Here is a 230,686-nt window from a genome sequence, read left to right on the forward strand (position 1 = left end):
GTTGATGAATCAGTGCTGATCTACAACGCGGAGCGGCCACATCTGGCCTTGAAATACAAAACGCCCGATGCGGTGCATCGGGCGTTTTGAGACTGAAACAGGTGTAAACCTATTTCAGGACTAGACACGGATCTGTTGAAGGAGTGACTGCCCTTGCCCATTGACCTGGAGATTGGAGGCGTCTATCTCCCGCCGATTGCCCAGGCATTGTTGCTGGGCTTGCCGGTTTTCCTGCTGCTGGACTGGGTCTTGCGGCGTTTCGGTGTACTGCAGTTCGTCTGGCATGAGGCGCTGTTCGAAGGCGCGTTGTACGTCTGCGTCTGCGCCTCGTTGATTCTGCTGATGGGAGCCTGAGGCCTTGAAGAATATCCTTTCCCGATTCTCGACGGTGGCCGTGGTGGTGCTGGCGTTGGTCCTTGGCTGGTTCGCCTGGGAGCATTACACCCGCGCGCCCTGGACCCGTGATGCGCGGGTGCGTGCCGATGTGGTGACCTTGTCCGCCGATGTCACGGGGCGCATCGTCAGCCTGAGCGTGCAGGACAACCAGCATGTAGAAAAAGGCCAGGTTTTGCTGGCGATTGACCCGGCGCGCTACACGCTGGCCGTGGAGCATGCCAAGCGCTCCGTGGAAGTAGCGAAAGCCTCGCTGGGGCAGGCCGAGGCGAACATTGCCGCCAGTGAAGCGCTGCTCAGGCAACGCCAGAGCGAGGAGCAACGACGACGCACCCTCAAGGATCGTTCGGCGATTTCCGGGGAAGAATGGGAAAAAGCCCACACCGACGTGACGGTCGCCCAGGCCGATTTGTTGCGCAACCAGGCCAACCTGATTCTGGCCCAGGCCAATGTGCAACTGGCCGTCGCGGCATTGACCCAGACTGAACTCAATTTGCAGCGTACCCGGGTCGTATCCCCGGTCAGTGGTTTTGTCACCAACCTGCTGACCCGTCAGGGCGATTACGCCACGGCAGGTAGTCCCTTGCTGGCGCTGGTGGACAGCGCCTCGTTTTATGTAAGTGGTTATTTTGAAGAAACCAAGCTGCCGCGGATCGAAGAGGGCGACCGGGTTAAAATCGAATTGATGAGCGGTGAGACCTTTGGTGGCACGGTGCAAAGCATCGCCTTCGCCATCGCTGACCGGGAAAACCTGCCCGGTGGACGGCTGTTGGCCAGCATCAATCCCAGCTACACCTGGGTCAAACTGGCGCAACGGGTGCCTGTGCGGATACAGATCGACGCCGATTACGCCGGCAAGGACAAGTTGCGGGCCGGGACGACGGCCACAGTAACGGTCCTGGAAAACCACAAACCCCAAGATCACCCCTGACCCTCCCTGTAGAAGCGAGCCTCGTGGCGAGCGGGCTTGCTGCGGTGAGGGGGGCTTGCTGTGGTGAGGGGGCTTTCTGTGGCGAGGGGGCTTGCCCCCGATTGAGTGCGCAGCACTCACAAAATCTTAATGCTGCAGAAATTTCGGCGCTGCTTTGCAGCCTAGCGGGGGCAAGCCCCCTCGCCACAGGTCCGGTGTGCACAAGGGAAATTGTGGTAGGGCTGAAAACACGCAGGCAAAAAAAGCCCCGCGACCGAATGAGACGCGGGGCAAGGAAAATGGTTGGCTGCGGCCAACCTTGTGGTAAAGGGGCTTGCTGTGGTGAGGGGGCTTTCTGTGGCGAGGGGGCTTGCCCCCGATTGAGTGCGCAGCACTCACAAAATCTTAATGCTGCAGAAATTACGGCGCTGCTTTGCAGCCCAGCGGGGGCAAGCCCCCTCGCCACAGGTCCGGTGTGCACAAGGAAAATTGTGGTAGGGCTGTAAACACGCAGGCAAAAAAAGCCCCGCGACCGAATGAGACGCGGGGCAAGGAAATTGGTTGGTTGCGGCCAACCTTGTGGCAAGGGGGGCTTGCTGTGGCGAGGGGGCTTGCCCCCGATTGAGTGCGCAGCACTCACAAAATCTTAATGCTGCAGAAATTACGGCGCTGCTTTGCAGCCCAGCGGGGGCAAGCCCCCTCGCCACAGGTCCGGTGTGCACCAGGAAAATTGTGGTAGGGCTGAAAACACGCAGGCAAAAAAAGCCCCGCGACCGAATGAGACGCGGGGCAAGGAAAATGGTTGGTTGCGGCCAACCTTGTGGCAAGGGGGGCTTGCTGTGGCGAGGGGGCTTGCCCCCGATTGAGTGCGCAGCACTCACAAAATCGTTGGCGGTGCAGAAATCCTGGGGCTGCTTTGCAGCCCAGCGGGGGCAAGCCCCCTCGCCACAGGTCCGGTGCGCACCAGGAAAATTGCGGTAGGGCTGAAAATACGCAGGCAAAAAAAGCCCCGCGACCGAATGAGACGCGGGGCAAGGAAATTGGTTGGTTGCGGCCAACCAAAGGAGCGCTTTAAAAACCGTATCAGCTGCTGGCGACGGTCTCCGGCTGCCAGCCACCACCGAGGGCCTTGTAAATCGCGACGATGCCGCGATACAGGTCGACTTCGGCCTGGGCCTGGGTGTCTTCGGCGGCCAGGCGTTCACGCTGCGCGTCGAGCAGCACGAGGAAGTCCGCTGTGCCTTCGCGGTAGCGAATCTCCGCCAGATTCGCCGCCGAGCGGCTGGACTCACTCTGGCGAATCAGCGAAATCAGCCGCTGTTGGCGTTTGCCGTAGTCGCTGAAGGCGTTCTCCGATTCTTCCAGGGCCAGCAGCACTTGCTGCTCGTAGGTCGCCAGGGCGCCTTCGGCATCGGCGTCGGCACCGCGCAAACGGGCCTTCACACTGCCCAGGTCAAACGCCGCCCAGGTAATGCTCGGGCCCAGCGCCCAGGCGTTGGCCGCCGAGGAGCCGATCTGCGAACCGCGCCCGGCAGTAAAGCCAAGGAAGCCGCTGAGGCTGACCCGCGGGAACAGATCGGCCTTGGCTACCCCGATGCGCGCCGTGGCCGAGGCCAGTTTGCGTTCGGCGCTGAGGATGTCCGGACGCCGTTGCAGCAGTTCGCCCGGGTCGCCGATCGGCAGGGCCTTGGCAATTGCCGGCAAGTCTTTCGGACTCAGGTCGACGCTGAGCTTGTCCGGGCGTTCGCCCAGCAGGGTGGCGATGCGGTTTTTCTGGCGCACCTGCTCGGCCTGCAATTGCGGCACGCTGGCTTCGACCGAGGCCAGACGCGCATCGGCGCGCTCGACATCGAGCTGATCGCCGACGCCTGCGTCACGCAGGTTGATGGTGATCTTGCGCGACTCCTGCTGGTTCTGCAGGTTGGCCAAGGCGATTTTTTCCCGCAGTTGTGCACCGCGCAGTTGACCGTAGGAGTCCACCAGTTCGGCAATCATGCTCACTTGCAGTTGGTACAGGTCCGCTTCGACAGCTTGCTGCTCGGCGTTGGCCGATTCCAGGTTGCGCTGGATCCGGCCAAACAGATCGATTTCCCAGGCCATGTCCAGGCCCAGGTCATAGCGCTCGATATTCACCCGATCGGTGGTTTCCCCGGGAATCTGACCTTTGCCCAGGTCACTGCTCGCACGGCTGGTGATGGTCGGCATGGCGTCATTGCTGACGTCATCACGAATCGCCCGTGCCGCTTTCCAGCGAGCGAAGGCGACGCGCAAATCTCGGTTGCCGGCCAGCGATTGCGTCACCAGCTGGTTGAGGGTCGGGTCATCGAACTGCTGCCACCAGATGCCTTCGAAACGCGAGCGGTCGAAGTTCTTCTGGCCGGCGGCGCCATCGGTGGCGGCCGTGATATGGGCCGCCTCGGTGGTCGGAGTCTTATAGTCCGGGCCGACGGCGCAGGCACTCAGGGCCAGCACCAGCAGGCTCGGCAGGAAGGCTTTCAACGTCATTGTTGCGACTCCAGCTTCAAAGTGGCCCTGGCTGCCTTGCGCGCTTGACCCCGCTCGACAAAGTTACGAATCAACACGTAGAACACCGGGGTCAGCAACAGGCCGAAGAAAGTCACCCCGAGCATCCCGGAGAACACCGCCACACCCATGGCGTGACGCATTTCGGCACCGGCACCGCTGGAGAACACCAGGGGTACCACACCCATGATGAAGGCGAAGGAGGTCATCAGGATCGGCCGCAGACGCAGGCGGCACGCTTCCAGGACCGCCGCCAGCGGGTTCATGCCTTCCAGCTGTTTGTCCTTTGCGAACTCGACGATCAGGATCGCGTTCTTGCAGGCAAGCCCTACCAATACGATCAGGCCGATCTGGGTGAAGATGTTGTTGTCGCCACCGGAGGCAATCACCCCGGTAATCGCCGACAGCAATGTCATCGGTACGATCAGGATCACCGCCAGCGGCAGGCTCCAGCTTTCGTACTGGGCCGCCAGCACCAGGAACGCCAGCAGCACACAGAGCGGGAACACGAACAGCGCAGTGTTGCCGGACAGGATCTGCTGGTAGGTCAGGTCGGTCCATTCGTAGGTCATGCCGTTGGGCAGTTCTTCCTTGAGCAGTTTCTCGATGGCTTTCTCGGCCTGGCCGGAGCTGTAGCCCGGGGCGGCCGCACCGTTGATTTCGGCGGTGATGAAGCCGTTGTAGTGCATCACGCGGTCCGGGCCCGAGGTGTCGCTGACCTTGATGAAGGTCGCCAGCGGGATCATCTCGCCTTTGTTGTTGCGCACCTTGAGCTGGCCGATCTGGTCGGATTCAAGACGGAATTGCTGCTCGGCCTGCACGTTGACCTGATAGGTGCGCCCGAAGCGGTTGAAGTCGTTGGCATACAGCGAACCCAGGTAGATCTGCAGGGTGTCGAAGATGTCGCTGACGGCCACTCCGTGGGTCTTGGCTTTTTCCCGGTCGATAGCGGCATCGACCTGGGGCACGTTCACGGTGTAGCTGGTGAACAGGCCGGCAAGTTCCGGCACGTTGTGGCTCTTGTTGATGATGTTCATGGTTTCCTTGTACAGCTCTTCGTAGCCCAGGTTGCCCCGGTCCTCGATCTGCAGGCGGAAACCACCGATGGTGCCCAGGCCTTGTACCGGCGGGGGCGGGAAGATCGCCATGTAGGCTTCCTGAATCTCGCCGTACTGGCCGTTCAACGCACCGGCAATCGCCCCGGCAGACATGCTCGGGTCTTTACGCTCGTCGAACGGTTTGAGCGTTACGAACACGATGCCGGCGTTCGGGCTGTTGGTGAAGCCGTTGATCGACAGGCCGGGGAAGGCCACCGCACTTTCCACGCCAGGCTGTTTCAGGGCCAGCTCGGACATGCGCTTGATCACGTCTTCGGTACGATCCAGGCTCGAGGCATCCGGCAACTGCGCGAAGGCCACCAGGTATTGCTTGTCCTGGCCGGGTACGAAACCGGTCGGGGTGCTGGAGAAGCCGAAGAAGGTCAGGACCATGAGGCCTGCGTACAGCAGCAGGGCGATGCCGCTTGAGCGGATCACACGGGCAACGGTGCCGACATAACCATGGCTGGCTTTTTCAAAGAAACGGTTGAACGGGCGGAACAACCAGCCACCGAAGAGCTTGTCCAGGACCCTGGAGAAACGATCCTTGGGCGCGTCATGGCCCTTGAGCAACACGGCGGCCAGCGCTGGCGACAGGGTCAGGGAGTTGAAGGCCGAGATCACCGTCGAGATGGCAATGGTCAGGGCAAATTGCTTGTAGAACTGACCTGTCAGGCCCGAGATGAAGGCCGCGGGTACGAATACCGCGCAGAGCACCAGCGCCGTGGCGATGATGGGGCCGGTCACCTCGCGCATGGCACGCTTGGTGGCTTCCACCGGGGTCAGCCCCAGCTCGATGTTGCGTTCGACGTTCTCCACCACCACGATGGCGTCGTCCACCACGATACCGATGGCCAACACGAGGCCGAACAGGGACAAGGCGTTAAGTGAGAAGCCGAACAGGTGCATCACCGCGAACGTACCGATCAGCGAAACCGGCACCGCCACCAACGGGATGATCGAGGCGCGCCAGGTCTGCAGGAACAGGATCACCACCAGAACCACGAGAATCAGCGCTTCGAACAGGGTGTGAACCACCGCCTCAATGGAGCCGCGCACGAAGATCGTCGGGTCATAGACGATGCTGAAGTCCATGCCTTCGGGAAAGCTCTTCTTCAGTTCGGCCATTTTTGCCCGGACTTCATTGGAGATCTCGATCGCGTTGGAACCCGGGCGCTGGAAGATCGGGATCGCCACCGCCGGCTGGTTGTTCAGCAACGAACGCAGGGCGTACTGGCTGGAGCCCAGTTCAACCCGGGCAATGTCTTTGAGGCGAGTGATTTCACCGTTGTCGCCAGAACGAATGATGATGTTCTCGAACTCTTCCTCGGACACCAGGCGGCCCTGGGTGTTGACCGACAACTGGAAGGCCGTGGCATTCGGTGCAGGAGGCGCACCCAAGGCACCGGCCGCCACCTGACGGTTCTGTTCGCGAATCGCGGTGACCACATCAGTGGCGGTCAGGTTGCGTGAAGCGGTCTTGTTCGGATCGAGCCACACCCGCAGCGAGTAGTCACCCATGCCGAATAGCTGTACATCACCGACACCGCCCAGGCGCGCCAGCTCATCCTTGATGTTGAGCAAGGCGTAGTTGGACAGGTAGAGCATGTCGTAGCGTTTGTCCGGCGAGGTCAAGTGCACCACCATGGTCAGGTCGGGCGACGCCTTGTCCACGGTGATACCGATGCGTGTCACTTCCTCGGGAAGTTTCGGCTCGGTGCGGGTCACGCGGTTCTGCACCTGAACCTGGGCGTTGTCCAGGTCGGTGCCCAGGGCAAAGGTGATGGTCAGGGTGATCTTGCCGTCGGCGGTCGACTGCGAGGACATGTACAGCATGTTCTCGACGCCGGTGATGGCTTGCTCCAGTGGCGCGGCCACGGTTTCACCGATGACTTTCGGGTTGGCACCCGGGAAGTTGGCGCGCACCACCACGGTCGGCGGTACCACTTCGGGGTATTCGCTGATCGGCAACTGGAACAGCGAGATGGCACCGGCGATCAGGATCAGCAGCGACAGTACCGCTGCGAAGATCGGCCGAGAAATGAAGAATTGGGAAAAATTCATCGTCGAGTTCCCTTAACCGCGTGGGGTCGTGGCAGCCAGTTTCACAGCCGTACCCGGCGCGACCCTGGCAGGCGCGACTTGGGGCAGGTTGCTGGCTTCCAGCGCTTGTCGTTGTTGTGCGAGGGCCGCGAGGGTCTGTTCGCTGGCCATCGGAATCACTTCAGGGCTGACCGGTGAACCCGGACGCACCCGCTGCAAGCCCTTGACGATGACCGTGTCGTCCTTGTTCAGGCCGCTGCGCACGATGCGCAAGCCTTCGATTTTCGGACCCAGTTCCACCGCGCGGTAGGCGGTCTTGTTGTCGGCATCCATCACCAGCACGAACTTCTTGCCAAGATCGGTACCGACCGCTTCGTCGTTGATCAGCACCGCGGAGTAGGTGCCGCTGCCGACCAGCTTCAGGCGTGCATACAGGCCGGGGGTGTAGCTGCCGTCGCTGTTGTCGAATACGGCGCGACCGCGGATGGTGCCGGTTTTCGGGTTGACCTGATTGTCGATGAAGTTCATCTGGCCCAGGTGCGGATTGCCGTCTTCATTGGACAGGCCCATGTACACCGGGGTGGTGGCGCCGCGTTTGCCCTGGCGGGCGAGCTGGGTGTACTTGAGGAACACGCGCTCGTCGGCATCGAAGTAGGCGTAGACCTTGTCGGTGGAGACCACGCTGGTCAGCGGGGTGGTGTCGGCGGTCACCAGGTTGCCGGCGGTGATTTCAGCGCGGCTGACACGACCGCTGATAGGCGCAGTGACGCGGGTAAAGCTCAGGTTCAATTTCGCCAGGTCCAGCTGCGCTTGCAGAGCGCCGACGGCGGCGCGGGCTTCCTGTGCGGCGCTGGTGCGCGAGTCGGCGAGTTCAGCGGAGATGGCGTTGCTGGTGCGCAGGCGTTCGCCACGCTGGGCTTCGTTTTCGCTGCGGGTGGCATTGGCACGGGACTGCGCGACCAGGGCTTCGAGGCGGCGGACCTCGGCCTGGAACGGACGCGGGTCGATCTGGAACAGCAAGTCGCCTTTCTTGACCAGGGCGCCTTCGGTGAACCCCACTTCATCGATCTGCCCGGAGACCCGTGGACGAATCTCGACGGTTTCCGGAGCTTCAAGGCGTCCGGTGAACTCGTCCCACTCGTTGACCGGTTGCTCCAGCACCCTGGCTACGCTGACCTTGGCTGCAGGCGGTGTAGCGGCGGACTCCGGAGCCTTGCCGCAGGCGCTCAGCACCGCTATGGCCAACAGAGCCAACGGGATGCGCAAATGTTTGAGTGACTGTTCCATGGATGAATCCGCCAATGTGTTGAGATTGGCGAATGATGCGCGGCGGGGTTGTATCGGACGAATCGAACGGGGCGAAGGTAACTATCATTCGGAATGATATGAGAGGGCTGCTCAGCTCTCTAGGCTGCGCCTTGTGTCAGCAGGAAATCAATCTGTTTGATGGCAGTTGTGGGTTTGCATATATGCAATGTTTCGGCTCTGGAGTGAATTGCTTTCTTCGAAAGCAAGCCCGCTCCCACAGGGGGCACACAAATCAAATGTGGGAGCGGGCTTGCCCGCGAAGACGCCATCGGCCTCAACAAAATATCTGGATCAGGCCAGACTGTCCGGATCCCCAAAAAACATCTGAATCCGCGACCTCAACCAACGCTCCCCCGGATCGTTATCCTGAGAGCCACGCCAGGCCATGTGCAATTCAAAACTGCGCACTGGCAACGGCGGATCTTCCGCCCGCACACCGCCTGCGGCCGTCAGCGCATCTGCGGTGTAATCAGGCACGGTAGCGACAATGTCAGTACCGGCAAGCAGGGTGCTCAACCCATTGAACTGCGGCACCGCCAACACCACATGCCGCTTGCGCCCCAGCTTTTCCAGCTCTTCATCGATAAAGCCGCTGAGGTCGCCGGCGAAGGAAACCAGCGCATGAGGTCGTGCGCAGTAATCATCCAGGCTCAACGGCCCCGGCACGGTGTCAGCGCGCAACAGCTTGGGCTGGCTGCGGCGCAGCACTTTGCGCTTGGCGTTTGCCGGCAGGTCGGTGGTGTAGCTGACGCCGATGGAAATCTCCCCGGAGGCGAGCAATCCCGGCATCAGGATGTAGTTGACCCGCCGTACCACCAGGACAATCCCCGGTGATTCGGCGCGCAGGCGTTTGAGCAGCATGGGCAACAAGGCGAATTCGACGTCGTCCGACAGGCCGATGCGGAACACCGCGGTGCTGGTGGCCGGATCGAATTCGGCGGCGCGGCTCACCGCCGTGGAAATCGAGTCCAGTGCCGGAGAGAGCAGGGCGAAGATCTCGATCGCCCGGGCAGACGGCTCCATGCTGCGACCGGTGCGCACGAACAACGGATCGTCGAACAGACCGCGCAAGCGCGAAAGCGCCGCACTGATCGCTGGCTGGCCGAGGAACAGTTTTTCCGCAGCGCGGGTCACGCTGCGTTCGTGCATCAAGGTTTCGAATACGATCAACAGGTTCAGGTCGACACGACGCAGGTCATTACGATTCATCTGGAGTCCTGGCAGAGTCAGCAAACTTGACGTGAGCGGCCATATGAGAACAATGGCCAGCAGGAATATTACGGGCAAAGGCTGGTACTCTGCACGGGTAATTCAGATTTCCTGCACAGGCCGTGCAGGTCGGCTGCGGTTCAGGGTGATGTCGCTGCGGTTGCGGAATCAATGACAGGCATGTCGACTATCAATAGCCACAGATAGTGTTGGGGTAAAAGCCCGGCTAGAGTTCATGGCATTAGAGGTTCAATTGGCGAGGTTTGCGATGTCCCGCACGATCCGTTTTCACAAGTTTGGTCCAGCCGAGGTGCTCAAATGCGAAGAGCATGCGGCCGCTCAGCCTGCACCGGGTGAAGTGCAGGTGCGCGTCGAAGCCATTGGCATCAGTTGGTACGACACCCTCTGGCGGCAGAATCTGGCCCCGTCCCACGCACGCCTGCCTTCCGGCCTTGGCCAGGAAATGGCCGGTATCGTGACCGCGGTCGGTGACGGCGTCGATGACCTGGCAGTGGGTGACAAGGTCGCCAGTTTCCCGGCCGAGAGCCCCAACGATTATCCGGTCTATGGCGAGCAGATTGTCTTGCCGCGTTCGGCACTGACCCGCTACCCGGACATCCTGAGCCCGATCGAAGCGAGCGTGCATTACACGCCGCTGTTGATCGCCTATTTCGCTTATACCGATCTGGCGCGGGTCAAACCCGGGCAATTTGCCCTGGTCACTGATGCCAGTCACTGCGCCGGACCTTCTTTTGTACAGCTGGGCAAGGCAATGGGTATTCGCGTGATTGCCGCCACCAAAAGCGCGGACGAGCGGGAAAACCTGCTGGCGCTGGGTGCCGAGAAAGTCATCGTTACCGAGGAAGAAGATCTGCTGATGCGGGTCAACAAAATCACCGACAACCGTGGTGTGGACGTGGTGTTCGATGGCCTGGGCGGCCCGCAGATGTCCTTGCTCGGTGATGTGCTGGCACCACGCGGCAGCCTGGTGCTGTACGGCTTGCAAGGTGGCAACCAGACGCCATTCCCGGCCTGTGCAGCGTTCCAGAAGAACATTCAGTTCTTCGTGCACTGCATCGGCAACTTCACCGGCAAACCTGAACTGGGCATCGTCCAGGATCAGGCGGCACTGCAGCGTGCGTTGCGCGACATCAACCAGATGACCGCCGATCGCGTTCTGCTGCCGCTCAAGACTCGGGTCTTCCCCTTTGCCCAGTTTGTCGAAGCACACCGCTACATGGACGAATGCCCATGCCGCGAACGGGTCGCCCTTGAGGTCGAACCGGCGTAATCCCGCACGGATGCCGTCATCTGCAGGAGCGAGCATGCTCGCTCCTGCAAGTACAAGCCGCTTTACCCCCGCCAACAACACCCCCACAGCCCTGCGGCTGGACCGATTCAGCAACTGAACTGGTTTTTGCTCTCAATCTGTAGCTTCTAATCAGCCATTAAGCCCTGATAATTGAATGATTACTTTCATCTCAAGGAACGAGTCATGTCTGTTTGTCAGGCTGATGCTTATCAATTTGCATTATGGGTGCATGTTTCAGAAGTAGTGCGTTGTTACGTAATAACCGCAAAGACAACCACGGCTTCTTTCTTTATTTCATGTGCTAAATGTCTGTGGGACGCTGTCGGACATTTCCTAGGACCTTCAATAAAACCGCTGCAGGGCCTGTCCTTCTGGCACTTCGGGCTTTTACCGGAGGCTAGAGGGCGGGCGAACTTCGCACGCCTGGAATGATTGCCAGAAAATTCAAGTGTTAGCATTTGGTAATAATGTCCATGACCCAGACCGTACAGGCTCCGTTTGCCTGTCGCTGTTTGCGCGATATCGAATTCACGAGTACCAGGTAAATAAAGATGAGCAGCATTCATGATCAAGCGATGAACTACGTCTACCAACAAGTGTTGCAACGATTGCTGGGTTTTTTCTCCCGAGCCGAACGTACGGCATTGCAATTGTTGATACAGCGTCTGGGGGTAGCGGCGGGGGGCATGCGGCACATCGGCGACTTCAAGGTACTGGCGATTCAGACGGGGTCCCGAGACAGTTGCTACAGACTGGCGTTGCTGCGCGCCGCGCAACTGGCTATCGCCACCCGGTCGCCAGCAACGTTCAAGTTGCGCATCGCTTCCTTGCGCTTGAATGGAGTGACCCCGGCGACGGTGGACAACATGCATCGCACCCACAGCGCACTGTTTATCTATGACGACCCGCGAGTGGAGGTGCTGATGGTGGATGACCGAGAGGTTTTACCTTTCTGTCACCTGACCCCCATGTCTGATGCCGGGCGCGAATCCAATCGCTTGAATCTGCTGTTGGTCGGGCATCGCCGGGCCTGGGACGAGCCGCTTGATCTGTGGGATGGGGGGTATCTGGCCACTGGCGAGTTCTACGGGCAGATCTCGCGGTGGGAGGGCGGTGTCGACGCCCTGATCAGTGGCGATACACCACGTCAGCAGAAGTATTTTATCGAGGGCCTCAGACGTGCTGCCGCCAGGGCCGGGATTACCACGTCTGAACCTGGCGCAGCCGACTACGAAGGCTTGTTCACGCTGCTCGATGAGCTGGGCAGCGACTGTTTTCAGGCTTTCTACGGCGAGCAAGGCCAGGCGATGTGGCGACCGGGTGATAAGTTTGAACTGTGTCGTCGCACGACTTGCGTTGATATTCACGACATCCTGGTCAGCAACCTGGAAGAACGCTGGCCGCTGATGACAGAGTTTCTTGGCTGTCAGGTCGACGAACTGGAGGCACAACTGCGTGACAGCGAGCACGTTAGCCTGGCGATTTCGGTGCACCTGCATGGGTTGCACGCGCAATACGTTCAAGGTCGCAGTTATGCGCTCGGGGTCGCCGAGTATCTGCAACGCGTCCTGGTGATGATTCGCCGCAAGCGGCTACCGGAGCGTTTGTGCCAGCAGGCCATGGCGGCATTTGGCAGCCCGGTGCAGTTGGCTGAGCAGCGCGGGCGGATCGCCGTGCAGGTACAGCTGAACTTTGGCCTGAGTGAGGCGCAGCTGGTGTGCCTGCTATTTTCACCTTTTGCCAACAACGCTGCGGGACTTGAGCGTTTTCTGCGTCAATGCCATCCGGGCATGCTGGTGGCCATGCCTGATCTGCATCGGGCCCTGCAGGGGGAACCGGTCGCCGAACAGATCACGCAATGGATGGTCGATGTCAGCGGTTTACCCCTCAGTATGATTGCCAGGCTTTATCGCATGGGGCCGGTGTTTCGGCTGGCGGACGCTGTGCAGAGCACCACGGGCTCGGGTCATGCCGATGATGCTGCTGGTGCCGCGGTGGTGGATGAATGGTCAGCGGGTCATTGAGCGTGCGTCGACTGACTGATTTTGTGTTCGGCCTGCGCCCATGAAAAACCTGAGAGAAACCGATTTTGCCTATCAGGCGGTGTACCGATACCTGACCAGTCTGATCAACGAATCGGTGGGCGACTCTGGCGCGCGTTTGCCGTCGCTGCGCAGCCTGGCGGATCGCCTGAATGTATCGATTTCGACCATTCAATATGCCTATTCATTGCTGGAGAAAGAAGGGCGCGTCTATTCGGTGGCAAAATCCGGTTATTACGCATTGCCGGTGTCGTCGATCAACCTGCTGCACAGCGGCAACGATCTGCTCGAAACCGTTTATGTCAGTACCAGGCGTCCGGGCATGCTGGTTTTGAGCGCCGATGAGCCGGCGTTGTTACAGCCGCTCGACAGCCCCTTGCTGCTCATGGAAAGAGAGTTGCTGCGCCAATACCCGCGCCACCCGCAGCCCTGCGCGCAGCCTTGTGGCGAGCTGGAACTGCGTACGGCGCTGGCCGCGCGCTATACCACTTCGCCGGTGCGCTGCTGGCATGCCGATAATGTCTATATCGGCGCAGACCTTCGCGGCGTGCTGGAAATACTGATCACAGTGCTCAGTCTCAAGGATGCCACCGTGGTGGTCGAATCCCCGTGCGACTGGACCATACTGCGATTGTTTCAAGCGTCTTGCGTGCGGGTGATCGAGCTGCCATTGCAGGCAGATGGCAGCCTGGATTCCGATCGACTCAAGGAGCTGCTGGACACTGAACCTGTGCGGCTGGTGATGGTTTCGTCGGGGTTGAACATGCCCCATGGCAGCCTGGCGCCGGACGCTAACCGTCGGGCCATCGCTCGCTTGCTGGAGCGCTACGACAGCTGGGTACTGGAGAATGACTGTCACGGCGAACTTGGCTTCGAAGCCGACACCATGCGCTTTCGCGATCTGCTGGCGCCCGAGCGATTGATGGTGTTTTCCACCTTCGAAAAATTCATCGGCCCGGAAGCGCCCTACGGGTATCTGCTTTCGCGGCATTTGAACACCGAGTTGCAGCGACATTTTCTCTTGCGCTCATTCCGCTTGTCACCGATTCGCCAGAAAGCCATTGCACGCCTGTACAGCAACGGACGTATCGATCAGCACCTGCTGGTGTTGCGGCGCCTGCTCAAGGAGCGCAAGGGGCAAATGATCCAGTTATTGCACGAGCGCCTGGGCGACGCCCTGCAATTGGTCGAGCCTCAGGGTGGCGCGACGATCTGGGCGCACTCGCTGCGCAAGGTGAACCTGCGCCGGGTGTTCCAGCGTCTGGTCGCTCATCAAGTGGTGATAGCGCCGGGTGAACTGTTCAGTCTGCAGGGTTTGTACACCCAGCATTTGCGCTTGAGTCATACCTTTGGCGGCGATCACGACCTCGCTACGGCCTTGGGTTTACTGGGGGATGCGCTACGCCTGGAATCAATCGACTGAGAACAACGTTAAAAAACTTCTGCCAAAGCCTGAATCGATCCCGTCGCGTTGCGGTCAAACTGCCAGTAAACTGCGACCTATTATCGAGCCACTCTTTTCCAGAGGTTTTGCATGACACTCAGTCCTTTTGCGGGCAAACCGGCACCGGCAGAATTGTTGGTCGACATCCCGCGACTGGTTACGGCCTATTACACCGGCCAGCCTGATGCGGCCATTTCGACCCAGCGCGTGGCTTTCGGCACGTCCGGGCATCGAGGCAGCTCGTTCGACTTGAGTTTCAACGAATGGCACGTCCTGGCGATCAGCCAGGCAATCTGCCTGTATCGCCAGGCGCAGGGCATCGATGGTCCACTGTTCGTCGGCATTGACACCCATGCACTGTCCACCCCGGCCGGGGCCAGCGCCCTCGAAGTGCTCGCGGCCAACGGTGTGACCGTGATGATTGCCGAAGGCGACGAGTACACCCCGACGCCGGCCGTTTCCCACGCAATCCTCTGCTACAACCGTGGGCGCACCTCGGGCCTGGCGGACGGCATTGTCATCACGCCGTCGCACAACCCGCCGCAAAGCGGTGGCTACAAGTACAACCCAACCAACGGCGGCCCGGCCGACACCCACATCACCAAGTGGATCGAAGCCAAGGCCAACGAGCTGCTAAGCAACAAGCTCGCCGGGGTCAAACGCATCAGCTACGAGCAGGCGCTCAAGGCCGGCACCACCCATCGTCACGACTACCTCAATACCTACGTCGCCGACCTGATCAACGTGATCGACTTCGACGCGATCCGCGATGCCAAGCTTCGCCTGGGCGTCGACCCGCTGGGTGGAGCAGGGGTGCGCTACTGGTCGGCGATTGCCGAGCACTACCGCCTGGACCTGGACGTGGTGAACAAGGAGGTCGATTCGACGTTCCGCTTCATGACGGTCGACTGGGACGGGCAGATCCGCATGGACCCATCCTCCAGTCACGCCATGCAAGGTCTGATCGGTCTGAAAGAGCGTTACGACGTGGCCTTTGCCTGTGATCCGGATCACGACCGCCATGGCATCGTGACCCCGTCCGGTGGTTTGCTGGCACCGAACAACTACCTGGCGGTGTCTATCGACTACCTGTTCCAGAACCGTCCGCAATGGCGCGCCGATGCGGCGGTAGGTAAAACCGTGGTCAGCAGCGGCTTGATCGATCGCGTGGCAAAACGCCTGGGACGTCGCCTGTATGAAGTGCCGGTCGGTTTCAAATGGTTTGCCGATGGCCTGTTCGACGGATCGCTGGGCTTTGGCGGTGAAGAAAGCGCCGGGGCATCGTTCCTGCGCAAGGACGGCGGCGTCTGGAGCACCGACAAGGACGGACTGATCCCGGCACTGCTGGCGGCTGAAATGACGGCCCGTACCGGCCGTGATCCGAGCCAGGCCTACCGTGCCTTGACCGATGAACTGGGTGAACCGTTCTCGGTGCGCGTGGATGCCAAGGCCAACCCGGAGCAGAAGGCCCTGCTGAGCAAGCTGTCACCGCAGCAGGTCACGTCGACCGAGCTGGCGGGCGAAGCAATTCAGAGCATCCTCAGCCACGCTCCGGGCAACGACCAGGCCATCGGCGGCTTGAAGGTCATGACCGAAAACGGCTGGTTCGCGGCGCGGCCGTCGGGCACTGAAGACATCTACAAGATCTACGCCGAAAGTTTTGTCAGCGACGACCACCTCAAGCAACTGGTGGCCGAGGCGCAGACCCTGGTGGATGGCGCGATTAGCGCGAAATAATCGATGTTACTGTGACGAAGCAGCGTTCTTGTGGCGAGCCGGCGTCCCTGTGGCGAGGGGGCTTGCCCCCGATGGGCTGCGCAGCCGCCCTAAAAACAGAGCGCACGGTTTATCTGTAAGGCCCGGGTGGTTGTAATGGGGGTGGCTTCGCCACCCAACGGGGGCAAGCCCCCTCGCCACAAAAGCCCTTCGCCACGACACAATTGAACAAAAAAAGGGGCGACCATATCGGTCGCCCCATTTTTTTGCCAAGGGTTCAGTGAATCAAGCCAGATCCACCAACACAATCTCGCTGTCCTCGATGGCTGTCACCCGCAACACCTGCTCATCGGCTACGGCAATGCCGTCTCGAGCTTGTGCGCGCAAGCCATTGACTTCAATGACTCCCGTCGCCGGAACCAGATAAGCACGGCGGCCATGGTCCAGGCGGTACTCGGCAGACTCGCCAGCCTTGAGGTTGGCGGCCACCAGCCTGGCGTCGGCGCGGATCCGCAGGCTCTGGTCGTCGCCGTCCTTGCCGCTGGCCAGGGTCACGAAACCTTCACGCTCGCCCTTTGGAAACGGCTTGGCGCCCCATGACGGTGCCAGGCCGGATTCATTGGGAATGATCCAGATCTGGAAAATCCGCGTCTCGCTCGCCTCCAGGTTGTACTCGCTGTGGGCGATCCCGGTGCCGGCGCTCATGACCTGGACATCACCCGCTTCGGTACGGCCCTTGTTACCCAGATTGTCCTGGTGGGTGATCGCACCTTCACGCACGTAAGTGATGATTTCCATGTCCCGGTGCGGGTGCTGTGGAAAGCCGGTGCCCGGGGCTATCACGTCGTCGTTCCATACCCGCAGGTTGCCCCAGTTCATGCGCTTGGGATCGTAGTACTCGGCGAACGAAAAATGGTGATGGGCATCCAGCCAGCCGTGGTGGGCGCCACCGAGGGAGTTGAAAGGTCTGAGTTCAAGCATGATCGTCTCCTGAAAAGGTTCGTCATGGGGCGCAGCGCCTAAGCCACGAAGCGAGACCGGTGGTTGATGCTGGCCATAATCCATCAGGTAACAATCGATAAAAAGCGTAAAAATTGCAGTATTCCTATCGAAACTATTGATATGAATGAGGTTCGAAACTTTCTCGTGCAACCTTCAAATCAGCGCATAAGCCAATGAGTCATAAGCATTTCACTAGAACTCCACGGCAAATGCAGACACCATAGCCCTCAACAGCCTCACACCCTGGAGACAGTCCGCGTGCCGCAACACACCCCCGATCTTCCTCCTGAACTTCGTCCCCTGGCCGAGATGCCGCTGGTCAAGCGCCTGCTCGCGCGGTTCTTCGGCTACAGCCTGACCCGCCTGCATGCACAACACCGTGCATCCTGGTTGCATGGCCAGGCTGATGGATTTCGCAGCGGGCACAGTGCCGGCGTCGATTACGGCTTCGAGGAAGGCAAGGCCGAAGGACTGGAAGAGGGCCGGCAAGTCCTGCTCATACGGGATACGCGCTGCACCGAACACCGCCCACCCAATGTCGACGAGATGTTGTTTGACGATTGGCGCTTGCCCTTGAGCGCCGAACTGAAAAAACGCATGAAGGCCGATGTTGCCCGACTGCTGCCGGCCCATGCCCAGCCCAGCGCCGCCCAGTGGAAAATGATCTTCAGCGATACGCCGTCCACGTCGGTCATCGCAGGGGCCGGGGCAGGGAAGTCGACGACCCTGGTGTTGCGCATTCTGTTGCTGAGCCATTACCTGGGATTCGAACTCGATTCAATGACGGTGGTGACCTTCACCCGCGAGTCGCGCAAGGACTTCATCAACAAACTGATCGAACTCTTTGCGCTCTGGGGCCGGGCCATCAGCCTCAAGCAAGCGCGGGATCTGGTGCGCACCTTCCACTCGCGGATTCTGCCGATGGTTCGCAGCTTGCCCGGTTTCGAGCGCCTGCAGGCTTTCGAGAACCTCAGCCATCGGGCGCAGAGTGGCGATGACGAGGTCGACAGCAATCCGTTCGACTTGCGCATCAACGACGCCCAGCGCCAGCAGCTCAACGCCTGTTATCACCGCCTGCATAGCAGCGATGAGCGCTTTCGCGAGCTGATCAGACCATTGTCCCGCCATGCCTTGCAGCTCAAGGAGCTGGAGCGCGACCACCCGGACGTGCAAAAACGTGTGGCGGTCACCGAACTCGCCGCCAAACGCGATGAAGAACTCTGTGACACCCTCGAAGACCTGTGGTTTCGCGCCGGCGCCTGGCCGATCAAGGGTATTGAGCCCAGTCGGCAGGCGTTCGACATCAACGGCGCGAAGTTTCATAGCCACGGCTACATTCCGTCCCTGGACGCCTGGGTGGTATTGGGCTTTGATCCGCGGGAAAATCCGCAGCTGAGCCGCCCGAATGCCAAGTTGAGCGTGCGCGCGGAGTGGGCTGTAAAGCGCACCCTGTTTCAAGCTTTTTGTCGTAAGCCATTGATTTGGCTAGATAGTTACGAATCATCCAAGCGGGTGCTGGCCTCTCTGGCTGGTGATGCCAGCGCCGGGCCGGGATTCGATTACAAGGTCAAGGGTGAGCTGGCCAGCGCGCCGCTGCTGGACTGTTTCGTCGCCGCCGCCGGGTTTATCGAAAACCTCGGCCTGGATGTGCCCGCTGCTGTCGGCCAGATGAGTTTCGCCAAGGATGACCCGGACCGGTACTTCTTTGAGGCCCTGGGCCTGTACTGGCGTGCGCTGGAAGATCATCTGCTCGATCAGAAACCGCCGGTGATGACCTACAACCGCATGTTCGCCTTGTTCAGTGAGCATTCGCCGGAAAACCTCAAATTGCTCGGCGATGATCTGCTACGGCCCTTGTCACACTTGATGATCGACGAATTTCAGGACGTTTCGCCGCAAATTGTCTCCTGGATTCGCGCCAGCCTGACGGAAATCCGCAGTCGTGGGCCGGCCATGCACGTCGGGCGCGGTGCCCAGCGCTCTTCGTTGCTCTGTGTGGGGGATGACTGGCAGTCCATTTACGGCTGGCGCGGCAGTTCACCGACGTACTTCATGGAGTTCAACAAGGAATTCCCGTCGCCGGGCACTACCAGAGTCATGCTCAGTGATAACTACCGCAGTCACCAGCACATCATCGACGCCGCCGAGCATATCGTACGGGCGGCACCGGCGATTGCGGGCAAGAAGGCCAAGGCGACCGGTGAGCCCAGGGCGCTGTTGCCGGTAAACGTGCTCGATCGTGATGATCAAGGCATGGCCACGCAATTGATGGAGCATTACAGAAAGGGCGATACAATTTTGATGCTTTATCGAAAAAGTAGCGATAAGTCGTTGATAGAACAGCATATTCAGTCGGTAGTTAATGTTGATTCTAGCTTGCCCTATGAATCCCGGCGACTGAAGCAGCTGACCTACCACAGCGCCAAGGGCTTGCAGGCTGACGCGGTGTTTCTGCTCGGGGATTGCCAGCACCTGACCAGTTCACCCTACAAGAACCAGGTCTACCGGATGGCGGGCCTGGGCAAGGCTGGAGACAGCGAACCGTATGACAGCGCGCAAAAGGACGAGATCCTGCGCCTGGCCTACGTGGGTATCACCCGAGCTGTGAGCCATTGCTATTGGTACGTCGATGGGCAAGACACCCAGGCGGCGAATATGCCCAAGGCTTCCGACCGGATCGGCAAGGGCAAGGCGTTTTTTACCGATCACCGTAAAGGCAAGACACCGGCGTGATTCGGGTTGCCGTGCACTGAACAGCAGCCATGAAAAAGCCCACAAAACGTGGGCTTTTCAGTCCTCAGCCTTCAGGCATAACTCCTGAGGATCTGCGGTGGCACGAACGCTTCCAGCTCATCCTCCACCGCTTCGATAATTCGTTCCACATCGGCGGCATTCATCACCGTTGCACAAGGAATTCCCGCAATGGCGATCATGGTCTCGCCTGTCACGCGGTCAAAAAGACGGGCAATCATGCTGCCCGGTGCGTCCATGCTCGCCTCGAAACCCATGGGATGAAAATGCCAGCGCATCAGCTGGCAGGCGTTTGGAAAAGTGACCTTGCTAAATCCTTTATTCATATGTTGCCCGCCTTCATTAACGAGCGCTTCCTTTAGCTCATGGTAGGAGGGAAGAACCTTCATTGGTTCGACCGGTGACAGTCTCTTAAAGTAGCATCGGTGTGTGAAAAGTAAGCGGATTTTTCAGGCCGTTTGGCGATTGATGCGAATCTTTTTGATTCAGATCACATGTTGCAGGGTGGATGGCAAAATGCCGGCGCGGGCTTAGTCGTTGAAGCGCTTGCAGAAGTTGGGCAAGCTCGGCTTTTTCGCGACGAGAACTTTATGCACGCCGATGATGATGGCCCGCTGCAAACCGAGGCTACCGGCGAGGCGGTCATGCGCTATCACTTGCGCTGGAAACACCGGGATCTGGATGGGGTCATGGCGCTGTATCACCCGGATGTCCAGTACAACGATTTTTTCCAGAATCGGGTGATGGGCCTGGCCGATCTGCGCGAGTACGTGCAAAGCAGCATGCCGCGTGACCCAGACGAGGCGCTGGAACACACCGACCGGATCCGTCTGGACGGCAGCACCGCATTCATCCAGTACCGCATCACCCTGAACGGCGGTGAAGGGCTGGTGTCGTTCCGTGCCAGTGAGGCGATTACCGTCAAGGACGGGTTGATCTGGCGGGTCAATGAATACGCCTCTCTGGTGCACGAGCGGCCGCCGAGCAAGGCGTCCGGCAACCAGCGCCCGGCAGTCAGCCGCCTGGGGCTGTCGCCACGTCAACTGAGTTTCATGGCCGATGACTTGCGGCAGTACTTCCAGGGCCAGCAGCCGTATCTGGACCCGGAGCTCGATCTGCAACGGGTGGCGAAGGAGTGCGGATACAGCCGCAATCAGATTTCCTACCTGCTTAATCAGGTGCTCGGTCAAAGCTTCTACCGCTACGTCAACCAGGCGCGCCTGCAGCATTTGCTCGCAGCGCTGGACACCGCCACGCCGCCACTGCGCATTGACGAGCTGGCCTTCGCCGCCGGGTTCAATTCGCTGTCGGCGTTCTACAGCTGTTTCCGTCAGCACACGGGCCAGTCGCCCAAGGCTTACGTTAAACAAATTTCTTTGCGTGCACGCGCGCAAGACAGTCGCTGAGCCCACGCACTAGGATCGACGCCATCGAAGTTTGAGTGGCGGAGTCTTGCATGACGGCGTGGCGCACTATCAGTTTGTGGATGGACCAGCTCGAAGAGCCCCTGTTGGCGCGTCCGTCCCTGGAACAGGATCTGGATGTCGACGTCGCCATCATCGGCGCGGGATATACCGGGCTCTGGACTGCCTATTACCTCAAGCGCCAGGCCCCCGGCCTGAGCATCGCCATTGTCGAAGCGCAAACCGCCGGATTTGGTGCGTCGGGGCGCAATGGCGGCTGGTTGATGGGCAACCTGCTCGGCGAAGATCGCTTGCTTGCCGGCTTGTCTACCGAGGACCGTCGGGCCTCCTATGATCTTCTGCACAGCATTCCGGATGAGGTGGAGATCGTCATCGAACGTGAAGGTATCGACTGCGATTACCGCAAGGGCGGAGTGTTATATTGCGCTGCTCGCTATCCGGAACAGGAAAGCAGTCTGCGCCAGTATCTGGATGACCTCTACCGCCAGGGCCTGACCGAGCACGACTACCACTGGTTAACTGCGCAGCAATTGGCCCAACAGATCAGAGTCGCCAAGCCCTATGGCGGCATCTATGCGCCTCACGTTGCGACCATTCACCCGGCCAGACTGGTCAGGGGCCTGGCACGTACGGTGGAGCGCATGGGCGTGAAAATCTACGAAAACAGCCCGGTCACCCATTGGCAGTCGGGCAGCCTGCGCACGTCGAAAGCCTCGGTGCGCAGCCGCTGGGTGGTGCCGGCGGTAGAAGGGTACTCGGTGACCTTGCCGCCATTGGGGCGTTATCAGTTGCCGGTGCAGAGCCTGATCGTCGCGACCGAGCCGCTGTCCGCTGCCACCTGGGACGAAATCGGCCTGAGCCATGGCCAGGCGTTCAGCGAAGCCAGCCGCCAGGTCACCTATGGTCAGCGGACTGCAGACAACCGCTTGATTTTCGGGGCCCGGGGCGGTTACCGCTTCGCCGGCAAACTGCGTCACGACTTTGACTTGACCCGCAGCGAAGTAGAGTTGCGGCGCTACCTGTTCGGCGAATTGTTCCCGCAACTGAAGAACGTGCAGATCACCCACTCCTGGGGCGGCAATCTGGGCATGTCCCGGCGCTTCAGACCACACATGCTGTGCGACCGGGCCAGTGGTATCGCCTTGTCCGGCGGATACGGCGGGGAGGGTGTCGGCGCCAGCAACCTGGGTGGAAGAACCCTGGCGGACCTGATCCTCGAGCAAGACACCGAGCTGGTTCGCCAGCCATGGGTCATGCCCCAACGCGGCCTCGACGCACTCAGGGCCTGGGAGCCAGAGCCCATCCGCTGGCTCGGCTACAACGCAATCATCCGCAGCTTCGTCCATGAAGACCAGACCCTGGCCAACTCGTCCACTGCGCCCTGGCGACGCAAGCTCGCCAGCGGGGTCGCGGGGTTCATGGAAGGTTTCATGCACTGAACGGCGTGCACTTCATCTACAGGCTTCATCGACAAGGTACTCCCATGAGCATCACTCAATTCAAGAACACCGCAACCCTCCAGCTTGAAGAGTCCAACCCGGTCGCCGTGCCATTGGGCACACTGGTCGCAGTGGCCTCGACCACCAGCGTCGAACGCAGCGATGGCGTCGAAACCGGTGTCTGGGAATGCACCCCGGGGCGCTGGCGGCGGCAGATCGTCGCCCAGGAGTTCTGTCACTTCATCCAGGGCCGCTGCACCTTCACCCCGGACGACGGCGAAACCCTGCACATCGAAGCCGGTGACGCATTGATGTTGCCGGCCAACAGCCTCGGCATCTGGGATATCCAGGAAACCGTGCGCAAGACCTACGTCTTGATTTTTTGATCCCTTGATTGCCTGCCAGCTCGCCAATAAAAACAACACCCCTACAGGAATCGACCCATGCTGCGAAAGACACTGACCCTTGCCCCGTTGATGCTCGTTGCGTCATTCAGCCAGGCGGCGGACACCGTCAAGATCTATAACTGGTCGGACTACATCGCCCCGGACACCACGAAAAACTTCCAGAAGGAAACTGGCATCGCGTTCACCTACGACGTCTATGACAGCAACGAGACCCTCGACGGCAAGTTGATGACCGGCAAATCCGGATACGATGTGGTGTTCCCGTCCAATCACTTCATGGCACGGCAGATCGAAGGCGGGGCCCTGAAGAAACTCGACAAGAGCCAGTTACCGAACTGGAAGAACCTCAACCCGGTGCTACTCAAGGCCTTGCAGAGCAACGATCCGGGTAACGAGCATGGCTTCCCGTACCTGTGGGGCAGCACCGGCATCGGCTACAACATTGCCAAGGTCAAGGCGGTGTTGGGGGATAACGCGCCAGTGGATTCCTGGGACCTGATCTTCAAGCCCGAGAATATGCAGAAGCTGCAGAAGTGCGGGGTAGCCATCCTCGACAACGGCCCGGAATTGCTCCCGGCTGCGCTGAATTACCTGGGCCTGCCCCATCACAGTAAAAACCCGGAAGATTATAAAAAGGCCGAAGCTCTACTGCTGAAAGTGCGGCCGTATGTCAGCTATTTCCATTCGTCCAAATACACCAGTGACCTGGCTAACGGGGACATCTGCGTAGCAGTCGGTTTCTCTGGCGACATCCTGCAAGCGGAAAACCGTGCCAAAGAAGCTAACAACGGCATCGACATCGGTTATTCAATCCCGAGGGAAGGCGCGGCGATCTGGTTCGACATGGTCGCGATGCCCGTCGACGCTCCGGATGAAAAGGCCGGTTATGCTTTCATGGATTACCTGTTGCGCCCGGACGTCATGGCCGGCGTCAGCAACTACGTGCATTACGCCAATGGCAACGAACAGGCCGACAGCCTGATCGAACCGGCGATCAAGAACGATACCAAAGTCTATCCGAGCCCGGAAATGATGGGTAAGTTGTTCGCCCTGGAAGCCATGCCGTTGAACATCGACCGGGTTCGTACCCGGGTCTGGAACAAGATTCGTACCGGCAGTTGAGAACACGACTCAGGTCAGCGGGACATAACGTCCCGTTGCCATCAACCGGGCCAGTCAGATGGCCGGCTCGCCTGTACAACTCAACTGCCCTGAGCCTGGCATCTGGAAAGTCGCATCGTTGCCGTCTTGCCAGAAGCGGTAGTTCGCTCGGGCATCCTTGCTCGTGTACAGGGTTCCGGAACCGGACGGCACCTGGCTGAGCGTAGCGGATGTATTCGCCCACTTGAGGAACACGACAGCCGGTTGCACATGAAAGTAAGTTGCCTCAATCGGTGAGTTGAGGCCTGCGCAGCGAAAGGCTGCGGGGCCATCGGTGAGTCGGCTCGGATCCCGGGTCCTGGCAATGGCCGATCCCTTGCGCAACTGGTAGGCGCGCTCGGCATAACGCTGGAGCGTGCACACCTTGGGCTCGGGCCCGGAGCCACACTGATTGCGGGCATCGATCCAGAACAGTTGATCGGTCTCGACTTTACGTGGGGGCGGCTGCGAATGGTCATCCGTCAGCGCCAGCAGATAGAGTCGCTGCAACTCCAGATCCATCTGCGCCAGTTGCGAGTCGCGGCAGATCAGCTTTTCGACAGATGCCCGGGCGCTGGCGCAATCGAAGCTGGTTTTGAACACCGGCGCAGGCTTCGCGGCAACCGCACACAGGCTCGTTGCCGCACACGCACTGGCGGCGGCCAGAGAGACCAGAAGTCGCGTGACCCTATTCATTTCGGTTTCACCTGAATCATGACGTGATGCCTGCGTGGAAGCGCGATCCATCCCATGAGGTCTATCGCAGTGTAAGGCAGTGCCCGGAACCTGCCACACCAAGAGGAAAAGGAGCAGTTGGGGATTGCTGACCCTCAGTCTTCGACGCGAATCGTCGCTACTTCGTCAGACCGCACCCTCACTTTGGCACCGGAAATATCCTCGAACTCGAAGAAGCCGTCTTCCGTCCTGGTGTCCGGCATGTCCTTGGTCAGATACTGGGTGCCGTTTTGCAGGGTGACAACCGTTGGCGTCGCGCATCCGGCCAAGACCAGCAAGGCAGTTAATGCCAGGGGCCAACCCAGGGTCTTGATGTTCATAACTACCTCTCATCGCTAAAAAAACAGCGCGATTATCGTGAACAACCACGCCGCTACCGCGGTTGGTGCCTTGGATCGATAAAAAGTTCTACTACCTTGAAAATATAGCGGAGTTATCCGCCACTTATCTTTTTCCGTTTGCGCCGGGCGGGGCGTAACTGTTATCTGTACGCATAACCAGTACTCGATCGCCATGGCGCATTTTCCCGTGACCGCAAACCCCCTCGATGACCCGTTCTATTACTTGAACAACTTCATGCAAGTGCTTGAGTGGCTTGAGCTTCGCTATGCCGATGTACTGAGCGTCGATGAGCAACGCTTCATTGCCACCTTCAAGGTCTTGCCCCGTGAATCGAGGGCGTTGCTGGTCAGGATGGTGATGCGCAAGGGCATTCACTTTCGCGCGAGCAAGCTGGTCTACACCGAGATCGGTGACGTCCGGGCCGCTGTCGGCCCTTTGCTTGAACTGGGTTGGGTCGATGAACGCATGCCGGTGCCGGTCGAGACATTGTTCGAGGTGTTGCTCAAGGCAGAAATCCTCCAGTGTTTTGCTTCGGTCATCGATCAGCCGAAGGGTAAGAAGAGTCAATGGCTGGCGGCGCTGAGCATGCATTTCCCGCAAATGAACAGTTTCAACGACTGGTGTCCGTCACTGGATGAGCGCTTGTTCAGCCTGACCATCATGGGCCTGTGCGATCGCCTGCGCTTGATGTTTTTCGGCAACCTTTATCAGGACTGGTCAGAATTCGTGCTGGCCGACCTGGGCATCCATACCTACGAAAAAGTCGAATTCTGCGCCGACTCCCGTGGGCTGCGCAGCCGCGAGGACGTGGACGCCTGCCTTTTCCTGCATGAATGCCAGCAACAGTTCGAAGCCGGCGAAGCACTGCAAAGCGTTATCGAGCGAATCAGGGATCTGGTTCTGGGCAATCCCTGGCTGCACAGACGCCGGGACAAGTTGCTGTTTCAGATCGCGCAGCATTGCGAGCGCATCGCGGATTTCTCCACAGCCTTGGGCCTGTACCGCGATTGCGCTTATCCCGGTGCGCGCCTGCGTCTGATCCGTGTGCTGGAACGCTGCGCTGAGTACCAACGGGCCATGGACCTCGCCAGTCAGGCCGAACTGGCCCCGCAAAGCGCCGCCGAACAACAGCAACTGCTGCGGGTGATGCCCAGATTGCGGCGCAAACTCGGTGGCCCGCCGATCAAACGTGCCTCTGCCCGGCAAATGCAACGCCTGGACCTGCAACTGCCCAGAACCGACCCGGCCTTGTCGGTGGAGTATTACGTCCAGGCGCATTTGTCGGAACAGACAGCGCCGGTGCACTACGTCGAGAACAGCCTGATCAACTCGCTGTTCGGGCTGCTCTGCTGGCCGGCGATTTTCGCGCCATTGCCGGGGGCATTCTTCCACCCGTTCCAGCGCGGTCCGGTGGATCTGCTCAGCGAAGATTTCCATGATCGCCGGGCCGAGCTTTTCCAGAAGTGCCTGGCCGAGCTCGACGACGGGCGCTATGTGCAGACGATCCGTGAGCGTTATGCCAGCAAGTGGGGCGTGCAGTCGCCGTTCGTGTTCTGGGGCGTACTCAGCGAGGAACTGCTCGACCAGGCACTGGATTGCCTTCCGGCGGAGCATCTCAAGCACTGGTTCAATCGTCTGTTGCTGGACATCAAGGCCAATCGCGCCGGCATGCCCGACCTGATCCAGTTCTGGCCGCAGCAAAAGACCTACCGCATGATCGAGGTCAAGGGCCCGGGCGATCGCCTGCAGGACAACCAGCTTCGCTGGCTCGAGTTCTGCCACGAACACCGCATGCCAATTGCCGTTTGTTATGTGCAGTGGGCGGAGCAGAGCGCTTGAGCTACAGCATTGCGGTACGGGCGTTGTGTGAGTTCACCGCCAAGAGCGGTGATCTGGATCTGCGTTTCACGCCGTCGCCGACGGCGCTTGAGGGCATTGTCGGGCACCGCACCGTGGCGTCGCGACGTAGCGAGGGTTATCAGAGCGAAGTGGCACTTGAAGGCGTCTACCAGGCATTGACAGTCAAGGGCAGGGCGGACGGCTACGATCCCGGGAAAAACTGCCTGGAGGAGGTCAAGACCTATCGCGGCGACCTGAGCAAACAACCGGTCAACCACCGTGCGTTGCATTGGGCACAGGCGAAGATCTATGGCTGGTTGATGTGCCATAGATTGAATCTGCCGCAGATCAACGTGGCACTGGTGTACTTCGATATCGTCAGTGAAAAGGAAACCTGTCTGGTCGAGGCTTGCAGCGCCAGCGAACTGCAAGTGTTCTTCGAGCTGCACTGCGCACGCTTCCTGCACTGGGCCGAGCTGGAAATGGCCCACCGGCAACGACGCAACATGGCGACCCAGCGCCTGGCGTTTCCCCATGCCGACTTTCGACCGGGGCAGCGCCATCTGGCCGAATCGGTGTTCAAGGCCGTCAGCACCGGACGCTGCCTGATGGCCCAGGCACCGACCGGTATCGGCAAGACCCTGGGCACGCTGTTCCCGATGCTCAAGGCCATGCAGGCGCAGCAGCTGGACAAGGTGTTCTTCCTCACGGCGAAAACCCCGGGGCGCAAACTGGCCCTGGACGCCGCCCAAGTGCTGCTTCAAAGCACCGATGCGCCGCCGCTGCGGGTGCTGGAGATGGTCGCCCGGGACAAGGCCTGCGAACATCCGGACAAGGCCTGTCATGGGGAGTCCTGCCCGTTGGCCCGGGGGTTTTATGATCGCCTGCCCGCTGCGCGTGAGGCCGCCAGCCAACTGAGCCTGCTCGACCAGAGCGCCTTGCGCGAGGTCGCCATGGGCCATGAAATATGCCCGTATTACCTGAGCCAGGAAATGGCACGGTGGGCGGACGTCGTGGTTGCCGACTACAACTACTACTTCGATTTCAGCGCGTTGCTGTTCGGCCTGGCCCAGGCCAATAACTGGAAAGTCGCGGTACTGGTCGACGAAGCCCACAACCTGGTGGAGCGTGGCCGCCAGATGTACAGCGCCTCCCTCGATCAAGCGGCGCTCGGCGGTTTGCGTAAAACCGCTCCCGAGGTACTGAAAAAGCCGCTACAGCGAGTCAACCGCGAATGGAATGCCCTGCACAACCTGCAAACGGGCGCCTATCAGGCTTACGACCGTGCGCCGCAAAAGCTGTTGCTGGCGCTGTCGTCCTGCAGCGCGAGCATCGGCGATTACCTCAATGATCACCCCCAGGGGCTGGACAGCGCATTGCAGAGCTTTTACTTCGACCTGTTGCAGTTTTGTCGGGTGGCGGAACTCTTCGATGAGCAGTATCTGTTCGACATCAGCAAGCGCGACCTCGAGCGCAAACGCAGCCTGTCCCAGCTGTGCCTGCGCAATGTGGTGCCTGCCGGTTTCATTCGCCCACGCCTGACCGCTGCACGCAGCACTGTCCTGTTTTCCGCAACCTTGAGCCCCCGGCACTACTACGCCGACTTGTTGGGAACACCGGCTGACACGGTGTGCATTGACGTTGAATCGCCGTTCCACGCCGACCAGCTGCAAGTTCACATTGTCAGCCGGATTTCCACGCGGTACGTCCATCGGCAGGCATCCCTGGAGCCGATTGTCGACCTGATCGCCAACCAGTTCAGCGAGCGTCCGGGCAACTACCTGGCCTTTTTCAGCAGCTTCGATTATTTGCAGCAGGTGGCGCAGTTGCTGGCGCAAAAGCATCCGCACATCAACCTGTGGTCGCAGTCCCGAGGCATGGGCGAGCAGCAGCGCCAGGCCTTTCTCGAGCAATTTCGCGCCGACAGTCGCGGTATCGGTTTCGCAGTATTGGGTGGTGCCTTTGGTGAAGGCATCGATTTGCCCGGGGCGCGTCTGATTGGCGCGTTCATCGCCACCCTGGGGCTGGCGCAACTCAACCCGGTCAATGAACAGCTGAAACGACGCATGGCGGCCATCTTTGGCGCCGGTTACGACTACACCTACCTGTACCCTGGGGTGCAAAAAGTGGTGCAGGCCGCCGGACGGGTGATTCGCACCCAGCAGGATCGGGGTGTAGTGATGTTGATTGATGACCGTTTTGGCGAGAGCAAGGTCAAACAGTTACTGCCTCGCTGGTGGGCCATTGCACCGCTGGTTCTAAACGCCTCTTCGTGATCTGGCGCTCAGCGCGATTTTTTGTGCCTTTTCAAATTGGCGGTTTGTCGCATACTCCATTGAAATAATAATTCGGTGTGTTCAATGAGCGAAGATCGAAGCAAAACCAGCGCCATCGACAACAGTCGTTTCCGGCTGCTGATTGATGCGGTGATTGACTACGCGATCTACATGATTGACCCCGATGGCATCATTACCAGCTGGAACACCGGCGCCAAGCGCTTCAAGGGCTACGAAGAAGCCGAGATTCTCGGTCAGCATTTTTCCCGGTTCTACACCGATGCCGATCGCCGTGCCGGCTTGCCGCAACGGGCGCTGGACACGGCCATTCACGAGGGGCGTTTCGAAGGCGAAGGCTGGCGGGTGCGCAAGGACGGCACGCATTTCTGGTGCCACGTGGTGATCGATCCGATTCGCGATTCAGCCGGCACCCTGCTGGGGTTCGCCAAGATCACCCGTGACCTGACCGACCGCAAGATGGCCGAGGAGGTCCTCAAGCAAAGCGAACAGCAATTCCGCCTGCTGGTGCAAAGCGTGACGGACTATGCGATCTATATGCTCGCCCCCGATGGACGCCTGACCAACTGGAATCCTGGCGCACAGCGCATCAAGGGCTATTTGCCCGAGGAAGTCATCGGCCAGCACTTCTCTTTGTTCTACACACCCGAAGACCGCGAAGCCGGCGAACCGCAGCGGACACTGGAAATTGCCCGCACCGAAGGCCGCTTCGAAAACAAAGGCTGGCGGGTACGCAAGGACGGTACGCGCTTCCTCGCCCATGTTGTTGTCGATCCGATCTGGGGCGACACCGGTACTCTGCTCGGTTTTGCCAAGATCACCCGCGACATTACGGAGGTCACCCAAGCCCAGCAGGCACTGGAGCAAACCCGCGAAGCCCTGTTCCAGGCTCAAAAAATGCAGGCTATCGGCCAGCTCAGTGGCGGCATTGCCCACGACTTCAATAATTTGCTGACGGTGATCCTCGGCAATCTGGAAATCGTCCGCAAACGGGTTGCGGACGATCCGAAAGTCATCCGCTTGATCGACAACGCGACCCAGGGAGCCTTGCGCGGTGTTTCCCTGACCCAGCGCATGCTGGCCTTTGCCCGACGTCAAGAGCTGAAGTCCGAGCCGGTGGCTATTCCGGCCCTGGTCACCGGAATCTCCGGGTTGTTGCGCAGCTCCCTGGGGCCCTCGGTGAAGATCGAGACCTGTTTTCCAGCCGATCTGGAATCGGTTCTGGCCGATTCCAACCAACTGGAACTGGCAGTCCTTAATCTGGCAACCAATGCCCGTGATGCCATGCCCAACGGCGGAAAAATCGTCTTCAGTGCCCACACCGAGGAGGTTGTCGACAGCCAGCAATCTGCCCTGGCGCTGGGGCGATATGTCTGTCTGACGGTGGCTGATTCCGGGGAGGGCATGGATCAGGCCACCCTGGCGTTGGCGATGGATCCGTTTTTTACTACCAAGGGTGTCGGCAAAGGCACCGGCCTTGGGCTATCGATGGTCCATGGTTTTATAGAACAACTGGGCGGGCGCTTCATCCTCAAGAGCGAACAGGGTCAGGGCACGACGGCGGAACTGTGGTTGCCTGTGGCCAGGGGTGCGGCGGTCGTCCAGCCGCTGGCCCAGAGGATGATCGCCGAGGTGCCACGCTTGTGCGTTCTGGTGGTGGACGATGACAGCCTGGTATTGACGAGCACCTGCCTGCTGCTCGAAGACCTGGGGCATCGGGTCATCAGCGCGACATCGGGTGCGAGGGGCCTTGAACTGTTCGCCAGCGAGTCGGATATTGACCTGATCATCACGGACATGGCCATGCCGCATATGAGTGGCGCACAACTGGCCCACGCTATCCGCATCCAGAAACCGGGCGTGCCGATCATTCTGGCCACCGGTTACGCCGAGAGACTTGAAGGCTTTGCCGCGCACCTGCCGCGGCTGTCCAAACCCTTTACCCAACTCAATCTGGTGCAGGTCATTGCCCAGGCGATGAAGTGAGTGACTTGCGCTGTTCATAGCGAGCGAGAATCGGCTGGGTGCTGATCCCGTGCACCAGGATGCTCAGCGCGACCACCGACAGGGTGAGATTGGTGCACAGCGCCGCCACGGACGGATCGAGTCCGTGGTTCACGGCGTAGAACAGATAGTACAGGCTGCCGATGCCGCGAATACCAAACCAGCCGATCAACAGCCGTTGGCGTATATCAAGCAGGGATGCCCAGGGTACGAGCACGACGCTGAGGGGGCGAATCAGGCAAAACAGTACGCCGCCCAGGAGTATTGCCCGCCAGTCCCAATGGGCACTGAGCACCACCCCGAGCAGCGTCACCAGAAACACTTCCATGGCCCGTTCCACCAGGCTGCCGAAGGCGAGCATGTCTCCCATCATGATGCCGGCGGCGACCTGGCTATCCTCCAGGCTATCGGTATCACCATGCACGGCGTGCTGTGGTTCGACGTTCTGGTGGCCGACGACCGCTTGCACCACATGTTCGGCCGGTGTCTGGTGACTGCCCATGGATTTGACCTCTTCCTGGCGCAAACCGAGGCCGGCGGCGAACACCGACAGGAACCCGAAGCCATGAATGGCTTCGGCGCCGACATAGGCCAGCGCGATCAACGCCAGGGTCAGGAAGTCATTATGGGAAAGGGTGCTGTCGCCATAGCGGGTGCGCAGCAGCAATGTCAGCCGGCCAATGCCACGTCCCATCGAGTAGCCCACCAGCAAGCCGGCAGGGATCGCCCATAGCAGATTGCTCAGGGCCCAGTCAGCGAGCCAGCCGGGGTAGCTGTCATGCTGCACCATCAGCAAACCGAGGATCACGAAAGGGAAGGCGACCCCGTCATTCAGGCCGGCTTCGCCGGACAGGCCGAACCGGACGCTGTCGACATCGCCTGCGTTGTTGACCTGTACCAGAGAGGCGAGCACCGGGTCGGTCGGCGCGAGAATCGAGCCGATCAGCACTGAAATGCCCCACGACAAGCCAATCACGTAGTGCAACAGCAGGCACACGCCGCCAATGGTCAGGAGCATTACCGGCCCGGCCAGGCAGACTGCGACACGCCAGTTTCGATCCTTCAACGGCAAGCGCAACTTCAAGCCACAAACGAACAGCGAGAACAACAAGGCCACTTCAGTGAGGTGTTCCATCCAGCCGGAGATGTCCTGGGTCGCCAGATTCAACCAGGCAAAGCCGGCCGGGCCGATGGCCATGCCCAGAACCAGACACACCGCCGAAGTGGTCACCGGCAGCCAGCGCAGGTAGGACGAAGTCAGTGCCAGGGTGAGCAGCACCGCGCCAAACACTGCCACCCAGGCGATAAAGCCCATTAACCGACAGTAGCGCGCAGGTACTCAGGGGTGAGCACGTTGAACCACAACAGAATCATCGACACCAGGATTGTCACCAGTACCAGCAGCCCGACACCCCAGACGCATGCCGAGTTGAGCAAGCCTTGTTCCTTGCGCTCATGCATGAAGGTCGGCAAACCGACGAACAGCAGGAAGGTCGAGTAGGCCGAAGCCGCCCCCAACACCACAATCGCCAGCCAGCGACTGGGGTACAGACCGGCAATGCCGGCGAGGAAAAAAGGCGTGGCGGTATACGCGGCAAAGCCTATGCACTGATTGATCGTCGGCCGGGCCTCGAAGGCGCGGGACATCCAGCGGATGAACAGGCCCATCACCGCTATGCCGATCAGAATGGCCACATACAGCATGGCGCACAGTTGCAGGGCGCTCTGGGTACTGAGTCGAACCGTTTCGTTCTCCGCCAGGCTCCAGCCTACGTAGGTGGTCCCGATAAACAGGCACACGGCCGGAATCAAGGCGAGCAGCAGCAGGTGAGGGAGATAGTGACGTGGGTGGGCTTCCTCTTCCTTGCGAATATCCGTCCACGCGAAGTTGGGTTGGGTGAACAGCTTGACGATAGGTGCGGACATGACGACCTCCAGGCTTGGAACAACCGCCATAACAGTGGCTATACGGTGTTGAGCGCTGGAGACGGCATCGGGTTCATTTTTTTCGGCACACTCATAAAATCGGTTTGCCGCCCGTGACGCCAAATCGCTGGCCGGTAATGTAGCTGGCTTCATCCGAAGCCAGCAGCACGTAGATCGGCGCGACCTCGACCGGTTGACCGGGGCGGCCAAGGGGCGTGTTGGCGCCGAAATCCTGCACGCTCTCATCGGGCATGGTCGAGACGATCAGTGGCGTCCAGATGGGCCCAGGCGCCACGCTGTTGACCCGGATATTCTTCGGCCCGAGCATTTGCCCAAGCCCGGCGGTGAAGTTGGCAATGGCGCCCTTGGTCGTGGCATAGGCCAACAGGGTGGGGTTGGGCATGTCGGAATTGACGGAACTGCTGTTGATGATCGAGCTACCCGGCTTCATGTACTTGAGCGCAGCCTGGCAAACCCGGAAAATCGCCGTGATGTTGACGTCGAAAGTCATCACCCATTCTTCATCAGCGATGTCTTCGAGACTGTCGTGTGTCATCTGGAAGGCGGCGTTGTTGACCAGTACGTCGATGCGGCCGAAGCGTTCGACGGTTTTTTCCACCAGTTCCAGGCAGTGCGCCCGCTGTGCCAGGTCCCCGGACAGCAGCAGGCACTGGCGGCCGGCCTGCTCGACCCAGCGCGCGGTCTCCCGGGCGTCTTCGTGCTCGTTGAGGTAAGCGATGACCACATCGGCGCCTTCACGGGCATAGGCAATCGCCACCGCCCGGCCAATGCCGCTGTCGCCACCGGTGATCAGGGCAATCTTGCCCGCAAGGCGACCGGAGCCTTTGTAGCTTTGCTCGCCGCAGTCGGGGTAGGGGTCCATTTTACGTTGAGAGCCGGGGACCGGTTGTGGCTGCTTGGGGAAGGGGGGGCGTGGGTAGTCGTTCATCGTCAATCTCCGGTCTCAAGGCTAGGGAGTCAAAGGGTTGACCCTGACGTTTTGTCTTGAGTTCGGTTGGATTTCGGATGAGCGTGCGCTAACCCGGGTAACACACAGCGCCCTTGTGGGAGCGGGCTTGCTCGCGAAGGCGATGTGTCAATTCACGCATGGGTGACTGGCACACCGCCTTCGCGAGCAAGCCCGCTCCCACAGGGGGATTAATCAGGCCTGCCGGTTACGCAAACTGCGCTCCATGCGCGCGATGCCTTCTTCGAGCAGCGACCGTGGGCAGCCGAAGTTCAGGCGCACGAACTGTTGGCACTCATCGCCGAAGTCCAGCCCGGCGCTCAGGCCGACCCGGGCCTCGTCGAGGAAGAACTGCTGCGGGTTGTCCAGGCCCAGTGCCGAGCAATCGAGCCACGCCAGGTAGGTACTTTGCGGCACGTGCATGCTGATGCCCGGCAAACGGCTGCGCACGGCATCGACCAGATAGTCGCGGTTGCCCTGCAGGTAGTCCTTGAGCTGTGCCAGCCAGGGCGCCGCTTCGCTGTAGGCGACGCGGGTGGCCTCCATGCCCAGCGGGTTGACGCTGTCGACCATACCGCAGCGGGCCTGGTTGACCCGCTCGCGCAGGTGGCTGTCCTGAATGATCATGAACGAGGTTTTCATGCCGGCGATGTTATACGCCTTGCTCGCCGACATCAGCGTGATGGTGCGCTGGGCAACCTGCGGGCTCAGGGTCGCTATCGGAGTGTGCTGGCGGCCGTCGAAACACAGCTCGGCGTGGATTTCGTCGCTAATGATCCAGGCGTCCTGCTCCAGGCAGATGTCGGCAATCGCTTGCAGTTCTTCCCGGGGGAACGCCTTGCCCAGCGGGTTGTGCGGGTTGCTCAACAGCAGCGCACCACCGCCTTGCAACGACTGGCTCAAGGTATCGAGCGGCGTGGCATAGGTGCCGTCCGCGCGGGTGTCAAAATTCAGTTCGACCTTGTTCAGCCCCCAATGGCCAGGCGCGTGGCGCAGCGGCGGATAGTTGGGGACTTGCACGACAACGTTCTGTTGCGCCTGCACCAGTGCCTTGAGTGCCATGTTGACGCCTGACTCGACACCCGGCAGGAAAATCAGCGCCTGGGGTTCGACGCGCCAGGCGTATTTGTTCCAGAGGTCGGCGACGATAGCCTCGCGCAGGTCTTGCTGGGCCACGCTGTAGCCGACCATCGGGTGCTCCAGACGCTTTTGCAGGGCCTGGATGATTACCGGCGGCGCGGCGAAATCCATGTCGGCCACCCACATTGGCAACACGTCAGCCGGGTAGCGGCTCCATTTGGTGCTGCCAGTGCCGTGGCGGTCGAACACCTGATCAAAATCGTAAGTCATGGAAGGTCTCGTAAAGGCGGGTTGTGCAGGGTCGCCATGATAAGCCCATGGCCCTTTGGGGGCGAGCCTGCTCGCCTTGATGATTTGGGCCACCCAACCGGCCCCACAGGGTTTTGTGTGTGCACCAAATCTGGCCGACGGTCGGTTTTCACACCGTGCGCCAATACCTTGACTAAAGTGTCAAATGTCGGCAGCCAGGCTGCTGGCACCGTGGTTGTTCAAAAAGGCCCGGCCATGCACCGGGTTCCACCTGATCAGGAGTGCACGATGGATCTCAGCCGTCGTCAATTCTTCAAGGTCGCCGGTATCGGCCTTGCAGGCTCTAGCCTGGGTGCGTTGGGTATGGCCCCGACGCCTGCGTTTGCCGAACAGGTGCGTCACTTCAAGCTTGCCCACACCCATGAAACCCGCAACACCTGCCCTTATTGCTCGGTCGGTTGCGGCTTGATCATGTACAGCCAGGGCGATGCCTCCAAGAATGTCGCGCAAAATATCATTCACATCGAAGGTGACGCCGACCATCCGGTCAACCGCGGCACCCTGTGCCCAAAAGGCGCCGGCCTGCTCGACTTCATTCACAGCCCCGGCCGCCTGCAGTACCCGCAGGTGCGCAAGCCCGGCAGCAGCGAATGGACGCGCATGTCCTGGGATGAAGCACTCGATCGTGTCGCCAACCTGATGAAGGCCGACCGCGACGCCAACTTTATCGAGAAGAACGCGGCAGGCCAGACGGTGAACCGCTGGCTGACCACCGGTTTCCTCGCGGCCTCGGCGGCGTCCAACGAAGCGGGTTACATCACCCACAAGGTCATTCGCAGTCTTGGCATGCTGGGGTTCGATAACCAGGCGCGTGTCTGACACGGCCCGACGGTGGCAAGTCTTGCCCCGACGTACGGCCGTGGTGCCATGACCAACCACTGGACCGATATCGCCAACGCGAATCTGGTTCTGGTGATGGGTGGCAACGCAGCAGAAGCGCATCCGTGCGGCTTCAAATGGGTGACCGAAGCCAAGGCGCACAACAAGGCGCGGCTGATCGTGGTCGACCCGCGGTTTACCCGCACAGCATCCGTGGCCGACTATTACGCCCCCATCCGCACCGGTACCGACATCGCCTTCATGGGCGGGCTGATCAATTACCTGCTGACCGAGGACAAGATCCAGCACGAGTACGTGCGCAACTACACCGACGTCTCGTTCATCGTCAAAGCCGGCTATGGCTTCGAGGACGGAATCTTCAGCGGCTACGATGCGGCCAAGCGCGTATATACGGATAAATCCGGCTGGGGTTATGAGCTCGGGGAAGACGGTTTTGCCAAGGTCGACCCGACCCTGCAGGACCCGCGCTGCGTCTATCAACTGATGAAGCAGCACTACAGCCGCTACAACATCGACCTGGCCAGCCAGATCTGCGGGATGCCGGTCGATGCCATGCAGAAAATCTGGGAGGAGATCGCCACTTGCTCGCAACCGGGCAAGACCATGACCATCCTCTACGCCCTGGGCTGGACCCAGCATTCGATCGGCGCGCAGATCATCCGCAGCGCGGCCATGGTGCAACTGCTGCTGGGCAACGTCGGCATGCCTGGCGGCGGGGTCAATGCCTTGCGCGGGCACTCCAATATCCAGGGCCTGACCGACCTCGGCCTGTTGTCCAACTCGCTGCCCGGCTACCTGACATTGCCGGTGGATGCCGAGCAGGATTACAACGCCTACATTATCAAGCGCACCCAGAAACCGTTGCGCCCGGGGCAGTTGTCCTATTGGCAGAACTACGGCAAGTTCCACGTCAGCCTGATGAAGGCCTGGTACGGCGCCAACGCCACGGCGGAAAACAATTGGGCCTACGACTACCTGCCCAAACTCGACATTCCCAACTACGACATCCTCAAGGTGTTCGACCTGATGGGCCAGGGCAAGGTCAACGGCTACATGTGCCAGGGTTTCAACCCGATCGCCGCGTTGCCCGACAAGAACCGGGTGATGGCGGCGCTGGCAAAACTGAAATGGCTGGTGGTGATGGACCCGCTGGCCACCGAAACCTCTGAGTTCTGGCGCAATGTCGGGCCTTACAACGATGTTAAGAGCGCCGACATCCAGACCGAAGTCATTCGGCTGCCCACCACCTGTTTCGCCGAGGAGGATGGCTCGCTGGTCAATAGCAGCCGCTGGCTGCAATGGCACTGGAAAGGCGCCGACGGTCCGGGTGAAGCGCACACCGACATACGGATCATGAGCGAGCTGTTCCTGCGCCTGCGTCAGCGCTATCAGGCTGATGGCGGGGTATACCCCGATCCGATGCTGAAACTGTCATGGCAGTACAAAATCCCCGAGGAACCATCACCGGAGGAAGTGGCCAAGGAGATCAACGGCTACGCCACTACCGACTTCACCGACGCCACCGGCGTTGCGGTCAAGGCCAATGCGCAACTGGCCGGGTTCGGCCAGCTCAAGGACGACGGCAGCACCGCCTCAGGTTGCTGGATCTTCTGCGGCAGCTGGACCGAGCTGGGCAACCAGATGGCCCGGCGCGACAACAATGATCCCTATGGCATGCACCAGCATCAGGGCTGGGCCTGGGCCTGGCCGGCCAACCGGCGGATTCTCTACAACCGCGCCTCGGCTGACGTGCAAGGCAAACCCTGGGATGCGAAAAAGCGCCTGGTGTGGTGGAACGGCAAACTCTGGACCGGCACCGATGTGCCGGACTTCAAGGCTGACGTGGCACCGGAAGCGGGTATGAATCCGTTCATCATGAACCCTGAAGGCGTGGCGCGATTCTTTGCCGTCGACAAGATGAACGAAGGGCCATTCCCCGAACACTACGAGCCGTTCGAGACGCCCATCGGCATCAATCCGCTGCACCCGCAAAACAAGCAGGCCACCAGCAACCCGGCGGCGCGGATCTTCGACTCGGTGTGGGACACCCTTGGCGTGGCCAAGGACTACCCATACGCCGCCACCAGCTATCGCCTGACCGAGCATTTTCACTTCTGGAGCAAGCACTGCAAGCTCAACGCGATCGCCCAGCCGGAGCAATTCGTCGAAATCGGCGAAGTGCTGGCCAAGGAGAAAGGCATAGCCGCCGGTGACCGGGTGCGGGTCAGCAGCAAGCGCGGCTTTATCGAAGCAGTGGCGGTGGTGACCAAGCGGATTCGTCCACTGCAGGTCAACAATCAAGTGGTGCACCAGATCGGCATTCCGTTGCATTGGGGCTTTACCGGGCTCACGCGCCACGGTTACCTGACCAACACCCTGGTGCCGTTCCTCGGCGATGGCAACACCCAGACCCCGGAATCCAAGTCATTCCTGGTCAACGTGGAGAAAGTCTAAATGGCCAGCCAAGACATCATCGCCCGTTCGGCCACCACCACCGTGCCGCCTTCGGTGCGCAACCTGGAGGAAGTCGCCAAGCTGATCGACACCACCAAGTGCATAGGTTGCAAGGCCTGCCAGGTGGCTTGTTCGGAATGGAACGAGCTGCGTGACGAGGTCGGGCACAATCACGGCACCTACGACAACCCCCAGGACCTCACGGCCGAGACCTGGACGTTGATGCGCTTTACCGAGCACGAAACCGACGCCGGCAATCTTGAATGGCTGATCCGCAAGGACGGCTGTATGCACTGCGCCGAACCCGGTTGCCTGGCGGCGTGCCCCAGCCCCGGGGCGATCATCAAGCACGCCAACGGCATCGTCGACTTCAACCAGGATCATTGCATCGGCTGTGGTTACTGCATCACCGGTTGTCCGTTCAACATTCCGCGTATTTCGCAAAAGGACCACAAGGCCTACAAGTGCACTTTGTGCTCGGACCGGGTGGCGGTAGGTCTGGAGCCGGCCTGCGTGAAAACCTGCCCGACCGGGGCCATCGTGTTCGGCACCAAAGTCGACATGAAGGAGCACGCCGCCGAGCGCATCGTCGACCTCAAGAGTCGCGGCTTCGAACACGCCGGCCTGTACGACCCGCAAGGGGTTGGCGGTACCCACGTGATGTACGTGTTGCACCACGCCGACACGCCGCAGTTGTACGCCGGGCTGCCCAGCGCGCCGGTCATCAGCCCCTTGGTAGGCCTGTGGAAAGGCATCAGCAAACCCCTGGCGCTGCTGGCCATGGGCGCGGCGGTGCTGGCCGGGTTCTTCCACTATGTGAGGGTCGGACCGCAACTGGTCGAAGAGGATGAACAACCTGACCTTGCGGATACTTCCGTGCATCAGGTCGATCCCTCGGTGCACACCTTCGATCCCCGTGGGGAGGACCGGCCATGAGTCGTAAAACCATCCTGCGCTACACCAGCAACCAGCGCACCAACCACTGGCTGGTGGCGATTGTGTTCTTCATGGCCGGTTTGTCCGGGCTGGCGTTGTTCCACCCGGCGCTGTTCTGGCTGAGCAACCTGTTCGGTGGAGGGCCCTGGACGCGCATCCTGCATCCGTTCATGGGTGTAGTGATGTTCGTGCTGTTCCTCGGCCTGGTGTTTCGTTTTTGGCGCGCCAACTATTTCATTGCCAATGACCGCTTGTGGCTCAGGCGCATTGACCGGGTGATGCGTAACGAAGAGGAGGGCGTGCCCGCCATCGGCAAATACAACCCCGGGCAGAAGTTGCTGTTCTGGACTTTACTGCTGTGCATGCTGGGTTTGCTGTTGACTGGCCTGGTGATCTGGCGCGCGTATTTCAGCGACTACTTTGGTATCACCACGATTCGCTGGGCGATGCTGTTACATGCGTTGGCGGGGTTTGTGCTGATCCTCTGCATCATTGTGCACATCTACGCCGGGATATGGATCAAGGGCTCGGTCAGCGCAATGATGCATGGCCGGGTCAGCCGCGCCTGGGCGAAGAAACACCATGAACTCTGGTACCGCGAGGTGACTCGCGACGAGGCGCCGCAACCACCGATCAGGAAAAAGGGCTGAGCCTTTGGCAACCATTCTCGAACCCGGACAAATCGAAGCGGCGGCCAGTTCGCCGCCGTTTCTCTACCTGCCACCCCACAACCTGTTCAGCCTGCGTGCGATGCGCCTGGAGCATCTGGCCGAGGGACATGCGTTGGCCGATTACCTGCTTCTTATCGCCGGCGTCTGTCGGACGCAGCAGCGGGTGCTCGACGATCCGCCCTTGAGCGAGCCGCTGGACCGCCAGCGCATCGACTTGTGCCAGCAACACGGCTTGCCACCCTTTGCCGCAGACAGCCTGGTGCGGGAGGACGACTGGCAGCTGTACCTCGATGCCTTCCTGCAACATTATGCCGTGCCAGAGCAACCGGCCGTGGCCGACGCCGTTGCGACGATACGCGCCGCCAACTCCGGGCAACGGCGTGCCTGGGCAGTCGCGCTGGTCAGCGGTCAGTTTTCCATGGTGCCAGCGGCGCTGGTGCCATTTCTGGGCGCGGCCCTGCAGACGGCCTGGAGCCACTGGCTGCTGAGTACGCCGGACTTGAAATTGACGCCGGGTGACAGCCTCAGCCAATGCCCGGCCTGCGGCTCACCGGCCATGGCCGGGGTGATCCGCCATCGCGGCAAGCACAACGGCTTGCGCTATCTGGCCTGTTCCCTGTGTGCCTGCGAGTGGCATGTGGTGCGGGTCAAATGCGTGTATTGCGAACAGAGCAAGGGGCTTGAGTATCTCAGTCTTGAAGACGAACGCCACGCCGCCAATCAGGCGCCGCTGCGCGCCGAGATGTGCCCGGGCTGCAACAGCTATCTGAAGTTGCTCTACCTGGAAAACGACGCCGATGCCGAGCCGCTGTCGGCGGACCTGTCCAGCCTGCTGCTGGACATGCGCCTGGCCCAGGACGGTTATCAGCGCCTGGCACCGAATCTGATGCTGGCACCGGGAGACGAATGACCACAGCGTCTACACTCTGGCGCGACGGTTATTGGTTTTCAGGAGCACCCGATGTCCGCACGCGGTAGCAGCCAACCCCTGCGTCTGCCTTCCATCGACAGCCTGCTGCGTCACCCGGCATGCCAGCCGCTGGCCGGGCGCTATGGGCGCGATGCCTTGCTGGCCACCTTGCGCCAACTGCTCGATGAACTGCGCGAAGGGGTGCAGCAAGGGTTGCTCGAAGCGGTTGAGATCAGCCCTGAAGTGCTGGCGGGCAGGGCTGGCGAACGTTTACAGGCACAACATCGCAGCCATGTGCGTCGGGTATTCAATCTCACTGGCACGGTGCTGCACACCAACCTCGGGCGGGCATTGTTGCCGCAGGAGGCCATAGATGCGGTGCAGATTGCCGCGCGCTATCCGCTCAATCTGGAGTTCGACCTGCACACTGGCAAGCGCGGCGATCGCGACGACTTGATCGAAGGGCTGATCCGCGAGCTGACCGGTGCCGAAGCGGTGACCGTGGTCAACAACAACGCCGCCGCAGTGCTGCTGGCCCTCAACAGCCTGGGCGCGCGCAAGGAAGGCATCATTTCCCGGGGCGAGCTGATCGAAATCGGCGGCGCCTTCCGCATTCCCGACATCATGGCCCGGGCCGGAGTGAAGCTGCATGAAGTTGGCACCACCAACCGCACCCATGCCCGCGATTACGAAGCGGCCATCGGCCCGCGCAGCGGCTTGATCATGCGTGTGCACGCAAGCAACTACAGCATCCAGGGTTTCACCACCAGCGTGCCGACTGCGCAACTCGCAACGCTGGCCCATCAACATGGCCTGCCGCTGCTCGAGGACCTCGGCAGCGGCAGTCTGCTGGATCTGACCCGCTGGGGCCTGCCCGCCGAACCGACCGTGCGCCAGGCGCTGCTCGATGGCGCGGACATCGTCACCTTCAGTGGCGACAAACTTCTTGGCGGCCCCCAGGCCGGGTTGATCGTCGGGCGCAAGGACCTGATCGCCAGAATCAAGAAGAACCCGCTGAAACGCGCGTTACGGGTCGACAAGCTGACCCTCGCAGCCCTCGAAGCCGTACTGGGCTTGTACCGCAACCCGGATCGACTGGCCGAACGCTTGCCCAGCCTGCGCTTGCTGACCCGGCCCCAAGCCGACATCCTCGCCCAGGCCGAGCGCTTGCAACCTTCACTGGCGCAAGCATTAGGCGACACCTGGGCTGTGAGCGCGCAGAAGGCGCAGGGCATGATCGGCAGCGGCAGCCAACCGGTGGCGCGGCTTCCCAGTGCGGCGCTGTGCCTTCGTCCGCTGGTATCGAAACGCCTGCGCGGACGCAGCCTGCTCAATCTTGAGGCGGCCTTTCGCGGCTTGCCGGTACCGGTGCTCGGGCGCCTTGACGACGACGCCCTGTGGTTGGACCTGCGGCAACTGGACGATGAACCGGCGTGGCTGGCGCAGCTCGATCAGTTGCAGGTGGAGGGCCGGGCAGGGTGATTGTTGGCACCGCAGGACACATCGACCACGGCAAGACTGCACTGCTCCAGGCCCTGACCGGCCAGGCCGGTGACCGCCGCCGGGAAGAGCGTGAGCGCGGCATGACCATCGACCTCGGTTACCTTTACGCCGCGCTGGAGCCGGGCGCCGCCCTGACCGGTTTCATCGACGTGCCCGGCCATGAGCGCTTCACCCATAACATGCTCGCCGGCGCCCAAGGCATTGATCTGGTATTGCTGGTGGTGGCCGCCGATGACGGCGTGATGCCGCAGACCCGCGAGCATCTGGCGATCGTCGAGCTGCTGGGCATTCCCCGGGCGCTGGTGGCGATCAGCAAGTGTGACCGGGTTGACGCGGCCAGGGTCGCTGAGGTTCGCGAGCAGATCCAGGCGCTGCTGGCTCCCGGGCCTTATGCCGATGCGCCAATAACGGCGTTATCGAGTGTGACGGGCGAAGGTGTCGAGCCCCTGCGTGAACTGTTGCTACAGGCGCAGCGCAATGTGCGGCAACGCAGTACCGAGGGCGGCTTTCGACTGGCGATCGACCGCACATTCAGCGTCGCCGGCGCCGGGATCGTGGTCACTGGCACGGCATTGTCCGGGCGGGTCGCAGTGGGTGATACCTTGCTGCTGGGCCCCCAGGGCAAACCCGTGCGCATTCGCGGTTTGCATGCGCAGAACCAGCCTGCGGATGGTGCGTTTGCCGGTCAGCGCGTGGCCTTGAACCTGAGCGCCGAACGCTTGGCACTGGAGCAGATTCATCGGGGCCATTGGTTGCTGGCTGATACGTTGTACGCGCCGACTTTGCGCCTGGATATCGACATGCAATTGCTGCCCGCCGAGGCGCGGGCGTTCGAACACTTCCAGCCGGTGCATGTGCATGTGGGTACCCAGGACGTGACCGGGCGCGTGGCGTTGCTGCAGGGGGCCAGCCTGGCACCGGGCGGGCGGATGTTCGCGCAGTTGCTGCTCAATACACCGGTTCAGGCGGTCAAAGGCGATCGGTTGATCCTGCGTGATCAGAGCGCCCAGCGCACCCTTGGTGGTGGTCGCGTGCTCGATCCCTTTGCCCCGACCCGACAACGCCGCAGCCCCGAGCGCCTGGCGCAGTTGCAGGCGCTGGTCAGCAGTTCTCGGCTGGAGGACGTGCTGCCGGCGTTGCTGGCCCACAGCGACAGCGGGCTCGATCCGCGTCTTCTGGAGCGTCAGTTCAACCAGCCACGCAGCACCTGGGTTTTACCCGATGACGTACGCCTGATCGATACCCGCCAGGGCCCCTTGCTGTTCAGCACCCCTCGCTGGGAAGCCTTGAAAACGCCACTGCTGGAACACCTCGCACGCTTCCATGAACTGGAGCCGGACCAGATGGGCCCGGATCGGGATCGCCTGCGCCGCTTTAGCGCCAGTGCCCTGGAGCGACCGACATTCCTCAGTTTGCTCGACGAGATGATGGCCAGCGGCGCCATTGCCAGCAACGGGCCATGGCTGCATCTGCCCGGGCATCAGGTGCGCTTGAGCGAAGCGGACGAAGCCCTTTGGCAAAAGCTTCAACCCTTGTTCGAAACTGCCGGGTTTGATCCGCCATGGGTGCGCAACCTGGGGCATGACGAGGCGACCGTGCGCACACTGCTGCGCAAAATGGCGCGCCTGGGACTGGTCCATCAAGTGGTCCGTGATCTGTTCTACCCCGACAGCATGATCCGCCGATTGGCGGCTATGCTTGTGCAACTGGCGGACGCCGACCCGGTGATCCAGGTGGCGGCGTTTCGTGACGCGGTGGGTCTGGGGCGCAAGCGCAGCATCCAGATTCTTGAATACTTCGACCGCATCGGCCTGACCCGGCGCATGGGCGACCGACGCCAGATCCGCCGGGACAACGCACTGGCCCTGGGCACAGGAGACTGATTCAAGGGCAAGATTTCAAGGAAGGCAATCGCGCCCGGTGGCGCGGCCGGGCTTCAAACCCGGTTGGGGACGGCATCCGTTCCCGGGCAGGTTCGACTCCGGCTGCCTTCCGCCATTTTCCGCAAAAACCCGGTACACCAACGACCCTGTAGGAGCGAGCCTGCTCGCGATGAGGCCGGCCCATCCAACATCACTGGCGCCTGACACGCCGCCATCGCTGGCAGGCCAGCTCCCACAGGGGAATGTGGCCGTACGCAGATTTTGTGTCCGCTGCAGACTCACTGTAGGAGCGAGCCTGCTCGCGATGAGGCCGGCCAATCCAACATCACCGGCGCCTGACACGCCGCCATCGCTGGCAGGCCAGCTCTCCCACAGGGGAATGTGGCCGTACGCAGATTTTGTGCCCGCTGCAGAGTCACTGTAGGAGCGAGCCTGGTCGCGAAGGTCGTGAACGATTACGCGTGTTAACCGGGTTGCAGGTCATCATGCTGGCGGACCTGGCCGTCAACCGGATAACGTCGCCCCGCTGGAATAAACATTGAACCAGGTGGTGAGGGAGCCAGCTTCCTCGCCACAGCAGGTGAGCTCAATAGATTCCTGGAGATCAAGCGCCTCTACTTTCTCCCCCGTCGTCTTTGTTCGGCGAACGTACCTTGGTTTACACCGACGTGGACTTGCGCACTACTACGCCTTGTTGGCCCCTAAAGACTTCAAGAAATAAACCACCAGTTCGGTCTCTGTGAAACCCAGAGCCTCATGCATGGCGTGGCTTCCCTGGTTATCCAGCAGTGCGTCCGAAGCCAACTCGGTGCATCCCATTTCTTCGGCCCACTGCTGGATACCCGCAACGAGTTGTCGCGCTATGCCTTGGCCCCGACTGGCGGGCTGGACGTACAGTCCTTCGAGAAAGGCCACAGGCGATGAATCGGTACCGTTGACATAGTCCGCTCGGAGCGAAGCCTCGGCAAACCCTGAAGCATTGCCCTGTTCATCAACGAAGATCAGTACCAGATAGCGCTCTGGCGCGCTCAGTATGGTGTTTTTGACATGGTCATTGTCCGAAGCGGAATCCGGCCACAGAGCAACACGCAGGGGCAGCCAACCATCATGGTCGAGCAAAGTGCAGCGCTTTATCATTTAGGGAGAACCGAAGGAATAATTGATGAATATCATAGGTCATCCTCGATCAGGCTTGAACGGTCAGCTCGCTCTTCCCAAGTGCGCCTGACGCGCCGCCATCGCCGGCAGGCCAGCTCCCACAGGACTTGTGTCATGCGCGGATGCCGAATTCCCCATACAAACCTGGAGCTGGCTTGCCAGTGATGAGGCCCTCACATCCACCATCTTTGGCGGCTGACACGCCGCTATCGCTGGCAAGCCAGCTCCTGCAGGGGATTGGTGTCGAGCGCGGAATCAGCGGGTAGGCGCTTCGGCAAATCTGACATCCATTCATCGCTGAACTAGGCTGCGTTAGAAACCCTTGTCCTGAATCTTTGTGATGAAAGGAACCAAGCCATGCGCAGCAGGCTGCTCGCGGTATTGTTTACTGTCTTCGGGCTGTTCTGGTCAGTGTTGCTCTGGGCCGAGGATGCACCGCAGGTGGTTGACGCTCCCGCTGAATTGAAAGTGGCCAACCGCAGCATCATGGTGTTTCGCGCGACCATGCTGGGCGAAACACCGGTTTCTCGGGTCAAGCGGGCGAAGACGGTGATTATTGAAGCGCTGGATGAGGCGCAGGACCTTAACGTCACCCTAGACCCGGTGCTCAACAGCTACATGGTGCTGCTGGGCAGCAGGCGCGCGTTTATCGTGACGCCAAAGGATTTCGACCCCACTGAATTCGACTCGGCGCAGCAGGCCGCCGAAGCCGCGGCCGCAAAACTCAGCCAGGTGGTGGCGGAAGTCCATGAGTCTCGCAGCCTGCGCTTGATAATCTGGTCAGTGGGGGCTGTCTTGCTCGCCACGGCTATCTACCTGGGCCTGCTCCTTGGCATGGTGTTTGTGCGCCGCAAACTACTGGCCAAACTACCCGGGCTGATGCGTCGACATACCCAGGCGCTGAAGGTCGGGCAAGTACCGCTGATTGACGCCAATTACCTGTATCCAGTGGTCAGCCGCCTGCTGGAGTTGCTGCGCTGGGCCCTGGTATTGCTGCTCACCTACGAGTGGCTGGGTTTTGTCCTGTCGCGGTTTCCCTACACCCGGCCATGGGGCGAAAGCCTCAATAACTATCTGCTGAATGTCGCCGACTATCTACTGGAAGGGATCCTCGGGGCCATCCCCGGGATTGGCGTGGCCCTGGCGATCTTTTTCATCGCCCGCGGTGTAAGCGCCTTCTCTCACAGGGTTCTGCGGCGCATGTCCGGCCCCGGCACTGTCAGTTGGCTGAACCATGAAACCCTGCAACCGACCCAACGCCTGACGTCCCTGGCGATCTGGCTGTTTGCCCTGGCCATGGCCTATCCCTACTTGCCGGGAGCCGGCACCGATGCCTTCAAAGGCCTGTCGGTGCTGATCGGACTGATGATTTCCCTGGGGGCGTCCAGTGTGGTGGGCCAGGCGGCCGCCGGATTGATCCTGACCTACACCCGTACCCTGCGGCCGGGCGAGTTCGTGCGTATTGGCGATCACGAAGGTACCGTCACAGAACTGGGCATGTTCACCACCAGCATCCGCACAGGTCTGGGCGAGGTTCTGACATTGCCCAACTCAATGATCACCAGTGCAGTCACCAAGAACTATTCGCGGGTCGTTCAGGGCCCCGGTTATGTGGTCGATACGGTGGTGACCATCGGCTACGACACGCCGTGGCGGCAGGTCGAAGGGATGTTGCTGGAAGCGGCCCGGCGCACTCCCGGCATTCTGGAGAAACCACCGGCGCAGGTATTCCAGACGGCATTGTCGGACTTTTATCCCGAATACCGCCTGGTGGCCCAGGCCATTCCGAGCGAGCCCCGGCCGCGCGCGGTGTTGCTGAGCATGCTGCACGCCAATATCCAGGATGTGTTCAACGAGTACGGCGTGCAGATCATGTCGCCGCACTATCTGGGCGATCCGCAGGAAGAGAAGTGGGTACCCAGAGACAAGTGGTTCACCGCGCCTGTGCAGGAGCCGAAGGACATCTGACTGCCGGCAGAGTGCCCGGTGTCAATCGTCCAGTGAAAACTGACGCGTTGGCTTTTGATCTTGTCATTGATCCCGTCCACCGCTGTCGAGTGATCAGGACCACGCGCAATCTGCGGGGCGATAGATATTTAATTGATTAAAATGCTTATTGCGTCAGGCGATTTTTATCGCTGAACGCAAGATTACATATAAACAGTATTCACTGTTTTGATGGCTGCGACAGGGTCTTTGCAATCAGTCGCTTATGATTTTTTTGCGTGAACTCTGAACACATTGCTCGCATTGTCAGCTCTTTCCGATAGCCAAGTAGGATGCTTCCTTTTTCGTTGATTCTCTGCTGGCGGCTCGTAGTAACTGGCAAGAATTATGGTGGAATAAAGTGTTGGCGCCTTGACTTCCCTGCCCATAGTTCAAACCGCCTGTAGCGGGGTATTTCTCCGCGTCAAATCATAAAAGTGGAGAAATCATGGCTAATCCCTATCGCGAGCTTCTGACAACCCCCGGGGTAATGGGGTTAGTCATCGCGAGTTCCATTGCCCGTCTACCGCACGCCATGATCGGCATCGGCATCATTACCATGTTGGTGCAGCATACCGGGTTGTATTGGCTGGCCGGTGCTGTCGCAGGTACTTTTACCCTGGCCAATGCCTTGATCGGCCCACGAGTGTCGAAACTCGTTGATCAGCGCGGTCAGAGTCGAGTCCTGCCCCTGGTGACGGCCTTCAGCGTTGGCATGTTGCTGGCACTGATACTTGCTGTCTATATGAGTGCCCCGGCCGTATTGCTTTTTATTCTTGCGGCACTGGCGGGTGCGATGCCCAGCATGCCCGCCATGATAAGGGCGCGCTGGACACAGCTTTTCCGTGGCAAGCCGCAACTACACACGGCCTTCTCGCTGGACACGGTACTGACTGAACTCGCCTTTATTATCGGCCCACCCATCGCCATTGGCTTGAGTACGAGTTTCTTCGCCGAAGCCGGCCCCCTTGCCGCGGTGGTGCTGCTGATTATCGGCGTCACGGCTTTTCTGCTGCAGCGTCAGACCGAGCCGAAGGTCGTCGTATCCAGCAGCAAAAGCACAGGTTCGACCTTGTTTATCCCTGGTGTTCGCACCATCGTGGTGGCGCTTCTGGTGATGGGGGTGATCGGCGGATCAATCGATGTGGCTGTGGTTGCTTTCGCCAACGAACAAGGTTGGCCCGCGTCTGCCAGTTTCATCCTCGCGGCCTATGCCCTCGGCTCATTGATCACTGGCCTGACATTCGGCATGTTGAGGCTCACCCTGTCGATTGAAAAGCAGTTCCTTGCAGGAGTGTTGGTAACAGCGGTAACGGGCGTGCTGCCGATTTTCTCTGTGGATGTCTACATCCTTGCCGGGATGCTTTTTGTAGCAGGCAGTTCGTTCGCACCCACTATGGTCATTGTCATGAATCTTGGTTCGATCATCGTTCCATCGTCCAGGATCACCGAAGGGCTGACCTGGATGACGACAGGTATAAGCACCGGCGTAGCGCTCGGTGGGGTACTTGCGGGCCTGGTCATCGACGTCTACGGCGCGCGGGCAGGGTTCGGTGTTGGTATTGTCGCGGGGGTCGTATTGGTTGTGGTCGTGCTGCTCGGTATGCGAATACTTCGCGCCGCGCCGGCGATGTACCCCGAGGCGACCGTTCAGTAATTGGCACTGCTGCACCAGTGACAGGACCCAATCAGAAAACAGTTCACCTCCAGAGCCTGTCAGGGTAAGCGCTGCTTTGAACATGGATCGAGCCCGGATTCACCCGGGCTGATCGCTGCTATCTGATCAGGGGTTGGTGGCAAAGGGGCAGGGTCAGTGCCGTCCCCTTTTTGGCGCCTTTCAGGCCGTGGCGCTGACGCCTGCTCCTTTGTTCCGGGGCGCAATGTCATGCAGGGAAATCCGCGAAGTCTCGGGTAGCGCCAAGCCACCCGCCAGCGCCAGCAATGCCACCGCGATCAGATAGAACGCCGGTGACAGGTTGCTGCCGGTGGTGCTGATCAGCCACGTCGCCACCAGCGGGGCGGTACCGCCGAAGAGGGTGTAGGCCATGTTGTAGGTAATTGCCGAGGCGGTGTATCGGGTTCGGGTCGGGAAGGTTTCCGAAAGCAAGGCCGCAGTGACCACGCCACATAACACCGCGCCAATCGCCAGGAGCATGACGCCGACGATGGACGCGGCGAACGAGCCGGAACTGGCCATCAGGAACGATGGATACACCACCACGATCAGCAGGACGCAAGCGGTCACCACTGTCATTCGCCGACCGACCCGGTCCGAATACAACCCGGCGAGGGGGCAGATCGCCGCGGCGAACAGCAACGCAATCAGTGACACCAGCAACGCCGTTGCACGAGTGAGGCCACCGGCGACTTGCAGGTAGGTCGCGAAGTAGGTGGTGAACATATAGAACGACAGGGCCGTCAATGACACGAAGGCGCCCAGGCAGCAGATCGCCGCGCCATGGTTGCGCAGGGTTTCCTTGAGGGGGGAGTGCGCGACCGCATGGTCCTGGGTTACCGCCTGGAATGCCGGGGTCTCATCGAGTTTCCAGCGCAGGTAGAGTCCAACCAGGCCCAGCGGCGCGGCAACCAGGAACGGCAGGCGCCAGCCCCAGCTGCCCATCGCTTCGGCCGACAATGACGCCTCGAGTGCGTAGGCCACCACCGCTGCTGCGGCAAACGCGGAAAATGTCGACACAGGGATGAAGCTGCCGTACCAGGCGCGTTTATCACTTGGTGCATGTTCCATGAGGTAGGCACAGGCACCGGCGTATTCCCCGCCTGCGGAAAAGCCCTGGGCACAACGGATCAGCGATAGCAGCACCGGCGCCATGACCCCGATCGCGGCGTAGGTGGGCAGAAGACCGATCAAGGTCGTCGCCGCGGCCATCAGCAGAATCGTGATGGCCAGGGTGCGCTTGCGGCCGATCCGGTCGCCCAGCATGCCGAAGAAAATCCCGCCAAGGGGCCGAAACGCAAAGGCCACGGCAAACACCGCGAAGGTCTTGAGCAAGGCGGCGCTGGCATCGCCGCTGGGGAAAAATTGCTGGGCGATGGTCGTGGCCAGAAAACCATAGACGGCGAAGTCGAACCACTCGACAAAATTGCCGATGCCGGCAGCCACAATCACTTTCCTCAGCGTTTTTGCACTGACTTGTTCGGTAGCTGCATTCGTCATGGTGGACCCCGGCATTCCGTTAGTAAGCTTTCGATTATCCGGTCACAAGCCCAGGCGGTTTACCTCAAAAGTGTCATCGGCATAGTCAGGACCGACTTGCGGCTGTTGAATCTGGTGTCCAGCGTCCTCTGTCAATGACTTAAAAGATCGCCGCCTCCCGCAGGGAGTCGCCTAAACGTGTCGGAGCTGCTGAAGGCTGCGATCTTTAAAAGTGCACTCATCATTCCATTGGAACTCCCCATAACGCCGCTCCGTCATCTGCATTGAGGGGGGGCTGCGGCTGTTTCGTGGCGATCCCTGATAACGCTTTTTTTCATTCAGAAGGCGAGGGGCGACATGAACACTACAGACAGCGGCACCGATAGCCAGCCAGATAAACCTGATTCAGGAGGGCCAGAGCAAGGCTTTGAACACTTGAAGGAAAACGTCACAGAAGCATTGGGCGGCGCCCGGCAGCAGGCGGATGCGCAGTTCGGCCAATATCGCGATACCGCCGCCGACCAGATCGAGGCGCTGGCCCAGGGGGCGAAGTCTTTCGTTTCGGAACTGGAGGACAAGGACGCCCTTGGCATGTCCGACTACCTCGCGGACATGGCCGAATCCATGAGCGGGCTGGCCGGCAATCTGCGAGGCAAAAGTGCCGAACAGTTGCTCCATGACGGCGCCGACCTGGCCCGCAACAACCCTGCGTTGTTCATTGCCGGCAGCATTGCCCTGGGCTTTGGCCTGTCGCGCTTTCTCAAGGCCGGTGCCGCCCCCGCGGCGACATTTGCCGATTCCAGGGATCCGGCCGCAGACCATTCAATGCCTGCGTCAGGTGGTTTTGGAGCGCAGCGGCCCTACGAATCGCCCCTACCATCACACGCGGGTCAAGGCCCTGGCCTGGCCACTGGCATTACGCCGGCCGCGCCCAACGAGCAAGACCACACTTCGGACTTTGCTACTCGCCCGACCCCTGGTTCGACAAATTTCAATGGAGCACTGTGATGAACAGAGAAGATCCGGATTTCCCTGGCGCAAGACCGATGCCCGTACCTGATCCTGACGTTTCGGTCGTCGGCCTGCTACGGCAGTTGGCCCGCGAAGTGCCCGCGCTGTTCACCAAGGAACTGGCGCTGGCCAAAGCCGAGCTACAGACCAGCCTGACAACGCTCAAGGCAGGCATTGCCGGGGTCGCGAGCGGTGCGATTGTGCTGCTGGCAGGCTTCATCATCCTGTTGATGTCCGCCGTCTATGGGCTGAGCATCGTGATGGCGCCGTGGCTGGCTGCGCTGATTGTTGGCGTCGTGGTGATGATCGTCGGGTTCGCCATGCTCCAGGCTGGAAAAAAACAGTTCGAGCCGTCCCATTTAAAGCCTGACCGGACGCTGGACGCCTTGAACAAAGACCAGGAAGCGCTGCGCAGGAGAGTCTCATGAACAGTGAATTCGAATACGAGTCGCAGAAAAGTCCAGAGGCCATCGAGCGCGATATCGATGCGCAGCGGGAAAGCATCGGCAACATTGTCGACGCACTGGAAAGCAAGTTCACCCCGGGCCAGGCCTTCGATCAGGCGTTGTCTTTCATGCAGAACAACGGGACGACTTTCCTGAGCAACCTGGGCACCAGCGTGCGCAATAATCCCGTTCCAGCCGTGCTCACATCGGTTGGTTTGCTGTGGCTGATGATGAGCCAGAACCGTGCGCCGACGCCGCGCCTGACTTACCCCGTGACGCCGGATAAGAACAAGGCCGGAGAGTGGGCCGATGGCTTGGCGGAGGGTATCGACAGTGCGCGAGACCATTTGCACCAGACTGCCGACACGCTCAAAGAGGGTTATCAGAGCGTGAAAGACAAGGCGGCGAACCTGGGAGACAACCTCGGCGCGGCCAGCGACAACATCAGCCACGCCATGCACGACGCCAGCGACCGTTTGGTGCACAGCACGCAGGTAGTGGGTGATCAGTTGGGCCGTTTGCTCAAGGAACAACCGCTGATGGTCGCCGCTGCGGGTATTGCACTGGGCGCCATGCTCGGCGCGGCATTACCGTCGACGGCGACGGAGCAACGCTACATGGGCAAGACCAGCGCCGGCTTGGCCGACAAGGTCAAACAGCAGGCGCGGGAGGGGTTTGAGGCGGTGCGCGATACCGTCACCAAAACGACGGATCACCCGGATGCACAGAACAAGCCGCAACAGGCTCAAGCCGAAACCAGCAGTGGTCCCGCCGATCTGTCCAGAGGTTTGGGTACTTCGTAAGGGGTAGCAGGATTAGCGGGAAGTCTGAACCGGCTTCCCGCTATTTTTTTCCGCTGAGCGTACAGGGCAGACACTCATCTGATCCATTTGAACGCAGCCGGGAATCTTGCGACGAAACAAGTTCCTGTCTCCCGCGTCGAGGAGACATTCAAGCTGCCGTTGTGCGCCGTGGCAATCTGTGAAGCGATATAAAGCCCCAATCCCAGACCTTCACCGCGTTGACCCGCTTCGGAGCGGGTAAAGGGTTCGAACAGCAGCGGCATCAGCTGTGCTGGAATCGGAGCGCCCTGATTGGTCACCGATATGACGATTTCATCACCTTCGGCATAGGCCCGCACGTTGATGGGCGCGGTCGGGGAGCCATGGGTGACCGCATTGCCCAGGAGGTTGGAAAGCAACTGGCTCAAACGCAACGAGTCGCAATAGATGCCGGGCGGTATGTCCAGAAAGTGGATCAGGGTCGCCTGGGGGTGTGAAGCCTGTATTTCGTCCAGGGTCAGTTTCAGCGTGCCCCCCAGATCATCGGTCAACTGGCGTCTGACCGGGATCCCGCCCCCCATTCTTCCCCGGGCAAAATCCAGCACGTTTTCTATCAAGACACCCATTCGCGTCGAGCTATTGCGGATCGCAGCGATCAGGTTCAGTGATCGCACCTCGGTAGTTTTCGTTTCCAGCAGGTCGGCGCTCAGCCGAATCGCGCTCAAGGGCGTGCGCAGGTCATGCCCCAATACGGCGATGAACTGCTCACGCAGCCGTCCATGTTCAGTGGCATCGACCAGCGCGGCTTTGGTTGTCTCCAGACGGCTTTGCGTATCAAGACTCATGGCGATCAGTTGGGCGAAAAGTGTCAGTGTTTTGGCAATGGCGGGCTCGTCGAGATTGGCCGGTACCGAATCGATGGCACACAAGGTCCCGAAAAAATCGCCATTGGCCCTGATGATAGGGATGGAGATATAGCTCTCCAAACCGTAAGTTCTCGGGGTGTGATGCAGCGAAAAAACCGGGTGTGCACTGGCGTGACCGAAGATGACCGGTTTTCTGTGCTGGCGGATTTCATGGCAGATGGTCGATTCGAGGACCAGTTCGCCGCCAGGCTTCAAACCGAAATCGATTGAATCATCAACGGCGCAGGCGACCCAGCTTCTGTTGGTAACCCTGGCGACAGCGGCAAAACGCATCCCGGTCAGATGCTTGACCATGCTCAAGATGACGGGCACGGCATCAATGCTGCGGATGGCGTGGACGTCAGGGGAAAAGTCTGGGCCGGTCATGGTCTGAATGTTCGATAGGGAGGTCGGCCAGAGCCTATCTTTAAACTCGGTACTTGGCCAATGGTGCGGCCGGACACCAGCATCATCATTCGTCCTGCCGCCGGGTGTAATGCAACAAACGATCGGTTTCGGTCTTGACCACCAGGTAGCACTCGCAGCTGAGCCGCTCCAGGCGCACTCTGTCCAGTACGGTGATCTGCCCGCGGCTGTACTCGATGACGCCTTGGCGCTGCAGTTTACCAGCCGCTTCGGTAACGCCTTCGCGACGCACGCCGAGCATGTTGGCAATCAGCTCCTGGGTCATGTTCAGGCGATTGCCGGGCAGACGATCCAGGGACAACAACAGCCATCGGCACAATTGCTGGTCGATCGAGTGATGGCGATTGCACAGGGCGGTCTGGGACATCTGCGTGATCAGCGCCTGGGTGTAGCGCAGCATCAGCAGGAGCAGATCGCCATGGCGGTTGAACTCTTTCTTGAGTTTTTGCCCGGGCAGGCGAAATGCGCTGCCGGCACTTTGCACCACCGCCCGGCTGGAGGTGCTTTCGCCGCCCATGAACAGGGCGATGCCGATCAAGCCCTCGTTGCCGACCACGGCGATTTCCGCTGACGAGCCGTTTTCCGTGACGTGCAGCAGGGAAACGATAGCGTCGGTCGGGAAGTAAACATGGCGCAAGGTATCCCCCGGTTCATACAGCACATCGCCCAGCACCAGGCTGACTTGCTCCAGGTGCGGCATCAGGCGCTTGAGGTCGAAGGCCGGGAGCGCCGCAAGCAGATGATTGTGGTTTGGCTGGGGTGAGGCATACATGGCAAAGCACCGTGGCGGTAGGGGACGTACCGACTCAGGGTACTCCCATGCGCGCCCGGGCTGGTGATCGATGTCTACTGATCGACGGCTTGCTCGTAGGCCAGCGCTAGGGGCTGGGGGGAGCGAGCGCGGCAGTCTACCCGCAGCCAATGCTCCAGGCCGTCGTCATCCAGGGTCAGCGCGTTGCCGCCGACTGGCTGGCCGTCGATGGTCATGGTGGTGACGGTTGCACTGCCCTGACGCACATCAAAGTGGTAGAGGGCCTTGCCATAGCGGTAGTGCAGCATGAAACCCGGCCAGTCCGCCGGTATCAGCGGTTCGATTTTCAGTGTTCGGCCGCTGCGCTGTACGCCCAGCAATGACTCGACAATCAACCGGTACATCCAGCCGGCGGAGCCGGTGTACCAGGTCCAGCCACCGCGCCCGGCATGGGGCGCGGTGCCGTAGACATCGGCGGCCATCACGTAGGGTTCGACCTTGTAGGTGTCGATTCGAACGTTGTTGGCAGGAACTGCGGGGTTGATCAGGTTCAGCAGCTCCCAGGCCTTGCCCGCTTCACCCAGTTGCGCATACGCCATGCCCGCCCACACGGCAGCGTGGGTGTACTGCCCGCCATTCTCGCGCACGCCGGGCACGTAGCCCTTGATATAACCAGGGTCCAGAGTGCCCTTGTCGAACGGCGGATCGAGCAGCAGCACGGCGCGGATGTCGCGCTTGATCAGATGCTCATCCAGTGACTGCATGGCCTGGATCTGGCGGTGCGCAGCGCCGGCCCCTGACAGCACCGACCAGCTTTGCGCAATCGAGTCGATGCGACACTCTTCATTGCTGGCCGAGCCGAGCAATTGCCCGTCATCGAACCAGGCACGGCGATACCAGGCGCCGTCCCAGGCGCTTTGCTCGAGGTTGCTTTGCAGGGTGCGCGCGCTCTCGCTGCAGCGTTTGGCAAAGTCGTCATCCCCGTGCAAACGGGCAGTCACGGCAAACTGCTCCAGCACCTGATAGCTGAAAAAGCCCAGCCAGACACTTTCCCCGGCACCCAGATGGCCGACTCGATTCATGCCATCGTTCCAGTCACCGGAGCCCATCAGCGGCAAGCCGTGCTTGCCGCGACGCAAGCCGTGTTCGATGGCCCGCACGCAGTGTCGATACAGGGACTCGTGCAGCGGCGAGGTGCCCGGAAGGTCATAGTAGGATTCTTCAGCAGCAGCCAGCAGGCGTCCTTCCAGGTAGCCGACGGACTCGTCCAGCACGGCCACGTCTGCGGTCACTTCCACGTAGCGATTGGTGGCGGCTACCAGCCACAGGAAGTCATCGGAACAGCCAGTGCGTACCCCTCGATTCATAGGCGGGTGCCACCAGTGCTGCACGTCACCTTCGGCATACTGATGACCGGCGCACAGCAACAGATGCGCGCGCACGGCAGCCGGATCGGCGTGGATCATTGCCATGCTGTCTTGTAACTGGTCGCGAAAACCAATGGCACCACCCGATTGGTAGTAGCCGCTGCGGGCCTGGAAGCGGCAGGCGATGACCTGATACATCAACCAGCCGTTGACCATGACGTCGACCGCGGGCGCTGCCGATTCGATACGAATGACGCCAAGCAGCGAGCGCCAGTGGTCGCGAACTTTCTGCAACTCCGTGGCGGCCGCCAGGCTGCCCCGATAGCGCTGCACCCGTTGGGTGGTGGCGTTGCCGGAGTCGGCCGCGCCCAGGCGCAGGATAACTTCCTGGCTGGCGCCATCGACGAGGTCGACCGCCACCTGCAGGGCGGCACAAGGGTCCAACCCACCGCCCATGCGCCCGGACAACCCGGCGTGCCGCATCGCCGCCGGCGCGGCCAGGGTGCCGCCGCGGCCAATGAATTCGGTACGGTCGGCGCTGACGCCGTGATTCACCGTGTCGGTGTCGAAGAACGCGACCCGCTCGCAAAACTCCACCGAGTAGGCGTTGCGGGCGAAGAGGGCGCCGCTGACCGGATCCGATTGAGTGACCACATGCATGGCCGACTTGCCGCGCAGATCGCCCAGCACCCATTCCACATACCCGGTCACCGACAGTTTGCGGCTGCGCCCCGAGCGGTTGCTCAACAACAACCGCGAGAATTTGATCGGCGCATCCAGCGCCACGTAGATCCACAGTTCGCTGTAAATGCCGTCTTCTTCATGTTCGAACACGCTGTAGCCGAAACCGTGACGAGTCTGGTATGGGCCTTTTCCGGGGCAGGGCTGGGGTGCCGCCGACCAGAAATGCCCGGTCTCTTCATCCCGCAGGTAAATGGCTTCGCCGCTGCGATCGGTGACCGGGTCGTTATGCCAGGGGCTCAGGCGAAACTCATGGGCGTTTTCCGCCCAGGTGTAGGCACTGCCGGCCTCCGATACCACGGTACCGAGATGGGCATTGGCGATCACGTTGACCCAGGGCGCCGGTGGCGGGTGGTCGGCCAGCCCGCTGATGATGTATTCATTGCCATCAGCGCTGAAGCCGCCATAGGTATTTTCCAGCAGCAGCGCCGAAGGCTTGGGCTGTGGTGAAAGCGGCCCGGCTTTATACGGCCGGGTCGCCACAAACGGCGCGTGCACCGGCGACACATTGCGCCTGTGAACCTGTTCGGCGAGGCTGCCCGAACCTTCGCTGAGCACTAGCCTTGCGACCGAGAGCACCAGCACGCGATCCTCATTCGACATCTGTTGCACCGGCCGCACAAAAATGCCACCCGGACGGTCCAGCAGGGTGGCTTCACTGCCGGAGGTGATCAGGCCCATGATCGCGTCCTGCAGTTGCTGGCGATAGCCGGCCTGATCTTCGTTCCAGATCAGCAGATCGACCACCAGGCCTTTTTGTCGCCAGTAGGCGTGGGCCTGAATCATCTGCTGCGCCAGGGCGATGTTGTCCAGGCTGTGGATCCGCAGCAACACGATGGGCAAGTCGCCGGAGATGGCCTGGCCCCAGAGCCCTGTCTGATTGCGCCGATTGCTCATCAGCACCGTGTTGTCGGTGCGCATCGAGGCGTTGGCATATAGCAGGGACGAAGCCATCTGTTCGAATAGGCGGGCGTCGGATAACGAAGCGTTGAGCTGACGCAGCAGCACCTGGCTATGGGTCCAGGACAGGTCGAACACCCGGTCGGCGAGGTGGCGGTCGCGGTATTTGTTGATCAAATAAAGGCAACCATCACGGGTGTCGGCGACACCGGTGACCAGGTCAATGGTGGCCTGTTGGCCAGGTTGCAGGGTAATCCTGCAGCGAATCGCGACTATCGGATCCAGCACCGGGCCAGCACTGCCTGACAACATGTGGCAATCGCCATTGAGGGCTGCGGGCGATACCAGGCTGCGTCCACGGCCGATGAATCGGGCACGATCGGTTTCGTAGGAGATCGCATCGATATCCACCCCGTGTGCGGCCAGCAAATGGCACATCCACGGCGTCGCTTCATCGCTGGCCCGGGGGCGGCGACTGCAGATAATGGCTTGAAGCTCAGGCAGCAGTTCGGTTTGCACGAACAGCTTGCTGAATGCCGGGTGCATCGCGTCGTTGCCCGGGGGCGTCAGCACGACTTCGGCATAGGTAGTGACCTCCAACGTCTTGGCCACTGACGCGCGATTGGTCACATGCAAGCGCCGCAGTTCCATGTCGTCTTCAGGCGAGACAACAACTTCCAGGTGGGTGTCGAAATCCAGATTGCGCGCGCGAAATTCGGCGCGCGAATCACTGAAGATCGCCTCGTGGCTTTCGGTTTGCTGCAAGGTTGGTTGAAAAGCCGCGGACCAAAGCGTATTGGTCTGGACGTCGCGCAGGTAACAGAACGTCCCCCAGTTGTCCTGTGAGATGTCCTCCTGCCAACGGGTGACGGCCATGTCGTGGCGGCGGCTGTAGCCTCCGCCGCCACTGGTCAGCATGACGTGGTAGCGACCATTGGAGAGCAATTGCACGGCCGGACGTTTGCGTCCCGGATCGACGAACACCCTCAGGCCGTTTTCCTCGCTCTGGCCCTCGCCTGCATTGACGGGCGCCGGTGATTGCGCGGTCTGCAGGTACGGCGCAGCAGACTTGGGCACCCGTTCCTGCAACAGCAACAGGGCTGATTGCAACGCCGGGTTGGCCTCGAATCGCCGTTGCATGGGTTGATCGAGCAGTCGGCTGGTCAACGCCAGCAGGCTCATGCCCTGGTGGTGAGCCATGAACGAGCGGACCACGGCGAGGGTCTGACCGCGGGGCACGCGGGCCTCGGTGTAGTCCACCGCTTCATACAGACCGAATCGGCCTGCAGAACCTTGCCCGGCAAGGCGCTGCAGGTTCTTGCAGGCCGCCTCGGCATCGACCATCAACGCCAGAACGCTGGCATAGGGCGCAATCACCACGTCATCGCTGAGCCCGCGCTTGAGCCCCAGGGCCTGAACGCCGAAGGCGCGATACTGATAGTTGAAGTGCGCGTCGACGGTGTAGTAACCGGACTCCGAAACGCCCCAGGGAATACCCAGCGTGTTGCCATGTTCGATCTGCACCGCCACGGCGGCCCGGCAAGTCTGGTCGAGCAGGCTGCCCTCGTAGTTGGGCATCACCAGCATGGGCATCAGGTATTCGAACATCGAGCCCGACCAGGACAACAAGGTCGGTACCCCGGCGTTTTCACCCAGCAGCCTGCCCAGGGTGAACCAGGCGCGCTGGGGGATCTGTCCTTGAGCGATGGCGACGAAAATGGGCAGTCGCACCTCGGACGCCAGCAGGTCGTAGTAACCGCTGTCCAGCCGGAGCTCTTCGGCGTTGTAACCGATGACGAACAGGTCGCGCTGTTGATCGTAAAGCAGCGAGTAGTCCATCTGTGCCAACCCGGTCGCCAATACAGCCAGACGCTCCAGTGTCGCCAGACGCGATCCGGCGACACTGCGCACCCGCTCTATTTGCGGGTGGTGTTCGGCTGCCCAGTCGGCGGGGTTCAACGCTGCCAGCTGACGCAACGTCGTCGACGCGGTAGCGGTTAGCGGGGCAGGGAGCTGATAACGCAGCAGTTCTTCTGTCCAGTCATTGCACTGAAGCCTAAACGCCTCGCGCCAGTAAAGGCTTTCCTCGTTGCTGTCCGCTTGCATGTTTGCGACCGCGAGGCGTGCCGTGTGCAGCAGATCGACCAGCATGCCTGGCGTCGCCTCTGGCGAGACAAGATCAAGGCGCTTGCCCAGTTGATTCAAGGCGGGTTGATCCGCACTTGCGCCACCCTGGCACTCGACAAGGATGTCGAGGCTGTCGCGCAGGCCCTTGATCAGTGCAGGGCCGAACAGCGGCGAGTCTGCAAGTTGCGTCAGACCGGTGCTCAAGGTCAGCAGCAGGCCCGCCAGGTTACCGCTGTCGACGGTTGAGACGTAATGCGGTCGCAGCGGCTCCAGGGTCTGGGTGTCGTACCAGTTGTAGAAGTGCTGCCGATGACGCTCCAGGCCGTCCATGCTGTCCAGTGACGCCCCAAGCCGGTTCAGCAGGCGCTCAGTGCTCAAATAGCCGAAGTCGTGAGCGGCCAGGTGGGCGAGCAAGGACATGCCCATGTTGGTCGGGGAGGTGCGATGGGCAATGGCCGGCCTGGGTTGTTCCTGCACGTTGTCTGGGGGCAGCCAATTGTCTTCAGGCCCGACGTATTGATCAAAAAATGCCCATGTCTTGCGCGCCAGTACCCGCAGGAAGCGTAACTCCTGCGCCGACGGCGCGAACACCGACTGCCCGGGGGGTGAGCTGAGTCGCCAGGCGACCCAGGGGCCAACCAGCCACGACAACAGCAGCGGGCTGGCGATGGCCAGCGTCTGCGGGTTGTCCACCAGCAGGGCCAAAGAGGCAAGGGATGACACGGGCCCGATCCACATCTGCCGATAGAGGCCGGACAACCGGTTATCGGTGGTGCGTTCCACCTCGCGCGAGGGTTGCCATTGCAGCAGGCGACGCCGGCTGAAGCCGATCCGCCAGAGCGAGCGCAGTACAGCATCGACGCTGTAGAGCATTTCGAAAGGCAGCCAGGCGAGCGCCAGACACGCCCGGGCCAGGTCCTGCCCCAGATCGCCCAGCAGCGCCCCCAGATATTGTCTGTAGGGGACGTCGGCGGGGGCTCGGAGCAGATCGCTCGCCGCTCGCAGCAAGGGTTGAATCACCAGCAAACCGATGACTGCGACGGTCCAGCCCAGCGGTTCGCTGCTGGCCAGCCAGGCCCATGCAAACATCAGCAACAGCGCCAGCGGTTCCAGGCTGCGGCGCAGATTGTCGAGAATCTTCCAGCGCGCCATGACGCTCAGCCGGTTGCGCACCCGTTTTCCATCGGCGTTGCGCGCCCAGGGCAAGGTCCACGGCAGCAGTTGCCAGTCGCCGCGTATCCAGCGATGCCGGCGTTTTACATCGGCAGCAAAGTGCGAGGGGTATTGCTCGTAGACCTGCACATCGCTGAGCAGGCCGGATCGGGCATAACAGCCTTCGATCAGGTCGTGGCTGAGAATCTGGTTATCCGGCAGGCAACCTTCCAGGGCACAGGTGAAAGCATCCACGTCGTAGATGCCCTTGCCGATGAACGAGCCCTGCTGGAACAGATCCTGGTAAACGTCCGAAACCGCCCGGGTATAGGGATCTACCCCGGCATCGCTGCCGAACAGCCGGGCATAGCTCGAGCGCGTGGCGCTGGTCAGGCTGATACCGACCCGCGGTTGCAACACGGCGTAGCCGCAAATGATCTGCTCGCCGGCACTGTCGAACAACGGACGATTCAACGGGTGCATCATGGCCGCCACGCATTGGCGGGCGACGTCGCGCGGCAGCAGGGTGTCGGTGTCCAGGGTGATGACGTAGCGAACCTGGCGCAATGGCGTGATATCGCCGACGATCGTGTCGAAACGTTCCTGTCCGTTGCCGCGCAACAGGGCGTTGAGCTCGATCAGCTTGCCGCGTTTACGCTCGTGGCCCATCCACACGCGTTCACTGGCGTTCCAGCGCCGTGGCCGATGCAGCAGAAAGAATCGGTCGTTGAGTCCGTCCGCGTACTTCTGGTTGAGCAGGGTGATTGCACGGGAGGCGTGGTTGAGCAAATCGGCGTCCTGCGGCAGGGATTCTTCATTGGCATCGAGAAAATCGCTGAGCAAGGCGAAATACAGGTTGTCGTCGCGGTTGGCGAGAAAACGTACCTCCAGGCCTTCGACCAACTCATCGACATCGGCCAGGCTGGCGATCAGCGTCGGGATTACTACCAGGCTTCGCGCCTCGTCGGGAATGCCGTTGGCGTAATCCATTTTCGGTAGAACTGCCGGCAACAGACTGAAGGTCACCAGCCAGTTGATCAGGCTGACGGCCAGTCGGCTGGTCATGATCAGGCATGGAATGGCCAGCAGCAGGAGCGCTACGTCAGGCAATCCGTCGCGTCGCGCCGAGGCCAGCAGCGGCCAGGCAAACAGCAGCGTCAGCAATGCCACCGGGGCCAGATAAAAAATCAGCGGGGATTGCTGCAACAACCGGTTCCAGCGCTTATGCAGCGGTACCCGGGCGTCGATGCGGCGCTCAAGGGTTGGCAGCCCGGCGCTGATCAGGTAATAGCCGACGTGGCGGGCCAGCAACGGGCAGGGGACCGTGGCGGTCCCGGCTGTGGCGAGATCGATCGCGGCGCGGGCGACCTGGATTTCCGATAATTGGGGGCTGCTTCGGGCCAGGCGTTCAATGACATGCCGGTAGCTGTCACGGGTAGCGAAATCCATGGTCGGGTAAATCGCCGCCGGGTCTTGCGCGAGAATCTGTTCGACATGACTCATCGATTCGACGAACTCGCGCCAGTCGGTGGCGGACAGCAGGCGCAAGCTGCCGATGCTGTTGCCGATGGACACCTGATCCGCGGCCTGTTGCTGCGCATCGAGCTGCACCTGGCGTTCGATGCTCGAACCGGTCTCGCTGAGCATCTGCTCGATCCAGCTCAGCGGCAGGGCCAGGGCTGCGCTCTGACCCTGCAGGCTGCGGGTCAGTTCGGCGACAAAAGCCGGGGTCATCGGCGGTGCGGAGCGGGCCATATCGGCAACGGTCAGCACCACGCTCTTGATATCCCGTTCCGAGGTTTCGATCAGGCGCTCGGCCCAGTCATCGGCGAGGTTTCGATCGTCGGCGTTGGCCATGACCCGCGACGCCACGCGACGCAGGTTTTCGATCAACGCCAGGCGCAACATGATCGGGATCGCCCACAGCTCTCCCAGTGCCAGAGGCATCACCGTCTGGTAGGCATCGATGAAGCGACTGAGGGTTTGCTCATCGACTCGGCCGTCGCCATGGGAAATGGTCTCCAGCGCGATGTCATAGACCCGCGGCAGCCCGGCGGACGGGCCGTTGATCAGGCGTGGCAACTCACGGCTGTAGCCTTTGGGCAGGTGCGTGCGGGCGGTGCGGATGTGGTCTTCGATCAGAAAGTTGTTGTCCAGCAGCCACTCTGCTGCCGGCGTTACCCGTCGGCTGGACATTTGCGCCTGGGTCAGCGCCGTGCAGCTGCGTTTGAGCAGTTGTTCGTTGTCATCGAGTCGACGCAGCATGGCGTCCTTTGCGGACAACGCGCTCAGGCGATGCTGTCCGGCCAGGGCGATACCGTGGCTGGCCATCTGATCGGCGTTAAACAGCTCCGAGCGTAATATCGGCTCGTATTCGAATCGGGGGCGGGACAACTGACCGGTTCGCCAAAATCCGGACGAACGGGGAAACACCTTTTGCATGCGTGTCCATATGCTGTTCATAAGGTCCTGATCCTGGAATGCCTGAATACAATTGCGCGTGTTGCGGCAGGTGCGCCAGTCCATTGCGTGCGCACCGGGCAGCACGTGCTGGACGTACCTTTTGTACCTTGAGTTTGACGATTGGCAGGGGTGTTCGTCTGTTCGCTGGCGAACATAGGCAGGATGAAGGCGACTTGCAGGCCTGGGGCTTATTGCAGGCAAAAAAAAAGGCCCGCGATGGGGGGTGCGGGCCAGGAATCACAAAGGAGTTGGGTTAAGCCTACGCCGGTGAATGTGAAATTATCGTGATGGAATGGCTGGCTGACGATGTTTGGCGGGCCTAGCCTTGGCTGGTGGATAAAATAGCCGGCATTTGCAGTTCTTTGTAAATGGCAAGAAACCTCAAGGAAGAGGTGAATATCAGGGCCAGCCAACCGGCGATCTGGATTGACCCGAATACATCGCGTAACAAGACATACAAAATGCACCCCAGCAGGATCGGCGTGGCGTAGATCTCACGTGACATCAACAACGAGGTTCTGCCGGCCAGCACATCGCGAGCGATGCCTCCTCCGATACTGGTCAGTACACCCATCATCACGGCAAAAGGCGCAGCAAGTTGCAGTCCAAGCACTTTCTCGGTAGCCACTAATCCAAACAGAGCGGCCGCGAATCCATCGAGGTACAACAACAGGCGATAACGTTGCTGGAATCTCTTGGTGAGGAAAAAAGCCAGCAATGCGGCACCGCCGCCGACCCAGATGTAGTTGAAGTCTGCTATCCAGAAAATCGGTTGATCGAGCAATAGATCGCGAATGGTGCCGCCACCAATGGCAGTAATGATGCCCAGTACCACGGCGCCGAATACATCGACCCCCACCTTGTGAATAGCCAGTACCCCGGTAATGGCGAATACCGCGGTGCCCAGCATTTGCTGAAAATACAGCATCCGTCACTCCGTTTTCAGGCTGGCCATCTCGAGAGTGATGGCGGTGTGGGCGTGCGGTTGTGATTGTAGCTGATGGCTGGCCGCCAGCTATTTGCGCTGAAGGGCTTTCGCGGGTCATCACCCTGAGGCGCGGCACCCAGTCACCAAGAGCGAAATCGCAGGATTTTCGCTCCGTCAAACGGGTCAACGAGATAGTGCGCGTGGACTCCGAACGTCTGCAAAAGGCGGTGCGGGGTCAGCACTTCAAGCGGTTTGCCCAAGGCAACGAGGCGTCCACGTTCCAGCACGGCCAGACGATCGCAGGTGAGGGCCTGGTTGAGGTCATGCAGGGCGACCACGGTTGTCACGGGCAATGCGTGAACCAGATTCAAAATCCCTATCTGGTGCTGGATATCCAGGTGATTGGTTGGCTCGTCCAGCAGCAGGATGCGCGGGCACTGAGCCAGGGAACGAGCGATATGCACACGTTGACGCTCTCCGCCAGACAGGCTGCGCCAGGTGCGCGTGGTCAGATGCGCCGCATCCACGTTCCGCAGCGCTTGATGAACGATCTCGGTGTCCTCGGCCGACCACGAGCTCAAGGCAGACAGCCAGGGTGTTCGGCCCAGGGCCACGGCATCAAATACACTGATGGCATCCAGGGTATCGGCCTGTTGCTCAACCAGCGCCAGGGTTCGCGCTATGGTTCGTCGTGACTGTGCCTTGAGGCATTGGCCGTCGAGATGGATGCTTCCCCGGCTTGGCATGCGCACGCCGGCCAGCAGCTTGAGCAGTGTGGATTTTCCCGAACCGTTGGGCCCGATAAGGCCCAGGGTCTCGCCGTGGCGGATGTCCAGGTGGATCTCGTCCAGTAATTCAACGTCGCGAATTTGCAATCCGAGGCCGGAGCAGCTCAATACAGGCTGGTCGATAACGGGCATGGCAGCATTCATCGGGCATTCCTTCGGCCGATCAGGATCAGGGCGAACACCGGCGCTCCGACCAATGCAGTAATCACGCCGACCGGGATAACCTGGCCTTTTATGAGGGTGCGGGAGAGCACATCGGCGGCAATCAGAAACACGGCACCACCCAGCGCGCTGGCCGGTAGCAGGCGTGTATGCCCCGTACCCAGCAACAGCCTTGCGGCGTGGGGGATGACCAGACCGACGAAACCTATGGAGCCGACAATCGACACCATCACCGCAGTCACCAGTGCGGCGCAACTGATCAGCAGAAATTGCACGCGACGTACGGCAATGCCGAGCGAGGCGGCGGAGTCGGTGCCAAAGGTGAAGGCATCCAGCGCGCGACGGTGCCACAGGCAAACGGCCAGACCGGCCATGGCAGCGGGAACGGCCAGCCACACCGAAGGCCAGCGCACACCACTGAGGTTGCCCAGCAACCAGAACATGATGCCGCGTGCCTGTTCGGAGCTGGCCGACTTGGTGATCAAAAATGCAGTCAGCGCATTAAACAGCTGCGAACCGGCTATCCCCGCCAGGATGATCTGACCGGTACTGCCAGGGACACCGCTGGCGCGCCCCAGTAAAACCACGACAGCAAAGGCAGCAACGGCTCCGGCAAACGCCCCGACCGACATCGAAATGGCTCCGGCACCGATACCGAGTAACGCCACCAGAACGGCCCCCGTCGAAGCGCCCGCGGAAATGCCGAGCAGATAGGGATCGGCCAACGGATTGCGCAACAGCGATTGCAGGATCACCCCGCAGGTCGCCAGGCCCGCACCGCAAGCTCCTGCAACCAACGCGCGGGTCAGGCGGTAGTTCCAGACGATGCCTTCGTCGATGGGGTCGAGAACATAGCCGGCATTCCACAGTTTGTTGGCCAGCACCTGGAGTACCACGCCGGGTTCGATGCTTGTTTCACCGATAGCGACACCGGCAACCACGCTTAAAAGCAGGGCCACCAACGCCAGCAGGGTACGAATCAGCGCTGCAGTCATTTTGGCAGGTCGTAGCTGTTGATGGCCATTGCCAGGGATTGCAGCCCATCGAACATTCTCAGGCTGGCCTGCATGGCCATGGCGTCGAGGATGATGATGCGGTTGTTTTTTACCGCGTCCATGTTGCGGGTCACCGGATCGCTGTGCAGGAATGCGAGCTTCTTTTGGTAGTCGTCAGCGGGGAAACGACGGCGATCCATGCGGGCGATGACCAGGAAAGTCGGGTTGGCTTTTGCGATGGTTTCCCAACCGACCGTTGGCCACTCTTCGTCGGACTGCACCACATTGCGCACACCCAGCGTTTTGAGCATGAAGTCTGGAATGCCTTTGTGACCGGCGACATAGGGGTCGATATCCAGACTGGCGCTGGAAAACCACACCAGTGCACTGGTGTGGTTCTTGTCTTGCACTGCGGCAACGGACCTGGCCAGGCTGGCCTTGAGTTGTGCGTTCAACTGTTGGCCACGCGCCTGAACATCGAAAATCCTGGCCAGCTCAGTGATGCTTTTGTAAATGCTTTGCACACGAAACGGCGCCAGGCGAGTGCCGTCGGCACCGACCAGGTTGTCCTTGGATTCGCAATCCGAGGGCATGAGGTAAGTGGCGATTCCCAGTTCGTGAAACTGCTCGCGGGTAGCGACTGCGCCTTGCGGGCCGACCATCCACTCCAGCTCGACAGCGACCAGTTCCGGTCGTTTGCCGATCACCGACTCGAAACTCGGCTCGTTATCCGCCAGGCGTTCGATTTTGTCGTTTTGCCCCTTGTACTTATCCAGCACATCGTTGAACCACAGAGAAGTGCCAGCCAGTTTGTCACCCAGCCCGAGGGCAAAGAGCATTTCGGTGCCGGCCTGGCCGATCGTGACGGTTCGAGCCGGTGCGTGTGGGAAGGTCAGCGTGGCACCGCAGTTCTCGACCGTCAGCGGATATTCAGTAGGCGCGGCACAGACCAGCGAGCAAAAACCCAGGCCAGCGAATAGGGTGACAAAGCGGGGCAACAGCATGATGCATCTCCATTTGAACCGTACACGGAGCAAGGGTGCACGGTCTGGAAACACATCATCGAACGCTGCCAAAAAGCAGGGCAGGGCGATCACCTGAGTGACGCGCGCGCAAGGATGTCCTTCCCGAACACCCCGCCGGTCAGTGATTGTTGCTTGGCCGGCAGGTCTCCTGACTGATGCGTCATCGCATGCTCCAGCCTTCCCGGGGTTCAATCCCAGTGGCAGTTCAGGAGCACGCTCAGCACCTACAGTTGCGGGGGCAGTTCCGTTTGACGCGTTGCACGCATCACGGATTCCCTATTAATCCCATTTGGAAACCGGCGGCGGCATGTTAGTCGATCATGCCGCCCGAGGCGAACCCTCTCTGGATCAGAAGTATTTGAGCCAGCCGATATCACGACGGCGGGCCTTCACGGCGGCAAACCAGCGCACAGGCAGATACAGCGCGGCGGCCAGCAGCACTGCCGTCAGCCACACCGAAAAAATGCTATCGAAACCGAAGTAGTCGCTCTGGTTCAGACCGAACAACGCGACGCTGGTCAGATAGAGCACCTTCAGTACATAAAGGTGCAGCAGGTAGAAGAACATCGGCGCCGCACCAAACACCGCCAAAGCGCTGATCCACTGGCGTTGCCGAGCCCGCTCGAAGCCAAGAAGCAGCAACAGGCCCACCCCGAGTGTCAGCGCAAGGAACAGCAGGGAAGGTGGGTACTTAGTGATGTTGAAGAAGCTCATGAGGGTCTGTGTGGTGGTTTCATGCACCCTCCATTGCGCCTCGCCATACCCGTTGACCAGGCGCAGTGCGACAAAGCCCAAAAGCGCGCCGGCACCCCCCAGCAACAGATGGCGTTGACGCAGGCGGGCAGAGGCTGAATGCGCGAACCAGGGGCCGATGCAATAACCCAGGGCAATGACACCGATCCACGGCAGCACAGGGTAGGAGCTGCGCAGGCGCAGGCCGTCAGAGAACTCGATCCAGCCGCGATCATGCAAAATGGCCCACGGCAGGTGCATGGCTGATCCGACCGGGAAGTGCAGCGGATCGAGCAGGTTGTGCCCGGCGACGATGACCGCACCCACAACCCACAGGATCGGCCGCGGCAGCCAGACCAGCGCAGCAAGGGCAAGCATGCTCACGCCAATCGCCCAGATCACCTGCAGGTAAATTACATGGGGCGGGAACTGGAAGGTCCAGGCGAAATTCACCAGCGTGAACTCCAGCAGAACCAGGAACAGGCCACGCTTGAACAGGAACATCGACACCGCGTTCCGGCCCTGGTGCTTTTCGCCGTACAGGTAAGCGGACAGTCCGGTGAGCAGCACGAACGCCGGTGCACATAAATGGGCGAGGGTGCGGCTGAAAAACAACGTAGGCTCGGTGGTGTCGATGGCCATCGGGTCGGCCACCTGGCGGTGCAGAAAGAACGTCTCGCGTACGTGATCCAGCAGCATGAACAGGATCACCAACCCCCTGAGGGCATCGATGGACATCAGGCGTTGACTGGCGCGGGTGGCGGGTGGGGTTTGATAAAGGGTTGTCATTGAAAGCCGCAGGCAAGGGGGTGGATAGCGCTGCCAGTTAACGGCCGGCAGTCAATATAATGTTATTATATAACATTCAATAATCCGAAGGCGACTCTTTCAAGGGGGGCTGTGCGCTTCCCTTCAACACTCATAAAAGTCAGTGGGAGGACCAAGAAGGGGAGATGCCATACCTGCAAGACCTACTGTCTTTTGGTTACGATAAGCACGACCGCCGCAATTCTCTCGACTTCTCTGTAGATCACCGTCTCCAGTTCCTCTCCAAAGACGTCGGGATCCATCTCCCGATAGCTCCAGGCCAGTCCCGGGCGGTCAACCAGCGGCAGCGCCTGCTCAAGAAACAAATCCACGCCCTCTACACAAGGCGCGCCGGTATACAGAATCACGCTGCCTCCCGGCGTCAGGCGATCGATCGCCTGGGTCAAAATACGCACCGATAACTCCGAACCCAAATGCTCCCCGCCATGTCGGTAGGCGCGACGTTGAGTGTCTTGCATGTATGGTGGGTTGGCGACGATCAGGTCAAAACAGCCTGTTGTTCCTGAAAGGATGTCGCTGTGGCACGCGCAAACATTGTCGACTCCTGCAAGCGATGCATTGACGGCGGTGAATCTCAGGGCCAGGGGATTGATATCCAGTGCCGTGACCTGAGCGTCCGGTCGTGCCCTGGCAATCAGAATGGCACCGACCCCGCTACCGCAACCAATGTCCACTGCCGTCTGGATCGGATGCACGGAAGATTGCAGGAAGCCCTCCACTGCCTGAGCGAAACGATAGGTGTCGGGGCCGAAAAAAACCGAGTCGTGAGCCTGGGTAGGAAAACTGGAATGAACCAGGAGCAAATCGTCGAGGCTCGACCAGCGTACGCCACTCACCCACATGTCAGCCTGGGGGTGCAGGAAGCCACTTTGAAATAGCGCCTGATGCTCTTGCGCCCCAAGCAAACCGGCCTCGAACGGGCGACTCCAGCCGAAGATATCTCTCAGATTGTGCGCCGTGCGGTTTTCCTCTCGTCCATTGACCCGCAGATGAGTCAATGGCGTCACCGTCACGAACCGATATTGCTGTTGCTGTAGACGTTGCCCCAGATGCAACAAGGCCAGATCTTGACTGTGGTGTTCCGATACAGCCGTGTTCGCGCTCGAGTCGCAAAGGTCGGATCGATTCATTATGTCAGTGACCCTTGAGAAAGACGTTGAGAGTAGATTCTGGTAGCGGCCAGACCTTCGGGTGTCGGGTGCGAGTCGGGACCCATCAGCGCAATAAGCTCTTCAACAGACGCCGACAGCAAAGCGGGTGACAACGGGTTTGGCGAAACTCTGCTATCGCGCCGAGGGAACCGGTTGCGAAACGGATTGGCTGCTTCGCCTTGCCAGTCACCTGCAATCCAGTCTTTCAACAGCTGTTTCTCGTAGCCATTGAACACACCGAACATGGCGGCGCCCGGACCCTCGACAAGCTGCCAGAAACGGCTGTCCCGAGGGTCTTGATGGCGCTTGATCCAGCCCCTGTTTTCCAAAGCTGCAAGCAACTGCCGGCTTTGGCCAGGGGTGGCAAGCCACTGGTTGATGGTGCGGCCTTCGAGGCGACAGTAATCTGAATGCATGTGCTGGCCAAAGGTGCTCTTGGTCTCGAGCATGGCGACCAGTTCCTGCTCAAGCTCAAACGAGTGAATGACGTCCGTGGAATTTTTTCCGAGATCATTGAGCAGATAGCCGGCGCGCAGGCGTTCCAGAAATACAGCCTTCGTTTCGTCGTTGGGCAAGAAATTCAAAACCGCTTCCACGGCCTTGAGTGCATGCCCGGAGCTGGCATTGTCGATGGTGACATGCAACGTAAAGTAGTAAGGGTCGATACCCAGTTCGTTGAGTTCGAAAGCCGTGATCAGAAGATGCAAGGGCAGTTGTTCGTAGCCAAGGTTGTAGCCGAGCACTTCAGGCAGGAAATCATCTGACAGCCTTCCCAGTGCCAGTTGTATCGCCCCCTGTAGATAGAGCGCGTCATCGAGCGGGGCGTGCGGCGCACAGTCGTGCTCAGTGAGCAGGTTACGAAAAAGCAGGACGTGATTGAGAGCGGGTTCGCCGTCGCCCAGTTCCTCGAGATAGGTGCGGATCAGACCGCGGTATCTCCAGTCATCGACGTGCTGGGTAGTGCCATATAGCCACGCCCCGTCCACCAGTTTGCTCGGTGCCACATGTTGCAAGAAATACAACGCATGAGCTTTGTTGGTGAAGAATTTCCTGCCTTCCCCAGCGCGTCGACCTTCCAGGTAGGTGCGGTAACGCTCGGCGACGGCCTGGCTGTTGTGTGCAACCCAGCCGGGCAGATCTGCCAGACCAGTTGGCAGGTTGGAAGTGAGACACCTCGCAGCCTGCAATTGATCCTGCAGGTAGCGACGCACAGTCTCCTCTTCGACTTCACCCGGTGTCCGGATCAGCCGGGTATACAGCGAAAAATGGGCGCCCAAGGCTATTGGCGTCTTGGATGAATGCTCGGAATGAATCTGTAAGGACGTCATGGCAGGCCTGCTGACTTTTCTCGGTATGTAAGTCAGAGAGGCCCGGTATTACGAAAATTCAAAAGAGTTGAAAACTTGCCGATGGTCGACAGCAAAATGGTTCATTGCTGGATTGCGGACGCATAAGGCCGAGTTTTGATGTGTGTCATATCGGCTATCAACAATACTGTAAGACTGAAGCGACTTTCGCACCCGCGAAGGCCAGCCTGTTGGAGAGACCATGCAGATTCTCGACAATCGCAAGGCGGTGGGTACGTGGCCATTGCTACGCCTGGGCTTTCGTCCTTTCTTCCTGCTGGGCAGCACGCTGGCTGCCCTGGTGATAGCGTTATGGGTTTTCGCCATGCAAGGCTACAACTTCTGGGGCCCGCCCTTGGGTGGTTGGCTGGCGTGGCATCGGCATGAGCTGATCTTCGGTTTTGCCGGCGCGATCATTTCCGGTTTTTTGCTGACTGCGGTACAGGCATGGACGGGGCGCTCCAGCCTTGGCGGCAAGCCGCTCGGCGTACTGGTGGCGATCTGGTTGGTTGCGCGGCTGGCATGGTGGTCGGGCTCGCCGCAGTTGCTGTTGCTGGCCAACCTGCTGTTCTTTGCCAGCGTGGCATTGATCATGGCGCATTTGCTTTGGGCTGTGCGGCAAACGCGCAACTACCCAATCGTGGCGGTGCTGGCATTGTTGCTGGGCGCCGATGCGCTGACGTTGCTTGGGGTGCTGCAGGCAAACGACGCCTGGCAGCGGCAGGGCACCTGGGCTGCCGTCTGGCTCGCCGCGGCGATGCTGGGATTGATTGGCGGACGGGTGATTCCATTTTTCACCCAGCGTGGTCTCGGACGAGCTTGCGCCGTCGAGCCCTGGGGGTGGCTGGACAATGCTCTGTTGGTTGTCACCGCCTTGGTGGCGACTCTGTTTGCGTTGGGAGTTGCTCTGCAGGCGCATGCGTGGCTGGGTCTGGTTTTTTCCGCCTTGGCCGTCGGCCACGGCATTCGCCTGGTGCGCTGGTTTGATGGCGGCGTGCTGCGGGTTCCCCTGTTGTGGTCACTGCACCTGGCGTATGCCTGGCTGGTGATTGCCTGCATCAGCATGGCGCTCTGGCATTTCGGACTTCACGGCGGTATCAGTCAGGCGCTGCACGCCCTTACGGTCGGCGCTTTGGGCGGCTCGATCCTGGCCATGCTGGCGCGGGTTTCCCTAGGTCATACCGGACGACCGTTGCAGCTGCCACGGGGTTTTACCCTGGCATTCATGCTGCTCAACCTGGGTGGCCTGTTCCGTGTGCTGGCTGTCGGTGTCTGGTATCAGCCCGCGATCTGGTTGGCGGCTATCTGTTGGGTCGGCGCATTTGTCCAGTATCTGTGCTGCTATGCACCCATGCTCTGTCGTGCTCGCGCTGATGGTCAACCCGGCTGATGGAGAAAGTATGAGTTACCTATTGTTGAAGTTCATTCATTTGACGGCGGCGGCTTTCTTCATTGGCGGGGTGTTCTTCGAGGTGATGATCCTCAGTCCCGCAGCCCGCCAGCTGGATTTGGCGCCTCGCGAGCAGTTATCGAAGGCTCTGGGCGCACGGGCACGCCGTGTCATGCATTTGGTCGTGCTGGCGCTGTATGGGGCAGGACTGGGGTTGGCATGGCAGTATCGAGCAGTGCTGCGCGATCCTTTGACCGGCAGTTTCGGCACCTTGCTAGCGCTGAAAATCGGCCTGGCCCTGAGTATTCTGGGCCAATTCGGCTATGTGGTTTATCTGATGCGGACGGGGCAAATGACTGCGCAACGATCACGGCGGATCCACCTCAGCGTGCTGGTGCATATGCTTGGCATCCTGTTTCTGGCCAAGGCGATGGTATTGCTGTCCTGGTGAGGGTTTGCATGCGTGGCGATCGGAGGGCCGACCTGTGCGGCTGACCGAGGGTGGAACCGATCCGCGCCTTATTCGCCGGCAGGGAACAATGATTGCTTGCGCCCGCCCATAGATGAATGCGGTTAGTGCCGCAAGTTGAGATACCAATCGGCATAGGGGGTATTCGAGACCTGGTACCGATTGAAGTCAGGGGATCCGTCGTTCCACCACACCGGCCCGCGCTCACCAAGCGCCACCTTCGCTGTGTGAACGCCAGCTCTGGCTTCTTTCATCTGCTGGACATCGCCAGAGGCTTTCGCTGCCTTTACCTCACGACGAGCTGCCATCAGGTCGTTGACCAGGCGCTGGCGCACATCGTCATTGAGCGATGGATTGGCGCAACGCCACAACTGCCCTTTGACCACGAAGTAGCGACCGTCCGGTGTTGTCGGATTCATATCTTTGAATCTCCACGATGCCAGGGGAGGGGCACTTTGCGTGCCCCCCGTTGCGCCAGGTTGAAGCTCTAAAGTACTTGGGTCACCCAATTATTGATCTGTGAATCAGCGTACCAGGCAAGGCTGCTTGTTGTTAAAGCTCCAGCCAGGAATCAGGAACTGCATCGCGACGCTGTCATCCCGCGCGCCGAGTCCCATGCCTTTATACACTTCGTGGGCCTTGGCCACGGCGTCCATGTCGATGTCTACCCCGAGGCCATGCCTGGTCGGAACCTTGACGTAGCCACCTTCGATTTTCAGCGGCTCCCTGGTCAGGCGCTGGCCGTCCTGCCAGATCCAGTGTGTGTCGATCGCGGTGATTTCTCCCGGTGCGGCGGCGGCTACTTGAGTAAACATGGCCAGGGAGATATCGAAGTGATTGTTGGAATGCGAGCCCCAGGTCAGACCCCACTCGTGACACATCTGGGCGACCCGGACCGAGCCCTGCATCGTCCAGAAGTGCGGGTCGGCGAGCGGTATGTCGACCGATTGCAATTGAATGGCGTGGCCCATTTCGCGCCAGTCGGTCGCGATCATGTTGGTGGCGGTCTTCAAGCCCGTGGCACGGCGGAATTCGGCCATGACTTCGCGACCTGAATAACCGTTTTCGGCACCGCATGGGTCTTCGGCGTAGGCGAGGACAGGGTGCTGGTCCCGGCACAGACGGATGGCTTCCTTGAGCGACCAGGCACCATTGGGGTCCAGGGTGATTCGGGCGTCAGGAAAACGTTCGGCCAGGGCGGTGACCGCCTCGATCTCTTCATCGCCACGCAGCACCCCGCCCTTGAGCTTGAAGTCGTTGAAGCCGTACCTGGCCTTTGCGGCTTCAGCCAGGCGCACGACCGCGTCCGCGGTCATGGCTTTTTCATGCCGTATCCGCAACCACTCGTCTTCAGCGTCGGGCTCGTTGCGATAGGCCAGATCCGTGACATTGCGGTCGCCAATGTAGAACAGGTAACCGAGCATTTTCACCGCGTCGCGCTGCTGCCCTTCGCCGAGCAATGCAGCTACGGGAACTTCGAGGAATTGACCCAGCAGGTCGAGTAGCGCGGCTTCCATCGCGGTCACCGCATGAATGGTGATGCGCAGGTCGAAGGTTTGCAGGCCGCGACCTGCCGCGTCACGGGACGCAAAGGTAGTGCGCATCTGATTGAGGATGCGTTGGTACTGGCCGATGGGCTGGCCGATCACAAGGGCGCGTGCGTCTTCGAGCGTTTCGCGGATGCGTTCGCCACCTGGTACTTCGCCCACCCCGGTGTTACCGCAACTATCCTTGAGAATGACAATGTTGCGGGTGAAGAACGGCCCGTGGGCACCGCTAAGGTTCAGCAACATGCTGTCGTGACCCGCTACGGGTACGACCTGGAAACTGGTGACGACAGGCGACTTGGTGATGTTGGCAGTATGTTCAGCGTTCATGGCAAGTTCCTAAAAATAAGGTTATTCAGCGATCAATGGGCTCAGAGAGATTTGCTGACTGCCGCAACCGTTGGCGCGGCGTTCGGCGGTGTCAGCAGGGACGATGCTTTGGGCGAGGTCTTGGCGAAGAACACCAGTATCGCGGCAAGCACCGAGGTGCCGGCCAGGCCATAGAGGCCGCCTTGAATCGACCCGGTTGTCTGCTCAAGGAAACCGAAGGTCGTCGGTGCCACGAAACCACCCAGGTTGCCGATCGAGTTGATCAGCGCGATGACGGCGGCGGCGATACGCGCATCCAGGTAGCCTTGGGGAATTGGCCAGAACAGCGAAGACGCCGACTTGAAGCCGATGGCCGCGAAACAGATAGCGACGAACGCGAAGATCGGTCCACCGGTGGTGGACAGGAACATCCCGGCTGCTGCAATCAACAGGGCCGTTGCGACCCAGGCCTGCTGAAACTTGAACTTGCTCGACAGCGAGGCAAAGGTGTACATGGCGATGATCGAGATCAGCCAGGGAATCGAGTTGAAAAACCCTACCTGTACGTCACTCAGGTCACCCATCTTCTTGATGATGCTGGGCAGCCAGAAGGTCGCGGCGTAAATCGTCAGCTGAATGCAGAAGTACAAGGCGCAAAACAGCAGGATCTGGCGGTCTTTGAGGAGCTTGCCAATGGTCGGTTTGACGCGGGTCAATGCCTCACGCTCGCGTTGTTCCTGATCGATGGCACCGACCAGCGCATCTTGTTCTTCACGGGTCATCCACTTGGCGTCGTGAGGTTTGGAATCAAGCCAGAACCAGACGAAAAAGCCCAGAAATACCGAGGCCAGGCCTTCGATGGCGAACATCCATTGCCAGCCGTGAAAACCGAAACCTTCGATCTGCAGCAGGGCACCCGACAGCGGGCCGGAAATCAGCGAGGCTACGGCTGAGCCACTGAGGAAAATGGCAATGGCTTTACCGCGTTCGACGCCCGGCAACCAGCGGGTGAAGTAGTAGATCACGCCAGGGAAGAAACCTGCTTCGGCAATGCCCAGCAGAAAACGCAGGATGTAGAAATGGGTTTCATTCTGGATGAACGCCATCATTGTGGCGACGATGCCCCAGGTGAACATGATGCGGGTCAGCCAGATCCGCGCACCGACTTTTTGCAGCAGCATGTTGGAAGGCACTTCGAACAGCGCGTAGCCGATGAAGAACAGGCCTGCACCCAGGCCGTAGGCGGCAGCGCCGATCCCGAGGTCATGTTCCATGTGCGTGCGCACGAAACCGATATTGACCCGGTCGATATAGTTGAGGATGAACATGATCACGAAAAGCGGGAGCACATGTCTCTTCACTTTGCTCACGGCGCGCGCGAGAACCGAATCACCTTCTGGAACGACAGATGCGTTGCTTGAATTGTTCACAATTCAAATCTCCCACTGATTATTTTTATGCGGGTTTGAGCGTGACGCCGGCGGCTTGGCCGTCGGTAGCAGGGGTCGAATTACAGGGCGCCGAGCGTCTTGATCAGGGCATCCAGCTCTTGCGTCCCATTGGGCAGCAGACAGGTCTGTGCACGGAAATCGCCGGCTGCGTTGAAATCGGTCAACGGCAAAGGCAGAAGGTCTTCTGAGGAGGATTTGAGCTTTTGAGGATTCATGTGATTCGCCTGCATCGCTGGTTTTTGTTGATGTGTCTAGGATGTCTTGCGTTGATAGACATCATACAAGTTATTTTTCGGTTCGCAATGCTGGCGGCTGAGTTTTGTTTGCCTGGCGAATGCCTGAGAGCCGCTGATTCGACAGTACAATCCAGCATTCATTGAGATAAATAGGTGATTGTTGCGCGGCTGGCACGGCTTGTGACGTCAGTCAGCTGGCGGCGGCGGTGCTTATTTAAAAGATGAATGAGCTATGTTGTCATACAAGTAGGGGCGACTCTTGATCCGCCCCACCGAAGTACGCCGTCATTTCACCGAAGACTCCTTGGCCGGTGTTAAGCTCTTTACAGCGAAATTCTCTGGACGCAAATCTATGCAAATTGAAAGCGGGATCCCGGTCCGTAGACGATCCACTAACCTGGCCCAGGGTGTGGTTGAAGCACTGACCCAGCGCATTTTGCTCGGGCAATTGAAGCCAGGCGAAAAGCTGCCCTCGGAATCGACCATCGTTCTGGAACACGGCGTAAGCCGCACCGTTGTCCGCGAGGCGATCTCCAAACTGCAAGCTTCGGGTCTGGTAGAAACACGACACGGCATCGGGACGTTTGTGTTGGCGCAACAATCTCAGCCAGGGCTACGCCTGCATGTGGATACGGTGGCCAGTGTCAGGAGCATGCTTGAACTGAGATTGGGCCTGGAGGTGCAGGCTGTTGCATTGGCAGCTGTTCGCAGAACTGACGATCAGCTTGCTCGCATGCGCCAGGCCTTGAGTGATTACCAGGCTTCGTTGGCCAACAACGACAGTTGCGTCGAGGAAGACAAGCGCTTCCATCAGATCATTGCCGAGGCCACCGGCAATACTTTTTTCACAGAAATCATGCAGCACTTGGGCAATGCCATGATTCCTCGCACCCAAGTGAAGGTCGACGAACGTGGAGGCGCCGACTTTTCGCAGTTGGGCCAGTTGGCGAATATGGAGCATGAAGCGATTTTCAACGCGATCAAGCGGCAAGATCCCGATGCGGCCCGGGCTGCGATGGTGCTGCACTTGACCAATAGCCGGGATCGGTTCTCGGGAAGTTGAATCACCTTTTGCTGTTGCAGCGAAACAAGGCCAGCGCGCAAACGCTGGCCTCTGATTCAATCCGCCAACCAGGCCTTTCGCCACGCCAACAGGTGTTCGTCCCTGAGCATCCAGGTATCGAGTACCACGTCGCGCAAGGCATCACCGGCCTTCGCGCTGGCGTCGGGCTCGGCGAGATGTTCGCGAATGGCGCCAATCCAGTCTTTGGCCTTGTTCCTGACCCGGGTCACCGGGAAGTCACCGCGATAGCAGAGGATGTCGGAACAGATTACCGGGAAGCCACAGGCGCCGTATTCCAATAGCCGCAGATTGCTTTTGCAGGCGTTGAACATATTGTCCTTGAGCGGTGCCAAAGCCAGGTCCAGATTCAAGCTGGCCAGGCGTTCCGGGTATTTCTCGATATTCACGCCTCTATGGAACTCGTGGACATAGGGACGCAGTGCCGGTGGGCACATGCCAAGAAACACCCATTCCACTTCCCCGGCCAGTTCCCGAACCACTTCGGCGATGACTTGCAAGTCTTCGCCGTGGCCCGAACCGCCCGCCCAGCCGACCCTGGGCTTGCGTCCTTGTTGGCGAAGGCTGTTCAGACCGCTCCACCACTGGCTTGGCAGGCGGTTCTCTACTACGCGAATGTCGGTGTTGAAACCTTTCAGTGCATTGGCCAGTGGCTGCGTCGACACCACCAGCCGGTCGCACAGACCCACGGCTTTTTTCAGGCGCTGGGCAATGTCTTTGGGCGGCAGTTCGCGGCTTGCGCCGGGGGGCATGTCGAGAATGTAGTCATCGAGCTCGTAGATCTTGAAGGCTTTGGAAAACGCCTTGGTGTTCTGCATCGATTCCAGCTGGGGCGTGGTGTATTGCCGCTGGAAAATGATCGTGTCCGGCTCCAGTCGCTGCAACTCTACGGGCGTAAGCGCCCAGTAGCTCACCGTACCCTCGACCAGATGCGCGTCTTTCATGGCCGCGAAGGGCTGGCGTACCCGGTAGTGTCCGCAGCCGGAAAAATCACCGGGGTAGCACAGTGCGTAAGGTAGCGCGCGACTGGCGAGAGGCTGCCAGTCGGCTTCGCTGCGGCAATTGGAGGCGAAGCCACTGCCTTCCAGGGTCAGGTTGCGGTTATAGGCTGGGTCGTTGGCCAGTAGCGGCAGCCAACGCTGGTACATCGTCGACTGTTCGCGCTTGAAGCGTTCGCGTTTGTCTTGCAGTCTGGTCGTGTCGACCGTGTGCTGGCTCACACTGTTTTCATGCATCAGCACCGCATAGGGCGTCCAGACAATCAGGCGCCCGGCCTGGCCGACTTTCAGGCACAGATCCACGTCGTTAAAGGAAACCGTCAGGTCGGCCTCGTCCAGACCGCCCACCTGGTGGTACAGCTCAGTGTGGATCATCAGGCAGGCGGCGGTGACCGCGCTGTAGTTCTGGTCAACCTGCAAACGGTGAAGGTAGCCGTTGGACTGCATGGGATCGCGGATGAATGGGTGGTCTGCGACGCCGCACAAGCCCAGTACCACGCCTGCATGCTGAATAGTGCCGTCGGGGAACAACAGTTTGGCGCCGACTACGCCGACTTCCGGCCGCTGGGCGTGATGGAGCAGGGCGTCAAGCCAGTCCCCGTCAATGACTGCCGTGTCATTGTTGAGCAGCACCAGGTATTCGCCACGGGCGTGGCCGGCGGCAAAGTTGTTGATCGCCGCATAGTTGAACGGGTGAGGGTAACGCAGGATGCGCACCTTGGCGTCGTCCAGGCTTTCCATGCCCCCGAACCAATCCCGGGCTTCGGCGGTTTCACTGTTGTTATCGACAATGATCAGTTCGTAATTCGTGTAGCGGGTTTTCTCCATGATGCTTTCGATGCAGCGCAGCAGCATCGGCAGGCAGTCCTTGGTGGGAATGATGATGGACACCAAAGGCTGCCCGGCGTGTTGGTACACCACGCGGTTGGCCATCGGCAAAGGCCCGGCGCGCAGTTCATGAGCCACGCCCAGGCGTTGCAAGTGCGCCTGGACGATAGCCGCGGAGTGCGCGGTGACTTGGGGTTCACCGAGCCATTGGGCGAAGTTGATTGCCTGGTGCACCAGCACATCACTGATGTGCCCGACGGTGCCCAGCCCATGATTTTCAAGCAGCCTGTAGAGCAGGTCATGGGGCGCCAATTCGGCGAAAGCGGGATCGAAGCCATCGGCAGCCAGCGCGGCCTCGCGACTGAAGGCCAGGGCTCGGCCGACATACGGATAACTGCGCAACAGATCCAGGTTCAGGTCCGGCTTGAAGACCGGGTCCTGGCAGCCGGTTGCAGTCAGCGAGTCTTCGTCGCTGTAGCAGGCGCTGATGCCGGGATTCAGGGCAATGCCTTCGGCCAGCAGGAGCAGGGCGTGGGGGTCAAGTTGGTCGCCGCCGCGCAGCAGGTACCACCAGTTGACCTCAATGCCCTGCAGCAGCTCATTGAGCTGGCTCGGCCAGGATTCAGCCAGCGGAAGCCAGACCAGATTGTCGGCCGGCGTGACCCCTACCGGTTCTGCATTGGACAGCACGACGATAGCCGCCGCCCCATAGAGCTGGCGGTCGATGCTTTCCAGGCTGGAGCGCAACAACGCAATGTCTCCGGTGGTATCGGTCAATACCAGCAACACGTCCGGCTGCCGCGGCCAGCTCGCCAGCCGCGCCGGCAGATTGTCCAACTCGGCGGCAGACAGTTGGCGGGTGTCCAGCCAGCTGCGATACAGGTCGACATTGCGCTGCTGTTGGCCGGCATCCGCCAGAACGCCGAAAAAACGTTCCACAGCGTGAGCCAGGGTGCCTTCGAGCTGGCCGCATTCAGGCTCGAAATCCTTGCCCGTCAGCTGCATCCGTTGCAGGGGGGCCAAGGCTTCGGTGCGCACAAAGAACATGCTGCCGACAAAAAAATGCGAACTGTCGATACCTCGTGGGTCAAAACTGGCACGCTCGGACAGGCTGACCAGGTGTGCGCGGGTGTTTTCAGCAAGGTTTCTGCTGACCGGCAGCCAGTACTTCTCGGTGCCCAGCAGTGGATGACGCGCCGGATCGGCCAGGTGTTCTATCGATTGGCGAAAGCGCACGGGGTTCAGCAGGTCATCGAATACGTCATCGGTGAGGGCGTTCGTGCCCCCCAAGCGCAGGGTATGCAGCTTGACCAGCGTGCGAATGTTATCGGCACGTAAAAATGGCAGCATCTGCAGGAATGGCAAGACATCCCTGCCGTGGTTCTGCACCCGATACAGCGAATAACTCAGCCCGCTGGCCGCCAGTTGGGCGCGCACCGCAGCCTCACAGCTGGCCACGCAAGTCACGTAGAGGTGCAGGCGTTCATACAGGGCGATCAAGCGGACCAGAATGTCGCGCAGTACATCGGGATCATAGGCATGGATGACCACGCCGACTGGCGGCTCGCCGTCTTCCAGAAGAGGCTGCTGCGCGACCAGCACTTCGCACTCATCGACGGGCTGGATTGCACAAGCCCGATGAGCACCATTGGCGCAGGGGGTATCTGTCATGTTCACACCGAATTAAATAGGAGGCGAAGTGTGCTCGAACTGGCAGCAGGCACCTGCCAGGCGCCGTCTCGACGTAGAGGAAATTTTCAGCCGGCACGTTGCGACTCACGAAGGGGTGCGCGGTATTACTCCCGGCATACAACCGTCAATGAAATGTTGTTCGTTGCGAGTAAAAGGGGGGCGATGCAGGAAGTGTTCCAGTTCCCGGCATCGACGCCAGTGCGAGCGTCTATTCCGGCGATCTGCGATGCCACCTGGCAAACCTTGCCGCCAGGCGATCTTCCGCAATTGGGCCAGCGCCGAAGGGCGAATTTTTCGACCCGGTCCACTGGGTGGCCCTCGAAAAAATACCCCCTGTCGGCCTCCATGAACCCGCAACCAGATCTTTTGCTCCATTCATTAACATCACCAGGACGGGTCTGCCATGAGCACTTTCAGAGAACTGCTTACCCCGGAATATGAGCGCAGACTTTGCGCCCTGGATTGCTGGTATCGAACCCTCGAGAACCGCTCGCTGCGCATGGATTGTCCCGATGCCTACCACGAGGAGTTGATTCGTCAGGCCGACGAAATGGATCGCCAGGGCATGGTCAGTTGGGAGCAATGGCGAGACCTTCGGGTGATGGCGGATCAATCTTATCTACGTGCCATCGAGGGGGGCGATTACAAGACTGTTGCTCCAGGCAGCAGGACATATGAAATAGCTGATACAGCGGCTGGTAACACGACAAGCAGGCCATAGAAGGAATCCGATATGTGTAAATTCGTTCTGCAATACCTGTTCAACGGTGAGCTTCGTACACACCTTTTCGAACTCAAGCAGACTCGATTGCCTCTACACGAAGCGGCAATGCACTTGCTTGAGCTGCATTATGGCGATGGAGAAAACAGCCTGATGATGCCCAATGCCGACGCGACGCCCAGTGAGGTTTTAGAGCAGGCTGAGCGAGTAGGGGTGACGCAGATCAAGGTTGTCGATCAATCCAGTTAATGCGGGTTGGTCCTGCTGTCGACTCTGCAATACATCGATTTTGTGTAATGGCCGTGATGAGCGTGCCAGTGAGCTCGGGCTGGTTCATCAGTTCTACGGGACTTCAAAACTTTTCAAAACCCGCGAAGGTCTGCTTTCAGGTAACAAAAGGAGGCCCGAAGGCCTCCTTTCTCGATCAGGCATTTGCGAACTCAGAGCTTAACTGGGCAGCGGCCTTCTTGAAGGCAACCTTCATTTCTTCGATCACGCTGCTGTTGTGCTCAAATGAGATGTAAATACGGCCATACGGAGACGGCATGATCAACACTCCTGCTTCACGCAGCGCAAGGTGCAATGCCTTGCTGAAGCCAGGGTTCGCTATTTCGACTGCCTGCTCGTACGTGACCGGGGTTGTGGCCCCCAGCCAAATGCTAAAAACACTGCCGTAGCCGCTGGTTGAAATGATTACGCCATGGGACTCGAAAATGGCCTCAACCGCAACGCGCAGATCGTTGCCGCGCTGGATAAGCTGCTCGTAGTCGCTGTTATCCAGTTGAGTCAGGGTGCTTGTCACGGCTGCGCATGCCAGTGGATTGCCACTGAAGGTGCCCCCGCGAAGAACACGTCCTTCTTCAAAACCCGCCAGGATGTGAGGTTTGCCAACGATCGCGGAAACTGGCACACCGTTACCAATCGCTTTGCCGACGCTCGCGATATCAGGGCTCAAACCTTCATGCAGCCCTGCCAGACCAGCATACAGCCGGAAACCCATCAGCACCTCGTCACAAATCACGAGTGCACCGTGTTTATGAGCAACGGCCTGCACATGTTTGAGGTAACCAGGCAATGGCATGATGCAGCCAGCGTTGGCCAGCATGGGCTCAAGGATGACCGCCGCGATGTCATTGTCTTCTTCGAACAGGCGCTCTATGTCTGCGAAATCGTTGTAGCGGATCAGCGTGGTACGTTCGGTGGACGGACGCTTGCCATCGAGGAAGGTCGCTTCATTGGAGGTGACGTTGCCGTAGCTGACATCATCGAACCAGCCATCGAAACCGGCAGCCATCTTGGCAATTTTTCCACGGCCGGTGTACGCCCGGGCTGCACGGCAGGCGAGGTGCACTGCTTCGCTGCCGGAGTTGGTGAAAATCACCTTCGAGAGCTCGCCGGTATGTTTTGCCAGTTCGGTTGCGGCGCCATGCTCACGGACATGAGCCCAGGATGGCGCGGCACTGTCGCCTAGCGCTTCAGTAACGGCGGCATTTACCGAGTCGTTGGAGTGACCCAGTAATACCGCACCAAAGCCCAGCGCGGTATCGATGTATTTGCGACCTTTGTCATCCCAAAGGTATGCGCCTTTGCCTTTGCTAATGAACAGTTTTTCCCCATTCAGGTCAGGCAGGATACGGGCTGCACTGGAAACATCACCCACTAAATTAGGCATAAAAACCTCTGAATTTTGACAGTAGTTAGCCGTCCCGGGTATTGGGCCCGAGAGGGGTTTTACGTAGCTTTTAACGAGCCTTGTTAGGCTGTGCGTGCCTGCTTATTCTTGTTTTATCTTCATTTTCTCGTTGCGACGGCGGAGTAACTCCAGCGTCAGCAACATCAATACGGAAAGGATGACCATGATGGTGGCGACAGCCGCGATGTTTGGACTGATGTTCTCCCTGATACCCGAGAACATCTTAAGCGGAAGCGTTCTTTGCGACGGGCTGGCCAGGAAGAGGGTGACCACCACTTCATCGAAAGACGTGGCAAACGCGAACAGTCCTCCCGAGATCACCCCTGGGGCAATCAAAGGCAATACGATTTTAAAGAAGACGGTGAGCGGCGGGGCGCCCAGACTGGCAGCGGCTCTGCTCAGATTGGTGTTGAAGCCCTGCAAGGTCGCGTTGACCGTGATAACTACGAAAGGGACCCCCAGCATCGCGTGCGCCAGTACCAATCCAATGTAGCTATTGAGCAACTGCAGTTTGGCGAAGAAGAAGTACAGACCTACTGCGACGATGATCAGAGGCACGATCATTGGCGAGATGAGGAAGGCCATCACCACGTTTTTGAACGGGAAGTTGCCCCGGCACAAGCCAACGGATGCCATCGTCCCGAACACCATCGCCAGCAAGGTGGCGCCTGGGGCGATGATGAAGCTGTTCTTGAATGCTTGGCGCCATTCTTGAGACGACATCAGCTCTTCATACCAACGGAAAGAGAAACCATCCATTGGGTATGTGAGAAAAGACGACGAATTGAACGATAAAGGAATGATCACCAGTATCGGAACAATCAAAAACAGCAGTACAAGGATGGAGGTGGAAGCCAATCCAAACCTGGCCAGTTTCTCTGCAGAGGAAGCGTAAGGCTGCAACATGTCGTTTACCTCGCCTGGGTTTGGTTGGTGAGCTTTCCGTACACTACATAGAGCAGCAAGGTTGCGATCAGCAGCAAGCTACCTAGCGCCGACGCCATGCCCCAGTTGACGGTTTTGTTGGTGTAGAACGCTACGAAGTAACTGACCATTTGATCCGCTGCACCACCCACCAGCGCGGGCGTCACGTAGTAACCAATCGCCAGAATGAAGGTGAGCAAACCGCCAGCTGCCAGCCCCGCGAAGGTCTGGGGGACATACACTCGCCAGAAAGCAACGAAAGGATGGGCCCCAAGAGAAATGGCGGCTCGAACATAGTTCGAAGGAATGCTTTTCATCACGCTATAGAGCGGCAAAATCATGAAAGGCAGAAGGACATGCGTCATCGCGATGATGACTCCAGTCCTGTTGAAAACAAGCTGGACAGGTGCGTCCACAATCCCCAGGAACATGAGCGAGCGGTTAATCAGCCCATCTGATTGCAACAGTACGATCCACGCCGCTGTGCGAACAATCAGCGATGTCCAGAAGGGCAGCAAAACGCAGATCATCAACAGATTGCTTTTGCCTTCAGGCAACGTGGCCAACCAGTATGCAACTGGAAAACCCAGTAACAGGCAGAGGATGGTTACCACGCCGCCGATATAGAAGGTGCGGGTGAAAATATCCACGTATATCGATTGGTTCGGCTCTGCTTTGACAATGCTGCCGGTGGCGGAATCAACTCGATGATCGAGGGCCGCAAGCAAGAAGTAAGGTGTGAGCTTCGAAGAAGCCTGCTTCAGGGCCTTCCAATAATTCAAATCTGCCCAGGCACTGTCCACGGCAATCAGCGCCTCGCGCTTAGACGTGACGGTGCCGTCCGGGAGCTTGCGTATCGTTTTGGTGATAACGGTTCGGTAAGCAGGGATTTCGTAACTCAAGCGTTTGGAAAGCGCTCCGATCTGTCCGCTCTCTTTGGCGCTGGCCAAGTCTTTTACCAAAGCATCGTAAGTCTCATCACCCGGCAGCGAGATGCCGTCCCAGGATTCGAGCGCCAGCGTGGTTGCAGGCATGGCGCTGTGCACATCGGGGTTGTCCACGCTGCGAGTAAGCATGGTGCCAATTGGGAAGGCGAAGCATACGAGTACGAAAAGAAATAGCGGCGCGATAAGCGCTAGCGATTTGAGTTTGTATGAGCGTTCGGACTTTCTGAGCTTGGCTCTAAGATCTAACGCTTGCGCCTTATTTGAAAGAATTGCTGCTGACTGACTCATGATCGGCGGCTCAGTGTGTGGACACGTCCAGGGCACGAATGTGCTCTGGCGCCCAGGAAACGGAAATCGAGCTACCTACAGTCCAGCTGCTATCCATTTGAGAGGCAGGAAGCTTGATCATGAAATTCGCTTGCCCGGCAACTTCAGTAATCATTCGAACGTGGTCGCCCAGGTAGATGTATTCCTGAATGCGAGCGGTCAAAGGCGTACTGCCAGCCGGCCCAACCACAACGCGCTCTGGTCGAATGCAAAGCGCAACCTGATCCCCAGGTTTTGCCCCAACAACAGAAATGGCCCGGATCAAGCTGCCGTCAGCCAGGCGCGCGATGGTGTGACTTTCGTCTCTGGATACAAACGTTGCGATCAGGGTGTTGTTTTCACCAATGAACTGAGCCACGAAACTTTTGGTCGGTGCTTCATAAATGGCTGCAGGGCTGTCGATCTGTTGAATCACGCCGTCATTGAAGACAGCGACACGGTCGGACATGGTCAGTGCTTCGCTTTGGTCGTGTGTCACGTAAACAACGGTCAGACCAAGTTGCTTGTGGAGGTGTTTTATTTCCAGTTGCATGTGTTCGCGCAACTGTTTGTCCAGGGCACCCAGCGGTTCGTCCATCAATACAAGTTTGGGTTCGAACACCAGGGCGCGGGCCAGCGCGACCCGCTGCTGTTGACCACCCGACATTTGAGCGGGGTAGCGTTTTGCCAAATCTGTGAGCTTCACCATGTCCAGTGCACGGCGAACTTTTTCCCGTCTGTCGACGCTATTCATTTTGCGCACGGAGAGCGGGAAGGCCAGGTTTTGCTCGATCGTCATGTGAGGGAACAATGCGTAATTCTGGAACACCATGCCGATATCACGCTTGTGCGGTGGCAGGTTGTGCAGCGGCTTGTCTTTCAGAAAAATCTCGCCGTGGGTAGGTGTCTCAAAGCCGGCCAGCATCATAAGACTCGTTGTTTTACCCGATCCCGATGGGCCGAGCAGCGTCACGAATTCACCTTCTTTGATGTCAAGGTTCAGATCCTTAACGACGGGGCGAAAACCATCGTAGGTTTTCTGGATGTTTTTGAAGCTGACCAAGTGATTCATGTGGCAACCCTCATTCGGGAGTAGGCAGAAATAATCTTCGCTACTCGTCCGCCTATTCATTCAAAAAAGGACAAGCAATCTTTATTTGTTCAAGTCGTAGGTGTGTCGCCGTTAGTTGACCTGCCACCTGGCAACAGGTGGCAGGAGCAACTTGGGCGGTTCTGTTACTACTGGGCGATCCAGGCGTTGAAGCGTTCAGTCAATGGTTCTGTGTTTTCGACCCAGAACTCGACATCCAGAGGCACCGATTGAGCAAGGTTTTCCGGGGTTGTTGGCAGGTCAGATTTCAATTCTGCCGGTACAAGTTCGTTGGCGTTTTTGTTGGTCAGGCCGTAAGCAATGAACTTGGGCAGCTTTGCCTGGTTTTCAGGTTTGCTGGCATAGCCAATGAAATCCATGGCGGCAGCTTTGTTCTCGCTGCCTTTGAGAACAGTCCAGGAGTCGATGGCCGAAACGCTGCCATTCCAAAGGAACTTGAAGTGCTTGCCTTCGTTACGGTTGAAGCCGGTGATGCGGCCGTTGTAGGCAGAGCTCATGACAACGTCACCCGCAGAAAGCATTTGCAGGGGCTGCGCGCCGGCTTCCCACCAGACAATGCTCGACTTGATCTCGTTGAGTTTGTTGAAGGCTCGGTCGATACCTTCTGGAGTACGCAGCACGTTGTAGACTTCGGCGGGTTTTACACCGTCTGCAATCAATGCAAATTCAAGTGAGTATTTTGGGCCCTTACGCAGACCACGTTTGCCTGGGAATTTCTTGGTGTCGAAGAAGTCGGCCCAGGAAGTTGGAGTGGCCTTCAATTTGTCGCCGTCCCAAGCCAAACCGGTGTTCCACACGATCGCGCCCACGCCGCAATCGTTCACGGCTTCGGGGATGAAATCGGATTTGTTACCGACCTTTGCCCAATCAATTTTTTCATAGAGACCGGAGTCGCATCCCAAAGCCAGATCTTCGGCTTCGACTTCAACGACGTCCCAGTTAGGTGTTCCTGCTTTTACTTTTGCGTCCAGCACACCGACGCCACCGTCCCAGCTTTGGTCGAGAACGTTCTTGCCGATCTGTTTTCCGAATGGCGCGAAAAATATCTCACGTTGTGCATCCTGAAAATTTCCTCCCCAGGAAACAATCGTGAGGTCACGGGCGTTTGCAGCTTGTGATGAAGCTGCAATCCCAACGAGGGCAAATCCAAGTGCTGCTACAGCGTGGCATGGCTTGTGCATTTTGAAACCTCGACGCGGTATGTTGTGTGGTGTTGGTAAAAATTTTTACCACCCAAAAATAACCTAGGCAAGTTTTATTTTTAAAACGTCGAAGAAAACCCAATCGCCCGGATAAACGGCAAGCGATTGTTTTTTAACGCCTAAAATCTATGGTTTTGGGCGTAAAGTGGCTAAATACCGGGGTTTTTTGTTAGCCGGCCAAGAATGTCCGCCTTGGGCGAGGGACCTTGAAATCGTGTTACTTTGCTTCCCTCAGGGTGCTTTGCAGGGTGCGAAACAACCCAAATTGGTGTGTATGATTCGTGTTGGCTGCAAAGAGAGTGGGCAGCGAATTGAAGTTTGGCCCCCTCGGGTGCCGTTTATCTGAGGATTTAACCGTGATAGAACCATCGGCGATTAGTCGAAGCCCCCATGCTCCAGAAGATCCGTCTGAAGAGCCCTCGCAAATCCAGGAGTCTGCGTCGGTGGGTGCGAGACTCAAAGCACTGCGACAAAGTCGCGGGCTTTCGATTCGAGGGTTGGCTGAGCAGGCCGGCGTTCCTCATGCCACGCTTTCGATCATCGAACGAGACAAATCAAGCCCGTCCGTAAGTATTCTGAAGCGCTTGCTGCGCCCTCTGAATGTCACCCTCAGTGTGTTTTTTTCAGATTCGGCAGTTGTAGATCGAGCAGTGTTCTATAAGGCCGATGAGTTGGTGGAGCTTGCTGATGGCAAGAAACTCTCCTATCGACAGGTGGGCGCGAACCTGGCTAACAGCTCCATGATGATCCTCCACGAGCGGTACGAGCCGGGAGCTGACACCGGGCAAGAGGGTGAGGAACTTTATTCCCACGAAGCCGAGGAGGGCGGAATCATCATCGAGGGCAAGCTCGAAATGACCGTAGGGGATGAGGTACGGATCCTTTCGGTGGGTGATGCCTACTACTTCGACAGCAGACTTCCGCATCGCATGCGCAATCCTTTTGACGAGGTTTGTATCGTGGTGAGCGCGGTTTCTCCCCCAACGTTCTAAGCGATTTACTTCCCTGAGTTATCGGATCTTCGTTTGCACGCACGCCAACTGGCTGAGCGTGCAGACACCAGGCTTGATCCCTCAAGCTCCGCTCGGAGCTTTCTGTTCGATAAACGTTTTCCCGGATGCCTGGTTCACGTTGAAGACAATCTTCGTTCCTGGCCCTTACGGCACTTCGCATTCTGCAGGGCGATCAGGTCGCCCCGATTTATATTCGGTGTGACTACTCCTCACCGATGGCCGGACGACGGAGTTTTAACAGGCTATTCAAGGCGACTCATATTGATCATGACTGTGAGACGCTTATCAGGCAAAGGCACTTTGAAACGTCGCAAGTTAAATCTTTTTCTCATTGCTGGTTTATCAATGATCGCGCGTGCCGGGAGTTTCTCGCTTAAATTTTAGTCAGTGTTGTGACCCTCCAAGTAGTTACATCGACTCCTCCGTTCTTCTTGGCACGAGGTGTCCCTCGTTGCATGGCAGAGATGGCTGAACCCTTTCGTTCTTGTTCTTCATACTGGGTGTGAACTGCAGGCACAGCTAGGCCGTAGACAGTAATGGGCCAGGGGGTTTAAGGTTTATTCAGTGCTTGAGATTCTTGCAACACCGCCATTACGGCAACCTGGGCAGAATGTGAAAACTCACTGGCTTGAATGTAATTCATTGGCATCATTTTATTAGAGTTAAAACGTAGTTTGGGTTTATTGCGAGGCGTGGCTGGCTCAGCTTGTTACGTGCCTGTTGATAAACCTGCGCTGGCGAAAAGTCATATCTGCCTTTCAGTCCACTTACATAAATATTAATGCCTGGGAGAATGCATGAATAAGAATTTTATTGCCGGAGAGTGGCTCGAAGGCGCCGATATCAACCTCAATATCAACCCTTCCGATACCAATGATGTAGTCGGTGAGTACGCGCGCGCTGATGCTTCGCAAGCTTCGATGGCAGTTGATGCGGCATTTGAAGCGGCTCCGAACTGGGGGCGATCTACCGCCGAGGTGCGAAGTGACGCGCTCGACCGTATTGGCACCGAGATTTTGGCGCGTCGTGAAGAGTTGGGTCGGTTGCTGGCGCGCGAGGAAGGGAAAACCCTGCCTGAGGGTATTGGTGAAGTGGTTCGCGCCGGCAGGGTTTTCAAGTTTTTTGCGGGCGAAGCATTACGCCTTTCGGGCGAACGCCTGGCATCCATTCGCCCTGGCGTCGAGGCAGATGTGCGGCGTGAGCCAGAGGGCGTGGTCGGCATCATCACTCCCTGGAACTTCCCTATCGCCATTCCCGCCTGGAAAATCGCCCCTGCTCTGGCGTTCGGTAACGCAGTCGTTTTCAAACCCGCTGATCTGGTGCCTGGCAGTGCGTGGGCACTGGCAGAAATTATTGTTCGGGCAGGTGCGCTTCCCTCTGGCGTGTTCAATCTGGTCATGGGGCCTGGCTCAAAAGTGGGTGATGTTTTTGCCATGTCTAAAAAAGTACGGGCATTAACCTTCACCGGTTCCACTGGCACAGGCCGCAGTATTGGTATGACCTGCATGGAGCGCGGTGCCAAAGTGCAGCTGGAAATGGGCGGAAAAAACCCGCTCATTATTCTGGATGACGCGGATCTCAATCAGGCGGTGGAGGTCGCTGTCTCAGGATCATTCTTCTCTACAGGCCAACGCTGCACTGCCTCCAGCCGATTGATTGTACAGGACGGTATACACGATCGATTTGTTGAGGCGGTGATCAAGCGTCTCTCTTCGCTCAAGGTTGATCACGCATTGTCTGAAGGCTGTGACATGGGCCCTGTCGTGTCACAGGCGCAACTCAAGCAAGACTGCGACTACATCAAGAGCGCCCGGGAAGAGGGTGGGATGCTCGCTTGCGGCGGCGAGCTTCTGACAAGGGGCACACCAGGTTTCTACCTTTCTCCGGCGCTGATCACTGAAACCACTAACCAGATGCGTATCAACCAGGAGGAAGTTTTCGGCCCGGTAGCGAGTGTCATCCGCGTTAAGGATTACGAGGAGGCAGTCATGCTGGCTAACGATACCGAATTCGGTTTGTCATCCGGAATCTGCACCACTTCTCTCAAGCACAGTTCTGACTTTAAGCAACGATCTACCGCTGGCATGGTGATGGTCAACGTCCCGACGGCAGGAGTGGATTACCACGCACCTTTCGGTGGTCGCAAAAACTCAAGCTACGGGCCTCGCGAGCAAGGCGGGTACGCAAAGGAGTTTTATACCTCCGTCAAAACCACCTACACATTGGCCTGAACTCATGGAAACTCAAAACAAGATTAGTGGTACCACACGGGTATACGCGATTATCGCTGACCCCATCCATCATGTGCAGACACCAACTGCGATGAACCGCCTGTTCACTGAGCGCGGTGATGATCGGGTAATGGTGCCGTTTCATGTCAGCACAGAAGATCTCCACGGCGTTGTTGCCGGACTGCGAGGAATACAAAGCCTGGATGGCTTCATCGTTACGGTGCCGCACAAATCTGCAATCGTTGAGCTATGCGATTCTGTGTCAGATGCTGCGCGACTCGTAGGCGCGGTCAACGTGGTGAGGCGCAACGAAGATGGCAGCCTGCATGGCGATATCCTCGACGGTGCGGGTTTCGTGGCAGGTCTACGCCAACGGGACGTAGATCCGAGCGACATGTCGGTCTACGTAGCAGGTGCCGGGGGCGCAGCAAAGGCCATCGCGTTCGCTCTCGCCGCTGCTGGCGTCAGAAAAATCACCATCTTCAATCGCACCACATGCAAGGCAGAGGAGCTTATCCAAAGACTCGCCACTGTCTTCCCCGCGGTGGAATTGTGCGTGGGCTCAGATGATCCATCTGGCCATGATCTGGTAGTAAACAGCACATCCCTTGGGCTCTCTGTGGATGACATTCTGCCCTTGAATGTGGCGTTGCTCACCTCATCGCAAATTGTCGCAGAAATCATTATGAAACCCGCGATCACTCCCCTGTTGGCAGCCGCAACTGAAAAGGGTTGTCGAGTGCTTGATGGAATGCCAATGCTGCTTTGTCAGATTGAGTTAATGGCTGCGGCGATGGCGACTAATAAGAATGAGCAAAATCATGAGTAAATTTGATTACGTCATTGTGGGTGGCGGCACGGCTGGCTGTATCCTCGCCAATAGGCTCACAGCTTCGGGAAAATACAAAGTATTAGTACTGGAAGCGGGGGGAGAACCGAACGGTTTTTGGATTCCTGTTCCTGCTGGCTTCTCCAAGCTGCTAGTGGACAAACGTTACAATTGGCGATTCAAGACCCAGGCCGAAGCGAACACGCGCGGAAGGGAAATTTCCGTACCCCGCGGTAAGGGTCTCGGCGGATCTACCCTCATTAACGGAATGATCTATGTGCGTGGGCAGCCAGGGGATTACGACGCCTGGGAGTCAACAGGGGCGAAGCAGTGGAATTTCGCTACCCTCAAGCCCTATTTCAAAAAAATCGAGACTTACGCGCAAGGCGATGGCTCGCGTGGGCATGAAGGCCCGATGCATATTCAGCAAGTCACAGAGCGCTATCCCGTGTCGGACGCCTTCCTGAAGGCAAGCATTGAAGATGGACACCGGCACAATAAAGATTACAACGGTGACGATCAGACGGGATTTGGCTACTACCAGGTTGCCCAGCACAAAGGGCGGCGCTGGAGCGTCGTGGACGGCTATCTCAAGCCGGCAAGAGCGCGCGCCAACCTGCATATCGAGACCCATGCACATGTGTTGCGCCTCGAACTTGAAGGCTCACGATGCACTGGTATCACCTACCGTCAAGGCGGTCGCGAGGTCACAGTCAGTGCCCGGCAGGATGTCATTCTGTGCGCCGGAGCCATTCAATCGCCGCAAATCCTGGAGCTGTCGGGAATCGGTCGACCTGACGTGCTCGGCAAAGCTGGTATCCCACTCAAGCACCGTCTTGATGGTGTAGGGGAAAATTACATCGATCACTTTGCCACCCGTATGAACTGGCGGCTCAAGAACACCGTGACTCTCAACGAGTTGGCACGCGGATGGAGACTTGGCCTTGCCGTGGCTGAGTACTTCACCAAGCGCACGGGGATACTGACACTGGGTACCGGCCTGGTTCATGGTTTTGTGAAGACCGAGCCTGAAATGCCTACGCCGGATGTGCAATATTTCGTCGTACATGCGAGCTATGCCAATGCCGCTGAGCGAATTCTGGACAAACATCCGGGCTTCACGATTGGCGTCAGTCAGCTACGGCCCAAGTCTCAGGGCAGCATTCACATCCAATCAAAGGATCCGGATGTCATGCCGGCGATTCGTCCGAATTTTCTGACCGAGGATGAAGACTGCAGGAGCCTGATCGAGGGCATGAAAATCGCGCGAAGAATTATGGAACAGCCGGCGATGAGAGCATTCGTCGATGCAGAAACCAGTCCGGGCTCCGAAACCAGGAGTGACGAAGATTGGCTTGAATTTGCACGAGACAATGGCCAGACGATTTATCACCCCATCGGTACCTGCAGGATGGGTGAGGGCGAGGGAGCCGTGGTCGACTCGCAGTTGCGGGTCCATGGCCTAAGCGGTCTTCGTGTCGTCGACGCCTCGGTCATTCCATCAATGATTTCCGGCAACATCCAGGGAGCGGTAATGGCTGTTGCCGAGCGAGGGGCTGACTTGATACTCGGCGCCGCGCCAGTTCATTACTGAGAGCGGGCTGGCGAGCGTCGTTAGATTATTAGCGGTGACGATGAAGAAGTCGTTCAGCAGAGTGTCTCATGTCTGGAGGCGGTTTTACCGCCTCGTTTCTCGCGAGGCTGCAGGGTAGATGGGGTGCGCTGTTTCTGGGCGATGGTTAACTGGCCCAAGGTTGCTCAGCGATTTTGTTCTCGAGGAAATCTCTAAAAACCCTGATTCTTGGACTCAGGTGCTTACGATCCGAGTACACCATGTAGATGGGCTCTTTCTCATCCAGGGCGTACTCCTCAAGCAACGGGATCAGGCGGCCATTCCTGATATCCGCCCCGATATGGAATTGTGCGAGTTTGACGATACCGGCCCCCGACAGTGCCATCTGACGCAGCAGGTCACCCTGGGCAAATGACGCTTTGGCGCTGACAGGGATCAAGGTCTTGAGGCTGTCGATTTCGAACTCCCAGTTATTCCAAGCGCTTTTAAAACTGAAGTTAAAACAGTCATGGTTCACAAGGTCTAGTGGGTGACTGGGCCTACCGCAACGCTCGATATATTCCGGCGAGGCGCAGATGACCCAGGCGCTTTCACCCACCTTTCTGGCAATCCGTGATGAGTCGGGTAAGACACCGCTGTGGATGGCTATATCAAGACCCTGTTCAAATTGGTCGATGTATTGGGGGCCCACTTGAATGTCGACGCTAAGAGCCGGGTATGTGGCAAGGAACTCTGATAACCAGGGTAAAATTTGATGCTTGGCAAAGGTTGTCATCGTATGGATGCGCAGCGTTCCGCTAACACGTGTCGGGAACGCTTCAGCCAGGGAGTCTGCCTCTGCCATCGCGTTGACCACTTCCCGCGCGCTGACCAGGTAAGCAGCACCTTCTTCAGTGAGTGTGAGATTGCGGGTGCCTCGCTGGAACAGGCGAGTCTGCAGCCGATCCTCAAGGCGACTGATGAGCTTGCTGATGGCCGAGGGTGTCAGTCCGTTTGAGCGTGCTGCCGCAGAAAAATTCCCGTGCTCGGTGGCCCAGATGAAGGCCAACATCTGCGAGTAATTGTCCATTGATCTACCTTGTCGGCGTGCTTTTCAAAAAGCAGCGTGTCACTTTTCCGGGGCCGAAACAACAAGCGCGCGTGACAGTGAGCTCGGCCTGGCTCATCAGTTCTGCTGGTCTTCAGAATTCTTTTTAAACCCGCGAAGGTTCAAGAGGAACAGGCAAACTTGCAAGACGATCAGCGCCCAGGCTTGCGCGTACAGCCCCCATATCACCCACAGCACATTGCTTAAACTGAAACATACGAACCCGATCATTCGCCGTTTCGGCTGCTGAGAGCCAATCAGCCACGCAGCAAGCACGGTGACGAACATCGCCGGCCACTGAACCCAATCAAGATAAGCCAAACCCTTCACCTTTCGGGATTACATTCCTGGTTAAGGCCGCCGCAGTCAGACGAGCTGTCGCTTGGCCTTCAACTGTTGGTGATCTATCTCGGACATTTTCGTCCGGATCGCTCCAGATAGTGATTCCTGTCGTTGTAAAAAATTCAGTTACGAGGGCTAGCAACTGTGCCAACCGGCCACTTGAAGATCAGCGCCGGCCGGTTACCGCTCAAACCTGATCCGTTGCCTCGGCCACCCCCTGATCCTCACCCAGGAACCCGCCACTCTGATGGTGCCAAAGCCGCGCATAGATGCCGTTCCTGGCGAGCAATTCGGTGTGCGTGCCCTGTTCAACGATGCGTCCATCGTCCATCACAATAAGTCGATCCATCGCCGCGATCGTGGACAGCCGATGGGCGATGGCGATGACGGTTTTGCCCTCCATCATTTCATCGAGGCTTTCCTGAATGGCCACTTCGACTTCCGAATCCAGCGCGCTGGTAGCCTCGTCGAGCAGCAGGATGGGGGCGTTCTTGAGCATCACACGGGCAATCGCGACGCGCTGGCGCTGGCCGCCCGAAAGCTTGATGCCGCGTTCGCCCACCAGAGTGTCGTAGCCGGTGTTGCCCTGCCGATCGCTCAGTTGGCTGATGAACTCATCGGCCTGGGCATTGGCCGCGGCACGGCGAATTTGCGCGGCGCTTGCATCGGGTCGGCCGTAGGCGATGTTGTCGCCAATGGAACGGTGCAGCAGGGACGTATCCTGGGTGACCATGCCGATGGCGCTGCGCAGGCTGTCTTGCGTCACGTGCGCGATGTCTTGCCCGTCAATGCGAATCTGCCCGCTGTCGACGTCATAGAAGCGCAGCAACAAGTTGATGAGTGTGGATTTTCCCGCGCCGGAGCGGCCCACCAGGCCGATTTTTTCGCCGGGACGAATGTTCAGGCTCAGGCCATCGAGCACCTGGCGTTCGCCATTGTAGTTGAAGCTCACGTTGTCGAAGGTTACCGCGCCGCCGGTGGTCGTCAGAACGCCCGCATCCGGCGCATCCTGCACCTTGGGGCCGCGGGTGAGGGTGGCCATGCCATCCTGCAGGGTGCCGATGCCCTCGAACAGCGAGGTCATTTGCCACATGATCCAGTGCGACATGCCGTTGATACGCAACGCCATGGCGGTAATCGCCGCCACGGCACCGGTACCGACTTCGCCCAGGTGCCACAGCCAAAGCGCATAACCGCCTGCCGCCATGATCAACGCCACCACCAGCGCCTGGTTGACGATCTCGAATTGGCTGACCAGGCGCATCTGGCGAAAGCCGGTCCGCTTGAAATCCTCCATGGCCGCACGGGCGAAGTGCGCTTCACGATTGGAGTGGGAGAACAGTTTCACCGTCGTGATGTTGGTGTAGGCGTCGGAAATACGTCCGGTCATCGAGGAGCGCGCATGGGCCTGTTCCTGCCCGACCTTGCCCAAGCGTGGCACGAAGTAGAGCATGGCCAGCCCGAACAACACGATCCAGGCAACAAAGGGCAGCATCAATTTCAATGAAAAAGCACCGGCCAATGCAATGATCGCGATGAAATACACGCCGATCCCGAGTGCGATCTCGATAAGGGTGAACAGCACGTCGCGCACGGCCAGCGCCGTCTGCATCACCTTGGTGGTGACCCGACCGGAGAACTCATCGGAAAAGAACGAAAGGCTCTGCCGCAGCATCAGGCGGTGAAAGTCCCAACGCAGGCGCAACGGCAAATTGATCGCCAATATCTGGTGCTGCACCATGGTACGCAACGCCACCAGCGCGATGCTGGTAAACATGACGATGCCCATGCCCCACAACACGCGACTTTCCTGCATGGCCGCATCACCACCGGCCTGCCAGGTGGAGAGCAGATCCACGACCTGACCGAGAAAAGAAAACAGCCAGGCTTCGTAGATCGAGACCCCGGCACTGAGTAGCGCAAACGCAAGAATGTAGCCCCGGGCACCTCGTGTGCACGCCCAAAGGAATCGAGCCAGGCCTGCGGGTGGCGGTGGAACCTCGTCGGGCGGGAAGGGGTCGAGCCTTTGTTCAAATGCGCCAAGCATGGTGGTCTCCGAAACGGTCAAGATAGGGGGATTCTGCCATTTAAAGGGAGCTTTGAGGGTTATGTGGTGTTGTGGGCTTGGCTTCATCCCGGCCACAGCGGCCGTAACCCCGGATTTTCAGACCCATCGCCAGAAACAAGGTTAGAGTGTTCGGCAATGTCTGTTCAGAAGAGCCTCCCACTCGATTCGCCTAGCCGCACCCAGCGGCTCCAGCGAACGAACAGGGCAAAAAAACCGTCTATCAATCGTTATGTGAAGAATGAATCGAGCGCTGTTTGTTTCTCTGGATGGACCCAAGGGCGCCGGCAAAACCACATTGCTGGAGGCCGTGACGAAAGCACTGCGGGCCGACAACAAAAAGGTGATCCGGCTTTGCGAGAAAAAAAGCGACCCCAGCAGGGGTGAAACAATGGCCCTGGTCAACAAGTTCGTCAGAGAGCCCACCAGGGATCTGGAGCTGGAGGTGTGTGAGCGCTTTGCGGATAGCCGTGCCTGGATTTCCCGGCACGTGCTGGCTAAGCAGCCAGCAGACAGCATCATCCTGATCGATCGCTGGTACCCGTCGGATGCCGCGTTTCGCCGGATACTCCCGTTTGCAGAGATTCTGCAGTTGAACATCGATCGCAACGTGCAAGTGCCAGACCTGCATGTCGGGGTAGTCACCGCCCCTGAAATTTCATGGGCGAGGGCGGCGGCACGAGGGCGTGGGCTGAGCAGTACGGTGATGTATAAGCTGGAGGAACAAGTCGCTTGTACCCGGGCGTTCGAGCAAGCGATTGCGGATAACGGCTGGGTGTTGTGCCGTAATGAAGGAACGATTGAGGATGCCACGTTACAGGTGGTTTCGCAGATCCATAGGGCCCTTCGATGCTTCCGGGGATTGCAATGAGGGGGAGACATTTTCGCGCAGAATGACCAAGGCGATAGTGCGGCATCGAAGTGAACGACCCTCGATGGGGTGAGCTCAAAGCATCGAGCCCCCAAACAACTCTCAGTCCATCTGGTCACACGGCAATGCTCAAAAATATCTGGTATGTCGTTCTTCCGTCATCGCAGCTCAATAACGGACTGGTGCCAGTTCGATTGGTTGGACAACCTTTTGTAGCGTTCCGTGATAACGCTGGAGTAGCTCACTTACTTTCTGATGTTTGCGTGCATCGGGGAGGATCCCTATCCGCCGGCCGCAAGGTCGCAGACGGCGTGCAGTGTCCATACCACGGTTGGCGGTTTGGGGCGGATGGAGTCTGCACCCAGATACCTGCGCAGCCAGACCTGCGGATTCCAGCAAAGGCCCGAGTAGACGCGTATCCAACGCTGGAACGTTACGGTTGGATTTGGGCTTTTTTAGGCGACCTCCCAGAGCCTGAACGTCCCCCTCTACCAACGCTCGATTGGATAGACGATCCAGCCATCCGGGTAGTAACCGGCCATTTTGATTGGGAGGCAAGCTGGGATCGGATTATCGAAAATGGCCTCGACTTCGCGCACGCCCCATTTGTACATGGCTCGACCTTCGGTGATCCGGATCATCCTGAGATTGAATCATTCGATGTAGAAACCGATTCGTGGAGTGCTCGTGCACAGATGGTTATGCGCAGGCCTGCGCGCAAAGGCATGCTAAGGCGCAAATCATCAACCGAGTTCTTGAGTGTGGCGACTGTTCCGGGTTTTCATTTGTCAGGCCCCTGTACAACTCTGGAGCTCGAATTGCCTAATGGCTGGAGAATCCACATCGTCTCGGCGCACGTCCCGACCGACGCCAGCCACACTCGGACCTGGTGGATGATGGGCAGAACAATTCTCCGATCTCGACTGCTTGATCGAAGGTTTGTTGCCAGCAATATTCGTATCTTCGAACAAGACCATGGCGTACTCAAAAACGTGCGTCCCGAGCGAGTCCCGGACTCATGGCAGCAGGAGGTTTCGTTGAAGTCGGATGCGCTTCAGATTGCTTTCCGAAAGCGCGTGCAGGAACTGGAGCAGCGAGGCTGGCGTATTGATGAAGAACGTCTCGCTCGAGAATTCACGGGACGTAAGGCATGCGCTATACCAAGCCCCGAGCGCCGTAATATTCGCTCCTGGGCGATTGAGCCAATTCCAGTGGTAGACATCACACACGAATGCAAATAACGCTACGCGATGCAGGCTGAACCAGGCCCTTTGAGCCAGATCGATCCCAGTTTAAGGCGACTTTAAAGGAGCACCATTTCGGGCGCCGGCGGCCTCATCGCAAGGCCGCCAAAAGAGGAGCCCGCATCAACGTATTTCAGCGCTGACTTGATGTCCTTCCAGCCGACATAACTCATCAACGACTTGATGTCCCAGCCATTAGCGCTAGCCCAAGTGGCAAACCCGCGCCGCATCGAGTGGCTACTGTAGATATCCGATGGCACACCTGCCTGCGTGAAGATGCGACGAAGCATCGGGATCAAGCTGTTGGAGTTTATGCCACAGTCAGCAAGGTTGCCCCAGCGATCGATCTTCCGGAAGACGGGGCCATGGGCAATGCCGGCAACCGTAATCCAATTGATGTAAGCCTGAACAGGACATAGCTTCTTGAGGGCAGGGGTGTGGAATGTCGTCCCCTGGTACTGTCTGTCACCTTTCGTGTGAGGCAGATAGAGCGTAATGCCCGTGCCTGCCTGCGCCTGAGTATGCTCGACCTGGAGTCGTGCCAGCTCGTCTGCGCGAAACCCCCGCCAGAATCCGATCAACACCAGGGCAATATCGCGTCGACATTTCATCACGCCCCTGAGGTCATTGCGCTGCGCCGCAAGATCCGCTTCGCGCTCAAGCCAGCTCACCGCCATCTCCAGGTGGTTCAGGAGAAGAGGGGCCGCCTGTTTTTCCTGGGCTGGATGCAATGCACGTATGCCCTTGAGCATCTGCCGCACGTTCGGCGTTTTCGTTGGATCGGGAAATCCCTGAGTGATGTGCCATTGAGCCAGGGCGGCCAGGCGCTGCTTCAGCGTGCTGATGGTGTGCTTGTCCGCGTACTCCGCGAGGTAACGCACGATGCCATCGCCCGTCGCTGGCAGAAACCCACCCCAGGTCACTTCGAAGTGTTCCACCGCCGCACGGTAGCTACGTCGGGTGTTTTCCCGGGTTGCCGCCTGCAGATAACGATCAGCTTTGTTCATCTTGACTCTTCTACGCGAAACGTAACTTTGCGGTGATGGAACATACCAAATACATCTTTATGATGCGATAACGCTCAATTATTTGTTCATAGTATATAGAATTTTGTGCCTGTTTTTTGAGGTTGGCGTAAGATGTAATTACGTAATACGTTTTACACTACGAAATAGTAGGAGATGGCATGGCACGCGGCGGGGTAAACAAGGCAATCGTCCAGATAGCGCGAGATGCGCTGATCGCTCGAGGTGTAAATCCGAGCATCAACGCTGTGCGTGTCGAGCTTGGAAATACTGGCTCGATGACGACCATTGCACGGTATCTAGGCGAACTCGGGAAAGCAGAACCGCTCCTGAAAGAACGTCGCGAGCGCTTGAGTGAAGAGCTCACCGGGCTGGTTGGCCAGCTGTTGGATCGTTTGCTCGAGGAGGGTGCCCAAGAAGTATCCGAGGCGCGGGCTGAGCTCGATAAGCACCGAACGTCAGTCAATGAACAACTTGCGCAGACTCAAGCCGCCTTGGCGGACTTGCAGCGCCAGCACGATAATCTTCAGGCAGCGCTCGACATCCAGGCAGGCGAAATGAGTACGTGCCAAAGCAGCTTGCAATCCGAGCTCACTCGCAACGCTCGCCTGAGCCAGAGCTGCGCTGACCTGGAAATACGGATACATGAGAAAGATCAGCAGATTCGCTCGCTGGAAGAAAAGCACTTGCATGCTCGTGACGCGCTCGAGCATTACCGCACGGCTGTGAAAGATCAGCGTGAACAAGAACAGCGCCGTCATGAAGGTCAGCTCCAACAAATCCAGGTGGAGCATCGTCAGTTGCAGCAGACACTTTCGGTGAAGCAGGACGAACTCAGCCGCTTGAATCGTGACAACGAGCGGCTGCTCAGCGACTCCCGCCAGCAGGCCAGGATGTTGACTACCCAACACGACACCATTGAGAAACTCACGGGTGAGCTCAATGTCTTGGCCATCGCATCAGCTAGAGAGGAGGGGGCTAAAGAGCAGCTTTTCGTGCAGCTATCCCTTTCCCGTGAAGAATCCGCTTCCCTGCGCGAATCCGTCATTCAGGCTGATACACGAGCCCAGAGTGCGCAGGCGCTTCTGGAGTCGACTCAGAACGAGGTCGAACAACTGCGCCATAAGCTGAAGCAATCCCAACATGATGTGCTCATCAAGTAGCCCTGAAACGCTGGATAGGCTTCCAGGTAAGGCATGTATAGCTCGCTCGGTAGGTATCGGCTGATTTTACCGGATGAATCTGATGCCTATTGTTTTTGGGACGAGTTCCGGGAAGCGAGTCAGCGAGTCGTAAGCCCAGAACATCACTGGGCTGCGATCAACCTGCAGGCTCCTATCGAGCATCCGCTGGAGTTTGACTGTGCAGGCGAAGTGCTGGCCAGATGCATTTGAAATGAATGCGGCTGTTCGTCGATTCTTATTCATGGCTGCCGGCTCTCTGGTGCATACCCGCGAGATCAGCAAAGGCTGGGCTACGGTGTTGTTGCATTCGCGACGTACGATCAGCAAGTGGGCGAACTCAAGCGCCAGATTGTCGGCGCATCAATCCATTGCATGGGAAAGTCCCCAAAGTGCCAGCAACGGTTTGTCGGTTGACCTCATGGAATGGACCGCCGATGGTGGGTTGAACACTACGCCGCCCGGCCCTGGATTCCACCAGCCGATATCTTTTCGGTACCAGTAACCTTCCGATAAAACGACATAAAACTCTGCCGGAGGATGCTTGTGGTACGGATAGCAAAGTTCGGGCTCCATTACCGCCAATCCCACTGTCAAAGTTGAACATTCAAGCAGTGCGCCTTTGCCGAGAATCAGCGCATGTCGGTGCCTTTCTTCAAACGCATCATCGTCCCCTTCTGAGGCGGATCGCTTTATCCAGCGACTACTGGACAACAGGGTCTCAAGAGCCGATAGCAGAATCTTGAAGTCCCGATCCGTTCGCGGAGCATCCGCCAATGCCCGCGCTACCGTGGGCTCCAGGCAAACGGGCAGGGAAGCGCCCGAGAACGGAGGCAAGCCGATGTCCAGGCGCGCATTGCTCAAGGAGCGAACACAGATTTCTGAATCCATGCCATCAACACCACTCACTTGAGAATACCGGGCCAGGATTCGCAGGAGTGCCTCGCGCATCACCACTCCCTGTATCAGGAGTTCTTGTTCCGACATTTGTGGGTACGACTGCATGACCGTTTACCTCTTGTCGCAATGCCAATGCTGAATCGCGCCGGAAACGATTGGGTCAATTACGAAGAAATCGTGCTGTTGCACTGACAAAAACAAGGAGAACAATCAGACAGCCCAGAGCGAACGACAAGGTACTCAGATGGGCGGCCGCCCCAATAAAAACGGGACCGATCAGAATGCCCGCGTAGCCCATCGAGATGACAGTGGGGATGGCTACCGCCTGTGGCATACGTTGCTGCCGGCCTACAGCAGTAAAGATCACTGGGACAATGTTCGAGCAGCCAGCTCCGACCAGGGCATAGCCGAGCAGGGACGCGGGCCAGCCATCGAGTCCAAGCGATACAATCATGCCTGCGGCGGCGCAAAGCCCGCCAAGCGCAACGACGCGCACGTCGCCCAGCTTGCTGACGATGGCGTCCCCCGTCAGGCGGCCCACCGTCATCGCAGCGGCGAAGGATGCGTAGCCCAAACCGGCGATGCTCGGCTCTAACCCTCGGTTTGAGACAAGGAAGACAGCGCTCCAGTCAAGCATTGCACCTTCAGTGAGGAAGACGATGAAACAGAGTGTCCCTAAAAGCAGCACGATACCTCTGGGCACCGCGAACAATGGACCACCCCGTTCAGTGCCGTAAGTCAGCAAAGCAGGCGCAGCCTTGTAAAGCGATCCCAAAACGGTGGCTACGATACAGAGCGCTGCAATCAGTGGATCCAGCCCTAAGGTCAGAAGAGCGGTCATGGCCCCGGCGCCCACTATGCCTCCGACGCTGTAGAGGCCATGGAATCCGGACTGAAGTGCCTGCCCGCTGTTTTTCTCGACGATGACGGACTGTATGTTCATGGCGCAATCAAGCATGCCCATGCTGGCGCCGAAGATAATGACAGTGATGACCAGACCCGGCAGCCACACCAAGGTGCTCAACAGCGGAAGAACGGCACACAAGATTATCGTCGACCAGATTACGACCGGTCGGCAACCATAGTGTGCAGTGAGATAACCCGCGAAGGGCATGGCCACAATAGATCCGCCGCCCAGGCCAAGCAGCAGCAACCCCAGGCCACCATCGTCCAGGCCAGCGCGGGCTTTAACCAATGGGACCAGAGGCGCCCATGCGGACATGAGCAAGCCCGCGATAAGGAAGGCGATGCGTGTAGACATCCGCTCGCTATGGTTAGCCGCGGGTATTAACACCGGCGATGGAGCATTCATAATTCTCGGTAATCCTTATCGATGATGCTAGCCATCGTTGACTCGGCTTGGACAGTGCGGGTTTCGTATGTTTTTCGCGTGCCCGGGTTTCGAAACTTAACGCCTGCGCTCATACGTTGCTCTATAGCTGCTTGGCGCTACGCCAAAAAAGTCCCGAAAGCGCATATGGAAGTTGGCGAAACTACAAAAGCCGGTCGCAATCGCGATATCGGTGATTGGCCGATTGCTCTGCAGAATAAGCTGTCGTGCTCGAGTCAAGCGCAGCTCAAGGTAGTAACGCGTGGGTGTGGCGCCCACGAAACGGCAGAAGCGACGCTCCAATTGTCGTCGGGAAATGTTCACACATTCAGCCAGATCGTCGATCGATAGCGGCTCTTCGATATTCTTTTGCATCAGTTCTAGAGCGAGCTTCAGGGTTTGTGGCAAGGTCGGGTCAGAGTCAACGATGACGGTCGATATCCCTGACACTTCAGAGGCTTGATCGCAACTGAGTATTTCCTCGACAGCATGGGTCAACGACACACCTTGTTTAGCGGTGATGAGCTCCAGCATCATGCGTAGCGAGCTGCTGGCGCCGGCGCATGTGATACGGTTTCTATCTAATACGTGAGTCCGACAAGTGACCAGGACTTTGGGGAAAACATCCTCCATCATCGCTCGCCCATCTGGATGGAAGGCACACTCGACACCGTCCATTAGCTGAGCTTCCGCCAGGAAAAACGCGCCGTTCCACAAACCGCCCATGGTCGCGCCAAGAGAGGCGACGTTACGTAGCTTGCGCCGTAACAGAGGGTCGCTCATCAGCTTCACTCGCAATCCACCAGCGACAATGAGGACGTCGATGCGATCCGGTAGTTGGGATAACTCCAGGTCCGCTGAAATTGCAATTCCCAGGTCGCTCATCACAAGACGGTTCTTGATGCCGACCGTCAACACCTCAAACGCCGGTGTCTCGCTAATCAGGTTGGCGGTCACCAGCGCATCGATAGCGCCGGTGAACGACATCATCGAGAAATTGTTCAAAAGCACGAAAGCTACACGAGTCACCGCCTGCGGCTTTAATGGTTTCTCCGCCGTATAGGAGTACCCCATGTTCTTGTCTTTAAGCACGCTCTCGAATACGAATGGCATAAATCCTCTTTGACACCTGAACGAATAGCTAAGAAACCGTTGCGGAATCTAAACAGCGGTTTTTGGAGCGGACAACAACAAATCAAAGAATGATTGGCAGTCATCACTACCGGGCAATGCTTCAACACTGTTCTTGATGGCATTACTGAGTGTGGTACCCAAACTGTCATCAGCCAGTAAATGGTATTTAGCAGCGAATTCGTCGCTCGACATAGGGTTGCCGGGGTCGCCCTTGGCCGTCGCGGTCGGGCTCGTAAGACGCGTGCCGTCTTTCAGGGTAACCGTGACGCGGGACAGAATTTCCTCCGGGAACCTGGCAGACAGGTCAGGCGCCTCATGAAGGGTTATCTTCCCGCTGATGTTCAAGATGTCCGGCGCATGAATGGAAGCCCCGGTGACCTCTTTAGGCCCCAGCTTGCCGCGAACGATCAAGGCAGCCAGCGGGAACGCTAGCGCATATTGGGCCTCGTCCGCATTCTTCGGAAAATGCCCCTGCAAGCACACGGACTCATGGAATGTTTCGACATCTATGGCCTCGATCACCTCAGCAGTGACGGCTGGATGTGCTCGCATCAAATCGGTCATGGCTGTGAGTGCCGGTTGCGCCCAGCGACATACCGGCCAGGGTTTGAAATACTGCTCGTCGATCTCCCAGCGGGCTCCGATGTCCTGCCAGAAAGTGGAAATCTCCAAAGGTTCAACAGTGGCGGCTGGAGCGCCGGTGACACCGAGCTGTGCCATGAGTAGTGCGTTCAGTCCGGCATACGCCCCGGCACCGTGGGCATCACGCAACATCGTCGGAAAATTTACCAGGCGCATCATCGGGCACCTGGGGCCAAAGTATTCCGCGATACCCAGTGCATGACGGAACGTCGTTTCATCAAGCTTCAGCAAACGGGCGCCAGCGCAAACGACCCCGATCCCGGAAAAGGCACCTGACGCATGATATTCCGGAGCCGTGGCCATCAATGCCTGGCCCGCCCGCAAGGCGGTCTCGTAACCGATGCACAGTGCGCTGAGGAACTCTTCGCCGCTGATGTCTTTGCCCTGACCGCGATACGCGTCTACCAATGCAACAATGGCCGGGACTACCGTCGCACCCGCATGCCCCTTGGAGGTGAAGTGACCTTCATGTGCATCCAGGCTATCTACGCAGAAACCGCCTGCATACGCGGCGCCCAATGGATGTACGGCTCTGCCGTCGAACCAAAGGCGGCTGGACAGCTTGTTGGCAGAGTAGTGGGTGTCAGCGTAGGTTTTGAGCATCCCGCTGGTTTGATTGTCGCGAGCACCGGCGGCCACACCAATGATGTCGAGCAGGCAAGTTTGAACCAGCTCGCGTGTATGCAGGGGCGCGTCCTTGTAACTGAAACTCTGGACGAATGAATACAACTGCATTTCAATATTCCCAAGTGATGAACGCCGAAACGGATAAAAAAGTTGCCCGGTGAAGGGCAACCTTTTACGCAGCTTTATAAGAAGGGACTAATTCTTTGCGGTGGCGGTATTTGCCGCGGCTCGTGCATCTGCCAGCCAGCTGTCGTATTTCGCGCGATGGGCTGCGATCCACTCTTTGGCGTGACGAGTAATGTCAGCTGCACTTTTTTCACCGTTGTGCATTTTGAGATTTTGCGCGCTTTCATCGTCGGTAGTGATCTGCATTTCAGACAGGAATTTCACGGCAGCCGGATTTTTCTCGGCGAACTCTTTGTTGATTACCGCTTTGACACTGTCTACCGCGAAACCAAGGTTTTTGCCATTGAAGGTAGTGTTGACATCGTTTTTGCCGCCTGGAAGATCCGTACGCGGCACGGTTAGCCACACAACATCTTTGCCTTCGACCAGAACACCGGAGATCCACTGAGGCACCCAGGTGTAATAGAGAATCGGTTTGCCTTGTTTATAACGAGCGATAGTGTCAGCCATCAAAGCAAAGTAGGAGCCCTGGTTATTTGTGACGGTTTTTTCCAGGCCATAGGCTTTCATATGGTGGGCAATGATCAGCTCACAGCCCCAACCGGGGTTGCATCCTGTGAGGTCAGCTTTACCGTCACCATTACTATCGAACAGCTTGGCAATCTCTGGCTTTTTCAAATCATCGATATTGGTGATGTGATACTCATCAGCCGTTTTCTTATCGATCATATAGCCCTGCAAAACACCCGGCATAACGTCGCCGGTTTTGACCATCGTCTCATCACCGCCGGCCTTCTGGTAGAAAGATTTGTGCAGTTCCTCCCACAGATGTACCGAGAAATCAGCGTCACCATTGGAAATCGCCACCATCATGGTGGAGTACTCAGTTTCCTTGGGCGTCTCAACGTCGTAGCCCAATTCCTTGAGACCCGCCATTGCAATCTCTCCGCGGAATCGCTCTTCTGCGATTGATGGGAAAATAGGGGTGATTGATACCCCTTTTCCTGGCTCCTGCGCCGTGGCGGCCGATGCGAAAACAGGTGAAACAGCTAGTACTAAAAGCGCCACAGAATGAATGAATTTCTGTTTTATTCCGACTGTTGTGAAGTTCATTATCGTTTACCTTGGCTGGATTACTAAGTTGGCATTTCTTTTGGTTCACGACGCGCCGCTTAGCGGAGTTAGCTTTCTTTGGGACTGACTTCTATTTTCGTAACAGTGTTTTTTCTCTTCAGGCGATAAATGACACCCGCCGGGCCGGTCTGGTACCAGTGCTCACCTTTGGTTGCTCTGTTACTGCGCTCGCCCATCGCTTGGGTCAGGCGGTCGAGGAAAATCGCCAGCAGTACCAGCCCCAATCCACCGACGGTTGCCAAGCCCATATCAAGGCGGCCAATCCCGCGAAGTACCATCATCCCCAACCCGCCAACCGAAATCATTGATGCGATCACCACCATGGAAAGCGACAACATTAATGCCTGATTCAAACCCGCCATGATCGTCGGTGCAGCTAAAGGAAGTTGAACTCGCCTCAGCATCTGGCGTGGAGTGCATCCAAAAGCCCTGGCGGCCTCAACCTTATCTTCCGGTACCTGGCGAATTCCCAAATTAGTGAGCCTGACGAGTGGGGCTACCGAAAAGATGATCGTGACCAGTACACCCGGTACGTTGCCGATACCGAACAGCATCACGACGGGTACCAGGTAAACAAATGCGGGCAGCGTTTGCATGGCGTCGAGTACCGGACGCAGAAGCATCTCCAGTCGGTCACTACGGGCACACAAGACACCCAGCGGTATGCCAATAACCGCGCAGAAAAACAGTGAAGTGAGCACCAAGGCGAGGGTGATCATGGCGTCATTCCATACGCCGATCACGCCTAGTAGCGTAAGAGTTACAAAGCAAAGAATACCTATTCTTTTTCCGCCTACCTGCCAACCAAAGAGTGTGGCGATAATAATGAATATTGACGGAGGAATGGCCAGTAGTCCGTACTGAATACCATTAAGTACCTGGTCGATTGGCCATCTTATCGAGCGGAATACCTCGCGGAAATTCTGAACCATATAATTCAGGGAAACTTCTACCCATTGGCCCAAAGGGACGTTGATGGATTGAAACGGGTCTAGAAAACTGAATTCGTTCATGTCATCACCTGAATGTCCGAGCCTGGCAAGCCAGCAAATAGAGACTATTAGTGTCGGCTCATTGTCTGGAGCAGTAGGCTCTTGGAGATCGTGCCTTTGAACACACCCTGGCGATCCAGGACGGCAACCGGATTAACTGCATCCGCAACGATGTGAAAGACGTCCTGCAGCAGTACATCGTCGCGCAGCGTAGGAGTGGATTGATCCATGGCGTACGGGTGCTCTGCGCAAATTTTGGCAACATCACCAGCCTTGAGGATCTTCGAGGCATCAAATCCTTTGAAGAAAGCCCTGACGTAATCGTTCGCGGGGTTGCACAGCAGCTCTTGTGGTGTACCGATCTGTACTACCCGGCCGCCTTCCATGATCGCAATGCGATGGCCGATGCGAATCGCTTCGTCAATGTCATGGGAGATGAAGATGATGGTCCGATGTTGTTCTGCCTGCAGGCGGATCAGTTCGCCCTGCATTTCGTGGCGAATCAACGGGTCAAGTGCCGAGAAGGCTTCGTCCATCAGCAGGATGGCGGGGTCGTTGGCCAGCGCTCGGGCCAGGCCTACCCGCTGTTGCATACCGCCGGACAGTTGGTGCGGATAGCTATAGGCGTGGCCCTCGAGCCCCACCTGTTTGAGTGCCTCGAGTGCGCGTTTATGTCGTTCACTTTCCTCTACACCCGAGATTTCCAGGCCGAAAGCAACGTTGTCGATCACACTCATGTGGGGCATCAGGGCAAACGACTGAAATACCATGCTCATGTCTTTGCGACGAACGCTGAGGAGATCAGCGTCCGACAGACCTGTAATTTCCTGGCCGTTTAGATGGATCGTTCCGGAGGTTGGCTCGATCAGTCGATTGAACAACCGGACCATTGTCGACTTCCCGGAACCGGAAAGCCCCATGATGACGAAAATCTCTCCACGTTTTACGGAGAAACTGGCATCAAAAACGCCAACGACTTGACCTGTTTTGCTGAAAATTTCATTCTTATCAGCACCGCGAGCCAGCATCTCCATCGCGAGCTTCGGCTGTGCGCCGAAGACTTTGTAAATATTTTTTACCGAGAGTATCTCGTCACCAAGACTCATAACCCCTCCTGCTGCAAATACGACGTAAGATCAAGAATTTATATATACGTATCTTAGTCAGTTAAGACGGTGCTTATAGGGGCAGTCAAGCTGGGAAAAAGGTGGGGAGTTAGTCATTGTGACCATCCTCTTTATTATGTGATGTTTATTATTGTTGTTTTGTCGGCGCTGAATTAATCAGTGGCTTGGGACCCAAGTTATTACCTTATAGAGTCAGCGTCTAACAACATTTCTTCCAGCCTATCAATAACGTCATGTTATCAATCAATTGAACGTATCAATTTGCGACTGCAACAGTGCTGGTTGCGAAGGCGACTGCCGCTGGCCCTGTCTTAGACCCTCTGTTTCAGCTACGCTCCAGCCAAGGCTCTAGGTGGAACCCCTCTCGCCGACCTCGTCCCTAACGGCCCTCCAAAGGGCCCCGAACCGGATATTCAATACTCTAGGTTATGGTTAAGCACATCGATCCAGACATGACGCTACTGAAAATGCCGTCTCTGAAAGCAGTGAAGTCATTCGTAGCCGCCGCCAAATATCAGAGCTTTACGCGTGCGGCTGAAGCGCTGTGCGTTACTCAAGCGGCAATCAGCCGTCAGATTCGGGAGCTTGAGGCGTACCTTGGTGTGGATCTCTTCAAGAGGGTGGGGCGAGCAGTCGAGTTGACGGAAGCCGGATCCATCTTTTTTGATGCGGCACAGATATCTTTCGTCAACATTTCCCAGGCGGCGGAGCGTATTCGCACCAACAATGCAGGCAAGCGCACGTTGACGCTTTGCTGTTCTCCCGCGTTTTCAGCCCTCTGGCTCGCAGCGAAGCTGCCAGGTTTTTTTACCAAGAACGCAGACATCGACCTCAACCTGGTAACCACTCAAAACTTCTTGTCGATGGAGCCGGGTGTAACTCCGGACATCTTCATCACAAAAATGGCCAGGGTTCAGGATGGCTACCGCAGTTATCCGTTGTTTCATGACGTCATCTACCCGGTGTGCACGCCTCGTTACAAAGAGGAGCACCCTGAGCTGTCCAGCCTGGAAGGATTACGCGACGGGGTTTTGCTAAACCTCAGCCCCTATGGCAGATCCCAGGTAGCGGAGCACGTTGACTGGGGCGTTTGGTTGGCTTATCACGATGTTGATATCGATAAACGCCCCCACGACAGCCCTCACGTTTTTAACGCGAACGACTACAACCTGGTAATCAGCATGGTGTTGACCCATCAGGGCGTAGCCCTCGGATGGAATCACCTGGTTGCAAATCTGATCGAAAACGGCACGCTGATTCGGCCGATCGAAGAAGAAGTAGTTCTCCATGAAAGTCAGCACTATCTGACATTTCGAGAAGACCGGATCAATGACGAAGCCTGTTGCCGGCTACGCGACTGGATTCTCGCCCAGTTTTCCTGAGCTGTTTTGACGATGGGAGTACTGACTGAGCAGTGACTCGGGGGGCGAGGAGGGGAGAAGTTTGGGAATGCCGGTGGTGATCATTCGTGGCTCTCACCACCGACAGTTTTGCACTTAGCCGACAGATCTTAACGGGATCGTGTCATTGAGCTGCTCAAGCATCGTTTTGCAGTACCAGTCATCAAACTGGCACACACCAATTTCGCTGGCCACCGACAATGGGCCCGGCTCGTAAGCAGGAGAGCTGACGCCGACCTGTGCGCCTTCAACCAAGGTGCGATCCTGGTCATTGGTTGCAAGCCATACCTTGGTCAGGCGATCGATGTCGTAGTCGACACCTTCCTGCGCGTCCTTCTTGACGAGCCATTTTGTAGTGACCATTGTCTCGCCCGGACCAAGGGGCAGGACGCGGAAGCTCAGCGCGTGATCGCCCAGAAAGTGGTTCCAGGTTGATGGGTAGTTGAAATAAAGCAGGGCACCGATGTTGGCTTCACCGGTTGTGTCCAACCGGCCAGCGACCGCAGGCTTGCCATCCATGGTGTAGCTGACGGCCCCGGAAAACAGGGGGATGCGCGTCATTCGGAAACGACCTTCATCATCCATGACCAATCGGCTAGGCAAGCCTGCAGCTTCGCAGCGATCCCAGTGCTCTTTGAGTTCGAGATCTTCATCGCCGCCGGCGCCGCCCACTGATGGGTTGTCGACGAATGAGTGCATCAATTCCGGGTGAGTAAAATCGCAGTGGTAACACTCGCGGTTGTTCTCGAAAACCAGTTTCCAGTTGCCTTTCTCGATGATGTTCGACTCAAACGCGACTTTGCAGTCGTCCAGGTTATGAGGCGCAACGAAAGGGGTGACGGATTTTCTGAACGACGAAAAGTCCGGGGCAACATCCGCGACGCACACATAGATGTAGGTTTCAACGACCTCACAATGCACGGGTTTCAACCCATGCTGAGACTTGTCGAAATCCTCCGCCATGTTCCCGGCGAACAGCAGGCGGCCATCCAGCTCGAATGTCCATTTGTGGTAAGGGCACACCAGCTTGGCGACCTTGCCGCTGGCTTCCGGGCACACCTTGGAACCGCGATGTCGGCAGGCGTTGTGGAAGGCCCGAATCTGCTTGTCTGCGCCGCGCACGATAGCTACGGGGTAATCGCCGATTTGCAACGACAGGTACTGACCCGACTTCTCCAGCTCAAATGTGTGCCCTGCGAAGATCCAGCTTTTGTGCCAGATCTGTTCCAGATCCTGCCTGTAAACGTCTGGATCGCTATAAAGGGCACCTGGCAGCGCGTGGTCAGGCTTGCGCTGCGCGATAAGATTTGAAACTGCCGATTTAGTGCTCACGGTCAACACACTCCAAAATACCAAAGGGACGACAAAAGACCATTGTTTGCATCAATCTCGAAAGTGGATAGCGCCATTTCGCCGGTAAAATATCGATGTTGTAAAGACTACGTCTGCAATCACACCCCAACAAGAAACTTTTACGCTTATCAATGCATAAACAAATGTTATCGATCGATAGCATGGCTTTAAGTTGATATTCGCAACCAGCTGATATTAAAGGATAAAATATTTTTGATTCTGTGCGCTATATCGCTTTAAAGACGTCTGCGCGAGGAAGACACGCTATTGACCACTCTGTTGCCCCATGCCAGTCTGGATTCAACAGCTAACGGTACTTAGTCAGTAAAACAACCTCTGGCGATCTCGTGTTTGAGCATTGGCAACAGTCCCGTGAAAGCATGGGGATTGTTATTGTGTTCAAGGCATCAACGCTGACGCGCTCGTTGATCTTCCGCCTAACTCGCATTCGGAGCATTTATCTTGAAATTTGAAGGTATCTATACGCCAGCAGTAACTCCTTATAATTCTGATGGAGATATTGACTGGAAAGTGTACTCGGAAGTTTTGGAGTCGCTGATTGAGGCGAAGGTGCACGGCATTATTATCGGCGGGTCGACCGGCGAGTATTATGCGCAGACCGCCGAAGAGCGCACTGAGTTGGCGGCCTACGCCAAAGACGTGATCGGCACTCGGGTGCAACTGATCGTCAGTACCGGAGCGATTCGTACCGAAGATGCGGTTCAGTACGCCAAGGATGCCAAAGCGATCAAAGCGGACGCCATTCTCGTCACGTCCCCACCTTATGCGCTGCCAACCTCACAGGAAAACGCGATTCACGCGCTAACTATCGATCGCGCAGCGGATTTGCCGATCATGCTTTACAACTATCCGGGACGCATGTGCGTTTCGATGGATGAAGAGTATTTCACGCGCGTCAGCCAATCGAAAAACGTCGTCGCCATCAAGGAAAGTTCCGGCGACATGGGCCAGGTGCATATGCTGGCCCGGCAGTTCCCCAACATTGCCTTGTCCTGCGGATGGGACGACCAGGCCCTCGAATTTTTTGCCTGGGGCGCCCGCAGCTGGGTGTGCGCAGGTTCCAACTTCCTGCCCAAGGAGCACGTTGCGCTTTATGAAGCCTGCGTGATCGAAAAGAACTTCGACAAAGGCCGTCAAATCATGTCGGCAATGATGCCGCTGATGAATGCCCTGGACGGTGGCAAGTTCGTGCAGTCGATCAAGTACGGCTGCGAAGTTGCCGGATTGAAAGTCGGTAACGTGCGCCTGCCATTGCAGCCACTTGAAGCGGACGAAAAGCAGAGTTTCGCGTCGGTCATTGCCGAACTCAAACGTAACGTAGCCAACATTTCTTCGGGAGCCAGCCATGGGTGATCTTCTGAGCAAGGCCGAATATGCCGCTCTAGCCAAAGACATTTCGTTGCCATCCAAGGCGTTCATCAATGGCGCGTTTAAATCCGCGATCTCGGGCGATACCTTCGCCACGAACAACCCGGCAACGGGTGAGTTTTTGACAGATGTCGCTGCCTGTGCGTCCGAGGATGTCGACTTTGCGGTGCGTAACGCCAAAGAGGCCTTCGAGGATGGACGCTGGAGATCTATTTCTCCTCGGGAGCGCAAAGCGGTTCTGTTGAAGTTTGCAAACCTGCTTGAAAGCCATCAATACGAACTGGCGGTCCTCGAAAGTCTCGATAGCGGCAAACCGGTCAGTGAATGTCAGTTGGTCGACATCCCGGACACCATCCACACGATCCGCTGGCACGCAGAACTGATTGACAAGATTTATGACAACACTGCCCCGGTGGGCAGCGACGCACTGACTATGGTGGTCCGGGAGCCGATCGGCGTGGTGGGCTGTGTTTTGCCGTGGAACTTCCCGCTGCTGATGCTGGCCTGGAAAATCGGCCCGGCGCTTGCTGCGGGCTGCTCGGTCATCGTCAAACCCGCCGAGCAAACTTCGCTGACAACGTTACGTGTCGCTCAGTTGGCTTTTGAAGCCGGAATACCTGCAGGTGTACTCAACATTGTGACCGGCACGGGCAAAGAGGTCGGTGAGCCCATTGGTTTGCATAACGATATCGATATGGTGAGCTTCACCGGGTCCACCGCGACCGGTCGCCGTTTCCTGCATTACGCCGCCGATTCGAACCTGAAACGCATCGTTCTGGAGTGCGGCGGGAAAAATCCGGCCGTGGTGATGGACGATGCCCAAGACCTGGATCTGGTCGCTCAGCATGTCGTCAACGGCGCGTTCTGGAACATGGGCGAAAACTGCTCCGCGACTTCACGTCTGATCGTCCATGCGTCTGTTAAAGACGAGTTGCTGGAGCGTATGGGCGCCTATATCCGCGAATGGAAGATGGGTGACCCACTCGATCCGCAGAACCGCGTAGGGTCGCTGGTTAGCCCAGAGCATTTCGCAAAAGTGAAGTCGTACCTTGAACACGCCGCCAGCGGAAATCTTGAAGTTGTTTACGGTGGCGCAACTAAAGACGGTGCCTTTGTGGAGCCAACGGTAATTGACGGTGTTGGCCGAGACAACCGGCTGTTCCAGGAAGAGATCTTCGGCCCGATTCTCTCGGTCACCACCTTCAACACCATCTGCGAAGCCATTGCGCTGGCCAATGACACGGTCTACGGCCTGGCGGCCTCTGTTTATACCGGCAGCTTGCGGCGGGCAATCAAGTTGTCGCGGGAAATTCGCGCGGGCATCGTCACCGTGAACTGCTTTGGTGAGGGCGACGCCTCGACACCATTCGGTGGCTATAAGGAGTCGGGCTTCGGCGGTCGGGACAAATCCATTTTTGCCCATGACCAGTACACCGAAATCAAAACAATCTGGATCGATGTGTCTGATCGGTCGGATGAAGAGACCAAAAAATGAGCACCCATACCATCAAGCGCCTGCCGGTAGACACCGGGGTTTCGGGTTGGGAGGCGATTTCCGCACGCACTGCGCCTGTCCGCATGCTTGATGGAAACGTGAAGGCGGACTGGCTGATTATCGGGGCCGGTTTTGCCGGCCTGTCCGCCGCTCGCAGACTTTCACAGCTGCACCCGGGTGACAGCATTGTTGTGGTCGATGCTCATGAAGTCGCCAAGGGGCCGGCGGGCAGAAACTCTGGTTTCATGATCGATGTGCCGCACAGTCTGTCGTCTGGGGAATACTCCGTGGCGAGTGAGTCTGCAACGGCGCTGGAAATCACGCAAAATCGTTTTGCGATTGCTTTTGCCGCTGAAGCTGCACGGGAGTACGGCATGTCTGCCGATACGTTCGACCCTTCCGGAAAGATCAACGCGGCCGCCACTGAGCGGGGATTGAAGTTGAACGTCAATTACGCTCAATCCCTTGAACGCATTGGCGAGAAATTCGAGATGTTTGATGCCGCGCAAATGCGCGAAATCACTGGGTCCACCTATTACCACGGTGGGATCTACACCCCCGGTGCAGTGTTGATTCAACCCGCGCAATACATCAGGGACCTTGCAGCAGGGCTCGAAGGGAAAATCACGCTGTTCGAACGCTCTCCGATTGTTGAATTGACCAAGCAGGGAAGCGGTTGGAGCGCTCGATCTCATAACGGGACTGTGCACGCACCCAAGGTCATTTTGGGGGTTAACGGGCACATCGAAGACTTTGGCCATTATCAAGGACGCCTTTTGCACGTCTTCACTTACGCCTCAATGACGGCAGCTTACAGTGATGATGCATTCAGGAAAGAGGTGCCGGGCAAAGCCAGATGGGCGTTGCTGCCAGCGGATCCAATGGGCGCGACCGTTCGCAAGATCTCTTCAGACGGTCTCTCGCGTATCGTCATCCGGACAAAGTTCACCTATGACCCAAGTATCCAGGTTACTCCAGAGCGGGTAGCTGCGGTGGCCAAAGAACAGCGACATTCCTTGGACGCCCGCTTTCCCGAATTGAAATCCATTGCGTTGGAATTCAGTTGGGCCGGCCGTCTGTGTCTGAGTCGTAACAGCGCCGCTGCATTTGGCGAGATCGAAGAAAACCTGTACTCAGCTTGCTGCGAAAACGGACTGGGTACTGTGAAAAGCACCCTGGCAGGTATGATGGCTGCGGAGTTGGCATCGGGTACGCGTTCGGAGTTTCTCGATAGCTTCAATCACGCAGCAGGCCCCAGCAAGCTACCGCCCAAGATAATAACGAAACTGGGCGTCAGTTCGGTTATTCGATGGCATGAGTTTTGGGCCGGGCGAGAAGGTTAGGCACGATCTACGAAGCAAAGGGTGAGGCATCGGTAAAAGTCGTCAACCTTTGACGGCATGAAACCAGGTGGTAGCGGCTGGGATGAAGTGATAGGTCACAACACCATTTTCGCTGATGACAAAGACCCTCGAGCCCACGGGTTCCAGCACGCATAAGAGTTTGGTCACGGCGCCAGCGGTTGATTCTTCGGATGCGCAGTTCAACCGTGGTTTGAACAATGGCTGCGTTCGTCAGTGTAAAGAAGCGAGGCGTGAAGTGATCGAACGACGAGATTTCAGCGGGTGTATGAAAGGTAAAAACCTGCGCTATCTGGAAGAAACTCGGAGTGAGCCGACGGCTCATGCCCGGGCAGGTTTTTTACTGCTCGAAAACTTTTCGTTGCCTGCGTTTACGCAAGCTCTGGATACGATTGTCACTGCCAACCTCTTGCGTCCCACGTTGTTCTCATCGCGAACCTTCGGGTTGCAGAACGGAGAGGTCACCAGCGACCTCGGCCTGGTCATTCGACCGGATGCGCGTTTGGACGTCACAGCACTCAAAGACCTTAATTTGCTGGTCATATGCGGCGGCTACCGCACCGAACTCAAAGTCAATCACGAGCTGATCAGCGTCCTCAAAACGGCATCAGAACTGGGTATCACACTGGCCGGGCTGTGGAATGGGGCGTGGTTTTTGGGCGTGTCAGGCCTGCTTGAAGGATATCGTTGTGCGATTCATCCCGAGCACCGACCCGCGCTCGCAGAGATCTCCAAAGTCACTCATGTCACCAGTGAAGCATATGTCATGGATCGGGACCGGCTGACGGCTTCAAGTCCGGTGGGTGCTTTTCACATGGCCCTGGAGTGGATCAAGGGGCTGCACGGTAAGGCGCTCGTCGAAGGCATCGAAGACATTCTTTCTTTCGAAGAGTCGCGCTATCGGCGTATCAAACCTACGCAGAACATCTCGTTGAGCGCCCCCCTCAAAGAGGTGGTCAAGCTGATGGACGCTAACCTTGAAGAGCCGCTGCAAATGGACCAACTTGCGGTTTATGCCGGGCGTTCCCGTCGACAAATAGAGCGCTTGTTCAAAGAACAACTGGGTACCACACCGCAACGGTATTACCTGGAATTACGCATTACTGAAGCACGGAGGTTGCTCCAGCATACAGAGCTGTCTCAGGTTGATGTGCTGGTCGCATGCGGCTTTGTTTCGCCGAGCCATTTCAGCAAATGCTACAGCTCGTATTTTGGTTACCGGCCATCCAAAGAAATGCGGCTGGTGAAATAGAAAAGCGGATGGCGCTTGTGTTTATGGAGGAGGGCATGACCGAGGTGCGATTGAAGAGCGACCGAACAAAAAAAACTGCGCATTTAACTACGCCCACCATTGCCGGTAATCCAGGGGTCGCGAGTCCCCAACTCGGGATTTTCCTCTGCCTGCTTTCAATGCTGATTTTCGCCAGCCAGGACGGCATAACCAAGGTGCTTGTCAAAGACTTCCCGGTTGCCCAACTGGTCATGGTGCGTTATTGGGTGTTTGTCGCTTTTGCCGTCGGATATGCCGCCTATCAGGGGCGGGTAAAGGAATCGTTTCGGAGTAAGCGCCCTTGGCTGCAAATCATTCGAGCGTTGCTGGCCGTGGGTGAAACACTGATGTTTGCGGTGGGGCTACGATATTTGGGCCTGGCCGAAATGCACGCGCTCTATGCCGTTTTTCCGCTGATGGCACTGGTCTTGGCGGGGGCCGTGCTTGGGGAGTTCATAGGTCTGCGGCGCTGGATTGCTGCGGCCATGGGGTTCACCGGCACACTGATCATCCTGCGGCCAGGCGCGGGCGTCTTTGAACTCGCGGCGCTGATCCCCCTACTGGCTGCTTTGGCGTTCGCGGTGTTCAACGTACTGACGCGCCGGATCAGCCAGCACGACTCCTTTGCTACAAACATGCTCTTTATGGCAACTGTGGGAGCCCTGACGGTCACATTTGCGGGGCTACCCGCATGGGTTACTCCGACTCCCGCCCAAGGGCTCTTGATGGGGATCCTGTCATTGACGGGAGTGGTCGCTCAGATTCTGCTCATTCAAGCACTGAAATACGCGACCGCATCCACCCTTCAGCCTTTCAATTATGCGCTTCTGGTGTTCGCCACTTTCATCGGCGTAATCGTTTTCGGCGAGCACCCGGATACCTGGGTGGTTGTCGGCGCAGCGTTGGTGATTGTCGGTGGGCTATATGCGATCAAAGCGAAGGCGTGATCATGCAGTACCACGCTGATTGGCTCAGGTGATTTCTGCCGGGCTGGCCGTCCTGAAGAAGTGGCGGCTGCCGTTACGTTCCTGGTCTCACCTGAGTCCAGTTACATCACCGGCGAGTTGCTGGTCAACGATGGTGGTAATTGCCTGATAGAGAACAAAGCACCCAAGTAATCAATGCGTGCCCGCCGCAACATTTTGCAGCGGGTCAGAGTCCGGCAGGGCGCGACTTGCAGCGGAGGTAGGAGACTGATTTGCTCCGTAGCAGTCAAGGCCGCGTCGATCAAAACGGCAGTGGCAGTTTCGCCGTGCGCCCCCCATCCACCACCAGCACTTGCCCGGTGATGAAGGCCGATGATTCGGAGGCCAGGAAAACAACTGTCCCGCCAACATCCGCCGGCAATCCGGTACGCCCGACCGGGTGAAGGCGCAGGAGTGCCTGGCGCGCCGCATGCGGATCAGCTTGAGCGCAGAGGTATGCATCACTCAAATCGGAATTGATCCACCCTGGTGCAATGGCATTACAACGGATGCCGTCCCGGCCGAGATCGACTGCCAAGGCTCGGGTCAGCCCATGGATGCCGGCCTTGGAGGCACAGTACGCAGCATGTTCAGGGTTGGCGCCTATCCCTTCGATCGACCCGATGTTGATGATGCTGCCACCGCCTCGCTGACGCATCTGAGGCACCAACGCCTTGCACAAGAACGCTGGCGCCCGCAGATTGACAGCCATCATTCGATCCCAGTCATGCTCGGTCATTTCATCAATGGTTTTCTCGAACATGAACCCGGCGTTGTTAACCAATACATCGATTCCGCCAAGCTGCTCTTTGGCGAACTGTGCAATCAAACCGGGTGACTCCATCGAGGCGAGATCAGCCTCGACGAAATAGACTCGGGGGTGATCTCGCAAGTCGTCGTCAAGTGCCTGGCGCTGAGCGATCAACACGCAAGCTCCCGACTCAAGCAATTGTTCGGTGATGCCTCGGCCAATCCCTCTGCCGCCCCCGGTCACCACTACATTTTTACCTTTGAGCATCGCTACCTCTCCTTAGCCGGACACCGGCTTGGCGCCTGTGACTTCTACCGTTTCGCCGGCAATGTACCTGGCCTCGTCGGACGCCAGAAATGCGATGACATCCGCAATGTCTTCAGGCTCGGCGATACGGCCTAATGGCACGCTCTTGTTCAGTTCTTGCACGGCTTTGTCCGGATCCAGGCCGCGACGCTCAAAGCCGCTGCGTATCATCGGGGTGTTGATTTCGTGCGGGCATACGGCATTGACGCGGATGCCCAAGGGGGCGCAATCGCGGCCCAGATTCTTGGTTAAAGCCGCGACAGCCCCTTTGCTTGTGCAATACGCCACATGAGCGGGGCCTGGATAGATGCCCCATACAGATGATGTGTTGACGATTGCGGCACCGGGGCGATTTTTCATGTGCGGTATCGCTGCACGGCAGATGAAGAACACTGCATTCAGGTTTACGCCCATGGCGTCAAACCACATGTCATCAGTGGTTTCCTCAATCGTGCCGCGGGGAATGATGCCCGCATTGTTCAATACGACGTCGATCCCCGAAAAAACATCGACGGCACTCTGGACAATCGCTTCGCAATATTCTTTACGGCGTAAATCGCCTGCCACGTAGTGCACTTCGGCGCCCAGTTCACGGACTTTTGCGGAAATTGATTTGCAACCGGCTTCATCAAGATCAGACAAAACAAGCTTTGCGCCTTCTCGGGCGAACAATAACGCTAACGCCTGCCCGACACCGCCTGCAGCGCCGGTAATGACCACCACTTTATTATTGAATTTCATAGGTCAACCTACCTGATAGTTCTTTGGCGCAGCCATTATTTAATTTCAATGGACCGCAGCGTCTAGCAACTTTTTTACTGGGCCAAAGATAACGTGGCGTTATCAAAATATTCTGAATCCAGCTTTTGAAGTCGTGCACAGGCAGGTCGACGTGGGGTGAATCCTGGTTGGCTGTCAACCCATTCTCTGTAAGAGCAACGATCATTGTCATAGTGCGCGATCCAACGGGACGCCTGCCGTCATGACCTGGAGTCATCATTTGTCGAGCTAAAATACCATTATGGGCTGGGGGGTATCAGTTGCTAATTTCCAATATGTAGAAAGCTACAAGTTGCAGTTTGCCAGCCTCAATATTTTTGCTGATAACACCTAGGTCGTTTTATGCGCAGAGTGAGCACCCAATGAAATAATAATAAATACCCATTGGTAAAAAACTTTTTGGTTGCGCGCACAGCACGCATGCCCTTGGCAACTCCGCTGGCTAATAATAAATCGCGGACAGTTGCATGGAAAAACGTTATGCGGGAAAACTGGTATTGGTGCCACCATCGGTGAACCCGTAGCGGTATATCGCTGAGTTGAACTCCAGCAGCGCTTGAATCGGGTCATTGATGGCGTGCTCAATTGATTTGGCGATTTAGCGTCTCGAAAATGTACGCAGCTGTACATGCCGTGTACGCCACAGGTCCTGAGGTGTACAGTGATGAAGAATTTTCAAAGAAAGGTGCAACCCGAATGTCACAGACAGGAAGGGCGAAAACCAAAGCGCAGGACGCAGGCTGGCGAGGCTCTGTCGATGGTTGGCTAGACGCCGCCTACGATGCTCTTAAAGAGTCGGGTGTGGATGCTGTACGGGTGATGCCGCTGGCCAAACGCTTGAATTTGTCTCGTACCAGCTTCTATTGGTTCTATGAAGATCGGGAGCAATTGCTCGCGGCACTCCTGGCTCGATGGCGGGACAAGAATACCGGCGGTATGGTCAGCCAATGTGAGAGTTATGCAGAAAGTATTTCCGAAGCGATTCTCAACGTCTTCGAGTGCTGGGTGAACCCTGAGATTTTCGACTCGCAATTCGAATTTGCCGTGCGCAGTTGGGCGCTGCAATCGGACGAGGTCACTGCTGAAATCGCCTTGGCCGATGAGGCACGCATGAATGCCTTGGCGGCGATGTTCCGGCGGTTTGGCTACGACGGCGAGGGGGCTGACGTTCGGGCCAGGACTATCTACCTCACACAAATCGGCTACATCTCCATGAAAACCAATGAAGATATCGTCGTTCGATTTCGACGGATTCCTCAGTACGTGAGCGTGTTCACCGGCAAAGTACCGAAGCGGCGCGAACTGGACCGCTTTTATGGAAAGTTCGGCTACGCAGAAAAAGAGCCCGGCGTTTTCGTTCCCTTGGTCGAAACATTCGAGGAGTCCACTGCCGATGGAGAATAGAACGCTGGGCATCATCGGGGGCACCGGCTGGCTCGGGCGTGCAATCGCCGAGGCGCTCCTTGAAAGCGGTTTCGTCAAGCCTGACCGTTTGTTGATCTCGAACCGTTCCGGCGTCAGTACTTTCGAGCCAGGCGTGAGGCTGCTGGCCGACAACCAGCAGTTGGTGGACCTCAGCGATATTGTCGTGCTGTCCATCCGGCCGGAGCAGTTTCGTGAAGTGCAGATCAACGCCAGCGGCAAGATGGTAATTTCCCTGATGGCCGGCGTTCCGGCGGCAGCCATCAGCGCGGCCACCGGTGCGGATGTCGTGGTGCGGGCCATGCCGAATGCCGCCGTGGAAATCAGGCAGTCGTTCACGCCTTGGTACAGTGTCGAAAACCTTCCAGAGCGCGACCGCAAGTGGGTGCAGCGACTGTTCGAGTGCGTAGGTTCAGCGGACGAAGTGCCTGATGAAGACTGTATTGATTACCTCAGCGCGTTGTCCGGGACTGGGCCGGCCTTCCCGGCAATGTTGCAAATGGTGCTGACTAATCAGGCGGTGGCTGCGGGGATTCCCCTTGCCATCGCGCAGCGCGCTGCACAAGGCGTGGTGGTGGGGGGCGGCCAGATTCTTGCCAGTCGCGATCCGCAGCAAATGATTGAGTCGTTGATGGCTTACCGTGGCGTGACGGCAGCAGCGCTGCAGTCGATGGCCGATCAAAACATCGAGTCCATTGTGGGGCAGGCAGTGAAGGCAGGCGCTGAGGTTGCGCGGCGGGGAATGTAGCCAGGGCAGGGGATACGCAGTGAAGGCCTGCTGAAGGGCCTTCACTGCAGTAGACGTCAGTCGGTTGCGACTATTCGGCCTTGAACGACGACCCGCCCGGTCACCAGTTGGAAAGGGCGGGTGCTGATTCAGATTTCTTTCACCAGGCGCAGCGCGTCGTAGATGGCTGCATGGGTATTGCGAGCAGACACTGCGTCGCCGATCCGGAACAGCTGGAAGCGTCCTTCGGGATTGGTGACGATGTTCTGTGCCGTGCCGGCGATCAGGTCATGCTGTTCTACTGCGCCGCCATTGGTGGAGAGAGGACGCAGGTCGAAGTACAAGTCGTCCAGCGGAAGGGTGCCGTGGTTGACGACCACCTGATCTACCACGCGCTGCTTGTGAACCTGTCCGTAATCGCTGCCAAAGGTTGCAACGAGCCCGTCGTCACGTTTTTCCACTGTATCGACCCGGTAGGTCACGGTGAAGGTGACGTCCAGGTCCTGCAGGCTGCGCATGTAGGGCACCAGGTTCATGGCCATGACTTCAGGTGCAAACGAGCGGTCAGGGGTGACGATCTCCACGGTCGCACCGCTTTGCGCGATGACCTCTGCAGCCTGCAGGGCAGCATGATCCCCCGCATCGTCGAAGATCAATACGTTGCGACCGGGCTTGATGTCGCCGGAAATGATGTCCCAGGTTGAAACCACGAGTTCGTTGCCTTCGCGGAGCACCTCGGTATCAGGGAGGCCGCCGGTCGCAATGATGACCACGTCAGGCTCGAAGGCTTGCACAGTGTCGGCTTCGGCCCAGGTGTTGAAGTGAAACTTCACCCCCAACCGTTCGCATTGCGCCATGCGCCAATCAATGATGCTGATCATCTCGCGACGACGCTCGCTCAATGCAGTCAGACGAATCTGTCCGCCAGGTTGGTCAGCCGCCTCAAGCACCGTAACATCATGGCCGCGCTCACCCGCGACCCGCGCCGCTTCCAGCCCGGCAGGGCCGGTACCGACCACCAGCACCTTGCGCTTGACGGCGGCTTTGGGAATGTCATGAGGCATGGTGGTTTCCCGCCCCGTCGCCGCGTTGTGGATGCAGTAGGCCGCGCCGCCCTGGTAGATGCGATCCAGACAATAGTTGGCACCCACGCAAGGGCGAATGTCTTCTTCGCGCTTCTCGATGATTTTGCGCACGATGTGCGGATCGGTCATGTGCGCGCGGGTCATACCCACCATGTCCACCTTGCCCGAGGCGATCGCGTAGCGCGCGGTGGCGACATCGGGAATCTTCGCGGCATGGAAGGTCGGGAAACCTGTCGACGAGCGGATCTCGCCAGCGAAGTCGAGATGAGGCGAGTTGCGCATACCCTGAATCGGAATGACATCAGTTAGCCCCGCATCCGTATCGATGTGACCGCGCACGACGTTCAGGAAGTCGACCAGCCCGCTGTCCTTAAGCATGTGAGAAACCTGCATGCCCTCTCTGGCAGTGAAGCCGCCGGGCAGTTCTTCATCGCCGGTGTAGCGAACGCCCAGCAGAAAATCTTCACCGACCCGCTGGCGGATGCCACGCAGGATGTCGAAGGTAAAGCGCATGCGGTTTTCCAGCGAGCCGCCATAAGGACCGTCGAGGTCATTGGTCAACGGGGACCAGAACTGGTCCATCAAATGCCCATAAGCCTGAAGCTCCAGGCCATCGAGACCTGCCGCTTTCATGCGCTCCGCAGCGTCGACATAGTCCTTGATGATCCGCTCGATGTCCCACTCTTCCATTTTTTTCGGGAAAGAGCGGTGTGAAGCCTCGCGGCGGTGTGAAGGTGACACCACGGGTAACCAGTCGGCCTTATCCCAGCGGGTACGGCGGCCCAGGTGAGTCAACTGGATCATCACTGCCGCGCCATGCTCGTGGCATTCATCGGTCAGGTCCTTCAACCATCCGACTACTTCGTCCTTGTAGGCGAGCACATTGTTGAACACCGGCGGGCTGTCTCGGGATACGGCAGCGGAACCGGCGGTCATGGTCAGGGCGACACCAGCCTTTGCGCGCTCCACGTGGTAGGCGCGATAGAGATCCTTGGGCATGCCGTCCACAGGGTAGGCCGGTTCATGGGAGGTGGTCATGATCCGATTTCTGAGGGTCAGGTTCTTGATTTTATAAGGTTGCAGCAAGGGATCGCTGGACATCGAGGTGCGCTCCAAATTGAGCTTCATCAGGTTCGGTGATTTGAAATTAGGGTAAATGTACACCTATGTCAACATACGCAGACACAGGTGTACATTTTGCTTGCGTGACAAAAAAACGAGGATTAACATCCGTCCAAACCAGGACTGATATGGCTCGTCCGCGCCGGTCATCCATTTTGGAAAGGAGAGAAACGTGACAGAGTTATTTGATATTCGTTTGGCCAGCAAACAAACTGCGTTCACTGAAATTCCGGTCATCGATATTTCGCCACTTCTAAACGGTGAAAATCCGCTGCAGGTGGCAAGCCAAATCGGTGAGGCATGCGAAAAGGTGGGTTTTTTTTATATAAAAAACCACGGCGTTGAGCAGCAATTGATAGATGAGATGTACACGCTTACCAAACGTTTTTTCAAGCTCGCTCCCGAGGAGAAGAACAAACTTAATATCGTAAACTCCGGGCTTACGCTGCGTGGCTATATTCCGATGTATGCAGAAAACGTAGACCCCGCCAATACCCGTGATTTCAAAGAGTGCTTTGATTACGGAGCTCATTACGATGAGGTTTCTCCATTTTTTGGTCCTAATCAGATGCCATCCGGACTTCCGCAATTCGAGGCGGTCGCCGAGGCTTATCATGGCGCCGTGTTGGCGCTCGCACGAATGCTTATTGGAGGGATCGCGCTGAGCCTGGGTTTACCACAGGATTACTTTGAGCATCGTCAACGCAAACCCATCACCATTCAGCGGGTTTTGCGTTACCCGCCTCAGATCGGAAGGGTTTCCCTGGAGGAGATTGGTATTGGGGCTCACACGGATTACGGTTTTTTGACTGTTCTGTCCCAAGACGCAGTGGGCGGTTTGCAAGTCAGGAACCGGGCAGGGGAGTGGGTTACCGCCCCACCCGTTGAAGGCACTTTTATTGTCAATATTGGTGACTTGGTTCAAACCCTTACCAACGATCGCTATACCTCGACTATGCATCGCGTCATCAATACGAGTGGTCTTGAGCGTTATTCGATACCGTTCTTTATTGATCTGGATTTCGATGCGGTTGTTGAACCAGTGCCCACTTGCGTGAGTGCGTCTACACCTGCGAAGTATGAAGCATACACTTGTGGCAAACACAAATTTAAGCGATTCGTTGACAGCTACGCACATCTGAAAGAAGTCGAGAACGTGTAATAGCTCTTTTGGGCACGCAAGTGCTTGATTCAACATATCGTTGAGTCGTCATTGCGGAGCTAAACTCAGCGAAGTATTAAACGTGACGGGATGCGCTGTCAGAGCAATGGCGTATTGGAAGATCGTGTGCTGGTCGAGAGAATCGCGGGAAAAGACGAGGCGCTACGTAGAGCGTCTCGTGCTCGAAACTTCAATAAGGAGTTTTCAATGTGCCTCCTATACATGGCAGACCCCGACGACGCGAAGAAATGGCAGGACTGCTTGTCAACTTTCGCTCCTGAACTAGAGTTCCGCCAATGGCCTGAAATCGGGCACCCGGCCGAGGTGCACTACATTCTGGCTTGGGAGCCTCTCGCCAACCTTGCTGAGCAGTTTGGCAATCTCCGACTGATCTACGCTGCCGGGGCGGGGGTTGATCAGTTCGATTTGGCTCACGTGCCTGAACATGTGTCGCTCATTAGACTGGTAGATAGTTCGATGGCGGACATCATGGCCGAGTATGTTCTGTTTGGTGTTCTTGCCTTGCATCGAGACATCCTCGCTTATCAAGAGGATCAGCGCAGTGGTCGCTGGCATCCTCGACCCATCTTCCGCGCTTCACAGCGGCGTGTTGGTGTCATGGGGGTCGGCAATCTAGGGCGAGCTGCGCTTGATCGCCTTCAGTCATTGGGGTTTCAGCTCAGTGGCTGGAATCGCTCTATGAAGGACGTACCTGGCGGAATCTGTTACGTCGGCCCGGAGCAGCTAGATGAGTTCTTAGGGCAATGCGATATCCTGGTAAACATGCTTCCACTAACACCCGAAACAGACGGGATACTCAATGCTGCAAGGCTTGCTTGTCTTCCTCGCGGCGCTGGACTCATTAACGTAGGACGTGGTGCCCACTTGATTGAGCAGCATCTGTTTGAAGTGTTGGATGAAGGCCGTCTGGGAGGTGCTGTGTTGGATGTATTGGTACAAGAGCCTCCCTCGCAAGGGAGCCCTGTCTGGAAACATCCGCGCATATTATTGACACCTCATGTCGCGAGCGATGTACAGATATCAGGTGCTGTGGCAGTGATAGTCGAGAATCTCCGCAGAGAAAAAGAGCGAAAGCCTTTAGTGAACGTAGTCGATCGCTCGAAGGGCTATTGAATCCAGGGAAGCATCTGCGCCACACGAACCTTCCGGTACGCCCAGGCGTGTCTTGTGATTTTTCAGGCGATGCACATCTATGCAACAGGCTCCCGCGAGATTCACTAGAGCTGTGCTCGAAGGGTCACGCTCATGACCGGCCGTCGAGAAGACTTGGCAAGAAGTGGGGATTCATAGGACTCCAGCTGTCGGCTATCCAATTGATGAGCCGGTCGGCGTAAGGGACGGAAACGGAGTTTAGTAACAGGCCAATCGAAGGGAGGTTGAGAGGATGGACGGCAAGGGCAGATTTTCGAGGAAAAGGGGTGTTGTGGAAAAAGCGACTGGGTGGTTAGGGGAAATGGACACCTATGCGCATCTATAGAGCAATACACGATTTAACAGAGTAGGTCGTTTCGCTGGGTGTTGCGTTTCAGCTTATGCCTTAAGCGCCCAGATTTCCTAGGCTTGTGAGTTGAATTCTTCGCCTGCAATGAAAAAGCTATGTTGCTCGTCTAAGTCCGCGCCCTGTTGCAAATAATTTGTTACACATCGAGCGATCCAATGCGGCCGGCGATCCGATAATAGCTACCGACCTGCGATCATGGGGCGAAAACCCCATCTAATTGCATCTCATCCAAATGACCGCTATTTGGCCGTTCTCTGCCTGTCGCGAGAGGCAGAAAACGACCTTTCCGGCCAGACGTGGAGGTACAAACTCGTCCGCGCAGCCCAGCTGCTGCTCCATATCTTTGCCCTGAATAGGCCGCCGAGCATATCGAATTAATATCACTTTTTCTCATATGCCACATGTATCGCACTTCATGTCGCAAGTCATTAAGCGCATGCGACAAACTTACACGCTACCGCGACACCTTAACTACCAGGCCCAGGTGAGTCATCGCATAACTTAGGACTTACTCAGAGTTTTGGCTTAGAGCGAAACGTCCATCTAACGAACCGGTAGCGTTGTAGCTATTTCTTAGGGCATAGGGGTTGATCTCGCGCACTTTTACTGAATAAGTGTGTTGCGCTCGGCTCTATAGCCTCCGATGTGCTATGCTGCATCAGACCTCCTTCGCAGATCATTAATCTAAAACTCTCCCAACTATGAAGACTCCCCAATATATCCACCCCGTCACCAAGCAACCTATGAGCTATGAAGAGCTCATTGAAATGCTTGAGCGTACAGCTATGGATCGTAAAATGATAACGTACATGGAGTCTGCCCTCCTGTTACGCAAAGATTCCCGTAGGGCGGAACTGATGGTTGCGTATTCGGCCTCCGCTCTCCAGGGGCTGCTAGCTCAAGGTGCCAAGTACCAAGGTCTTGATGCAATGGAAGATCTTGTAGCGCAAGCTGATGAAATAGCCCGCTTTATGACCGATAAAACTATGAGAGCTGAGTTTTATCGCGAATAAATATAATGTGATGTAATACTGATTTTCTCAACAACTTCTGAAGGTAGTTAATTACATAAAGTTATCGCAATCCATGCCAAGAATTTAGGCATCACCAATAAGCATCTTATTTCGGTTGGCTTTATTTGTTCGATGGATCTACTCAATTCAGAAAGTGTTCTTTAGGCTTCATTAGGTGTGCATATAGCTATGCCCAAGCTCAACGACTTTAAGCAACAAATTTATTCCTGCGAATGCAAATTCTGCCGGGCAATTGTTTGGCTCGTAAAGGATTGTCGAGCGCAGCTTCAGTTTGCTCCGAGCCGAGCAGGGCGACTGTGCGAGCTTGCCGTTGTGGCTGCATCTGGTGCGGAGGGCATTGCGGAAAGCGAGGTAGTCGGTAAAAGAAGGGCATATGCTCAACATCTAGGCATTGAACTTTCTGGTCCTACCAGTAATGCTGAAACGCCAGTTCACATCCAATGGGCGCTTGAACACTCCAACCACGATCCTAAAGCCGCAAACCCTGTAATCATTGGTCAGGCCCGGGCCACATATTCGGCGGGCCGCTACTTTCTAAAGTAAGACACTATTGCCCTTATAGCTCTTGGCTGTTCCGGTAGATGGTAGATGGGTAGATGGGTAGATGGGTAGGTGGGTAGGTGGGTAGGTGGGTAGGTGGGTAGGTGGCTTTGGTATGATCATAGTTTGTGTATTTCGACGAGTCCCCTGTCGATGGCATCTACAATCCAGCCCAGTGGTCGACCTACTTTTCCCTGAATATTAGGTTCAAGCAGTTCTAGAATATGGTGTGCTTGGGAAACGGTTAAACCGTCCATCAACGATACGACCTGCCATGCCCGCGCCCTTTGTGTTTTCGGTCGGTAGGGCTCAACCTCTTTATTTATAACTCGGACTATTTGATCGCCGTGCTTATGGAGTGAAAGGCTGTTTTTTCCTGCCGGGATGCTTGCTAGGGGAAAAAGAGCTGGCTCTTGATATATCTCACCTCTGCTGTTTGCCACTATCTCTTTTATCCGCTGGATGACTGTCGCCCACTCTGGTTTACTACCAAAGTACGAAGGATGACCAATTGGCAAATTCAGTAACGACCGGCCGCAGGCTTTCGACTACGGCTTCATGAACAGCGGCATCTGATAACGGCAAGAATTTTCGGCAGGTGTAGCAACTCAGAACCGGATTTTTCGAGCATAGTGACTGCCCTGCCGAACAACCGCCAATGCCAGCAATCGGTATACCGTGCGGTATCCCACCAATCTGCTGATCAGGGGGAAGGCGAAGGAGAGCATTCTTGTCGATAGTCCGTGTCCTGGCTACTTCGGCCACACTCGAATAGACAGTGGAAATCGCGAGCGCTTGATTGATCCGTTGCGCCTGAGTTGGGGACGCATCGAAATAGACGTTGGCCGTCAGGGTGGTTGCATGTCCCATAAACTCGGACAGCGCTATGTGTGATGTACCGGCATCTGCCAATCGTTGGGCTGCGGTATGCCGAAGGTCCGTGGGGGACCAGCGCGTACCAGTGATTTCCTCAATGAGATCTCTTACAGCAATCGACAGCCTCTGAGGAGACAGATTGAAATATTTGTCTGGTGGGGTGCCGTTGGCAACAGTCGTGAGAAGTCGTCTAGCAGTGTATTCGATGAAGATCGAGCACCATTCGTGCTTCATTCGCCGGGTGACCCTGCGCTGTGCTTCGTTGTCTCGCTGTTTTAGTAAGGGGATTGCCAAATGTACCGCGCCATTTTCGTAACATCGGACATCAATTGTTTTTATACGGGCGACTTGACCTGGCCTGCATCCATATTGATGAGAAATGACCAAAATACATGCATCTCGAAGCTGGGTAGTTACTTGGGCCTCAGGGCGCCTGCTGACGGAATCGGAAAGCTCATCCAAGTAGTCGATCAGCAATGACTGGTGATCCAGAGGCAAAAAGCACTCTCCAGTTCGAACGGTTTTATAGATATCACGGACTGGTGACTCTAGCTGGCTTACATATGGCCGCATTTCGGGCCGCCACAACCCGATGGACAGATTGCAAAGTGAATGGACCACTGTTCGAAGGTTAAGCGCGTAAGCCCAAGAGATCCGAACTCTCCGGTTCACGAATCGAATGGTATTTTTCATCAAAATCATCGTAATAGCGGATGACGCTTGGAAGCTGTGTCAGCTCGGCGGTGATGACTGTAATCTTGCTTGTTAACTCTGATCCCGCGTGAATCATTGTTCTTTCCCGGAAAGCGATCTGAGTGCTGTGAGTACGCGATCATAGGTTTCGTCCCACATGTCTGCGGAATTCGACTCAAAATATGCTCTTGCGTAATGCCGTGGCATGGGTGAGGAGGGTGACCATCCAAAGAAAATACGAAGCTTCTCGGTCGCAATATCAAGATCATCACCCAGCGAAACGTATCTCCCAAGTCGATATACAGCACATGTATGCCGAAGATCATGTGCCGTGATGCCCGACTTGTTACGTGCGGACAATGCTTTCTTTGCTGAAGGTGACAAATGTTCACTGACTACTTCAAAGACACGATGAATTGACCTGAGCGAGAGAGCTTTACCGTGTTGGGATCCGAACAAATAGCTATGAGATGCCCTGTGACGATAGTTACCCAGCAATATGTCCGAAACTGCAACGACTTCCTCTGTTAGTGGCAGCTGCCGTCGGGAGTGAGCGGTCTTCAGGCTTGGAGCATTGAAGCGACTATCCTCATCTTCGTAAGGGCTTTCGGCTACGTTTAGCCAGAATTTTTCGCCCCCAGTCGTTATGTCAAAGTCAGACTTGATTGCGTCCGCAGGCAGAATAGCGATCTCCCCACGCCTCAGCCCAAGGTGAAGCATCAGGAGAAACATCAGGTAATTCCGCCACTGCAGAGCTTCAGTCCGAAATGGATTTCGTGGCGATGTTGGCGAGAAAATCTCGTAGATGTCTTCGACAACCGTTGCAGGTAATGCTCGTATAGCGGCTGGAGGTTTTGGCCTTGCTGGTGAAACTTGGGAGTACAGGCGATCAAGCCTCATAAGCCGGCTGTGGATCTTGCCGTAATCATTAGCAGATGAAGCGCTGAGGTGACTGACAGTGTCTGCAACGAATGATTTCGCGGATCCCCATGCCTGGTTGTTATTGATGCCACGCAGTCTGCCATCATTTCTGAGGTTAGCTAGAAAACTACCCAGGGCGGATTCCAGCGATGCCATATTCAGCTCGGAGAGCATTCGATCCAGAGCTCCCGGCCCAAATTGTTGGTCAGTCGCCTGGTAGAACCTCTCAACCGCATAAAGATGGTGACCCCGCGTTGTAAGTCCCATGTTGTTTTTGAGGACATCTGCCCACACAGTTGCCCAAAACCTGGGGAGGCCCAGATCATCAACCAGAAGCCAACCCTTGGTCGACTTGGGAATAGACGGATTACGAAGCTTGATGCATGCCATAGGCCAGCGATGCTAGAGACGTAGACCTAGCGCTGGCAAGCCTTAAATTAAGGATCTGAGGGAATGCATTTCGTTGCTGACGTCCTAATTTGCAACACCTTTGAAACGGCACTCACTTAACATAATATACATTATGCGACATTATGGATATTCCATACCGGCCATTCCCCCTGTACATTTCAACGCACAAACCCCACTTCGTACTCAAAGGACGATTCCCCGTGCATGAAGCCGCCAGCAAAATTATCGACCTCTACGAACGACATGCGCAAACCTGGGATCGCATTCGCTCTCGTCTTGGTACCGAACATTCATGGCTGGAGCGTTTTCGTCGGGTTATGCCTGACGCTGATGGCCAGGTCCTCGATCTTGGTTGTGGCTGCGCCGAACCAATGGCCAGTTACTTGATCGACGCTGGTCACGCCGTATGCGGCATTGATTCTTCAGAGTCGATGATCGAATTTTGTCAGCAGCGTTTTCCCGGACAGGATTGGCGTGTGGCGGATATGCGTCGAATGGACCTTGGTCAACGTTACGCAGGGATTCTGGCGTGGGACAGTTTCTTTCATTTGACGCCGGAAGATCAGCGCCGAATGTTCCCGATCTTCCAGGCCCATGCGCAACCAGGGGCTGCGCTTATGTTCACCAGTGGGACGGCCCACGGGATTGCCCTTGGCACCTTTGAAGGTGAGACGCTTTACCACGCCAGCCTGGACCACGGTGAATACGTCGATTTGCTCAACCGCCATGGTTTCAGGGTTGTCGAGCAACTGACGGAAGACCCGCTGTGCGGTGGGCACACTGTCTGGCTGGCAGTATTTGAATGACGTGGGTAGCACCCTGCTCGTCTCTATATATGATTAAATTATAACTAAACTAAACATCTATTTAGTTGAGTTATAATTTATTCGTGTTTGACCGTAAATGGCCTACGAACTTTTCCCGTTAACGAACTCATCCCTTCCCTGCTCTATCGATTTAACGAGACGGGAGAAAAATGTTCTCTGTCAGCCCAACCCGATACAAATGACTAGCCAGGTCGAATGCTATCGGGTGGGCCACTCTGTGCAATTACCCGTTGCATCTCACCGCGTCAGGGAGCTTTGCGAGCAGTACCGGCACCTACGGGCGGCGGCTGCCAATCGTTACCCGGCATGATTCGTTTCATGTACTGATCGAACATCGGTACGGTGAATGCGGTATCACCGTGGTTTGGGCTCCAGATCATGCCTTTGGTAATAAGGCTGCTGCGTATTGGCCCAAGCGACTGACTGGTCCGGCCAAGCCGTCCGGCAATATCGCCAGACCGGTGAGGCCCTGCCCCTAGATCGGCCATCGCTCTTAAAAAGATTTTTTCTGCGACCGTCATCCGGTCAAAACGAACCCGAAAAAAGCTTTCATCCAGAGCCGCTATCGCCAATGGCGAGGCGTCCCTGACGTCCTCAACGGTGATGTGGTCGTTGCTCGCTACATCCCAGGAACTCTTGCCCCATTCTTGAATGAAGTACGGATAGCCTTGTGTCATGGTGACCACCAGATCGGCTGCATCCGGATCGACAATCACTCCCTCGTCCTCGGATGGCTTTACGAACGCTACTTTGGCTTCAGGTGGCTCTAACGGACCAATCTCTGGATAGTCGAACAATCGCTCAGCGTACGACTTTGCGTTTCCAGCACGCCCACGGAGTTGCGGTAGACCCGCACCCACAATTGTCACTGGAAGGCTCAATTGCGATACGCGATGGAGCGCAGTAATCAGAGCGGCCAGCTCTTCCTCGACGACGTACTGAAGTTCGTCGATGAAGATGACTAATGCTGTCTCGGCACCGCGAGCCGCTTCACCTACCTGAGTCAGCAAGGTGGTCAGGTCGCCTTCGAGATCGCCGTTGTCGGCCAGTCCTGCCTCAGGCTCGTAATCGAAGCCGACTTCAATGTCTTGATAGGTCACCTTCAGAGAGCGGGCAAACCCTGTCAGTGCTCTGAGTGCACGTATAGCCTTATCTTTGGCGGCCTCGACTCTACTGATGCGAAGCAACGCGGAACGCAGCTGCGGAGCCAGCAAGGAAGGCAGAGATCGTCCTTCCGGCGCCTCTGCGTAGGCGGTATGGATACCGGCGGTCTCTGCATCAATGAGCATTCGATTCAACAAGACGGTCTTGCCGACACCTCGCAAGCCGACCATAACGATACTTTTAGACGGACGCCCGACCCGTAGGCGCTCGATGGAGATGCGTAGCTTCTCGCGGATAACGTCACGCCCAGCAAGCTCGGGGGGACGAGTACCGGCACCTGGAGCGTAAGGATTGCGAATGGCGTCCATGGGGTTCTACTCAAATTAGGTAGTTTATCTAAATTCGATAATATGCCTATATTTCGATAGATTCAACCCGACCGCCCCTCCGCCGAGGGTACTTCGTCGCGACCTGACAAACGCTGCGAGTGCCCTCCTCCATTCAACATTCCGGGTCCCATTGGCAGTGCGGTGGGGCATTTCTTGCCACTCGCGCCCATCGTTAGAAATTCAATTCTTTGCAACACGTGTCATGAAATGAAATGCCATTGTCGTGCGATGAGAAGCGCCTGATCAGGCCCTCGGCCTACAGTTCAACGAGCAATACCTACCCTGACTTCGCAAGATGGAACGCGCGACCTATCGGCACCAAGCCTTTTCGGCGTTCCGCTTAACAATAAAAAATATTTTAGAGATCCTCTATGAACTTCCTTGACGGCCACCTCTTTACTGAGAACCAGCAGCCCCTGATCATCACGGCAGCACCCTATGCACCGTCGTGGCAGCCCTCTGACTTTCCCGAGGACATCCCGGTAACCATGGAGGAGCAGGTCCAGAAGGCCGTGGATTGCTACAACGCTGGGGCTACCGTGCTGCATTTGCACGTGCGTGAACTGGACGGCAAGGGCTCCAAGCGTCTGTCGAAGTTCAACGAACTGATCGCCGGTGTGCGTAAAGCTGTGCCGGAAATGATCATTCAAGTGGGCGGCTCGATCAGTTTTGCACCGGAAACCGAGGGCGCCGCGGCCAAGTGGCTGAGCGACGATACGCGCCATATGCTGGCCGAACTCGATCCCAAGCCGGACCAGGTCACGGTCACCGTGAACACCTCGCAGATGAACGTCGTCGAGCACTGGGATGACGCCGACATCAAGGGCACCTCGATGGAAGACCCGGCTGTCTACACCGCCTACAAGGAAATGACGGTGCCGGCGCAGCCGGGCTGGGTGGAAGAGCACGTGCGGCGCCTGACGGCCGCGGGCATCCAGAGTGCTTTCCAGTGCTACAACATCAATAGCTTCGACTCGGTCGAGCGCCTGATGCGCCGCGGCATCTACAAGGGCCCGCTGGTGATGAACTGGGTGGCGATCGGCGGCGGGATGGACGTGCCTAACATCTACAGCCTGGCCAACATCGTGCGTGCCGTGCCGGACGGCGCCGTGCTGACCGTGGAAAGCTCGACGCGCAACGTGCTGCCGGTGAACATGATGGGCATTGCGATGGGCCTGCACGTGCGCTGCGGCATCGAGGATAACCTCTGGAACCAGGCGCAAACGGATAAAATGTCCACCGTTGAGCAGATCGAGCAACTGGTGCGCATCTCCCGCGAGTTCGGTCGCCCGATCGCCACCGCCCAGCAGGCGCGCGAGATCAGCAAGATCGGCGTGTTCTACGACACTGTTGAAGAAAGCCTGGAGGCCAATGGCTTCGCGCCTAACCGCAACGGTGCCCAGCAGGGGTTCTTGCGCAGGAAGGCCTGAGCCATTTTGTGAGGGGTAAGCGTATGGGGCTGGACTGGATGGAAGAGTCCAGTCCCATTCGCTCATGGAATATGAATGGCTGCTTTGGCACAGATGGTGTGAAAACTCACTTCGAGGCGTAGCGGTTGACCTGTTCAGGAAGCCCAGACCTCAGTCCATATCGGTGCCCCCTCCAAAGCCTGTCTCGACGCATCAAAATAATCTGAACCGCTTTGCGACGCGCTCGCCTAATGATCAGCATGTGGATAGTCCCACAGGCAAAGTGCCAATACCGGCACACTCCGAGAGGTGGTCAACGTGGCTAAAGACGAGAAGAAAAGCAAAGGTGACGCTTCGAAAGCCAGCAAGGATTTGAAAGACAAAAAGTCATCACCGGCAAAGAAATCAGAGGCGGCCGCGGCTCTTTCGAAGTCTTCCGATAAGAAAGACAAGAAAAAAGCTGCCGAACCAAAGAAATCTGCAAAAAAGGCTGACAGCAAGCCAGAAAAGGCCAGCAAGTCAGAGAAGGCAGAAAAGCCGGCGAAGAAGAAAAAGTGACAGCTGCTGTCTGCCAGGGCTTTATGCCCTGGCTTTCTCAGGTCGTGTTGCACTCGACTCCACCCTCTGGATCTGGCGAAGCTGGCCCGCGTTTCTTCGCGCGGCTTACTCGTCGAATATCGCCACCGCGCGTACGAACCCGGCCGATGCGTGCTTGATCTTGTAGGGAAAGCACGACACCACGAATCCATTGGCCGGCAGGACATCCAGGTTGGCGAGCTTTTCCATTTGCCCATAGCCGATATCGCGTCCCGCCTTGTGCCCTTCCCAGATGATCGAGGCATCGCCGTCGGCTGCAAAACGCTCACGGGTGTACTTGAACGGAGCATCCCAGCTCCAGGCATCGGTGCCGACCACCCGCACTCCCCGCTCCAGCAGATACATCGTGGCTTCACGACCGATTCCGACACCGGCATCGAGATAGCCCGGCTGACCAAACAATGCGCCGGCACGAGTGTTGATCAGCACAATGTCCAGCGGCTGCAAGGCATGGCCAATGCGCGCCAGTTCGGCTTCGATCTCGTCGGCGGTTACCACATGACCGTCTGCCATGTGCCGAAAGTCCAGCTTCACCCCAGGTTGCAGGCACCAATCGAGCGGTAGCTCATCAATGCCAAACGCCGGCTGTCCGCCATCGGTGGTCGAGGCGTAATGCCAGGGCGCATCCATATGCGTACCGCTGTGGGTGGTGATGTGCAGTCGCTCGGCCGCCCATGATTCGTTGCCCGGCATTTGCTCGAGTTGCAAGCCCGGAAACATCGCTGCCATTTCCGGCCAGCCCTGCTGGTGATCCATGTATTCGATCTTCGGCAGCAACGGCGGCGGATCGGTGTAGGGGTTATTATCGAGGGTGACCGAAAGGTCCACGAGACGACGTTTAGGCTTGGTTGGCAGTGACATGAAAGTTCTCTCCGGTCAGCGGCAAGTGTCGGGGGGCCGAGGGGTTGAGGGAATTGCGGACCAGCGCGGCAGCCGTGCGGTCATGATTGAAACCGGCGGCACGCGCTTGCGGGGTTTTCAGGGGTGGCATCTGTCCGAACAACGCTTGCAGCCCGGCGTCGGGCGCAAAACTGATCAGCTTGCGGCGCTCCTGCCCATAGCGATCGGCCAATGCGTCGATCACCTGGGCTATGGACAAATGCAGAACCGGCAACTGCCACACCCGTTGAGCGCCCAACGAGGCGCCATCGAGCTCTGCAGCGTGGATCAGGTTGTTCACGCAGCAGCGCGCCGACATCCACCAGGCCGTCGCCTCTGGCGAGACCGGGCATTGATAGGAGTCACCCTCGGCGAACGCCCGCATCAGGTGGCTCATGAATGCTGAGCGCAAGCCATTGGGCTCACGGGGCCGGGCGACGATGCCTGGCAGTCGCAACACACGACCGTCCACATCACCTCGCCGGGCAAGGTCGCTCACGGCGCTTTCCACCATGGCCTTGTGCGTTCCGTAGGTCAGTTCGGGGCGCAGTTCGGCAGTCTCGTTCATTCGTTCCGGCAGATGACCGCCATACACCGCGACGCTGCTGGCATACACCAAAACGGGTGGCTGGCTTTTGTTGCGCAGTTGGTTGAGCAACTCCAGGCTGGTCAGCAGGTTGACCTGGTAACCGAGTTCGTACTGATCTTCTGCAGTGCCACCGGGAATACTGACCAGGTGAAACACCACGTCGATGCCATCGGCCAGCACCCGGCGCATCAACGCAGGGTCCGTCACGCTGCCGAAATGACGACGCACTCGGGCGTCCTCCGGCAAGCCCTGCAAGTCCCTGTCCAGGAGCAACAACGAGTCAATGTTATGCCCTCGCAAGCTGCCCCGCGCCAACAAACAACGCACCAGCTCTCGTCCGACAAAACCATTGGCGCCGGTAATCAACACACGCATAGGGCGCCCCTCAACCTTGAGCTTGAACGACACGTTGATCGATCGCGCCGAACAACGACTGGCCGTCGCTATCCAGAACATCCATGTGCACGCGGTCACCAAACCGCATGAAGCCGGTTTGTGCGGCACCGTGCTCGATCATTTCAATGGCGCGGCGTTCGGCAATGCAGGCCGAACCCGCACTGCGTTCGACATTCGAGACCGTACCGGAGCCGATCAGCGTGCCCGCCCGCAGCCGGCGAGTCAGCGCGGCATGGGCGATCAATTGGCCAAAACCGAAGTTCATCTGCCCGCCGTGCGGATGACCGAACCATTGGCCATTCCAGTGCACCTGCAAAGGCAAATGCACCCTTCCGTCATGCCAGGCGTCGCCCAGTTCATCCGGGGTAATGGCCAGCGGAGCGAAACTGGACGAGGGTTTGGCCTGCAAAAATCCAAAGCCTGTGCGCATTTCCCGCGGGGCCAGGGCGCGCAAACTGACGTCGTTGATCTGCAGGATCAACTTGATGTGCTGCAGCGCTTCTTGCGCGTCACACCCCATCGGCACGTCATCCACCAGCACCACGAACTCGCCTTCAAAATCGATGCCCTGGCTCTCGCTCGGCAGCGCAATATCGTCGCGCGAGCCAATGAAATCGTCACCGGCGCCCTGATACATCAGCGGTGTGTGTTCGACGCCGTCGATGGGATCAAGATTGAACGCCTTCTGCATCAGTGCACCATGGCTGAGGAAGGCCGAGCCGTCGCACCATTGATAGGCCCGTGGCAAAGGCGCCATGGCCTGGCTTGGGTCGAAGGCAAAGGCTTCAGTCGACTCGCCTGCATTCAACTGACGCGAAAGTGCCTGCAAGCGTGGTTCGGTGCTGCTCCAGTTTTCGACGGCCTGCTGCAAGGTCGGCGCCACGGAACTGGCATCCAGCGCCCATGCGAGATTGCGCGAGACCACAACGAGCTGACCATCACGACTGCCGTTTTTCAGGGTGGCGAGTTTCATACTGATGCTCCTTGGACAGGGTTCAACTCAGCCGCGAAGCGTCCGTCGAGAAGAATGAAGACCATGCGCGCCATTGCTTCGGTGCGGTTGCTCCAGGCGTGGTTGGTGCCGCGTTGCACCACGACGTCGCCGCGCTTGAGGTGCACCTCCTCTTCGTCCAGTACCAGCCACACTTCGCCTTCGGTGACAATGCCGTAGTCGAGCGTCTCGGTGCGGTGCATCAATTTGTGCCGGGAGTCGGCTTTGCCGGTGCCGGCGTGGGATTGACCAATTTCGGCGAACACCGCCGCGGCGTTTTCAGCGCTGACCTGGTTCTGCACGCTGTCCGGTGGAATATCTACCACCCGAATCACGCTGCCCAGGGGACCGGGGCTCAGTTGCAACGGTTTGCTGCTTGGATCGCTGGCGTTGTCGAGCAAGGCCGGGCTGGTGCTGCTGTTCCACAGTTCATGAAACACCGTGCCGGGTACCGCCGACAACGGGAATACGTTCGGCGTCGGCCCGTTACTGGCGACAATCGCCTGGCCACGCTGATCGTGACCGGTGACCACTCGTTTGAATTCAGGAAGCGCTTGCATGGACAATCCTCGTTCAGTTTCCGTCGCCGATGGTGGTGCCACCGACAACAACATTCGCGTGGGGCGACAGGCCACCGAGCCGGGGCACCGCCAGGCAAAACACCGCTACCAACAGTTGCCCCCCACCCACAATGGCCAACGCATGGGGGAGCGCCGTGGCTTCACCACGGGTCATGCCCAGCACCACCAGTGGGCTGATGAACTCGCCAGCGAAAATGGCCGCGGTAAAGCACCCCGCCGCTCGCCCACGCTGATGGAAATCGACTTGCGCCATGATCCAGGTGATCAGCGTCGGCAACATCAGGCCGATGCCCAGGCCGCTGATCGTCACTGCGATCACCACTTGTACGTGGGTCAGGGCCCCAGCCATCAACAGCCCGCCGATGCCCGCCAGCACATAGGCAATCAACAGCATGTGTTGGCCGCGCATCCCGCTGAACAAGCGGAAGCTCAGCGCACCGATGAGCACGCCCAGTTGATTGGCACCCATGGTCATGCCGATCTGTTGCGGGGCATCCACGTGCAGCAGGTTGAGCAGATAACCGGCCTGTACCGGCACAATAAACAGGCTCAAACCCGCCAACAGCGACAGCGCATACAGGGGCGTGAGCGCGCGCCACGGGAATTTTCCTGCCAGTAGCGGCTGCGTTGTTTTTTCAGGCTGCGGGCGGGCCTGGGGTTCCCATAGCTTCCAGGCCATCAGCGGCAGGAAAATCAGGCCCACTGCATACAGCGCAAACGGGGTGCGCCAGTCGTTTTCCCCGAGGAAACCACCCACTGCGATAAACACCACAGCGGACAACGACGTGGCAACCATCTGCAAGGCAAACAGACGCTCACGCCTGGCGCCGCTGTAGTAGTCGCCCATCAGCGTGGTGCAGCAGGTCATGATCCCCGCCTCGGCCAAGCCGATGCCTGCTCGACTCAATACGATCGCCGGCAGCGAGTCGAGCCAGAGCGGCAGCACGCCGCAGAGCACGTAGAGCAACATGCTCGCCAGCAGCAATGGCTTGCGCCCGAGTCGATCGGCGATCAGCCCGGCGAACGGAGCCAGCAACGCAATCACCAACGCCGGCAAGGTCAACACCACAGGCACCAGCACGGCGCTGCCGGCCACATCGGCAAAATGCGCCTGCATCCGCGGCAATACCGGGGCCAGCAGTACCGCGCCCAGCACCGGTAAACAGCTGCCCAGCAGCAACAACAGCGATTGCGCCCATCCGGCCTGTCGGTGTGTATTTTCCACAAAGACATTAGCGACCATGGCACGGCTCCTTGATGCGCAGGTGATGAATGTTGGCAACTACCGCCGAATCAGAAACCGCCACGTTAGTCACTGTCATCGGCACAACGTCCCCCTGCGCCACGCTGCGTGCGGGCAACAGGAAGTACGCCAGTGCCGGCAGCAACACCAGTGCACCGACCATGTTCCAGACGAACATGAACGCCAGCAGCACGCCCATGTCGGCCTGGAACTTGATCGGTGAAAAGGTCCAGGTTGCTACGCCGATGGCCAGGGTGATTCCGGTCAGCATCACCACCTTGCCGGTGGAAACCAGTGCGCGGTAATAGGCTTCGGACAGGCTCGCCCCTTGGCGCAGATGACCCAGCAGAATGCTCATCACGTACAACGCATAGTCGACACCGATGCCGACGCCCAGGGCGATGACCGGCAGCGTGGCGACTTTCACACCGATGTTCAGCCAGACCATCAAGGCTTCGCAGAGGATGGACGTCAGCATCAAGGGGATCACCGCACACACCGTCGCGCGCCAGGAGCGGAACGTGATCAGGCAAAGCAGAATCACCGCGCCATAGACCCAGACGAGCATCTCGCGGTTGGCTTGCTTGACCACGATATTGGTCGCCGCTTCGATGCCGGCGTTACCGGCGGCCAGGAGGAATTGCACCTCATCGGTGTTATTCGCCGCGGCAAATTTTTCCACGTGCTCGACCAGGCGGGTCAGCGTCTCGGCCTTGTGGTCAGTGAGGTAGGCGTACAGGGTCAACAGGCTGCAGTCTTCGTTGTACAAGCCACGCGGCGCACTGGCGGTGATCATGTTGAGCATCGCCTGGTTGTTCTGCAGCTCGTACCACTTCGGGTTGCCTTCACTGAGGCCAACCAGCATGCGCCGGTTCAGCAACGCCAGCGAATTGGTCGAATCCACACCCGGCAAGGCGCGCAGTTGCCAGTCCAGGGCATCGACCTTGGCCAGGATGTCGTAGCGTGCACAGCTGCTGGCCGGCGTTTTCACCATCACCGCGAACAGGTCGCTGCTGGCGCCGTAATGACGGGTCAGAAATGCATCGTCCTGGTTGTAGCGCGAATCGGCACGCAGCTCCGGCGCACCGGCGTCGAGGTCGCCGATTTTCAGTTGCAGGCTGACCACAAAGCCCACAGCGGCCAACGCAAGGCTGATGGCGATGCACAGGCTGGCCCAGCGGCGATGGGTGAACAGATCCAGAAAACGCCAGAAGGCATGCCGTGTCTGACCGTTTTGCTCGGCCTGTTCGCTCTTGAGGCTCAGTTGTGCCGCGCGCGGTGAAACGCCTACATATGAGAGCAACACCGGCAGCAGGATCAGGTTGGTGAAAATCAACACCGCCACGCCGATGCTGGCGATCACCGCGAGGTCTTGAATGACCTGGATCTTGATCAGCATCAGCACCGCAAAACCTACGGCATCACAAAGAAGCGCCGTCAACCCGGCCAGGAACAGCCGGCGGAAGGTGAATCGCGCCGCCACCACCCGGTGCATGCCTCGGCCGATGTCCTGCATGATGCCGTTCATTTTCTGCGCGCCGTGGCTCATGCCGATGGCAAACACCAGGAAAGGCACCAGCACCGAATACGGGTCCAGTTGGTAGTCCAGCAATGGCAGCAAACCGAGCTGCCAGACCACCGCCACCAGCGAGCACAGCACCACCAGCACGGTACTGCGCAGGCAGCGGGTGTACCAGAACAGCACGGCGGTGGTGATCAGGATCGCCACGGCAAAGAACAGCAGGATCTGTTTCAGACCGTCAATCAGGTCGCCGACCTTTTTCGCGAAACCGGTGATGTGAATGTCGATATTGGCGCTTTGGTATGTGCTGCGCAGCGTCTCCAGTTGCTCGGACAACACTGCGTAATCAAGCGGCTTGCCGTCAGAGGTGGCGGCCAGCAACGGCACGTAGATGATGCTCGACGTCTGGTCGAAAGCCACCAACTGCCCGAGTTCATTGGAACGCTGCACGTTGCGGCGCAGCGCATCGAGGTTGGCGGCGGTGCCGCTGTAGTCATCCGGGATCACCGGGCCACCGTCGAGGCCGTCTTCGGTCACGGCGACCCAGCGCGTGGCCGGGGTCCATAGCGACTTCATGTACGCCCGGTCAACGCCCGGCAGCAGGTAGAGTTGGTCGCTGAGGGCCTGCAGGGTCTTGAGGTACTCGGCATCGTAGATGTCGCCGTGCCGGTTGGCGACCACAATACGCAACGCATTGCCCAGGCCAGTGAGCTGTTTCTGATGCTCAAGGTAGTTGGCAATGTAGGGTTGCTGTGTGGGGATCATCTTTTCGAAGCTGGCATTGAGTTCGATGCGGGTGGCTTGATACCCCAGCACCAAGGTGGTCAGCACACACACCAACAGCACCCACAGGCGGTGGTTGAACAGCGTGCGTTCCACCACTGAACCGGAGCGTGGATCGAAATTCGCCAGGCTGGCCGTGGCGTTGTCGAAAGACTTCATAACCTCACTCCGAAGCAGTAGCGATTGACGGCGATACGCGCGTCAACCCAGTGAAACCAGCCAGCGTCAGGCTGCCATCGGCGGCCTGGATGACACTGGCAACGGGCTTGCCCAGCGGTTTTCCGTAGGGCTGCAGCAATGCGCCAGGCTGGTTGTGGGTGCGAAACAAGGCGCCGCTCTGATTGACCAGCAGCAACTGGCCGTCATCGGTGCGGATCGCATCGCTGAAAGACACCGGCATCGATACCGGCGCCGGATGGAAGCTCTCGCCAAGGTCACTGGAGGAAAAAGCATTGCCCTTCAAACCGGCCACTAACAAGACACCGTCATCGCGCATTTGCAGGGTGAAGAAACTTCCCGCGTAAGGGCTTTGCAACTGACTGAAAGACTTGCCGGCATCCATCGAACGAGCCAGATAACCCTGCTCGCCGGCCAGGAACCAGTGCTCTCCTTGTTGAGCGATGGCAGACAAGTGCGCGCCCATCGGGTTATCGATTTGCCCCATGATCGATTGCCAGGTGGTGCCGCCATCTTCGGTGCGAAATGCCAGGCCGTACGCCCCCACGATCAGACCGTGTCGGGCATCCGCGAACTGCAGGGCGAGAAACGGTTTGTCAGCGCCCTCCGCAGCTAGCCTTTCAGCCGTTTGCACACGCGCAGCGGCGGCATCCTGGTCGTTGGCAGAAGGCAATTGCTCGCGGGCAGCGGACAACTCCAGTTGTGCCGCTCGCAGGCCGTCCAGTTGTACGGTCCAGTGTTCACCTGCATCGCGGGAGGCCAGCACCACACCGCCATGCCCTACCGCCCAGCCGCTGTTGGCGTCGACAAACTGCACGGCCGTCAGGCTGACGGAAACCGGTACCGCTGCTTGCCGCCAGTTGACACCGTTGTCATCGGAAAGCAGCACGATGCCCCGCTCCCCCACCGCCACCAACCGTGCCCCCGCACGGGCCAGGTCCAGCAGCACCGCAGATTTCGCTTGCGGCGCTTGCATCGCCGGTGTGTTGAGCGTGTCACCGACCACAGCGGCATGGGCCAGAGTCAACGGCAACGCCACAGGCAGCGCCATAAGCCACATCAGCCGACCAACCACCTGACAGAATCTGTTCATTACCGACCTCGAAAAACCGTTTGAAACCGGACCACGCTGATCAAGCCGCGATCCGGTCCGAATCAACGAACCCCGGCACCCGCCATCGCCGCTGGCGAAAACTCGGAGGCCTTGTAGCGATCCACCACGCTGTACTGCTCTGCCTGGCCGGTGTAGACGTTCTGGATAAACCAGGCGCCAGAGGTGAGGTCATAGAAGCCCGAAGACAATTGCGCCTGGGCAGGCAGGTCCGGCAGTACTGCCGGCAACGACCACAGGGTCTTGGCCAGTTGGCCGTTGGCGTCCCAGCGGTCGCCCAGAATGGCTTGCCAGGTGTCTTCGTCCAGGTAGTAACGACCTTTCGGCAATTGGTGACGTTTGCCCGGTGCCAGGTCGGCCTCGACCACCCAGACCCGGTGCAATTCCCAACGCACGTAATCCGGGTTCATGTGATGAGCGAGGAACAGGTCTTCAGGCTTGGCGGCGGCTTGCACCTTGTTGGTGTTGTAGGGGATGTACATCTCCTGCTTGCCCACCAGTTTCCAGTTGAAGCGGTCCATGCGGCCCTGGAATACGCTCAATTCGTCGAACGACATCACCCCGGCAGTCGCCGGTGTCGGCGTATCGCAGCAAGCATTCGGCAGCTTGCGCACGCGGCGTTGCCCGGTCAGGTAAACGTGGGCCTGGGACAGGTCGCCGTTGATGTTGGTACGGCCCAGAATTTGCTCGCCGGCGCGCAATGGTGGCCCGACGTTGAGCAGGCGGAACATCCAGTAGTCACCGGCAAACGACTCCGGCGTCCCTTCCTGGTAGTAATACGGCATCTCCTGGATCGCCTGGCCGTCGGTGGTCATGACCTGCTTGCCATCGGCGGTCATCAGGTAGTGACGAAAATGCATCGACAGGGAGGTACCGCGCCAATTCAGCACGTGGTTCCACATGGCTTCGGCGCCGTTTTGCGGGACCGGGAACGGGATGCCGCCAAAGGCGCCTTCGGGGACGGGGCCGGCGCTGCTGTCGACCAGTTTGGCGCGAGTGGCGTTTTTCAGGGTGTTGTCATACACCCATTGCGGCGCGGCAGCTGTACGACGGGTCGGGTACACATCAATGCGATAGGTGTCGGGGAAACGCTTGAACATTTCCTTGGTGCCATCGCTGAGCTTTGCGGCGTATTGCGCAAGGTTTTTCGAGGTGATGCTGAATAGTGGTTTGTCCGCGGCGAACGGATCGGAACGTTTGCCACCCTCCTTGAACGATGGATCGACCTTGGTGTAACCACCGTCCCAGGCCGGGATGGTGCCGTCGGCATTGCCGGCGCGCTCGGCCCCGAAAGGCGTCAGGTTTTTCGACAGCTTGGCCGCGTCTTCAGCCGTCGCCGCCAGCGTCAGTTGGCTGCAAATGGCCAGGCTACCCAGCAGTGCAAGGCAAAGGGTTTTGAGCTTGAAGGCTCCGGTCTTTTTGTTGTGGGTCATGCGCAAGTCCTCTTAAAACGTGGTCTTGACGGAGAAAGCCAGGTAATCCCGGTCTTTCAGCGATTGCTTGAAATTGAATTGGTTGGCGGCGTTGAGGTTGGTGTCCTCGGCGCCGTAGTAATGCGTGTAGGTCAGGCCAGCGGTAACGCGATCCAGGTAAGTCGCGGTGATGCCGATGTTCATATCGCCACCGTTGTCCGGGCCGAAGGAACTGACAACCGCCGATTTGCCCAGGGGGAAGTAGCTGATGCCGACCGGGATGCTGATATCGATGCCGGAGAAGAACTGGCGGTAGGTCGGGGTGTAGACCACCTTGAAACCCAGACCGTCATCGGTGGCATTGGGGTCGAGGGCGGCCCGGTTCTCAGTGACACTCAGCAGACGGTTCCAGGCGATCTCGCCGACCAGTCCCGATTCCCTGGCAAGGAAGTTCGGTCCGAATGAGGCCAGCACGTTGAGGTTGACGTGAGCGGTACGGCCGACGGCGTAGAGGGCGTCGTCATCGTTGTCAGCGACAACGCCAGGCAGGACGGTCTGACCGTTGGAAACCAGCGGCATGTTCCAGCGCATCGAGGCTTCACCGGCGAAGCTGTATTCGTCGACGGTGGTGGAAAAACTCGCTCCAAAGGCGCGGATATCTTCCGGGTACACCCAGTAATACTCGCCGACCTGGCCGGTACTGAAGTTCGGCACACCGGTGGAAGGTTTGAGGTACAGCTTGGGGGTTTTGTCGTGGTACTGAATGGCGTACAGGCCGTACTCGACCGTCTCGGCGCTGTACTTCAACTGCAGGCCGCCCTGCCCCGAACTTTTCGCTTCCTTGTCATTGCCATGGAAAAACGCCGCCGGGCTGCCGGGATTGCCGCCGAGGAACGCAGGGAATGGCGCGCCCACGATCAGGCGTTCATTGCCTTCGCCGATGGTGTCACTGGTGGAGAAATAACTACCTGCGCCCGGCAGACGTGTCTCCTCCCATTCCAGTTGGTAAAAGGCGCCGAGCGAGACGTCGTCGGTCAGCTGGAAAGTCCCGGACAGTTGATTGACTGGCCGGGTGATTTCCTTGAACTGGGTGTTGGGTACGGACTGCGCCTTGACCACGTCGACCGGCCCCATGCCACCGGCAATGCCGTTGGCCCCGAAGAACAGGCTCTCGCCCCAGATCAACCCGTGACGCCCTGCACGCACCGACGTGGCACGGTCGGCTACGTCGCCGTTCCAGTACACAAACGCATCCAGCAACTCCCCATCACCGCCATGCAGGTGGCGAGTGTCATCGGTAAATTCGTCGTAGGCCACCGAACGGGCGTTGGCGCGTGTCGGGTCATCGTTATCGTTGTCGTGCTGGTATTCAGTGTCGTACCAAGTGGCACCACTGAGGCGTGCGCCAACGCTTTTGAACGACATATCCAGTTCGGAGAGGACGTCCAAACGGTTGGAGATCAGGCCTTTGTTGAAGGCGCGATCACCGTCGTCCTGGTTGAGCGCAACCTGTCCCTGGGTCAGTTTGCTGCTTGGATCCTGGGCTCGCCACGCGGCGCTGTACTTCACCGTGTTATCCCAGCGCAGTTTGAAATCCGGATTGCCGGTATCAACCTGAAAGGCATGGGCCGCCTGGCTACACAGAACCAAAGCCGCGGCCAAGGTGAAACCAAAGGGTGCAGAAATGCTGACCGGGCGGCGCGCAAGCGTCGCAGTCGTGGAACTAACCATCGCGTTAACCTCTTGTTTTTATAGTGGTAACTGCTGTGGATGAAGTCGAATCAGATGGGCTCGGCGGTGCGTGCGAGCATCTGCTTGACCAGACCGATGCGGTCGAACTCCCGGTCGTGCTGCATTTCCTTGTCACCGGCCAGCACAGAGCTTTCGCTGATGTACTTGCAGCGCTCGAAACGGCGATCCATAAAGCGCTGCAGCTGTTGCTCGATGCCGCCGTCGCGAGTCAGTTCTTCGCTGAGCACGATGGCATCTTCAATTGCCATGCCGGCGCCCTGACCAAGGTGTGGCGTGGTCGCGTGGGCAGCGTCGCCGATCAGCAGGACACGGCCGCGGTACCAGGGTTCGTTGACGAAGACCACTTCCATCGGCTTGTAAACCACCTGGCTGTTGTCGGTGATTTGCTCACGCAGCTCGCCGATGAGGCCGGTAAAACCCTGCAAGCGCTGGCGCATCTGCTCGGCCAGCGTCTGCGGGTCCATCCACGGGTTGGAAGGTTCATGGGAGGTAAGGAACAGGTACATCAGGTCACCGGCCAGCGGTACCAGGCCTGCGTTGCCTTCGGCGCTCTGGTAGTTGGCGAGGTGATCGATGTGCGGATCGCGCGGGAAGTTGTAGCGCCACACCGATTGGCCGGTGAAGCGCGGCGTGTAGGTGTCGCCGAACAGCAAACTGCGAACCTTGGAGAACAGGCCGTCAGCACCCACCACCAGGTCGTAGCCAGCGCCAGTGCCATCAGTGAACAGCACCTCCACGCTCTCGCCTGTGTCATTCAGGGATTCAACGCTCAGACCCAGGCGCACTTTAGCGCCGAGCTCCAGCGCCGTTTCACTGAGGACTTTGTGCAGCGCCAGGCGCGAGATACCGACGTTGGCCGGATACGCAGGCCCTGCCAGGCGCTGGCCCGGGATGCGCGCCAGCTGCTGACCGGCCGGCCCATAGATAGCGACGTCTTCAAAGGCATAGGCCGCATCAAGATAACCGTCGAGCACGCCCAGCTTGGCCATTTCGCGGACCACGTTGCTCTGCTGGATGATGCCGACACCGTAAACCGTCCACTCTGACTTGAGTTCGATCAGGTCGACCTCAATGCCCTTGCGCCGCAGTGCGATGGCCGCACACAAGCCGCCAATGCCACCGCCCACGATCAGAACTTTGTTCACTGCACTCATGGTTGTCTCACTTTTTATTCTTGTGGTTCGCTGCAGCGCCAGGCACTGCGTCGTTAGGTCCAGCTTCCCGTCAAAGCAGGGATTTGACTAATCGCGAGTAGGGATGCGATGTATCGCCAAACGCGATACCTCGACTTGAGGTGGCGCGCTGCCGATTTCGGGGATTTGCAGCACCAGCCAGCCCTCCTCCATACGCCACGGCAACGCCTCCAGTTCTTGGCCCAAACAGGGGCCGTAGATACATTTACCGGTACTCGGCAGGAACTGCGCACCGTGGGCGTAACAGACGATCAACTGGCCATCCGCCGAGAGAAACCGGTCTTTGCGATACTCCAGGCGTACGTCCAGATGTGGGCAACTGTTGCGGTAAATCCGCACCTGTCCCTCGTGTACCAAGGCAAAAACACTGTCTCTGCCGCGCTGCAATGGATCGAATCCGCGTGCCTGCCCTTCCACCAGTTCGTCCACCCGGCACAGGTAAAAATCGCTGTGGCTCATGACACAAACCTATGTAGGAGCGAGCTTGCTCGCGAAAAACCTGAGAGCACCGCGGGGCGTCAGGCTCCCCGCGACATCATTGACCTGCGCCGTCGGCACGCCGCCCGGAACAGGCTCGCGCCTACAACGCTTTGGGTGGCGGGCCGCCGGGTGCCCATTTTTCTTTGGAGTTGAACAGGAACAGTTGCGAGTTATCCGCCGACAGCGGTGCACGGCGCGCCTCCCAGGCGTCATCGTGCTTGTCCATGTCGGCGTCGTATTCAATGTGGCAACCCAGCGGGCTGTTGAAATACCAGAACCAGTTGGAGCCAAAGAGGTGACGGCCAGGGCCCCAGAAACTGGTCCAGCCTTTTTGCTCGAAGCGTGTTCCGGCCAGCAGCACTTCGGTGCCGCTGCCCATGTGGAAGGTGAAGTGTTCGCAGCCCTTCATGTGAGGCGGGGTCTGGATCATGAACAGGCAATGGTGGTCATCGGAACCTGCCGGGCGCATGAATGGACCCGCGCCGATGAAGGTGTCTGTGGTTTTGAAGCCCAGACGCTCGGCGTAGAAGGCTTCGGCCTTGGCCGCGTCGGGGACGAAATACACCACGTGCGATAAAGTGCGCGGCGTGGCCTCCATTTCCAGGGTGATACCGGGCTGATTAAGCGGACGCTGTGGCGCATGGCCGGCGGCGTTGGTCAGGTCGTCCGGCGCGTTGTAAGCCTTGCGAACAGTGACCTGAAAGGCGATTGCAAACCCCATGTCGTCGATACTGTGCAGCACGCCGTCATCATCGCGGGTGACCTGGCGGTCTCGCGCCAGCTCGTCTTCGATGGCATCCAGGTCGGCAGCGCTGGCGACGCCGTAGACGGTTTCACGAATCGACGGTGCCGGACCAATGGCGGCAGGCAAGCGCGGATCGTCCGCCCGCCGAATGATCACGGCGGTGCCGTCCAATGCTTCGAAGCGCCCGCCGTTGCTGTCGACGGCGACAGGCGCAAGGCCGTAATCACGCAGGCAATCGGTACAGGCTTGGATGTCATCGACGCCGAAGATCAGGGCATCAAGGCCAAGGATGTTCATGGCTACCACTCCATTGAAATTAGTATCCGGACGAATCTGCTGCGGGCTCGAAAGGCCCATCAGCAACGCAGGCTGTCCGGTGGTGGTGTCGGCAAGAACGCCGACTGCCGTGAAGATTGCCGGGCGCTTTGGCAGCTGACTAATCGAGTGTCGGGATGTGACCTATCGGAAATCGCGATACCAGAAATTTCCGGGGGCGCGTTTTTTGCGAAGAGCGAAAGAAACGGCGAGAGGGTTGACGCGCTGATGTATTCATCCGAATGTATCGCGAAAATAAATACAAAACCGGACATGCCTGATGCGTTTCAACCACCTGGATCTGAATCTGTTGGTAGCCCTCGATGTGTTGCTCGAGGAACAGAACATTACCCGCGCCGCCGAACGCTTGCACATGACGCAATCTGCCACCAGCGGTGTGTTGGGACGTTTGCGTACCTATTTCGAAGACGAGTTGCTGGTGCAAGTCGGCCGCAAAATGCAACCCACGCCCTATGCCCGGGAGCTCACCACGCCGATCCGCGAAGTGTTGCTGACGATCAAGTCATCGATCACCGCCAAGCCGGTGTTCGACCCTACCACCAGCAAGCGTCACTTCCGCCTGGTGACCTCGGACTACCTGATCAGCGTGCTGTTTGCCCAGGTGATTCAGACAATCCATCAGGAAGCGCCCAACATCACCTTCGAGATGCTCGGCCCCGGCGACAATAGCGGTGAGTTGCTGATTCGCGGCGAAGTTGACCTGATGATCGTGCCTGAGCGCTACATCATCGACGGCCACCCCCACAAGCTGCTGTTCGAAGAGGAACACGTCTGCGTGGTGTGGGACGGCAATACCCTGGTCGGCGACAGCCTGAGCCTGGAGCAGTACATGGACATGGGCCATGTTTCAGTCGGGTTTGGTCGCAGTCGGCACTTGAGCATCGAAGAGTGGTTCATGAACCAGTACGGCTTCAACCGCCGTATTGAAGTCGTCACCAACGACTTCAACACCCTGCCGCAACTGGTCGTCGGCACCCAGCGCATCGCCACCATGCACCAGCGTCTGGCACGGTTGTACGCCGAACACCTGCCGTTACGCATCCTCAATCCGCCCGTGAAGATTCCAGTCATGCGTGAAGTCATGCTCTGGCATCGCAGCGTCGAAGGCGACCCGATGCACCGCTGGCTGCGTGAGCGCATCAGCGAAGTTATCCAGAACCTGGAAAACCCTCCTATCGCCCGCCGCGATACCTCCCATCCCGAGTCACGATTGGCGTAATGGTCGGCGCGTCCTTACCGTGCCTTGTAACCTTCAAGGCAACCACAAGGACAACAACAATTATGTTTCGCTACTTTCCAACCAATTATGTGTGGAATCTTTCGGTCGACCTGGCCATCGAGATGGGCGCTCGCATGGGCGAAATCGAAGAGATGTGCGCACCATTGCAGGAGGCAGCCAAGCAGCCCGACGCCGCAGGAACCAAGGCATTCCGCGAAACCTGGGCGAAGATGGCCGACAAACTCTGTGGCCTGGCTGAAGAAGACGAGGGTCATGGCCGGTTGCTGTCGGCGGGCGAAAAATACAGCCGCGCCGCCACTTATTACCTCACCTGCGAACGCCTTCAAGCCCACGGTGCTCCTGGTCGTACCGAGCTGTACCAGCGCTTTTTGCAGACGTTCAAACGCGGCATCGAGCTGTCACGGGAGAACTGTGAGCGCGTTGAAATCCCCTATGAGGGCAAACACATCTCCGGCCTGCTGGTACGTGCTGAAGGCGTGACCGGTCCGGCGCCGATCCTGGTGCAGGTCAATGGCCTGGACTCGACCAAAGAAATGAAATACCGCGTCGGCCTGCCGGCCTGGTTGGCAAAGCGCGGTATCTCATCGCTGATCATCGACCAACCCGGAACAGGTGAAGCGCTGCGCCTGCATAACCTGATCGCTCGCTTCGACAGCGAGCATTGGGCCAGCCGCGTGGTTGACTGGCTGGAAACCCGAAGCGACGTGGATGCGACACGTATTGGCCTGGAAGGCGTCTCACTCGGCGGTTATTACTGCCCGCGTGCGGTGGCGTTTGAACCACGGTTTGCCTGCGGTGTGGTGTGGGGTGCAAACCATGACTGGCGCGATGTGCAGAAGCGTCGACTGGAAAAGGAAGGCAGTTTCCCGGTACCGCATTACTGGGCGCACGTGTGCTGGGTGTGGGGTGCAAAAGACATGGATGAATTCATGGCCATCGCCGAAAACGTGCATCTGGATGGCGTACTGGATCGGATCAAAGTGCCGTTCCTGGTTACCCACGGTGAAAAGGATTCGCAGATTCCGCTGAAGTGGGCGCAGCGTACCTACGAGCAACTGGTCAACAGTCCAAAACGCGAGCTGAAGATCTTCACCGAACGTGAAGGTGGCGTGCAGCATTCCAGCTTCGATAACAGCATCAATGCCGGACATTACATTGCTGACTGGATTGCCGAAACGCTGGGTGGACACACCGCTTAACGGGCTTCGCGCAGCATGAAATACGCCGGACAACCCTAAAGGTTTCCGGCGTTTTGCGTTAATTCAGTCGGGCGCACGTGTGTCATGGAACGAGCTCGTCTGCCAGCCATCGCAACTCGCGATACTCGTCCCTTGGGGTCACGCAATGCCGCAAAGGCCCCGACGCTGCTGATGTACCGCAGCTATCGATGTCATCAATACACGGGCATTGATGCAAGTTGCTGGTGGCCACCCTGGCCTCGCCCTAGCCTCGCTTTGCATAACAATCAGCAAAGTGAAAACGCCATGAACGCCCTGCACCTCAAATGCCAGACCTTGTTCGACGGTACTGGCCTGCAAACCCGTCAACAGCAGACACTGGTCGTCGAAAACGGCCTGCTGTCGTATGTTGGCCCAACTGCCCTGGCGCCGCAGCCGCAACCGGGAGACACCCTGCTCGACGCCGGCGATAACTTTGTCATGCCGGGCCTGGTGGATGTGCACACCCATCTGGCCTTCGGCAACGCCCAGAGCGAAGAAGACATCGATATCTGGACCAGTGACGAGTTCCGCGCGCTGCGAGGCATGTTCTTCGCCCAGCACGTGCTGGCCGCCGGTGTGACCAGCATGGTCTGCCCGGGCGATAGCGGCCAGCTCAGCATCGCGGTGCGCAATGCAATCGCCGCCGGTTTGTTCGAAGGCCCGCGCATTGCCGCCAGCAGCCGGGTCATCACGAACCGGCAAAGCCTCAATGACTGGTTCCCGAGCCGCGTCGGTACTGCGGAATATTTCACCGCGTGCCTGGTCACCAGCCGCAGCGATGCATTGGCGGAAATTCGCAAACAGGCCAAGGACGGTGTCGATCTGATCAAGATCGCCATGGACGGTACCCACCGCCGCCCGAATGGCGAAATCATCGCCGCCTTCACCGCTGAAGAAACCCGTGAAATGGTTGAAGAAGCGCATCGCCTGGGCTGCAAGGTTGCGACTCACGCCTATGGCCGCGAAGCGGTGATGTACGCCGCTCGCGCAGGTGTCGACCTGGTGTTTCACGCCTTTTATATGGACGATGAGTGCATTGAAGCGCTGCTCGAGGCCGGTAGCATCCTCGCCCCGACCATGACGTTCCCTCAAAACACCGTGGATTTCTGCCAACCCCACGATCCGGCCATCAGTACCGGCTACGCTGGCTACTGCGCGCGCACCCTGGAAGTGGGTTCGGCCGTGCTCAAGCGTGCCAAGGCCGCCGGGGTGCCTTTCGCTTGTGGTAGCGACAGCGGTTTCGCGGTGACGCCTTATGGCGAATGGCACGCTCGCGAGTTGGAATTGCTGGTCACCCGTCTGGGCTTCACAGCGGCAGAAGCGTTGTACGCCGCCACGGCAGTCGGCGCTCGCTGCATGCCGCGCGGTGAGACCATCGGCTCCCTCGAAGTGGGCAAGCAAGCAGATTTCCTGCTGCTCGACGGTTCACCCTTGCACGACATCCGCATTCTGCAAGATCGCTCACGCCTTAAAGCCGTGTACAAGGCCGGCCGGCCCGTACGCATGGAACGCAGCCCCTACAACCCCAAACAGGTGTCTGATTTCAACTCGCTGAAATGGACGGATCTTTACACCCGCGACCGTGTTGCCCAATTGGGCAAGTGGGCGCTATGAGGACTGACGCCATGCAACGACTCGACCTGATGACCGCCATCGACATCGCCAGCAGCGCTATGCGCATCGCCCGGGAAACGGCGGTTAAACCATTGGCGGTTGCCGTGTTGGATGCCGCAGGTCATCCGCTGGCCGTCCTGCGCGATGAACTCGCGAGTTTTCTTCGGCCGCAAATAGCCACCGGCAAGGCCCGTGGCTGTCTCGGAATGGGTTTTGGCGGGCGTGAACTGGCCCGGCGCGCACAAGCGATGCCTGCATTTTTCGACGCCATCAACAGCCTGACTGGCGGCGAAGTGATTCCCGTTGCCGGCGGTGTGCTGATTCGCAATGCCGAGGGCCTGATCCTCGGCGCTATTGGTATCAGCGGCGACACTTCGGACAATGACGAGCGATGCGCTTTACAGGCTATCGACCAGGTTGGACTGCTGGCAGACAACGGCGATCAGATGCCCAACTGATCGAGCAACGCGGCCTGTTCCAGCAAGAGGCCGCGAAACCACAGCATGGCCGGGTCATGGTCTTGATAGGGATGCCATTGCAGCACCTGAACGGCCTCGGGAAACGCCAGCGGTGCTGGATGGATACGCAGTGGATAATGCTGAGCGAAACGCTGCGCCTGTCGACGAAATACGGTAGCGATTCGCGCGGTACCGACGATAAATTCGGGCATCAGTACGAAGCTTTCAAGGGCCACCGCCACTCGCCGTTGAACGCCCAGCTCATGCAGGTGCACGGCATCCATCGCCAGATTTCGGCCATCGGCAAACTCGCGGACCACGTGCTCTGCGTCGCAATAGTTGGCCAGGCTCAAACCATCGGCGAATTGCGACTGCTGAGCGCAGACAATGCAACAGAGCTCATCACTCATTAAGGGTAAATGGGGGTACGCCGGATTCAACCGTCGCTGCGGCACGATCACACAATCACTGCGACGATAATCGAGCGCTTCGCTGACTACATCGCCGTCACGCGGTACTGGCATATCCCGCAGACTCAAGCGCACGCCGGGCGCGATACGGGCCAATTCACGACTGACCGCCGGCAGCAGCACTCCAGCCACGTAGTCGGAAGCCACCAACGTGAAGTGTCGAGTGCAATTGGCCGGTTCGAAATTGACCGGTGCATCGACAATCTCCCGCGTCAATGCCAGGGCTTGACGCACCTTGGGCAGCAGCTCCAAACCCAATGCTGTGGGCTCCAGGCGCCGTCCTACCTGAACCAGCAACGGGTCATTGAAATGCTCGCGTAAACGCCCGAGTGCCGAACTGGTTGCCGACTGGCCCAGGCACAAACGTTCGGCGGCCCTGCTGACGCTGCACTCGCTCAACAAGGCATCCAGGGCCACCAACAGGTTCAGGTCAAGACGTCGATAACGCATGCTGTGTCCATTCTGGTTTACAGGAATGATTGATCATCACCGATGGATGCTCAAACCACAGGGTCGCTTTGAAACGCTCCAAGCGCTTCTCCAAGGCTGACGCTCAGGCGCTGCAAATTGCCATTCGCCATGTCCAGACGAGCGCATTCCTCGGCATTCTGCTCTACCACCCTATCAACCTGGCCAAGGGCTGCATCGACGCGGCAGACGATGTCGTGTTGGGTCGATGCGGCGTGGACGATGCGCTTGCCGGTGCCTTCAACACGCGAGATGGCCTCGGTAATCGCATCCAGAACCAGGCTCGCGCGTACTGTCAGATCAACGCCTTCGGCGGTCAGTCGCTGGCTATCGCACAGACTGGCGGCAGTGTCGCCAGTCACCTGGCCGAGACGTCTGATCATGCTGTCGATCTCGCCAGTCGAGGCACGCGTTCGACTGGCGAGCGCCCTCACTTCGTCCGCCACTACGGCAAAACCACGACCATGTTCACCGGCGCGTGCGGCTTCGATAGCGGCATTCAAGGCCAATAGATTCGTCTGTTCGGCGATGGCGCTGATCACGTCCAGCACACGGGTGATAGCCTGGCTTTCGGTTTGCAAGAGCTCCATGGAACTTGCGCTGCTGGTCATTTCACGCGACAGCCGCTGCAGGCTTTGACTGGCCTGTCGTACCAGATCGTCCCCCTGATGGATCAGTTCGCAGGCTTCGCCCAACGTTGCCTGGCTGCCAGCGGCTTGCTGGTTGACCTGCGCAGCCGCTTGGGTCATATGCTGCATTGCCTCAACCACCGCAGCGGTCTGTTCGCGCTGTGCACGTACGCCCTGCCCTGTGCGCTGTACCATCGCGCCCAAGGTGGTGGCGGCAGAGTCAAGCTGTTGCACATCGCTGCCGATTCGCCCCACAAGACTGCGCAGCGCCTGCAACATCAGGTCGATAGCGCGGCTCAGTTGGCCCAATTCATCTTGGCGAGCGAGCTGCGCGGGGCTGTCCTTCAGATCACCTGCGGCCACACGTTGCGCCAGACCCAGCATCAACTTCAGGGGTGTGACAATAGAGCGTCGAATCACAAGGCACGCAATGATACTGAGCACCACCGCCAGCAGCACCATTGCGGCAAGTTGCAGGTCCAGGCGCTGGCGAAGTGATTCATAAGATTGCGCAGCCCTGACGCGCTCGTCTTCCAGCAGCCCCGTCACTTTCTCTGCCGAAGTCGACATGTTCACCTGTTGCGCCATGGCCTGTTCACCGCTGACGGCATAAGCCAAAAAGGCCTGACGATATTCGGTCAATGCTGCGCTGGCCTCATCCAGAGCACGACGTCGGTCCCCATCAAGTTGTGAACTCAGGCTGCTTAGCGCAGTACCCAGCTCATTTACCCGGTTGACCCAGTCGTCCTGGTAACGCTTTTGCGGATCCAGGGAAAAATACAGCTCGCTGTCGCGCAGACTGGCCAGGCGTTCGCGTAATGAGGCCGCCTCTTCCAACTGCTGCATTGACTGCGCCTCCGGCACGTTGTGCTGTTCAACATCCAGATTGATATCGTCCAGTTGGTCGAGGAACACTTCACTGAAACGCTGCCCCGTCGTCTCCGCCAGCAATTGCATGCGCATCCTCGCCTGTAACGCCTGCTGGCGCGCCTCGGCATATGCCTTGAATGCCTTCAGGTACCGTTCGGATGAGTCTGCGAGCGTACGCGCGAAGTCTTCGCCCGGACGCGCAAGCGGCGAACCGATCTGAAGCTGACGCAAAGAGTCCTCAACCTGCCTGGCCGCGTCCAGCGACGGCTGCAAACCGAAATCCTTCTCTGCAACTCGCGCTTGGGCAAGGTTGGCTTTCTGACGATCCAGTACGCGTAACTGTGTGGCGCTCGACTGGGTGACCTGCACCGAATACCAGGCGGTGAATGCCATGCCCATCGTGCAGATCAGCACCAGGCCGAAGCCCAGCAACAATTTGCCGCCGACACTGAGGTGGCTGAGCAAACCTCCGAAAATGGCGGGGGTACGATCGAAAGGCGCACGCGGGGATGCAACGATGAAGCGAATAGCCATCGAACGAGCCTTCTTTTATTGTTTTTTAGGCAATGTCACCTGCAACGTTCGGCCAGCAATAATGGCGTGAACCGATGCGCGTCACTTGGCCGCAAAGACCGGGCGACGGGCACAGGTTGCCGTGACACAGCGGCGCTGACTAATCGCTTGTCGGGATGTGACCTATCGGCAATCGCGATATCTGAAACGCAGGCTCAAGCGTCTACCGGATCGTAGTCGTTCACGTTGGACACCTGGGCATGCATGCGGCCCAGCAACTCGATCAGGGTGTCCACTTCCTTGGCAGAGAGCCCGCTGAGCAGCCGCCGCTCTCGTTCCAATGCAACCTTCAGCACTCGGCCATGCAGCGCTTTTCCGCTTTCAGTCAGGCTGACGGTGTAGCGTCGTGCGTCCTTTGAATCGACCTGGCTGCAGATATGCCCTGCAGCTTCGAGCGTCTGCAATGAACGGCTGACCGCACTCTTGTCGAGACCGATCGTCTGACAGATTCGATTGGCGGTGATGTCATTTTCCACGGCGAGCATCGAGAGCATTCGCCACTCGACCACACCTATGCCGAAATGCTTGCGATAGCACTGCGATGCGCCCGAAGAGAGCTTGTTGGACAGAAAATTCAATAGCGCTGGGACATAACGAGACAGGTTCAGCTGAGATTCTACGGACATTGAGCAAACACCTTGGATCGGCGGGTCTTTGAATATTAGTTGACACCGCAACTAAATAATCGGAGGATTTCTCTACCGAACGTCACGGCTGATTGCCTGCATGATAGGCCGTCACCCTGCCACATAAAAATAATTATCAGGTCCTGGTCATGAACTCTTCCAACTTCATCCCCTTCTCCTTGCTCGAGCAAACAGTCGTCGCCCACGTGCCAGCGAGCGGCTGACCCCTTCCCAGCTGTTGCTCTAACTCATGCATTTTTTCAGCAGCCACTTAAGTGTGGAGGGACAAGTCATGCTTCAAGTCAACGTCACCCGCAAAGCAGACGAAGCCGAAGGCATCTGCAGTTTCGAGTTATGCGCTGTAGACGGCAGCGCGCTACCGGCGTTCCAGGCCGGTGCCCACATCGACATTCATATTGCCGAGGGCCTCACCCGCCAGTACTCCTTGTGCAACGATCCCGAGGAGCGTCATCGCTACCTGATTAGCGTGCTCAAGGATCCGATTTCCCGTGGCGGCTCCAAGGCCATGCACGAACAGGTACGGCAGGGGCAAACGCTCACTATCAGCACTCCGCGCAACCTTTTTCCACTTGAACACTCGGCCAACCGCCACCTGCTGTTTGGCGGCGGTATCGGTATCACGCCCATGCTGGCCATGGCCTATGAGCTTTCAAATCAAGGAGCCGACTTCGAGTTGCACTACTGCTTTCGATCAAGCGAACGGGCGGCGTTCGTTGCGATGCTTGCGCAAACCCCATTCGCCGGTCGCATCAAGTTACATGACGACAGTGGCGCTCAAATACAGAAGCTGGATGCGTCGACCGTGCTGGCAGCCCCGGACGCTGGCACCCATCTCTATGTCTGCGGGCCGACCGGTTTCATGAACTACATCCTCGATACGGCGCAGAACGCTGGCTGGTCGCAGGACCGCGTACATAAAGAGTTTTTCGCCGCTGCCCCCGTCGATCAAAGCGCCAACGCACCCTTCGAAGTCGAGCTGGCAAGTACCGGACAGGTTTTTCAGATTCCTGCCGAACGCACCGTGTTCGAAGTGCTCGACGAGGCCGGCATAGCGATCGAGTCGTCATGCGAACAAGGCGTCTGCGGCACCTGCGTAACCCGTGTGCTCAAGGGCATCCCGGAGCACCGGGACCAGTTCCTGACAGCGGTGGAACAAGCCGCAAACGATCGCTTTACCCCCTGCTGCTCGCGCGCCAGATCATCACGCCTGGTTCTTGATCTCTGAACTCCAATAACGTCAAGGAGAACACCATGAATACATCCTCTCTCCAAGCGCTTGCCGAAGAAATTCCAGCGCCCGCCTTGCCCAGCTTCCCCATGAATCAATGGTACGTCGCTGCCTTGGGGTGGGAGTTGAAGGACAAACCCGTCGGCCGCACATTACTCAACAAACCTGTGGTGTTGTTTCGCAAAACCAACGGCGAAGTCGCAGCCCTTGAAGACCGCTGCTGCCATAGAGCACTGCCACTTTCGAACGGCACACTCGAAGCAACCGGCATTCGTTGTGGCTACCACGGCCTGCTGTTCGATGAACGTGGCAAGTGCGTCGAAATCCCGGGCCAGGACAAGATCCCCAGCAAGGCCAAAGTGCCCGCCTATCACGTGCGTGAACAGGATCAAATCGTCTGGATCTGGTTTGGCAGCCAGGCTCAGCCGGAACCGGACTGTGAACCGCCAACCTACTCTGTTCACAGCAGTGGCAAATACCTTTTCGAAGGTAGCGTTTATCACTACAACGCGCCTTACCAATTAATCCACGACAACCTCATGGACTTGAGTCATCTGGGTTATGTCCACCTGCGCACCATCGGTGGTAATGCCAGCATCCACATGAATGCGCGGATGAGTGTCGAAGGTGAAGGTGATGTGGTACGGGTGGTGCGCCACATGCCGGACTCGGTTCCGCCACCTACCTACACGGCCGCCTACCCGTTCAAAGGCACCGTCGACCGTTGGCAGGAAATCGAGTTTCACGTCAGTCATCTGCGTATCTGGACCGGTGCGGTGGATGCCGGCACCGATTCTCTCGATGACCCCGATCGTGGTGGCTTCCATATGCGCGGATTCCATGGGGTAACACCAGAAACCGAAACCACCAGTCACTACTTCTGGACCATTGCCACCAACCCCGAGAGCGACCCCGAAACCATCAAGGCCAAGGTGGTTGAGCAAACTGTATTGACCTTCGATGAAGACAAGGAAGTCATCGAGGCCCAGTACCAGAACATGTGCCGGTTCGGCACGCGCCCGATGATCGACATCCACGTGGACGTCGGTGCCAATCGCGCCCGCCGCATCATTGAACAACTTCGCCAATCGACCGTTTGAGCACAACAACTTCACTGAGGGAATACGTATGTTTGGCAATCGTGGTGTGGTGTATCTGGGCGCGGGCAAGGTAGAAGTACAGAAAATCGACTATCCGAAAATGCAGGACCCGCGTGGTCGCAAGATCGAGCATGGGGTCATTCTCAAGGTTATCTCCACCAATATCTGCGGCTCCGACCAACACATGGTGCGCGGCCGGACCACTGCTCAAACCGGTCTGGTGCTGGGCCACGAGATCACCGGCGAAGTCATCGAGAAAGGCAGCGACGTCGAGAACCTGAAAATCGGCGACCTGGTGTCCGTGCCGTTCAACGTGGCGTGCGGGCGCTGCCGCTCCTGCAAGGAAATGCATACCGGTGTGTGCCTGAGCGTTAATCCGGCACGTCCCGGTGGCGCTTATGGTTATGTCGACATGGGCGACTGGACCGGCGGACAGGCCGAATACGCGATGGTGCCATACGCCGACTTCAACCTGCTCAAACTCCCGGACCGCGACCGCGCGATGGAGAAAATCCGCGACCTGACCTGCCTCTCCGACATCTTGCCCACCGGTTACCACGGCGCCGTTACGGCTGGCGTCGGTCCAGGCAGCACGGTGTACATCGCCGGGGCCGGCCCGGTCGGCCTCGCTGCTGCCGCATCCGCCCGCCTGCTCGGCGCCGCGGTAGTCATCGTCGGTGACGTCAACACCGTGCGCCTGGCTCACGCCAAGGCCCAGGGCTTCGAAATCGCCGACCTGTCGCTGGACACGCCGCTGCACGAACAGATCGCCGCACTGCTCGGCGAGCCTGAAGTGGATTGCGCCGTCGACGCCGTAGGCTTCGAAGCACGTGGTCACGGCCATGCCGGGGTGCAACATGAAGCGCCGGCCACCGTGCTCAACTCGCTCATGGGCGTGGTGCGGGTGGCGGGCAAAATCGGTATCCCGGGCCTTTATGTGACTGAAGATCCGGGTGCCGTGGACGCCGCCGCGAAAATCGGCAGCCTGAGCATTCGCTTCGGCCTGGGCTGGGCCAAGTCCCACAGTTTTCACACCGGCCAGACCCCGGTGATGAAGTACAACCGACAACTGATGCAAGCCATCATGTGGGACCGCATCAACATCGCCGAAGTGGTCGGCGTACAGGTGATCAGCCTGGACCAGGCACCACAGGGCTATGGCGAGTTCGATGCCGGTGTGCCGAAAAAATTTGTCATTGATCCACACAAGACTTTCAGCGCGGCCTGAACGCTGAATTTACCGGCTGACTCAGACGTCCCCACGACCTGAGCACCCTGCCGCCCCGGAGTCGAATCGCCGGCTCCCGGGCACCTTGCATGCTCCACAGACCAACAAAAACAAGAAGGTATCTACATGTACGCACTGTTTCCCCTGCATAGCGGGGCGGCTTCGGCTGTCCGTCGCGCCCCCTCATCCCCTACCCACAGCTTCGGAGCCTGATCACATGAGCCAAACGATTGGGCAACAGCTGGACGAAAAACCCATGGTCAGCTTCCAGTGGGGCGTGATTGCGCTCTGCTTTCTGATCAACATGCTCGATGGCTTCGATGTATTGGTGATGGCATTCACCGCCGCGTCTATTTCCGCCGACTGGGGCCTGAGTGGCATTCACCTGGGCTACCTGCTCAGCGCGGGGCTTGTCGGAATGGCGATCGGCTCGTTGTTTATCGCCCCCTGGGCCGACCGCTTCGGACGACGCCCGCTCATCCTGCTGTGTGTCGCTATCGCGGGGCTCGGCATGCTGGCGTCCTCGCGGGCAACGTCCCCCGAGGTGCTGGGTGTGCTGCGGCTGATCACCGGGCTTGGCATCGGTGGCATCCTGGCCAGCAGCTATGTGGTCGCCGGGGAGTATGCAAACAAGAAGTGGCGCGGTCTTGCCATCAGCCTGCAATCCACGGCCTACGCTCTGGGGGCAACAATAGGAGGCATCATCGCGGCGCAGATCATCCCTTCCATGGGGTGGCGTTCGGTGTTTTTCTACGGTGGCATCACAACGTTGCTGATCCTGCCGATCCTCGCACTCTGGTTGCCCGAGTCGCTGGCATTCCTGCTGTCCCGCCAACCCCGGAACGCGCTCAAACGCATCAATACACTGCTGCAACGCGTCGCGATCGCTTCGGTCGATCGTTTGCCCGAGGTGCGCCAGGACGCCCGTAAATCGCTGAGAGAGACGTTCGCCGAGCTCTTCTCACCAGCCCTGCTGCGTTCTACCTTGCTCATCTGGATCGCCTTCTTCCTGGTGATGTTCGGTTTCTACTTTGTAATGAGCTGGACGCCAAGGCTGCTGGTTTCTGCTGGCCTGTCGAACCAACAGGGAATCACTGGCGGCGTGATGCTCAACATCGGCGGCATTCTCGGCACGTCGCTGATCGGCTTGCTGGCGGCGCGTTTTCGCCTGTCGCGAGTGCTGATGGCCTACCTGCTGATCAATGCGGTACTGCTGGCTGTGTTCGTGCAGTTCACGACCATCCCGAACCTGGCCTTCGCCCTGGTCCTGTTGATCGGAGTCTTTGTCAACGGCTGCGTCGCCGGGCTCTATGCCCTGACCCCGACCATCTACAACGCCACCCAGCGTGTCACCGGCCTGGGCTGGGGGATTGGTATCGGCCGCGCGGGGGCGATTCTCTCGCCATTGGTAGCTGGCCGGTTGATCGATGCCCAGTGGCAACCCGCCGACCTTTACTTGCTGTTTGCCCTGGCTTTCGTCTTCGCGGCCCTCGTCGTCTGGCTGTTGAAGCCGCAGCGGCTAGTGCAACTGAGTACTGCGTCAAACGCCTGATCCGGGCAAACCATAAGAACAAGATCTGGACAAATAACATGAAAATCACAATCAAATGCCCGGGGCTCTATTGCCTGGGCATGGCGACAGCCTGCGCCTCGTCCACCGCATACGCAGGGTTCGTGGACGACAGCAGCGTTAACCTGACGACGCGCAATTACTACCTGGACCGGGATTACAAAGGAACCAGCCCTTATTCCGCCGCTCGTGAATGGGCCCAGGGGTTTATCCTCAAGGCCAATTCCGGCTTCACTGAAGGGACCGTGGGTTTCGGCATGGACCTCACGGGCATGCTGGGACTCAAGCTGGACTCGTCGCCCGATCGCACCGGTACCCAGCTCCTGCCCTTCAACCCGCAGACCCGTGAAGTCGCAGACGAATATTCAGAGTTGGGCGTAGCGCTCAAGGCGAAGATATCGAAGACCCGGCTATCGGTGGGCACGCAGTTCCCTGCCCTGCCGGTGATCACAGCAAGCCCTGCACGTTTACTGCCGCAATCCTTTCGTGGCGCCTATGCCGTTTCCGATGACATTGACAACCTGACGCTGCACTCCGGGCGCATGGATCGAGTGAACCTGCGGGACTCTACTGACTATCAACCGATATCACTGGCGTCGCCCAACGGTCGGTTCAGGAAGGGCGCGAGCTCCGAGCGGTTTGACTTCATTGGTGGCGACTATCATTGGTCCGACGCATTGACGCTTCGCTATTTTCACGCCGAATTAAGGGATTTATACACGCAGGACCTTGCAGTGGGCATCCACCTGCTCCCCCTAGGGCCTGGCAAACTGAAAACAGACGTTCGGGTCTTCAACAGTCGTGAAAACGGCCGGGCAGAAGCCGGCAAAGTAGACAACCTGAACGCCGGCGCCATGTTCAGCTACCAGCTAGGCGCCCACACCCTGGGCATGGGTTACATGCACCAGACCGGCGACACGGCATTACCTTACATTGCTGGCGGAGAGCCCGCTGTGCTCAGCGACGGCACTTTAAGTGCAGACTTCGTCAATCCGAAGGAGCGGACCTGGGTGGCGCGCTACGACTACAACTTCGCCGCGGTGGGTCTACCGGGGCTGACCGGCATGGTTCGCTATTTGCGAGGTACCAATATCGACCTGCCGCAACTGGGGGGCAGCGACCTGACGGAGTCGTCTAAAGACCTGGAGTTGGCTTACGTCATTCAGTCAGGCCCGGCAAAGGGCCTCGCTCTGCGCTTGCGCAATGCGTTCTATCGCAACGAGCAAAGCGCAGCCTCGACATTCCGAAGTGACAACGAAACCCGAGTCAACATCGACTACACGCTCAAGGTCTGGTAACTGACGGGAGCCATCCAGCGTTCAAGCCAAGGAAAGCGCGCTCGGAAAAAAGGAAGCGAAGCAGCGGTTGGCCCACAGGAGATGTGCCGACTTGTTGAAAATGTAACTTCCCTGACTGGCCTGCGGCATTGCTTGTGCTTGGGCCGGCAGGGAGCATGCAGCATGATGGGACAACTGTCCCTCGTGCCGGCATGCGCCCTCCTCCTGACGATCCCGAAACTTAGATGGCAGCCCTGCGCGTAGCGGCGAATGCACTCGTGCCCAGCCAGCGCCACAAGTTCTGCGCATCCTGCTCGGCGCCCTCTACTCGCAGCTCCCGCGACTGCAGAACCTCCTTCGGTGTGCGGTCCCCCGTCCACACTTCGGTCAACGCGCGCACGCTGGAGTCCACGACGAGCGTCAGTTCGCGGCCGGGGTCGTCGCGGCAAAGATCCGCCACGCCCTGTTCGACCACCAGCCACCATTCTTGCTCGCCCGAACGTGCGTCGCGGAACCTGAAGTGGATGACCACCGGCCGGGACGGGAATGTCTCGAGGCGCACGAATCGGCGCACGTCCCACATCAGCAGGCCCGCGTCGAGTTGGTCATCGCGCAGGCGGCTGCCGATCCAGCGCGCCCCCCAGTGGCCTAGCGCCAATATGATGGGGCGCAGTTCCTCTCCCGCCTCGGTCAGGCTGTACTCCCAGACTTTGCCGGCGGCCGTGCGATGGATGACACCAATCTCTTCCAGATGGCGCAGCCGTTGTGCCAGCAGGCTGGTGGACATCCGTGGTACGCCGCGGTGCAGTTCGTTGAAACGCTTACTGCCACACATCAGCTCGCGCACAACCAATGGCGTCCAGCGCTCGCACAGTGCCTGCGCACCGCGTGCGACTGTGCAGAACTGACCGTAGCTTTCGTCCATCGCCTGTACTCCGCACCTGCAACGCTTCAGATTCTGAACTAGCCCCACGACTTCGCCGCGCGCACGCTCAAGCCTTCGAAAGCCAATCGCCCAGGAGTACGCCATGAGCAAGATAGCGATCATTCAACGTCCGCCCGTGCTGCTCGATCGCAGTGCGACGATCGCCCGAGCTGTGCAATCGGTCGCTGAGGCCGCAGCGGCAGGTGCCTCGCTGATTGTTTTACCCGAATCGTATATTCCAGGTTATCCGGCATGGATCTGGCGGCTGGCGGCAGGAAGAAACGGGGCTGTCATGGGCCAGTTGCATGCACAGCTACAGGCCAACGCTGTCGATATCGCCAACGGTGACCTGCGCGACTTGTGCGAGGCCGCCAGCGTTCATGCCGTGACAATCGTGTGCGGCATCAATGAATGCGAGCGCGGGAATGGCGGCGGCACCCTCTTCAACAGCGTAGTCGTTATCGGTGCCAACGGTGAAGTGATCAACCGGCACCGCAAGCTGATGCCGACCAATCCCGAGCGTATGGTGCATGGCTTTGGCGATGCAGCCGGATTGCGTACGGTCGAGACACCGGTCGGCCGGGTCGGCACGCTCATCTGCTGGGAAAACTATATGCCCCTGGCACGCTATGCCCTGTATGCCCAGGGGGTGGAAATCTACGTCGCCCCGACGTACGACTGTGGCGAGGGTTGGATCAGCACCATGCGTCACATTGCGCTCGAAGGCCGCTGCTGGGTGCTCGGCAGCGGCACCTCGCTGCGTGGCAGTGATATTCCCCAGGACGTTCCAGCGCTAGCGCAACTGTTCCCCGATCCGGATGAGTGGATCAACGACGGCGACTCGGTGGTGGTCGATCCCCAGGGCCGGATCGTGGCCGGTCCGTTACACCGGGAGGCGGCCATATTGTATGCGGACATCGACGTTGCACTCGTAGCGCCAGCGCGGCGCACGCTCGACGTTGCCGGGCACTATGGGCGCCCTGACATTTTCGAACTACAGGTGCGACGCACGCCGACGACGGCAGTGCACTACGTCGACGCGTAAAGGCGGCGATTCATGCCAAGCGCCTGACAATTGAGCGAGGAGTCATACCATGAGTACTGAACGGTCTTAAACGGGCAGTTGTTTTTGCGGCGCCGTCGAGTTCACCGTCAGCGGCGAGCCGGTCGCCATGGGGTATTGCCATTGCGCGTCGTGCCGGCATTGGTCAGCAGGGCCGGTCAATGCCTTCACGCTATGGAAACCCGAGGCAGTGCAAGTCACCCGGGGGGCTGACAACATTGGTACCTACAACAAGACAGTGCAGAGTTACCGCAAGTGGTGCAAGAACTGTGGCGGGCATCTGTTCACTGAACACCCGGGCATGGGGCTCATCGATGTGTATGCGGCGGTCATCCCGGACCTCGAGTATTGCCCAGGCGTACACGTTCACTATCAAGAGAGCGTATTGCGCATCAAGGACGGGTTGCCCAAGTTGAAGGACATCCCGTTGGAATCCGGCGGATCGGGGATCGTTTTGGACGAGTAGCACTGGAGGCCTTTTTTCCGCCAGTCGGGGCGGGCAAACTTCCTTTGCCCCTTTGATATCCATATCTCAGGACAATGGAGGAAAGTGATATGAATATCGACGACACCAAAAAAAACACCGACTCAAACACCCCGCCCACCGATTCTTCCGGCACAACCGTCAATGTGGTTGAAAGGGATCTGCGTGATAGCGAGGGAGTCGATCAGACCGTTACGCCCTCTTCTTCTGAAACAGAGGAACAGGACGAAGAAGAGCAGCAGCGAAAAATTGACGAGATCGAGCGCAAGGTTGCCGATGGCAACTAGATGATGGCCGAGCGGGAGGTCGAGTGACGGCCTCCCTTGCTTTCCCAAAAGTGTCTCAGCGCCTGTCGTCCGATAGTGGAGTGGGTTCGTCGGCCTCCGGCATTTCCCTGCCCGGCGCTTCCCGACTGTCCGGACGCTCATCGTCGGGTTTTGTCAGTGGGTCGTAGCGATCCGGAGCCTCCGGGTCTGGTTCATTGACGCCTTGCACCTGGTATGGCGAGTTGCTGGTCATATCCACCTCTTTGCAACTGGAACCCGGACTGTAGGAGCGAGCATGCTCGCGATGAACCTGAGAGCGCCGCGGGGTGTCAGGTTTCCAGCGTTATCGTTGGCGACCATCGCGAGCGTGCTCGCTCCTACAGAAATGCGAGAGCGTCAAGGCATTGCCGAGCGCAGCGCCGCTGGCTGTGTTGTCGAAAATGCACCAGGTCGCTTCGCAAGTACCGCTAGACGTCTGCAGTTCATCCGCCAGAATCCGCAGCGCTGGCACCTCATAGGGGCTGAAGTATATTCGCGGCGAGCCATGCAGCCTCCAATACCGCAATCCCGGCCAGCCCGCCGGTGCCGCGTCACCAGCGATGCGTGAAGGATCGACCGCCGCCCGGGCAACCCGGTATTCCTGCAGCAGCGGCTCGGCATCGCGCCAGGATTCATGCCTGGGTTCCAGCACCACATGGCCGTCATGCAATCGTCTGAGGTCGATGAAAAAAGCTTCAGCGATCTCACGATCGAATACCAGCGAAGGCGGCAATTGCACCAGCAGGCAACCCAGTCGATCGTTCAATCCGCAACACTGCCAGACAAACGCTTCAAGTTCCCGGGCACACCCCTGCAGACGCCGTTCGTGAGTGATCAACTTCGGCACCTTCACGCAGAAACGAAACCCCTGGGGCACCGACTCAGCCCAGCGTTCGTAAGTTTGCCAACGGTGCGGGCGATAGAACGAGCTGTTGATTTCCACGCCGCCAAGCTGCGCTGCATAGCGTTGCAAGTGAGTTCCGGCCACCGGGAAGGCAGGCGAATGCTCGCGCCCAAGCTGCCAGCCCGCACATCCGATGAAAATCGCTGGATTGTTCAACTGCATCTCCTGGCGGCGTCATGTCCAAGGTTGAATCGATCGACCGTGCAGAGTTCGATTTATCTGCGCTACCTGATAGTTGTCTGCGGACACCGGGCTTACCTTTCCTCATCTCGATGGAACCCTGCAGACAGGCCGTTCTCTATCGCAGACCATCAGACAGGAGCACATCATCATGATCGACCAGGCAACCGGTATGCGGCCGGGCGAGCGCTACAGCGTTGAAAGCCGTGAACGTACGCCACATTTCCCCGGCTTTTTCCTCGATGGAAAGTATTACCTGGGCCCCGAGTTGCAAACAGCGGTCGGCTGGCTCGAAGGCCGGCAGTTCCTGTATGACCAACTGGACCCTGGCGGTGAGCCTGTCTATCCGGGGCGGGTCGCCGGCACCATCGAGAACCTGACCCTGATCCTGGGCGATGGTGCGCGCCTGCAGCTGCACCTGATGGAGTATGAGTCGCAGCAATCGCTGCCCTACTATGCAACCGATGAAATTGTGCGCAATGCCGTGGACACGTTCGAGCTGGAAACCGACACCCCAAAGCCTGCGCCGATTCGTCCTTCGGCGCTGCTGGTGGTCGGCGCCGCGCTGTTGGTCAGCGGTGCCCTGCTTGCACTCAATCGACTTGGCAGGCGCCGCTCGGGCCCCTAGCGCTCGACATTACAGCGTCGCTACAAGGTGGTGACCCCTCGATCGGCAAACACCGGGATGGTCTCGGTGTCTTCAATGGGTTCGGTCCGCAGCGTATTGGTCGCCCCCGGAATCAGGATCACCTTGCGGCAGTCCTGCTGGCACTTGTCGAAGATCTCGTAGCCTTCAGCCGCCTGCTCCAGGGAGAGACGGTGCGTGACGATTGCCTGCGGGTTCAACCGGCCGAGCTCGATGTGCTCCAGCAGCTCAGGCAGAAAGCGCTGCACGTGGGTTTGCCCCATCTTGAATGTCAGGCCCTTGTCAAACGCATCGCCGAACATGAAGCCATGGATGAAGCCAGCGTAGACACCAGGCACGCTCACCACACCGCCACGGCGCACCGTGGCGATGCATTGGCGCAAGGCCTTGCCGCTGCTGCCCTCGAGCTTCAAGGTCGCCAGCACGGTCTCGGTAGTACTGCCCTTGGCTTCGAATCCTACCGCGTCGATCACGGCGTCCACCCCGCGCATGCCTGTGGTCTGGTGAATAATGGTATCGGCGGGATCGTCATCGTCCTCGAAATTAATCGGGATCACCCCGTAGGTTTTCTCGGCATAGGCCAGTCGATAGTCATGATCGTCGACCATGAAAATCCGTTCAGCACCGAGCATCCGTGCACAAGCTGCGCAGAGCAGGCCTACCGGTCCGGCGCCGTAGATTGCCAGGCTGGAACCCTGGCCAATGCCGGCATTGAGCACCGCTTGCCAGGCCGTCGGCAGAATATCGGAGAGAAACAATACTTTCTCGTCCGCCAGAATGCCGGGCACCTTGAACGGCCCGGTATTGGCTTTTGGCACGCGCACAAGTTCAGCCTGGCCGCCGGGTACGCCGCCATACAGGCGGCTGTAGCCAAACAGCGCAGCGCCCGATGGGATGGATTTCTTGTTGAGGTTGGCACCGCGTCCATCGTTGGTGGTTTCGCAGGCCGCGTACTGCTCCAGCTGGCAGAAGAAGCATTCGCCGCAGGCGATCACGAACGGAATGACCACACGATCACCGCGCTGCACCCGGGTCACCGCCGAGCCGGTCTCTTCGACGATGCCCATGAACTCATGGCCAAAGATATCGCCGTGCTCCACGGTGGGAATCTTGCCGCGATACAGGTGCAGGTCCGAACCGCAGATCGCCGTGGCGGTGACGCGCAGGATGATGTCGTCAGCCTGTTCGATGACCGGATCGGGGACAGTGTCGACTTTGACTTTATGGGCGCCGTGATAGGTCATTGCTCGCATGGTCATTGCTCCTCAGTCGGATTGGCATATGAATAAGGGCAAGGTGCTGAACCGGCGGTTCCTTTTTTTCACTGTGACTAGCGATCAATGGTCAGCCCCGGGGCTGTGCGCAAAAAGTTGCAACCAATGCGAAAGGGCTCCGGTCGACATCCCAAAGCCATGTAACTGATGCATGGGTCATGGGGAGCCGCAAATGATCGGAGTCATTGTCCCGGTGCACAACGAAGAAGCGTTTCTCGATGACTGCATCGAATCGCTGCTGGTGGCCGCGCTTCACGAAGGCCTGGGCAATGAAGAGGTACAGGTGCTGCTCGTGCTCGATGCCTGCACCGACAACTCGTTGCAGATTGCCCAGGCTTACGGCGTGAGGACATTGACCTGCAACCATCGCAACGTCGGACAATCACGGGCCCATGGTGCCGAACATCTGTTGGCCGCGGGCGCACGCTGGCTGGCCTTCACCGACGCCGACAGCATCGTGCCGCGCTCGTGGCTGGCCGATCAGCTCAAGTTCAATGTGGATGCGGTCTGTGGTCTGGTCCAGGTCAACGACTGGTCGGAACATCCACTGGCGGTACGCGAGCGCTACGACGCCCATTACCGGATTGTCGAAGGTCATCGGCATATTCACGGCGCGAACCTTGGCGTCTCCTCCACGGCCTATCTCGATGCTGGCGGTTTCAGGGCCCTGCCCACCCACGAAGACGTGCAACTGATCGCCGACCTGGAGCGCAGTGGCGCCAACATCATGTGGACGGCGACCAACCGGGTGATCACCAGCGCGCGCAAGGATTGTCGCTGTCGCGAAGGCTTCGGCGATTTTCTGCAATCGTTGGCCGAGTGATCAGTCGCAGGTTTCGTCGAGGTCTATCGAGGCCGGCTGCCGGCTCCAGTATTCGAGGACAAACCCGGCTTCTTCATGGCGTATCAGTCGATGCAGGTGCAGCCGCTCGGCAAGCAGTGCATGCACCTGGCGACCGTCCTGGGAGCACCCTTCGATCGGCTGCAACCAGTGACAGGCCAGTACACCACCGTCCGGGCCCAGACTGCGCAGAGTGTTATCAATGACCTGCGTCCATTCGCCGGCGTCGAGGAAATAACCGATTTCACTCAATACGATCAGGTCGAACAGCCCGTTTGGCCAATCGGCGGGGATGCGCGCCTGCTCGACCCGGACATGGGCGTACCCGCTCAACCGGGCACGGGCCAGTCCCACGGCCCTGGCGTTGAGCTCCTGGCACAGCAGACTCTCACAACGCATCGCGAGCAACGCGCTGAGTTCGCCGTTGGCGCAGGCGGGCTCGTAAATCCGCGAGTAGCGTTGGCGCGGCAGGCTGGCCAGGGTCAGTTCGCGTTTACGCTTCTCGTACCAACGGGTGCGAAAGGACCAGGGGTCGTCACTGGCACGGAACATCTGCTCGAAGTAATCAGGCGACAGGCTCATGTAAATACCAGTTCAAAGGGCTGCAACAGTCGTTCGATAGCGTCGTCGCTCAGTACCGCGCCATTGTCGCCATCGGCGTTGACTTGCGAAACATGGGCGGCAATCGCCTCACGCTTTCGCGCCAACAGCGGCGGGTCCAGCATCAGCTTGTGCGCTCGTGCCCAGGGAATTCGCGGATCTTGCGGGTGTGCCCAATGCCAGGCCCACACCGGTACCTCAATCAGACAGGCCTGCTTTTGCCTGGCGGCACGCTCAGTCGCCCGTCCCGTGGCTTCATGGTCGCAATGCCCGTCGTGACGCCAGGTCGTGACAACCCGGTCACCCGGTTCAAGCAGTGCCATCAGTCGGGCCGCCAGATGATCTTCATGATCCGGCACAGCGCTGTCTGGCGCACTCAGACGCTGCCAGTGCAGCGCCTGGGTATCGAGGCCCAGTCGCTGCAATGCATGGACACTTTCCAGCGGACGCTGCTGACGCAAGCGCGCCGGGCTCCATTGCCGCGAACCTGGATGACTGGCTTCGCCATCGGTGACTGCGATCATCAAGATGTCGGCCTCCCGGCCCTGCATGCCGGCCAGAATTGCTGCGCAACCGAGGATCTCATCGTCCGGATGGGGGGCGACCACCACCAGCCGACTTCCCTGCGGCACAAGTGTTCGATGGCTGATCATTGGTACCCGGGCAAGCGCCGGGCTGGACTGCCACTGCGCCAGTGATGTACCCGGACCGCGAATCAGATTTTCCGCCAATGACTGCTCTGCTTTCACAGTAACCACTCCCCGACCGGTTGCGCCGCGACCTGTTTGCCCAACTCGGCGAGATCCTTTTCTGCATGGCTCTGCCGCAAATAGACAGGCAAGTCTGCCGCGAGCCGGGCGAAGTGACTGTCCCGGCAGTACGGTGTGGCCCCCAGTGCCCGTCCGACATGTTCGAGTACCACACTGACCGCCGCTTCTACCTGCGCCCGCACACGTCGAACCTGCAGTTCGGCACTGTCGCGGGGATGGGCATCGATCCACTGCGCCGTTTCACGCAGCGCAGCGGCCGCCGCACCCAGCGCCGCATCCACGGTGCCGAGATGCGCCTGGGCATGCACGTCGTGGTGTGGCTTGGTGCAATGCTGACGCAAGTAGCCTGCCAGGGCGCAGGCCGCACCGAACCAGCACGCAGCGATGCCGGCACCGCCTTGCCAGAATCCCGGGCGATCCAGGTACTGTCCGGGCATGCCGACGCCACGGGCCAGCGCCAGTTCGAAATGCACATCCAGGCTGGCACTGCTGGCCATGCCGACCGCCTGCCAGCCTTCTTCGCTCATGCGGATAGCCGGTTGCGACAAGGCAACGGCGACCAATTGCGGCTGGTGCTGCTCGTCCCAGACGGTTACCAGCGCGTGATCGAGCAATGGGGCGCCGGAACACCAGGCTTTTTTACCCTGCAGGTACAGCTGATCGCCCTCGCGGCCAATGATTTTGACCCGCGCGAATGGCGGTTCGGCGGCCCAGATCCCCCAACTCCCCGGCACCGGCGTTGCGTCAGGTTCAAGCTCGGCCATGATCGCCAGCGCATCGGTATGCCCTTCAAACACTTTGGCCAGCGCCAGGTCACAAGCGGCCACCGCCGCCAATGTTCGCCAGCGCTCCAGGGTCTGCCCGTGGCCGGGTAAAGGCAGGTGACTGAATCCGTGCACGATGAGTTTCTGCATCAGTCGCTGCAGATCACCCGCTGCTGTGCGCGCTACAGGGCGGGACGCAAATGGCTCGAGCAATTGTTCCAGGGTGGCAGAGTTGCTCATGGGGCGTCTCCCGGATGCGGCGGCAAGTACGATGGTTGGCTGGCAATCTGAAAGCTGATCGGCGCTCTTGATGTTCAGAGGCAGGCGCCCGGCAGGAGTTCATTGCACATTGGCGATGCCTGCCTATTTGCCCGGTGGATGGCGATGGCGACAGCGCCCGGTGCCGCTACACTTTTCAGGCTGCGCTGCAGCGTTCGGGGGCAACCCCTGTCTCCTGATTCCGAGGTGTTCAATGAGCGACAGTTGCGAACTCACTACTTTCACTGGCTGGGCTGCAACGGCGGCCGGCGGGCCGTTGCAGCGACACAGCTACGACCCTGGCCCATTGGGCGACGAAGAGGTCGAAGTTGCAGTGGAATACTGCGGCGTGTGCCACTCCGATCAGTCGATGATCGATAACGAATGGGGCATCAGCAAATACCCCTTTATCCCCGGCCACGAGGTGGTCGGCACTATTGTGCGGGCGGGCTCACAGGTACGCGGCCTCAAGGCGGGCCAGCGGGTGGGCATCGGCTGGTACAAGGGCAGCTGCATGCATTGTTCCTCCTGTATCGAAGGCTCCCATCAGCTTTGCAACACTGCCAAGCCGACGATCATCGGCAGCAACGGCGGCTTCGCCGATCGCTTGCGTTCGCACTGGGCCTGGGCGCTGCCGATACCTGCCAGCCTCGATCCAGCCATGGCCGGCCCACTGTTTTGCGCAGGTTCCACGGTGTTCAACCCGCTGGTGGAGTTCGACGTCAAACCGACCGACCGGGTCGGCGTGGTAGGCATCGGCGGGCTTGGTCACCTGGCCCTGCGTTTGCTCAACGCCTGGGGCTGCGAGGTCACCGCCTTCACCTCGTCGTTGAACAAGCAGGACGAAGCCAGGCGTCTGGGCGCGCACAATGTGATCGCCTCGACCGACAGTAATGCCCTGAAATCCATTGCTGGCACCCTCGATTTCCTCCTGGTCACTGCCAGCGCCGACCTCGACTGGTCCGCCATGCTCGCCACCCTGCGCGGCAAGGGTCGCCTGCACTTCGTGGGCATCGTGCCCAGCGCCATACCGGTGGGCGTGTTCGAACTGATCCCAAGGCAGAAGAGCCTGTCCGGTTCACCGGTCGGCTCGCCGGCCAACACGGCGAAGATGCTCGAGTTTTGTGCGCGTCATCAGATTTTGCCGCAGGTCGAGATGTTCCCCATGAGCCGGGTGAACGAAGCCATCGATCATCTGCGCAGCGGCAAGGCGCGTTATCGCGTGGTACTGGACGCCAGCAAATGACCGCCAGGCGCGGCGGGTCAAACCGTCCGCGCCTTGTGTGTCGATACTTCCATTACAGGAAAATGGCTTTTGACTACCTGAAAAAATCACTGGGTGTCTTACCGAACTGTTTCTTGAACATCGTCGTGAACGCACTGGGGCTGTCGTAGCCGAGTTCACCGGCGACGTCGATGATCTTTTCCCCGACCGCTATGCGCTCCAGGGCCAACAACAAGCGCGACTGCTGGCGCCATTGGCCGAAGGTCATGGCGGTTTCCCGGTGAAATCTGCGCTGGATGGTTTTCTCGTCGACACCGAGTCGTGAACTCCAGTGCGCCAGGGTCGAACCATCTCCGGGATTACGCTGCAACGCGTCGCAGATGGTTCTGATGGCCGGATCGGTGGGCTGTGGCAAGTTCAGTGGCAAGGTCGGCAGGATCGTCAACTCGTCCAGGATCAAGCGCATCACCCGGTCCTCCCGCGAATCCACTGCGAAGGATGGCGCGAAATCCACCGAGACCTTGATCAATTCGCTCAGCAGCGCGGACACTCTGACCGCCTTCGGTTCGGCTGGCAGACCCAGGCAATCGTCAGGACGCACAAACACGCTGCGCATCTTGATCGCACCGACACAGCGAATCGAGTGAATATGCCCGCTGGGCATCCAGATGCCACGGCTGGGTGGTACCGTCCACTGGCTCAGCGCCGAGTGCACCACCATCACACCCTCGATGGCGTAGATCAGTTGATGTTTTTCATGGCAATGCGGCTGGATCACCCAGTCTTCCGGGTAGTCGGTAGCACTGCTACGAACACTCCAGTCGCCTTGGTCGATATCAGCCAGAAGTTTATTCAACGGAATGATAATTTCGCCCTTTTTGCGATAGTCAGCGCCTCAATTGCGCGAGACGGGCAGAGCTTCGGCCCTTAGGATAGCGCCAAACCCCCAAAAAACGGCAGCGCATTTGCGCTTTTTTGTCTGGAAGCTCGCCCATGTCCACCAGCCTTACCGCGTCTCCCACCGCCACCACCTCGGTTTCCAGCCAGGCCAGCCCGCTGGTCATGCGCGTGATCGGCGCCTGTGCCCTGGCGCACCTGATCAATGACCTGATCCAGGCCGTATTACCGTCGATTTACCCGATGCTCAAGGTTAATTACGGTCTGACCTTCACTCAGGTTGGCCTGATCACCCTGACCTTTCAACTGACCGCGTCACTGCTGCAACCCTGGATCGGTTTCTACACCGACCGCCATCCCAAGCCTTGGTTGCTGCCAGCGGGGATGGTGTGCACCCTGATTGGTATTGTGATGTTGTCGCTGGTCGGCAGTTTTGCGGCCATTCTCGTGGCGGCAGCGCTGGTGGGCATTGGCTCCTCGACCTTCCACCCGGAGACGTCGCGAGTCGCCCGGCTGGCATCAGGCGGACGCTACGGTCTGGCACAGTCGACTTTCCAGGTGGGCGGCAACGCCGGCAGTGCCTTGGGCCCGCTGCTGGCCGCGGCGATCATCATTCCCTACGGCCAGGGCAACGTCGCCTGGTTCGGTCTGTTCGCAGTGTTCGCCATTCTCGTGCTGTACGGACTGAGCCGCTGGTATCGTAAACATCTGGACCTGTTCAAGCTCAAGCAAGGCGGTAAGGCGACCCATGGCCTGTCCAGGAGCCGGGTGACCTTTGCCCTTGTGGTACTGGCGATGTTGGTGTTTTCCAAATACTTCTACATGGCCAACTTTACCAGCTACTTCACCTTCTATCTGATCGAGAAGTTCGACCTGTCGGTTGCCAGCTCGCAGCTGTACCTGTTCCTGTTTCTCGGTGCGGTCGCGGCGGGCACTTTCTTCGGTGGCCCGATCGGCGACCGGATCGGCCGCAAGCAGGTCATCTGGTTTTCCATACTCGGTGCAGCGCCCTTCACCCTCGCCCTGCCCTACGTCGACCTGTTCTGGACCGCCGCACTGAGCATCATCATCGGTTTCATCCTCGCCTCGGCTTTTTCGGCCATCGTGGTCTTTGCCCAGGAACTGGTCCCCGGCAACGTCGGCATGATCGCCGGGGTATTTTTCGGCCTGATGTTCGGCTTCGGCGGCATTGGCGCTGCGCTGCTGGGGTACTTGGCGGACATCCACGGCATCGAGTACGTGTACACGCTCTGCTCGTTTTTGCCGCTGCTGGGGATTTTGACCATCCTGCTGCCGTCTACCCGCGCTGCCCACTGAAGTCACTGCAGCGCAGAGAACGTCGCCGGAAGGTAAATTGTCGAGCGCATGTCGCGCAGCTGCGGGCCGGAATTCTCCGGTGGCCAGACACCGTCGGTGACTGCCTGGGTGCGCACTTGCAGGCGCTGCTCAAGGGTCTTCCACGGCCAGATATGCAGGTAGCGCGGCAGGCAACCGTCGGTGGCGTAGAAAGCTGCGTACACCGGCGAGTACTGCTCGGCGGTTCGCGCTTCAATGGCTTTGCGCCAACCATCGAGCGTGGGCTGCAAGCCGCTGCTGACCAGGTCGTACACGCGCATTTCGTAAAATGGCCCGTGCTGGCCAGCAGCCAGGGGCTCGAGGAAGGGAAACAGGCTGTAGTTTTCGATACGCAGATCGGTGATGAATTCGTTGGCACCAAAGCCGCCGCCGTCCAACAGGAAGCGCTCGCGTTCGGCTTGCCTTTGCTGTTCATCGGCAAAACCGCGCAGCACAGCGATCTGATTCAACTGGCCAATCTCCGAGGCCCAGCAGCCCATCAACACGCCACCGACCTGCGGACCTTTGAGCGCGGCTTCGATGCGCACCAGTGCCTCGGCAACCGTACGCACACGTACGGTCAACGTGATCAATTCAAACAAACGCATAGCGACTCCGGCAGTTGGGCGTTCTCTATAGGAAGCCTATGTCAGAGCCCGGGGGCTGGATATTGAGGCAATCACCGTCGAATACGGCGATTGCCCTAGTGCTCTAGGTAGTTTCTTCAGCGTGCGGCGGTTGAAAGGTCTAACCGGTGGCCTGTCGGTATTGCCGCGGCATTGGTCGGCCACCGTGGCAAAGGCTCAAGGATTGATCTGATATCCCTTGCCCTGCAAGCAACTGTTATAGGCCGTGGTGGTGTTCGCCGCCGAGGTTTTCTCCTGCTCCCGGCGATCCTGGCGTTGACGCGATCCGCCGACCACGACACCGGCTGCTGCGGTTTCCTTGGCGCGGTCCTGCCGATAGTCCTGTTTAACATCATCGTCAACGCGGTCATAGGCATCGTCATGTTGATTGCCGCGCACCTGTGCCGCAGTTGCGCCGGCGGCGGCACCTACGGCAGCACCCTTGACCCTGCCACCGGAAGTCGACGAGGTAGTCGACGCGCTCTGGCTGGCGGCAATGCTGTTGCATTCGTTCATGTCTGCCTGGGTTTGCTGGGAACTCTGGCCTTTCAACGGTACCACCGTCGCAGCCCAACCCGGGGCACTGAAAAGCGACAATGCAACGCAAAGACCGAGTGGCGAAAGCCTGTTCATGATGACCTCCAGAGGGGCGTGGTTCACATGGACAGATTGTAGTTCAGCTCTCAACCGGCATCCGGTTTCCGGTCGGCCTTTTGCGCCAACAATGCCAGTCTCGGCGATTTCAGTGTTTGCGGATCTCGACTGATCTACGGCACATGCCACGCCAGAAACGGCGTTGGCACATCGAAGCCTACGTAGGCCAGCGTCCACGCAGAATCGGCCGCGGTATATCCCCCTGCGGACCATGAATCGCTTCGTCATCGTACATATGCTCGCGGCCGCCAACGTCACGGTCACCAGCGCCCTGTTGCCCTGGGCTGCCGGGGCTTTTAGATCAAAACATTCTCTGTAGGAGCGAGCCTGCTCGCGAAAAACCTGAGGGTGCCACGGGTATTCAGGAAACCCGAGTTATCGTTGACGTCCATCGCGAGCAGGCTCGCTCCTACAGGAGTTCTGGACTATCAGTTCTGCTAGTACCCAGCCACGCCAATCCAGCTGATACTCGATCCCTCCCAGACCTGAAAGTTCGGTGCGCCCAATGACCAAACCAGAGCTGCTCATCCAATACACCTACGACGCGCTGGATAAACTGGCCAGTCTCAATTCAGACAGCTCGAAACGTCATCGTTTTTACAATTCAACGCGACTGGCCACCGAGACACAGGGTGCTACTGGATATTCCATCGTCCAGCACGATAACTTCCTGTTGGCGCAGCAAAAGCACGAACACAACACGCCGAATACCACGTTACTGGCCACCGACTTGCAACGTTCGGTGCTGCAAACGCTCAACAAAGACACCAAACGACAAGCCATCACCTACTGCCCCTATGGGTATCCGTCTGCGATGAGTGGTTTGCTCAGTTTGCTGGGGTTCAATGGCGAACGGCCGGACCCGGTGACCGGACATTATTGGTTGGGTAATGGCTATCGGGCTTTTAATCCGGTGTTGATGCGATTTAATAGTCCGGACCGTATAAGTCCGTTTGGGAAAGGCGGATTGAATTCGTATGCATATTGTCTAGGAGACCCAATCAACCGAGTCGACCCGAATGGGGAGGCGCCAATTTGGGTGTTTTCTAAAACAGCACGGACTATAACAGTATTTCGTGAACTAGGGCACTCTTCCTGGAACCTAAAGCCGAATATAACTAACAAAGTGGCGAGGCGAATGGTAGCAAAAATGAACCGTGCCGAAGTTAGAATCGAGAAAAAAAGTCGTGCTATAGCCGATTTCGTCATGCTCGACAAGCAAGACAATTACAATCCGCTCCCAAAACCAATGACCGATCTTAAAACCCGTGCGATGAACGCCATTCTTTCTGATAAAGAATTTGACTTTACACAGTTGCCACAACCCCTAAAGGATTTCAAAGATTTCGTCGACGCACAAAACAAAAAATTACCTAAAGCGTTCTACAAATTAATTACCCACACAGATAACCCTTACGTGATAACTGATTCGATAGACTCACTTGCACGGGGCAGACTTTACGACAGTTCAATTGATGCACCTCCACCCATCATAGAATTTGCACACAAATACAACGAGCGCATATTTATCATGCGGCAGGCCGTATATAACCTCTCAACTAAAAAACTCAATATACTTTTATCTATACGGCAGTAGAGGTAGTTCAAATGTTACGTTTCATTTCTGTGCGTTGAATCCATCAACAAATCACTTCGTCAATCAGTCATTGACAAGGCTTGATTGACGCAGCATATATAAAGCTACTCATCGAACCGCAACAGCTTCGCAAACAACAGCGACTGTTCGTCGAACCGGGCACGGTCCAATATCGGTAGCAGCCAAGACGTGACAATCCAGTGGAAATCGTTACGAAGCTGGTCACCGCTGCGGCAACCGGACAATGTTGATGATGTGGTGGACTGCTGATTACTCCACCGACCTTCTAGCGCCGCCTGCTCGATTGCACGGCGCTCGCGCGTTTGAGGGTGTCACTCGGCAGTTCCTTGAACAGCGCGCGGTAGCTGCTGGAAAACCGGCCCAAATGCCAGAACGACCAGTTCATCGCCACTTCGGCCACAGTGGTTTGCGTCGGCGTGCAACTGAGCAACTCGCGGCGGGCGCTGTTCAAGCGGCGCAGGCGCAGCCATTGGGTCGGGGCCATGCCGGTGTAGGTCTTGAAGGCATGCTGCAACTGGCGCAGTGAAACCCCGGCAACCTGGGACAGTTCCAGCAGGTTGAGGTGTTCTTCCGGAGTATCCGCGGCCCATTCCCCTACCCGTTTCATGATCGCCCGCTCCCCCGCCCGGCGCTGCAACGCGCCCTGGTCGAGACACACGCAGGCGTTATCGAGGATGAACAGGCAGTCTTCCAGCAATTGCTCGGTCAGGGCTTCGCGGCTCGGCGGGTCGAAGGTCTGCGACAGGCGCGTGAGGGTGCCGCTGAGCCAGCGACTGAACAAGGCATTCTGCCGGGAGTTGAGCGGCGCCAGGAACAAGCCTTCGAGTCTGGCCATGTCCAGGCTGTGCCGTTGCACGAACTGCGGGCCGAACACCACGGCAATTTCCTGATAGTTCTCCGGGGTGATCCAGATATTTCGGCTTTCGCCATTGAGCAGGTACAGCGCGTTGTCGCTGCGGTCGAAACAGAACGCCAACGAACCCTGGGGTGCGCTGAAATTCTGCTCGACCCGGGTGTTCATGGACTCTTCGTAAATCTCCACGCCCTGCAGGTCCAGATAGCGAATCTGGCCGGCGAAATGCCCCGGCGACATCTGCTGGTAATGCTGCACCCAACCCGGCGTGGCGCGGATCTGCTCGGCGACATCGGCGGTGTTGAACGCTTGGACCTGTAGCGAGTTGCAGGTTGTCATGGGCGACCCTGCGCACTCTTTTGGTGCGCTTTGTGCTGGATAAAGTGGATAGATGGAACGGCAAGGCTCGCCCAAGATAGTCGTCAACGCGCTACAGGGGAAGTGCCCGAAAGATGAAATCGGCTTGCCCTGGCGTTAATAAAACCAATAACGAGGTCTTTATGAATGCCCCTTTCGATCAGCTGTTCACATGGCTGAAAGATCACAAGATTACCGAAGTCGAGTGCGTCGTCAGCGATCTGACCGGCATTGCACGCGGCAAAATCGCACCCACCAACAAGTTCCTGCATGAGCGAGGCATGCGCCTGCCGGAAAGTGTGTTGTTGCAAACGGTAACCGGGGACTTTGTCGACGACGACATCTACTACGACCTGCTCGATCCGGCTGACATCGACATGGTCTGCAAGCCGGTGTCCGACGCCGTCTACGTAGTGCCATGGGCGATCGAGCCGACGGCCATCGTCATCCACGACACGTTCGACAAATTCGGCAACCCGATCGAACTGTCGCCGCGCAACGTGCTCAAGAAAGTGCTGCAGCTGTACACCGACAAAGGCTGGAAGCCGATTGTCGCGCCGGAAATGGAGTTCTACCTGACCCAGCGCTGCGAAGATCCAGACTTGCCGCTCAAGGCACCACTGGGCCGTTCGGGCCGTGCGGAAAGCGGACGTCAGTCGTTCTCCATCGATGCCGCCAACGAATTCGATCCGCTGTTCGAAGACGTCTATGACTGGTGCGAACTGCAGGGCCTGGACCTCGACACGCTGATCCACGAAGACGGCCCGGCGCAGATGGAAATCAACTTCCGTCACGGCGATGCCCTGGACCTGGCCGACCAGATCACCGTATTCAAACGCACCATGCGTGAGGCGGCGCTCAAGCACAATGTCGCGGCGACCTTCATGGCCAAGCCGGTGGGCGATGAGCCGGGCAGCGCGATGCACATTCACCAGAGCGTGGTCGAGATCGCCACCGGCAAGCCGATTTTCGCCGATGCCGATGGCAACATGAGCGAACTGTTCCTGCACCACATCGGCGGCCTGCAGAAGTACATCCCGAAATTGCTGCCGATGTTCGCGCCGAACGTCAATTCGTTCCGCCGTTTCCTGCCGGACACCTCGGCACCGGTCAACGTCGAGTGGGGTGAAGAGAACCGTACCGTCGGCCTGCGTGTGCCGACTTCGAGCCCCGATGCCATGCGCGTGGAAAACCGTTTGCCGGGGGCCGACGCCAACCCGTACCTGGCGATCGCCGCCAGTCTGTTGTGCGGTTACCTGGGCATGATCGAACGCATCGAGCCAAGCGCAGCCGTTCAGGGTCGTGCCTATGAGCGCCGCAACCTGCGCTTGCCGATCACCATCGAAGACGCCCTGACCCGCATGGAAGAGTGCGAAACCATCGGCCGTTATCTGGGCGACAAGTTCGTGCGTGGCTACGTCGCGGTCAAGCGCGCCGAGCACGAGAACTTCAAGCGGGTGATCAGTTCGTGGGAGCGGGAGTTCCTGATGCTGAGCGTTTAAAAAACAATGCTCCCCATGAGTCCGCGTTCCCCTGTGGGAGCGGGCTTGCTCGCGAATGCGGTGTGCCGTTCAACATAAGTGGTGACTGATCTGGCCTCTTCGCGAGCGAGCCCGCTCCCACATCTGGAATGCATTCCCCTGAGGGAGCGAGCTTGCTCGCGAAGGCGGTCGCCCCAACGCCAAAGAATCACCTGAAAAAGCCAATAACTCCAAGAGGTGTCGATATGCGTCTATTGAAAACCATGTTCCCGATCGCACTGGCCGCGCTGTTCAGCGCCGGTGCCCAGGCTCAGCCAACAGTCAGCGTCTACAACTGGACCGACTACATCGGCGAAACCACCCTCGCCGACTTCCAGGCCAAGACCGGGATCAAGGTGATCTACGACGTCTTCGACTCCAACGAAACCCTGGAAGGCAAACTGCTCGCCGGTCGCACCGGCTATGACGTAGTGGTGCCTTCCAACCACTTCCTCGCCCGTCAGGTGAAGGCCGGCGCGTTCCTCAAGCTCGATCGCGAGCAACTGCCGAACTTCAAGAACCTCGACCCGAAACTGCTGGCCCTGCTGGAGAAAAACGATCCGGGTAACGAGCACTCGGTGCCGTACCTGTGGGGCACCAACGGCATCGGCTACAACGTCGACAAGGTCAAGCAGGTACTGGGCATCGACCGCATCGACTCCTGGGCCGTGCTGTTTGAACCTGAGAACCTGAAGAAGCTCAGCCAGTGTGGCGTTTCGATGATGGACTCGGCGGACGAAGTCTACCCGGCGATCCTCAACTACATGGGCATGGACCCACGCAGCGAAAGCCCCGAAGACTACAAAAAGGCCGAAGCCAAGCTGCTGACCATCCGCCCTTACATCACCTACTTCCACTCCTCCAAGTACGTGTCGGACCTGGCCAACGGCGACATCTGCGTGGCCTTCGGTTATTCCGGTGACGTGTTCCAGGCCGCCAACCGCGCCAAGGAAGCCAATAACGGCGTGAACATCGCCTACTCCATTCCCAAGGAAGGCGCCAACCTGTGGTTCGACCTGCTGGCCGTTCCTTCCGACGCCAGCAATCCGAAAGAAGCGCACGCCTTCATCAACTACCTGCTGGACCCGCAAGTGATTGCCAAGGTCAGCGCGGCGGTGGGCTACGCCAACCCGAACCCGGCCGCCAAGCAATACATGGACCCTGAGCTGGTCAACAATCCCGAGGTCTACCCGCCCCAGGAAGTGCTCGACAAGCTCTACATTTCCACCACCCCGCCCCAGTCGATCATGCGTCTGATGACCCGTTCGTGGAGCAAAGTGAAGTCCAACAAATGAATCAGTACACCAACGAACACACCCAGTCCTATTACGCTGCATCGGCCAAAGGCATGGCACCACGCCCTGCCCTGGCCTCGGACCTTGAGGCAGATGTCTGCGTGATCGGCGGTGGCTTCACCGGCGTCAACACCGCCATCGAACTGGCCCAGCGCGGGCTCTCGGTAGTGCTGCTGGAAGCCCGGCGAATTGGCTGGGGCGCCAGCGGGCGCAACGGCGGCCAGTTGATTCGCGGCATTGGTCATGACGTCAGTGGTTTTGCCAAACATGTTGGCACCGAAGGCGTGCGTTACCTTGAGCGCGCCGGCATCGAATCGGTGCAACTGGTGGGCGAGCGCATCCGCGAACACGGGATCGATTGCGACCTGCGCTGGGGTTTTTGCGAGCTGGCCAATACACCGGCGCATTTTGCCGGGCTGAAGGCCGAACACGCACAACTGCTCGAATCAGGCTACGCCCATGAAACCCGCCTGGTTGAAGCGGGACAGATCCGCGAGCAGGTGGTGAACTCCGCTGTGTATGCCGGTGGCCTGGTGGACATGGGTTCGGGGCACTTGCACCCGCTGAACCTGGTGCTCGGCGAAGCGAAGCTCGCGCAGTCCCTTGGCGTACAGATCTTCGAGCAGAGCCCGGTGCTGGAGTTGATCCATGGCAGCACGGTGCAGGTACGCTGTGCCGGTGGCACCGTGCGCGCCGGCAGCCTGGTCCTGGCCTGCAACGCCCATCTGGAGGAGCTCGAACCCAGACTCAGTGGCAAGGTGCTGCCGGCCGGCAGCTACATCATCGCCACCGAACCGCTGTCCGAGGAGTCTGCCGCGCAACTCATTCCGCACAACGTTGCGCTGTGCGACCAGAAAGTCGGCCTGGATTACTATCGGCTCTCGGCGGACCGGCGCTTGTTGTTCGGTGGCGCCTGCCACTACTCCGGCCGCGACCCGGCGGACATCGCCGCCTACATGCGCCCGCAGATGCTCAAGGTATTCCCGCAACTGGCGAATGCGCGCATCGACTACCAATGGGGCGGCATGATCGGCATCTCTGCCAATCGTTTCCCCCAGGTCGGGCGCTTGAGCCAGCACCCCAACGTGTACTACGCCCAGGGCTACTCCGGCCACGGCCTGAACGTCACCCATTGGTGCGCCAAACTGTTGGGCGAAGCGATCCACGCCGGTCACAGCAAAGGCTTCGACGTGTTCAGCGGCGTGCCACACATGACGTTCCCCGGCGGCCGGGCACTGCGTTCACCACTGCTGGCCCTGGGCATGTTGTGGTACCGGATGCGCGAAATGCTGGGTGCCGGCTAGCCCGCAACGCTTCCTGTGCGCACCTCACCGCTGCGCACATAGCGGGCGATGAGCACGCCGGCAGCGCCCGGGATCGCAGCGATCAGCAGGGGGGCGCGCCCTGATGGATAGTCGAACGAGGGACCGTGAAATCGACAGTGCGATGGGCAATGCCAGCGGTAGATGACTTATCCAGCGGCTCTCGATACCCTTTCGTACCCAGTTGCCTGACAATGCTCCAGGTCAAAACCACAATCCGGCAAGACGTACGAATCATGAAATCCTCCGCAGGTTTGCTGTTGTCAGGTATCGAACTGGATCCTGCCAGCGCGATTCCCTTGTACCGCCAACTCTACTTGCAGATTCGCAAACAGATTCTCAGTGGAAGGATTCAAGGCGGCGTGCGCCTGCCATCGACCCGGACCTTGAGCAACGAGCTGAAGCTTTCGCGAATCACCATTCTCAATGCATTCGATCAACTGATTGCCGAAGGTTTTCTGACCTCGCGTACCGGGGCCGGCACCTATGTCGGCAACGAGTGGGAGAACCGCGGTAGTGCCGACGATCAGCCGCAGCCCCCGCCTCCTCGGCTGTCTGACCTGAGTCACTCCATGCTGTCTCTGCGCAGCAGTCACTTTCAGGGCGTTTCCTATGAAAGCTGGGCTGCGCAGACACCGACCTCGTTCCTGCCCAGCCACAGCGCCTACGACGCATTCCCGCAAGCGGTGTGGAAGCGCCTGATGAACCGCCACCTGCATAAACCGACCAAGGCCCTGCTTGGCTATGGCGAACTGCAAGGCTTGCAGAGCCTGCGCCAGGCCATTGCCGAGTACGTCTTTGATGCCCGTGGCATCGACTGCAGTGCCGGGCAGGTGGTGATCGTCTCCGGCGCCCAGCAAGCCTTTAACCTGCTGGGCATGCTGCTGCTCAATCCACAGGACAGCGTGTGGATGGAGGACCCGGGGCATATCGCGGCGCGCATCGCCTTCCAGGCCCAGGGTGGTCAGGTGGTACCGTTGCGCATCGACGATCAGGGTATTGATGTCGAACAAGGCCTGGCCCGGTGTCCCGACGCCCGCCTGGCGTTTACCACACCTTCGCGCCAGCATCCCTTGGGCATCACCATGAGTTCCGCCCGACGCCAGGCCCTCATCGATTGGGCTGCCCGCAACCAGAGCTGGATCATCGAGGACGACTGCGACAGTGAGTTTCGCTACAACGGCCGTCTCCTGCCTGCGCTCTATGCCATGGACCAAGGGGCCAGGGTGATCTACGTCGGAACGTTCAGCAAAGTGCTCTTCCCTTCGCTACGACTGGGTTACGTGATACTGCCGCAGGCCCTGATCGAACCTTTCTGTACCCTGCGTGCGGTCATGGATCGCAGCCCTCCCACACTGCTGCAGGCAGTGACGGCGGACTTCATGGACGAAGGCCACTTCATCGGCCATATACGGCGCATGCGTGCGCTGTATACGGCTCGTCAGCAAGCCTTGGTCGAACAACTGCAGCAGCGCCTGGACGGTTTCTTCAAGGTCACTGCGGTGGACGCCGGCATGCACTTGATCGCCTGGCTGCCGGCGCATCTGGATGACGCAGCCATCGCCAGGGAACTGGCCCAACACAATATTCACACCTATGCCTTGAGCGACTACTGCCTCGAACATGTCCTGCCGCCCGCGCTGCTGATCGGTTTTGCCAGCACACCTGAAGATCAGGCCAGGGAGCGAGTCGAGGCACTTGCCCAAGCCTTGAGCAACATGGGCTATCTGCAAAAGGCCACTTGAGCAAGACAAGTGGTCTTATGATTTAACTGATAATGGATCTATCGAGAGTTCCCGGCTGGCGCGATAAAGGCTGCGCCGGCAGACCCGGCGTCTGAACCAGGAACGACTCGAATGAACAATAAGATCCAGGAACGTTTCAATGCCTTGCTCAGCCACAAGGTTGTCGAGACCGACGCACCGCCAGTACTGACTCAAGCGCTGGCTCGCCAGCTGCTCGACCGCCTGGGCCAACTGCGCCTGTTTGCCCATGCCTATCCCCTGCTGACCAACCTCACCCACGGTCGCGTCAAGCCGGCCGACCTGTTGGACTTCGCCTATCGCCACGAACTGCAGGGTCTGAGCCTGCATTTGCTCGACGGCGAGGAAAACAGCTTGAGCCAGATGACTGCCGGGCAACTCCAGGCGTTTGCCGACAAGGCCCGCGGGCTCGAACTGGACGTGCACCTGGAAATCAGCAGCACGCGCAAACAGGACGTCGATCAAGTGATCGCCATTGCCAAGGCCGTGGGCACCCGCAACATCCGCGTCTACTCGCGCTACGAAGGTGCGCTGTCGCGGGTCATGGACGTGATCGAATCCGACCTGCATTACCTTGCCCGGCAAGCTGACGAGCATGACCTGTACTTCGATTTCGAACAGCACGAGGAACTCAAGAGCGCCGAGATCGCGCAACTGCTCAACCGTCTCAATCACCCTCGCCTGCATGCCTTGTTCGACTTCGGCAACATGATCAATGCCTGCGAGCAGCCCCTGCAGGCCCTTCGTACACTGGCGCCGCACATTCGCCAGACCCACCTGAAGGGCGTGCGCATCGTCCCCGAACTCAACGGCTTCGGCCATTACGGCGTGCAGCAAGGTTGCGCCGAAGATGACCTGCCCAACGCGCGCATGTTGTTCGAACTGTTGATGCTCGGTGAAACAACCCCGCAAGTGATCGCGTTCATCCTCGAACAGGAAAATCACTACGTGGCTCCGGCGTTCCGGCAGACCGATGAAGCTGCCGACCCTTTTATCGCTTACCGGGAAATGAGTGATACGCCGCTGCCATCGGGTTACTCGCTGGAGCGAATGCTGGCTGACGAACACCGCTGGGCGAACAACCAGGTCGCTTACGTAAGAAGTCTGCTGGCGGAGTTTCGAACTCTGGCCGAATTGACCCTGGCCAACCCTTCGACGCATTGACCTGACACGCAACAGTGATTACCAATTCGCCTGGAGTACAAAAATGACAACTCGTGACAAGGCCAAATGGCTCAGATTCCTGATTCTCATCCTCGGTGGCGGCACCATCTACAAGCTGGCAAACCTCAAGGATGCCTTTTATGTGCCCATGCAGGAATTCATGGGCCTGAGCCACACGCAAATCGGCTTGCTGCTCAGCGCCAATGCCATCATCGCCACCGCGCTGTTTGTCGTGGGCGGCATGCTGGCGGACCGTTTCGATACACGAAAACTGATTCCTCTGGGCCTGCTCGGCACCGGCAGCCTGGGGCTCTACCTGGCGACCTTCCCGCCCTTCAACAGCCTGCTGATTGTATTTTGCCTGTTGGCGGTCTGCGCCGATTGCCTCTTCTGGCCATCGCTGCTCAAGGCCATCCGCAATCTCGGCGACGACAAGGAGCAAGGCCGGCTGTTCGGTCTATTGGAAGGTGGCCGTGGTGTCATTGATACCCTGGTCGCCTTCTCTGCGCTGGGAGTCTTCGTCGCCATGGGTTCCGGGGAAGCCGGGCTGAAGTCGGCGATTGCGTTTTACTCGGTCATCGACATTCTGGCCGGAATCCTGACCTGGATCCTGCTCAAGAGCGGCACCGCACAGTCGGCTGCCAAGCCGAAGAACGGTTTGGCGAACCTGCTCGAGGCGGTCAAGGTGCCGGGCATCTGGCTGGTCAGCCTCAACGTGTTCATGGTTTACATCGTCTACTGCGGCTTGACCTATTTCATTCCCTACCTCAAAGAGATGTATGGGCTGCCGGTGGCACTGGTAGGCGCCTACGGCATCATCAATCAGTATTTCCTCAAGATCCTCGGCGGCCCGGCCGGAGGTTTTATCGCCGACAAGCAGTTCAAGAGCACCAGTCGTTACCTGAAATGGGCGTTCCTGGCCTTGCTGCCGCTGATGGGCGTGATCCTGCTGATCCCCAAGAGCCCCAGCTTCATCTACGCGGGCATGGCCGCCACCCTGTCCTTCGCGCTGATTGTCTTTTCCATGCGCGGCGTGTTCTGGGCACCCATGGGTGAAGTGGGCATCCCTCAGCACATCACTGGCTCGGCGTTCGGTATCGGTTGTCTGATCGGCTATGCACCGGGCATGTTCGCTTACGTGATCTACGGCGCGATACTCGACCATTTCCCTGGACAGCAGGGCTACAACTACGTGTTCAGTCTGATGAGCGTATTGGCCGTTATCGGGTTCATGGTGTCCAGCCTGCTGTATCAGGCTGTGCGCAGCAACGCCTCGACCTCAGCTGAAGTGGGTGTGGCGCAAGCTTGAGCTTGGCCCTGTTGAACTGAAACCGGCGGGCCAGGTGCTATGCACATTGCAGCACCTGGCCAACCAACGCTGGCAGATCAGCGCTGGCAGATCAGTCTTGCCAATCAGCCCGGCTATACGCCTGTTTCGCCGGCGGGAGGATCAGGACAGCGTTTCCAGTAATTCCAGTGCCTGATCGAAATCGAAGCTCTCGGCTTGCCGGACAACCCGATGCAACTGCTCGACCACCCGAGGGCCTGACGCCAGCCCCTGCAGTTTGTGCAAGGCAGTCAGCACCTCGGTGTCACTCTCGGCCAGCAGGTATCGGACGTGGGCCAATTGCGTGTGCCATTCTTTGTCCAAAGGTGGCGTGGCAGATGAATCCAGAGACGAGGTCGGTTCGTTCAGCGCCGACAATCCTTCCAGCACCGGTGTCAGACAGCGTTCGACTTGCTCCAGTCGCTGTGCCAGTTCCTGCTCGTCTGCTCCCCTCTGGCACGCCAGCTCCAGGGCGCTGGCCGCCTGCGCCACGTCCAGGGCACCGATGTTGCCCGCCGTACCGCGCAAGGTATGGGCCAGCCTGGCCGTTGCCGAAGGATCACTTTCATCCTGGGCTGCGAGGAACGCAGTGGAGAAATCCTGCTGGCTGGCGTGAAACTTGCGCAGCAGGCGCAGGTACAGTTCGACTTTGCCCATGCAGGTGGCAAGACCCGCCTGCAGATCAATACCAGGGAGGCTGCCGGGCAAGCCCGTGGTCGGTACTGCAGTGACCGGTGAAACTTCGGTCGCGGGTGTACTACGGCCCGCCCGCGGATGTATCCACCGGGCCAGAGTGGCGAACATGTCTTCGATGTTCAACGGCTTGGAGATGTGATCGTTCATGCCGCAGGCAAGCGCCCGCTCGCGGTCCCCGGCCATGGCATTGGCGGTCATGGCGATCACCGGCAGCTGCGCCCAGCGTGGCTGCTCGCGTATTCTGGCGGTAGCGGTGTAGCCGTCCATCACCGGCATTTGGCAGTCCATCAACACCCCGTCGAAGTCGGCGTCTCGCTCCAGTTGCTCGAGCGCCTCTGCTCCGTGGACGGCCAGACACAGCTCGATTCCGGCGCTCTCGAGCAGTTCACACGCCAGTTCCCGGTTCAGGTCATTGTCCTCCACCAGCAGCAGTCGCGCGCCACGCAGGCTGGCCATGACGCTGGCGCTCTGGCCGAGCCGCGCGCTGGCCCGGGTATCGCTGAGGGGGATCTTGCCGAGCATCGCGCACAACGACTCAAGCAAAGTCGACGGAGTGACTGGCTTGGTCAGCACCATCGGCAATTGAATGTCATGCCGGTCGGCCTCTAAGCGCATCTCCTCGTTACCAAACGCGGTGACCATGATCACTTGAGGCGTTTGTACCATTTTGGCGGCATGCATCTGCCGCACCGTCTCCACACCGTCCATGCCCGGCATGCGCCAATCCATGAGCACCAGGTCATAGGGCCGTGCCTTGGTTTGGGCCTCCTGCAGCATGCTCAGTGCCACTTTTCCGCTGTGTGCGACGTCGACCTGGACGCCGAAACTGCGTGCCATGGTGGAAAGAATCTCGCGGGCGCTGGCATTGTCGTCGACCACCAGCACACGGGTGCCGACCAATTCGTCGGCGGTCGCCATGCGCCGCAACTGGCCTTCGCGTTGCACGCCCAGGCTCACCTCGAAATGAAAAACGGAGCCTTGACCCGGCTCGCTCTCGACCCAAATATTACCGCCCATCAGCTCCACCAGATGTCGGGAGATGGCCAGGCCCAACCCGGTCCCGCCGTACTTGCGCGTGGTAGAGCTGTCGGCCTGGCTGAACGGCTGAAACAGGCGTGAGCATTGCTCGCTGCTCATGCCGATGCCGCTGTCACGCACCCAGAAGTGTAACTGCGCCTGCTCCCCTGCACCGCCGCACTGCTCTACGCCGAGAACGATCTCGCCCTGCTCGGTGAATTTCGTCGCATTGTTGCCCAGGTTGACCAACACCTGGCCCAGGCGCAATGGGTCGCCGATCAACGCGGTCGGCAGTTTGGCTGCGATGCTGAACAGCAATTCCAGGCCTTTGTCCTCGGCTTTGAGGCCAATCATGCTGGCAAAGCCTTCAAGCACGTCCTCCAGGTGAAAGGGAATGTGCTCCAGATGCAGCTTGCCGGCCTCGATCCTTGAGAAATCGAGGATGTCGTTGATGATGACCAACAAATACTCTGCCGAGCGATGAACCTTTTCGATGTAGTTGCGCTGGCGCGGGTCAAGATCGGTGCGCAATGCCAAGTGGCTCATGCCGATGATGGCATTCATCGGTGTGCGGATCTCGTGGCTCATGGTCGCCAGGAAGTTGCTCTTGGCCCGAGTCGCCTCTTCTGCCGCCTCGCGTGCGCGTTGCACCTCGGCCTCGGCGGTCTTGCGCTCGGTGATGTCAAAGTACCAGTTGGCCCCGATGCCCAACTCCCCCAGTTTGAGCGTGACCGCCGAAACCAGTACTTCCAGGTGTTCACCGGCGGCGCACTGCAGGCTGCCTTCGAAGTTCAGCACCGTACCCTGGGCTGCCGCGGCGAGGAAACTTTGGTGTGCCTGCGGGTCAACCCAGAACTGCCCCGGGTCCGTCGCTTCAAGTTCAGCGAAGCGGACCCCGAACAAGCTTTCGAACTGCGGATTGCAGTAAGTCGGACGGCCATCGGCACCTCTGATCACCATGGCCACCGGGCTGCTGTCGAGCACTGCGCGCAGCTGTGCCTCGGTAGCACGCAACGCCGATTGCTGGGACTCGAGTACCTTTGCCTGCTCCTTGAGTTGCAACGCCTGTTCTGCGACTTCACTGGCCTGGCGACGAGTTTCTGCCAATAGCGACTTCACCGCCTGATTGCGCTCCATGATCGCCATGGCCGCAGCCAGGCGAGGGGTGGCTTCATGCAACAGCTGCATCTCGCGCTCGCCTAACGGCGCCAGTGCGGCAAGCTCCAGTACCCCAAGCAACCGCGCACCATGCACGATCGGTTGCAACAGCATGCAACTGGCCACGGTCTCGCCAAGCGGTGTGTGCAGACGCCGGTAATACTCGGGCGGCGCCTGAAACTGTCGCGGCTGACGGTCCACCGCGCACTGTCCCAACAGCCCATCGCCGAAGAGAACCTGCTCCTGCGGTGGTCGCTCGGCATCGGTGGCATAGCGTCCCATCAGCAGTAACTGGTCGCCGTCTTCCTGGGCACTGTACAACACCCCCTGGCAGACTCCGTGCAGGCCGGCCATGTGTTGCAGGAATACCTGCGCCAGTTCGGCGGGCGTTTCGGTCTGCTGCAGATCGACCTGCAATTGGGCCGTATGCGCCTTGATCCAGCGCTGACGCTCCAGTTGTTGGGACTCGGTCTGCAATTTGGCGATGGCCCGCGCCAGGTCGCCGGTTTCATTGTTCAGATCAGTGTGGGGAATCGGCTGATCGAGTTGTCCGGCGGCCAACTGATCGACCGCAACCCGCACCCGGTTGAGCGGATTGCGAATCGACTGGCTGACCAGCCAGGACAGCAGCAGCGCCAGAGACAAGCCACCGAACAACAGGACGTAGGTCAGCCGGGTACTGCGTTCGGCGTATTCGGCAATATCCTTGGCCGTGTCACGGATCGAGGCTTCCTTGATCTGGGCGATGGCGTACAGGAGGGTGTCGGCTTGCCGGGCAATCTGCTGGAACTCGTTGCTGTTGACCAGCGACTGCGCCTGGGTCTGCTTGCCCTGGTTAATCAACAGGGACGCCTGTTCGCCATAATGCTGCAACCTTTGCAGCAGCATGTCGAACTCGGCCAGGCGCGCCAGGTTCTCCGCGAGCCTGAGCGTCACTTTGGCGCGCGCCAAGGCCTTTTGCAGACGGTCCTGGAATTCCCTCAACTGCTGCAGCGATTCGACCCGCAACTGTGCGCTGTCGGTGCCTACCGCACGCTGCAGCGCTTGCATCATATGCGGCAATTGCACCCGAGCTTCCTGCAAGTGCTCCATGCCGACCAGTTCCTGCAGGTGGAGGTTTTGCATGTCCTGCTTGAGCGATTGCTGGGTCCGCAGGCTTTGTGCACCAAGCACCAGCACCAACACCAACAGCGCCGAAAACCCCAGGATCAGTTTGTGCAATAGCGCGAGGCGCTCAAGCAGGGTGCGCAATCGAGCCATGACCTATCCTCGTAAACCTGAAAAAAACACTGGCAAAGGGAGCTCGCAGGAGCGGGTTCAGGGCTTCTGACCGAGACGTTCCTGGGCAACCAGCTTGTCGGCCATGTCCTGATCGGTATCGGCGAAACGCAAGGCAATGGCCTGGAACTGTTCAACACAGGACAGGAAGGCATCGCAGACGTCCGGATCGAAGTGCGTACCCCGCCCCTGACGAATAATCTCGACGGCTTGCGCATGGGGCATCCCGGCTTTATAGACCCGTCGGCTGATCAGCGCGTCATAGACATCGGCTACCGCCATCAACCGGGCGCTGATGGGAATGTCGTCGCCAGCCAGCCCTTGGGGATAGCCGCTGCCGTCCCATTTTTCCTGGTGACTGTAGGCAATCTCCTTGGCCAGGTTGAGAAAGTCGGCGCGAAAACCAAGCCGGTCCTCGGCAAGCTGGATGGCGTCACGCCCCAGGGTCGTATGGGTTTTCATGATCTCGAACTCTTGCTCGGTGTAACGACCTGGCTTGAGGAGGATATGGTCGGGAATGCCGACCTTGCCAATATCGTGCAGCGGTGCCGACTTGAATAGCGACTCGATCGTCTGCTCGTTGAGAAAGTGACTGAATCGTGGATGATCAAGCAGGTATTGCGCCAGAACCTTTATGTAGTGCTGGGTCCGGCGGATATGGTTGCCCGTTTCGTTATCGCGAGTCTCCGCCAGGGAAGCCATGGCCTGAATGGCTACGTCCTGGATCGCCGTCACCTCGCGCGTGCGACGCTCGACCTCCTGCTCCAGATAGTCGTTGTGATCGCGCAGGAAGTCTTTGGCAGCCTTGAGCTTGAGCTGGGTGTCGACCCGCGCCAGAACCAGCGCCGGCCTGATGGGTTTGGTGATGTAGTCGACAGCCCCCAGTTCCAGGCCATGGATCTCATCTTCGGTTCCGGCCAGCGCTGTCAGAAAGATGATAGGAATGTCGCGGGTTCGTGGATCGCGCTTGATCTGTTCTGCCACTTCATGGCCGGACAAACCGGGCATCATCACGTCAAGCAGAATCAAGTCCGGCAGTGCGTCGCCCTGCAGTATTCGCAGGGCCTTTTCTCCGCTATTGGCGGCCTTGACCCGATAGTGATCTTTGAGCAGATCAGTCATCAGCATCAGGTTATCGGGCGTGTCATCGACCACCAGCAGGGTCGGCGCACTGTAATGACTCTGTTCGACACTCATGGCGGGTGGCTCCCTTGCCAGACATTGACATCCCAAGGCGACATTCCACCCCAGCGCAGGAAAGTTTAGCTGTTGTTTTCCTGAACTGCATAGCCGGCGTCAAATCGGAAGAACTTACATTGAGCCCGGCTAATGACTGGCCCCTTCCAGCGCTGAAAACAGGCTTACGTATTGCAGCGTAAGCTTATGACGTGGTGCCAGATGGATCATCGGCACCGAGGCTTCATGGGATTCACGCATTTTGACTGTGCTGCTCAAATAATCCGGCAACACTGGCAAGCCTTCGGCCACCAACTCGTTGATCAGCATCTGGTGCAAGTTGGCACGCGCCACAAATTGATTGACCACCACGCCCTCCACAACCAGGGACTCATTGTGGTCGGCCTGTAGCTCGGCCACTTGCGCGATGACCTTGTAGAGCGCCTGCCGGGAAAAGCTGTCGCAATCGAACGGAATCAACACCCGCTCGGCGGCGATCAGCGCACTGATCGTATAAAAATTCAGGCACGGCGGCGTATCGATGTAAATGCGTTCGTAATCCTCGGAAAGTTCTACCAGCAAACGACGAAGCTTATTGATCTTGAACCGGGACTCGAGCCTGGTCTGCAGGTCAGCCAGCTCGCGGTGAGCCGTGACCAGATGCAGATTGTCGTAGCGGGTTTGGGTGATGGCCACGCGGTTCCTTTTACTGGCCGGGCCGCTGGAGAGGGTTTGTTTGAAGAAATCGACGATCCCCATGGGAATATCATCACCGGCCAGCCCTGTCAGGTAGCAGGTCGAGTTGGCCTGGGGATCGAGATCCACCAGTAGCGTCCTGTAGCCTTCGGCAGCACTCACGGCAGCGAGATTGCAGGCGATGCTTGACTTGCCAACACCCCCTTTCAGATTGAACACGGCTCGACGCATGGACGGGTGACCTTTTAGAAAACCTCTCTGGATCATAAGAATGAAATATTTCAGTAATATTTCTGAGCGACTATTTATTTCACTTTTAAGACAGTCGTTGCCAGGCCTGACTGCGCCACTCGACAGCCACTGACAAGCACAACGTTGCATTTTCAGGATTGGCCAGGCGGCCGAGCCAATCAGGGAAAAATCAGAAGAAGGCGCGCTGTGCGGCAGGCAGCAATCGGCTAATGGCAGGCTCTACCTGCGATGGGTTCGTACTTCAGAACTGAATCTCATGCAACCACACCGCTGCCTGATCAGTCTGAAAATGAAAAAATTGCTACATGGATATTTACCTAACGAGTGGACTCTAATACGATGAAGTCCGCGTCTATTGCTCGCCATCAGGCCTGTCTAAGCCATGATCATTCAGTGTATGAGAAGCAAGCTGCAAACAGGGCTTTATAGTTGTCAAGAAACCCATGTATACATACAAACGAAAACTGGACACAGGATCAATCATCTCTACATCTAACTATAATATTACTGAGTGCCCTGAACGATGAACAACACCAGTTTTGCGACTAAAAGCCCTGAAACTTTCAGCGTTGTAATAGTTAATTACAAAACAGCGGAAATCACCAAGATCTGCCTGGATCTGTTGCACCAGCATCTGTCCAGCGACAACGTGCCGATATGGGTAGTGGATAACTACTCCGCCGATGAAAGCACTGAATACCTGCGGACACTCGACTGGATCAATTTGATAGAGCGTTCTGTTTCCGAACCGGAGGCAGGTCATATCGCCCATGGCAAGGCACTGGACATGGTGCTGCAGCGAGTTGAAACTGATTATTTATTTTTGATGCACACGGACACATTTGTTTTTGATAAGAATATCTTTTCGCTGATGTTGAACAAGTGCATCAAGAACCGCAACGTCGTAGCCGTCGGCTGTGTCGAACAACTAAACCGTGGAACCGTGCGAACATTCTGGCGGTTTAGCTCACGTTTGTTCAAGCATCACTTCAGGCGTTTGAAAATTTCCATGGGGCTAAAATCCAGAGAGCCAAAGCCCTATAAAGAAGTCTATCTGAAGAGCTTCTGCACACTGTGGAACTGCAAGCTCATCAAGCAACACGGCATGCACTTCTCGATGGATGATCGTGTTCCCGGCTATACCCTCCAGGACCGCATGACCGAGCTTGGCTATGTTGTCGAGATGTTATCGCCACGTAAAATATTCAGCTATCTCGATCATATCCAGGCCGGAACTGTCGCAGCGACGGGCGGCTATGAGACCACCCACAGACGAACCAAAATGTACAACAACATTCTTAAACGCCTGAACAAGGATGCCGGCAAGGCTTAAGCTGAGCAGGCATGCACGAGCCGTGCTGCCAGCCCTGCTGCGAGGCATCCACAGGTTTTTACATTAAGTTATTGGAGCGGTAATGGCACCCATCACTCAAGCACTACCTATCACCTTGTCTGCGGAGCTTGATTTCGACCAGAACGCGGCCAGCGACTTTGGGCACTCCTTGACCAGTCACTATGTTCAGGCCGAGCCATTTCCGCACATCGTCATCGATAACTTCTTGCACGAAGAGCTGATTGCAGCGATCTGCTCACACTTCCCGGCCGAGCCAACAAACAACGAAATGCTCTATGAGCGCGGCTATAAGGGTCAGCTTAAACGTCAAATCAGCCCCAACGAATGTCCGCCTTTTCTGAAAACTGTTTTTAACGCATTCAACTCGGCGCCGATGCTGCAGTTTCTTGAAAAGCTCACCGGCATCGAAGGTTTGATACCTGACCCCTATTTCACCGGTGGCGGTCTGCATGAAACCAAAAGTGGTGGTTTCCTGGGGGTGCACTCGGACTTCCGGCTCAACAAAAAGCTTAATGTCGAGCGCAGACTGAATGTCATCATTTATCTGAATGAAAACTGGCAAGAGGAATATGGCGGCAACCTGGAGATCTGGGATATCGGCATGAAGAACTGCGTCAAGAAGATCCTGCCGATTTTCAACCGCTGCGTCATTTTCAATACCGATAAAGATAGCAATCATGGGCACCCGGAGCCTTTGACGACCCCCGAGCACATCACCCGCAGGTCCATCGCGCTGTATTACTACACCGCAGGAACCATGGCGATCGATCCGACCCAAAGAAACAAGACCCACTACAAGCCACGGCCCAAAGACCGTTTCAGCCTCAAGTACTACCTGGGCAAACTACTAAAGAAGAAGAACTGAACGCTATAGCCAGGCGATCGAGTTCGTGCTGTCAGACGTAGGCTGGCAACCCCGGATACGCCTTCCACGCTCGGTCGCCGCTATGCTTTGCAGGCGTTGCTGAGGCGCCGCATTGGGTTGGAAGCTCGCTTTGCGGCTTGCCTTAGACATATGGATATCCGTATATTAGATTATCCATATGTGAAAAACTCACCCCATGATGACCCCTCCCGAAGTTTTCAAGAGCCTGGCCGACGAGACCCGTGCCCGCGCCACCTTGCTGATCGCAGGTCAAGGCGAGCTTTGTGTCTGCGAGCTGATGTGTGCCCTCGATGACAGCCAGCCGAAGATCAGCCGTCATCTTGCCCAGTTACGCAGCATCGGTTTGCTGCTCGATCGTCGTCAGGGGCAGTGGGTTTACTACCGGCTCAATCCGGGCTTGCCGGCCTGGGTACACGAAATCCTTCAGATGACGTTGCAGGCCAATACCGAATGGCTGAAAAACGATGCCTCCCGCCTGCAGAACATGGATGGACGCCCTGTCCGCGATGTTGCCTGCTGTTGAATCCCTGATAGAGAGCACTTTCGATGCTGGTTGCTACTGCAGTCTTCGTCTTCACCCTGATTCTGGTCATCTGGCAACCCAAAGGCCTCGGCGTAGGCTGGAGTGCAACAATCGGCGCGATCATCGCCCTGGCGGTCGGCGCGGTGTCGCTGCAGGACATTCCCACTGTGTGGGCCATTGTCTGGAACGCAACCGCGACTTTTATCGCCGTTATCATAATCAGTCTGTTACTGGATGAAGCCGGCTTCTTCAAATGGGCCGCCCTGCACGTGGCACGCTGGGCCAATGGCAGCGGCTACCGATTGTTTGCGTTTTGCGTGCTGCTGGGCGCCGCTGTATCGGCGTTGTTTGCCAACGATGGCGCGGCGCTGATTCTCACGCCCATCGTCATGTCCATGTTGCTGGCCCTGCGCTTCTCGCCCGCCGCAACACTGGCCTTCGTGATGGCCGCTGGCTTTATCGCCGACACCGCCAGCCTGCCGCTGGTGGTGTCCAATCTGGTGAACATCGTGTCGGCCGATTACTTCGGGCTGGGTTTCGCCGAGTACGCCTCCGTCATGGTGCCGGTAAACCTGGCCAGTGTGGTTGCTACCTTGCTGGTGCTGTTTGTGTATTTCCGGCGAGATTTGCCCCCGCGCTATCGCGTCGATGCACTACCGGAACCTGCGGCGGCCATTCACGACCGCGCTACTTTTGTGGTTGGCTGGTGGACGTTGCTCGTCCTGCTGGTCGGCCTTTTCGCCCTGGAACCACTGGGCATTCCCATCAGTGCGGTAGCGGCGGCCTGTGCGGCAACCCTTTTCGCGGTGGCTGCCAGAGGGCACAGGATCTCCACGCGGCGGGTGTTGCGCGAAGCCCCCTGGCAGGTCGTGGTCTTCTCCCTGGGCATGTACCTGGTGGTATACGGTCTGAAGAACGCCGGGCTGACGGACTTGCTCACCCAGGTGCTCGACTTTCTGGCTGGACAGGGTCTGTGGGTTACCGCCATGGGTACCGGATTGCTGTCCGCGTTGCTGTCTTCGGTGATGAACAACATGCCCAGCGTGTTGATCGGAGCACTGTCTATCCAGGCCAGCGGCGCCGAAGGACTGATCCGCGAGGCCATGATCTACGCCAACGTCATCGGTTGCGACCTGGGCCCGAAGATCACCCCCATTGGCAGCCTTGCCACCCTGCTCTGGCTGCATGTACTGGAGCGCAAGGGCATGCGCATCACCTGGGGTTACTACTTCAAGGTCGGCATCCTGCTGACTCTTCCGGTTCTGTTGATCACCCTCTCGGCCCTGGCACTGCGCCTGAGCCTTTGATGTCGCCCGTAGCGGCAGGAGAAACCCATGCGAGTCCTGTTCATGTGCACGGCCAACAGCTGCCGCAGCATCCTTTCAGAAGCCATGTTCAATCACCTGGCGCCCGAAGGATTCGAAGCGGTCAGCTCCGGCAGTTTTCCCAGAGGCCAGGTGCTGCCGCGCAGTCTTGCCACCCTGAAGCAGGCCGGCATCAGCATCCAGGGCTTGAGCAGCAAGGGCAATGACGCTTTCGAGGACAATCCCCCGGATATCGTCATTACCGTGTGCGACAAGGCAGCGGGCGAATCCTGCCCGGTGTATTTCGGCCCGGCGCTGAAATCCCATTGGGGGCTGGAGGATCCATCCGACGTGACGGGTGATGATGCGCTGGTCGACGCCGCCTTCCGCACCACACTGGCGCACATCGAGCAACGCTGCATAGCCTTTCTCGCCCTGCCCTTCAAAAACCTCAGCCGCGACGAACTGATGCGTGAGCTGGATCGAATCGGCTCTCTTTGAGCAAGAGGACATATGTCAGACCACCTTCCCAACCTTGATCCAACGCTGTTCGATGACACGCAGGTCCCACAACACCCCGATGACAAAAAGCCGCGCATCCTGCTGCTGTACGGGTCGACTCGCGAGCGTTCGTTCAGTCGTCTGCTGGTCGAAGAGGCTGCTCGTCTGCTGCAGCACTTTGGTGCACAGACGCGCATCTTCAATCCGTCCGGATTGCCATTGCCCGATGATGTTCCGATAGACCATCCCAAGGTGCAGGAGCTCCGCGAGCTGGTCATGTGGTCAGAAGGTCAGGTCTGGTGCTCGCCGGAACGGCATGGCGCGATGTCGGCGGTGTTCAAGGCGCAGATCGACTGGATTCCGCTGGAGCTCGGCGCCGTTCGCCCCACTCAGGGCAAGACACTGGCAGTGATGCAAGTCTGTGGCGGCTCGCAGTCGTTCAATGTGGTCAACCAGCTCCGTGTGCTGGGACGCTGGATGCGGATGTTTACCATCCCCAACCAGTCCTCGGTACCCAAGGCCTTCACCGAGTTCGACGACGCGGGCCGAATGAAGCCGTCGGCGTACTACGACCGTGTGGTCGACGTGATGGAAGAACTGGTGAAGTTCACCGTGCTGCTGCGCGACCGCCAGGAATTTCTGGTAGATCGCTACTCGGAGCGCAAAGAGACTGCCGAGCAACTGATGGCGCGCGTAAACCAGCGGTCAATCTGAGACTGCCCTGGTCCGATGTAATCAACCAAGGTCATGGACTTAAAGTGCGATAAGGCGAGCGACTGCAGAATCGTTTCAAGATAATACGAAAAAACCTCACCAATTAGTTCATCGTCTCAAAAATAGACTATACCGAAAGGGCAATCAGTTCTGACTGTGAAGCTAGCGCCCTTGCAGGCGCTTGTCCCCGTAACTCAACGTCAAGACAGACGGAGAGACTCTGGTTATGAGTGCTTTGAAAATCGCTGCCGGTGATACCGTACGAGACTGCTTCCGTACTTCCCGCCCTATCGTTGCCCTGGGCCATACCGACTTTACCAATGTCGCCGCTGCGGTACTTACAGTGGACGATGTCATGGGTGGCGTGCTGGATGCCATCAAGCGCACAGGCTTCGATATCCCGCTGTTTCTGGTGATACCCAGAGATGGTGGCAACCGAGCGCTGGAGGTCTATAAACGGCTGCATGAGGTGATCCTGCTGGTCAATGGCGTGTTCGACCTCGACGAACATAACGCCGAGTACTACGGCAACCAGCTCGAGACCGCCGCCAGGCAATATGAAGAGTGTTTGCTGCCACCCTTCTTCGATGCCCTAAAGCACTACACCGAGGCCGCCAATGCGACCTTCGCCTGCCCGGGCCACCAAGGCGGCCAGTTCTTTCGCAAGCACCCCGCCGGCCGCCAGTTTTTCGATTTCTTCGGCGAAACCCTGTTCCGCGCCGACATGTGCAATGCCGACGTCAAACTCGGTGACTTGCTGATCCACGAAGGCCCTGCCCTGCTGGCGCAAAAACATGCCGCCCAGGTGTTCAATGCCGACAAGACCTATTTCGTGCTCAATGGCACATCGGCTTCGAACAAGGTGGTGACCAACGCCCTGCTGACCCCTGGCGACCTTGTGCTGTTCGACCGCAACAACCACAAATCCAACCACCAGGGCGCACTGATCCAGGCCGGAGCGACGCCGGTTTATCTGGAAACCGCGCGCAACCCCTACGGGTTCATTGGCGGCATCGATGCCCACTGCTTTGAAGAGGACTATTTGCGCGACCTGATCAATGAGGTCGCCCCGGACAAGGCGCAGCTGCCACGCCCATTCCGCCTGGCCATCATCCAGCTGGGCACCTATGACGGCACGATCTACAACGCGCGCCAGGTGGTGGACCGCATCGGCAAGCTGTGTGACTACATCCTGTTCGACTCGGCGTGGGTGGGCTATGAGCAGTTCATCCCGATGATGAAGGATTGCTCGCCCATGCTGCTTGACCTGGGCCCGGACGACCCCGGAATTTTCGTCACCCAATCGGTACACAAACAACAGGCCGGCTTCTCCCAGGCCTCACAGGTCCACAAGAAAGATCGCCACATCAAGGGCCAGTCTCGCTACTGCAATCACGCACGGCTGAACAACGCCTTCATGGCCCAGGCCTCCACCAGCCCTTTCTATCCGCTGTTCGCTTCACTGGACGTCAATGCACGCATCCATGCCGGACGCAGTGGTTTGCGCCTGTGGGAAGATTGCGTGAAGTTCGGCATCAACGCGCGCAAGTTGATTCTCGAAGCCTGCACCCTGGTCCGCCCATTCGTGCCGGAAACCATCGATGGGCGTCTATGGCAGGACCACCCGACCGATGATATCGCCAGCGATATTCGCTTCTTCGAGTTCCACCCCAAGGATCGCTGGCATGCCTTTCCAGGCTATGCCGACAAGCAATACTTCATCGACCCCTGCAAGCTGCTGTTTACCACCCCCGGCATCGATCCGATCGATGGCAGCTACACCGACTTCGGCATCCACGCCGGCATCCTGGCCAACTTCCTGCGCCAGAACGGCATAGTCCCCGAGAAGTGCGACCTCAATTCGATTCTGTTCCTGCTCACGCCAGCCGAAGACTGGGCAAAGATGAGCCATCTGGCCGCGCAACTGGCCCGTTTCGAACAGTTCCTCAGCGACAACGCCCCCATGAGCCGTGTGTTGCCGGCCATCTATGCGCGCTACGAGGATCGCTACCGCGACTACACCATCCGCCAGCTCTGCCAGGAAATGCACGACCTCTACCGCAGCCATAACGTGCAGCAATTGCAGAAGGACATGTTCCGCAAGGAACACTTCCCGAAAAAAGCCATGAACCCGCAGCAAGCACAGATCGAATTTATCCGCGGCAATGTCGAGCTGGTGGCGCTGGCCGATGCCGACGGCCGCATCGCCGCCGAAGGGGCGCTGCCTTATCCGCCCGGCGTTTTGTGCGTGGTGCCGGGGGAAATCTGGGGTGGCGCGGTGCTCAAGTATTTCCTGGCACTGGAAGAAGGCATCAACGCCTTGCCCGGATTTACCCCGGAACTTCAAGGCGTGTACCTCAAAGAGCAAGGAGGACGGATTCGTGCCTACGGATACGTACTCAAGACCTGACCCTTAGCCTGCCCAAAGGAGAATCGTTGTTCCGGATTCATGCGCTTCAAACACGGCGTCGAGATGGAAGGCAAAAAACCAGTAGCCGCCAACGTACAACGTCTATCTGAACAAGCATCAAGGCTAGCCCCGGCCTGGCGATCAGTAGCAACACGCCAGGCCGAGGGCCAATAACCTGAACAGGGCAAGGAGTTTGCGATGGCAGATTCAAGCAAGAAAATGGGTCTGATGGGGCTCACGACGCTGGTGACGGTCAACATGATGGGCTCAGGCATCATCATGTTGCCCACAAACATGGCGCAACTGGGTGCGGTTTCGCTGTTGTCGTGGATTTTCACGGCAATCGGTTCCATGGCGATTGCCTACTGCTTCGCTCAATGCGGCGTGTTCTGTTCGCGTTCCGGTGGCTTGTCTGCCTACACGGAAGAAGCTCATGCCAAGTCGGGGTTCTTCCTCTGTTCGTACCTGTACTTTCTCTCGCTGGCCATCGCCAACGTGGCCGTGGCCATCTCGGCGGTGGGCTACATGACCGCGTTCGTACCCTGGTTGGGCACCGGCGCCATCCCGCTGTGCATTGGCACAATAGGTTTGATCTGGGTGACCACCTTTGCCAACTTCGGTGGCCCCAACATCACCGGCAAGATTGGCGCTTTCACGGTGTGGGGCGTGATCATTCCGGTAGCGGGCCTGAGCATCATCGGCTGGTTCTGGTTTGACTCCAGTGTCCTGGCTGCCGCCTGGAACCCGAACAGCCTGCCAATCTCCGAAGCCATCTCCAAGGCCATCCCCCTGACCCTTTGGGCCTTCCTGGGCATGGAGTCGGCGGCACAGGCGACCGATGCCGTGGAAAACCCAAAACGCAACGTGCCGCTGGCGTGTCTGTTCGGTACCCTGGGTGCGGCGGTGGTGTACGTCCTGTCTACCACCGTCATCCAGGGCATCATCCCCAACGAAGAACTGGCCAACTCCTCGGCGCCTTTTGCGCTGGTCTACGCCAAGATATTCAGCCCCATGGTGGGCAACATCGTGATGGCCCTGGCGGTCATGGCCTGTGTCGGCTCGTTGCTGGGCTGGCAGTTCACCCTGGCCCAGACCGCCAAGATGACCGCTGACCAGAACCTGTTCCTCAAGCTGTTCAGCAAGGTCAACTCCATGAACGCGCCCGTGGTCGGCATGATCGTGTGTGGCGTGTTGCAGACCGCCATGGCGCTGTCGACCATCTCGCCTGACGCGGCGGCGCAATTCAGCAAGCTGGTGAGCCTGGCGGCCGTGACCAACCTCATTCCTTACCTGACTGCACTCACCGGCTTGCTGGTGATCATGCACAAGGCTGGCGTCGCGCCCGGGGTGTACACGCGCAACGTGGTGGTGTTGCTGATTGCGGTAACTTACTCGCTGTACGCCCTGTATGCCTGCGGCAAGGATGCGGTGATGGGGGGCACCCTGGTGCTCGCCTTCGGCTACCTGCTCTATGGCTTCCTCGCCAAGCGTTTCGTTGACGCACCAGACGCTAGCCAAGCCAGGACCGGCAATGTTTAGGCATGCCAGACGGGACTGCACAGACATCTGTAAACGGGGAAACAGGACATGAACGCACCTTTTGCAAAAACCACCCGCTTGTTGCTAACCCTGATGTTCGCCGCGCTACCGATGGTGGCCGGCGCCAACACCCTGGAGCGCATACGCACCAGCAATACCTTTAACCTTGGCTACGTGCCGGACCTGGCGCCGTTCAGTGTCCAGGAAGGCGACAAGGCCAGCGGTTATGCCATCGATCTGTGCCTGAAGATCGCCGACAAACTCAAGAGTGAACTGGACCTGCCCGACCTGCAGGTGCACTACCTGCCCGTCACGGTGGCCGACGAGACCAGCGCGGTCAAACTGGGCAAGGTCGACATCCTCTGCACGCCGACCGCGCCTACCCTTGAGCGACGCAAGTCGGTCAGTTACTCGATCCCGGTGTACACCGCCGGGCTTTCGGTCCTGGTGCGCAAGGACGCCGCCGAACCATTGCTCAACGTACTCAACGGGCAGGTGGCCTACAGCGGTCCGACCTGGCGGGCTACGGTCAATCGCGGGCTCGCCAACAAGACCTTCAGTTCCATCGAGGGTGGTGTGACCGAAGACTGGATTCGCGTTCACATGCGCTTGCTCAACGTCATCGCTTCACTGGTGACTGTGCCCAGTGTTGAAGAAGGTGCAAGGCTGGTGGCCGAGCACAAGGCCGATGCCTTCTTCGCCGAACGCATACTGCTGAAGAACCAGGTGGCCAAAGGCGGCACCAACGATGACCTGATGGTCCTGGACCGCATCTTCGAGTACTCGCCGGTGGCCATGATCGTCGATCGCAATGACGAAGACTTTCGCCTGCTGGTCGATACGGCACTGAGCGAGGCTTATCGCCTCGGCTCCGTCGAGCAAGGCTACGACAAGTATCTGGGAGGAATCAGCGAGCCGCTCAGAAGACTGTTCCGGGTGTATGCCCTGCCCTGAGATCCATGATCCAGAGGTCACTTGCGGACCGCATCCGGACTCTTCTCTCCATGGGCAAGAGTCCGGATGGCAGCAAGCCGTGGCAATCATCGCTAGCGCTTGAGCCCCGGCAGCCAGGTGCAACCGGGGATCACTGACTGTCAGTATTTGATATCCCGAGCCGTATCGCGGTTGTCCTGCTTGGTGTCGCGCTTGTCCTGGCGGCAGTCGTTTCGGCTCTTTTCATCACCCTCTTTGCATTCTTCCTTGACCTCCCTGGCGGCATCGCGCCCTTCCTGCTTGGTATCGCGCGATTCCTGTCGTTGATCGGCCTGGTCGGTCGCGTAGGCCGGCAGCGATACCCCGTACACCCCAGCCGTGATGGCCAGTGTCGCCAGTGCAGTCATGTAAAGGCTGCGCATCATGATTTACTCCTGTTCAAGTGTACTCAATCACTCGATGTCCCCGTTCAATCGCACGAAACCCAAAACGATCATCCTGGGGGTGAGCTTTAACGATAGACGATGTAGGCCTCCCCACAAGGCCGGCAAGGTCGGGGGCCGTTGTGCTGGCTGACTGCCCGATGACCTGCAGGCGCAGGCCTGGATCTAGAGCATTTTCTCCAGGCCGACCTTGTCGCTGAGCCAGGCCTTGAAGCTGCGCCATTTGCCGCCGGGCTCCTTGTGCAAGGTATGCAGGCGCCCATCGTCTTCGGCGATCCAGACGATTTCGCCGTTTTCCAGGCGAGCCTGGTAACTCACGGACGGGTCCATGCCTTCCAGCGCCAGATCGCGCATGTAGCCGGCCAGTTCAGGGCTGTCGACCAGCACGCCGACTTCGGTGTTCCACAGTACCGAACGCGGGTCGAAATTGAAGGAGCCGATAAACACCTTCTGCTTGTCCAGGATCATGGCCTTGGTGTGCAGGCTGGAGTCCGAACCACCACTGAAGCCACGGGAAGAACCTCCGCTGGGGTCGTCCGGCTGCAGGCGCAACTCATAGAGCTTCACGCCATGTTCGAGCAAGGTCTTGCGATTCGGCGCATAGCCACCATGCACCGCCGGAACATCGGTGGCTTCCAGCGAGTTGGTCAACAGGCGCACATCGACGCCGGCATCGGCACGACCGGTGAGGTAACGCAAACCCTGCTGTTGCGGGACGAAATAGGCCGAGATCAGGATCAGGTCCTTGTTGACGCGATCAAGCTCCGGTCGCAGCTGCGTAGCCATCAACAGCGCACGGGCCGGTTCGCCGTCGGCCAGTACCTTGCTAGGGGCATCCCACATCGCCTTGCCATGGGCCCAGATCAATTCCTTGCGCCACTTCTCGAGCTGGGGTTTTGTGCGGTAGGTCATGAGATGGTTATACAGAGCCTGGTTCTCGATACGCGTGGACTGCAGCGATTGTTCCAGGCGCTGGCGGCTCTGTTGCAAGTCTTCGGCGGTTGGCTTGTTGAGCACGAAATCACTGATCTGCTGGCTCAGGGCGCTGTTCCAGTACTGATCGAAGCTGTGGCCCAACTGCTGCGCGACCGGACCTATGCACAGCAGGTCCATGTCGGTGAAGTTGCGATCGGGCTTGGCGTCGAAGTATTCGTCTCCCAGGTTGCGACCGCCAATGATGGCTGCGCTGTTGTCCGCCAGCCACAGCTTGTTGTGCATGCGCCGGTGCTGCTGGGAGAGGTTCAGCAGACGGCCCATGGTTCGGGTCGCGATGGTGCTGCGCCCCAGATGCAAGGGGTTGAAGACACGCACCTGGATGTTGGGGTGCACGGCCAGCGTCGCGATGACCTCTTCCTGACCGTCGCTGGCCGTGTCATCGAGCAGCATGCGGATCCTTACACCGCGATCGGCCGCCAGCAGCAACTCACGTACCAGTGCCCGGGTACTGAGGCCGTTATGTACGATGTAGTACTGCAGATCGATGCTTTTCTGCGCATTGCGGATCAACTCGGCGCGCGCGCGGAACGCTTCACTGCTGTTGGGCAACAGGCGAAAACCCGACCGCCCCTCATGCGGCGCGGCCTGGGCCTGGATCGAGCGCCCGAACGACGAATCGGTGGCGGGAAGCGCCTCGCTATAGTCGTGAGGCAAGCGCGCGGTGGCACAACCGGCGAGCAGCAGTGCGAGCAATATGGCGGGGAAGAACCGGGACATGGGCAAGGGGTTCGACCTGATAGGCACACTTTATTCCAGTAAAGCCCGGTTCAAGCGCAGCGTGTCGATATTTTCCGAAAACTCAACGCTGCCTGGTGACGTCCAGCGTCGTCGCCAACAAAGCCTCCAGCCCCATCGGCTTGGCAAAATAGTAACCCTGGGCCTGCTCTGCGCCCATTTCACGCAGCAATACCAGGGTTGCTTCATCCTCGACACCTTCAGCCACCACGCTGAGGTCCAGGGATTGGGCCATGCGCACAATCGCCCGGACGATCGCGCGACTGCGCGAACTGCTGGTCAGTTCGAAGATGAATGACTTGTCGATCTTCAGACCGTTGAAACGGTACTGATGCACATAGCTCAGGGATGAAAACCCGGTACCGAAGTCATCGAGTACCACCGACATGCCGTTGTCAGCCAATTGCTGCATGGTCAATCGGGCAATGGCCGGCTCCGCCACCAGCGCACCTTCGGTCAATTCCAGGCAAATCCGCGACGGCTCGACCCCGTGCTGGGCCAGGAGTGAAAGCACATCACCGGCGAAATCCGGACGGGTCATGCTGTAGCTGGAGCAGTTGACGTGCACAGGCGGCCAGTTGGCGTGTTCGGGTCGAGCGAGAATTGCGGCAATGCTGGCAAGCATGTACAGGTCCAGTCGACCGATCAGGCGCAAGCCCTCGACATCCGGCAGAAACTCGCCCGGCGCTATTACCCGGCCACCCAGCTGATGCCAGCGGATCAGTGCCTCCAGGGCCAATACTTCGCCGGTTTCGACGCTGACAATCGGCTGGAAATACGGCAGCAGTTCGTCCGTACGCTTGAGCGCGTTGCGCAAGGCCCCTTCCCGCTCGACCTGATCCGAGACTTCCCGGCGCACCTCCTGGTTGAACACCGCATAGCTGTCGCGTCCGGCACTCTTGACCCGGTACATGGCCGCGTCGGCATCGCGCAGCAAGTCGGCCGGTTCCTGATGAAACTGTGTGTCGGCGCTGACGATACCGATACTGCACGAGGAAAAAACTTCGTAGCCATTGATGAAAAACGGCAGGTCGAACGCCACCAGGATCCGCTCGGCGATTTCGATCATCACCTCCAGCGGCGCTTCGGGAGCGAGCACCGAAAACTCATCGCCGCCAAGACGCGCCAGCATGTCGGTATCGCGCAAGCAACCGCGTAAACGGTGGGCGGCCTGCATCAGCAGCAGGTCGCCAAAATGGTGACCAAGGCTGTCGTTGACCATCTTGAAACGGTCGAGGTCGATGAACATCACCGCCAGGTGCCCGCCTTCGCTGCCGAATCGAGACCAGGCGTGATTGAGGCGCTGTTGCAGGTAAGTACGATTGGGCAGCCCGGTCAGCGCATCGTGGGAGTTTTCGTGCTGCAACTTGGCATTGGCGTGATCGAGTTCGCGGGTGCGGCTCTGCACCCGGGCTTCGAGCTTTAGGTTGGCGGCATGAATCGCTTCGGCGGCGGTGCGACGCGACAGCGCCGTGTCAATGTGCCGGGACACGAACGTCAGCAGCTCCTGGTCGCGCAGGGTATAACGTACCTGCGAGGTATAGCTTTGCACCGCCAGCACCCCCCGCACCACATCGCCATCAAACAATGGAATGCCCAGCCAGGAATTGGACCGGACATACTCATCGGCCAGTTCGATTTCACTTTCTGCTGACAATCGCTCTGCTTTTGCGCGATCAATCAGGCAGGGGCGCCGCTGACGGATAACGTACTCGGTCAACCCCCGGCGGCCACGCCGTGCCGCAGGGCAGGTCGTCTGCCGCTCATCGACATAATAGGGGAAGGTCACTTCACCGCTCGCGTCATCGAACAGTGCGATATAGAAGTTGCGCGCGAACAGCAGCTCACCAACGATGCCATGCAAGGTTTGAAACAGCTCGGCCATGTCGCCGGGCTGGCTGGACAGTTCAGCAATCTGGAACAGCGCGCTCTGCAGATGCTCGGCGCGCTCGCGGTCTGTCACTTCCTGCCTCAATGCATTGTTGAGTGCCGAAAGCTCCAGGGTGCGACGTACCACTGTCGCTTCCAGGTCCTCGCGATGCAGAATCCGGTCCAGCGCCATGGCCACGTGGCGAGCCACCACCAGGAACAGCGCGCGGTCTTCGGCACTGTAGGTACGGGAAACGTCGTAGACCTGCATGGCCAACATGCCAAACACCTCATCGGAGGCGTTTTTCAACGGTGCGCCCATCCAGAATTCGGGACGATCACCCACGCAGTAGAAGCGCTGCTGGGCCTGAGCCTCGAGAATCCCGGCGGAGTCGATGAGCAACGGCTGGCCAGAGGTCAACACCTGCCCGGTCAATGACAGGTGCGAAGGGTCAAGGAATTCATAGTGCTGGGACTCGACGGCATCAACGTCGATGATGTCGACGTAGTACGGGTAATCAATCTTGCCGGTGTGGGGGTCGTACAGCGCGAGATAGAAGTTCTCGGCATCGATCAGGCTGGCGAGCAACTGGTGAACCCCCACCAGGAACACCGATCGGTCGCGGGTCGAGCTGGCCAGATAGGTAATTTCGTACAACACACGCTGAGTGATCTGCGCACGGGCAAGGGTATTAGTCTGGACTTCAATGCTCAACTGCCGGGAAAACTCGGCGAGCGCCGGATCTGCAGCATCCTTGAGTGGAGCAAGTAGCCAACCGAGCTCACTTTCGCCCTTGCCGGTGGGCCAGCGGTGCAAGCACCGGCTCTGGCAAAAGGCGTCGAACTCTTCATTGGCAACGCTTGACGGCCACGGCAAACCCGGGTCGCCCTGCCCCACCAGGTTCATTAGCTCACCCGCGCGGTAAACCGCCCACGCGGTGGTAGGGACCCAGTTTCGCGCCGAGTCCAGCAATTGTTCGATCATGCCGCTGTTGCCCGCGTAGGCCATGCCGACAGAATCCGGGTTTACATTGGGTTTAGAGGAAATAACTTCGCGGGAGTTCGTTTGTCGCAGGGAGTCGGTCAATGGAGGAAAACTCATCAGCGCTCCCTGAGCCCAAAATGGCGATGCTTACTTATTCAATGGTGGCGCAATGCCTTCATTCTACCCATTTAAAGCTAATAGAAGTTTTTTTCAATAGTTTTGCGCAATCAAGACCACGACCTACCGGTATGAATCTAGACGATTATCTGGCCAGCAAAACAAAAAAGCACCCGAGGTGCTTTTTTGTCAGCGCGATCACTTCGCTGACGCCACCACAGCAGCTCGCGCCTTGTGCAGTTTTTTATAGCTGTCGATCAGCCGCAGGTGCCTGTCGAGCCCTTCCAGCTTCATGCTCGTAGGCGTCAAGCCGTAGAAACGCACGCTGCCGTCCACTGAGCCGATCGCAGCGTCTATCCGCTCATTGCCAAACATCCGGCGGAAATTGACTTCGTAATCGTCCAGTTCCAGATCGTCGTCCAGTTGCACTTCCAGCACCACGTTCAAGGCCTGGTAGAACAACCCGCGCTCCACCGTGTTGTCGTTGTACTGCAAGAAGGCTTCAACCAGGTCTTTGGCCTTTTCAAACTTCTGCAAGGCAACGTAGATCAGCAGCTTCAGTTCCAGAATCGTCAACTTGCCCCAGGGCGTATTGTCGTCAAATTCGATGCCGATCAAGGTGGTGATGTCGGTGTAGTCGTCCAGCTCACTGTCTTCCAGACGCTTGGCCAGTGTTCTGAGCCCCACTTTGCTCAAACTGTGCAGATTGAGAATGTCGGCGCGGAACAACAGTGCCTTGTTGGTGTTGTCCCAGATCAGATCGTCGATCGGATAAATTTCCGAGTAATCGGGAACCAGAATACGACAGGCCGTTGCACCGATGTGCTCGTACACGGCCATGTACACTTCCTTGCCCATGTCTTCGAGAATGCCGAACAAGGTCGCGGCTTCCTCGGCATTGGAGTTTTCTCCCTTGCCGGAAAAATCCCACTCGACGAATTCATAATCGGAAGTCGCACTGAAGAAGCGCCACGACACGACACCGCTGGAATCGATGAAGTGTTCAACAAAGTTATTCGGCTCGGTTACCGCGTGCCCCTCAAAGGTTGGCGCAGGCAGATCGTTCAGGCCTTCGAAACTGCGGCCCTGGAGCAACTCGGTCAGACTGCGCTCCAGCGCCACCTCAAAGCTTGGGTGCGCGCCGAACGAGGCAAATACACCGCCGGTGCGCGGGTTCATCAAGGTCACGCACATCACCGGGAACTCGCCACCGAGTGACGCATCCTTGACCAGCACCGGGAAGCCCTGCTCTTCCAGCCCCTGGATACCGGCCAGAATGCCCGGATATTTCGCCAATACTTCCTGAGGCACATCAGGCAGTGCCATTTCACCTTCGAGAATTTCGCGTTTTACCGCGCGCTCGAAAATCTCCGACAGACATTGCACCTGCGCTTCAGCCAGGGTGTTACCGGCACTCATGCCGTTGCTCAGGTACAGGTTTTCGATCAGGTTGGAGGGGAAATACACCACCTCGCCGTCGGACTGGCGCACATAGGGCAGCGAACAGATGCCGCGTTGGGTATTGCCTGAGTTGGTGTCGTACAGATGGGAGCCTCGCAGCTCGCCATCGCGGTTATAGATGTCCAGGCAGTACGGGTCGAGTATTTCAACCGGCAGCGCATCGCCAGCGCCTGGCTTGAACCAGCGCTCGTCCGGGTAATGCACAAACGCCGCGTTGGCGATCTCTTCGCCCCAGAACTGATCGTTGTAGAAGAAGTTGCAATTGAGGCGTTCGATGAACTCGCCCAGGGCCGAGGCCAATGCGCCTTCCTTGGTCGCGCCCTTGCCATTGGTAAAACACATCGGCGAGTGCGCATCGCGGATATGCAGCGACCATACGTTGGGCACGATATTGCGCCATGAAGCGATTTCGATCTTCATGCCCAGGTCGGCCAGAATGCCCGACATATTGGCGATGGTCTGCTCCAGCGGCAGATCCTTGCCCATGATGTACGTGCCTGCATCCGAAGCCGGGTTCGGCATCAGCAATGCCTGGGCATCGGCGTCCAGGTTTTCCACTTCCTCGATCACAAACTCCGGCCCGGTCTGCACGACCTTTTTTACCGTGCAACGGTCGATGGAACGCAGAATGCCCTGGCGGTCCTTGGCCGAGATATCCGCCGGCAACTCGACCTGAATCTTGAAAATCTGGTTGTAGCGGTTTTCCGGGTCGACAATGTTGTTCTGCGACAGGCGGATGTTTTCCGTTGGGATATTGCGGGTGTCGCAGTACAACTTCACAAAATAAGCCGCGCACAGAGCCGATGAGGCCAGGAAGTAGTCGAACGGACCCGGTGCCGAGCCATCGCCCTTATAGCGAATAGGTTGATCGGCCACCACCGTGAAGTCATCGAACTTGGCTTCAAGTCGGAGGTTGTCGAGAAAGTTGACCTTGATTTCCATGCGGGATTACCAGAATAACGAGCTAAGCGAATTGGCCGCCATTATCCGGCTTTTCATCCTGAAGTCTTGTCTTTCAGTGAGAAAAAGGGCCGCCATCGCCCTGTTGCGACGCACAGGGGCTAAGCTTTGCAATGGCAAAGTCTCTCAAGGAGAACGCCATGAGCGCCGCCCCGCTGTGCGAACTCGATGCCGCTCTGCCAGGTTTGGCCCGCAAGATTCGCGTGCTCGACGCCCTTTCCTGGCCCGATGGTGTCGAGCAGGCATTCCTGGCCCATTGGCGCGCCGGCAAACCACAGTTGCCCGCTGTAGAACTGCACCCGCGCGAGCACAGCGCCGACATCGCCGCCCTGGAATCCTTCATCGATCGCTGCGATGTGGGACATCCGGCCGCAAACTACCTCGCCATGACCGCACGCAGCTATGCCACGGCCGCACGCATGCTGGGCGCCATTGGAACGCCCGCTTTCACTCAATATTCCCAAGCCTTGTACCGACGCCCGGATTTCATTTACCCGAGCCTCAATCTGAGCATGCTCGACGCGGCAGAATTTTTCCTCAAGACCACCGACGCACTCCTGGGCGGTGCGCGGATTCCACCGAGCCCGGCCGACATTCCGGCTCAGGACTTCGCGGCCTGGATGCAGCCGGAACTGGACGCTTTCTTTGGCCCCGGTCAGGTAACTGTGGTGCTTGATACGACCCTGGCCGCCAAAGCCATCGCCGGGTCGAGCCGCATCCGTTTGCGTGCCAACGCCCTGTTTTGCGAACTGGACAAAAACCAGCTCTTGCAACATGAGGCCTTTGTGCACGTCGCCACTGCACAAAACGGAGCTCTGCAACCCAATCTTAAAAGCCTCGGCCTGGGGGCGCCACGCACCACCCAGACCCAGGAAGGCATTGCCACCCTGGCCGAATTGTTTACCGCCAGCATGGACATCAACCGCCTGCGGCGCCTGGCCCTGCGCGTGGTCGCGGTAAAACAGGCGCTCGATGGCGCCGATTTCATCGAGGTCTTCGAAGGTTTCCTGGCCGCTGGTCAGTCACAGGAGGAGTCCTTCCGCTCGAGCCAAAGGATTTTCCGCGGTGCGTCCCTGCATGGAGGCTCGGCGTTCACCAAGGACGCCGCCTACCTGACAGGATTGCTCGGCGTGCATACCCTGCTGCGTATCGCCATCCGCGACAACCGCCCGGAACTGGTAAGCCATCTGTTTGCCGGGCGCCTGAGCCTTGGGGACACCGTACGCCTGGCTCCGCTTTTCGACTCCGGATGGCTCAAGGGTCCGGTCTATCAGCCGGCCTGGGCCTCTGACCTGCGGCGTCTGGCCGCCAATCTGGCCTTCTCTGCCTTCATCTCCCGGATCAAGCTGGATGTGCTTGATCTGAAGGTACTCATGGCGTTCGCCGATGAGCATGAAGACGATGCCAGTGCCTGATCTGCACCTGGATGATCGGGATACCCCAAGCGTGTGAAGCTTGTAAGTCATCTGCCCTGATAGGCATTTACGCTTTTGTTTAATAGTTATTGAGGGTTTTTGATTCGGATTCTCCAGCCGCTGCGGCGAGCATCCGCCCCGCATATGACCGACGTGCAAGCGCAAGTTTTGCGTAGCTCGGGTCGGTACCGGGGCCAGGTTGGAACCTGAATGACAACTTTCATAACTAGAGAACAGAACACATGACCATGTCGAATAAATGGATGGCGGGTATTGCCCTGAGCTGCGTGTTTCAGGTCGGTTGTGTTTCGAAGGTAACGGAACAAGAACAGTATTCCGGCTTCCTGGCCAACTACCAGGGCCTGGAAGAGCAAACCACCCCGTCTGAACAGAAGGTGCTGCGCTGGGTAGCCCCGGGGTTTGATCCCAAAGCCTACTCCACTGTCGTGTTCAACCAGGTAGACCTGTACCCGGCGCCGAAAGCGACCGAACGCGTTAACCTCAAAACCCTGCAAGATGTGCAGACCATGGCCAGCAACAGTGTCAAAAACGCCGTTGCCCCCTCCTACAAGATCGTCCCGAATGCCCAGCAAGCACCGGCCCATTCACGGACATTGATCCTGAACGCGGCGATCACCGAAGTCGGCGCCAACAACGAAGGCATGCATTGGTATGAGGCGGTACCCATCGCCGCTATCGTCGGTGCCACCCAGGCTGCCACCGGTCATCGCGATCAGACTGCCGAGTTGTATATCGAAGCCGACCTGATCGATGCCAAAACCGGTCTGCCGGTAGCCAAGGTGGTACGCAAGGTCTTCGGCGAGACATTGAAAAATGCCAGCCAGCCAATCGCTGCCAATGATTTCAAGGCCGCACTCAACGGCATGAGCAAAGATATGCAGGCGATGCTTAACAAACAGTAACAACTGCAGGATACCCCATCACAACCGTTCAATTGCCTGTCATCCATTGTCATGGGATGGCATCACGGGCAGACGGGGCATGGGGTTTCACAATGGCTATTTTGCTACACCTGCCTGATCAAATCGTCATGCCACGCAATTGCGCCTGACGGGAGTCCGACTTGATGAAAATTCTGACCTTTACCTTACCGGCCGTGCTAGTGCTCGCAAGCACCAGTGCGTTGGCGGTGACCGTCGTTCCACTCAAAAACCAGAGTTCCCAGACGATCCAGCAAGACACCAGCGCCTGCCAATCACAGGCCAATGCTCAGTTCCCGATTCAGACACCAGCGCCAACGGGCGGCCGGGTCAAAGGCGCTACCGCGGCCGCCGTCGCCGGGGCCGTTGCCGCTGAGTCCCGGGGCCGTCAACATGACAATTTCTATGACCAGGTCGACGACGATATCAAGCAAGACTATCGCCAGAACCGTGCGCGCAGTGCCGCGGCGGCCGGCACGGTTGTCGGTGCTTCAAGACAACGTCAGGAGCGCAGAGAGAACACGGGCGCCACCGAGCAAAACATCACCGCCAACAACTCCGTTTACAGCAGTTGCCTGCAACAGCGCGGCTATAACGTTCTGCCTTGAGCCCGCCGCTTTTTGGCACCGTGAAGGCAACATCGACGCCTGTCTTAACCTTCACGCCTTCGAGCCTCGAACGCGACTAGACCGGCCACGGCCAGTAGCTCGGCAAATACGAATCAGTTCTGCCGGCAGCCGCGCTTGCGGCCCTGTCTCATGCGCCCCGGCGCCCTTGCTCGCACTTTTCGGATAGCGTAAATCACGCTTAGCGGGCATCATTACTGCCCCCGATTGAAACCCCGTGGATTACCCTTGCTTGATTCCAGTGAGATTTTTGATGGGCTGTCCCAGCATCATCTAATGGCTCCTTCTGCACCTTGCGCACTTGCCCGCACACGGCTATTCATCTCCGCCGACCAGAATGCATAGCGGTAACTCCAGCCCATCGCATCGTCTCGACACTCAGCCAGAAACACCTGAACGGAGGACTCCCATGCGCTACGCCTTCAAGTTGAAAAATGGTGCCATGGCCCTTTTCGACCCAGACACCGCTTTGCTTTCCATCACGTCACCCCATGGCGATGTACAAAGCTCCACGATAGGCCGAGCTGAATCGCGTCTATTGGACCTGCTGCTCAAGGAGCCCGGCCAGACCAAAAGCCGTGAGGAGATCATCGACTACACCTGGAATGACCGCGTCGTCGCCTCCGGAAGTTTGAACCAGGCCGTCTTCTCCCTTAGAAACATACTCAATGACAGCCGGGATCACGAGATTCTGATGACGGTTCCTCGTAGAGGCTATTGCTTCAATCGTCACTACGTTGTGGATACACCAACTGACTTGCCGATGCCTGCGGATAAAACGGAACAACCGGTTGCGCCCGTCGTCGAGGAAGTTGTACCCACCGCTACCGGCGATGTCTTGTTGCCTGAAGAAAAGCCCGCGAAGTCAACTTACATTACAAAGATTCAGTCCCTGGGCTATGTCTTGACCCTGGGCGTGTGCGCCTTCACCGGTTTCCACTCGGGCTTCGATACACCGAAAATCGAAATTGCCAGCCTTAAACAAAACGAACTGGTCATCCATGCGGTCGCACACAGCGTGACTGAGGCTGAATCACTGCGTGATCTTACGGCGCAACAGGTGCAACAGTCCTCACCCAATCTGAAAGGCGAAGTCTGGCTGAATCTGTTTAAATCAAACTATTCCGTTTCTTGCATTCGCCCGGACATGAGCACCGCAAACCTGCAATTGAATAGCGATCAAAAAGACCTTGCCTTGATGATTCGCCAATGTATGGAAGCAACGATATGAAGCCAGGCATACCTTCAATGGCTCACTGGGTAGTGCTGGGCATTATCAACGCTGCCTGTATTTTTTCATTGATCTATTCGCCATCCTATTACATGGAAAATACGAGCTACCAGACAATCACCCGGCAGTGGCTCGAAGATTTGAATCAGCTCAACACTGAAGAATATTTGACCATCGGACATGGCCGACTGACACAAACAACGCTGGAAAGCCTGAACGGAAAAATCCGTAACGCGACTATTTCCGCGGATGTGATCCGGGAAAGCAATCATCACGTTCAGATAAAAATCAGTAACGTCAGGCTGAGTCAGGATAACGAATTGTTCGCCATAGAAAAGACACCCGACCTCTTTTTCAGACGCCAGTACGTTCTGCAGGAAGGCGCTGTTCTGAACTATGAACTGATTCCAACCAACAATAAAAACGCAGTATGTTTTTATGTCCACGAATTGGGTCGCTTGCGCTGCATGAACCATTGAGCCTTCGCTGGCCGATGACGTCACGCCCAGCCTGATCCAGGCCCCAGGAGTCGACGAGCGCTGCCTCCCTGATGCCGATTCGACAAGAAAATAATAATTACTAATTTGAATCAGACGCCCCCGCCTTCCAAAGTCGCCCCCCTATAGCTTTCGGAGCCGCGCTGCCGTCAATCGGTACGAGGCCGGCTCCACGCTTTCAACAATCATGATGCCTGTTGACGCCATGTTTGAGCTTCATGGTTCATCCGAGACAGCATCTCCTGGGGGGTCAGGTGAAAACACAAATTTGCGAGCCATCATGCCTATGATGTGCAGAGTCCTGGCAGCGTTAACGCTCGCGGTGCTGCCCTTTCATTCGATGGCGCACAACGAACACTCGATCGGCAGCACGGAAATCGAATTCTACGAAATAGAATTGAGTCCGAATGAAAAGCTGAAGATGTCGCACCTGAAAATCTACTCCGAAAACGAACTCCATGACGACGAAGGGGTCGTTGATGACGACCTCCCTTTGCCACCACAGAATACTGCCGACGAAAGCGACTTTTCATTCATTGCACTTTGATGATGATTTTTGCCTGGCAGCCTGCGTTGTCATCCAGGGCGAAACTACTCCTTGCGTGACCAGCCAACAGCCTGCCCATTTGATTTTCGAAAATATGACTTTTTGACTTCTATACGCATCGTGGGAGCGAGAACATCTTCGAACCAAGCCGTGACAGCAAAGCGGCCGACACTTTGCTCTGACTGATAAATCATTAATAAGGAAAGCACGTCATGCAGCTGAAAAATATCGCAACCGCAACCTTTGGTGTATTGCTTTCGGTCAAGGCGATGGCCTATGACAAAGAGCCTTGCAATGTCGAACAGACCCGTATTGCAAGTAGCAAAAAGACCCTGAGCGACGAACAGAAGAGCTATAAAATTTGCACTGACTATCGTGCCAATGATCTTGCCGCCTTTAATGCTGCTGCTTTGGGTTCACAACAGTCGGCCATCTTTGGCTCGCGCATCGCACCGAGCAAGCTTGAAAGCCTGTTGGATATACCATTGAACGATGCCTATGTTTTTTCAGCTGAGCTGGAGCTGACGCCGGAGTCTTCCATTTCCACCCCTGAGAAAAACAACACCAGTGTCGAGGTCAACTCAGGGACCGTTGCGTCATAGTCGATTCCTGAATTCACAAGCAACTTCTCCGCCTTTGACAGACATTGCCTGGCACTTACCATTTAGCTGAAGAGCGTTCAACTCCATGAGCATCCCTGACGAAGTCTTTCATATAACTTCTACTCCCGAGCAAAACGCCAATAGAAAAATTGGCCGGTGGGAAGTCAGCCTCACGCCATCAGAGCAAGAAGCAAGCATTCGACAACATAAACTGATCCATAGCCCCAGGATCCAGTGCAGTCGACTGGAGTTCGACTCTGCTGTCACCCTGATCAGCTCGGTTCCCCATGGCTGCGTGACCGTTGCCATCTCACAGGCTACCGTGGGCCGTCCTACCGTAAACAATCATGAGTTGCGTCCCAACGAAATCATCGTGCTGTATAGCGACGAGCCGGTGCACTACACCTGCGAGCCAAATGAAACGCTTTTTACCCTGACTACCACTTTAGAACATTACCAACAGTGCCTCGAAAACCACTCGACCTTCGATATACTGGCACATCGAAAGGAACATCGTTTTCAGTCTGCTAACTTCGGTTTGATGCAATCTGCCATTCAGGCCATCAGCGCCTACTCCGTCGACGCCAAAACCCCTTCAGCAGAATCGCGCAGCAGTGAGCAAGTTTTAGCGCTGGAAAGCGCGCTGCTGATTGCGCTACTCAGGGCACTGAAACCTGTTGGCCGCTCTGCGCTTAAAGTGCCGACGAGAAGAAAGGTTGCGATAGAGGCCATCGAGTTCATCCACAAGAATATTAAAAAGGCGCTTTGCATGAAGGCGCTGGTAAAACACCTGGAAACCTCGACTCGCACCTTGCACCACGGTTTCGTCGAGACATTCGGAATATCGCCGATTGCGTATATTCGAAATCTCAGGCTCGCCAATGTGCGTCGGGACTTGATCCGCAACACCTGGCCAACGGTGACCGAAACGGCGATGTACTGGAACTTCCAGCATCTGAGCCGGTTCTCCAAGGCCTATCAGGATGCTTATGGCGAGATACCTTCGGAAACGGCCCGGCGCAGCTCTGCAAAACCGGCATTGCCGCGACGTTGAATCTTGATATGGCGAAGCGTCGTCATTGGCAATAAAGCGTAATACCCACCAGGCCCGCTGCCTGGGCAGGATCGCACGCGCCGCATTTGACAGGCCTTCAAGCGGCGCAAGGCGCGAAAATGACAATCAATGATTTCCGTCCGCCAAGCTCAATTGCCAGGATTGGCCATTTCTTGATCAAGGGACCAAGCATGCGCTACCGATTGAATTCACTGCCGCTCAAACAGAAAGTCATCTTTTGTCTTGCAGCCTATTTATTTGGCGTCGCATTGGCCTGGTTGATTGACTACTACTGACCCCGCCCTGTTTTCCTCAGGACCGCCCCGCCCGGTGAGTCAATCTGTTTTCGGAGCTACTTATGATTGCAGCGTATAAAGCCTTGATCAAAAGGTACGCGCTCGCTTTATGTGCAAGTGCTGCGGTCGGTACCTTCGCATGGTTTTGTGCCGGGAGTCTCGCCAAATATCGTATTGAACAGCGCCTGACTACCATCCATGAGGAGTTGCGCGCAGCTCAAGTCGAACCCAATACGCAAATAGATAAAGTTATGCGCTCGCTGGGTAGTTTCGATCGTTCAGGCGAGCAATGCTCCGCCGGGCAATATGCACACATTGCCGATCTGGTGAAAAACTACAGGTTTATTTACCAGGCTGCAGTCCAGCTCGACAATGGCAAGATCTGTTCATCCTACGGACGTGAAATTTCATCGGTATCAATAGGCAGCGCTAGCAGCCGGACCTCGATTAAAGGCCGATCCTATGAAGTCAGTTCCGGCCAGGACGTCACCGCAGATCAGGACTTCATCATCGTATCGGAGCAGTCAATCTACGTCTGGATCAACAGGAAAATCCTTCTGGACAACTTGAATATCCCGCAAGGTGTGCAATTGGAGTTGCGCGGTCCAGATGGTGTGAGTTCCGTTACTCCAGTGGGCCGAGGGCCCCTGAATCTGCAAGCACTGCCTCCCGTGGGCAAACTCGGTACTTCACCGGACAAGGTCTATGTGGCCTTTGCGGGTAATCGCGATGAACTGACCTCTGTCATTTCAATGCCTCTGAGCGACCTGACAGCGCTCAGATGGAAGCTATTCTTTGGCCTGGTCCTCATGTTCGGGGTACTGCTCTTCATCGCCTGGAAGACCCAAAGGTATTGCACCTCCACTGCCGTTCGACTGCGCAAGGCCATAAGGGCGAACCAACTGGCGGTTCACTACCAACCTATCGTCAATTTGTGCACCGGAGACCTGGTCGGCGCCGAAGCGCTGTCGCGTTGGCGCTTTAAAGGCGTCAGCGTCCCGGCGGATGTCTTCATCGTGGCGGCGGAGCAGTCCGACTTGATCCGCGAACTTACGCGCTCGGTCATACGCCAGGTTGCGGAGGATTACAGCACCTATCTCTGGGCGTGCAAGAACTTCTACGTCACGGTCAATATTTCCGCCCAAGACATTCAAGATCAAACCTTTGCGGACTTTGTCGCCAGCATCATCGCCACGTACAACATGCCGGCCTCAGCCATCGTCTTTGAAGTCACCGAACGAGCCTTGCTGGACCAGAAAAGCGCAGCGATTCAATTGCACAGGCTTCGAGCGTGCGGGCATCGCATTGCCATCGACGATTTTGGTACTGGCTATTCCAGTCTCTCGCTCATCGAATCAGTGCCTGTCGACATACTGAAAATAGACCGCTCATTCATCGCGCACGAGAAGATCGCTGGCAAGGATGCCCTGTGGCGCCACATTGCCAAAATTGCCCAGGCGCTGAAGCTCAAGGTCGTCGCCGAAGGCGTTGAAACCAGGCAGCAACTGCCGCACCTGGCTTCAGAGGGTGTGCTACTGGCTCAAGGGTGGCTGTTTTCCAAAGAGCTCTCTGTGCAGGCATTGGCCAGGCGGCATTTTCAGCCCCCCATGAACGTCGATCCTTACGCTGAATGAAGTGAATCAAAAATATCAATCAATGATTTTTATCAGTCCTGGCGTTCACTCAAATTCTTGGCAAACACCCCTAACAATCGACAACCCGTAGAAGGACCCTGCCTCAAATGCTATTAAGAAACCTTGGCTTCGTTTCACTGCTTTCGTTACTGTCTTTTCAAGCGATTGCAGATGACAGAGGCCTGTATCTTGGCGCCGGTGTTACCAGCATTGAAACCGACGAATCCCAGCTCAGTGATGAAGACAACAGCTATAAGGTTTTTGCCGGCTATCGTCTCAACAGCTATCTGGCGTTCGAAGGCGCCTACGTTGATCTGGGCCAGTTCGAAGACAAGGACCTGGACTTTGATGGCAAGTCCGTCCAGGCCGCGGCCCATCTCGGCTTTCCCCTGGGAGATCGGGTGCGACTCTTTGGCAGCGTCGGTGCGCACGCCTGGGATAGCGATGGCAATGCCAACGATGACGACACCGGCGTGGATCTGACCTACGGTGCGGGCGTTGAATTTGATGTGTTTCGCAACATCGGCATCCGTGCTGAATACGAAGTGCTGGAGGTCGGCGACATCGACCTGAATCAGACAACTGCCTCTGCTTATATTCTCTTCTAAGCCCCGCTTGCATCGAGCGGCCGTGCCGGTTGCTCGATGCAAGATCTGATCATCCCTCCCCTCCTTGCGCTTTATCACTGGTGCAGACGTGAGCAAACTGCTGATCGTCGACGACGATGTGGAAATCCTGTCCCTGCTGAAAAAATTCTTCGTTCAGCACGGCTATGAGGTGCAAGTAGCCCCTCATGGCGAGGCCATGTGGGCGGCAATCGCGCAAGATCGTCCGGACACCATCATCCTCGACCTGATGCTGCCCGGTGAAGGCGGCCTGAGCCTCTGCCAGAAAGTACGGGCAAGAACAGCGATCCCCATCATCATGCTGAGCGCCATGGCCGAGCTGAGCGATCGCGTTGTCGGCCTGGAAATGGGTGCGGACGATTACCTGACCAAGCCATTCGCCCCCAGGGAGCTGCTCGCGCGTTTGCGCGCCGTTCAACGTCGCGCCGGTGAACAGAAAAGCCAAGGCGGAGAATTGACTCGGCCTGTCATCGCTTTTGCAGGTTGGCACCTGGACATTACCTGCCGTGAGTTGCGCTCACCCGAACAGGTAATGATTGCGCTGTCCGCAGGAGAGTTCGACTTGCTGGTGGTCTTTCTCGAACACCCCCAGCGCATCCTCACCCGCGAACAACTGATCGACCTGACCCACGGCCGGGACCACGATGCCTACGATCGCAGCATCGACGTGCAGGTCAGCCGGCTGCGGCGCAAGATCGAACCGGACAGCAAGCGCCCGGACCTGATCCGTACCGTGCGCAATGGAGGCTATATGTTCACCGCCAGGGTTACCCATTCGTGATCAGCCGGATGTTGGGGCGCGACTCCCTCAGGCGACGGATTGCCCTGACCATCGTCGTGGCAATGCTGATATCGCTGGTGCTCAATGCGCTATTCATTCAGGTGACCGGCACCTGGGCTCGTCCATCCATCGAGCCTGCTGGCCTGCTGGACCAGATAGCAGCGGCTGCCCGGGTGATCACCCCGGGGCTGATCGCCGCCTTGCTGGTCGCCTGGGTTGCCACCCGCCAACTGGCCAGACCATTGCAGGGTCTTGCCAGTGCCGCAAGGCGCTTCGGCGCAGATTTCAGCGCACCACCAGTCGCAATGGAGGGCCCACTGGAGATACGCCAGGCAATCATGGCGTTCAACGCCATGCAGGCGCAGACCCAGCACTACATCGCGCAACGCACCCACATGCTCGCGGCCATCTCCCATGACTTGCGTGCGCCTTTGACCCGATTGCGCCTGCGCTGCGAATTTATTGAGGATCCAGACCAGCAGCGCAAACTGATCAGCGACGTCCAGGAGATGCAATCGATGATCAACGGCGCCCTGGCTTTTTTTCGCGACGACTTTCAGCGCGAGCAATCCACTGCATTCGATTTGTCGCAGTTGCTGCAAAACATCATCGATGACTACGCAGAACAGGACATCGTCATCGATTTCACCGGCCCCCCACAGCTGGTGTATGACGGCCGCCCCCTGGGCATCAAACGCGTGATCGTCAACCTGCTGGAAAACGCTGTGAAGTATGGGCAGCATCCCCATACCACGCTCAGTTGTGACGACCATGGGGTCTGCATCGAAGTCAGCGACGAGGGGCCGGGTATTCCCGAAGCGGCACTGCAACGGGTGTTCGATCCGTTCTTTCGCCTCGAGTCGCCACACAACCGTGACACCGCCGGGGTCGGGCTTGGGCTCTCGGCAGCGCGGGGGATCGTTTGCGAGCTGGGCGGGAACCTGGTTTTGCACAATCGCAAGGGTGAAGGATTGGTGGCGCGGGTTGAGTTACCTTACAAAGGTCAGGATCAGGCCAGATAATGGAGAAGACAGCGCGGCGCACGATAATCGATTTATTCTTTCGATCCACGTCCGGGCAACGAACCCTGCCCTTGCCCAGTGGTCACAACAGGTGATGGCATCGCGCCTGTTCAATGGCATTGGGCCTGTTTCACTCAAGTGCGATGCTTGCAATCCTCAATTTCAGGGTGCGCCGGATAACTTCATCAGGCTCGGTTCCTGCCTCACTCAGGCACTGCCTGCTGATCCCATCCACTGCTCCCTTATCGGAGTACGGAAATGAATCAATCAATGCGCTACTTCCTGTCGTTCTTCCTCGCCGTCGCAACATTGGCATCGGCCAGCCTCCTCAATACCGCCGGCGCGGCCACGGCCGAAGATCTGAATGCTGACTCCAAACAAGCCTTGCAAGGTCTCTTCAAAGCCAATCCAGCTGCTGAAAACATCGCACGCCAGGCCAAGGCAGTGCTCGTCTTCCCGAAAATCATCAAGGCGGGCCTGGTATTCGGCGGCAGCTATGGTGAAGGCGTACTGATGAAAGGCACCCAGGTTGTCGATTATTACAACTCCGTCAGCGGATCCTGGGGTCTGCAGGCTGGCGCCCAGTCATATGGCTATGCGGTTTTTCTGATGTCCGACAAAGCTGTGAAATACGTAGCTGAAACCAAGGGCTGGGAAATCGGTGTCGGGCCAACGGTTGTTGTAGTCGATGAAGGGGTGTCGAAGAATCTCTCCAGCTCGACGCTCAAAGAAGATGCGTACGCCTTCATCTTCGACCAGCAAGGGTTAATGGCCGGGGTCAGCATCGAAGGGACGAAAATTTCCCTGATCAAACGCTAGTACCTTCCGCCTGGCTGGGCATCGGACGAGTGATGGCGGCCGATGCCAGCGCCCTGCTACATCACTCTGTCCTTCACAGTCTTCATCCCCACCCGTGAGCCTCTTCGATAAAGTGCAGCACCGCGCTTGAACGCTCGTCGATCCTGGAAATCAGCGACAACTCACTGACCATCTCCGGTTGAGCCAGGGGTACAATGCGTATGCCCGGCATGCTCAGGCGTGTCATTGTTTCAGGCACGATGCTCAGGCCAATGCCCGCTGCAACCAATCCGGGAATACTCATCAGCGACGGCACGTACATGATGTTCTTCGGATGCAATTGATTCTGGCGACAGGCCTGAAGCGTGTGCGAGGTCAGCCCGATACCCGAGGTGTCCTGCAGGAAAACGAACTTCTCGTGGCGCAACATCGCCAGTTCTCCGGCAAAAGTCTCGGCCAGTTCATGGTTGTCCGGCATGAGCAGCACAAGATTGGATTGACTGAAATGATGGGTGCGCAAACGGTCTGGCAGGTGATCCTTGAATACCCGCGCGAAGGCCAGATCAAGCTTGTGGTCGAGCAGCATGTCGAACTGCGCACGAATACCGGCATCCACCAGCGTCACTTTGACTTCGGGAAAGGTGCTGAAGTAATGCCGGAGTAATTGCGGCAAATTGGCCTCGAACAACGCCGAGTGATAGCCGATGTTGATTTCGCCGACTTCCCCGCGCCGGGCACGCCGCGCGGCGGCGGTTGCCAGCTCGCTGGACTCGATGGACTGCCGCGCATGGGGCAGGAACGCCTCGCCGGCAGCGGTCAACGCCACTCCACGGTTTTCCCGCCGGAACAGCGCCAGCCCCAACTCGGATTCGAGCGTGCGCATCAATTGGCTCAGCGCCGGCTGCGCAATGCCCAGTTGCTCGGCGGCGCGGCTGAAGTGCTGCAGGTCGGCGGCTACCACAAAGGCTTTCAGGTGACGCAGTTCCATATTCCTCCACTCATAAGGCTGGCTTATCTATTTGTCTGGATTTCGATAATTATTCTGCAGGCAGTATCGGTTAACGTCTACTCACTTCGACGTTTCCTGCTGGCGCCCTAGCCCGGACTGGATCGTAGGGGCACCCCATAACCATAAAAAACATGACGAGCACCTCAATGAGCACAACCAGTCACGAGACTCCTGATTTGCGCATGCCTCGCAAAGCGGTGACCGCCGCGACCATTGGCACCGCCCTGGAATGGTTTGACTTCACCCTGTATGGCGCCGTGTCGGCGACCATTCTGCCCAAGCTGTTTTTCCCGGCGATGGAACCGACTGCCGGCCTGCTCGCTTCCCTGGCGACCTTCGGCGTGGGCCTTGCGGCACGGCCTTTGGGCGCCATTACCTGCGGTTACCTTGGCGATAAACTCGGGCGCCGCAACCTGATGCTGGCCACCGTGAGCATGATGGGCCTGGCGTCGGTATTGATGGGCTTGTTGCCTACCTATGCTCAGGTTGGCATCCTGGCACCGATTCTTCTGGTACTGCTGCGCATCATCCAGGGCTTTGCTCTGGGTGGTGAGTCCACCGGGGCGCAACTGATGGCGCTGGAGCACGCAACCCCAGATCGTCGCGGGCGTTATTCGGGCATGCTCGGCTTGTGCTCACCACTGAGTCAGATATTGGCCAACGGCGTGTTGATGGGCCTGGCAGCGACACTCTCAAGCGAGCAGTTCGAAAGCTTCGGCTGGCGAATTCCGTTCCTCATGAGCTTTGTGCTGGTGATTGTCGCGATCTTCATTCGCCTGAAAGTCGATGAAACCCCGGCCTTCGTCGCCTTGAAAAAGACCCCGGTCAAGCAGGAAAAAAGCCCACTCAAATCCGCAGTCGGTGGCCACTATAAAACCATCCTGCGCCTGATGTTTTTCTTCTGCTCGCCCGCAGCACTGTTCTATCTGATCGTGATCTTCTCCCTCAGCTATCTGACCAAGCACCTGGGTTTCAGCCAGTCGACGGGCTTCATGTCGCTGATGGTGGCGAACATGTGTGCGATTTTCGGTGCGCTGGCCGGTGGTTATCTGTCCGACCGTTGGGGCCGTAAAAAGGCGCTGGCGTTTGGTTCGTGCATGACCTTGCTGATCCTGTTCGTCTACTTCCCGATCCTCAACACGATGAACGTCCCTGCCATCATGGCGATCATGGGGCTGTTCCTGGGCTTCACCCAGTTCCAGAGCGGCATTCAGCCGGTGGCATTCGCCGAAGCCTTCCCGACCCAGGTCCGTTACTCGGGCTCGGCGCTGGCCTACACCGGTGCGAACCTGGTCATCGGCGGCCCTATGCCAATGATCGCTGTGTACCTGATGAGCCAGTCGAACAACTCGCCGTGGCCTCTGGTGACCCTGTGCGCGGTGATCAACCTGATCTCGCTGGCAATGATCGTCATCGGTCCGGAAACCCGCGGCATCGACCTGAACGCTGTCGCCGAAGACGACGCGGTCGACACTCGCGCTTCAGCCATTCTTTCCAAATAACGCAGCAGGACGACCATGAACCGCACCGTCTTCATCCTCAACGGCCCTAATCTGAACCTGCTGGGTCGTCGTGAGCCGCACATTTACGGGCACACCACACTCGACCAGATTCGCCAGCAAAGTGAAAGGCTGGCCGAGGAACTTGACCTGGTATGCGACTTTCGCCAGACCAACCACGAAGGCGTGATGGTCGACTGGATTCAAGAGGCTTTCGAACAAGGCGCGGCACTGATCATCAACCCGGCCGGCTTTTCGTTTCACTCGATACCGGTACTCGATGCCCTGAAGTTGCTCAGTACACCGCTGATTGAACTGCACCTGTCGAACATCCATGCCCGCGATGAACTGCATCGCCACTCGATCATGTCCGGCGCGGTCAATGCGGTGATCTGCGGCATGGGAGCCGATGGGTATCCCCTGGCAATCCGGGCCATTGATGACCTGTTGCATCGTCAGTCAGCCAACAACTGATCCACCTCTTCTCCAGACGCTTGCACGGCGGTCTCTCGGCAAATTGTTGCCAGGGCCGCCTGCACCTGAAATTGCGTCGCCGGCTGCAAAACACTGCTGAAAAAATAATAATTCACTGCGAGAAACCAACATGCGCCACACCCCTTTTCGCCGTAACGTGCCCGCACAATACTCATTGATCGGCCTGGCCCTGGCACTCGGTGCCGGCTCGACGACTGTTGTCCATGCCGACGAAAACAGCGGTTTCATCGAGGGCGCTACTGCCACCCTCAATCTGCGCAACGCCTACATCAATCGCAACTTCGTCAACCCCGCCTACCCGACCAGCGCTGCACCTCAGAACAAAGCAGAGGAATGGACGCAAAACTTTATCCTCGATGCCCGCTCCGGCTATACCCAGGGGCCGGTAGGTT

186 protein-coding genes, 1 tRNA gene, 5 pseudogenes and 1 riboswitch (1 of these 193 cut by a window edge) are annotated in these 230,686 nt (G+C 58.3%); of the genes and pseudogenes, 103 read left to right on the forward strand and 89 right to left on the reverse strand.

The genetic code is table 11. The features are described 5' to 3' along the window. The first annotated feature begins 153 nt into the window (after positions 1-153). Together KW839_RS00005 and KW839_RS00010 are read left to right on the forward strand one after the other, a co-directional pair. The gene (locus tag KW839_RS00005) at positions 154-354 is read left to right on the forward strand and encodes a DUF1656 domain-containing protein (RefSeq protein WP_060542032.1); all 201 of its coding nucleotides are present in this window, start codon (positions 154-156) and stop codon (positions 352-354) included. A gap of 4 nt (positions 355-358) precedes the next feature. Next, on the forward strand, positions 359-1,324 hold the full coding sequence (locus tag KW839_RS00010) for an HlyD family secretion protein (protein WP_218422972.1): 966 nt from the start codon (positions 359-361) through the stop codon (positions 1,322-1,324). A gap of 1,062 nt (positions 1,325-2,386) precedes the next feature. Here KW839_RS00010 and KW839_RS00015 read toward each other — a convergent pair. From KW839_RS00015 to KW839_RS00030, 4 genes are all read right to left on the reverse strand, one after another. Beyond that, on the reverse strand, positions 2,387-3,808 hold the full coding sequence (locus KW839_RS00015; protein WP_218422973.1) for an efflux transporter outer membrane subunit: 1,422 nt from the start codon (positions 3,806-3,808) through the stop codon (positions 2,387-2,389). Beyond that, on the reverse strand, positions 3,805-6,987 hold the full coding sequence (locus KW839_RS00020; RefSeq protein ID WP_218422974.1) for an efflux RND transporter permease subunit: 3,183 nt from the start codon (positions 6,985-6,987) through the stop codon (positions 3,805-3,807). Before KW839_RS00020 ends, KW839_RS00015 begins: the two co-directional genes overlap by 4 nt. A gap of 12 nt (positions 6,988-6,999) precedes the next feature. Continuing rightward, positions 7,000-8,253 (reverse strand): multidrug efflux RND transporter periplasmic adaptor subunit MexE, encoded by a 1,254-nt coding sequence (gene mexE, locus KW839_RS00025; protein WP_218422975.1) that lies wholly within the window; start codon positions 8,251-8,253, stop codon positions 7,000-7,002. A 312-nt stretch (positions 8,254-8,565) separates the two neighbouring features. Then, positions 8,566-9,483, reverse strand: a complete 918-nt coding sequence (locus tag KW839_RS00030; RefSeq protein ID WP_060542037.1) for a LysR family transcriptional regulator — start codon at positions 9,481-9,483, stop codon at positions 8,566-8,568. A 268-nt stretch (positions 9,484-9,751) separates the two neighbouring features. Between KW839_RS00030 and KW839_RS00035 the strand changes: the two genes are divergently transcribed. The 4 genes from KW839_RS00035 to pgm all read left to right on the forward strand — a co-directional run bounded on the left by KW839_RS00035 (position 9,752) and on the right by pgm (position 16,018). After that, complete coding sequence (locus tag KW839_RS00035; RefSeq protein WP_060542038.1) at positions 9,752-10,774, forward strand: zinc-dependent alcohol dehydrogenase family protein; 1,023 nt, start codon at positions 9,752-9,754, stop codon at positions 10,772-10,774. 572 nt (positions 10,775-11,346) lie between these two features. Next, positions 11,347-12,819: a hypothetical protein gene (locus tag KW839_RS00040; protein ID WP_256352435.1), complete on the forward strand. Its 1,473-nt coding sequence runs from the start codon at positions 11,347-11,349 to the stop codon at positions 12,817-12,819. A 40-nt stretch (positions 12,820-12,859) separates the two neighbouring features. Further along, positions 12,860-14,260, forward strand: coding sequence for a PLP-dependent aminotransferase family protein (locus KW839_RS00045; protein ID WP_218422976.1), 1,401 nt, complete (start codon positions 12,860-12,862; stop codon positions 14,258-14,260). Between the two features lie 111 nt (positions 14,261-14,371). Continuing rightward, positions 14,372-16,018, forward strand: a complete 1,647-nt coding sequence (gene pgm / locus KW839_RS00050; RefSeq protein WP_060542041.1) for a phosphoglucomutase (alpha-D-glucose-1,6-bisphosphate-dependent) — start codon at positions 14,372-14,374, stop codon at positions 16,016-16,018. Between the two features lie 264 nt (positions 16,019-16,282). On the opposite strand, the gene KW839_RS00055 is transcribed toward pgm, so the two are convergent. After that, positions 16,283-16,978, reverse strand: a complete 696-nt coding sequence (locus KW839_RS00055; protein ID WP_218422977.1) for a pirin family protein — start codon at positions 16,976-16,978, stop codon at positions 16,283-16,285. A gap of 279 nt (positions 16,979-17,257) precedes the next feature. On the opposite strand from KW839_RS00055, the gene KW839_RS00060 reads away from it, so the two are divergent. Beyond that, positions 17,258-19,732: a UvrD-helicase domain-containing protein gene (locus tag KW839_RS00060; RefSeq protein WP_218422978.1), complete on the forward strand. Its 2,475-nt coding sequence runs from the start codon at positions 17,258-17,260 to the stop codon at positions 19,730-19,732. A 71-nt stretch (positions 19,733-19,803) separates the two neighbouring features. On the opposite strand, the gene KW839_RS00065 is transcribed toward KW839_RS00060, so the two are convergent. After that, positions 19,804-20,076: a DUF1652 domain-containing protein gene (locus tag KW839_RS00065; protein ID WP_060542044.1), complete on the reverse strand. Its 273-nt coding sequence runs from the start codon at positions 20,074-20,076 to the stop codon at positions 19,804-19,806. 264 nt (positions 20,077-20,340) lie between these two features. Here KW839_RS00065 and KW839_RS00070 point away from each other — a divergent pair, with 264 nt between their 5' ends. From KW839_RS00070 to KW839_RS00085, 4 genes are read left to right on the forward strand one after another with little or no spacing between them, the layout of a single operon-like run. Then, the gene (locus KW839_RS00070) at positions 20,341-21,156 is read left to right on the forward strand and encodes an AraC family transcriptional regulator (protein WP_218422979.1); all 816 of its coding nucleotides are present in this window, start codon (positions 20,341-20,343) and stop codon (positions 21,154-21,156) included. 50 nt (positions 21,157-21,206) lie between these two features. Then, the gene (locus KW839_RS00075; protein ID WP_218422980.1) at positions 21,207-22,613 is read left to right on the forward strand and encodes an FAD-binding oxidoreductase; all 1,407 of its coding nucleotides are present in this window, start codon (positions 21,207-21,209) and stop codon (positions 22,611-22,613) included. Positions 22,614-22,657: 44 nt separating this feature from the next. Continuing rightward, on the forward strand, positions 22,658-22,999 hold the full coding sequence (locus KW839_RS00080) for a cupin domain-containing protein (RefSeq protein ID WP_060542047.1): 342 nt from the start codon (positions 22,658-22,660) through the stop codon (positions 22,997-22,999). 57 nt (positions 23,000-23,056) lie between these two features. Beyond that, positions 23,057-24,142: a polyamine ABC transporter substrate-binding protein gene (locus KW839_RS00085; protein WP_060542048.1), complete on the forward strand. Its 1,086-nt coding sequence runs from the start codon at positions 23,057-23,059 to the stop codon at positions 24,140-24,142. A gap of 54 nt (positions 24,143-24,196) precedes the next feature. On the opposite strand, the gene KW839_RS00090 is transcribed toward KW839_RS00085, so the two are convergent. Continuing rightward, on the reverse strand, positions 24,197-24,856 hold the full coding sequence (locus KW839_RS00090) for an MliC family protein (RefSeq protein WP_218422981.1): 660 nt from the start codon (positions 24,854-24,856) through the stop codon (positions 24,197-24,199). A 134-nt stretch (positions 24,857-24,990) separates the two neighbouring features. Further along, complete coding sequence (locus KW839_RS00095; RefSeq protein WP_060542050.1) at positions 24,991-25,215, reverse strand: YgdI/YgdR family lipoprotein; 225 nt, start codon at positions 25,213-25,215, stop codon at positions 24,991-24,993. A gap of 193 nt (positions 25,216-25,408) precedes the next feature. Between KW839_RS00095 and KW839_RS00100 the strand changes: the two genes are divergently transcribed. The 3 genes from KW839_RS00100 to KW839_RS00110 all read left to right on the forward strand — a co-directional run bounded on the left by KW839_RS00100 (position 25,409) and on the right by KW839_RS00110 (position 31,356). Then, positions 25,409-27,076: a VRR-NUC domain-containing protein gene (locus tag KW839_RS00100; protein WP_218422982.1), complete on the forward strand. Its 1,668-nt coding sequence runs from the start codon at positions 25,409-25,411 to the stop codon at positions 27,074-27,076. After that, positions 27,073-29,352, forward strand: coding sequence for an ATP-dependent DNA helicase (locus KW839_RS00105; protein ID WP_218422983.1), 2,280 nt, complete (start codon positions 27,073-27,075; stop codon positions 29,350-29,352). Before KW839_RS00100 ends, KW839_RS00105 begins: the two co-directional genes overlap by 4 nt. A gap of 84 nt (positions 29,353-29,436) precedes the next feature. Beyond that, on the forward strand, positions 29,437-31,356 hold the full coding sequence (locus tag KW839_RS00110; protein WP_218422984.1) for a PAS domain-containing sensor histidine kinase: 1,920 nt from the start codon (positions 29,437-29,439) through the stop codon (positions 31,354-31,356). Here the strand turns inward: KW839_RS00110 and KW839_RS00115 are convergent. The 4 genes from KW839_RS00115 to KW839_RS00130 form a co-directional block, all read right to left on the reverse strand. Continuing rightward, on the reverse strand, positions 31,334-32,689 hold the full coding sequence (locus KW839_RS00115) for a sodium:proton antiporter (RefSeq protein ID WP_218422985.1): 1,356 nt from the start codon (positions 32,687-32,689) through the stop codon (positions 31,334-31,336). The genes KW839_RS00110 and KW839_RS00115 overlap by 23 nt on opposite strands. Beyond that, entirely contained in the window at positions 32,689-33,300 is a 612-nt protein-coding gene (locus KW839_RS00120) for a Yip1 family protein (RefSeq protein ID WP_060542055.1), read from the reverse strand. Before KW839_RS00120 ends, KW839_RS00115 begins: the two co-directional genes overlap by 1 nt. Positions 33,301-33,391: 91 nt before the next feature. Further along, positions 33,392-34,249, reverse strand: a complete 858-nt coding sequence (locus tag KW839_RS00125) for a glucose 1-dehydrogenase (RefSeq protein ID WP_218422986.1) — start codon at positions 34,247-34,249, stop codon at positions 33,392-33,394. A 213-nt stretch (positions 34,250-34,462) separates the two neighbouring features. Continuing rightward, positions 34,463-35,617 (reverse strand): MalY/PatB family protein, encoded by a 1,155-nt coding sequence (locus KW839_RS00130; RefSeq protein ID WP_218422987.1) that lies wholly within the window; start codon positions 35,615-35,617, stop codon positions 34,463-34,465. 267 nt (positions 35,618-35,884) lie between these two features. Here KW839_RS00130 and fdnG point away from each other — a divergent pair, with 267 nt between their 5' ends. The 7 genes from fdnG (at position 35,885) to KW839_RS00165 (ending at position 44,968) form a co-directional block, all read left to right on the forward strand. Continuing rightward, the gene (gene fdnG, locus KW839_RS00135; protein WP_218422988.1) at positions 35,885-38,950 is read left to right on the forward strand and encodes a formate dehydrogenase-N subunit alpha; all 3,066 of its coding nucleotides are present in this window, start codon (positions 35,885-35,887) and stop codon (positions 38,948-38,950) included. Further along, the gene (fdxH, locus tag KW839_RS00140) at positions 38,951-39,886 is read left to right on the forward strand and encodes a formate dehydrogenase subunit beta (protein ID WP_218422989.1); all 936 of its coding nucleotides are present in this window, start codon (positions 38,951-38,953) and stop codon (positions 39,884-39,886) included. It begins immediately after the preceding gene. Further along, positions 39,883-40,536, forward strand: a complete 654-nt coding sequence (locus tag KW839_RS00145) for a formate dehydrogenase subunit gamma (RefSeq protein WP_060542061.1) — start codon at positions 39,883-39,885, stop codon at positions 40,534-40,536. Before fdxH ends, KW839_RS00145 begins: the two co-directional genes overlap by 4 nt. 4 nt (positions 40,537-40,540) lie before the next feature. Beyond that, positions 40,541-41,467 (forward strand): formate dehydrogenase accessory protein FdhE, encoded by a 927-nt coding sequence (fdhE, locus tag KW839_RS00150; RefSeq protein WP_218422990.1) that lies wholly within the window; start codon positions 40,541-40,543, stop codon positions 41,465-41,467. Between the two features lie 51 nt (positions 41,468-41,518). Then, complete coding sequence (gene selA, locus KW839_RS00155) at positions 41,519-42,949, forward strand: L-seryl-tRNA(Sec) selenium transferase (RefSeq protein WP_060542063.1); 1,431 nt, start codon at positions 41,519-41,521, stop codon at positions 42,947-42,949. After that, on the forward strand, positions 42,946-44,853 hold the full coding sequence (gene selB, locus KW839_RS00160; protein WP_218422991.1) for a selenocysteine-specific translation elongation factor: 1,908 nt from the start codon (positions 42,946-42,948) through the stop codon (positions 44,851-44,853). The genes selA and selB overlap by 4 nt, the downstream gene beginning before the upstream one ends. A 19-nt stretch (positions 44,854-44,872) precedes the next feature. After that, positions 44,873-44,968 (forward strand) — tRNA-Sec (locus tag KW839_RS00165). Between the two features lie 569 nt (positions 44,969-45,537). Here the strand turns inward: KW839_RS00165 and aac(6') are convergent. Continuing rightward, positions 45,538-45,990, reverse strand: a complete 453-nt coding sequence (gene aac(6') / locus KW839_RS00170; protein ID WP_218422992.1) for an aminoglycoside 6'-N-acetyltransferase — start codon at positions 45,988-45,990, stop codon at positions 45,538-45,540. Between the two features lie 378 nt (positions 45,991-46,368). Here aac(6') and KW839_RS00175 point away from each other — a divergent pair, with 378 nt between their 5' ends. Then, the gene (locus KW839_RS00175) at positions 46,369-47,979 is read left to right on the forward strand and encodes a mechanosensitive ion channel family protein (RefSeq protein WP_218422993.1); all 1,611 of its coding nucleotides are present in this window, start codon (positions 46,369-46,371) and stop codon (positions 47,977-47,979) included. Positions 47,980-48,445: 466 nt separating this feature from the next. After that, entirely contained in the window at positions 48,446-49,654 is a 1,209-nt protein-coding gene (locus tag KW839_RS00180) for an MFS transporter (protein ID WP_218422994.1), read from the forward strand. A 180-nt stretch (positions 49,655-49,834) separates the two neighbouring features. On the opposite strand, the gene KW839_RS00185 is transcribed toward KW839_RS00180, so the two are convergent. Further along, positions 49,835-51,172: an MFS transporter gene (locus tag KW839_RS00185; protein ID WP_218422995.1), complete on the reverse strand. Its 1,338-nt coding sequence runs from the start codon at positions 51,170-51,172 to the stop codon at positions 49,835-49,837. A gap of 336 nt (positions 51,173-51,508) precedes the next feature. Here KW839_RS00185 and KW839_RS00190 point away from each other — a divergent pair, with 336 nt between their 5' ends. From KW839_RS00190 to KW839_RS00200, 3 genes are read left to right on the forward strand one after another with little or no spacing between them, the layout of a single operon-like run. Beyond that, positions 51,509-52,159 (forward strand): hypothetical protein, encoded by a 651-nt coding sequence (locus tag KW839_RS00190; protein ID WP_060542069.1) that lies wholly within the window; start codon positions 51,509-51,511, stop codon positions 52,157-52,159. Next, complete coding sequence (locus KW839_RS00195; protein WP_060542070.1) at positions 52,159-52,590, forward strand: phage holin family protein; 432 nt, start codon at positions 52,159-52,161, stop codon at positions 52,588-52,590. The genes KW839_RS00190 and KW839_RS00195 overlap by 1 nt, the downstream gene beginning before the upstream one ends. After that, on the forward strand, positions 52,587-53,411 hold the full coding sequence (locus KW839_RS00200; protein WP_060542071.1) for a DUF3618 domain-containing protein: 825 nt from the start codon (positions 52,587-52,589) through the stop codon (positions 53,409-53,411). Before KW839_RS00195 ends, KW839_RS00200 begins: the two co-directional genes overlap by 4 nt. Positions 53,412-53,485: 74 nt before the next feature. Here KW839_RS00200 and KW839_RS00205 read toward each other — a convergent pair whose 3' ends face one another. The 10 genes from KW839_RS00205 to KW839_RS00250 all read right to left on the reverse strand — a co-directional run bounded on the left by KW839_RS00205 (position 53,486) and on the right by KW839_RS00250 (position 72,159). Further along, on the reverse strand, positions 53,486-54,682 hold the full coding sequence (locus tag KW839_RS00205) for a GAF domain-containing sensor histidine kinase (RefSeq protein ID WP_218422996.1): 1,197 nt from the start codon (positions 54,680-54,682) through the stop codon (positions 53,486-53,488). A gap of 85 nt (positions 54,683-54,767) precedes the next feature. Beyond that, positions 54,768-55,493 carry a Crp/Fnr family transcriptional regulator gene (locus KW839_RS00210; RefSeq protein ID WP_060542073.1) on the reverse strand — a complete coding sequence of 242 codons (726 nt, stop codon included), beginning with the start codon at positions 55,491-55,493 and terminating at the stop codon, positions 54,768-54,770. A gap of 74 nt (positions 55,494-55,567) precedes the next feature. Next, the gene (locus KW839_RS00215) at positions 55,568-64,222 is read right to left on the reverse strand and encodes a glycoside hydrolase family 94 protein (RefSeq protein WP_218422997.1); all 8,655 of its coding nucleotides are present in this window, start codon (positions 64,220-64,222) and stop codon (positions 55,568-55,570) included. Positions 64,223-64,541: 319 nt separating this feature from the next. Then, a complete protein-coding gene (locus KW839_RS00220) occupies positions 64,542-65,150 on the reverse strand; it encodes a trimeric intracellular cation channel family protein (RefSeq protein ID WP_060542075.1) in 609 nt (202 codons plus the stop codon). Between the two features lie 140 nt (positions 65,151-65,290). Then, a complete protein-coding gene (locus tag KW839_RS00225; protein WP_218422998.1) occupies positions 65,291-66,082 on the reverse strand; it encodes an ABC transporter ATP-binding protein in 792 nt (263 codons plus the stop codon). Beyond that, positions 66,079-67,083, reverse strand: coding sequence for an iron ABC transporter permease (locus KW839_RS00230; protein ID WP_177336978.1), 1,005 nt, complete (start codon positions 67,081-67,083; stop codon positions 66,079-66,081). The genes KW839_RS00225 and KW839_RS00230 overlap by 4 nt, the downstream gene beginning before the upstream one ends. A gap of 8 nt (positions 67,084-67,091) precedes the next feature. Then, positions 67,092-68,099, reverse strand: coding sequence for an ABC transporter substrate-binding protein (locus tag KW839_RS00235; protein ID WP_218422999.1), 1,008 nt, complete (start codon positions 68,097-68,099; stop codon positions 67,092-67,094). Positions 68,100-68,240: 141 nt separating this feature from the next. Beyond that, positions 68,241-68,436, reverse strand: a riboswitch (cobalamin riboswitch). A 32-nt stretch (positions 68,437-68,468) separates the two neighbouring features. Beyond that, positions 68,469-69,641 (reverse strand): DUF1624 domain-containing protein, encoded by a 1,173-nt coding sequence (locus KW839_RS00240; protein WP_218423000.1) that lies wholly within the window; start codon positions 69,639-69,641, stop codon positions 68,469-68,471. Positions 69,642-69,823: 182 nt separating this feature from the next. Further along, positions 69,824-70,810: a class I SAM-dependent methyltransferase gene (locus KW839_RS00245; protein ID WP_218423001.1), complete on the reverse strand. Its 987-nt coding sequence runs from the start codon at positions 70,808-70,810 to the stop codon at positions 69,824-69,826. Continuing rightward, entirely contained in the window at positions 70,810-72,159 is a 1,350-nt protein-coding gene (locus KW839_RS00250; protein WP_218423002.1) for an iron-containing redox enzyme family protein, read from the reverse strand. The genes KW839_RS00245 and KW839_RS00250 overlap by 1 nt, the downstream gene beginning before the upstream one ends. Positions 72,160-72,379: 220 nt before the next feature. On the opposite strand from KW839_RS00250, the gene KW839_RS00255 reads away from it, so the two are divergent. Further along, positions 72,380-73,567 (forward strand): NnrS family protein, encoded by a 1,188-nt coding sequence (locus KW839_RS00255; protein WP_218423003.1) that lies wholly within the window; start codon positions 72,380-72,382, stop codon positions 73,565-73,567. A gap of 10 nt (positions 73,568-73,577) precedes the next feature. After that, positions 73,578-74,018: a CopD family copper resistance protein gene (locus tag KW839_RS00260; RefSeq protein WP_218423004.1), complete on the forward strand. Its 441-nt coding sequence runs from the start codon at positions 73,578-73,580 to the stop codon at positions 74,016-74,018. A gap of 122 nt (positions 74,019-74,140) precedes the next feature. Here the strand turns inward: KW839_RS00260 and KW839_RS00265 are convergent, their stop codons facing one another. The 4 genes from KW839_RS00265 to KW839_RS00280 form a co-directional block, all read right to left on the reverse strand. Continuing rightward, positions 74,141-74,455: a hypothetical protein gene (locus KW839_RS00265; protein ID WP_060542084.1), complete on the reverse strand. Its 315-nt coding sequence runs from the start codon at positions 74,453-74,455 to the stop codon at positions 74,141-74,143. 105 nt (positions 74,456-74,560) lie between these two features. Next, positions 74,561-75,913 carry a glucarate dehydratase gene (gene gudD / locus KW839_RS00270; protein WP_218423005.1) on the reverse strand — a complete coding sequence of 451 codons (1,353 nt, stop codon included), beginning with the start codon at positions 75,911-75,913 and terminating at the stop codon, positions 74,561-74,563. A gap of 41 nt (positions 75,914-75,954) precedes the next feature. After that, positions 75,955-77,322 (reverse strand): MFS transporter, encoded by a 1,368-nt coding sequence (locus KW839_RS00275; RefSeq protein ID WP_060542086.1) that lies wholly within the window; start codon positions 77,320-77,322, stop codon positions 75,955-75,957. 80 nt (positions 77,323-77,402) lie between these two features. After that, positions 77,403-77,558, reverse strand: a complete 156-nt coding sequence (locus KW839_RS00280; RefSeq protein ID WP_177336974.1) for a hypothetical protein — start codon at positions 77,556-77,558, stop codon at positions 77,403-77,405. A 373-nt stretch (positions 77,559-77,931) separates the two neighbouring features. On the opposite strand from KW839_RS00280, the gene KW839_RS00285 reads away from it, so the two are divergent. Beyond that, complete coding sequence (locus tag KW839_RS00285) at positions 77,932-78,642, forward strand: FadR/GntR family transcriptional regulator (RefSeq protein WP_060542087.1); 711 nt, start codon at positions 77,932-77,934, stop codon at positions 78,640-78,642. Between the two features lie 56 nt (positions 78,643-78,698). Here KW839_RS00285 and KW839_RS00290 read toward each other — a convergent pair whose 3' ends face one another. After that, positions 78,699-82,157 carry a glycosyltransferase gene (locus tag KW839_RS00290; RefSeq protein ID WP_218423006.1) on the reverse strand — a complete coding sequence of 1,153 codons (3,459 nt, stop codon included), beginning with the start codon at positions 82,155-82,157 and terminating at the stop codon, positions 78,699-78,701. Between the two features lie 424 nt (positions 82,158-82,581). Here KW839_RS00290 and KW839_RS00295 point away from each other — a divergent pair, with 424 nt between their 5' ends. Both KW839_RS00295 and KW839_RS00300 read left to right on the forward strand, forming a co-directional pair. Beyond that, positions 82,582-82,899, forward strand: a complete 318-nt coding sequence (locus KW839_RS00295; protein WP_256352436.1) for a hypothetical protein — start codon at positions 82,582-82,584, stop codon at positions 82,897-82,899. 12 nt (positions 82,900-82,911) lie between these two features. Further along, the gene (locus KW839_RS00300; protein WP_218423007.1) at positions 82,912-83,148 is read left to right on the forward strand and encodes a hypothetical protein; all 237 of its coding nucleotides are present in this window, start codon (positions 82,912-82,914) and stop codon (positions 83,146-83,148) included. Between the two features lie 175 nt (positions 83,149-83,323). Here KW839_RS00300 and KW839_RS00305 read toward each other — a convergent pair whose 3' ends face one another. The 5 genes from KW839_RS00305 to KW839_RS00325 all read right to left on the reverse strand — a co-directional run bounded on the left by KW839_RS00305 (position 83,324) and on the right by KW839_RS00325 (position 89,061). Next, complete coding sequence (locus tag KW839_RS00305; protein WP_371318028.1) at positions 83,324-84,559, reverse strand: aspartate aminotransferase family protein; 1,236 nt, start codon at positions 84,557-84,559, stop codon at positions 83,324-83,326. 114 nt (positions 84,560-84,673) lie between these two features. After that, positions 84,674-85,498, reverse strand: coding sequence for an ABC transporter permease (locus KW839_RS00310; RefSeq protein WP_218423009.1), 825 nt, complete (start codon positions 85,496-85,498; stop codon positions 84,674-84,676). 5 nt (positions 85,499-85,503) lie between these two features. Continuing rightward, on the reverse strand, positions 85,504-86,751 hold the full coding sequence (locus KW839_RS00315; RefSeq protein ID WP_218423010.1) for an ABC transporter permease: 1,248 nt from the start codon (positions 86,749-86,751) through the stop codon (positions 85,504-85,506). A gap of 10 nt (positions 86,752-86,761) precedes the next feature. After that, entirely contained in the window at positions 86,762-87,841 is a 1,080-nt protein-coding gene (locus KW839_RS00320) for an ABC transporter ATP-binding protein (RefSeq protein WP_218423011.1), read from the reverse strand. A gap of 167 nt (positions 87,842-88,008) precedes the next feature. Then, complete coding sequence (locus KW839_RS00325; RefSeq protein ID WP_218423012.1) at positions 88,009-89,061, reverse strand: ABC transporter substrate-binding protein; 1,053 nt, start codon at positions 89,059-89,061, stop codon at positions 88,009-88,011. Positions 89,062-89,438: 377 nt separating this feature from the next. Between KW839_RS00325 and KW839_RS00330 the strand changes: the two genes are divergently transcribed. The 4 genes from KW839_RS00330 (at position 89,439) to KW839_RS00345 (ending at position 94,749) form a co-directional block, all read left to right on the forward strand. Next, a complete protein-coding gene (locus KW839_RS00330; protein WP_218423013.1) occupies positions 89,439-90,074 on the forward strand; it encodes a cupin domain-containing protein in 636 nt (211 codons plus the stop codon). Positions 90,075-90,892: 818 nt separating this feature from the next. After that, entirely contained in the window at positions 90,893-92,326 is a 1,434-nt protein-coding gene (locus tag KW839_RS00335; RefSeq protein WP_218423014.1) for an aldehyde dehydrogenase family protein, read from the forward strand. Between the two features lie 4 nt (positions 92,327-92,330). Then, on the forward strand, positions 92,331-93,155 hold the full coding sequence (locus KW839_RS00340; protein ID WP_218423015.1) for a shikimate dehydrogenase: 825 nt from the start codon (positions 92,331-92,333) through the stop codon (positions 93,153-93,155). Continuing rightward, positions 93,136-94,749, forward strand: coding sequence for a GMC family oxidoreductase (locus KW839_RS00345; RefSeq protein ID WP_256352437.1), 1,614 nt, complete (start codon positions 93,136-93,138; stop codon positions 94,747-94,749). The genes KW839_RS00340 and KW839_RS00345 overlap by 20 nt, the downstream gene beginning before the upstream one ends. Before the next feature lie 145 nt (positions 94,750-94,894). Here KW839_RS00345 and KW839_RS00350 read toward each other — a convergent pair whose 3' ends face one another. The 3 genes from KW839_RS00350 to KW839_RS00360 form a co-directional block, all read right to left on the reverse strand. Further along, positions 94,895-95,797, reverse strand: coding sequence for a LysR family transcriptional regulator (locus KW839_RS00350; RefSeq protein ID WP_218423016.1), 903 nt, complete (start codon positions 95,795-95,797; stop codon positions 94,895-94,897). Between the two features lie 96 nt (positions 95,798-95,893). After that, positions 95,894-96,103: a hypothetical protein gene (locus tag KW839_RS00355; RefSeq protein ID WP_371318039.1), complete on the reverse strand. Its 210-nt coding sequence runs from the start codon at positions 96,101-96,103 to the stop codon at positions 95,894-95,896. Between the two features lie 241 nt (positions 96,104-96,344). Next, on the reverse strand, positions 96,345-98,204 hold the full coding sequence (locus KW839_RS00360; RefSeq protein ID WP_218423018.1) for an ABC transporter ATP-binding protein: 1,860 nt from the start codon (positions 98,202-98,204) through the stop codon (positions 96,345-96,347). Between the two features lie 259 nt (positions 98,205-98,463). On the opposite strand from KW839_RS00360, the gene KW839_RS00365 reads away from it, so the two are divergent. Together KW839_RS00365 and KW839_RS00370 are read left to right on the forward strand one after the other, a co-directional pair. Next, on the forward strand, positions 98,464-99,093 hold the full coding sequence (locus KW839_RS00365) for a dTMP kinase (protein WP_218423019.1): 630 nt from the start codon (positions 98,464-98,466) through the stop codon (positions 99,091-99,093). A 125-nt stretch (positions 99,094-99,218) separates the two neighbouring features. Further along, positions 99,219-100,334, forward strand: coding sequence for an aromatic ring-hydroxylating dioxygenase subunit alpha (locus KW839_RS00370; RefSeq protein WP_218423020.1), 1,116 nt, complete (start codon positions 99,219-99,221; stop codon positions 100,332-100,334). 62 nt (positions 100,335-100,396) lie between these two features. Here the strand turns inward: KW839_RS00370 and KW839_RS00375 are convergent, their stop codons facing one another. Further along, the gene (locus tag KW839_RS00375; RefSeq protein WP_060542094.1) at positions 100,397-101,344 is read right to left on the reverse strand and encodes a site-specific integrase; all 948 of its coding nucleotides are present in this window, start codon (positions 101,342-101,344) and stop codon (positions 100,397-100,399) included. A gap of 179 nt (positions 101,345-101,523) precedes the next feature. Here KW839_RS00375 and KW839_RS00380 point away from each other — a divergent pair, with 179 nt between their 5' ends. Further along, the gene (locus KW839_RS00380; protein ID WP_218423021.1) at positions 101,524-102,525 is read left to right on the forward strand and encodes a DNA-binding protein; all 1,002 of its coding nucleotides are present in this window, start codon (positions 101,524-101,526) and stop codon (positions 102,523-102,525) included. Between the two features lie 381 nt (positions 102,526-102,906). Here the strand turns inward: KW839_RS00380 and KW839_RS00385 are convergent, their stop codons facing one another. The 7 genes from KW839_RS00385 to KW839_RS00415 form a co-directional block, all read right to left on the reverse strand. Beyond that, the gene (locus KW839_RS00385) at positions 102,907-103,548 is read right to left on the reverse strand and encodes a dimethylsulfonioproprionate lyase family protein (RefSeq protein WP_256352438.1); all 642 of its coding nucleotides are present in this window, start codon (positions 103,546-103,548) and stop codon (positions 102,907-102,909) included. 55 nt (positions 103,549-103,603) lie between these two features. Beyond that, entirely contained in the window at positions 103,604-104,755 is a 1,152-nt protein-coding gene (locus KW839_RS00390; protein ID WP_218423022.1) for an MFS transporter, read from the reverse strand. A gap of 96 nt (positions 104,756-104,851) precedes the next feature. Continuing rightward, the gene (locus tag KW839_RS00395) at positions 104,852-105,886 is read right to left on the reverse strand and encodes a GlxA family transcriptional regulator (protein WP_218423023.1); all 1,035 of its coding nucleotides are present in this window, start codon (positions 105,884-105,886) and stop codon (positions 104,852-104,854) included. Positions 105,887-105,934: 48 nt separating this feature from the next. Continuing rightward, positions 105,935-107,284 carry an MmgE/PrpD family protein gene (locus KW839_RS00400; protein WP_218423024.1) on the reverse strand — a complete coding sequence of 450 codons (1,350 nt, stop codon included), beginning with the start codon at positions 107,282-107,284 and terminating at the stop codon, positions 105,935-105,937. A gap of 87 nt (positions 107,285-107,371) precedes the next feature. After that, positions 107,372-108,415, reverse strand: a complete 1,044-nt coding sequence (proX, locus tag KW839_RS00405; protein WP_218423025.1) for a glycine betaine/L-proline ABC transporter substrate-binding protein ProX — start codon at positions 108,413-108,415, stop codon at positions 107,372-107,374. 68 nt (positions 108,416-108,483) lie between these two features. Continuing rightward, entirely contained in the window at positions 108,484-109,488 is a 1,005-nt protein-coding gene (gene proW, locus KW839_RS00410) for a glycine betaine/L-proline ABC transporter permease ProW (protein ID WP_263596769.1), read from the reverse strand. Positions 109,489-109,496: 8 nt separating this feature from the next. Further along, a complete protein-coding gene (locus tag KW839_RS00415) occupies positions 109,497-110,534 on the reverse strand; it encodes a glycine betaine/L-proline ABC transporter ATP-binding protein (RefSeq protein ID WP_056741622.1) in 1,038 nt (345 codons plus the stop codon). A gap of 449 nt (positions 110,535-110,983) precedes the next feature. On the opposite strand from KW839_RS00415, the gene KW839_RS00420 reads away from it, so the two are divergent. Further along, on the forward strand, positions 110,984-111,937 hold the full coding sequence (locus KW839_RS00420; protein WP_218423026.1) for a LysR family transcriptional regulator: 954 nt from the start codon (positions 110,984-110,986) through the stop codon (positions 111,935-111,937). A gap of 114 nt (positions 111,938-112,051) precedes the next feature. On the opposite strand, the gene KW839_RS00425 is transcribed toward KW839_RS00420, so the two are convergent. After that, complete coding sequence (locus KW839_RS00425; protein ID WP_218423027.1) at positions 112,052-113,287, reverse strand: aromatic ring-hydroxylating dioxygenase subunit alpha; 1,236 nt, start codon at positions 113,285-113,287, stop codon at positions 112,052-112,054. Between the two features lie 483 nt (positions 113,288-113,770). On the opposite strand from KW839_RS00425, the gene KW839_RS00430 reads away from it, so the two are divergent. The 6 genes and pseudogenes from KW839_RS00430 to KW839_RS00455 form a co-directional block, all read left to right on the forward strand. Further along, entirely contained in the window at positions 113,771-114,682 is a 912-nt protein-coding gene (locus tag KW839_RS00430) for a dihydrodipicolinate synthase family protein (RefSeq protein WP_218423028.1), read from the forward strand. Beyond that, positions 114,675-116,192, forward strand: a complete 1,518-nt coding sequence (locus KW839_RS00435) for an aldehyde dehydrogenase (RefSeq protein WP_218423029.1) — start codon at positions 114,675-114,677, stop codon at positions 116,190-116,192. Before KW839_RS00430 ends, KW839_RS00435 begins: the two co-directional genes overlap by 8 nt. Then, on the forward strand, positions 116,189-117,535 hold the full coding sequence (locus tag KW839_RS00440) for an FAD-binding oxidoreductase (RefSeq protein WP_218423030.1): 1,347 nt from the start codon (positions 116,189-116,191) through the stop codon (positions 117,533-117,535). Before KW839_RS00435 ends, KW839_RS00440 begins: the two co-directional genes overlap by 4 nt. Before the next feature lie 256 nt (positions 117,536-117,791). Next, positions 117,792-118,805 (forward strand): GlxA family transcriptional regulator, encoded by a 1,014-nt coding sequence (locus tag KW839_RS00445; RefSeq protein WP_218423389.1) that lies wholly within the window; start codon positions 117,792-117,794, stop codon positions 118,803-118,805. Positions 118,806-118,840: 35 nt separating this feature from the next. Next, positions 118,841-119,770: a DMT family transporter gene (locus KW839_RS00450; RefSeq protein WP_218423031.1), complete on the forward strand. Its 930-nt coding sequence runs from the start codon at positions 118,841-118,843 to the stop codon at positions 119,768-119,770. 39 nt (positions 119,771-119,809) lie between these two features. Beyond that, a pseudogene (locus KW839_RS00455) lies at positions 119,810-119,941 on the forward strand (SDR family oxidoreductase); the annotation flags it as partial. Positions 119,942-120,050: 109 nt separating this feature from the next. Here the strand turns inward: KW839_RS00455 and KW839_RS00460 are convergent. Then, positions 120,051-120,806, reverse strand: coding sequence for an SDR family NAD(P)-dependent oxidoreductase (locus tag KW839_RS00460; protein WP_218423032.1), 756 nt, complete (start codon positions 120,804-120,806; stop codon positions 120,051-120,053). Positions 120,807-120,818: 12 nt separating this feature from the next. Further along, entirely contained in the window at positions 120,819-121,586 is a 768-nt protein-coding gene (locus KW839_RS00465; RefSeq protein WP_218423033.1) for an SDR family NAD(P)-dependent oxidoreductase, read from the reverse strand. A gap of 735 nt (positions 121,587-122,321) precedes the next feature. Between KW839_RS00465 and KW839_RS00470 the strand changes: the two genes are divergently transcribed. Together KW839_RS00470 and KW839_RS00475 are read left to right on the forward strand one after the other, a co-directional pair. Continuing rightward, positions 122,322-123,029 carry a TetR/AcrR family transcriptional regulator gene (locus KW839_RS00470; RefSeq protein WP_218423034.1) on the forward strand — a complete coding sequence of 236 codons (708 nt, stop codon included), beginning with the start codon at positions 122,322-122,324 and terminating at the stop codon, positions 123,027-123,029. Then, a complete protein-coding gene (locus tag KW839_RS00475) occupies positions 123,019-123,795 on the forward strand; it encodes a pyrroline-5-carboxylate reductase (protein WP_218423035.1) in 777 nt (258 codons plus the stop codon). Before KW839_RS00470 ends, KW839_RS00475 begins: the two co-directional genes overlap by 11 nt. Before the next feature lie 128 nt (positions 123,796-123,923). Here KW839_RS00475 and KW839_RS00480 read toward each other — a convergent pair whose 3' ends face one another. Beyond that, a complete protein-coding gene (locus tag KW839_RS00480; RefSeq protein ID WP_218423390.1) occupies positions 123,924-125,960 on the reverse strand; it encodes an NADH:flavin oxidoreductase in 2,037 nt (678 codons plus the stop codon). A 193-nt stretch (positions 125,961-126,153) separates the two neighbouring features. Here KW839_RS00480 and KW839_RS00485 point away from each other — a divergent pair, with 193 nt between their 5' ends. The 4 genes from KW839_RS00485 to KW839_RS00500 all read left to right on the forward strand — a co-directional run bounded on the left by KW839_RS00485 (position 126,154) and on the right by KW839_RS00500 (position 130,242). Next, entirely contained in the window at positions 126,154-127,143 is a 990-nt protein-coding gene (locus KW839_RS00485) for a 2-oxoglutarate and iron-dependent oxygenase domain-containing protein (RefSeq protein WP_218423036.1), read from the forward strand. A gap of 222 nt (positions 127,144-127,365) precedes the next feature. Beyond that, entirely contained in the window at positions 127,366-128,277 is a 912-nt protein-coding gene (locus KW839_RS00490; protein WP_256352439.1) for a glyoxylate/hydroxypyruvate reductase A, read from the forward strand. A gap of 1,131 nt (positions 128,278-129,408) precedes the next feature. Then, positions 129,409-129,678 carry a hypothetical protein gene (locus KW839_RS00495; protein WP_218423038.1) on the forward strand — a complete coding sequence of 90 codons (270 nt, stop codon included), beginning with the start codon at positions 129,409-129,411 and terminating at the stop codon, positions 129,676-129,678. A gap of 189 nt (positions 129,679-129,867) precedes the next feature. After that, positions 129,868-130,242 carry a hypothetical protein gene (locus tag KW839_RS00500; protein WP_218423039.1) on the forward strand — a complete coding sequence of 125 codons (375 nt, stop codon included), beginning with the start codon at positions 129,868-129,870 and terminating at the stop codon, positions 130,240-130,242. Positions 130,243-130,725: 483 nt separating this feature from the next. On the opposite strand, the gene KW839_RS00505 is transcribed toward KW839_RS00500, so the two are convergent. Both KW839_RS00505 and KW839_RS00510 read right to left on the reverse strand, forming a co-directional pair. Then, positions 130,726-131,592 (reverse strand): site-specific integrase, encoded by an 867-nt coding sequence (locus KW839_RS00505; protein ID WP_218423040.1) that lies wholly within the window; start codon positions 131,590-131,592, stop codon positions 130,726-130,728. 309 nt (positions 131,593-131,901) lie between these two features. Beyond that, complete coding sequence (locus KW839_RS00510) at positions 131,902-132,903, reverse strand: tyrosine-type recombinase/integrase (protein WP_218423041.1); 1,002 nt, start codon at positions 132,901-132,903, stop codon at positions 131,902-131,904. A gap of 437 nt (positions 132,904-133,340) precedes the next feature. On the opposite strand from KW839_RS00510, the gene KW839_RS00515 reads away from it, so the two are divergent. Continuing rightward, a complete protein-coding gene (locus KW839_RS00515) occupies positions 133,341-133,946 on the forward strand; it encodes a class I SAM-dependent methyltransferase (protein WP_371318029.1) in 606 nt (201 codons plus the stop codon). A gap of 266 nt (positions 133,947-134,212) precedes the next feature. On the opposite strand, the gene KW839_RS00520 is transcribed toward KW839_RS00515, so the two are convergent. Then, positions 134,213-135,439: an ATP-binding protein gene (locus KW839_RS00520; protein WP_060542102.1), complete on the reverse strand. Its 1,227-nt coding sequence runs from the start codon at positions 135,437-135,439 to the stop codon at positions 134,213-134,215. Between the two features lie 392 nt (positions 135,440-135,831). On the opposite strand from KW839_RS00520, the gene KW839_RS00525 reads away from it, so the two are divergent. Both KW839_RS00525 and KW839_RS00530 read left to right on the forward strand, forming a co-directional pair. Beyond that, positions 135,832-136,890, forward strand: coding sequence for a 3-keto-5-aminohexanoate cleavage protein (locus tag KW839_RS00525; protein WP_060542103.1), 1,059 nt, complete (start codon positions 135,832-135,834; stop codon positions 136,888-136,890). A 288-nt stretch (positions 136,891-137,178) separates the two neighbouring features. Beyond that, on the forward strand, positions 137,179-137,427 hold the full coding sequence (locus KW839_RS00530; RefSeq protein ID WP_218423043.1) for a hypothetical protein: 249 nt from the start codon (positions 137,179-137,181) through the stop codon (positions 137,425-137,427). Between the two features lie 105 nt (positions 137,428-137,532). On the opposite strand, the gene KW839_RS00535 is transcribed toward KW839_RS00530, so the two are convergent. The 13 genes and pseudogenes from KW839_RS00535 to KW839_RS00590 all read right to left on the reverse strand — a co-directional run bounded on the left by KW839_RS00535 (position 137,533) and on the right by KW839_RS00590 (position 151,617). Then, entirely contained in the window at positions 137,533-138,327 is a 795-nt protein-coding gene (locus KW839_RS00535; RefSeq protein ID WP_218423044.1) for a cyclase family protein, read from the reverse strand. Next, positions 138,305-139,309 carry an NAD-dependent epimerase/dehydratase family protein gene (locus tag KW839_RS00540; RefSeq protein WP_218423045.1) on the reverse strand — a complete coding sequence of 335 codons (1,005 nt, stop codon included), beginning with the start codon at positions 139,307-139,309 and terminating at the stop codon, positions 138,305-138,307. The genes KW839_RS00535 and KW839_RS00540 overlap by 23 nt, the downstream gene beginning before the upstream one ends. Before the next feature lie 10 nt (positions 139,310-139,319). Beyond that, positions 139,320-140,303, reverse strand: coding sequence for a fumarylacetoacetate hydrolase family protein (locus KW839_RS00545; protein ID WP_218423046.1), 984 nt, complete (start codon positions 140,301-140,303; stop codon positions 139,320-139,322). Beyond that, positions 140,300-140,881 (reverse strand): cupin domain-containing protein, encoded by a 582-nt coding sequence (locus KW839_RS00550; protein ID WP_218423047.1) that lies wholly within the window; start codon positions 140,879-140,881, stop codon positions 140,300-140,302. Before KW839_RS00550 ends, KW839_RS00545 begins: the two co-directional genes overlap by 4 nt. Positions 140,882-140,894: 13 nt before the next feature. Next, complete coding sequence (locus KW839_RS00555; protein ID WP_218423048.1) at positions 140,895-142,145, reverse strand: MFS transporter; 1,251 nt, start codon at positions 142,143-142,145, stop codon at positions 140,895-140,897. Then, positions 142,135-144,609 (reverse strand): RND family transporter, encoded by a 2,475-nt coding sequence (locus KW839_RS00560; protein ID WP_218423049.1) that lies wholly within the window; start codon positions 144,607-144,609, stop codon positions 142,135-142,137. The genes KW839_RS00555 and KW839_RS00560 overlap by 11 nt, the downstream gene beginning before the upstream one ends. A 4-nt stretch (positions 144,610-144,613) precedes the next feature. Beyond that, positions 144,614-145,720: a YCF48-related protein gene (locus tag KW839_RS00565; protein ID WP_218423050.1), complete on the reverse strand. Its 1,107-nt coding sequence runs from the start codon at positions 145,718-145,720 to the stop codon at positions 144,614-144,616. Between the two features lie 62 nt (positions 145,721-145,782). Then, positions 145,783-147,171: a DUF1329 domain-containing protein gene (locus KW839_RS00570; protein WP_060542112.1), complete on the reverse strand. Its 1,389-nt coding sequence runs from the start codon at positions 147,169-147,171 to the stop codon at positions 145,783-145,785. 12 nt (positions 147,172-147,183) lie between these two features. Beyond that, on the reverse strand, positions 147,184-148,881 hold the full coding sequence (locus KW839_RS00575) for a DUF1302 domain-containing protein (protein ID WP_060542113.1): 1,698 nt from the start codon (positions 148,879-148,881) through the stop codon (positions 147,184-147,186). Between the two features lie 50 nt (positions 148,882-148,931). Next, complete coding sequence (locus KW839_RS00580; RefSeq protein WP_218423051.1) at positions 148,932-150,056, reverse strand: FAD-dependent oxidoreductase; 1,125 nt, start codon at positions 150,054-150,056, stop codon at positions 148,932-148,934. Positions 150,057-150,143: 87 nt separating this feature from the next. Next, positions 150,144-150,554, reverse strand: coding sequence for a Rieske (2Fe-2S) protein (locus tag KW839_RS00585; protein ID WP_060542115.1), 411 nt, complete (start codon positions 150,552-150,554; stop codon positions 150,144-150,146). A gap of 12 nt (positions 150,555-150,566) precedes the next feature. Continuing rightward, positions 150,567-150,653, reverse strand: a pseudogene (locus KW839_RS27975) (outer membrane lipoprotein carrier protein LolA); the annotation flags it as partial. Positions 150,654-150,675: 22 nt separating this feature from the next. Further along, positions 150,676-151,617 (reverse strand): VOC family protein, encoded by a 942-nt coding sequence (locus KW839_RS00590; RefSeq protein WP_218423052.1) that lies wholly within the window; start codon positions 151,615-151,617, stop codon positions 150,676-150,678. A 298-nt stretch (positions 151,618-151,915) separates the two neighbouring features. Here KW839_RS00590 and KW839_RS00595 point away from each other — a divergent pair, with 298 nt between their 5' ends. The 4 genes from KW839_RS00595 to KW839_RS00610 all read left to right on the forward strand — a co-directional run bounded on the left by KW839_RS00595 (position 151,916) and on the right by KW839_RS00610 (position 156,188). Beyond that, on the forward strand, positions 151,916-152,875 hold the full coding sequence (locus tag KW839_RS00595) for a LysR family transcriptional regulator (protein WP_060542117.1): 960 nt from the start codon (positions 151,916-151,918) through the stop codon (positions 152,873-152,875). Between the two features lie 62 nt (positions 152,876-152,937). Continuing rightward, on the forward strand, positions 152,938-154,095 hold the full coding sequence (locus KW839_RS00600; RefSeq protein ID WP_218423053.1) for a S9 family peptidase: 1,158 nt from the start codon (positions 152,938-152,940) through the stop codon (positions 154,093-154,095). Positions 154,096-154,380: 285 nt separating this feature from the next. Next, positions 154,381-155,730 (forward strand): amidohydrolase family protein, encoded by a 1,350-nt coding sequence (locus KW839_RS00605; RefSeq protein WP_218423054.1) that lies wholly within the window; start codon positions 154,381-154,383, stop codon positions 155,728-155,730. 11 nt (positions 155,731-155,741) lie between these two features. Next, positions 155,742-156,188, forward strand: a complete 447-nt coding sequence (locus KW839_RS00610; RefSeq protein WP_060542120.1) for a heme-binding protein — start codon at positions 155,742-155,744, stop codon at positions 156,186-156,188. On the opposite strand, the gene KW839_RS00615 is transcribed toward KW839_RS00610, so the two are convergent. From KW839_RS00615 to KW839_RS00625, 4 genes and pseudogenes are all read right to left on the reverse strand, one after another. After that, positions 156,173-157,108, reverse strand: a complete 936-nt coding sequence (locus tag KW839_RS00615; protein ID WP_060542121.1) for a LysR family transcriptional regulator — start codon at positions 157,106-157,108, stop codon at positions 156,173-156,175. The genes KW839_RS00610 and KW839_RS00615 overlap by 16 nt on opposite strands. 50 nt (positions 157,109-157,158) lie before the next feature. Then, positions 157,159-158,034, reverse strand: coding sequence for a methyl-accepting chemotaxis protein (locus KW839_RS27980; RefSeq protein ID WP_371318040.1), 876 nt, complete (start codon positions 158,032-158,034; stop codon positions 157,159-157,161). Further along, a pseudogene (locus KW839_RS27985) lies at positions 158,029-159,159 on the reverse strand (HAMP domain-containing protein); the annotation flags it as partial. The pseudogene KW839_RS27985 and the gene KW839_RS27980, both read right to left, overlap by 6 nt. A gap of 194 nt (positions 159,160-159,353) precedes the next feature. After that, positions 159,354-159,824: a MarR family winged helix-turn-helix transcriptional regulator gene (locus tag KW839_RS00625; protein ID WP_218423056.1), complete on the reverse strand. Its 471-nt coding sequence runs from the start codon at positions 159,822-159,824 to the stop codon at positions 159,354-159,356. A gap of 292 nt (positions 159,825-160,116) precedes the next feature. Here KW839_RS00625 and KW839_RS00630 point away from each other — a divergent pair, with 292 nt between their 5' ends. The 5 genes from KW839_RS00630 to KW839_RS00650 all read left to right on the forward strand — a co-directional run bounded on the left by KW839_RS00630 (position 160,117) and on the right by KW839_RS00650 (position 166,269). After that, positions 160,117-161,070, forward strand: a complete 954-nt coding sequence (locus KW839_RS00630) for a PDR/VanB family oxidoreductase (protein ID WP_060542123.1) — start codon at positions 160,117-160,119, stop codon at positions 161,068-161,070. A gap of 26 nt (positions 161,071-161,096) precedes the next feature. Next, positions 161,097-162,173 (forward strand): aromatic ring-hydroxylating dioxygenase subunit alpha, encoded by a 1,077-nt coding sequence (locus KW839_RS00635; RefSeq protein WP_218423057.1) that lies wholly within the window; start codon positions 161,097-161,099, stop codon positions 162,171-162,173. A gap of 28 nt (positions 162,174-162,201) precedes the next feature. Next, entirely contained in the window at positions 162,202-163,401 is a 1,200-nt protein-coding gene (gene fdhA / locus KW839_RS00640; RefSeq protein WP_218423058.1) for a formaldehyde dehydrogenase, glutathione-independent, read from the forward strand. Between the two features lie 217 nt (positions 163,402-163,618). Further along, entirely contained in the window at positions 163,619-164,953 is a 1,335-nt protein-coding gene (locus KW839_RS00645; RefSeq protein WP_218423059.1) for an MFS transporter, read from the forward strand. Positions 164,954-164,991: 38 nt separating this feature from the next. Further along, a complete protein-coding gene (locus KW839_RS00650) occupies positions 164,992-166,269 on the forward strand; it encodes an OprD family porin (RefSeq protein ID WP_218423060.1) in 1,278 nt (425 codons plus the stop codon). Positions 166,270-166,489: 220 nt separating this feature from the next. On the opposite strand, the gene KW839_RS00655 is transcribed toward KW839_RS00650, so the two are convergent. Then, entirely contained in the window at positions 166,490-167,173 is a 684-nt protein-coding gene (locus KW839_RS00655) for a helix-turn-helix domain-containing protein (RefSeq protein WP_218423061.1), read from the reverse strand. 103 nt (positions 167,174-167,276) lie between these two features. Between KW839_RS00655 and KW839_RS00660 the strand changes: the two genes are divergently transcribed. From KW839_RS00660 to KW839_RS00670, 3 genes and pseudogenes are all read left to right on the forward strand, one after another. Further along, complete coding sequence (locus tag KW839_RS00660; protein ID WP_218423062.1) at positions 167,277-168,218, forward strand: carbon-nitrogen hydrolase family protein; 942 nt, start codon at positions 167,277-167,279, stop codon at positions 168,216-168,218. 49 nt (positions 168,219-168,267) lie between these two features. Further along, a pseudogene (locus tag KW839_RS00665) lies at positions 168,268-168,702 on the forward strand (GFA family protein). A gap of 89 nt (positions 168,703-168,791) precedes the next feature. Next, positions 168,792-169,007 carry a hypothetical protein gene (locus KW839_RS00670; protein ID WP_218423063.1) on the forward strand — a complete coding sequence of 72 codons (216 nt, stop codon included), beginning with the start codon at positions 168,792-168,794 and terminating at the stop codon, positions 169,005-169,007. A gap of 55 nt (positions 169,008-169,062) precedes the next feature. On the opposite strand, the gene KW839_RS00675 is transcribed toward KW839_RS00670, so the two are convergent. After that, complete coding sequence (locus tag KW839_RS00675) at positions 169,063-169,239, reverse strand: hypothetical protein (RefSeq protein WP_177336975.1); 177 nt, start codon at positions 169,237-169,239, stop codon at positions 169,063-169,065. Between the two features lie 90 nt (positions 169,240-169,329). Continuing rightward, positions 169,330-170,085 (reverse strand): DUF72 domain-containing protein, encoded by a 756-nt coding sequence (locus KW839_RS00680; RefSeq protein WP_256352442.1) that lies wholly within the window; start codon positions 170,083-170,085, stop codon positions 169,330-169,332. A 175-nt stretch (positions 170,086-170,260) separates the two neighbouring features. Here KW839_RS00680 and KW839_RS27990 point away from each other — a divergent pair, with 175 nt between their 5' ends. Further along, positions 170,261-170,737, forward strand: a complete 477-nt coding sequence (locus KW839_RS27990) for a short chain dehydrogenase (RefSeq protein ID WP_218423065.1) — start codon at positions 170,261-170,263, stop codon at positions 170,735-170,737. Between the two features lie 20 nt (positions 170,738-170,757). Here the strand turns inward: KW839_RS27990 and KW839_RS00690 are convergent, their stop codons facing one another. After that, on the reverse strand, positions 170,758-172,008 hold the full coding sequence (locus tag KW839_RS00690; protein ID WP_218423066.1) for a zinc-dependent alcohol dehydrogenase: 1,251 nt from the start codon (positions 172,006-172,008) through the stop codon (positions 170,758-170,760). A gap of 193 nt (positions 172,009-172,201) precedes the next feature. Here KW839_RS00690 and KW839_RS00695 point away from each other — a divergent pair, with 193 nt between their 5' ends. After that, positions 172,202-172,852: a glycosyltransferase family 2 protein gene (locus KW839_RS00695; RefSeq protein WP_218423067.1), complete on the forward strand. Its 651-nt coding sequence runs from the start codon at positions 172,202-172,204 to the stop codon at positions 172,850-172,852. Here the strand turns inward: KW839_RS00695 and KW839_RS00700 are convergent, their stop codons facing one another. From KW839_RS00700 to KW839_RS00710, 3 genes are read right to left on the reverse strand one after another with little or no spacing between them, the layout of a single operon-like run. Then, a complete protein-coding gene (locus KW839_RS00700) occupies positions 172,853-173,452 on the reverse strand; it encodes an SAM-dependent methyltransferase (RefSeq protein WP_218423068.1) in 600 nt (199 codons plus the stop codon). Next, positions 173,449-174,201: a PIG-L deacetylase family protein gene (locus KW839_RS00705; protein ID WP_218423391.1), complete on the reverse strand. Its 753-nt coding sequence runs from the start codon at positions 174,199-174,201 to the stop codon at positions 173,449-173,451. The genes KW839_RS00700 and KW839_RS00705 overlap by 4 nt, the downstream gene beginning before the upstream one ends. Before the next feature lie 14 nt (positions 174,202-174,215). After that, on the reverse strand, positions 174,216-175,244 hold the full coding sequence (locus KW839_RS00710; RefSeq protein WP_218423069.1) for an acyl-CoA dehydrogenase: 1,029 nt from the start codon (positions 175,242-175,244) through the stop codon (positions 174,216-174,218). A 232-nt stretch (positions 175,245-175,476) separates the two neighbouring features. Between KW839_RS00710 and KW839_RS00715 the strand changes: the two genes are divergently transcribed. Next, a complete protein-coding gene (locus tag KW839_RS00715; RefSeq protein WP_218423070.1) occupies positions 175,477-176,508 on the forward strand; it encodes an NAD(P)-dependent alcohol dehydrogenase in 1,032 nt (343 codons plus the stop codon). A 73-nt stretch (positions 176,509-176,581) separates the two neighbouring features. Here KW839_RS00715 and KW839_RS00720 read toward each other — a convergent pair whose 3' ends face one another. Further along, the gene (locus KW839_RS00720) at positions 176,582-177,355 is read right to left on the reverse strand and encodes a helix-turn-helix domain-containing protein (RefSeq protein WP_060542138.1); all 774 of its coding nucleotides are present in this window, start codon (positions 177,353-177,355) and stop codon (positions 176,582-176,584) included. A gap of 125 nt (positions 177,356-177,480) precedes the next feature. On the opposite strand from KW839_RS00720, the gene KW839_RS00725 reads away from it, so the two are divergent. After that, positions 177,481-178,701: an MFS transporter gene (locus tag KW839_RS00725; RefSeq protein ID WP_218423071.1), complete on the forward strand. Its 1,221-nt coding sequence runs from the start codon at positions 177,481-177,483 to the stop codon at positions 178,699-178,701. Between the two features lie 2 nt (positions 178,702-178,703). Here KW839_RS00725 and KW839_RS00730 read toward each other — a convergent pair whose 3' ends face one another. The 3 genes and pseudogenes from KW839_RS00730 to KW839_RS27465 all read right to left on the reverse strand — a co-directional run. Continuing rightward, on the reverse strand, positions 178,704-179,327 hold the full coding sequence (locus tag KW839_RS00730) for an NIPSNAP family protein (RefSeq protein WP_218423072.1): 624 nt from the start codon (positions 179,325-179,327) through the stop codon (positions 178,704-178,706). 195 nt (positions 179,328-179,522) lie between these two features. Further along, on the reverse strand, positions 179,523-179,978 hold the full coding sequence (locus KW839_RS00735) for a YMGG-like glycine zipper-containing protein (protein ID WP_218423073.1): 456 nt from the start codon (positions 179,976-179,978) through the stop codon (positions 179,523-179,525). A gap of 137 nt (positions 179,979-180,115) precedes the next feature. Further along, positions 180,116-180,278, reverse strand: a pseudogene (locus KW839_RS27465) (flavodoxin family protein); the annotation flags it as partial. A 226-nt stretch (positions 180,279-180,504) separates the two neighbouring features. Here KW839_RS27465 and KW839_RS00740 point away from each other — a divergent pair. Next, on the forward strand, positions 180,505-181,596 hold the full coding sequence (locus tag KW839_RS00740; protein ID WP_218423074.1) for an RHS repeat-associated core domain-containing protein: 1,092 nt from the start codon (positions 180,505-180,507) through the stop codon (positions 181,594-181,596). 286 nt (positions 181,597-181,882) lie between these two features. Here the strand turns inward: KW839_RS00740 and KW839_RS00745 are convergent, their stop codons facing one another. Then, on the reverse strand, positions 181,883-182,809 hold the full coding sequence (locus KW839_RS00745; RefSeq protein WP_218423075.1) for a helix-turn-helix domain-containing protein: 927 nt from the start codon (positions 182,807-182,809) through the stop codon (positions 181,883-181,885). A gap of 161 nt (positions 182,810-182,970) precedes the next feature. Between KW839_RS00745 and KW839_RS00750 the strand changes: the two genes are divergently transcribed. The 6 genes from KW839_RS00750 (at position 182,971) to KW839_RS00775 (ending at position 191,200) form a co-directional block, all read left to right on the forward strand. Continuing rightward, positions 182,971-184,329, forward strand: coding sequence for a glutamine synthetase family protein (locus KW839_RS00750; protein WP_218423076.1), 1,359 nt, complete (start codon positions 182,971-182,973; stop codon positions 184,327-184,329). A gap of 224 nt (positions 184,330-184,553) precedes the next feature. Continuing rightward, positions 184,554-185,642: a polyamine ABC transporter substrate-binding protein gene (locus tag KW839_RS00755; protein WP_060542144.1), complete on the forward strand. Its 1,089-nt coding sequence runs from the start codon at positions 184,554-184,556 to the stop codon at positions 185,640-185,642. Then, entirely contained in the window at positions 185,639-186,946 is a 1,308-nt protein-coding gene (locus tag KW839_RS00760) for an FAD-binding oxidoreductase (protein ID WP_060542145.1), read from the forward strand. The genes KW839_RS00755 and KW839_RS00760 overlap by 4 nt, the downstream gene beginning before the upstream one ends. 254 nt (positions 186,947-187,200) lie before the next feature. Beyond that, positions 187,201-188,709, forward strand: a complete 1,509-nt coding sequence (locus KW839_RS00765; RefSeq protein WP_218423077.1) for a PLP-dependent aminotransferase family protein — start codon at positions 187,201-187,203, stop codon at positions 188,707-188,709. A 111-nt stretch (positions 188,710-188,820) separates the two neighbouring features. Continuing rightward, on the forward strand, positions 188,821-189,891 hold the full coding sequence (locus KW839_RS00770) for a sugar phosphate isomerase/epimerase (RefSeq protein WP_218423078.1): 1,071 nt from the start codon (positions 188,821-188,823) through the stop codon (positions 189,889-189,891). 43 nt (positions 189,892-189,934) lie between these two features. Further along, positions 189,935-191,200, forward strand: coding sequence for a nitrate/nitrite transporter (locus KW839_RS00775; RefSeq protein WP_218423079.1), 1,266 nt, complete (start codon positions 189,935-189,937; stop codon positions 191,198-191,200). 141 nt (positions 191,201-191,341) lie between these two features. On the opposite strand, the gene KW839_RS00780 is transcribed toward KW839_RS00775, so the two are convergent. From KW839_RS00780 to KW839_RS00790, 3 genes are all read right to left on the reverse strand, one after another. Further along, positions 191,342-195,349: a response regulator gene (locus KW839_RS00780; RefSeq protein WP_218423080.1), complete on the reverse strand. Its 4,008-nt coding sequence runs from the start codon at positions 195,347-195,349 to the stop codon at positions 191,342-191,344. Positions 195,350-195,406: 57 nt separating this feature from the next. After that, complete coding sequence (locus tag KW839_RS00785) at positions 195,407-196,564, reverse strand: two-component system response regulator (protein ID WP_218423081.1); 1,158 nt, start codon at positions 196,562-196,564, stop codon at positions 195,407-195,409. Positions 196,565-196,693: 129 nt separating this feature from the next. Next, positions 196,694-197,470, reverse strand: a complete 777-nt coding sequence (locus KW839_RS00790; protein WP_060542151.1) for a ParA family protein — start codon at positions 197,468-197,470, stop codon at positions 196,694-196,696. A gap of 544 nt (positions 197,471-198,014) precedes the next feature. Here KW839_RS00790 and KW839_RS00795 point away from each other — a divergent pair. From KW839_RS00795 to KW839_RS00835, 9 genes are all read left to right on the forward strand, one after another. Continuing rightward, on the forward strand, positions 198,015-198,824 hold the full coding sequence (locus tag KW839_RS00795; RefSeq protein ID WP_060542152.1) for a glycosyltransferase family 2 protein: 810 nt from the start codon (positions 198,015-198,017) through the stop codon (positions 198,822-198,824). A gap of 82 nt (positions 198,825-198,906) precedes the next feature. After that, positions 198,907-199,710 (forward strand): 2OG-Fe(II) oxygenase, encoded by an 804-nt coding sequence (locus tag KW839_RS00800; protein WP_060542153.1) that lies wholly within the window; start codon positions 198,907-198,909, stop codon positions 199,708-199,710. A gap of 196 nt (positions 199,711-199,906) precedes the next feature. Further along, positions 199,907-200,254, forward strand: coding sequence for a metalloregulator ArsR/SmtB family transcription factor (locus KW839_RS00805; protein ID WP_060542154.1), 348 nt, complete (start codon positions 199,907-199,909; stop codon positions 200,252-200,254). Positions 200,255-200,277: 23 nt separating this feature from the next. Further along, positions 200,278-201,561, forward strand: a complete 1,284-nt coding sequence (locus KW839_RS00810) for an arsenic transporter (protein WP_060542155.1) — start codon at positions 200,278-200,280, stop codon at positions 201,559-201,561. A gap of 27 nt (positions 201,562-201,588) precedes the next feature. Then, positions 201,589-202,059, forward strand: a complete 471-nt coding sequence (locus tag KW839_RS00815; RefSeq protein ID WP_218423082.1) for an arsenate reductase ArsC — start codon at positions 201,589-201,591, stop codon at positions 202,057-202,059. Between the two features lie 12 nt (positions 202,060-202,071). Beyond that, a complete protein-coding gene (arsH, locus tag KW839_RS00820; protein ID WP_218423083.1) occupies positions 202,072-202,773 on the forward strand; it encodes an arsenical resistance protein ArsH in 702 nt (233 codons plus the stop codon). Positions 202,774-202,999: 226 nt separating this feature from the next. Continuing rightward, positions 203,000-205,183: an ornithine decarboxylase SpeF gene (speF, locus tag KW839_RS00825; RefSeq protein ID WP_218423084.1), complete on the forward strand. Its 2,184-nt coding sequence runs from the start codon at positions 203,000-203,002 to the stop codon at positions 205,181-205,183. A gap of 198 nt (positions 205,184-205,381) precedes the next feature. Continuing rightward, entirely contained in the window at positions 205,382-206,722 is a 1,341-nt protein-coding gene (potE, locus tag KW839_RS00830) for a putrescine-ornithine antiporter (protein ID WP_060542159.1), read from the forward strand. Positions 206,723-206,770: 48 nt separating this feature from the next. Next, the gene (locus tag KW839_RS00835) at positions 206,771-207,676 is read left to right on the forward strand and encodes an amino acid ABC transporter substrate-binding protein (RefSeq protein ID WP_218423085.1); all 906 of its coding nucleotides are present in this window, start codon (positions 206,771-206,773) and stop codon (positions 207,674-207,676) included. A gap of 140 nt (positions 207,677-207,816) precedes the next feature. Here the strand turns inward: KW839_RS00835 and KW839_RS00840 are convergent, their stop codons facing one another. From KW839_RS00840 to KW839_RS00855, 4 genes are all read right to left on the reverse strand, one after another. Next, entirely contained in the window at positions 207,817-208,080 is a 264-nt protein-coding gene (locus KW839_RS00840) for a hypothetical protein (RefSeq protein ID WP_060542161.1), read from the reverse strand. A 183-nt stretch (positions 208,081-208,263) separates the two neighbouring features. Next, positions 208,264-209,811: a phospholipase D family protein gene (locus tag KW839_RS00845; protein WP_218423086.1), complete on the reverse strand. Its 1,548-nt coding sequence runs from the start codon at positions 209,809-209,811 to the stop codon at positions 208,264-208,266. 82 nt (positions 209,812-209,893) lie between these two features. Next, a complete protein-coding gene (locus KW839_RS00850; protein WP_218423087.1) occupies positions 209,894-212,800 on the reverse strand; it encodes an EAL domain-containing protein in 2,907 nt (968 codons plus the stop codon). Between the two features lie 198 nt (positions 212,801-212,998). After that, positions 212,999-215,203 carry an OsmC domain/YcaO domain-containing protein gene (locus KW839_RS00855; RefSeq protein ID WP_218423088.1) on the reverse strand — a complete coding sequence of 735 codons (2,205 nt, stop codon included), beginning with the start codon at positions 215,201-215,203 and terminating at the stop codon, positions 212,999-213,001. 158 nt (positions 215,204-215,361) lie between these two features. Between KW839_RS00855 and KW839_RS00860 the strand changes: the two genes are divergently transcribed. From KW839_RS00860 to KW839_RS00925, 14 genes are all read left to right on the forward strand, one after another. Continuing rightward, positions 215,362-216,636 carry a flavohemoglobin expression-modulating QEGLA motif protein gene (locus KW839_RS00860; RefSeq protein WP_218423089.1) on the forward strand — a complete coding sequence of 425 codons (1,275 nt, stop codon included), beginning with the start codon at positions 215,362-215,364 and terminating at the stop codon, positions 216,634-216,636. 242 nt (positions 216,637-216,878) lie between these two features. Continuing rightward, entirely contained in the window at positions 216,879-217,559 is a 681-nt protein-coding gene (locus KW839_RS00865) for a DUF3313 domain-containing protein (protein ID WP_060542166.1), read from the forward strand. Positions 217,560-217,723: 164 nt separating this feature from the next. Continuing rightward, positions 217,724-218,185, forward strand: coding sequence for a hypothetical protein (locus KW839_RS00870; RefSeq protein ID WP_218423090.1), 462 nt, complete (start codon positions 217,724-217,726; stop codon positions 218,183-218,185). A 427-nt stretch (positions 218,186-218,612) separates the two neighbouring features. After that, a complete protein-coding gene (locus tag KW839_RS00875) occupies positions 218,613-219,434 on the forward strand; it encodes a winged helix-turn-helix domain-containing protein (protein WP_218423091.1) in 822 nt (273 codons plus the stop codon). Continuing rightward, on the forward strand, positions 219,431-219,913 hold the full coding sequence (locus KW839_RS00880) for a hypothetical protein (RefSeq protein ID WP_060542169.1): 483 nt from the start codon (positions 219,431-219,433) through the stop codon (positions 219,911-219,913). The genes KW839_RS00875 and KW839_RS00880 overlap by 4 nt, the downstream gene beginning before the upstream one ends. A gap of 205 nt (positions 219,914-220,118) precedes the next feature. Continuing rightward, a complete protein-coding gene (locus KW839_RS00885) occupies positions 220,119-220,478 on the forward strand; it encodes a hypothetical protein (RefSeq protein WP_256352445.1) in 360 nt (119 codons plus the stop codon). A 212-nt stretch (positions 220,479-220,690) separates the two neighbouring features. Next, positions 220,691-221,080 carry a hypothetical protein gene (locus KW839_RS00890; RefSeq protein WP_060542171.1) on the forward strand — a complete coding sequence of 130 codons (390 nt, stop codon included), beginning with the start codon at positions 220,691-220,693 and terminating at the stop codon, positions 221,078-221,080. Between the two features lie 85 nt (positions 221,081-221,165). Further along, entirely contained in the window at positions 221,166-222,134 is a 969-nt protein-coding gene (locus tag KW839_RS00895) for a helix-turn-helix domain-containing protein (protein WP_060542172.1), read from the forward strand. Positions 222,135-222,253: 119 nt separating this feature from the next. Beyond that, positions 222,254-222,430, forward strand: a complete 177-nt coding sequence (locus tag KW839_RS00900) for a hypothetical protein (protein ID WP_156465511.1) — start codon at positions 222,254-222,256, stop codon at positions 222,428-222,430. Positions 222,431-222,492: 62 nt separating this feature from the next. Beyond that, on the forward strand, positions 222,493-224,064 hold the full coding sequence (locus tag KW839_RS00905; RefSeq protein ID WP_218423092.1) for an EAL domain-containing protein: 1,572 nt from the start codon (positions 222,493-222,495) through the stop codon (positions 224,062-224,064). A 107-nt stretch (positions 224,065-224,171) separates the two neighbouring features. Further along, the gene (locus tag KW839_RS00910) at positions 224,172-224,672 is read left to right on the forward strand and encodes an outer membrane beta-barrel protein (protein ID WP_060542174.1); all 501 of its coding nucleotides are present in this window, start codon (positions 224,172-224,174) and stop codon (positions 224,670-224,672) included. Between the two features lie 88 nt (positions 224,673-224,760). Beyond that, positions 224,761-225,471, forward strand: coding sequence for a response regulator (locus KW839_RS00915; RefSeq protein WP_060542175.1), 711 nt, complete (start codon positions 224,761-224,763; stop codon positions 225,469-225,471). After that, positions 225,468-226,493, forward strand: a complete 1,026-nt coding sequence (locus KW839_RS00920) for an ATP-binding protein (RefSeq protein ID WP_218423093.1) — start codon at positions 225,468-225,470, stop codon at positions 226,491-226,493. The genes KW839_RS00915 and KW839_RS00920 overlap by 4 nt, the downstream gene beginning before the upstream one ends. A 258-nt stretch (positions 226,494-226,751) precedes the next feature. Next, positions 226,752-227,312 carry a YSC84-related protein gene (locus tag KW839_RS00925; protein WP_218423094.1) on the forward strand — a complete coding sequence of 187 codons (561 nt, stop codon included), beginning with the start codon at positions 226,752-226,754 and terminating at the stop codon, positions 227,310-227,312. An 82-nt stretch (positions 227,313-227,394) separates the two neighbouring features. On the opposite strand, the gene KW839_RS00930 is transcribed toward KW839_RS00925, so the two are convergent. Continuing rightward, positions 227,395-228,279 (reverse strand): LysR family transcriptional regulator, encoded by an 885-nt coding sequence (locus tag KW839_RS00930; RefSeq protein ID WP_060542178.1) that lies wholly within the window; start codon positions 228,277-228,279, stop codon positions 227,395-227,397. A 167-nt stretch (positions 228,280-228,446) separates the two neighbouring features. Here KW839_RS00930 and KW839_RS00935 point away from each other — a divergent pair, with 167 nt between their 5' ends. The 3 genes from KW839_RS00935 to KW839_RS00945 form a co-directional block, all read left to right on the forward strand. Continuing rightward, a complete protein-coding gene (locus tag KW839_RS00935; protein WP_060542179.1) occupies positions 228,447-229,802 on the forward strand; it encodes an MFS transporter in 1,356 nt (451 codons plus the stop codon). Between the two features lie 15 nt (positions 229,803-229,817). Then, entirely contained in the window at positions 229,818-230,273 is a 456-nt protein-coding gene (locus KW839_RS00940) for a type II 3-dehydroquinate dehydratase (RefSeq protein WP_218423095.1), read from the forward strand. Positions 230,274-230,403: 130 nt separating this feature from the next. Continuing rightward, on the forward strand, positions 230,404-230,686 hold the beginning of the coding sequence (locus KW839_RS00945) for an OprD family porin (RefSeq protein ID WP_156465513.1). 1,013 nt of this gene lie beyond the right edge of the window; 283 of the gene's 1,296 nt are visible here — the first part of the coding sequence; the start codon lies at positions 230,404-230,406; its stop codon lies beyond the right edge, outside the window.

The sequence above is a fragment of the Pseudomonas sp. PDM31 genome (assembly GCF_019218965.1).
Lineage (GTDB): Bacteria > Pseudomonadota > Gammaproteobacteria > Pseudomonadales > Pseudomonadaceae > Aquipseudomonas.

Bases quoted from the DNA above. Each gene is read 5' to 3' on its own strand.
- KW839_RS00015 (WP_218422973.1), bottom strand. From the start codon at position 3,808: ATGACGTTGAAAGCCTTCCTGCCGAGCCTGCTGGTGCTGGCCCTGAGT.
- KW839_RS00020 (WP_218422974.1), bottom strand. From the start codon at position 6,987: ATGAATTTTTCCCAATTCTTCATTTCTCGGCCGATCTTCGCAGCGGTA.
- mexE (WP_218422975.1), bottom strand. From the start codon at position 8,253: ATGGAACAGTCACTCAAACATTTGCGCATCCCGTTGGCTCTGTTGGCC.
- KW839_RS00030 (WP_060542037.1), bottom strand. From the start codon at position 9,483: ATGAATCGTAATGACCTGCGTCGTGTCGACCTGAACCTGTTGATCGTA.
- KW839_RS00035 (WP_060542038.1), top strand. From the start codon at position 9,752: ATGTCCCGCACGATCCGTTTTCACAAGTTTGGTCCAGCCGAGGTGCTC.
- KW839_RS00040 (WP_256352435.1), top strand. From the start codon at position 11,347: ATGAGCAGCATTCATGATCAAGCGATGAACTACGTCTACCAACAAGTG.
- KW839_RS00045 (WP_218422976.1), top strand. From the start codon at position 12,860: ATGAAAAACCTGAGAGAAACCGATTTTGCCTATCAGGCGGTGTACCGA.
- pgm (WP_060542041.1), top strand. From the start codon at position 14,372: ATGACACTCAGTCCTTTTGCGGGCAAACCGGCACCGGCAGAATTGTTG.
- KW839_RS00055 (WP_218422977.1), bottom strand. From the start codon at position 16,978: ATGCTTGAACTCAGACCTTTCAACTCCCTCGGTGGCGCCCACCACGGC.
- KW839_RS00065 (WP_060542044.1), bottom strand. From the start codon at position 20,076: ATGAATAAAGGATTTAGCAAGGTCACTTTTCCAAACGCCTGCCAGCTG.
- KW839_RS00070 (WP_218422979.1), top strand. From the start codon at position 20,341: ATGCACGCCGATGATGATGGCCCGCTGCAAACCGAGGCTACCGGCGAG.
- KW839_RS00075 (WP_218422980.1), top strand. From the start codon at position 21,207: ATGACGGCGTGGCGCACTATCAGTTTGTGGATGGACCAGCTCGAAGAG.
- KW839_RS00080 (WP_060542047.1), top strand. From the start codon at position 22,658: ATGAGCATCACTCAATTCAAGAACACCGCAACCCTCCAGCTTGAAGAG.
- KW839_RS00085 (WP_060542048.1), top strand. From the start codon at position 23,057: ATGCTGCGAAAGACACTGACCCTTGCCCCGTTGATGCTCGTTGCGTCA.
- KW839_RS00090 (WP_218422981.1), bottom strand. From the start codon at position 24,856: ATGAATAGGGTCACGCGACTTCTGGTCTCTCTGGCCGCCGCCAGTGCG.
- KW839_RS00095 (WP_060542050.1), bottom strand. From the start codon at position 25,215: ATGAACATCAAGACCCTGGGTTGGCCCCTGGCATTAACTGCCTTGCTG.
- KW839_RS00100 (WP_218422982.1), top strand. From the start codon at position 25,409: ATGGCGCATTTTCCCGTGACCGCAAACCCCCTCGATGACCCGTTCTAT.
- KW839_RS00110 (WP_218422984.1), top strand. From the start codon at position 29,437: ATGAGCGAAGATCGAAGCAAAACCAGCGCCATCGACAACAGTCGTTTC.
- KW839_RS00115 (WP_218422985.1), bottom strand. From the start codon at position 32,689: ATGGGCTTTATCGCCTGGGTGGCAGTGTTTGGCGCGGTGCTGCTCACC.
- KW839_RS00120 (WP_060542055.1), bottom strand. From the start codon at position 33,300: ATGTCCGCACCTATCGTCAAGCTGTTCACCCAACCCAACTTCGCGTGG.
- KW839_RS00125 (WP_218422986.1), bottom strand. From the start codon at position 34,249: ATGAACGACTACCCACGCCCCCCCTTCCCCAAGCAGCCACAACCGGTC.
- KW839_RS00130 (WP_218422987.1), bottom strand. From the start codon at position 35,617: ATGACTTACGATTTTGATCAGGTGTTCGACCGCCACGGCACTGGCAGC.
- fdxH (WP_218422989.1), top strand. From the start codon at position 38,951: ATGGCCAGCCAAGACATCATCGCCCGTTCGGCCACCACCACCGTGCCG.
- KW839_RS00145 (WP_060542061.1), top strand. From the start codon at position 39,883: ATGAGTCGTAAAACCATCCTGCGCTACACCAGCAACCAGCGCACCAAC.
- selA (WP_060542063.1), top strand. From the start codon at position 41,519: ATGTCCGCACGCGGTAGCAGCCAACCCCTGCGTCTGCCTTCCATCGAC.
- KW839_RS00175 (WP_218422993.1), top strand. From the start codon at position 46,369: ATGCGCAGCAGGCTGCTCGCGGTATTGTTTACTGTCTTCGGGCTGTTC.
- KW839_RS00180 (WP_218422994.1), top strand. From the start codon at position 48,446: ATGGCTAATCCCTATCGCGAGCTTCTGACAACCCCCGGGGTAATGGGG.
- KW839_RS00185 (WP_218422995.1), bottom strand. From the start codon at position 51,172: ATGACGAATGCAGCTACCGAACAAGTCAGTGCAAAAACGCTGAGGAAA.
- KW839_RS00190 (WP_060542069.1), top strand. From the start codon at position 51,509: ATGAACACTACAGACAGCGGCACCGATAGCCAGCCAGATAAACCTGAT.
- KW839_RS00195 (WP_060542070.1), top strand. From the start codon at position 52,159: ATGAACAGAGAAGATCCGGATTTCCCTGGCGCAAGACCGATGCCCGTA.
- KW839_RS00200 (WP_060542071.1), top strand. From the start codon at position 52,587: ATGAACAGTGAATTCGAATACGAGTCGCAGAAAAGTCCAGAGGCCATC.
- KW839_RS00205 (WP_218422996.1), bottom strand. From the start codon at position 54,682: ATGACCGGCCCAGACTTTTCCCCTGACGTCCACGCCATCCGCAGCATT.
- KW839_RS00210 (WP_060542073.1), bottom strand. From the start codon at position 55,493: ATGTATGCCTCACCCCAGCCAAACCACAATCATCTGCTTGCGGCGCTC.
- KW839_RS00215 (WP_218422997.1), bottom strand. From the start codon at position 64,222: ATGAACAGCATATGGACACGCATGCAAAAGGTGTTTCCCCGTTCGTCC.
- KW839_RS00220 (WP_060542075.1), bottom strand. From the start codon at position 65,150: ATGCTGTATTTTCAGCAAATGCTGGGCACCGCGGTATTCGCCATTACC.
- KW839_RS00225 (WP_218422998.1), bottom strand. From the start codon at position 66,082: ATGAATGCTGCCATGCCCGTTATCGACCAGCCTGTATTGAGCTGCTCC.
- KW839_RS00235 (WP_218422999.1), bottom strand. From the start codon at position 68,099: ATGCTGTTGCCCCGCTTTGTCACCCTATTCGCTGGCCTGGGTTTTTGC.
- KW839_RS00240 (WP_218423000.1), bottom strand. From the start codon at position 69,641: ATGACAACCCTTTATCAAACCCCACCCGCCACCCGCGCCAGTCAACGC.
- KW839_RS00245 (WP_218423001.1), bottom strand. From the start codon at position 70,810: ATGAATCGATCCGACCTTTGCGACTCGAGCGCGAACACGGCTGTATCG.
- KW839_RS00250 (WP_218423002.1), bottom strand. From the start codon at position 72,159: ATGACGTCCTTACAGATTCATTCCGAGCATTCATCCAAGACGCCAATA.
- KW839_RS00255 (WP_218423003.1), top strand. From the start codon at position 72,380: ATGCAGATTCTCGACAATCGCAAGGCGGTGGGTACGTGGCCATTGCTA.
- KW839_RS00260 (WP_218423004.1), top strand. From the start codon at position 73,578: ATGAGTTACCTATTGTTGAAGTTCATTCATTTGACGGCGGCGGCTTTC.
- KW839_RS00265 (WP_060542084.1), bottom strand. From the start codon at position 74,455: ATGAATCCGACAACACCGGACGGTCGCTACTTCGTGGTCAAAGGGCAG.
- gudD (WP_218423005.1), bottom strand. From the start codon at position 75,913: ATGAACGCTGAACATACTGCCAACATCACCAAGTCGCCTGTCGTCACC.
- KW839_RS00280 (WP_177336974.1), bottom strand. From the start codon at position 77,558: ATGAATCCTCAAAAGCTCAAATCCTCCTCAGAAGACCTTCTGCCTTTG.
- KW839_RS00285 (WP_060542087.1), top strand. From the start codon at position 77,932: ATGCAAATTGAAAGCGGGATCCCGGTCCGTAGACGATCCACTAACCTG.
- KW839_RS00290 (WP_218423006.1), bottom strand. From the start codon at position 82,157: ATGACAGATACCCCCTGCGCCAATGGTGCTCATCGGGCTTGTGCAATC.
- KW839_RS00295 (WP_256352436.1), top strand. From the start codon at position 82,582: ATGAGCACTTTCAGAGAACTGCTTACCCCGGAATATGAGCGCAGACTT.
- KW839_RS00300 (WP_218423007.1), top strand. From the start codon at position 82,912: ATGTGTAAATTCGTTCTGCAATACCTGTTCAACGGTGAGCTTCGTACA.
- KW839_RS00310 (WP_218423009.1), bottom strand. From the start codon at position 85,498: ATGTTGCAGCCTTACGCTTCCTCTGCAGAGAAACTGGCCAGGTTTGGA.
- KW839_RS00315 (WP_218423010.1), bottom strand. From the start codon at position 86,751: ATGAGTCAGTCAGCAGCAATTCTTTCAAATAAGGCGCAAGCGTTAGAT.
- KW839_RS00320 (WP_218423011.1), bottom strand. From the start codon at position 87,841: ATGAATCACTTGGTCAGCTTCAAAAACATCCAGAAAACCTACGATGGT.
- KW839_RS00325 (WP_218423012.1), bottom strand. From the start codon at position 89,061: ATGCACAAGCCATGCCACGCTGTAGCAGCACTTGGATTTGCCCTCGTT.
- KW839_RS00335 (WP_218423014.1), top strand. From the start codon at position 90,893: ATGAATAAGAATTTTATTGCCGGAGAGTGGCTCGAAGGCGCCGATATC.
- KW839_RS00340 (WP_218423015.1), top strand. From the start codon at position 92,331: ATGGAAACTCAAAACAAGATTAGTGGTACCACACGGGTATACGCGATT.
- KW839_RS00345 (WP_256352437.1), top strand. From the start codon at position 93,136: ATGAGCAAAATCATGAGTAAATTTGATTACGTCATTGTGGGTGGCGGC.
- KW839_RS00350 (WP_218423016.1), bottom strand. From the start codon at position 95,797: ATGGACAATTACTCGCAGATGTTGGCCTTCATCTGGGCCACCGAGCAC.
- KW839_RS00355 (WP_371318039.1), bottom strand. From the start codon at position 96,103: ATGTTCGTCACCGTGCTTGCTGCGTGGCTGATTGGCTCTCAGCAGCCG.
- KW839_RS00360 (WP_218423018.1), bottom strand. From the start codon at position 98,204: ATGCTTGGCGCATTTGAACAAAGGCTCGACCCCTTCCCGCCCGACGAG.
- KW839_RS00365 (WP_218423019.1), top strand. From the start codon at position 98,464: ATGAATCGAGCGCTGTTTGTTTCTCTGGATGGACCCAAGGGCGCCGGC.
- KW839_RS00370 (WP_218423020.1), top strand. From the start codon at position 99,219: ATGCTCAAAAATATCTGGTATGTCGTTCTTCCGTCATCGCAGCTCAAT.
- KW839_RS00375 (WP_060542094.1), bottom strand. From the start codon at position 101,344: ATGAACAAAGCTGATCGTTATCTGCAGGCGGCAACCCGGGAAAACACC.
- KW839_RS00380 (WP_218423021.1), top strand. From the start codon at position 101,524: ATGGCACGCGGCGGGGTAAACAAGGCAATCGTCCAGATAGCGCGAGAT.
- KW839_RS00385 (WP_256352438.1), bottom strand. From the start codon at position 103,548: ATGCAGTCGTACCCACAAATGTCGGAACAAGAACTCCTGATACAGGGA.
- KW839_RS00390 (WP_218423022.1), bottom strand. From the start codon at position 104,755: ATGAATGCTCCATCGCCGGTGTTAATACCCGCGGCTAACCATAGCGAG.
- KW839_RS00395 (WP_218423023.1), bottom strand. From the start codon at position 105,886: ATGCCATTCGTATTCGAGAGCGTGCTTAAAGACAAGAACATGGGGTAC.
- KW839_RS00400 (WP_218423024.1), bottom strand. From the start codon at position 107,284: ATGCAGTTGTATTCATTCGTCCAGAGTTTCAGTTACAAGGACGCGCCC.
- proX (WP_218423025.1), bottom strand. From the start codon at position 108,415: ATGAACTTCACAACAGTCGGAATAAAACAGAAATTCATTCATTCTGTG.
- KW839_RS00415 (WP_056741622.1), bottom strand. From the start codon at position 110,534: ATGAGTCTTGGTGACGAGATACTCTCGGTAAAAAATATTTACAAAGTC.
- KW839_RS00420 (WP_218423026.1), top strand. From the start codon at position 110,984: ATGGTTAAGCACATCGATCCAGACATGACGCTACTGAAAATGCCGTCT.
- KW839_RS00435 (WP_218423029.1), top strand. From the start codon at position 114,675: ATGGGTGATCTTCTGAGCAAGGCCGAATATGCCGCTCTAGCCAAAGAC.
- KW839_RS00440 (WP_218423030.1), top strand. From the start codon at position 116,189: ATGAGCACCCATACCATCAAGCGCCTGCCGGTAGACACCGGGGTTTCG.
- KW839_RS00450 (WP_218423031.1), top strand. From the start codon at position 118,841: ATGACCGAGGTGCGATTGAAGAGCGACCGAACAAAAAAAACTGCGCAT.
- KW839_RS00460 (WP_218423032.1), bottom strand. From the start codon at position 120,806: ATGCTCAAAGGTAAAAATGTAGTGGTGACCGGGGGCGGCAGAGGGATT.
- KW839_RS00465 (WP_218423033.1), bottom strand. From the start codon at position 121,586: ATGAAATTCAATAATAAAGTGGTGGTCATTACCGGCGCTGCAGGCGGT.
- KW839_RS00470 (WP_218423034.1), top strand. From the start codon at position 122,322: ATGTCACAGACAGGAAGGGCGAAAACCAAAGCGCAGGACGCAGGCTGG.
- KW839_RS00475 (WP_218423035.1), top strand. From the start codon at position 123,019: ATGGAGAATAGAACGCTGGGCATCATCGGGGGCACCGGCTGGCTCGGG.
- KW839_RS00480 (WP_218423390.1), bottom strand. From the start codon at position 125,960: ATGTCCAGCGATCCCTTGCTGCAACCTTATAAAATCAAGAACCTGACC.
- KW839_RS00490 (WP_256352439.1), top strand. From the start codon at position 127,366: ATGGCAGACCCCGACGACGCGAAGAAATGGCAGGACTGCTTGTCAACT.
- KW839_RS00495 (WP_218423038.1), top strand. From the start codon at position 129,409: ATGAGCTATGAAGAGCTCATTGAAATGCTTGAGCGTACAGCTATGGAT.
- KW839_RS00500 (WP_218423039.1), top strand. From the start codon at position 129,868: ATGCCCAAGCTCAACGACTTTAAGCAACAAATTTATTCCTGCGAATGC.
- KW839_RS00510 (WP_218423041.1), bottom strand. From the start codon at position 132,903: ATGCTCTCCGAGCTGAATATGGCATCGCTGGAATCCGCCCTGGGTAGT.
- KW839_RS00520 (WP_060542102.1), bottom strand. From the start codon at position 135,439: ATGGACGCCATTCGCAATCCTTACGCTCCAGGTGCCGGTACTCGTCCC.
- KW839_RS00525 (WP_060542103.1), top strand. From the start codon at position 135,832: ATGAACTTCCTTGACGGCCACCTCTTTACTGAGAACCAGCAGCCCCTG.
- KW839_RS00535 (WP_218423044.1), bottom strand. From the start codon at position 138,327: ATGTCACTGCCAACCAAGCCTAAACGTCGTCTCGTGGACCTTTCGGTC.
- KW839_RS00540 (WP_218423045.1), bottom strand. From the start codon at position 139,309: ATGCGTGTGTTGATTACCGGCGCCAATGGTTTTGTCGGACGAGAGCTG.
- KW839_RS00545 (WP_218423046.1), bottom strand. From the start codon at position 140,303: ATGAAACTCGCCACCCTGAAAAACGGCAGTCGTGATGGTCAGCTCGTT.
- KW839_RS00550 (WP_218423047.1), bottom strand. From the start codon at position 140,881: ATGCAAGCGCTTCCTGAATTCAAACGAGTGGTCACCGGTCACGATCAG.
- KW839_RS00555 (WP_218423048.1), bottom strand. From the start codon at position 142,145: ATGGTCGCTAATGTCTTTGTGGAAAATACACACCGACAGGCCGGATGG.
- KW839_RS00560 (WP_218423049.1), bottom strand. From the start codon at position 144,609: ATGAAGTCTTTCGACAACGCCACGGCCAGCCTGGCGAATTTCGATCCA.
- KW839_RS00565 (WP_218423050.1), bottom strand. From the start codon at position 145,720: ATGAACAGATTCTGTCAGGTGGTTGGTCGGCTGATGTGGCTTATGGCG.
- KW839_RS00570 (WP_060542112.1), bottom strand. From the start codon at position 147,171: ATGACCCACAACAAAAAGACCGGAGCCTTCAAGCTCAAAACCCTTTGC.
- KW839_RS00575 (WP_060542113.1), bottom strand. From the start codon at position 148,881: ATGGTTAGTTCCACGACTGCGACGCTTGCGCGCCGCCCGGTCAGCATT.
- KW839_RS00580 (WP_218423051.1), bottom strand. From the start codon at position 150,056: ATGAGTGCAGTGAACAAAGTTCTGATCGTGGGCGGTGGCATTGGCGGC.
- KW839_RS00585 (WP_060542115.1), bottom strand. From the start codon at position 150,554: ATGAGCCACAGCGATTTTTACCTGTGCCGGGTGGACGAACTGGTGGAA.
- KW839_RS00590 (WP_218423052.1), bottom strand. From the start codon at position 151,617: ATGAACATCCTTGGCCTTGATGCCCTGATCTTCGGCGTCGATGACATC.
- KW839_RS00595 (WP_060542117.1), top strand. From the start codon at position 151,916: ATGCGTTTCAACCACCTGGATCTGAATCTGTTGGTAGCCCTCGATGTG.
- KW839_RS00600 (WP_218423053.1), top strand. From the start codon at position 152,938: ATGTTTCGCTACTTTCCAACCAATTATGTGTGGAATCTTTCGGTCGAC.
- KW839_RS00605 (WP_218423054.1), top strand. From the start codon at position 154,381: ATGAACGCCCTGCACCTCAAATGCCAGACCTTGTTCGACGGTACTGGC.
- KW839_RS00610 (WP_060542120.1), top strand. From the start codon at position 155,742: ATGCAACGACTCGACCTGATGACCGCCATCGACATCGCCAGCAGCGCT.
- KW839_RS00615 (WP_060542121.1), bottom strand. From the start codon at position 157,108: ATGCGTTATCGACGTCTTGACCTGAACCTGTTGGTGGCCCTGGATGCC.
- KW839_RS27980 (WP_371318040.1), bottom strand. From the start codon at position 158,034: ATGTTGCAGGCGCTGCGCAGTCTTGTGGGGCGAATCGGCAGCGATGTG.
- KW839_RS00625 (WP_218423056.1), bottom strand. From the start codon at position 159,824: ATGTCCGTAGAATCTCAGCTGAACCTGTCTCGTTATGTCCCAGCGCTA.
- KW839_RS00630 (WP_060542123.1), top strand. From the start codon at position 160,117: ATGCTTCAAGTCAACGTCACCCGCAAAGCAGACGAAGCCGAAGGCATC.
- KW839_RS00635 (WP_218423057.1), top strand. From the start codon at position 161,097: ATGAATACATCCTCTCTCCAAGCGCTTGCCGAAGAAATTCCAGCGCCC.
- fdhA (WP_218423058.1), top strand. From the start codon at position 162,202: ATGTTTGGCAATCGTGGTGTGGTGTATCTGGGCGCGGGCAAGGTAGAA.
- KW839_RS00645 (WP_218423059.1), top strand. From the start codon at position 163,619: ATGAGCCAAACGATTGGGCAACAGCTGGACGAAAAACCCATGGTCAGC.
- KW839_RS00650 (WP_218423060.1), top strand. From the start codon at position 164,992: ATGAAAATCACAATCAAATGCCCGGGGCTCTATTGCCTGGGCATGGCG.
- KW839_RS00655 (WP_218423061.1), bottom strand. From the start codon at position 167,173: ATGGACGAAAGCTACGGTCAGTTCTGCACAGTCGCACGCGGTGCGCAG.
- KW839_RS00660 (WP_218423062.1), top strand. From the start codon at position 167,277: ATGAGCAAGATAGCGATCATTCAACGTCCGCCCGTGCTGCTCGATCGC.
- KW839_RS00670 (WP_218423063.1), top strand. From the start codon at position 168,792: ATGAATATCGACGACACCAAAAAAAACACCGACTCAAACACCCCGCCC.
- KW839_RS00675 (WP_177336975.1), bottom strand. From the start codon at position 169,239: ATGACCAGCAACTCGCCATACCAGGTGCAAGGCGTCAATGAACCAGAC.
- KW839_RS27990 (WP_218423065.1), top strand. From the start codon at position 170,261: ATGATCGACCAGGCAACCGGTATGCGGCCGGGCGAGCGCTACAGCGTT.
- KW839_RS00690 (WP_218423066.1), bottom strand. From the start codon at position 172,008: ATGCGAGCAATGACCTATCACGGCGCCCATAAAGTCAAAGTCGACACT.
- KW839_RS00695 (WP_218423067.1), top strand. From the start codon at position 172,202: ATGATCGGAGTCATTGTCCCGGTGCACAACGAAGAAGCGTTTCTCGAT.
- KW839_RS00700 (WP_218423068.1), bottom strand. From the start codon at position 173,452: ATGAGCCTGTCGCCTGATTACTTCGAGCAGATGTTCCGTGCCAGTGAC.
- KW839_RS00710 (WP_218423069.1), bottom strand. From the start codon at position 175,244: ATGAGCAACTCTGCCACCCTGGAACAATTGCTCGAGCCATTTGCGTCC.
- KW839_RS00715 (WP_218423070.1), top strand. From the start codon at position 175,477: ATGAGCGACAGTTGCGAACTCACTACTTTCACTGGCTGGGCTGCAACG.
- KW839_RS00725 (WP_218423071.1), top strand. From the start codon at position 177,481: ATGTCCACCAGCCTTACCGCGTCTCCCACCGCCACCACCTCGGTTTCC.
- KW839_RS00730 (WP_218423072.1), bottom strand. From the start codon at position 179,327: ATGCGTTTGTTTGAATTGATCACGTTGACCGTACGTGTGCGTACGGTT.
- KW839_RS00735 (WP_218423073.1), bottom strand. From the start codon at position 179,978: ATGAACAGGCTTTCGCCACTCGGTCTTTGCGTTGCATTGTCGCTTTTC.
- KW839_RS00740 (WP_218423074.1), top strand. From the start codon at position 180,505: ATGACCAAACCAGAGCTGCTCATCCAATACACCTACGACGCGCTGGAT.
- KW839_RS00745 (WP_218423075.1), bottom strand. From the start codon at position 182,809: ATGACAACCTGCAACTCGCTACAGGTCCAAGCGTTCAACACCGCCGAT.
- KW839_RS00750 (WP_218423076.1), top strand. From the start codon at position 182,971: ATGAATGCCCCTTTCGATCAGCTGTTCACATGGCTGAAAGATCACAAG.
- KW839_RS00755 (WP_060542144.1), top strand. From the start codon at position 184,554: ATGCGTCTATTGAAAACCATGTTCCCGATCGCACTGGCCGCGCTGTTC.
- KW839_RS00760 (WP_060542145.1), top strand. From the start codon at position 185,639: ATGAATCAGTACACCAACGAACACACCCAGTCCTATTACGCTGCATCG.
- KW839_RS00765 (WP_218423077.1), top strand. From the start codon at position 187,201: ATGAAATCCTCCGCAGGTTTGCTGTTGTCAGGTATCGAACTGGATCCT.
- KW839_RS00770 (WP_218423078.1), top strand. From the start codon at position 188,821: ATGAACAATAAGATCCAGGAACGTTTCAATGCCTTGCTCAGCCACAAG.
- KW839_RS00775 (WP_218423079.1), top strand. From the start codon at position 189,935: ATGACAACTCGTGACAAGGCCAAATGGCTCAGATTCCTGATTCTCATC.
- KW839_RS00780 (WP_218423080.1), bottom strand. From the start codon at position 195,349: ATGGCTCGATTGCGCACCCTGCTTGAGCGCCTCGCGCTATTGCACAAA.
- KW839_RS00785 (WP_218423081.1), bottom strand. From the start codon at position 196,564: ATGAGTGTCGAACAGAGTCATTACAGTGCGCCGACCCTGCTGGTGGTC.
- KW839_RS00790 (WP_060542151.1), bottom strand. From the start codon at position 197,470: ATGCGTCGAGCCGTGTTCAATCTGAAAGGGGGTGTTGGCAAGTCAAGC.
- KW839_RS00795 (WP_060542152.1), top strand. From the start codon at position 198,015: ATGAACAACACCAGTTTTGCGACTAAAAGCCCTGAAACTTTCAGCGTT.
- KW839_RS00800 (WP_060542153.1), top strand. From the start codon at position 198,907: ATGGCACCCATCACTCAAGCACTACCTATCACCTTGTCTGCGGAGCTT.
- KW839_RS00805 (WP_060542154.1), top strand. From the start codon at position 199,907: ATGATGACCCCTCCCGAAGTTTTCAAGAGCCTGGCCGACGAGACCCGT.
- KW839_RS00810 (WP_060542155.1), top strand. From the start codon at position 200,278: ATGCTGGTTGCTACTGCAGTCTTCGTCTTCACCCTGATTCTGGTCATC.
- KW839_RS00815 (WP_218423082.1), top strand. From the start codon at position 201,589: ATGCGAGTCCTGTTCATGTGCACGGCCAACAGCTGCCGCAGCATCCTT.
- arsH (WP_218423083.1), top strand. From the start codon at position 202,072: ATGTCAGACCACCTTCCCAACCTTGATCCAACGCTGTTCGATGACACG.
- speF (WP_218423084.1), top strand. From the start codon at position 203,000: ATGAGTGCTTTGAAAATCGCTGCCGGTGATACCGTACGAGACTGCTTC.
- potE (WP_060542159.1), top strand. From the start codon at position 205,382: ATGGCAGATTCAAGCAAGAAAATGGGTCTGATGGGGCTCACGACGCTG.
- KW839_RS00835 (WP_218423085.1), top strand. From the start codon at position 206,771: ATGAACGCACCTTTTGCAAAAACCACCCGCTTGTTGCTAACCCTGATG.
- KW839_RS00840 (WP_060542161.1), bottom strand. From the start codon at position 208,080: ATGATGCGCAGCCTTTACATGACTGCACTGGCGACACTGGCCATCACG.
- KW839_RS00845 (WP_218423086.1), bottom strand. From the start codon at position 209,811: ATGTCCCGGTTCTTCCCCGCCATATTGCTCGCACTGCTGCTCGCCGGT.
- KW839_RS00850 (WP_218423087.1), bottom strand. From the start codon at position 212,800: ATGAGTTTTCCTCCATTGACCGACTCCCTGCGACAAACGAACTCCCGC.
- KW839_RS00855 (WP_218423088.1), bottom strand. From the start codon at position 215,203: ATGGAAATCAAGGTCAACTTTCTCGACAACCTCCGACTTGAAGCCAAG.
- KW839_RS00860 (WP_218423089.1), top strand. From the start codon at position 215,362: ATGAGCGCCGCCCCGCTGTGCGAACTCGATGCCGCTCTGCCAGGTTTG.
- KW839_RS00865 (WP_060542166.1), top strand. From the start codon at position 216,879: ATGACCATGTCGAATAAATGGATGGCGGGTATTGCCCTGAGCTGCGTG.
- KW839_RS00870 (WP_218423090.1), top strand. From the start codon at position 217,724: ATGAAAATTCTGACCTTTACCTTACCGGCCGTGCTAGTGCTCGCAAGC.
- KW839_RS00875 (WP_218423091.1), top strand. From the start codon at position 218,613: ATGCGCTACGCCTTCAAGTTGAAAAATGGTGCCATGGCCCTTTTCGAC.
- KW839_RS00880 (WP_060542169.1), top strand. From the start codon at position 219,431: ATGAAGCCAGGCATACCTTCAATGGCTCACTGGGTAGTGCTGGGCATT.
- KW839_RS00885 (WP_256352445.1), top strand. From the start codon at position 220,119: ATGATGCCTGTTGACGCCATGTTTGAGCTTCATGGTTCATCCGAGACA.
- KW839_RS00890 (WP_060542171.1), top strand. From the start codon at position 220,691: ATGCAGCTGAAAAATATCGCAACCGCAACCTTTGGTGTATTGCTTTCG.
- KW839_RS00895 (WP_060542172.1), top strand. From the start codon at position 221,166: ATGAGCATCCCTGACGAAGTCTTTCATATAACTTCTACTCCCGAGCAA.
- KW839_RS00900 (WP_156465511.1), top strand. From the start codon at position 222,254: ATGACAATCAATGATTTCCGTCCGCCAAGCTCAATTGCCAGGATTGGC.
- KW839_RS00905 (WP_218423092.1), top strand. From the start codon at position 222,493: ATGATTGCAGCGTATAAAGCCTTGATCAAAAGGTACGCGCTCGCTTTA.
- KW839_RS00910 (WP_060542174.1), top strand. From the start codon at position 224,172: ATGCTATTAAGAAACCTTGGCTTCGTTTCACTGCTTTCGTTACTGTCT.
- KW839_RS00925 (WP_218423094.1), top strand. From the start codon at position 226,752: ATGAATCAATCAATGCGCTACTTCCTGTCGTTCTTCCTCGCCGTCGCA.
- KW839_RS00930 (WP_060542178.1), bottom strand. From the start codon at position 228,279: ATGGAACTGCGTCACCTGAAAGCCTTTGTGGTAGCCGCCGACCTGCAG.
- KW839_RS00935 (WP_060542179.1), top strand. From the start codon at position 228,447: ATGAGCACAACCAGTCACGAGACTCCTGATTTGCGCATGCCTCGCAAA.
- KW839_RS00940 (WP_218423095.1), top strand. From the start codon at position 229,818: ATGAACCGCACCGTCTTCATCCTCAACGGCCCTAATCTGAACCTGCTG.